Here is a 230686-nt window from a genome sequence, read left to right on the forward strand (position 1 = left end):
TCTTTACTGATGCACCTGTGTTGTTAGCTGCATCAAGAATTTCGTTAGCGAGTCTTTCTTCCATAGTCTTCTCGCCTCTTGCTCTAGAGAATGTAGTCATCCAACGAAGAGCTAAAGCCTGTCTTCTGTCTGGCTTAACTTCGATAGGTACCTGGTAAGTAGCTCCACCGATACGTCTAGCCTTAACTTCAAGAACTGGCATAATATTGTTCATAGCTTCTTCAAATACTTCGATAGCTGGTCTCTCAGTCTTAGCTGCAACTCTATCAAAAGCACCGTAAACAATCTTCTGAGCTACTCCTCTCTTACCATCAAGCATAATGTTGTTGATAAGCTTAGTAACTACCTTATTGTTGTAAATAGGATCTGCTAATACATCTCTTTTCTGTGTATGTCCTTTACGTGGCACGGTTCTTCCCTCCTTAATAAATTTATTAAATCATAGGTACTCACAAATAAAAAATGTGTTCGCGCCGTATATATTAACCTGCAACCTCTTGATTAATCTAATTCCGGCACAATTCAAAATTTAATTTGTTCGTAAAAATCAGATTCTTACAAATCTGACTCTTGCAAATTGTAAAACTTGCATGCATTCATATAAATGCGTGTCTTAATTCAGGCTTAATTACTTAGCGTCCTTAGGTCTCTTAGCACCGTACTTAGAACGAGCCTGTCTTCTCTTTGCAACACCTGCTGTATCAAGTGTTCCTCTGATGATGTGGTATCTTGTACCTGGTAAATCCTTTACTCTTCCACCTCTTATAAGAACAACACTATGTTCCTGAAGATTGTGTCCCTCACCTGGGATGTAAGATGTTACCTCGATACCATTAGAAAGACGTACTCTGGCGATCTTTCTAAGAGCTGAGTTAGGCTTCTTAGGTGTAGCAGTCTTAACAGCTGTACAAACACCTCTCTTCTGTGGAGAAGAGATATCTGTTGCCTTCTTCTGAAGAGAGTTGTAACCCTTCTGAAGAGCTGGTGCTGTAGACTTCTTTACTGCAGTCTTTCTTCCCTGTTTTACTAACTGGTTAAATGTTGGCATTCCGTTTTCACCTCCCGAAATTAGAATAATGAATGGTTGCATCTTAGTATCAACTAAGAAAATGTTTTGTCACCAAAACAGCGCAAAAATAGTACTTGCCTATTCGCACGCTTTATTAGTATATATATTTGCAAATTCAGTGTCAAGCATTTTTTCAAAAAAAGACAAAAGCGTGCCAGATTTTATCAATCTGACACGCCATAAGTTTCTATAAAGAATTAATCTTCCTGTGTGAAAACAAGCTCGTCTTCACCAGACTCATCTTCATCTTCCTCAATGTAGTTATCTGTAGAACTGATCTTGATATCCTGATAACGCTTCATACCTGTACCGGCAGGGATAAGCTTACCAATAATAACATTCTCTTTAAGACCAATAAGTGGATCAATCTTTCCGTTAATAGCTGCATCTGTAAGAACCTTAGTTGTCTCCTGGAATGAGGCAGCTGACATAAATGATGTAGAAGCAAGTGAAGCCTTAGTAATACCAAGGATAATCGGAGTACCTGTAGCAGGTGTCTTTCCTTCTTCCTCAAGTCTCTCATTAACTTCCTGGAACTCAATTGTATCAACCTGTGATCCTGGAAGGAACTTAGAATCTCCAGCTTCATCAACAACTATCTTCTTAAGCATCTGACGAACGATAAGCTCAATATGCTTATCATTGATATCAACACCCTGGATACGGTAAACCTTCTGAACTTCACGAAGGAGATAATCCTGAACAGCTCTTACACCAAGAATTCTTACGATATCATGTGGATTCTCAGAACCCTCTGTGATTTCCTCACCCTTAGCAACAACCTGTCCTTCAACAACCTTTTCTCTTGTATCCTTAGATAATGGATAAGCCTTTGAATTACCTTCATCGTCAGTTATAACGATTTCAGTCTTCTTCTCAGTCTTAACAATACTTACAGTTCCGCCAAACTCAGCAAGTACAGCAAGCATCTTAGGCTTTCTTGCCTCGAAAAGCTCTTCTACTCTAGGAAGACCCTGAGTAATATTATCACCGGCAACACCACCTGTATGGAATGTTCTCATAGTAAGCTGTGTACCAGGCTCACCGATTGACTGGGCTGCGATAATACCAACAGCTTCACCAACCTGAACAGTCTGACCAGTTGCCATGTTAGTTCCATAACATTTAGCACATACACCAATGTGTGAACGGCAAGTAAGGATTGTTCTAATCTTAACCTTATCAACACCAGTCTTAATAATAGCTTCTGCTCTCTTAGGAGTTACAAGATGGTTAGCTTCAACAATAACCTCACCTGTAGCCGGGTCAACAATATTCTCAGCTAAGTATCTTCCTGTAATACGCTCCTGTAATGGCTCAAGGATATCTTCCTTGGCATCACTTGAGTTAGTAGCTCTGTTATTAACAAATGAGTAAACATACATACCAGGTATCTGCTTACCTGCGCTACAATCTGTCTCTCTGATAATAAGATCCTGAGAAACATCAACAAGTCTTCTTGTAAGGTATCCTGAATCGGCTGTACGAAGGGCTGTATCTGAAAGTCCTTTACGGGCACCGTGAGCTGAAATAAAGTATTCCAGAACATCAAGACCTTCACGGAAGTTTGACTTGATAGGAAGTTCGATAGTGTTACCTGATGTATCAGCCATCAAACCACGCATACCTGCTAACTGCTTAATCTGCTGGTTAGAACCACGGGCACCTGAGTCAGCCATCATGAAGATGTTGTTATATTTATCAAGACCCTGAAGAAGGGCATCCTTAATCTTATCATCAGTCTCCTGCCATACGCGGATAACATTCTTATGTCTTTCCTCGTCAGTAGCCTGACCTCTGTTATATTTAACAGTAATCTGTTCAACTTTCTTTTCTGCCTCAGCAAGAAGCTGCTTCTTAACTGGTGGCACTGTCATCTCAGAAATAGAAACAGTCATGGCAGCTCTGGTAGAGTACTTATAACCCATAGCCTTGATATCATCAAGAACCTCTGCAGTTGTTGTAGTACCATGAGTATTGATAACATGCTGTAAGATATCCTTAAGCTGCTTCTTTCCTACATGGAAATCAACTTCTGGAAGTAATAAATTCTCTTCCTTGCTTCTGTCAACATATCCTAAATCCTGAGGGAGAATCTCATTAAATATAAGTCTTCCAAGTGTAGACTCAATATTACCTGAAAGCTCTTCTCCGTTAACATTCTTAGTTACATGAACCATAATCTTGGCATGTAATGTAATTATACCATTCTCATAAGCAAGAACTGCTTCATTAATGCTCTTGAAAATCTTGCCCTCACCCTTTGCACCTGGTCTTTCCTGTGTAAGGTAGTAAATACCAAGTACCATATCCTGTGAAGGAACGGCAACAGGACCACCATCAGATGGCTTAAGAAGGTTGTTAGGTGAAAGAAGCATAAATCTACACTCAGCCTGAGCCTCAACAGAAAGCGGAAGATGGACAGCCATCTGGTCACCATCGAAATCGGCATTGAACGCTGTACATACAAGTGGATGAAGCTTAATAGCCTTACCTTCTACAAGAATTGGCTCGAAAGCCTGAATACCAAGTCTGTGAAGTGTAGGAGCACGGTTAAGCATAACTGGATGCTCTTTAATAACGTCTTCAAGTACATCCCATACTTCTGGCTCAAGATGTTCTACGCTCTTCTTAGCTTTCTTAATATTATCTGCAAGATTACGTCTTACAAGCTCTCTCATAACAAATGGCTTGAATAACTCAATAGCCATCTCTTTAGGAAGACCACACTGGTAAATCTTAAGTTCTGGTCCTACTACGATAACTGAACGTCCTGAGTAGTCAACTCGCTTACCAAGAAGGTTCTGTCTGAAACGTCCCTGCTTACCCTTTAATAAATCTGATAAAGACTTAAGTGCTCTGTTACCAGGACCTGTTACTGGACGACCATTTCTACGTCCATTATCGATAAGAGCATCAACAGCTTCCTGAAGCATTCTCTTCTCGTTACGTACAATAATTTCAGGAGCTCCAAGCTCAAGAAGTCTTGCAAGTCTGTTATTTCTGTTAATAATTCTTCTGTAAAGATCATTAAGATCTGAAGTTGCAAAACGTCCACCATCAAGCTGAACCATAGGTCTTAAATCTGGTGGAATTACAGGGATTTCTGTAAGAATCATCCACTCAGGCTTAGTTCCTGCATTCTTAAATGCTTCAACAACTTCAATTCTCTTTATAAGTCTGGCAGCCTTCTGAGAAGTAGTGTTAGCAAGTTCTTCCTTAAGTCTTACTTCTTCTTCTTCAAGGTTAACCATCTGGAGGAGCTCGAGGATTGCCTCAGCTCCCATACCAACACGGAAAGCCTTGCTTCCGTACTGCTCACAGAGTTCTCTGTATTCAGTCTCTGAAAGAATCTTCTTGAAAGGAATATCTGTTTCACCTGGATCAATTACAATATATGAAGCAAAATATAATACCTTTTCAAGGTTCTTAGGACCAATATCAAGAATGAGATCCATGCGGCTAGGAATACCCTTGAAGTACCAGATGTGAGATACTGGTGCAGCAAGATGGATATGACCCATACGGTCTCTTCTTACGCTGGCCTTAGTAACCTCAACACCACATTTATCGCAGACAATACCCTTGTCCTTAATCTTCTTATACTTACCGCAGTGGCACTCCCAGTCCTTGCTAGGACCAAATATTCTTTCGCAGAAAAGTCCGTCCTTTTCTGGTTTAAGTGTTCTATAGTTAATTGTTTCAGGTTTGGTAACCTCACCATGAGACCACTCCAAAATATTCTCAGGAGAAGCAAGCTTAATCTGAATCTTATCAAATTTCATTGACTTATTTGATTTAATTTCTTCTGCCATTATAGTGCTCCCTTCTAATTAATATTCATCTGAATTGCCATCGCCGTAATCGTCATCAAAATCATCGGCCATATCAAAATCAGCTTCATCATCTGAATCTACAGCATCTTCTGTTCCATCTTCATTAAGAGTAACTGTTGACATACCGCCAGCCTTGTACTCTGCCTCTTCCTCTCTGCTGTTTCTTCTGTATCCATTACCTTCATCAAGAACCTTCTTGAAATCAGTAACTTCATATTCAGAACTCTCAAGAAGTCTGACTTCATTGTTGTCCTGATCAAGAACTCTAACATCAAGTGCGAGTGACTGAAGTTCCTTAAGAAGAACCTTGAATGATTCTGGAACTCCTGGTTCAGGAATATTCTCACCCTTAATAATAGCTTCGTAAGTCTTAACTCGTCCTACAACATCATCAGACTTAACAGTAAGGATTTCCTGAAGAGTATAAGCAGCACCATAAGCCTCAAGTGCCCAAACTTCCATCTCTCCGAATCTCTGTCCACCGAACTGAGCCTTACCACCAAGTGGCTGCTGAGTTACAAGTGAGTAAGGACCAGTTGAACGTGCATGAATCTTATCATCAACAAGATGATGAAGCTTTAAGTAATGCATGAATCCGATAGTTACAGGGCTGTCGAAGTACTCACCTGTTCTACCATCTCTAAGTCTTACTTTACCATCACGGCCGATTGGAACACCCTTCCACTCAGCTCTGTGATCTCTGTGTTCTGAAAGGTAATCAAATACCTCTTTATTAAGAACATCTTTATACTGTGCTGTAAATGTAACCATATCCTCAGGATATTCTTCGCCATTCTTCTCAGCCTCAGCCTTCTGGGCTGCAAGCTCTTCATCATCGAATGGATGGTTAGCATAAGCATTTGCCATATCAAGAGTATCCATAATATCATTCTCATCTGCACCATCGAATACTGGTGTAGAAATGTTAAATCCAAGTACCTTGGCAGCAAGACTTAAATGAATCTCAAGGACCTGTCCAATGTTCATTCGTGAAGGAACGCCCAGTGGGTTAAGTACGATATCAAGAGGACGGCCATTAGGAAGGAATGGCATATCTTCAACAGGAAGTACTCTTGAAACGACACCCTTGTTACCATGACGACCAGCCATCTTATCACCAACGCCAATCTTTCTCTTCTGTGCAATATATATACGAACAGATTTGTTAACTCCTGGTGAGAGTTCATCTCCGTTCTCTCTTGTAAATGTCTTAACAGCAACAACGATACCATAAGCACCATGAGGTACCTTAAGCGAAGTATCTCTTACTTCTCTTGCTTTCTCACCAAAGATAGCCCTAAGAAGTCTCTCTTCAGCAGTAAGCTCTGTCTCTCCCTTAGGAGTAACCTTTCCAACAAGAATATCTCCGGCTCTTACCTCAGCACCAACGCGGATAATACCGTTCTCATCAAGATCCTTTACAGCATCTGAACCTGTTGAAGGAAGATCTCTTGTAATCTCTTCAGGTCCTAACTTAGTATCTCTTGCTTCTGTCTCATATTCTTCAATATGAATAGATGTATACACATCATCTCTTACGAGACGCTCACTAAGAAGTACAGCATCCTCGTAGTTATAACCTTCCCAAGTCATGAAACCGATAAGAGGGTTCTTACCGAGGGCAATCTCACCATTAGATGTAGATGGACCATCAGCAATAACATCTCCTGCCTTAACCTCATCGCCCTTGAAAACAATAGGTCTCTGGTTATAGCAGTTACTCTGGTTACTTCTTGAGAACTTAGTAAGCTTGTATTCGCGCGCCTTGCCATCCTTTTCTCTGATAACAATCTTGTTAGATTCAGAAGAAAGAACAACACCATCAGCCTCTGCAACTACACATACACCTGAGTCAACAGCAGTCTTATTCTCAATACCAGTTCCGATAACAGGAGCTTCTGTCATAAGAAGAGGTACGGCCTGACGCTGCATGTTAGAACCCATGAGGGCACGTGTACAGTCATCATTCTGAAGGAATGGAATCATTGATGTAGCAACTGAGAATACCATCTTAGGAGATACATCCATAAGATCTATCTGGCTCTTATCGAACTGAGAAGTTTCTTCTCTGTAACGTCCAGATACAGTATTTCTTACGAAATAACCATTCTCATCAATCTCAGCATTAGCCTGTGCTACATGGAAATCATCTTCCTCATCAGCTGTGAAGTAACGCACTTCATCAGTAACTCTTGGATTCTTAGGATCAGACTTATCTACAATACGATAAGGAGCTTCAACGAATCCATATTCATTAATTCTTGCATAAGATGCAAGAGAGTTAATAAGACCAATGTTAGGTCCTTCAGGAGTCTCGATAGGACACATTCTACCATAATGAGTATAGTGTACATCTCGAACCTCGAAACCTGCACGATCTCTTGAAAGACCACCAGGACCAAGGGCTGAAAGACGTCTCTTATGAGTAATCTCACTAAGAGGGTTATTCTGATCCATGAACTGTGACAACTGCGAACTTCCGAAGAATTCCTTAATAGCAGCTGTTACAGGCTTAATATTAATAAGTGACTGTGGAGATATTCCGCTAAGATCCTGTGTAGACATTCTCTCACGGACCACTCTTTCCATTCTTGAGATACCAATTCTGAACTGGTTCTGAAGAAGCTCTCCTACAGCTCTGATACGTCTGTTTCCAAGGTGATCGATATCATCCTTAGTACCAACACCATATTCAAGGTGCATATTATAATTAATAGAAGCAAGAATATCTTCTACTGTAATATGCTTAGGAATAAGATCAGCAATATTCTTAGTAATAGCTTCCTTAATATCCTCTAAAGACTCATTCTCAGCAAGAATCTGTGCAAGAACAGGATAGTATACATACTCTGTTACACCAAGCTCCTTAGCTTCTTCTTCGCTGATATCAACCCATTTGGTAATATCAACCGCACGGTTAGAAAGAATCTTAACAACTCTGTCAGATACTGTACCATCAGCAGCCTTAACTTCTACAGTAATGAATACTGAAGGAACAGCTGCATCCTGAATAGCCTGTGCTGATTCTCTTGTAAGCTTCTCACCTGCTGTTGCAATAACAGTTCCGTTCTCATCAACAACATCCTCAGCAAGAACCTGTCCTGTAATTCTGCTCTTGAAAGAAAGCTTCTTATTAAACTTATATCTTCCTACGTGTGCAAGATCATATCTTCTTGGGTCAAAGAACATACCTGAAATAAGTGCTTCAGCACTCTCTACAGATAATGGTTCTCCTGGTCTTAACTTCTTATAAAGTTCAAGAATACCTTCCTGATAGTTAGTAGAAGTATCCTTCTCCATAGTAGCAAGAAGCTTAGGTTCCTCGCCAAAAATATCAAGAATCTCCGCATTAGTACCAAATCCTAATGCTCTGATAAGAACAGTAATAGGAACCTTCTTATTACGGTCAACCTTAACATAGAATATATCATTAGCATCTGTTTCATACTCTAACCATGCACCTCTGTTAGGAATTACCTGACAGCTGTACAAGAAAATCTTACCATACTTATCTTTCTGTATATCATAATAAATACCAGGTGAACGTACCAACTGGCTGACAATAACTCGTTCAGCACCATTAATTACAAATGTACCTGTCTTAGTCATTAATGGCAGGTCTCCCATGAAAATCTCATGCTCGCTGATGCTTTCTGTCTCTTTGTTATGAAGTCTTACTGTAACCTTAAGAGGCGCTGCATATGTAGCATCTCTTTCTTTACACTCTTCAATTGAATACTTAACTTCGTCTTCACATAACGCAAAATCTACGAATTCCAGACTTAATCTTCCATTATAGTCTGCAATTGGAGATATGTCATCAAAGACCTCTTTCAAGCCTTCATTCAAAAACCACTGGTAAGAATCCTTCTGCACCTCAATAAGGTTAGGCATCTCAAGAACTTCTTTCTGTCTTGAGAAACTCATACGCATTGCCTTGCCCGACGTTATTGGGCGTAATCTGTTTTTCTCCATTGACGTTTCACCCCTTAGTTTTCTTCACATTAATATATTACATTATCAGTAAATGTGCAAAGAATAAGCACAATTTACCACAATAGTGCATTGTCCATAGTACATCAAAGATATATATATGTCAAGGGATTTTTAAAAATTTCCATGAATATTCAGAATTGTATAAAGATAATAGTGTTTCTGCCATAGCTGGCATAATAAAATAAAGATGTGATTTATAGAAAAAAGAAAAGACAGGAGCCGTGAAGGCCCGCTGTCTTTCTTATTATATTCATTAGAACAATCAAGTGAATTACTTAAGAGTAACCTTAGCTCCAACTTCTTCAAGCTTCTTCTTGATTTCCTCAGCCTCTTCCTTAGAAGCCTGCTCCTTAACAACCTTAGGTGCGCCATCAACAACGTCCTTAGCTTCCTTTAATCCAAGACCTGTGATTTCACGAACAACCTTGATAACCTTAACCTTCTGATCTCCAGCTTCTGTAAGCTCTACATCAAATTCTGTCTTCTCCTCAGCTGCTGCTGCGCCAGCACCTGCTGCTGCAACTACAACGCCTGCTGCTGCAGATACGCCGAATTCTTCTTCACAAGCCTTAACTAAATCGTTAAGCTCTAATACTGATAAACCTTTAATAACTTCAATGATTTCCTGTGTTGTCATTATTATAATCTCCTTTTTAATATTATTCTAAAATTGAAAGAGTATCTATGCTGCTTTCATAGTTAATTCAGTGTTAAACTGATTAAGCAACTTCCTCGTTCTTCTCAGCAATCTGCTTAATAACACGAGCAAAGTTTGTAATAGGTGACTGGATACTTCCAAGTAACTTTGAAAGAAGTTCCTCTCTTGAAGGGATAGTAGCGATTGTAGCGATACCTGCTGCATCGTAGAATGTTCCTTCAACAACGCCACACTTTAACTCAAGAGCATTAGCTGTCTTAGCAAAGTTAGCTAATATTCTTGCAGGTGCTGTAGCATCTGTCTTGCAGAATGCAATAGCATTAGTTCCTTCAAGAGCATCAGTAATTGGCTCGAACTCTGTTCCAGCAACAACTCTCTTTACTAAAGTGTTCTTATAAACCTTATAAACCACACCAGCTTCTCTTAACTGCTTACGAAGCTGTGTATCCTGTTCTACTGTAAGACCGCTGTAGTTAACTACAACAACGCCCTGAGCGCCGTCAAAGTTATCTTTAATCTCATCGATAGTAGATGTCTTAAGGCCTACATTCTTTAAAATAGCCATGAATAATTACCTCCTGTTAGATTCTTGCTTCATATAGAAGCGATTTTGCCTAAGTGAAGATTATTCGTCTATAGTTTCCCTACAAACAAAACCCTCTCTGCCAGCGACAGAGAGGGAATAATTAATCAAATCCTTAAATCCTCGGTAGGCGTGTTACCTTTAACCATCATCAGTAATACTGAATCCGGACCTGCTGTCTACGGCAAAATATTATGTTAACAGCAAAATGCTGCTCACAAGCTGATAGTATACTATCAAAATATATTAATGTCAACCGTTTTTAATCAAAAATCTGATTAACCCACATACTTGGCTGTGCTTAACTTAACACCAGGTCCCATAGTAGAAGTGAGAACTACACTTCTAAGATAAGCTCCCTTAAGTGAAGATGGCTTAGCCTTAACGATTGCATCCATAATAGCCTGGAAGTTGTCTGATAACTGCTCCTCTGTGAATGAAGCCTTACCAATTGGCACGTGAATGATATTAGTCTTGTCAAGTCTGTACTCGATCTTACCAGCCTTGATATCATTAACAGCTTTTGTTACATCCATAGTAACTGTACCAGCCTTAGGGTTTGGCATTAATCCCTTAGGACCAAGTACACGACCAAGACGACCAACAACACCCATCATATCTGGAGTTGCAACAACAACGTCGAACTCGAACCAGTTATCGTTCTGGATCTTAGGAATAAGCTCCTCGCCACCAACGAAATCTGCTCCAGCTGCAAGAGCCTCATCAGCCTTAGCACCCTTAGCAAATACTAATACACGTACAGTCTTACCTGTTCCGTGTGGAAGAACAACAGCTCCTCTGATCTGCTGCTCAGCGTGACGTCCATCACAACCTGTTCTGATATGTGCTTCGATTGTCTCGTCGAATTTAGCAGTAGCGTTCTTCTTTACTAATGAGATAGCGTCTGCTGCTTCATATAATGTCTGGCGGTCAATATTCTTGGCTGCCTCAACGTATTTCTTTCCTCTTTTCATTATAAACCTCCTAGTGGTAATATCGGAAGGATTCTATCTTTCCTCCCACAATAATCATGAATCAAATGTAGATTAGTCTTCTACAACGATACCCATACTCTTAGCTGTTCCTTCGATCATAGAAGTAGCTGCTTCGATAGATGCAGCATTAAGATCTGGCATCTTAAGCTCAGCGATCTTCTGAACTTCTGCTCTCTTAATAGTAGCAACCTTAGTCTTGTTAGGTACGCCTGATCCTGACTTAATGTTGCAAGCCTTCTTAAGAAGTACTGCTGCAGGTGGAGTCTTTGTAATAAAGCTGAAGCTTCTATCAGCATAAACTGTAATAACTACAGGTATGATAAGATCTCCCTGATCTGCTGTCTTAGCATTGAACTGCTTTGTGAATTCTACGATGTTAACACCGTGCTGACCAAGTGCTGGACCAACTGGTGGAGCTGGTGTAGCCTTGCCGGCAGGAATCTGTAATTTAATATATCCTGTTACTTTCTTTGCCATTTTGGCACCTCCTAAAAATAAATGTGGTAATTGGCGACCATCATAATATTACCCTGCTATCCATCCTTCAAGAATTGACCATCGTGCAATTCTTGTGAATGAATTTACACAGTAAATTCATTCTGGTCTCCCACGTCCCAGGATCGGGACTGCTTCTTACAATAACTTCACATCTGTGAAATCAATCTCGACCGGTGTTTCACGACCGAACATCTCAACATTAATTGTAAGGCACTGCTTGCCCTCATTAATATTGGTAATCTCACCAACTGTATCTTCCCATGCACCAGAGAGGATCATAACCTTATCGCCGACCTTGCCAGCGAACTGGATAACAGGCTTAACTTCCTGTTCTTCCTCAAGGCTTATGCCGAGATTCTTAATTTCTGTTGGTGTAAGTGGTACTGGCTTTGATCCAGGACCAACAAACCCTGTAACACCTCTTGTGTTTCTGACAACATACCAACTATCGTCGTTCATTACCATCTTCACAAGAACGTATCCAGGAAACATTTTCTTCTGAGCAGCTTTCTTAGAGCCATCCTTAATCTCCACTACTGTTTCAAGTGGAACGATAACTTCAAGAATCTGATCGTGAAGATTTCTGTTTTCAACTGTCTTCTCAATGTTAGCCTTCACCTTGTTCTCATAACCTGAGTAAGTGTGAACTACATACCATTTTGCGTCATCCATACAATCACCTATTCCTTATTTTACAATGAACTCAATTCCAAAGCGGACAATTAAATCCACAACTGCAATGATTACACCTAATAATACGGACACAGCCAATACAGCTACAGTTTCCTTAGTAAGCGACTGACGGTCTGGCCAAATAATTTTTGAAAATTCAGCTTTTAAACCTTTGAACCAGTTCTTTTTCTGCTTCTTAGCTTTTACAGTATCACCCATGAAATACTCCTCACTGTACTAATTACTTTGTTTCCTTGTGTAATGTGTGTGATTTACAGAACTTACAATACTTCTTTGTTTCCATTCTGTCTGGATGAGCTTTCTTTTCCTTAGTCATGTTGTAATTGCGCTGTTTACACTCAGTACATGCCAATGTTATCTTTACTCGCACAACTTCCACCTCCAATTATTATTTTTGTAGGTGTTAAAACACCAATTGGTTTCTTTGCCCGCCTAATCAATGTTGGGTTGTTGAAATTCAGGCACGCAAAAAAGACCGCTTCCATAGCCGTTCTAATATAGCACAGTACATTCCAACTCGTCAACAACTTTTTTAAAGAAAATATAGTGACAAAAAATGAACTTCATATTATAATATTTGTACAAAAACATACGATATATATAAGGAAATGGATTTCCTTACATTTTCTACCGATTATTACAGACAAGGAGGTGACTGTTATGATCAGCAGCGTGTACAGCTATTATCTTGCCCAGTATGGACATAAGACTAACTCAAAGTACGATACACACACTAAAGCACAATTAAAGAATACATATGGCAGAGTTCTGAAATCTAACAGTCAGACTCCTACATATAAGGCAGATATGTCAGAGGCTGCGCAGAAATATGCAATCGACCTTAAAGAGAATGCCAGAGAATTAAGTAACATTGCCAATGAGCTTTCAGGAAGCGACGGTCACGGCATGGTATTTAAGAAATCAGCAGTGTCAGACAATCCTGATGCGGTAACAGCCACATTTATAGGCGACAGCTCATCTGCCGATGATACAAACCTTGATATAGAAGTCCGCCAGCTTGCAACAAGCCAGATTAATACCGGACATTACCTGCAGCCTAACAGCCGCACAGTTAAGCCAGGAGATTATTCATTTGATTTGAACATCAATAATCTGACCTATGAATTCCAGTTTAATGTAGATGAGGAAGAGAGCAATTCTGACATACAGAACAAGCTTGCCAGACTTATTAACCGTTCCAATATCGGACTTAATGCTTCTGTAAGTGAAGACAGCCTCGGCAATACTGCGCTGAACATTGAATCAGACATGACAGGTGTAAGTGTAATCAAGCCTACAATATTTAACATCAGGCCTAATAACGATATTCAGACAGACAATCCTGATTTCGTGGAAGGTTTTGATGAGCCTACTATGGAGAAGAACACTAACTTCATTGAAACATATGGTCTTGACCGTGTAACACAGTATCCTAGCAATGCAATCTTTTCTGTCAATGGAGAAGAACGCTCATCTGCTTCGAATGACATAACAATTAACAAAACATTTGCAATATCATTTCATAATACAACTGACAAGCCGGCAACCATCAGTCTTAAAGATGATGCTGATTCAATCACAGAAAGCATTACAGAACTTGTTTCCGGCTACAACAGACTTGTTTCCATCGCCGCAGATAAAGAGAACGATAAGTTTGAGGGCAATGCCAAGTTAAAGAAAGAATTTTCAAGAATAATGAAGGCTTACCAGCCACAGCTTGAACGCAATGGACTTACAGTAAGTGATGAGGGTTCGCTTGAAGTTAATAAGGTGGTTATTCAGAAAGCTGCTTCTGACGGCACACTTTCCGATGTATTTAACGCTTTGGATTCATTCAAGAAATCAATCCAAAGAAAGGCTGATGATATCTCCATCAACCCTATGAACTATGTAAACAATAAGATTGTCGCTTATAAGAATCCACATAAGCCTGTGAATGACCCTTATAATCTTTCTGCCTACTCAGGCATGATGTTTAATGGCTATATCTAACTACCATAATATAAAATAAGGCATCCGTCTGGTTCATGTAATACATAAACCGGCGGATGCCTTTATGTTTCTTATTATTCATTAATCAGTCTGCTTCCTGCATCATGTAACTGCTTAACAAATGTACTAAGCCTTACAAGTGCTTTAGAAACATCCACATCATCATCAGCCTTTACAGCCTCTGAAAGCTCCTTAACACCAGAATTAGCTTCTGCCTCGTCAACTGCCCCAGCCTCAATAATATCCTTAGTTCCATTATATACTTCAAAAAGCCAGTTAAGCCCTTCAATAATAACATTCACCGCATCATGAGTCTCTGGAAAAGGAACTCCTGAAAGTTCTTCTGAGACTTTCTCTATTGCTCCAATAAGCTTCTCGCTGTAAGGAACAGCTTCCTTAAGTACATCTATCTGCTGCTGTCTGTAATCATCCATGATTCTAATCACCTTTCTTTATGAACTTATAGAATATATATCGGCTGGATTGGTGGAAAGTTAATATTAATCACATGTGAAAATGCTACACTCTTAACCTTCCACTGGCAACTTCTTCACAAAATTCATCAACACTGCCTTTAAAACCAACTCTTCTAATCTGCTTAATCAATTCCTGCTCCATGTGACCGTAAAATGGATACGTATGATCCGCTGTGCCTTTTACTGGAATCATATAATCGCCAAACTCAGCCTTAAGCACTTCATCATAATTTTTTGGTGCTTTAACCACAAAATTCTCAAACGGCATTTCTATTACATCATCAAAGCACTCTTTACGCATCTTATAACTGTCATTATCAATCCATAAAGCCATGCTGCTTACATAGTCAGCTTCATCTCTGTAACATAACGAAGATACTTTATCTATCAGTTTCCATATATAATTCTTAGTATCTTCTCTTAATTCAATATTAACATTACATAATTGACCAAACTCAGAAACAAATTTATCTAAAGAACCCTCTCTATTTAATTCATTCCATTTCCCTAAAATTTCCATTCCAAGCTTTATAATCTGCTTCTGCATGTCTGCAAATTCTTTGTCTTTAGAAATATAATCCAATGGAAAAATATCTATCCCAGCCCTCTGATATGGAAATCCATGAAAATACTTCATATAATCATTAAAATTCCATAATTCTTCATCTGCAATAACTCTTAACTGTGGAACAAATGCTGCATTTTGCAAACGCTCACAATCAGCATACATGCCTGCAACTACAAAGCCGTATGGCAGTTCACCAGGAAGAATCCTGATAAGTTCATTGTATTCATCTCTCATAAGACTGATGTCAATATCATCATCCCATGGAATCATTCCCTTATGTCTCACAGCCCCAAGCAATGTACCAAAGTCTGCAAAATACCTTATTCCATTTCTGTTACATATATCAGATACAACCTGAAATACTTCCATCTGCGCAGCCCATGCTCTCTTCATCATAGAAGATATTTCAAAACCCTCTCTTACTTCTGTATTAAAAAAATCATTATCAAACTTCAAACCAGCACCGCCTCGTTTAATCAATCATCAATAAACTCACATACAGCTTCCTCATCAACCGTGCCATCAGACTTTCTTGGCAAAGGTTCTTTTCTTAACACAATCTTCTGAATCTCCCAGCGGTAACCTTTTTTCTCGTTATACTTGTCAATACGTCTCTTGAATATATCCTCAGTTGCACTCTTATCAATAGGCACAATAACCGCCGTAAGCCTGTTATTGTAAAATATTATAAAACCTTCTGCAACTCCATTAATAGCTGTAATCTGTTCATTAGTTCTTACACGGCTTATCTTCTCACCTGTAGGCAACAGAATAATATCCGGATTGCGCTGCAACAGAACAAGTCTGCCGGCATTGTTAATCCTTCCGTAATCACCTGTATGATACATACCGTCTTTTAATACATTTTCAGTAGACTCCATGTCATTATAATAGCCTTTCATGACACATGGTCCACTTACAATAATCTCTCCATCATCAGCAATAGATACTGCATTATTATCAAAAAGAGTATACGAACCATCGTAAAGCTCATTAACCCCTACACAACCCGAAGTCTCTGTCATTCCATATATATTATAAACCTTCAAATCACTGTCACACAGATTCTCAAAAAGTCTGAACGGGCAGCTTGCACCACCTATGATAATAGTATTGAGTTCTTTATTAAATCCACTTATAGCTCGCTGATAGTCAATCATAGAAGGAGTACCTATAAGAATAGTTGGATTATAATAATAAGTATCTGCATCAACATGTCTTAAGCCTCTGCCTATACACACCATAGCACCATTATACAGAGGCCATATGAGGCTGTATATAAATCCAAATTCATTATGAAGCGGAATCTGTGCAAGCACAATATCATCACTTGTACATTCAACCCTGCTGTTTATCGCCATAACCGCATTAAGAATATTATCAACAGACAGAACAACCGGCTTATCACATTCATTAGCTGTAGCCGTAAACATGATAATATCGCCCTCCTGCGTATTCTCATCATATATAAGTCCGTCAACATTATCCTTCTCAGCACTTGATATGATAATAGAATTCTCATCAGAGAGAATATACTGGTTAGTAGATGTCAATGTATAATTAACTTCCGTCTTCTTAAGAAGGTCAACCCTCGAATCATGAGGAAGGAAGAAATCAACAAGTGCAAGCTCCTTTCCCGCAACAATCGTTCCGAACATATTAACGATCCATCTATATGAAGCCGGCCCGAATATTGCAATCCTCTTTCCTTCAAATTTCTGAAAATGTAATGCCTTCTTAGTTACATCATCAAAAAGCTTCGCATAAGTAACCTTCATCGTATCATAAACGACAGCCACAGCGTCTGGCTGGCTCTCGGCATTACTCTTTAACATATTATAAAATGTATTCTTATCTGTCATGATTTTCTCCGTTCTTAAACATAAATCCTGCATCAATATATAATATAAAAAATTATAGCATTCAGATTAGAAAAAGCCAACAGTGTTATCTCTAACGTATGGCGTCATATTCCTCTTTTAATTTAATTATCGATAAATACAATGGATCATATATTTTTTCACACAATATATCATCCTTATACATTTCATACAAAACAGGTAACTCTGTACATCCTAAAACACATGCATCATATTTATTTACCAAGCCTAAAAATGTTTCTTTTATGTCATGATTATATTTATTTTGTTTCACAGCTTCAATACAATTTCTTATCAAAATATATTCTTCTGGCAATGGCGTAATACATTCAATTTTTGAATTTAATAAATTATCTTGATATATTCTCGATTGAATGATACCCTCTGATCCCAACAGGTATACACTTTTAACAGATTGCTTTTTTATTTCATCTACGCAATTATCAATAATATTAACAACTCTGTCTTTTAGTTGAGGGATTTTATCATATATTTGTGGCAAAAATAAATGTGATGTATTACATGCCAATATTATTCTGGTAGCCCCCGCATCCATTAGATATTGCATAGACTCAAACATTTCTGATATCAATTCATCTACATTCTCCTTATACAAAAAAGCTCTAACTCTACTTGGCATTGTACATCTATTATCAATAATAATTCTAGGACGCTCCCATTCTTTTTCAGCCTTAAAAACATCTGCATACTGTTTAAACATATTAATCGTTGCATATGTTCCCATTCCGCCCAAAACCCCTATAGTAAATTCATTCATCTTTTCTCCAATCTAATTTTATTTTACTTTTTCTTCTGTGTATTTTATTATATACCATATATAATAAATATAGGAGACTCTTATGAAAATATATTTTTACAGATATGGCAGTATATGCGAACCTGATGTTATAGATTCATTTAAAAGATTAGGACTTGATGTTGATGAAGAAATCATTGAAATACGAAAGAAAAATTTATCACCAAGCGAATGTGTTTCAATTGTTTCACCTAAATTAATGAATAATAATTACACATTCGTATTCACAATTAACTTTTTCCCATGGCTTTCAGATGTATGCCAGATTGTTAATATCGTGTATATCAGCCTCATTGTAGACAGCCCTGTACTTGAACTATATTCTAATTCTTTATCTAATTCAGTTAACAGAGTATTCCTCTTTGACAAAATGTTATTTAATGAATTTGAACCTTATAACAAGGGACATGTTTTCCATATTCCACTTGCAACTAATATCCGCCGTAACGATGAGGTTATAAAGAATGCAAGTACACAGGAAAACAGAAAATTTACAAGTGATATATCCTTCATAGGATCCACATATCAGGAAAAGTGTCCTTTCAACCGCGCAATTCTTCCAGAATATGAAAAAGGTTATGTCGACGGAATTATCAATGCACAGCTCGGTGTCTATGGATACAATTTTATCGAAGATATGCTTACTGATGATATGACAGAACGATTATTAAACTGTATACCATATCACTACGAGTTTCCAGAAGGCTACCGTGCCAATAATAAAGCTCTTCTTGCACAGGAATATTTAAGCGTAAAGGTTGCTGAACAGGAAAGGCTGCGTCTGTTAAAGCTGTTGTCTGATTCATTTAATGTTGACATATATACAGGCAGCGACACTAGCAGCATGCCTCATATACACAACAAAGGTTTTGCAAAATCACTTACTGAAATGCCTGTTATATTCCACAACAGCAAAATAAATCTAAATATAACAGCCAAATCCATTCGTTCTGGTCTTTCTCTCCGAATATTTGATGTTCTTGGATGCGGGGGCTTCCTTATAACTAATTATCAGGCAGAATTACCAGAGTTCTTTGAAATAGGCAAAGACCTTGTTGCATATGAAAGTGAAAATCATCTCAAAGAATTATGTGCTTATTATCTCAATCATGACGATGAAAGAAATGAAATCGCCAGACACGGATATGAAACCGTTGTAAATAACCATACTTACGACATCCGTATGCTCCAGATAATAGATAAGTCGTTCCCAGCCCAATAATAGGTGGGAACGACTATCACGCTATGATTCATAAACTAGTTTTTATTAAAAACAATATTAAATATTTCTTTAAAACGAATATCATATGTATGTCCAGAAACTATTTTCCCATACCCATTGTCTGCAATCTGCTGCCTTTCCTTTTCATGCTTAATATAATATTTACATTTCTCAATCATATCATCCAATGATTCATATAATACAATGTCTTCTCCCGGCACAAATACATCATAAAAATCTGCCTGATAATTTGATAATAGAAAACCTCCAGCTCCACATATATCCATCGCCCTTAGTGGAATTCCAGACTTAATACTTCTTAGTGTTATATTAAGATTAATTCTGCTATTATTAAATACTATTGGCATTTGCTCATAATAATCAACCGGTTCTTTAATATTAACCCCATTTATATTTCTGCCTGAACATTTCGTATACAAATTAACTTTATATTGACTCCCAAATTCTTTTCCAAGAGTTTTCAATGCTTCTTTCCTGTCATATGAAGCCAATTTTCTTGCCAAAAAGTAATTAGCATATAAGTACTGAATCGTTTCAACACCTGTTGCACTTGTTTTTACTGGACAAGCCTTATACATATCATCTAAAATACAATCAGTTAACATATCTTCCAGAAAAAAATGTCCATAAACATTGCTCTGTGCTTTGATAACAGCGTCAAGATAACCTCTAGTATAATCGCTGATACTTTCAAGTCTGTTAAAAAAATTATGTTTTTCATCATACATTGAGCCAACAAATGCTATATCTCCTGATAAAAACTCCTTTTCAGTTGCATTTACATTAGTAATTACTCTTTGTACCCTTTCTGTGTTAACAGCCAATGGTGCATAATATACAGAATTAATCCCTTCATTTTTGAATTCCTGATATTGTACTTTATCAAACATAAACACATAATTACATTTATTAATTATAGTGTATGAATACAATAAAACCTGTGGATTATCATATACAAATGCTATATACGGGATATTTCTTTTATTACAATTATTAGATATTACAGGACTATAATTAAACGTGAATACGCAATCATACTTCTCTCCATTACACCCTTTATCAAACTCCGTATTAAACAATTCGTCAAATTCAATACTTACATCTTCACGATAAAGCACTGTTTCCTTAACCTTATACTTATGTCCGTTTTTTTCAAAGCATTCTTTTACATCTTCTATTCCAAAGTTATGATATTCAAATATCAATATATTCATGAAATTATTTCACCTTTTATATTCTTTAAGAAATATTTGCCTATATTTATCATAATTTCCCAGATTAAGTATTCCATCATCATGGAGGCACCATGGTTTATCCATATAAGGAACTACTACTTTATATCCTGCTCTATGAAATTCTTCGCTTTGTGATATGTCATAAAAATCCCATCCATCAAAAATATCTTCACGCCATTTTACATCATATTGTGTCGCAATAAATAGTCCATCAACTGCTTCTACTTCTGTATATGGTTTGTTTTGCTTATCTGATGCAACAAATAGTTGTGTACTTACAATGTTACTCGAATAAATTCTGCCTACTCTGTCACCATTCCACATACATCCATCCTTAGACAATTCCTCCGCTCCAACCATCCCAATCATTCCAACTTCTGGATTGGAAAACACATCTAACATATCCTGTATAAAATCTGATTTCACTAAAAAAACATCCTGATGCATATATATTTTGTATTTAGCATCTGTAGCTACCATTGCTGCATTGTATCCCTCTGTCATGGACTTTGCTTCTTTGATTGATATAACATCTATTTCATATCCATTTGGAATCACTAAATGATTGATATAATACAAACATTCTTCTTCATACATCTCATTATTGACACACATGATAAAACATATCTTTTTATCATTCATCCGAATACACCTTTCTTAACAACACTTCTGTGATTCTACCCGGCTTCTCTATCGTTTCTAATAGTTTCTTTGCTGATTCAATATTCCCATATTGAATGCACATATCTGCTAACATACATACTATCTGCTCGTTCCCTGGTTCCTGATTGTTAGCATATCTTAATAATTGAAAGGCATATGTATCTAACATCTGTTTCTTATATACCTCACTTAATTTTATATACATAGAAATTTTATCTATTGAGCCAATCCTTATCATCTCTACTAAAAAAATCACAGAAAGCTTTTCATAATCAAGATACCTCATCAGCTCTTCAACAGCTTCATCATCGAACATTAACTCAATACGCCACAATAGAAATTTACAATATGTAATTATTTGTATCAGTCTTTCTTTTGTTCTCCTGACAGACATAATATTATTTTTTATATGTTCATTATGTTCCTCACGATATATACATGTAACTATATATATATATCCTAACTCTGTATCCTCTGATGCATAATCCCTGATAAAATCTCTATCCTCATATAATGCAACTAATTCATCTATTGACTGTCTGTTATGTTCATTCAGCAAATCAGTAACATATTGTTTATATTGTTGTTTATCCATGCATCTCTTCCTCTATTAGATTTGTTCCTTTATATCCTGATAGCTTGTAACTTGATTCTCTATTATACGCTTTTCTTTTTCACTGCTTTTTAGATATCTGACTATAAATTGTGGGACTGCTGGAATATTATTAAGTATTGAATCATTTGATAATGAACTTACATATTCTATCATTCCTTTTATTCCATACTTATCAATTACCTCATTAACTTTACATTCTACTTCATTTAATTTAATTTCTGTCATACTTCGATATAACATTGTAACATTATCAGCAATTGCCTTATTATCATTTTTTGACAATTTAGCATAATTAGAGCAGATATAGCCATCAAAAATTTCATTCATTATCTGTTCCCTTATTACTGTATAATAATCTGCATTGTCTTTCAATCCATAATATTCCATAACTTCATCAAACGAAACAATTGTATTTAAATACCTGTTTGACATATATAATTCTAATATATTGTGGTATAGCAAATAACTTGCTGGTATATTCTTAACACACCACTCCTGATCTATCCATTTAAACTTTCCCTCTTCATCTATAAAACAATTCTTATGAATCATATCAATATATGCATTCAACAATATTTTATCATCATGATTTAACTTTGGAGTGTTCATGAAGTCGAAATTTGTAGATAATTCATTTGCCGTCTCAGAACTTCTTTTAATTTCATCATAGATTCTATCCCATAATCCATATATTTTCTCTTTGTTACCACTATCGTATGCCTCTATAAGAATATCTGTAAGCGGTTTCCCAGTTGCTCTTTCAATATACAAAATATTGCCATCTACCTGTGTTTTGCAGATATTAATCCCATGATTTGCTATATCATCATGATTAGCTTTAATCTGATACAGCAATGACTCACTTACATCTTCTGCCTTTTTGTAAAAGCCTTTTTCTTTTGAAAATGCTGTAATTAAGCTATATTTTGCTTTTCTAAACGGACTATCAACTGCATATGATACTCTACCAACTTCTATATTAGTTCCCGCACATTCTACCAAAAATGAATTTGCAAAGAATTCAAACACACCATTATCTACTAAATCCTTATAAAGATGTTCCTCATCTGATATCATTGATTTATTATTAGGCTGGTAATAAGGAATCCAGTTATCAACTGATCCATTTAACGGAAGATAATCATCTGAATATATAACCTGTGGCATCTTATAATCTGGCAACGGATAGTAAAAAAACGTTTTATCAAACCCTGACTGTTTAATAATGTTTTCCAATTGCTTCTTAGAAAACGTTCTTGCAATATTGCTATATTTATAATCATTAATCCCATCAAATGGTATTCCACTATGATCTTCAGGTGCTCCACACCAATATTTCAATCCATATTTATTTTCGATTGCTATAAGTAATTTCCCATCTGGCTTGAGTAATTTCTTAATTTTAACCAAAAAATCTTTAAACGGATTTTCAGATGCTGTATAATTATTTTGATATTCTAATACGCCTATAAGAGTAATATAATCATATTTTTTATTAAATTCTATATCATTTAGATTTCCAACAATTATCTCAAGGTTTTCATATGCCCTACATCTTAAGTATGTAGCAGTTGCTCTTCTTTTAGACAATTCAACAGCTGTAACATTTGAGCATTTTTTACAGAGTAATTCTGTAATTGCTCCCATACCACAGCCAATTTCAAGCACATCTGCATCTTCATTAAACGGATACCAGTTAAGCAGATTCTGTCTAATTCTAGTCAAATGATAAAAAACTGGCCATGAGTAGTTCTCATTTATGTATCTTTCATAGTCAGTTGTTTCATTTTTAGCAATAATTTTAATAACCTCATCTTCTATATCCCCATCAGAGTACAAATCCTCTCCTTTGTAAAATTTTGTATTAAATTGGGGTTTTGGGGCAAATCCATTGTATCCATATTTATTCAAATCCATAGTATTCCTCCTGATATTTACGCTTTAGATTTCTAACATTGTCTTTACTCTGTGTTCAAAATTAAATTCTGTACATACCTTTTTATATCCATTCTCTGCAATTTGTTTTCGTTGCTCTTCATGTTCCAGATAATATTTTACCTTATATACAAGATCTGGAATATCTTCATATATTTCAATATCCTGACCCGGAACAAAATATTCATACAACTCAGGCTGTGCATTAGAAATAACAAATCCTCTGCAGGCCATAATATCAATCACTCTCAATGGAATCCCCGACTGGATAGTGCATAGTGATATGTTAAGATTTATTTTACTTCTCGTAAACACCTCTGGCATTCTGTCGTAATAATCTGCGTATCCTTTGTAATTCACATTATTAAGCTGTTCTGATCTATCACCAGAATACACATCCACATCAAATCTGTTCTGAAGCACAGAAAGTGCAGTAACACGCAGTCTTCCTGTAATCTCTTTAGCTAGAGTATATGATAATTCCTCCTTTGTTACCATATATGTTCCATTGCTTTTTTTTAGAAAATCTTTATTTATACTGCCCATAACATCAGAATCCAACATCTCATCCACAAGATATCCTTGTGGCATTACGATTTGTGCATCCATAACAGCTTCCAGATATCCTCGATTATATTGACTTAATCCACCAGCTATATCATAAAATTCAGATTTGTACAATTGTCCAAGAAAAGCCACATCCGATGTGTACTCTTTATTATCTGACACAGTTTCACCTATTCCAAACACCTTCGGACTTGATGCAAGTGGCAAATATCTGGCACCCTCTACTCCTTCTTGTCTGTATGTGTCCGCCTGCACACGATCAAAGAAGTATATTGTGTTACATGCATTTTTCAGAGTATTTTTTCTTCTAATATGCAATGGTGAATCGTATACCCACGAAATATACTTTATATTTTTATTCTCACATATATCTGAAATTAATGGTAAAAAATTAACTGACAATATCTTCGAATAATTTTCTTTTTCAATTTTCTTAATAAATCTATTAGAAAACGCAACATCTTTATCCCAATTTTTTGGAATATCATAGTAGGTATCATAATCTATATGCAATGCTTTAAGTGCATTCTCAATACCCCTTTGCATGAATGCATTCCATTGATAAAATAATATTTTCCCCATAGATTGTCCTAATCTTCAAACATTAATAAAAAAGCTGATATCAAACAATCAGTAATTTGTTTGATATCAGCAAATAAACTTAATGTATCATATGTTTTACTGTAATAATGAAAGTACACCCTGTGTCTGCTGATTAGCCTGTGTAAGCATTGACTGTCCAGCCTGTGCAAGAATATTATTCTTGCTGTACTGTACCATCTCATCAGCCATATCTGTATCACGGATACGAGACTCTGCTGCAGATGTATTCTCACTTGTTGTATCCAGGTTGTTAATTGTGTGCTCAAGTCTGTTCTGAAGAGCACCAAGTGTAGATCTCTGAGTTGACACTGAATCAATAGCCTTCTGAATAAGTGACATAGATTTACCAGCATTTGCATTGGTATCTACCTTGATGTCCGAAGCAGCTAATCCTAATGAAGATGCTGACATATCACTAATACTAATCTGGATTGTCTGTCCTGAAAGTGAACCAACCTGAAGATTCTTCTTAGTGAAGTTTCCATCTAACAGATTCTGAGTATTGAACTGTGTTGTTGTTTTAATTCTGTCAATCTCAGCTGTAAGTTGTTTCATCTCTGCATCAATAGCAGTTCTGTCTGTTGTTGTGTTAGTATCATTAGCAGCCTGTGTTGCTAATTCATTCATTCTCTGAAGAATTGAATGTGTCTCATTAAGAGCACCTTCAGCTACCTGAATAAGTGAGATACCATCCTGTGCATTGGCAGATGCTTTATCAAGACCTTTAATCTGAGCTCTCATCTTTTCTGAGATTGAAAGACCTGCTGCATCATCTGCTGCTCTGTTAATCTTATATCCTGATGATAATTTCTCTGTTGACTTCTGAAGGGCACTTGTTACCATTCCCATCTGTCTGTTTGTGTTCATTGCTGAAAGGTTATGCTGTACTACCATAATTAATTCCTCCTTGATATATATAACTCCATTTTATATTAATTAATAAACACGATTTATTATTGTTATCTGTTTATCACTTATGTATTATTTATCGGTCTCATTTCTAAATACTTAACCCCTATTTATCATTTTCTTTTTAAAATATAATAATATTGTTTTGTTTCTTTCCTGTTATTTAACTCATCAGTTTCAAACAGGAATCTCTCTGTTTCTATAGCAAAATTTTTATTCAATAATGTATCTTTTAAAATTTCTTTTATTTCATCTCTTGTTCTATATATTGCATTATAATCACACTTCAATTCATCCGAATAATAATCTTTCAATGTAAGGCGTTCTTCAATCCCAATAGGTTCTCTGATGCATATAACTGCTTCCTTTTCACAGCACCTCTCAATTTGCTGTAGCATTTCAATCACATCATTATCGTTCAAGTACAACATAATTCCGACAATTAAAACTATGTTAAATTTTCCTTTCCTTTTTTGTTTTATTATTTTCTCCAATTGACTTGTTGAACCCACATAATAATAATAATTATCTCTTTTATTTCTCTCAGTTGCAATTCGGATTAATTCATCGCTAAAATCAATGCCACAGTATTTCTTCACCTCTGTTTTAATCGCATCAGCCCATCTTCCAATACCGCATGCCACATCTAAAATTTCAGACTCTTTATCTATACTAAGTAGAGAAAGTAATTTTTCAGTTTCATATTCATTTCGTTCTCTTACCAACTCCTTATTATTATCCTGATACATTGTTACGGAATATGGGTTATTTTCTTGAAACTTTTCTGCTCTGTGTTTGAAAAAATCTTTAGTCTTCTGATAATCAATATTCACGTGTTTTTCATTAACTCTCATTTTATTCAATTCACCTTTTATTTATAATTTAATTAATGCAATCAAATATATAATCGCAGATTAAAAATTATTTCCAAATTTGTTTTATTGTATGTACCATCTACTTTCATTCTTCTGTCATGGCTGTTTTCCTTTATTTTAATGATTTTACTCTGTCCTTTACAATTGTTGAACTTATACCTTTCGTTCGTTTTAATCTGACAACCTTCTTTTCATTCGTATCACACCATTCTACAATCTTGTCAAATCTCTCTCCTACATGATCTTCTCCTAGAGCTAGAACTTCAAAATCTATTGTTTCAAGAAAATCTGTACATACAGTTTGATATACAACCACTCTATCTACCACTTTTAATGCCTCTATTATTTCAACCCTTTCCTCTGTTGAATATAATATATTAACACCTGGTTTATATTTTTTTATATAGTCCCCATCCTGTACAGCAACAATCAGATAATCTCCATATTCTTTGCATTGTTTGAACAATCTCAGATGGCCAAGATGAAAATAATCATACACTCCAAATGTCAACACCCTGTTCATGTATCCATTACTTCCTCCATAATTTTTTTTATTTTTTCAAAATAATATGTATCCTTTAATTCTTCAACCGATTTTTTACATTCTCGTCTATCACATAAAGGAAGTTTTCCTTCATACAAATAATCAAGAATTGCCGCTAATTCCTTAGCATTATTCTTTTCAAACAAATATCCATTCCTGCCTGGTATAAGATAATCTATCAATCCCTCAACCGGCGTAGATATTACTGTTAATCCCATAGACATTGCTTCTGCTCCCGTAAGCATATACCCTTCATACTCTGATGCTGCAACTAATGCACATGCATCTTTACAATACTCCCATGGATTCTCTTTCCATCCTATATACTCAACTTGTTCCTGCAATTCTAAATATTCGGTTATTTTAATCAGTTCCTGCAATGATTCTCCATCACCAACAACTCTCAGATTCCATTTATTATGTGCTCTATATAATGCTTCTAAAATAATATCTACCCTCTTAATTTCCTGAAGTCTTCCTACGTAACACAGTTGTTTTTCCCCATTGGTTCTCTCTATAAATTTCTGCATTTTAACTGGATTTCCAACATAATACACACTTTCTTTCTTTGTCCTGTTAAGTAAATTTTTCTCATTATTTCTACTAATACACAAATGCGCATCAGCACACAACATCTCATCAACTCCACCTAAACCTGCATGTTTATATTCTATTATAGAATTGTGTACCCATGATATAACTTTAAAATTTACTTTAAGTATTTTTCTAACAGTATCCGCTACCACACTCATTACTGGCCAGTTAATTGCTATACATATATCAGGCATTCCATATTTTAGAATAAAACCAGCATAATTTCGAACAAAAAGCTTCAGTTTTTGATCTATATCATTATTCCCACCATCGTTAAATGCATATGCTTTATCATATCCATTTAAATATTTAATTCCTGGTGACATATGTATTACTCTAACCTCAAATCCCATCAATGGAAGATTTTCCGTCCACTGTTTTATTACATTTTCAATTCCGCCCTTCTTTCCTCCAACAGGAGATAATATATCAATTATAATCATATATTTTAACATTACCCTCTTTACAACAGTATTTTCTTTTATATAGATAAGCTATATGAATAATCTCAGGCATTTTTAAACAGATTATCTATAATATCATCATAGATATATTGTGCCGCTTTCTTCCCATTCTTTTCAACATAATCAAGTTCTTCTAAATATACCTGTTTCCTTTTCTCCTTCATTGTATCATTTCCAGATATAACAACATCATATAAAAATTCATCAATTCCAATATAATCTTTTCCAGACACATGATAATGTGCTTTCTGCAATTCCAATCCAAGTGCATTATATTGCTGTTCTGGCCTGGTAAGATGAAGCAATGGTTTTCCTGTATATATGTACTCTCCTATAAAAGACGCCGAATCAGTAATCATAGCATCCGATGTGTCAAATAAAGTAAGATAATCTGCTTCTTCCATTACTGAAAAATTATTTAACTTCCTTAAATCATCTAGATATCTGTCGTATTCATCTACAGATTCCATATATCCATTTATTATCAGATTATTTCTAAGATTTGGATGTGGTTTGAATACAAATAAAACTTTATCACTATATTTTTTTGCAATAAATCTCCAAAAAAACATATTATCTGCAAACGTAGACAATTTTAATAACGATGTATTTCCTACCGTGTAATGAGGTGCTATTATTACTTTCTTAAAATCCTTTTCATCTCTTCCGATAGGCACCTTCCACATATTTCTGATATAATTTTCATCATATTTATGCTCCTCATAAAAATAATCCATTTTACAATATCCACTATATCTTACATTACAAGCATTCAAAGTCTGAAATTGCACAAAATTATTATAATTTTTAGGTGTCTCAGTATAAACTCTCCACATAAGATTCATAAATTCCTTATCACACTGACACTGTATTTCATATTTGTTATTATTTAAACCCGCAACGCTTAATCCATAAGATATATATATATTTATCACAGATAACGGCAATTCTGTTATCTGGTAACATTTTACAATATCTAAATACCAGGGACTAACATGTACAACAATATCAGGCATCCAATTTATGTCATCCCATGTTCTGACTTCTTCTGTATCTGTATCATATATTTTCTCAACCTGATATCCTTCATTCTGAAAAAACAAATATGTCTGATTATACATTCTTTTCCTATCTTCTGAATCTCTTCCAATTAACGGAACTGGTATAACCTTCACCTCAAACCTTTCATCATTATATAAATATTTATACAATCTCTCTGCCGGCCATTCTGCAGCAGATATTGCCAGAAAACATACCTTTACCTTTTCATTATTTTTATATTTGCCATTCACTGTTTTGCATGCTAAATCATTTACCATTCTGTATACATATCTATAAAGTTCATTTCCTCCACTTATAATATTCTTTGACAAAAAAAGTGCAACAAGATGTTTATATTTATATTTTTTAAATTCATATAAATCTGATAATTCATTATTATCAATTCCATCTAATAATTCTGTCACACATGATACAATTTCATCCTGATTCATCGATATCTGTTCATCATTGATATGCATTTTTTCTCCATCCTATATCTCTGCTATTATCTTATTTTGCCATATTGATGTAGTTTCATCTCCATATATACCTGCTAATTTTCTTATATAAAGATTTCTGATATTATCAGATTGAACTATCACCTCATCTGCATATACAACCCCAGGCACATTAACATATGCATCCATGCTCTTATCTGAACGCATATCATCCTGTTGTATTTCATCTGTTACAAACCACGGAACATATGTAAGTTTATCCGTATTTTGAATTAAAGTTTTTGCATAATACTTAGGGTGCACTGTTGTCGCAACATTATACTCATCATACGGATTCTGAATAACTATTTCATCCTGATAACAAGTAGTAATATCATAATCATCCTCGGATATTACATGAATATATTCAGGATACTTTTCATTTTCAATATACTGTTCAACTGTTCCATCTATATTCTTGTAGTAATATGATATTGGCATAACAATCACATCGTTATTAGCATCTTCTATATATTTACGCCATAAAGGCTCCATATTTTTCCAATTTTGAGCTTTGAATGGCATAAAAAGTATCTTTTTTTTATTATCTTTTTTTGTTAATCTGCGTTTCTTTCGTTCTTCATGTATATTATTCATGAACTTGTCATATTCTGTCATATTTATTTTGAATGTACACATCTGTATCCCATTATCTGCAAGGAACTTTTTATACTTATAATAATACGGATATTCATGTGCATCATCTGACTCAAGCACAACTTTATGATAATCACCATATTCTTTTTTTAGAACATAATCATACTCACAGGGAGCCGGCACATATATATTTTCGAATTTAAGCATTACTGGTTCAGTGTACATTTCTTTAGGGAATTTTAATTCTTTATTATCCATCCATAAAAGTAGCGGAGCTATTTCTTTAGATTCCCTTTCCTTATATAAACTACATAATCTATCTATAAGCATCCTTATCTGCTGTTGAATATCTTTATTTTTATCAAATGTAACGGCACACAGTTGCTCTATCTGTTTAACATACGATTCCAATTCCTTTTTAATTGCCAAATTTCCTTCATCTTTTAATTTATCTTTGTGTTTTTTTATAAATATGCTCACCCTAATAACTATACTAATAACTTCCTCTTGAAAATCAGCATCCTCTTGTTTCATAGCAATATAATCTAACGGAAATATATCCAATCCTGCTATATATGGACATCCATGATATTTTTCAAGATGCTCTTTACTAAAACTTATATTTCTTCCATTGATTATTCTTGTAAGCATATTATCGTTATTTTCATCACTATATATATTATATATATCATATCCACAAGGCATTATATCCTTTGCCATCCGATTAAATCTATTATAATCTTCTCTTTTCATGCATACATCCATATCATCATCCCAAGGTATGAAACCACCATGCCTGACTGCACCCAAAAGAGTTCCCCAATCAGCAAAATATTTTATCCCATTTTTTCTGCAAGCCCTGTCAAAATCCTCCCATACTTCAAGCTGTGATGCCCATGCCTGTTTCATCTCAGCAGTAACATAAAATCCACTTCTTATTTCATCCTCAAAAAAACTTCTATCAAATTGCATAATTTTCTCTCATTCTATTAGTAATATATAATAATTTAATATATGCCTGCAATCATCAACTTATATATAAATTATAAGCAAAAAGGCTGGTGTTACACACCAGCCTCTTTGCTTATAGTAGTAATAATTATCCGAGAAGTGAAAGAACTCCCTGTGTCTGCTGATTAGCCTGTGCAAGCATTGACTGTCCAGCCTGTGAAAGAATATTATTCTTGCTGTACTGTACCATCTCATCAGCCATATCTGTATCACGAATACGAGACTCTGCTGCTGAAGTATTCTCGCTTGTTGTATCCAGATTGTTGATTGTGTGCTCAAGTCTGTTCTGAAGAGCACCAAGTGTAGATCTCTGAGTTGATACAGAATCAATAGCCTTCTGTATAAGCGACATAGATTTACCAGCATTTGCATTGGTATCTACCTTCATGTCTGAAGCAGCTAATCCTAATGAAGATGCTGACATATCACTAATACTAATCTGGATTGTCTGTCCTGAAAGTGAACCAACCTGAAGATTCTTCTTAGTGAAGTTTCCGTCTAACAGATTCTGAGTATTGAACTGTGTTGTTGTTCTAATTCTGTCAATCTCAGATGTAAGCTGTTTCATCTCAGCATCAATAGCAGTTCTATCAGTTGCTGTGTTAGTATCATTAGCAGCCTGTGTTGCTAACTCATTCATTCTCTGAAGAATTGAATGTGTCTCATTAAGAGCACCTTCAGCTACCTGAATAAGTGAGATACCATCCTGTGCGTTATCAGATGCCTTATTAAGACCTCTGATCTGGCTTCTCATCTTCTCTGAGATTGAAAGACCAGCTGCATCATCACCAGCACGGTTAATCTTATAACCTGATGATAACTTCTCTGTTGACTTCTGGAGTGCACTTGTAACTACACCCATCTGTCTGTTTGTGTTCATTGCTGATAAATTGTGTTGTACTACCATAATATTTTCCTCCTTGAAATTATATTGTGATGCAGCGTCCCTGCTACATCTAGTTATGGTTTACAGGAAACTTTCTGTTCCCTTGTACTTTATATATCGGACCTTAGTACCAAAACTTTAGTCCATAATATAACTTTTTAAAAAACTTTTACTGCTTCGTATCCATAAACTGAGGTTCATCACTTACACGGCTCATATTCTGATAATATGACTTCGCCATTGAAGCACTTCTTTTAGCTTCCTTATGCTCCTGACGTTCCCTACGAAACATTGCCTCAACCTTAACCTTATTTCGAGCTTCCTGAACTTCTATCTTAGCACCAAGTTCTGTAACTGCTTTAATAAGTGTCTTCATAGTTTCGATTTCATCAGAATACATCTGTTTATTATCACTGAGTTCTTCCTTAATACGGTCAAATACACTCTGAAAGCCTTCATCAAGCTTCTCCAATTCATCAATGCATTCACCCTTTTCATGCATATTATTTTCAAATACATCATGATCAAACTCTGTATTAGAAAGTATCTTATTCTGAGTCTCATTAAGAACTATAATCTTATCAAGAATATCCTTCTTCTTCTTAAGACTGTCTATCATAATCTGAAGATAATTAGTAGTCATGCCTGTCTCCTACTTATTCATTGACCTTGTTCGGTTCATAACTTCTTTCCATGTATCTCTCATGCCCCTGATTTCATCAAGTGCCCTATTAAGTATCTCAGTGTCTTTTTTAATATTAGCATCAACCAATAATGAATATATATAATTATATACATTTTCAAAATCCTTAGCAACCGGATACTTATGATTAAGTGTCACCTTAAACTCCGTTATTATGTTCTCAGCTTTCTTAATATTAATATTTGCTTTTTCATAGTCCTGCTTCTCTATAGCAATTAATGCAATATTACAGAATTTAATTGCCCCTTCATAAAGCATAAGTGTAAGTTCAGCCGGACTTGCTGTAAGAATTTTATTACGGTTATACTCCTGTGCGATATTCTGATTAAATGCCATGTTTTCCTCATTTCCCATAAGCTTCCATGCTTATGCGGTTGTTAATATGTACTATTATCCAAAAAGTCCAGATAACGATGATGACTGCGCATTCATCTTGGCAAGCGCTGATTCCATTGCTGAGAACTTACTATAATAATAATCTTCCCATGTAGTAACCTTGTCTTCTGCCGCAGATATCTTAGTATTATACTCTGAATACTGCGTATTCATCTGCTTATCATTATATATAGTATAAGCACTGCTTGTTGATGATGCTGCCATCTTCTTTCCAAGATCAGTATACAATTGTGTAGATAACTGTGAAAAGAATGATATAACCGTATCAGGGTCATTAGATATCATCTCTCTTAACTTATCTGTATTAGCTGATGTCTTAGAATCATCCTTATCACCATCTATATGATATACACCTGTTTCGTTCTCTGGAGAATTAAAATATCCAAGTGTAGCTATTCCAAAACTAGAAAGTGAATATGACTTATCTCCCACCTTGAATGATTTTGCCATATCATTCTTCATAGTATCAAGAACACTTCCAAGTGTTGAATCTTTTCTAAGAAGTGAATCCTTAATCTTTTCTTCCCACTTCTTAACCTCATCATCAGACATTGCATCTTTCTCATCACTTGTAAGAGGCTCATAACCCTTAGAACTTGCCGCATTGTAGGCAACATCTACAGACTTGACAAGGTCATTATAATCCTTAAGAAAGCCTTTAATCATATCATATATACCATCCACATCTGTGTTGGTTGTGATAGTTACTTCATCGTTACCGGTAACTTCCATTGCCTCGATTGTAAGACCATTGATTGAGTAATTATTAGAGTTGTTAGTAAATGTTGCCCCATTAAGCTCAATCTCTGAATCCTGTCCTGTTATTCTGACAGCACCTGAAGATGACGCACTACCAGCAACATTTGATGCCATGGCAATTTTAGAATCAAGTAATGCCTTAGCTTTGGCCTGTCTGTCAGCATTAGTATCGCTTACTTCCTGTAATACATTGGCATTAGAAGCATCTGCCACAGCTTTTCCATCATCGCCGATTGTCACATAATCCTTAGTATCCTGTATAACCTTGGAATTATCATCATACACCTTAATCAGTGATTCATTAGACGCTTTTTTCTTTACCGCAGCCTCATATTCATCCTTGACACCATCTTTTTCCATAGCCTCTGTGTCATATTCGTACACAACATTGCCATCAGAATCTTTAACTGTATTGCCCTCTGAATCCACCTTTTCCTTCTTATACTTATCATAAGCATTAAGAATATCTGGTGTCTCTGTCTTAAGCTTTGCCACATATTCATCTAATGTATATGTATGATCCCATGTATCATCTGCTGCCAGTGCATCCAGCTTATTCTTGGCAGTATTGTACTTATCAGCATAACTCTTGGCAGTATCCTCAGCTGTAATCTTAGTATACATGCTCTCTACTTCTGCATTATACTCGTCACTGCCCTCTGTTAAAGCTGCAAGCCTCTTATATTCTGCTGAATCAGTATCATTAACCGTATATATTCCAAGCTTCTGTAATGCATTAAGTCCATTAGAGTCATTAGCCACAAGCGAGAAATCGTTATCCTTGCCTGACTCCTTAGAGCTTATAAAGAATCTTGCATTATTCTCATCAAAGCTTGCATTAACGCCAGCTTCCTTTAACTTAGATACAAACTGGTTAACATTCATATCTGATGTTATATCAATACTCTTGGTTCCAGAAGCAGTCTTAAAACTTATAGAACCATCTGTTGTTCCAACTATGTCTGATACCTTAGTATCACCTGTAATCTTGCTTCCATCAGCAGCTTTAATCTGTCCACCTGTAAGATATCCTGTTGACGCCAGCTGCTTAACCTTAAGTCTCTGTGTACCATTAACAGCAGATGAACTTGCTGTTACCTTGGCATACTTATCATTAGACACACTTGATGTCTTCAGATTATAACTTGTAGAAAATCTTGCACTTGAAAGCTTTCCACTATAAAAGCCATAAATACTTGTATTCATGGTCTTCCACTTTTCCTGCTTCCATGAAAGCTTAGTCTGAGCTTTAACAAGATTATCCTTCTTTAACTTATACGATGATACGAGTGCTGAAACAAGTGATTCTGTATCCATACCCGATACCATACCAGATAGCCTTATTGCCATAGCTTATCTCCTCTCATCAACCATGATACCTGCAAGCTCCCATGCCTTGGCAAGCATCTCAAGAGCTTTCTCTGAAGGTATCTCTTTAATAACTTCGTCTGTATCTTTATCTTTAATCTTAATCGTGATTCTGTTAGTTGGTTCGTTGTAGCCGAATTCAGCGATTGTGTTGTTGTTAAGAACCTTCCTTATATCCTTAACATCAGCCATAGATTCAGCCTGCTTCTTTGCCTTGTCATTGTCATTAGCGTTGCTGCCATTCTTCTCACTGTCTGCTGCCTGTCCTACAGAAACTGCTACATTAGATGCTGCTGACTTCGCTGAATCAACAACAACCTCATTGCTCTTATCTGTAACTGATGTAACACTGCTTACCTGTGATACCGGCTTAGTAGCCTGTAAATTCTGGCTCTGGTAGCTTGACGCTGCCGCTACTCCATTAACTTCCATTCCCATGATACAATTCCACCTCCGTGTGAAAACAAAACTTTATCCTGTAGTTACATTCATGTTGTACTGCATATATCGGAAAATGTTAAGTAAAATTTAACCCTTTGGACAAAAATATACACAAATAAAACAAATCATTTCTTAAATAACTGGTTAAGAGACTTCACATCAACCGAACTTGCTGCTTCCTTATTAGAATCAAGTATCTGTGCATACACTTCCTTACGATATATAGGCACTGACTTAGGAGCTGATATGCCAAGCTTTACCTGATCGCCCTTGATTTCGATTATTGTAATCTCAATATCATCGTTAATAATGATTGCTTCGTCTTTCTTTCTTGATAATGCGAGCATATTAGTTCTCCTCCTTCTTTAGAATATCGTATATAGGATATCTTACCTGATATTCAGAATTATCTGCTATAAGCTGTATTCCTTTCATTGTATCAAAATCAACGATGATAGGAGCTTTAAGATTAATTGTCATCTTAGTAATATCCTGTGGTACCGTGAGCGCACAGTACACTCTGATATTATCATCCTGTATATCATCTCCGAGAGACTTAAGAAGTTCATCCTCAACAACAGGATCATATGTCTCATACACGAATTCCGGCTTCATGACAGGAAGTGCAAGTGTTGGCTCATCAATCGCCTGAAGCCATATAATTGATATATTCTCTTCTTTCTCTGCATCATACACAAGTGTATACTTCTTCCAGTCCTCAAATCCAATGATTCCCTTGTCAAATGTAATGATTTTATCCTCACTAACCTCAATTTCACCAAACCATTTAGTCTGTACTTTCATGTCAAACCTCCAAATCTTAATTCTATCCTTATTTCTTCATAAGCTTTGCATACTGCTTATGCTGGCTACCCAAGGAAATCAAGCAGTGTCTGCTGAACAACCTTGCTCGCTGCTGATAATGCTGCCTGATATACAAGCTGTGCTGATGTATATGTAACAACAATCTCTTCCAGATCAATGTCTTCATTCTGAGACTTAAGATCAGTGAAATTAGTCTTCTGTTCTGTAAGTCGTGTCTTCGTAAGATCCAGTCTTATCTGTCTGTTTCCTACATCAGCCTTCGCATTAGATACCTGCTCCTGATAGCCCTGCATCTGTCCGATTCCTGCTTCAAAAGTATCTTTCATCTTAGATTTTGCAAAATCTCTCTGCTTTGTAAGACCTTCCTTAATCTCGCTTAACTTCTTCTGTGAAGCCTCATCGCTGTACTGTCCTTCCTTCTGCATAGACTCAATCTTTGATATCTGGTCATTAATATCAAGGACATTCTGTACCGCATTGACAAGGTCATCAACATTTCTTCCAAGATATATATTGAAAGCTTCATCGGCTTCCGTATTAACCTTAATCTTCTGTGAGAAATTAATGATATATTCAATATCCTCCCTCTGCTTGTTGTACTCAATTCCTGTATTATTATCAACACAGTTAAAATACATTGTCGGGTCAATGTCACCCTTTATAAAATTGCTCTTCTCGTATGTAACTGAAAATGCATTATCAGCATACACTGACTTGTATACATTCTCACCAAGAAGAAGCTCGCCTGTTGTTGAGTTAATTGCGATTTCATTCTCGCCCGGAACATAATTAGGTTCTGTTGTTGTAACAACATTTACAGCAGTATCAGCTGTATTACCGTCTGCATCAGTTACCGTAACAGTAAGTCCTCCATCTACAGTAACACTCCCATCATCAGCAATAGTTATATTGGCAGAATTATTATCTCCCATGCTCATTGAAAATGTTTTTCCGTTAATCTCGTCATATGCAAGCTGGATTCTGTGTACATCTGTTATATTAGGTGTGATTATATTTCCGTTAGCGTCTGTCTTTACATTAAGATTGATAATATCGTCATTAGTATATGCATTAGTGTATGCTGTCTTATTAGATAAATCCTCCCTTGTAAAGTTCTGTGTAATTGTATAATCAACATCTTTAGCAGTTTCATCTGACTGATATGTCAGAGGCTTATCTGTAGCATGTCCTGTAAATACATATCTTCCGGCATAATCAACATTCCCCTGCTCATAATAAGCTTCCACCAGCTTGTTAAGACTTTCAGCAAGAGTGTTACGCTCAGATTCTGAATATGAATCCGTAGAGCCCTGCACACAGTAATTATACAGATCCTGTATAATCTTGTTGCTTTCGTCTAATGCATCATGAGTTACGCTTAACCATGATGATGCATCAGGAATATTCTTTCCAAGATACTGTGTTACCTCATCAAGACTTGAACGCAGTCTCAATGCCCTGATGGCTATAATAGGGTCATCAGAAGGCTTATTAATCTTTTTCTGTGTTGAGAGCTGTGTACTTAAATCATTAAGCTGGCTCTTATTTCCCTGAATATTGGATATTGAGCTGTTTACCATCATCTGGTTAGTAATACGCATATTGTGCCTCCTTATATCGCGAATCAAAAACCGCCCCTATTGTGAGGAGAAGAATTCTTTTACTATTTTATACACCTGTATTATTAATAAGTCTGTCATATAACTGATTCATGACAGTCATCATCTTCGAACTTAAATTATATGCCTGCTGGAACTTTACAAGATCCATGGCTTCTTCATCTGTATCAACACCCATTACAGATAATCTCTGATTCTGTATAGTTGTCTTAAGATTGTTGTAATTCTTTGTAAAATTAATTGCCTTACTTGCATCTATTGACATATCACTGACAATACTTTCGAGGAAATATGTTCCCGTACCTCCGTCATATATCTTAGCATCTTTAGAATTGATAAGGTCTACAATCAGGCTTGTATTGGCTTCTCCATCGCTTTCCTTGTACTTGGTAGCAAGAAGGTCCGCGTTATCAATAAGATCCTGATTAACTGTTACACTTGACGCTGTAAGAGCCTTGCTTCCATCTGACATTACAAAAAGTGGAATTCCGCTTGCCGATCCATCTGATGTAACACCCTTTGTAAGAATCTCATTGATTGATGATACAAATGTCTGTATAAACTGGTTAAGCTGTGCCTGATAATAAGGAACTCCCTTATAATTAGTATTGCTGTCCACCTTACTTACTGTATCAGTAAGGATATTACCCTCTGCATCTGTCTTATATGTTTCATTGCCATCATCGTCAGTTGTTGTGGCATATTTTTCAATCTCACCATTACATCCGTCTCTTATATCAATAAGTCCCTTTAACTCTCCGCCTAATGAAGTGCTGTATATGTTAAATGACTGTCCGGTCTCCCACTGTATGTCATACAGACCTGCCGCATCTGATACATTTCTTGGCTCATCTCTTGAAACAGTCTGAAGAGTATGGTAATTATAGCCATTAACAAGCGAATTACCATTAATTGTAATCTGAAGGTCTGTAAGATTATTTCCAATATCTGACTCACTTACTGATATATTAACCAGCTTGGAAAGATCATCAATTAAAGCATTTCTCTGATCCTTAAGATCGTTGGCATTGCCATAATTAGCCTGAATCTGGTTAATCTGCTTATTAAGAGAAGAAATGCTCTGTGCCAGAGAATTAATCTGGTTAACAGTATCTTTAATCTCATTATTAGCGTCTATCTGAACATTCCTTAAATTAGTAGCCAGAGTATTAAAATAATCTGTCATGCTCTTTGCATTATTGATAAGCTGGTTCTTTGCGGATGTATCAGCCGGCGTAAGATCAAGCTGGTTAAGTGCTGCAAAGAAATTCTCATACTCAGTTGAATATCCCTTAAGTGTGAACTCATTGAGATAATTCTGTATCTGTGACATGTATGTATCCTTAACATTGTACTGTCCATAATTAGTATAATTATTTCTGTACTTCTCATCATAGTAAGAATCTCTCGTCTGATTAATTGCATCAACGATAACTCCTGCTCCAAGTGTTCCATATTTAGCATATGAACGTAATGCCTCACCAGCCTTAATTGAAGCTGTTTCTTTCGTATATGACTGGTTATTGATATTAGCAAGATTATGTGATGTAACATTTATAGAGGTCTGCGCCGCCTGCAATCCTGTATATGCAATTGTTAATCCAAAAAATGTTGATGCCATATTATCCTCCTGTATTAATCAGCATTTATATACGTCCAAGTGAAGTAACGAGATGTTCCAGCATTTCGCTTACTACATTAACATATCTCGATGCTGCATTATATGCCTGCTGATACTTTATCATCTTCTCTAACTCTTCATCAGAGGATACACCCTCTGACTGTAGTCTCTGGTTATCATAACCATCAACCATCGTTGTCTGGTTACCTACATAATTATAAAGTGCCTTACCCATAGTGGCATATTCACCAATATAATTATTGTAGAATGACATGTAATCCGACTTCGCATACATGTCCGGGTTAAGGGAAGCGAATTTCTCATCCCATATATCCACGAGTTCCTTGGCTCTGTCAAAATCTTCCTTACCCTGTACAGTAGAAAGTGGAATCTTTCCTACATTCTGTGCTGCTTCAGGATTAATCTTCAGATTGCCAAGCTTATATAATGATTCATAATCTGTCTCGTTAAGATTGTTTCTAAGATAGATTGTCTCTCCGTTATCACCTGTAGTCTTAATATATCTGTCTGTTCCAATTCTTGAAAACAGTTCTGTACCAACAGTCTTATCGTCATCCATACCGTATCCAGTCTTGTCCATGTCAAGCATAAGATACTCATATGAATCAACCGGAACCGCTGCTCCGCCTGCACTCTCGTATAATTTCTCACCAGATGCATAGCTGTAAGTACCATCACCGTTATCAGTTCCGGTAACCTCTCTTCCGTATCTGTCATAAAGAACCGGCTGATCAACTGAATTATATATGTATGTATCTGCCTGAATCTCACTTCCATCTGCATTAAGATAAGGATTAGTCCTTGTCTCAGTTTTCTCCGGACACAAGATTCCGTTGATTCTTTCAACAATTCCATTAACAAGCTTATCGAATCCCGCCATAGCGCTAAGAATTGCTGAAGGCTCTACATATGTATTGTAGTATTCCTGCTGCTTTGCATATTCATTATAGGCCTGCTGATATGCTGTACGGCCTTCCTCAGTACTCATGTCATAATCATTGCTGTCAGGCGCAACCGGAACCACTGTATAATCTACAACCATATTGCCTCTTGCAATAATAAGTCCCTTAAGCTGTCCCTTATCTGTATCATCAGCATTAGATGCCAGCTTACCATCTTCATAAACATCTCTTTCATACGATGGCCATGTGGGAATAACAAGTGTTGTTCCCTCGACAACTCTTGTACTCATAGCTGTAAGTTCGCCTGATGTTACAAGAGGAACTCCGGCTGCATTAATAATAGTTTCCTTATTCTCTGATTCATAATAAGTAATATCTATATATTTGCTGAGTTCATCTATTGCCGCATCTCTCTGGTCTCTTAAATCATTAGCTTTCTCGATACCCGGTGCTTCCACCTTGGCAATACTCTTATTAAGCTTATATATCTGGCCTGCAAGATCATTAATCTTATTAACCATATTACTAACCTGTGTATTAAGAGTTGTCTGGTAATCCCTGAGCCCCTTATACACATTTTCTGATTTCTCTATAAATGCAGTCGCATTCTGGATAAGCGATGACCTTGCAACTGTACTTGTCGGATTCTTGGCAAGTTCATTAATTGAATCATACAGATTGGTAAGATATGACTCATAAGTTACACCCTGCATCTCACCAAACTGATCTTCTATCTCCTGAACAGCATTATACTGGCTTTCATAGAATCCGAGTCTTGAATTTTCATTCCTGTATGCCAGGTCAATATACTGATCTCTTATTCTTCTTACCTCAGATATTGCAACACCAAGTCCATAGCTTGCATAACTTACTTTGTCCTTGCTGTTGACATTGACATATGTAGTATCAGAGAAAGTAACCTGCTGTCTTGTATATCCGGTTGTGTTAATATTAGACAGATTGTGTGCTGTTGTGTTGAGTGCTGTCTGAGCTGTTTTCAAACCGCTTGCTCCAACAAACAATCCTGCCATTCCATTAGCCATAAGGTCACCTCTTTCTTACTTAATTCATAATCTTATATGTATATCGTCATTTTTTTAAAACAAAACACCCCAGAGACTAAAAAAGCCACATTTCCTTAGTAAAAATGTGGCTTTCAATCCAACACGGACAACCCCATCTCACAATAAATCATCCGTGATATTATTCATATTGTCTTATATCCGTGGCATCCTGATATGCCATCAGAATATTACTGCCTGGCATCAAAGCTTGTGCTTCCCATGCCACCTGTCTCCTCATACGCTCCCTTTCCATAGTTAGCCGTCTGTGGAGCCATACTTGCATTCTTCGCAAGATTAATCTCAAAATCAATCATATCCATTGATTCCTTAAGCAGCAGCCTGTTATTATCATTAACCTGCGTAAGCTGGTTTACAGTTTTCTTAAGACTCAGATACGACTGTTCTAAAGCATCATGCTCTGCCTGCTTCTTTTCTAACAGTCTTACTATCTGACTCACCTTAACCTCTGCTACTGACAGATGCAGAATCTTACATATATCTGCAACACATGACTGTCTCTCCATCTCCAGTCTGTTAAGAATATCAATAAGCTTCTGCTCCTTACCAAATATCTCCTGAAGCTGTCCGACATCTCCCTTAACAATAGCAGTAGTCTTATAATTAGACAAGTCCAAAAGCTCAGTATACTGTCTGTTCTCATCATTCATTATATTAATCAAAGAATCTATCAAACTTGCCATCTAATAAAACCCCACTAAAATGTTAATGTTGAAATGTTGTTCAGAATCTTATCTGCAACAGCTTCTGAACTGATGTTGTAAGTTCCTGCTGCCATACGTGCCTTAATATCAGCAATCTTATCTTCTCGAACATCAGAAGCCTTACTTACTGCTGTCCTGGCTGTCTGATATGTCCTGGCTGTGTCAGAAATCTCAAACTTGTCACTAACCGATGATGTCTTAGCTGCTGTCTTAGCTTTAGAAATCTGGCTGGTCTGATATATCTGATTAACAGCATTATAAGCATCTATGCGCATATTAACCGCCTCACTTTCCATTAATTAAAGCAGATACTCTCTTGCTTCATGTGTAAGATATCGGACAGTTTCCGCAAATACTTTATACCCGTTTTGAAAAAAGCTTATTATTTATCAAGAAATCTCATCCTTGCCTTTTCTCTTCTCTCTCTTATCTTATCAGTATCAACTGTTGAATATCTGCTTCCGTACATGCTTCCCAGTCTGTTAGCTAAATCGTTCTTACATCTCTCACAATATCTTCCGGTTCTTATGGTAGCTCCGCATACTTCGCATGCAATACCAATAGGTGAATCATCACTGAACGATAATCTTTCTTCTCTTATCCACTGTTCAATCTGTCTTGTACTGACATCGCACTTCTCAGATATTTCTCTCATATCAGCCCTTGGATTATCCTCTATATAATCTTTAACCTCCTGAAACTTTTCTTCAAGCTTTCTCATGCATTCAGGACAAAGTCTGTACACACCACCTATATAATTATATAATCTTCCACAGTTCTTACAATTCTTAACTTCCATAGCTTCTCCTTGTTAATCCTCTTTATCAATCTCGTTAACAGGTCCAGTTACTAAAGCAGCTCATACTTTAAAATCCGTCTCCCACACACAGACTTATACCATATACCTGCGACACTCCTGCGTCTTTAAGTACTGCTGCACATGCATCAAATGTTGCTCCTGTTGTATATATGTCGTCCACAATTAATACTTTTCTATATCTTACAACTTTTTCTCTTACTTGAAAAGCATTTTGCAGATTTTTAATTCTTTCCCGATTACTTAGCTCCTTCATGGGCTGAGTCTTAACAATCCTCACGAGATATTCCTCATCTACCGGAATCTGCATAGCTCTTCCAAGTGCCTGCGCAATAAGCCCAGCCTGGTTAAACCCACGCTCCTTATATTTCGAAATATGAATCGGAACAGGAATTATCACATCCGGCGACCACATGCGTATCATCCTGCCACATCTGTCCTCCATCTGCTTCGCATATATTCCTGCATATTCCTGCTTGTTATAATATTTAAATCTGTATATTGATTCCTTGACATTCTTAGAATATTCATACAACGCACATGCCTGATCATATACATGCTTCTGTCTGCTGCAGTCACTGCAGTATTCTGTTTCTTCATTTTTCACTGGCTTACCACATTTTAAACAGGCAGGCTCGCTTACATAATTTATATTATGCATGCAGCTTCCACATATATCTGCCCTTATCCCTCCAACAAAAGGTGCCGGCTTTCCACACATAGGACACACTGGCGGAAGTACCGCATTAACTGCCTCCATTAATACCTTCTTATAATCCATAATCCCCCATTATTATCATCATTATCACATATAAACATATCAATTATCATTGTCCGAAATCTTCAATATGTCTGATTTCTTCAATCCTGTCTGTGAGTGAAGAATATCGTTTTGACTCTGATACATTGTCAGCCATAAGCCTGAATATCTCCTCTTCCCCAACGAGGCACACACATTTTCTTGCTCTTGTAACTGCCGTATACAGAATATTCCTGTTCATCAGCATTCTTGGTCCCTGCGACATCGGAATAATAACCGCCGGGTACTCACTTCCCTGTGATTTGTGAACCGTAATCGCATACGCAAGTTCAAGCTCATCAAGCTGTGAAAATTCATAAGTAACAAATCTGCCATCTTCGAATTTCACAGTTACATTCTCATCAAATGTGCTTATTCTCTCTATAACTCCGGTATCCCCGTTAAAAGCGCCGGTTCCCTGTTCTGTTGGAATACCGTATCTGCTTCGTTTTTCCCATGCAAGCTGATAGTCATTCTTAATCTGCATAACCTTATCACCTTCACGGAAAGTAACATCACCCACCTGTCTTTCCTGCTTGATAGCATCAGCCGGATTAAGAAAATCCTGCATAATCTTATTAAGACGTTCCACCCCGACATTGGATTTTCGCGATGGAGTAAGAATCTGAAGGTCATACACATCAGCACCCACATAGTCCGGAAGTTTGTCCTTAATAAGCGTTTTCATCGCATTTATAATATTGTCTGCACCGTTTCTGTGAACAAAGAGAAAATCCTTGCTGTACTTGTTAAGTACAACCTCCTCACCCCTGTTTATCTTATGGGCATTAATAATAATCTCACTCTGTGCCGCCTGTCTGAATATTCTCTCCAGCTTAACAACCGGAAAACAGCCGGATTCTATGATGTCTTTAAGCACATTTCCCGGACCGACACTTGGAAGCTGGTCCACATCACCTACAAGAATCAGTTTCGTTCCAATCGAAACAGCTTTAAGGAGTGAATTCATAATACTTATATCTACCATCGACATCTCATCAACGATAATAACATCAGCCTCGAGCGGATTATCTTCATTTCTCTCAAAGAACATAGACAGACCTGCTACCGACTTTCTGTCACCATCCGGCACACCGCCGCTTATCTCTAACATTCTGTGGATTGTCTGTGCTTCATAACCGCACGCCTCAGTCATTCTCTTGGCTGCACGTCCCGTAGGCGCTGCCAGCCTGATTTCCAGACCTTCCAGCTCAAAATATTTGATTATTGTATTAATAGTTGTAGTCTTACCGGTTCCCGGACCGCCAGTAACAATAACAAGCCCGTTTCTTACTGCTTTCGCAACAGCCTCTTTCTGGATATCATCAAGAGTTATTCCTTCTTTATCCTCAATCCTTGCAATCCTGTCATCTATGAATTTCTGGTCTTCCTCAATCTGGACATCAAGATTATTAAGCATAGCTGCAACATTTGCTTCCATGTTGTAATACATACGGGCATAGACACATTTTACATTGTCCTTAACCTTGACAACTATCTTCTTATCCATTGTCAGGTCCATAAGGTATTTGTCATAGTCCTGGACATCAATCAAAAGCAGTTCGTTGACCTGACGCACAAGCTTATCATACGGAAGATATGTGTGTCCCTGCATTGTCGCCTGATTAAGCACATAAAATATTCCGCTCTTAATCCTGAATTCAGAATCAATCTTGATTCCGGCACGCGAAGCAATCTCATCAGCCGTCCTAAAACCGACACCCTCTATGTCATCAGCAAGCCTGTACGGATTCTGTTCAAGAATGTTATAAATGTCGTTTCCATAACGCTTAAATATTTTGTTGGCAAGATTCATCTGGATTCCATAACGCTGAAGAAACATCATTGCTTTTCTGATGTCTTTCTTGTCAATAAGCTGGTTTGCTATATCCATAGCTTTAGACATGCTTATTCCTTTAATCTCAGCCAGACGCTCCGGTTCTTCTTCCATAATCCTGAATGTATCATCGCCAAATGTCTTAACTATTCGTTCAGCCATCTTCTCGCCGATACCCTTGATTGCCCCGGAGCTTAGATAACGCCTTACGGATGCAGCATCATCCGGCGCCCTGAACTCATAAGATGTGACTTTAAACTGCATGTAGTAAACTGCATGCTTAACAAATTCGCCTTGTGCGGTAATAAATTCACCTGTGTTGATATAGCTTAACACTCCAACACAGGTGATTTCTTCATCATTATATACAATATTAAAAACCGTATATCCATTGTCTTCATTCCTGAAGATAATATTCTCCACAAAGCCCTCTACATATTTCACAGACTCGTAATCCAATCTGTTATCTCCTTTATGTTAAATATTATTCCTGCTCATCTGCCTTAGGAATAGACTCTGTAGAATAATTTCTCTTCATCTGCTCATAAAGCGTCTGTGCTATTCCAAGTCCTTTGCCATGATTAGAATCAGTCATAAGCTTGGCATAAGATGACACCATCTCATCTCCAAAGTAACTTCCCAAAGTATTAAGTGAAGTATCCTCTGTTCCACCAATTCCAGCCATAGAAGTAAAAAGATTGCTATCCTCGTCTTCTGAATCAATCTTAGCCATCTTCTCCATTGACTTAAGAACCTGTTCAACAAAATAACTTTCAAAATCCTTGCATACAGACATAAGTTCATCGTCTGATGCCTTAGAATAATCAGTATCTGTAAGTTTATTAGTTAAAGAACCCGCTTTAGAATCATACACATCTGAATAATTCGTACTGCTAAGCCCCGTAATAGAATCGCTCATACACTACACCCCGCTTATCTCTTAAGGTTATTAGCCTGCTCCATCATTGTATCAGATGTTGTTATAGCCTTAGAACATAACTCATACGCTCTCTGTGCTGTAATAAGATTAACCATCTCAGTTGCAACCTGAACATTAGATGACTCAAGATATGACTGTCTTAATGAACTCTTCTTCCCAACTGCATCATACTCTTCGTTAAGTGCAGTTCCTGACGCCTCAGTCTCTGAAAGGTAGCTTCCACCAATCTTATCAAGTCCTGCAGGATTAGAAAACTGATATAAACCAATCTTAATACCGATTGGTGCCGGATTGTTAGACTCATCAGGATATAAAAGGTTGCCGTCTGTATCAATAGTAATAAGATTAGTCTTATAATCCTCACCGTTAGCATCCTGTCCAAGAACTATCTCTGCGCCATCTGCGCTGAGTACAGGATATCCTTCCGAAGTACTAAGCATTACGCCTTCTGTAGCTGTTGCCCATGTAAAATGTCCATTTCTTGTATACACAGTCTCGTCAGTATTAGTATTTCTTACTGCGAAAAAACCATCTCCATTAATCGCAAAATCTGTTGTACTGTCGGTTGCATTTAATGCACCCTGTGTATATATTGATGTTACTGCTGAAACTCTTGAACCAAGTCCTACCTGTGCTCCAACAGGTTTATTCTCTCCGTTGGCAGAAGTAGTCTTCGCCTGAAGATTCTGGTAAAGCAGAGACTTAAATTGAGTCTGTTCCTGCTTATATCCTACTGTATTAACATTTGCCAGATTGTTGGCAATAGTATCTACGCTTGTCTGCTGGCTCATCATTCCTGATGCAGCAGTCCACAATGATCTCATCATGTCGTCAGTCCTCCATATGTATATGCCTAACAGTTGTTACTAAATCTCAGATATAGATACCATCTTTCCTAACATCTCATCGATAGTATTCATAATCTTCTGATTACTTTCAAAATCTCTTGCAATAGATATCATATCTACCATCTCTGTTACCACATTAATATTGGAAGCCTCCAAATATCCCTGATTAACTGTTGCTGCAGCATCTGTCTGTGTTGCGCCATCTACAGCTCTGTAAAGATTCTCGCCATATGCCTCAACATAGTCATAATTCTCAAAATCCACAAGAGCAAATCTGTCTACATACTGTCCGTCAGCATATATTTCGCCACTCTCTTCTACAGTCAGTTTTTCAAAGTCTGTAGGTAACTGTATCGGACCATTCTCGCCCAATACAAAATCACCATCCTTGGTTACCAGATAACCTTCACGGTTCATCTGGAAAGATCCGTCCCTGGTATAAAGCGTTGAAGTTTCTCCAGCTTTGTTAGTGAAAGAAATCGAAAACAATCCACTTCCACTCAGCGCAAAGTCAAATGTATTGCCTGTGTTCTGGAAAGAGCCCTGATCCCAGCTTCTGAAGGATTCTCCTACTTTCGCTCCAAGATTCAGAGTTCCGATATTCTGATTAATATAGCCCACAGTTTCATCTTTAACTTTGATGCCATAAACATCTTTAAACGACTGTGTCGTAAGGCCTTCTTTCTTATAACCTGTGGTAGTTGCATTAGCCAGATTATTAGACACTACATCCAGTCTCTTCTGCTGAACTGTCAAGCCAGAGTACGCTGTATAAAGCCCTTTTACCATAACCCGCCTCTTTCTTGATAATATATTCTTCCGGCATAAAAATTGTCCATTCTGCCAGAATGTTAAGAAACATTAGTAATAATCTTATTAGAAATGTTTCAGGTTACTTAACTTCGTCTCTGTAGCCTGCAAGGAACTCAATAAACTTACCTGTACCAATAGCAACACATGTCATTGGATCTTCGGCTGTCATAGTATTAATTCCTGTCTTGGCTTCAATTAAATCCTCAAGTCCTGAAAGAAGACTTCCGCCTCCTGTAAGGACGATTCCTCTGTCTGCAATATCAGATGCAAGTTCTGGTGGAGTCTTCTCAAGAACGCTGTGAACAGCTTCAACAATCTGTGAAGTTGCCTCTCTTAAAGCTTCCTCTGTCTCCTCTGAGCTTACCTCTACAGTCTTAGGAAGACCTGTTACAAGGTTTCTTCCTCGTACATTCATAGTTGTGACTTCTGCCTTAGGATAAGCAGAACCAACCTTTATCTTAATATCTTCTGCAGTTCTTTCACCAATAAGAAGATTATGCTTCTTTCTCATGTATCTTACGATAGCTTCATCAAAATCATCTCCGGCAATCTTAATAGAAGTACTTACAACAGTTCCTCCTAAAGAGATAACAGCGATATCAGTTGTACCACCACCGATATCAACAATCATATTACCACAAGGTCTTGAAATATCAATACCTGCACCAATAGCTGCTGCGATAGGCTCTTCAATAATAGCAACCTCTCTTGCGCCTGCCTGAAGAGTAGCATCCTCAACCGCCTTCTTCTCAACCTCAGTAACACCTGAAGGTACGCATACACTGATTCTAGGCTTCTTAAGCATTCTCTTGCCGATAGCCTTCTGGATAAAGTACTTAAGCATCTTCTCAGTTACAGTGTAATCAGAGATAACACCCTGACGAAGAGGTCTTACAGCAACGATGTTACCTGGTGTTCTACCAAGCATCAGTCTTGCTTCCTCACCGATAGCCTTAATCTTATTAGTATCCCTGTCAAATGCAACAACTGAAGGCTCTTTAAGAACAACACCTTTGCCTCTGATGTACACAAGAATACTTGCAGTACCTAAATCTATACCAATATCTGTTGATAACATGATAATTCCCCTTTCTTATAAAACAATGCGGACCTCTGTCTGTCCGATATATTCAGATAAAACATAAAATCAAAAGTCATTAGAAGCCATGTGTACCCATGGCTAATCACCATTATATACATAAAAAAGGAATTTTAAAAGCCCTAAATAAAAAAAATCTATCTAAATATATATTTTTATAAATATTCAAGAAGCAATATGTCTTATAAATGTATATCGGCATTAATTTATGCCTGCTTAATATTCTGCCCGCGAATTTAAAAATATTTTGATTTTAAGATACATACATATTATAATGTGGTGGATTAGGATTATAACTTGCATATATTAAGGTAATATTAAAATTATTTCTGAATTTAAGTGTATAGGAGATTGCTATGAATATCCGTGTATTAGATAAAAATGATAAGGCTTCCCTTGAACAGCTTATATATACTATAGAAAATGCTCTTCCTGTTCCGGAATGGTGGATTCCTATTGATGATATTGAACGCTCACATTTCTTTGATGCTGACTGGACATGCTTCTTAGGTGCATTTAATGACGATAATGAACTTGTTGCCGCCAGCGCCCTTTTCTTTAATGAGCATGAATTTGCTGAGGAAGCTGAAAAGCTCGGTCTCGACATTCATTCTACAAATGTAGCTGAAGTCGGACGATGCATGGTTCACCCTGACTTCCGCGGTCACAACCTTATGTGTGAGCTTAACAAGCGTCTCTGTTCAATTGCCCGCAACCGCGGCATCGACACAATCCTCGCCGTAGCCCACCCTGACAACGTCGCCAGCAATTCGTCTTTCCGCCGTCTCGGTGCAGAGCTTAAGGCAACTGCCACTGTATTCGGTTCTTACCAGAGGAATATGTATATTCTGCCGTGGTAGGTGGTGGCGGGCTGTAGCTGGCAGCCAGTAGGTAGTGGCTGTCGGGGAAGGCAGGCTGTCCCAGAAGAAGACAGCCTGCCTTGCCCGACCCTTTTTATTCACATATATTGCCGTGGCACTTGCTCATGCCACCTTGCCTGCAGCCGTCTACAATTCTTCCTTAAGGCATTCAAGCAACCCTTTGCAGCCTGCCAGAACGTCCCTGTAGGTTGCCTCAAAATCTCCCGTATACCATGGGTCTGCCACATCAAGCCCGCTTCCCGCAAAAGTAAGTAGCTTATATATCTTCTCATCCGGATCTCCACCCGATATCCTCTGCATATTGCGGATATTCTCAGTATCCATTCCAATAAGGTAATCATATTCCTCATAATCATTCAGAGTCATCTGCACTGCCCTGTGAGGAATCACCGGAATCCCTTCTTTCTTTAACTTGGCAACAGTGCCATGATGCACCCCATTACCAATCTCCTCGCGGCTTGTCGCCGCAGAATTAATATAGAACCTATCAGCAAGTCCCTCTTTTTCAACTAAATATGTCATAACGCTTTCTGCCATAGTGCTTCGGCAGATATTGCCGTGGCAGATGAAAAGTATTTTTATCATGTTCTTATATCTCCTTAAATCGTCGTATTTCCTTATATTTAAAGGGTTTTTACAACTTTCATTTTTCTTGTAGTTTCTGTATCTTCTTATAAATTCTCATGTTTTCGCAGTCAAAAGTTGTAAAATAATTACTCAACATCTTTATCTTTGTTGCACTCGGAAAATTAAAGTCTTTTTAGGTATCCCACTATATAAACATTGTTGAGATAAAAATTCTTCTAAATCTTCCAATATAATAGATATTACTTCATTTCGTTTATTATATTTATCTCGAAAAACAAATTCTATTTCCCCTTTTTTGTTCAGTAAAATTTCAATATGCCCATGCATTAAAGAATTTCTCATACGCTCAACAATATATTTCTGAATTGAGCAATTTTGTGTTTCATTTCTCCGTCTATATTGCTCCCAATTTTCATTTTGATACTTGAACTTAGATACATTAAGGTCTTGATATTTCAGTTTCTCGTAGTCATCATCTTCTGTTCGCAACGCAAAATTCATAGAATATAAATAAACAAAACCAATCTTAAATGAAATTTTTGCATTTTCATCTTCATATAATTCCAGTAGTGATTTTTCAAGTTGTTTCTTATATTCCTCAATTTCGTTTTGAGTAACATTCTTACTATCACGTTTCGTACAGTAGGCATAAAATACGTTATTAATCTGACTGATATGTACCAAAAAATTTGACAATTCCGTTTCAAAATCAAGAAATGTTTTTAATCCATAAAAATACTCATCATATGTTTGTATTTTCAATTTTTTTGTTAATTTTTTGTAATCCCGCATTTTTATAATCTTATTTAATTCTAGTTCATTAACATTAATTTTATCATTATTTTGTTGCAAAAACGGTAACAATTTTTTATTATCTCTGGACACTTGTGCCAACTCACTCATTATCCCTTTATTGTATCCATTATATGTGTTTTCATCACATATTCTAGGTGTAATTTCATAGAAATAATATTTCCAAAAACTTTTCTTCTGTAATCGCAAAGAATATTTTGAAAAAAAGGAATTTTTAAACAAAAGCCCCGAACTATAATTATTAAAAAAACGTTGAATTAATTCGTGAAGAACAAATTCAAAAACAATACCTGAATCCTTTCTTATTCCATCGTCTTTGTTATATAGCCAATAAAGGATTAATGTACCATTTTCTTGTGAGAAAAAATTTCCATATTGCATATGCGCCATTGAGTTTCGTATAGTCATAATTTGATCCCATGGTTTTTTCTTTTTATTTTCAAAAGAATGAAACAAGCAAATATTAGAAATATCATTAGTTAATGGTTCTTGTTTAATAAATTCAAAATAATCTTTTAAATGAATATCATTTTCTACTTCTCTGATAAACTCCTTAAAACTATATCCATTTTTATAATAATCATTCAATTTCTCTTTATTCAACAATAATAAACAACTATCAATAAATACACGAAACCTTCCGTAGTCGAAACCATTATGCTTAATTATTTCTCCTGTTCTGAATCTTTCGATTATCTTATCGATGTTAATCTCCTGAAAATATAGATTTTGATATTCATTAATTAACACCAAATTATTGTTTAAATAATTCAACATAACCGCTCATCTCTCTTTCTAAAGAACAAATTTTTATCATATCGGACATCTTTCAAAAATTGTAAACTCGTTGTAAATTTCTCTCTAACTTTCTCGAAATCCGCATAAAATAAGGAGATTTAGACAAAAGAGAAACTCCTGCCGTGGCAGATGAATAAAACTTTTATCATAGTAATTGATTGCTCCTTTTTGCCCGAAAAAGCCCAGTTTTGCGGGTATTTCCGAGATATTGATTTAGCATTTATTTATGTGTTAATAAGGCAAATTTTCTCCTTTATATTTTGGCATAGATAGCTTTTACTCCTGCATCGGAAATAAATTGAATTTCTGACTTTATCAAGCCTTCTTTTCCCCTCCGGTAGCCCAGAAAATATGTCAAATAGTTTGCGTCTTCACGGGATATATTCAATGTAGTTGCAAGGTCTGAAATCCAGCATTTCCTTTTCCCGTAATTTTCAATAATATAATCATATAATTCATGTATAGTCATAATCAATCCTCCTTCAAAATTCCATCAATTTTCTTTATCTTTTCGATACTTACAGAATCAGTATGTATAAGCAGATTAAGGTATTTGTTCAGACGAACAAGCCTACTAACTTCGTCTGCTCTCAAATCACCTAATTTAACTTCTTCTGCCTCTACTTTTTCTACATTCTTATTGCCTTCAACAAGATAATTATAATAGGCTGTCAATGTTACTCTCATAAGAAACGGCGACTTTACTCTAGAAATCTTAAATACATCTTTGAATCGTTCTACCACATCATCTAATAATTCACAATTGGTTCGAACTTTTAATGAAGTAGGTAAATCATTCCTTTCTTCAACACTTATTACCTTTTTTGCTGCAGCAATCAATTGATTATCAGTCAAATCTTTGGTATACAGTAATACCCTGTTAAAAATAGCTTGTCTGTCAAAGCCTTCTACTCCTCCTTCCATTTCAACAATTCGTTCAAATAAAGTAATAATAGTTGTCGTCGGTTTCACAGATACATATTTTTCTTCCATTACAGTATCCTCCTTGTTAATTATTTCAGAATAATATTTCTACTTACTTCCGCTTTTGGAATCAAAATACCAAATCCCTCTACGTTTCGCAAGTGCTTTTCGGAATATTTTTTCCATTTACATCTCTTTTTGGAAACGCCAAAAAGCTCCAGCCGGAGCGTCTCTGCTACGTAACATTACACTACTTTAAACATTTTCTGCGATACCGCTTTGGCATCGTTTTTCTTCTCTATCTCCGCCTGTGCTTTCCTAAACTCTTCCATTCGTTTCAATTCTTCCTCTGCATCATCAAATCCGATATGCGTGTACACATTCATTGTAACACTTATATCCGAATGCCCCATGAGGTACTGTAATATCTTCGGATTCATTCCCGATTTGGCCATATTGCTGCAATAGGTGTGTCAGCATACATGAGGTGTAATGTTTGGCATCTGTACTCGGTAGATATCATTGTATCTGCCAACCATATGATTGAATCGGTGCTGCTAGTGCATTGCAACTAGTGGCATTCCATTATCATCGTAAAATAGAAATCCACTGTAGCCATCTATAAATTTTTCCACCTTGGGAGCATTGCTGTCCTCAATGATTGCCTGAAACATTTCTGCTATATCCTCTGTAATCGGCAGTACCCTTGTTCCGGCATCTGTCTTTGTGGTTTCGATGATATATTGCATATCCGATGTTCTCTGTAACTGATGGTCGATATTCACTGTTCGTTTCTCCAAATCAATATCCTTCAGCGTCAGTCCACAAAACTCCGAAATTCGCATTCCCATACGAAAGAGTATGTAGTGTACTTTACACTATCTATCATTTCCTTAACAATTTCACTATTCCTATAACCGATTCGATTAATACTACAGCCACAAATGGTATTCCCATAAGCGTCACGGCGAACATCATATATTCTATCCCATTCAGCAGATGTTCCCATCCTCCTGTAGCCTGCGACACTATCCACATTTGATTGTTAACCAAAGCACCTATCAGAAATCCCAGTATCAGTCCACAGATCAGCCACGTCTCGCAGATTATGACGACATCTTTCAGCCGCACCATCTGATTGTCATATATCCATCTCCTAAATATAATATACAAAACCCCACACATCAGGGGGACCACAAATACAACAATCAGATTGAAACTGTCGTTATATGTTTCTTCCATATAATCTGACATCGTCATAATACCCCAACATATGAGCTGTGCTATCAGACACAGTAATATTTTCTTCTTAACAATCCCTCTTAGGGAACATTTCTTATACATTATCGTATACACTCCTGTTCCAATTTGATCTTTTGTGCCAGCATATACCGTGCCACTTCCTGTTCTTCCTCGGAAAACCAGCTTTCCCTGCTCTATCCTATCTCTTATATACAGAATAAACCTGTGGGTGTCTTCGCTCAACACCCGGGATTTTAGCTCCGCAAGAATTTCACTTGACAGTCTTTCACCATGGAATGAAAATGTAAAACAAATCTGTCAAAACAACTCATAGTAAATATTCGATAAAAATGCAATGTTTAATATGCAATTCTAAAATAATCCAAATACGCCTTATACTTATCCTGTGCGGTCAGACAGGTATCTGTCAGATAACCTTTTTCATTGTTCCATTCTTTCAATCCACGATAATAGAACATCTTCAGATTATCCTCGATGATAAACGGAATGATATTATATTTCAGACATTCCTTGAACATAATTAATCTGCCCACACGACCGTTGCCGTCCTGGAATGGATGGATGCGTTCAAACTTCACATGGAAATCCAGAATATCCTCAAAAGTCCTTTCTTCTTTTCCGTTGTACTCTGTCAGCAAAGCTTTCATTTTATCGGCAACTTCTTCCGGAAGTGCTGTATCCATACCACCGACTTCATTCGGTATCTTTTTATAGTCGCCTACGGCAAACCAATCTTTTCTGGAATCACTGGTACCACTCTTCAAGACCAGATGAAGTTCTTTCATAAACTTCTCTGTCAGAGCTTTCTTTGCATTATCAATAATCATATCTATACAGCGGAAATGATTTGCTGTTTCAATCACATCATCCACATTCAGCACATCTTTTTCTACACCGATGGTATTGGTTTCAAAGATATATCTGGTCTGATCGTGAGTCAGGCGGTTGCCTTCAATATGATTGGAGTTATATGTTAACTCAATCTGTGTCTTATGATAAATACCACCGGAATACTTACTTGCCTTCTGCTCCTGCAGAATATCTAGCAATGTAATTGGCTGCTCTTTCTTTTTATTTGAACGCTCCGGCTTTTCTACATTTTCGGGAATGTTCCAAGTCTTGCCGGTAAGAAACGCACCGTTTACTCGTCCCTGAGCACAGTAATTTCTGACACTACGTTCCGACACATCCCATTTTTTCGCTATTTCAGTAACTGAAAGGTATCGCATCTGCTCTCCTCCGTTATAAATCAAATATAAAATATTCATAAGTAATATTTTTCTTTATTTTGCCGTCACTCCCTGACAATCCATGATTTTTCTTATATTAATTCCGGTTTCTCTTTTATCAATTATTGGAAACATATTCCCTCCATACATAATAATGTTACCTTTAATTTATTATTTCATCACTCCATCGCCAATCCCAGCCGATAAGCCTCATCCAGCCCATCAGTGTTCCTGACATCACCTTTATCCTTAGCACCTCTGACCAGCACCATTCCCGCATCTTCAAGCTTGAAGAAATTAAGCACAAGCTGATACTGTATCTTAATAGAATCAAACAATTCCGACAAAACTGCTGCTCCAACCAGTATCAACGCCAGCTTCTTGACTTTGAAATCATTTCTCATAGGAGTATGTAACCTGTCGATAATTGCTTTAAGCTGCGCACTCACTCCATAGAAATACACTGGTGAAGCAACGACAATCACATCAGCACATTTTAACTTATCATAAACTATCTGCATGTCGTCCTGCTGAAAACATTCATGTCCTTCCCTGTCAAAGCACGAATTGCAGCCATTGCATGGATTGACCTTATAATCCGCCACCGAAACGACTTCTACATTATTATTCTTTTCCGCACCTTTAACAAATGCATCAACCAACAGGTCAGTATTGCCACCCTTACGCGGACTGCCTGACAAAACAATAATATTGCTCATGAAAATCCTCCTTACCTGTCAGAAACTTCAAGGTCTTCCACCGCATTTTTCAACAAATCCTTAAACTCATTCGTTCCTTCAACATACGCTTTATCCTTATTTGTAAGTATGTATACAGGATTGAAAACACAAAACACATCGATTCAAAACATAAAGCCAATTGGTTTTCATGTTGTGGAAATCCAATCGGCTTTTCTAAGTGACTTATATTCCAAAAAACTTATTATTTGTACTTAATTCCAAAACTTTTGCTTTTTGGACATATTTTTGATCAACTTTATCAATACGTTCTCTTAAAATAGGTATAATATACTGTCCATCTATCTCTTCACATATTTCAAAAATAGTCTTTATCTGATTTATATGAGTATTTTCCATCTTATCATGAATTACAAATTGTGGAACTTTTATACCCATATGAATACTATATTGCATATATGCTAAATCAAAAGCTACAATAACTGCTTTCTTTTTTCCTGTCCCTACCTTTCCTCCAAGTGACGCAATACTAACAGGAAATTTTTTCTCTTCTTTCCAATTTTCATTATATGCCAACAAATATTTCTCACCATATAGTTTATCACAATAGTCAGAAAAAAATTGATTAAACTTTTTTATTTTTTCATCTATACCATCATTTTCCATCTGATTTTGAATATCCAATAATTCTTTATTCAAACCTTGTCTAACCGCTTCCTGTTCCTCTAATAGCTGAATAGACTGTTTTATCTCTCCTTTCTTTAATGACAAATCTTCAATTTTACGATTAAGCATATTCAATTCATCTAATAATCCTTCATCCAATGCCTCAATTGTTATCTTTTCTTTTTGCTCCAAAATATTTGCTAATTGGGAAGAGTACTGTTCCAATAATTCCTTTTTTACATTCAATTGTTTCTGTATGAAATCAATTCGATTTTGAATCATTGAATTATGAAAACTAATCATATCCTCAAAGTTCTTCTGCAATTTAGGAATATAACTCTTAGCTTCCTGATATATTGCCTGAAGTATTTGAATATTAATTTCCGATTTTTCCTTTGATAAACTCACTATACTATTTTCTATATTGGAAATTTCAAACTCTACCAATTCCATCTTTTCTTGCAAATCATTAATCCGCAAAGTTAGTTTTCTCTTTGAATCTAATTCTTCTCTATATTCATCCATATATGACAATTTATTTCTCTTGTCATATAAATCTTTTAAATCTGAATTAATAATTTCAAGTGATTGTTTCAAAACACTTAATGATGAAATACTCTTACTCTTTTCCAACATTTGAATTGTTTTTTGGCACTCAAATAGTTTTTCTGTAATTTCTCCTTTTTTACTTAGTAATTCATCACTATATATTTGAAACAAGAAACAATATATTGTGTCATATACATCACTACCTGTCATTATAGGCAAAAATTTAATCATTCTTTCTTCTGCAGTATTTTCCACTCTTACAAACTTAGGTATTAACTGTCTAAATGTCGGTCTTGGCTCTTTCAAACCAAAGATTATCTTCTTCAACTCATCCCAAAAATCCTGTTCAGAATAAGGCTCGTCAAAAATATATTTTTTCCCTCTCAGGAACAAATCTCGCTTTATTGAATATTCCCTTTTGTTTTCATCTATCAAAATCAACTCAGCCTGAACTTTATATTCTTCTAAGAAATCCTTAACCACCACATTTTCACTTCTAGTATCCGAATCATAATATAATTCACGAACAGACTTTGCACCCAAACATAAATCTATTATTTTTATTGCAGTAGATTTTCCTACACTATTACCACTTTCACGCAAACTCTCCGGAGTATCATCTATAATCAAGTTCAATCCTTTTTCTTTAAATTGAATCTCACGTATAACTTCTTCAGAAGGTTTCGTTTTGCGTACTATTAATTTTTTTATTTTCATAATACACCTTTCCTTCCTCAACTCTAACGAGTTCTAATAAATACAACCAATCTAACCCATAATAAATAAAATCAACATGAACTTTTTTCTTTAAATGTTGTTGTGATTCCTCCAACAATTTCTCGATGGATATAACTTTTACTTGCTCTAAAATTTTTAACAACACACCACCCAAATAATACAATGAAAAATCGGGCTGTCTTTGACTATTTAAAATCATATAGGTCTCTCCAATATCTTACATTCCATAAAACAAAAACAAGTAAAACACTCTATTCCTAATTCTATGTCCTCAACATACATAGTATCAAATTCTTTTGCTCCCATAACTGCATCACGAATTTTTATTTTTACCATATCAATAATTCTATCCGAATTTTTCCTTACTATCTCGATATAGCTTTTACCCGTCTGTATATTTTCTGCAATTATTTCTCCTTTTGCTTGTAAATACCAGAGATGAACACATTTTAAAATCCTAGCCTTACCAGAAATATTTGAATCATCATAGGCGTTCAAATGGTTCTCACATATCGAATAATACGCAGAAAATTCCTTGATAATTTCTTTATATTTAACTACACAATTATATTCTATTTTTTCATCAGGTCTGTATTCTTGAAGATTACCTATATTATCACTAAAATCATCTTGAACACACATTTCTCCTAGCGTTTTTACTACAGTAGCTATCAAAGAAGGGATTTTAACAACTTTTTGTATTGATACGTTAATATTCCCACTATTTTGTCCTACAATTACTCCCTGATTTTCTCCACTATTTTCAGTTTTGAATTCATTTCTTGTCATCTATGTATTTCCCCTGAATTAATTCCACTCATAATTCCAGAATTGCTCCCATTATTTTCAACATTTACATTACCTTTATTCCTTACATTTCGACTATGTTCTTCTTTTATTTGCTTTAAAATATCCTGGGCTTCATTTTTAGCTCTAATAGCAATCACAGTTGATATAACAGTTGCAACAGTTCCTATTGCAGTCAATATTAACGTCCAATCCATAAGTATTTCTCCTCAATTATAATTCATTTTATTATAACACTTGGTTTAATAATAGTCCATAATTACCCGATTTTGTCTCTACTTTCTTATCAACCACATTATATCTCTTAAATCAGAAACAGCCATCCATATGCCCTAATCCTATATTCGTTGTTTTCTCTGAAATCTACTCTTCCTGTGTAAATAGCTTTATAACTATCTGATGCTACACTGTTTCAAGTTTTGACTATGATTTTGTATAAATATTTCTACATATCCTCTCTTATCTTCTCTATCAAAGTAACATCCGCTGGCAGCCATTCAACCTCTCCAAGATGTTGTTTAGTCAGCCATTTTGCGTTCTCATGCTCTTTTAACACCAGATCTCCGCTTAATATCTCACACCAGAAGCAATCCATTGAAAGATGAAAATTAGGATAATCATATTCAATTGTATCGATTAAAGCTCCAACTTTAACTTCTGTATCTAATTCTTCCATAATCTCACGTTTTAACGCTTCCTGTGGTGTTTCTCCTGCTTCTATTTTTCCGCCTGGAAATTCCCAGCCATCTTTGAATTCTCCATATCCTCGCTGGGTTGCAAAAATAATTGGTTCTTTCTTATCATTAACTGCCTTTATTACTGCTGCAACTACCCTAACTGTTTTCATGTATTTTCCTCTTTTCTGTAACAAAATATGATTGTCTTTGCATATGCAGAGAATTTTGTATGTATTTATGAATTTACAATATACTCATAGATATCTTCTCTCACAGGAACATCAAGAATCCATTCTATTTCGACTGCTGTCTTCTGTGTATTGGGCATTGTAAATTCTTTAGTATTTCCACTAGCTGTCATATGTCCCAGATAATAAAACTCCTTAGAAATCTTATCATCTTTATTCTTACGAACAAAAAGCTCCACTCTGATTCCCCGCTCTTTTGCCTTAAGAAAATTCTGTACATCTTCAGACTGCAGACTTCTTCCAGATTTCGATATTGCTATCAAACGATCTCTAAATCCTGGCACAAAATGATCCTCATATTTTGTCGTATCACTAATATCTTCTGATTTATCATAATTAATAAATACAGGAAATGTTTTTGTCTTCTTATCATATTTATAACCACCAATATTTAATGGCACTTCATTCTGCTCCCAATTAAGCAAACGACACACATCCTCATATGTATATTTCTGATAAAGAACAAAATCTGTTACATCATAGCTTTGCTTATAATCTCTTTCATATCTGCTTATGCCAAAATCAACAAGTTCCTTAATAACATTATAAAAATCTCTATTTGATAACATTTCAAGAAATGTCTTCGTTGGTTTATAATCATTGCCTTCCTTTTCTATGAAGACACACTGGGAATATGTCTTCTTACTAGAACCTGCTGGAAATTCATTTGTCATAACATTTATGATATTTTCTTGCTGTTCCTTACTGATGGATTTACCATATGTCAACAGATCCTGTGATAGTCCTGTAAATAATCCACATTTTGATAATCCATTTGCATATAGAAGTGTTCTCTTTAATAATTGCAGCTCCTGAATTCTTTTTCCATTTGCCAGTTTCTTTGAAATAAATTCAACTATCTTTTCTTCTTCCTGTGACAAACGAATCTTATAATCCTTCTCATATTTCACTAAGAATTTATAATACGAACCGAGGCTGTTATTATCGAAAATTCGTATAACATCCATTTCCCCATAATCATCAAAATCCTTGAGTGCCGGTATTCTTCCCAATTTATTCTTAAGATTTGTATAGTTTTCTTTTATCAGCTTAATATCACTGAAATTAGCATTATCAACAGATGCAAATATTCTCTTCTTGCTTATTTCATCAAAATGCACTGTAGATGCGCCTGGAATAATTCTTCCACCTTCCATTATATATCTACGGATATTGTCTTTATTGTAAGTTCTATCACCGGATAATGCTATTGGTGATTGTGTTGGTCTGAGCATAATAACCTGATTAACCTCTACAATATCAACACCCTCATTCAGTATCTCCACAGAAAATATATAATCTAATGGCTGCTTATGGACATTTGCCTCACTCTCATTCATTGCAAGTCTTTCAAATGCATCCTGTCTTTCCTGTTCGTTAGCATCACCATTCAATGCTATTGTCCTAAAATATTCCCCTGTATCCGGATTAACTATATTGTTAAACTTATATGATAATTCCTGTGTTTCTTTGATACTGCTACAGAATATAAGTCCTTTAACCTTTTCTCCACTATATCCATAGTAATTTGCCTGCTGGATTATATGTTTCACACGTTCATCACTTGTTAACATACTAAAATCACGATTATCTTTATCATCTCCAACTATAGACAAATCAGTAATTCCAAAATAATGAAACGGACATAACAGGTTTTCTTCCATGGCCTGCTGCAAACGTATCTCATAAGCAATCTGATAATTAAATAACTCATAAACATTTCTACCTGCAACATTGTCATCACGCTTATCAGGAGTTGCTGTCATTCCAAGCCAAAGCTTAGGCGAAAAATGTTTCATAATCTTCTGATATGTATCAGCAGTTACATGATGTGCTTCATCCAACACTATACAATCAAATGAATTCTTATCATATTGAAGCAAATGCTCATCTCGATTTAATGTCTGGACCGTAGCAAATACATAATCTGCATCATATTCATGATATCCAGCACCAACTAAACCCATAGAAACAGATTTTGCAAATACCTTTTCGTAAGATTTCTTAGTCTGTCTTGCAAGCTGTCCCCTATGAACTAAAAATAACACTCTCTTAAATCCCAGTTCTCTCATTGCAAATGCGGAAGCATAAGTTTTACCTGTTCCCCCTCGTGTCAAGGGTGTGATGGGGAAATTTTTAACTTTTTTTGATAGGGTTATTTAATTTTCAGTTCCACAATAACAGCACTTACCAATTGGATAAAAATCAGCTTTAATTGATATTCCAAAGTTCCCACATTCTTCACACTCATTATCTGAAACAAATTCTTTTAGTTTTTTCTTATCTTCCTTAATGAGATTCAATTGAGCAATCATGGGATTCAGCTTCTCTATTACATATTTTATAAGTTTGAGTTTTAATTCTTCTACCTCCGAATCATCATACTCTGAATCCTGTTCTGCCTGCATCAAACATTCATCTCCTTCGCAACCGCTTCCATTAACAAAGAGGCATTTTGCTCTAAAGATTTCTGCAATTTCTGTTTTGCAAATAATTGAACACGAACTACTCTCTCCCATATCATCATCAATAAACATCTCAACGTATACTTCAACAGTATTATGCTCTAATGCCTTACACTTTATATCGAAAAAATGTGTTTTTCCATCATATATAGTTGTTTCAATTTCTTCAATATCAAAACAAGGATCATACTGAAATTGTTTCAAAATATCTTGGTAAAAATCTTCTAATGTTTCGCAGAATTTATCATATATTCCTTCCTCATCTAATATTTCAATCCCTGTTTCCTGCACAATTCTGTTTCGCCAGTATTCTCGTTCCTCACTCTCTTGTTCTGCTTCGTATTCTCTTGTTAATATTACTTCTTTAGATATTTCTTTTTGATCAAATTTATCATCTGCATAATCTAAATCATCTTCAATTTCATCTAGTTCTGATATTATTGCGTTATACGTATTCCATGTAATAAGCTTATTATGCGCAATATGATTTCGACTGTTTATAAATTTATTTACATCTGCTTTAAACTTTTCAGGCTTATCAAAATACTGTTTGAAAATATCTTCCCATATATCAGCAATTTTTTTTCTTCTTTTCAGAATAAAATTCTTTGCGTTTTCATTTTCCTTGCCTGACGTCAAAATTTTTTCAAGCTGTACATATTCCGCTCTCGAAAGAACAATATCATTCTCATACACTTTACATTTAAAAACAATTTCAAACACAGATTCTAATGTCAGAGAAATCAACTCGGCATTAATATCATCTAATTCCGGAACCTTTTGCTTAAATGTCTCTGACAACTGTATTGCTGAGTTATAATATTTTTCCAATCCACAGCTACTAAGCCAATCTACCCCCAAATGTAATGTAAGTACTCTACTTACAAAAGATCGAATTCTATTTTCTAACTTAAAGAATTCAGAATACAATTCGGTACATAATGCTTCCGAAGGCTCATCAATCAACCAATCACATCTTTTCCAGTCTACATTCATTCTCTTCTTAATTTCTATTTTTAACTTTTCCAAATAACGATCATAGCACTTTTCTATACCCTCATAAATGTATTTTGGTACTATGTCTATAATAATTCTCGCATCTTTATTCTGAAACGTATCAATAGTAAAAGTAATTTTATATTCAGCAGAATCGGTTTCCAATGCGAAAACTTCATTAGCAATACGTTCTAAACATCCCAAACATTTCAAAGTGCTTTTATTTAAAAGATTAGGCATTATATCCTTCATCACCTGTGTAACATATTCTTTAGTATGATCTTCAACTCGTTTAGTGTTTTCTCCCCACTCTTGGTTACCTTCCATAATATCTTCATAAAGCAAATCGTAGTTGTTTATTCTATTAAACATGAATTTTACATGATTCATATATTTCACCTACTTTCAGCATATATTTGCTTTAATTATATTTCCATTCTCTTTCAACTGTTTTATGATATAGTTCTGTATGATCACCAAAAGGACTATCCTCACACGCCATTTCATACAAAAAAGCACCTATATTTTTTAGTAAATCTTCAACCTCATAATCATATGTTTGCAACTGTTCCAATAAATCAAGATTTTCCTTGTCATTTTCATATTTATTTATCAGTTCATCAATTTCTTTTTGTAAATCTCTCAATGACTTCTTGCTTCTCGTAAATCCCTTTTCTTCAAACACCCCACTCTTACACCATTTTTTCACAATCATCGCATCCAAGACTTCTAATTCACATGCGTAATTATATGCTTCACTAAATTGTTTTTTTATATTGTCAATTAGCACCTCACATACAGACTCATATGTTCCTACTGTTTGGCTTGCGGTTTTAGTGATTCTTTTCAGCAATTCAATTGAGGTTTTTGTATTTACTTTACTTCCTGAAATTAATTCTTTCTTGATTTTTTCCAACTTTTCATTTATATGTTCCACTTGGTTTACCATATATAGCATTATATCTTGTCTTATGCTACTAGGACATTCTTGTGAACTCAAATCGATATATTTATTCAAATATACCCTTATTGTCACTGTATCTTGGCTTTGGATACTTGAAATTTTATCCGCAATCTGCTCAAGCGGATTACACCAATAACATTTACCCATAACATTATCCACAACAAACAAAATTGTTACATCATTCTGCTGACGCCAATAGTTTATCGTTGATATTTTAATCGGCACTGTAAAATACCCTTGTTTTTCTGTTTCGCTATCAACCTCATCTTTTCCTTTACTCTGAATATTAAAAAATAAACCTATCGGTGAAGTTTCCTTAAGCAATTCTGCTCTCATGTCTATTCCTAAGTCTACTGATTCATCAATAATATTAACAACAGCAAAATTAGATATAACTCGTTTTAAATAATCTGCCGCAAGATTCCCCTTCTTTTTATTCAAACTATATACTGGTAGTTTTTCCATTGCATACATTCCTTTCAAACCAAACACTTTTTGTTAATTCTGCAATTCATCTTTTTACATTGTAATATGGTAATGAGAAATTCCCCACTTTACAATTGCCCATGCATGATTATGAGTTACGCTATCTTCCTACATTTGAAACTTTATAACCATGCGCATACCGCAGGGGTTGGGAAATTAAAGCATTACAATTCATTCATCTTGACTTTCACTATTTAATAATGTTTTGGACGTACTATCATACTCCATATCAGTCAATTCCGATTTAACATAATCATCATTAAGCAATTTCATAAGATTATCGACATCTTTTTTCGTATTTGTACGAATCTTACCATTTTCAATATGTATAATATTTTTATATCGAGGAACTAATGGTATTTTATTTATGAGTTCATCTTTATCCATCGCCAACACCGGTGAATTCTTCACTTTCATAAGTTTTTTGGATATAGTTAATTTTTCTCCAGTTTGATATTCCTTCAATGTAGCTATATTTCCAATAATATCTAATTCTTCCAGTTTGGAAATAACACTCTGTGCTTGGTTACGGACAAACATTTGAAAGCCAAAAAAATCTTGAAGAACCTTAACATTTCTTACCAATATAGTATTATCTAAAATAAGTAATTCTCCTCTTTTATCGATTTTCAGCATTTCTTTATCGACAATTTCAAACACATTATCTTTTTGTATTATTCTTAGATTATTTTTTGCTTGCAATCTGGATCCTACATATGCTTGCTGATATATAAACAATTTCTTGCTATTTAGATTTATTTTGAATAAAAAGCCAAGGACATTTCCTATGTCCTTTTCGTCAAAATTGAAAACCTCATCCATACTATCATCATTTAGCAAGGCAAATGGTTTGTACTCATCACTTTGCTCCAAAACATAAACTGCCTTTTTATTATCTATAACATCTAAAATATCACAGTACACCACCTCATCTTGCAAATACTGTGTATTAATAATCTCCAAAGCAATAGACCGAATTCTATCTTTCAAGGAATTCATCGATATCATCTTCTCAATATAAAATTCCTGCTCCTCACCTTTTAAGCAGACGTATACATCAACACCGCACACTGCACCTGTTTCTGTAATTTCTTTAATTTTTGATGTTATCTCATGTTTATTCATGAATTTATCCTTCCTTTCTGATAACTAAAACATTGTCCTCTATCTTCTTGTACTCTATTGTGTTGCGACTATCCATATTGCCTCTTATCAATGCAATATACTCTCCATCTGGCAAATGCTCATTGTCAACAAATTTAAATTTATACACCTTATATTTCAGTATTATTAGTACTGGATTTTGATAGTATAAATTGGTTTTCGACAACAAACATATTATTATAGCAACTAGAAAAATCATCAATAATAAACCATTCCACGTCGAAATATCGTTAACCAACAATGGCAAAATAAGTGTAAGAAAGAAATTCAATCCGGCATCTTTTTCTTCTTTGATATCCTTAACTTCATAACCTCCAACTACGTCATATCGTTGAAAACATACAAATTTAATAAATATGATCAAAGACACCATAACCCAAATCAAACAAACCCACATTCCTATATATAAAGGCAAATGTTTATAAATCATCTGAATATTGAACAAATTACCAACCACACGACCAAACTTCTCAAATGGAAAATATTGCAGTATTGTTAGTAAAAATAACGGACTTAACGACAAAATAATCAATTGCTTCTTCAAACACTTCACCTCTTTCTTTTCATGACAATATATATTTATTTTTACTTTTTCACGCTTATTTTTAATTATACCACCTCCCCTCATTAATCTCCACCAGAATAATCAGTATTATCAAGGCTTTCGAGCCTTTCCCACCTCCCCAAACTCATCCTTAAACTTCCACTTTATCTCCACCCTGTCCTTTGCATACACAACAATCTCCTCCACAAAAGCATCCACCATTTCCCTGTTAAGGCCTGTCAGTTTCAACTGCCCTTCCAACATCTCCAGACCTGCCACTTCTGGCACATCCACATCTGCCATCTTACTGACTGCCGTCTTCTGTTTTTCGATATTCTCCCGCATACATGCCAACACGTGCTCATATGTCTTGCGCTGTTCCAGATATGTTTCTTTATCTGTCATTTCCAGCTTGTAGCTTTCATAAGCTTCACGCAAATCCTTTTCAATTAGTTCACGGCTATGCTCCATATCTGAAAGATGCTTCTCTGCCTGCTTTAATCGCTCTGCCTGCTTCGCCCGTTGCATATCCACAACCTTTCTGGAATCTACCAGTACATCAATCATCATCTGAAGTGCTTTCTTCACAATGCTTTCTATATCGGCATCCAGCACACTGATATTGCATTTTCCATCCGATTTATCCAGATAATGATTTGCACAATAATACTTCGGTCGTCCGGCATAAGTATGGGACAGGCGATGCCCACAGTTACCACAGATCATTTTACCAGTCAGGCAATGTGTTTCATGCTTTCTTTTGGCACTGGCACATGTATTTTCTTTTCGCATGGCAGCTACTTTTTCAAAATCCTCCTTGTTTATAATTGCTTCGTGACAATTTTCCACACGCTTCCATTCATTCTCTGGAAGTGCTTTTGCATGTTTATCTCCAACATTCTCACTCTTGAAGCGGCTGTAAATCATCGTGCCGGTATATTGCTCATTTCCGAGGATTCTTCCTACTGCAACATTATTCCAGAGAGGCTTTTTCTCACGATATCTGGCAAGTTGCTTTTCACTTCCTACTTGCATGGCAATATACACGCCCGGCGTATCTATTCCATCCCGGTTCAGTCCTTCTGAAATTTTGTACATAGATTTTCCAGACAGAAACTCTTTGAAAATGCGCTTTACGATCTGACTGGCAAACTCATCCACAACCAACTTATGCTTGTCCTCCGGACTTTTCACATAGCCATAAGGAGCATAGGTAGCTATGTACTTACCATTGCCACGCTTTGTATCAAGTGTCAATGATACTTTGGAAGACTGTTCCTCACTGAAGAAATCATATAGAATCCCCTTAAATGCAACATCAATCTCACCGATACCCCCCACGTAATCTGCGCTGTCATAATTATCGTTTATGGCAATAAATCGCACACCCATAAAAGGAAATATCTGTTCAATATATTTCCCCTGCTCGATATGATCTCTGGAAAATCTGGAGAAATCCTTTACAATAACACATGAAATCTGCTTTCTTTTCACCATTTCCAGCATTTTCTGCATATCCGGGCGGTCCATATTTTTACCAGAATAGCCATCATCCACAAACTCAACCACACTCATTTTGCGAAGTTCCTTATTTTTATTGATAAATCCACGGATAAAAGCACGCTGATTGGTAATACTGTTGCTCTCATCTTTTACAAATTCATCTTCCTTTGACAATCTCAAATATATTGCTATCTGCTCCATTCTATATCTCCTCTCCGTCTGCCATCCTGGCATACTCATCTTTAAAATTCAGGTTAATTACCAGCCTCTTATCCGGATACAGGTAAATACTGTCGACCAGTATTTTAATCATATTTCTATCCAGGGAGACCTCACTTTGAAAACGATAAATCGCTTTCAGCCACTGTATCTTCTTCTCACAAAATCTCTTCACACGCCTGCGGCTTGCCTCTTCATCCGATATCTGTCCCCGAAGTCTCATTATGGCATCAGCGTTTTTCTCCTGCCTGCACTTGAAATCAGCCTTAGTAATCTCTCCCGTAACATAAGACTGATACTCTTTGCTTTCTTCGTAATTCTTCCTGTCAATCTGCTTTTGAAGCTTCTGAATCCTCATGTCATGATTTTTCAGTTCCCTGTCCATCACGCCTCGCATGGAAGCCTCCGTCCTGGCACTGTCGGTCAGTACTGCAATTTGAGTTGTAAGCAGGTTATGCACCACCTTTATAAGATCCTGCTCCTTGATGGTACAGCCACACTGTTTCCCACCAAAATCATAATTGTATCTGCATGAATAAAAATACTGACGATCCAGCACTCCATCCCTTTCTAAGATTCTGGAAGCTAAAGGTATTCTTCTGCCACAATTTCCACAGAATAAAATTCCTGCAAAGATATCCTCTTTTATTGGCAGATTCTTTCCCCTGCCAGATGTGAAAATGCTTTCTTTCACCTTCTTATCCATAACAGCTCTTACCCTATCGAATAGTTCCTTATCCACGATTGCCTCATGGGTATTTTCAACCACAATCCAATCATTTTCATCCGTAGCATGCCTTGCCTCGTTATCATACAGGCTGGTACGCCTTTTCCCCTGTACCATGTTCCCAATATAAGCCTGATTTTTCAGGATGTTGGAAATCGTACCGGGATACCATGCCTTTGCCTCTGCACCTTCCTCCACATAGAGATTCCCTGTTTTCAGATAATCTCCCGGTAATGCAAGACGATACTCCTGAAGTGCTTTCGCAATCTCCCTGAGCGTCACTCCATCTGCTGCCAGTTCAAAAATCTGACGGACAACTGCCGCCGCATCCCTGTCTATCACATACTTACGAAGGGCATCCCCACTATCCACTTTATAACCATATGGTGCATTGCTTCCCGTAAATTTGCCCCTTTCCATATCAAGCCTGCGACTGACTGAAACACGCTTTGAAATATCCTTGGTATACATATCATTCACCAGATTTTTCAATGCAATTTCCAGTGCCTTATTCTGGTTAAATTCTGCCTCTGTGTCAAAATGATCACTTACCGATATAAAACGGACCCCGAGGAACGGAAATATCGTTTCAATATAGTTGCTGGCTTCGATATAATCCCTGCCAAAACGGGACATATCCTTCACAATAATGCAACTGATTTTCCCATCTCTGACATCATCCATCATCTGCCCGAATGCAGGTCTGTCAAAACTGGTTCCCGACACTGCACTGTCAACATATTCATGGTATTCTGCAAATTCAGCCTTATCCCTGATAAATTCTCTTAAAATACTCAGCTGGTTGGCTATGGACTCCGATGGTCTGGATTTCAGTTCCACCGACAATCTGGCATAAAGTGCAACGCGAAAGGATTTTCTTTGCTTTGCAGGTACATCAGCTGTTACCGGTTCTGGTATCTGAACTGCATTAAATCTGTTCTTCGTTCTCGCCATTTACACTGCCTCCTTAAGCTCCAGCACTGGCAAACCATCTACCATGGTGTACACTGGCTCCGCATTCTTCTCATTTGCGACATCAAACAGTCCGGTAACCTTTTCCATCTCCTGACGATACTTGAACACAATCTCCACCCTGAAATCATCATAAATCAGAATCCTGTCAATAAATGAAACCAGTGCCACACGATCCAGATTTCCAATCACCAGACCTTCACGAAACTGCTCCAGGTCCTTTGCCACAGCAATTCCATTTTCATATATATCGCGGATGATTGTCTCCTGCTCTCTGATTGCCTGTTCAAGCTCCCTCTCTTTTGCCGAAAACTCCTCGCGGTACCTTGTAAACTGCTCTTTGCTGATAATCTCATCACGCAAATCCTGATACAGGGAAGCCTTAAATGCAGAACATTTTGTAAGCTCCTGCTTCCGGGCAACAATCTCTTTATCATGGGCAACGGCCTCATCATAATTCACATTCAGCTCATCCAGATGCGCCAGTACCTTTTCACAGTCACACATACTATTGATATATCCCTGCAATTCTCCCAACACAATCTGATTCAGGTCCTCCTCACGAATGCAGTGACGACTGCAGGCATCTTTCCCGTTTCGGTTATAATTGGAACAGATATAGTTGATATATTCCCTGCCCTTGTAAGACTCCTTGCGATGTACCATACTGCTGCCACAATCCCCACAATATAAGATACCCGCATACATATATGATTCGTTTTTTCCAGCAACTGCTATGGTATCCCGACTCATCAGAACCTGTACTGCATCAAAATCCATCCTGCTGATAATTGCTTCATGTGCATTCTCCACTACCACCCAGTCACATTCCGGTACTTTTATTTCCTTCTTAACCTTGTGACTGACAGTTGTTCGTTTTCCCTGTGCCAATGTTCCGATATACACCACATTCTTAAGAATTCTTGATACTGTCTGGGCAGACCATTTTGACTGTCCTGCACCTTTAAAACTGGTGCTGTATTTTTCTCCGCATTTTGCCTTATATTCCGATGGTGCAAGCACACCATTCTTGTTAAGAATCCTTGCAATTCCTGATGCACTCATTCCCGAAAGCTTCTTTGCAAATATTCCCTGAACCACACCGGTTGCATAAGAGTCCGGCACCAGATGATTCTTATTATCCTCTGCCTTTTGATAGCCATATGGCGCAAATGCACCGATAAACAGCCCATTTCTTCTCAAAATGCCCTGACTGGTACGAACCTTTATAGACGTATCGCCGTTGTACTGCTCATTCAGCAGGTTCTTGAAAGGAATGATCGTATGCGTCTCACTGCTACTGGCAGTCAGGCTATCGTACCCTTCCGATACTGCAATAAAACGCACGTTATATTTCTTAAAAGTTTTCTGTATCAGCTCATCCGCACCAATACGCTCCCTGGCAAGTCGGGACAAATCTTTTACAATAATGCAGTCAAGCTTCCCCGCCTTCATGGATGTCATCATCCTCTGAAACTCTGGTCTGTCAAAATTACTTCCACTGTAACCGTCATCAATAAAAATATCCACCAGTTTCAAATCATCATGGGCATCTATAAATCCCTCCAGCAAAAGTTTCTGGTTGGAAATACTGTTACTTTCCTTCTTCTCCAGTCCATCAATATCTTCATCTCCCTGAGACAATCTCAGATAAATTCCTGTTCTGTATACATCAATCTGTTTCTTACTCATTACAATTCCTCCTGTCGTTCTTCAACTACTGTAAAAACAGCTTCTATTGATATCTAAGTGACGCTTTCCGTTCTATATAGCAATTCATAACATCCGTAATGCTACAGCTTCCTGCAAAGGTGGACTGAACAGTATATTTTCCATACCGTTTCGCCTTTCCCTGTTGTTTTGCATCATGCTGCGAACACTCCGTCACATTCCGCTCTTTCGTATCTGTCTCCTGCAAAATACACTCTTCTCCTTCCCTTCAAAAATGAAAAACAGCCTAAAAATGTCCTCCTTATGGCTAAATCATGAGACACAAAAACCGCTCTCCATAGTTAACAAAGTCTCTTGTTACATCTGCTGTAACAACCGCGCTACATATCATATTTACACACGAAAGCCGAAAAGCACAAACCATGAAGAAAAGCTAAATAACTTACATCTTTTCTTCATTTTGGTTCGATATTCATTTCAACTTAAACTGTTTTGACGTCATATATTCTTATAATCTCTGACGTCATACGCTGCATCCATACGATGTTTCCGTATGTAAATATGTATGTAAGCTTGCGCTTACTTTGTTGACCATGGACAGCGGTTATTATTTCATGGTGTCTCATCTGCACCGACATTTTCAAGCTGTCTTGATGTCAACTATTCAATTAGAAAAACTTAACATTGGTCATTACGTTGGCTGGACGTTCACAATGTTTTACAGGTATTGTGGCTATTTTTTCAAATTCATTTGTTTGCCACATGTTTATGTTACATCCCGAACAAATATTTGTCTACCACTTTTTTCCACCTTTTTTGACAAAATATGATTTTCAGCATTTTTGCCAGTCACAACCATCACACGAGCCCTTCTGAATCATCAGGCAGCCACTATTATGCTGCACTTCCACCTGCTATTTCCTGTCCCAGATATGCTATCAACAGCTCTTCCAGAGTTGATTGTTCACCGTATGACATGGTTGCTTTTATGGTATTCCCTTTACCCGTATCCACCTTAATTGTCTTTGCTTTAATATCTATTTTTTCCTCCATCTGCGTTACCTCCATTAAAAAAATCGCTACCCATAGCTCATTTGAAAATGCATAAACTATGGATAACGATTTTGGTTATCACTTATTCTGTTTTGGACTTCTCTTAACGTCCTATGAAGGTATACGCCGGTCTTTCTGACCCCTCATCGCCCCGTATACGTAGAGGTGTACTCACCTCCGGGAATTACAGATGAGCCACTAGCTGTGTTCACGACGCCCTTCTCCATTCCGGAGAAGCACTATCTCCCCTACCTGCATTACGGGGATCGGGACGAACTTCTCGCCCCTCATGGGTTATTATCCTTACGCAACATACCTGCTCCCGCATTGCCCAAACTTCCGTCCAGCCTCTCAGCCTTCATCTCTCAATCCATCAGCCTACTAATATGATAACTGTGACTTTCATCCTGCGGGTATATGATCCGTAATTTTACTCAAATCTGTAACTGCTATTCAGTTGTCAATTTTCATTTTCTCATTGGCTTGTCTCAAGCCTGGATATAGTATAAACCAATCCGGTGTCGTCCACAAGGGACTATTATGGTCTATTTTTGCGAAAAAGGTGACAGTTTGTGACCTTTTTCTGATTTATGCAAAAATATCATACTGCCTTCCGTCGTGATTGTACACTTCGGCAAAGTGTGAAATTTGCAAATCGTGTATTCATTATACGATGAGGTTTTGTGTTTGTCTATGGACATGGTTGGTGTTTTTTCAGGGATTCACACCAGAATCTGGTGTTTTAGTGCTTGCATTTAAACAAAAAAATAGAGCGCCGTCGCAACGCCGCCCTTACAAAAACACATAAGTGTTTTATGATTCTATCCACAGTATATGTAGATTTTTTGAAAAAGTCAATACTTTTCCTCAAAATCTGCTTGTCCAAATTTATCCAAACAAATTTTTTATAACTTTGTAAACAAAACCAAAAGTGCTTGTTATCAGCTGATTCTTTTGGAAAAATTCCTTTTTTTCTCTAATACGAACATCAAACAATTGCTTAAGCTCATTAATTCGGTGTTTTTTTACTTTTTCGGATACGACCATATTATATACACAAAGCATACTAACGAACTCTAAAACCGCACGACAGGACAATTTCTTTTGCCTCTGATTTTTATTTATATCTGGCATTGTTTTGATTATTCGATATATGGCTGCCGGAGCTATAGAACTTCCCGGATTCAAATCCGCAATGATACAATTATTATGTGCACATCCATTTCGTAAACTCTTTACCAAATTAATCATAGATATATCAACTGGCATACCACCCTTCAATCCATAATAATATTCATAAAAACGAATGAAATCTCCAAAACTCAATAATTCCATCAATACCCAAGCCGGACAATCAAACGCTGTTATTTTATTTTCCGATTTTCCCTTCTGAGGATTATACACTCTTTGAATCGTAAAGTACTTATTGATTAAGTTTCCAGTAAACGGAGATGCACTTGCAGCTTCTATTTTGCCAACAATATATGGATTATTACTCAAAAAATTATCAACTATATCATAACCATCTTCCCCGGAATCATTTTCAAGATTCTCCAAAAGTAGCACCTTTAGATCATGTTCAATATCAATGCACATCTTTGTAACCAAATTTCTCAGATGCATATCCAGCGTCGACAATTCCTGTAAATATGCAAAATCTAAATCAATATATTTTCCTTTTGACGGACCATTTAAGTATTTCTGGTAATTTTTTCTATATGACGCAGTACGCAAATAATTATTTATTTGCGCTAAATATTTTTCTGCATTATCTTCTGTTACATATTTGAATGAGACACCCTTTTCATCACGTAATTTATCTACTAATGCTTTTGATGTCATCTTTGGTTTATCTGTTCTATTCATCTTCGCCCCCACTCACCAAACTATCTGTTTCATTTATATATACTACTATTACCATTTACAATTCCATATCCTCAAGTACCATATCCTGTATTGCTTCTTCCACAACCTTCACACACTCATCCGTATGCTTCTTAATATCATCACCCCAAAATCGGATAACAGTCCACCCTTCAAACAACAATCTTTTGTTTACCTCATCATCCCTCTCTCTGTTTCTAGATATCTTACTTATCCAAAATTCACTGTTATTGCTCTTCTCCAGCCTGGGTTTTAATACTTCCCAGTCCTTTCCATGGAAAAATTCTCCATCACAGAAAATTGCTATCTTATATTTTGTCAACACAATATCCGGATTTCCCGGTAACTTTTTATAATTCTTCCGGTACCGATAACCTTTTGCCCATAAAGCTTTTCTAAGGATAATTTCTATTTTAGTATCTTTTCCATGGATATTTTTCATGTTTTTATGTCTTTGTTCTTTAGTTAAATTATCCGCCATGTATATCACCTTCTTATACTGTGTCTCCGCCATCTAACACAAAACTAAAAAGTTATCACAAAATATTTTTGTACTTTTAGAACTGGCAAAATAGTTCATATAAAATCCCATAATACATTCTTTCCGGTACTGTTAAAATTGTAATAATATTTTACAAAGGCTGATTTTCCATCTCAATTCTATATTTTCTCTAATTCCATAATTATCTACACTATCTCATATTTCATAATTCTTTTATTCCACAAGAAATCAGGTACTCATATATTTTATCATAATTCCTATAATCTCTTGTCGCATCTTCCTCTTCTTCCACTCCGCGTGGAACAAATATAACCATACCTTGTCTTGCTCTAGTCAATAAAACTCTATAAGAATTTACCAAATATCTTTGTTGTTCAGGCTTATTTCTTCGTTGCCACTTGGTTCCTCTAAATGAATAAAATAACCAGTCTGTATTATCATCATTTCTTCGTAAATCTGCATCCCAGCAGACAACAGCCCAATCAATTTCCAATCCCTGAACTTTAAACTCACTAGCAACAATTTCCATCATGTTTGAAGAACGCAAATCATCAGGCGGTGCCAAAAACCAGTTTTTCACATCAATCTCAGTTGATACATATATACCTTCCGGTTTAAGTCTTTGAGCACTACTACAAGCCAACATTCCACATCTTTGTGAACCGCGTACTTTTCCTTTTGCCCATTTTTTTGCCACATTTGCATCCCTCGTTATGTATACTGGATATTTTTCAAATATGTACTGATATATTTCTTTTGCAGTTTCCGGCTCATTATTAAGTAATGCATCTACAAATTGACATTGCTTATCAGCCCTAAAAGATCTTATCGATGTCTTTAGATGCAATGCCTTCTCTGCATGACATCTATCACATGAAATAATCATTTCTTTATCAATGTTTTTATCTTCGACTTGCGAAAAAATATCTGGAGAATAATACATTTCCCATTCGCCAAAATCCTCGATTCCACACCTAAACCATTCATTTATTCCAACTTCACCATCATATATATCTTGCCCCAAACCAACCAAACAAATCATCACTGCCCAATCCTTATGTCTATCCATAATACTATATAATAAGTGTGGCTCACTTACCGCCATTGTGGGATCATCATGTTTTCTACGCATTTTTTCCACATTCCACACCCTTTGCGCTTCGTCAAAAATCAAAATATTCTCCGCTGTAGGTTCATTATGTTTAGCATTATCCAGCTTAAAAGAATAACTGCTTTGAATAAGTGCATTTATGGCAGCTTCTGTTTCCCTTTTATTTATATTTTTATCGGCTACACTCTTTTTTAATGCCTCTCTCAGTACTTCTACCAATGGACCATTACCTGACAAATATACACTAAGACTATCTCGTCCTTTTTCCAAATTCTTAGCGACAACATCCAATCCAACCAAAGTTTTTCCAGCCCCTGGGACTCCTGTCACAAAACAAATACATTTTTTCTTTTTCTCTCTTGCATAACATACGATTCGATCAATTACGCTCTCGCATTCATTAATATTATCTTGTCCAGCTTCCGACTGTGCAATTTGGCTAATATCATGTGTGTTATAGGCTTCTATTGCCGCTGAAATAATCGTTGGTGTTGGATAATAAGGTGAATTAAACCACTTTTCAAAATCAATCTCATCATCAGAACCATACACATCAATTATTTCCATTATCTTTGGGATCAAAGTATCTATATTCTCTCTCTGCAAAAAAACTTGTTTGTCATCATAATGATTTATAACTTGTGGTTTGCTATATTTTGGTGCATCAGTAGCTATCAAAATAGGGCAAACATACAAATCCTCAGATTCCTTATGGAAATTTTTAATATCTATTGCATAATCTTCTGCTTGTTGTGCATCTTGAGCTGTAAAAGCATTCTTTCCATTCTTGAACTCAAGTGAAAACACCATATGGCGAATAAGCAAAATAATATCTATGCGCTTTCCAAGACGAACGATATCATATTCAAAAATGATGTCACCCTCCATACCACATTCTTCTAATCGTCTCTGCAACTCACAAATTTGATTTTCCCAAGCATCAGACTGTTCTTTGTTTATCTCAAAAGAATGCCTAACTAGTTGTCCTATTATCGATGCGGATTTATCTTTGATAAATCCAGGAATAGAATTGCAATAATATGCTTTTCCACTTTGTGTTGAAAATGTATATTTGTTCATGACACACCCTCCTAATGATATGGACGTGAAGTTCACTTTTACGTCCATATCATTATTTCATTTCTTCATATATATCTCTCAATTTTTTATATTCTTCTCTGCAACCTAATATTTCTAATACTTTTTCTGCAACAGCTCTTCCCAATACTGGTGGAACAGCGTTACCTATTTGTTGGTATACCGAATCCTTAGTGCCAAAAAATATATAATTATCAGGAAAACTTTGCAAGCGTGCTGCTTCTCTGGCACTAACTGCTCTATTCAACTCAGGATGTATCCACATTGATTTTCTAACGTTTACAACAGTATCAGACGGCAAGTCATATACCAATCTCTTATATATAGTATTTTGTGTTCTTGCTGGATTTTCGTATGTACTTTTTAATTCATCTGGCAACGAATGGAAATTCTTTCCCTGTTCTATCATTTCAAAACGTTTTTTTGCTGTATCTCTTGTTTCAGTACAAACATGATTAAATATCTCTTTACTATCATTCAAAACTAACTTTCTATAAAATGAGTTTATTACCGGAATATATTGACGTTTTTGTATTTCATCCATGCTCCCAACTGTAGGTTCATACTTTGATAAATCTGAAATTGCCTGCTTGACCGTTACATAATCCTGTGGATTTCTAATCAATTCATCTGGAAGCTCAATTTCTGTTTTCGCTTTTCCTTTCTTCACCCCTATCATAATAAAGCGTTCTCTATTTTGTGGCACGCCAAATGAAGCCGCATTTAGTACTTTGCCATTAATTTCATATCCCAACTTTTTTAAAGCATTACGAATGAAATCAATCACTATATAAGTACGCATTCGCACCGTAATTGTCCTATTGGATAAAACAATACTATATATTGCGTCTTTTGAATTTAACTCTACTATTCCTTGAAAGAAACGTTGAATATCCCAAAAAACCTTCAAATCATTAAATTTCTCTATGCCTTTTTCACCATTTGTATCTATTAGTGCTTGCAAAATTCTACGTGCTTTATTTGTGGAGTCATTATACCAATCTGGCATATTATCCTTACTCACCATATGTGAAACTATAGTATTAATTTTTTTTACATTAAATGTCTTTTGAAAATATTTTTTAAAGTCTTTTCTTTTTTTATATAAATTGTATACTGTATATAATTCCTCTTCATTTAATAAAACCAATTCATCTGAATTATACATACTGCACAATTTATTTATTTCATTAACATATTCGCCTTCATACAGGACTACATCTTTATCATGAATTGGAAGATGTAATTCATCCACAATATATTCTTGATCTTCTTTTGTCAAGCAAAAAGAATGTTTATCAGATGTTATTGTTTTCACATTTTCCATTACAAATACATCAGGATTAAGTGCCTCTATTGCTTTGACATAACGCTTAACAAGTTCATTACTACCATTTATCAAATGCCTTCTTTGTCTATTAGCATTTGAAAATCCTTGGCAAGGTGGTCCCCCTATTACTACGTCTACCTTTCCATTTTCTTCAATTATTTTATCGAAATCAACCTTCATAATATCATCATAATTTTTAAGTCCAGGATGATTTTTCATATATGTTTTAGCCGCATTTGCATTATTCTCCACGATAGCAACAACTTCGAACTGTTTCGTCATTTCGAATCCTAAACTAAGACCACCCGCTCCCGCAAATAAATCTAAAATTTTATACATTTGGCACCTCTAAATCAATTTATTCTTATATCTATTCTTTAATAATTTCCAGCAGTCTTCTTTTTTACACCATTGAGTAATATTGATTCCTTTTACTACAGGATTCATAAAATGATTCCATACCACCATTATTAAATCCTCTATAATAAGTGACAATTCCGGAGATATTGCTTGCATTTTCCAAATCTGCTCGTCTGATACATTATTTGAAAAAAATTCAGCAAGTAACGCAATTGTATAGTAATCAATTTGTGCTTTATAACCACCAAAATTTTGTTTTGCAACCAATTTATCACACTCTTTGAACAAAATTACCTTCGCTATCATACTAATATATGTATCTTCCGTAGGCTCAGGAACTTCTCCTCGCTTTATCATCGCTGAAAACTCAATAAAATTAGTTTCTAATCCTTTGCTAACCACATATGGATATTTCATCCATGCCATCATACACTTAGCAGCCACTGTCTTTGAAATACACATAGACTTAGGATTAAGTGCTTTAAATTTTTTCTTCAATGACGGAGTCGGTTGACGATTCACATCAACCATATATTGTCCACGAGCTCGTTCATAATACCATCTTTGAATTGATTTACCATTTTCTACCGGAACATATATCTTTCTAGACAATCTTTCCATTTCAACGTGGTATGAATCATTCGCACTAAAATCCGACATATTAATCTTATTCTGACTATTGGCATATTTTGATATATATCCTACCATTTCTTCTGTTTTACTCTCATCTCTAATAACCGTAAGTTTTATCTGAACATTTACAGAAGAAATATCTATACCTGTTTGCAATGCATTGTATATTGAGGCGGTTGTCTGTCCACCATTAACAATCTGCCAATCTGTAACTTCTTTTATTACGACAAAAGTATCATCACTTTTATCTTCATCCACAATGATGCTTTTTGCAGTTGTAGAAATACCATTATTGTATGTCATAAACATTTCCGGTTCATTTTGCAATGTGTTTTTTATTCCCTGATTTATCTTTCCTGTTGCTTGCAAAAATGAACGAACATTCTTTTCTATAAGACGTTGTCCTTCATCTCTATAAATCTCTGCTAAACATTTTCCCGGAATGACTCCAATATAACAATCATATATTTCATTTTCCTGCTTTACTTTAATCATTTTCAATGGACAATTATATTTATTCTGAAATCTGACAACCAAATCTTCATGTGCCTTTTTTTGATATAAAGATTGGCAAACTCTTTCCAAATCCCAAACATCAAATTTAACCATCACCTTATCTATCTTTACACTAGCAGGAATATCCGGGGTAGTTTCTCTATTCGTCATAAGAATAACTCTTATATTTTCTATTTCTTGCTCATATCCATTAATATATTCTGAAATTATATATCCCGGATCCGTTTCTTCTACATTATCGAAATATCCCGATTTGCACATACGATAAAATTTTGTTGCCTGTTTTGAATACTTTGTAATATCTATTTTTCCCATTTTGGCAACTTCAATTCTATTTTCAAACACACTCACCACTAATGTTAAGGTTTGAAAATATTCATCAAATACGTACCCATTTATTTTAGCTTTCTCATAATCTTTTTTATAACCCATAACATTACAGTTATTCATAAAGGATTCGCCCGCATCAATAACATATGTAGAAAAAACACTAGTAAATGCATCTTCTGTACTGCACTTCTCATTATTTTTATATTCCTGTACTTCTTCTATAAGTTCTTCATTAAACTGCCTCATTTGTTCTGTAACCACTACAAATCAACTCCTTTATAAAATGATTCTATTGTTATTTGAAACGAGTTACATGCATCTAATGACAGCGTGTAATCTACAGAAGTAATTCCCTTATTTAGCATTTTTGCTGTAATTCTTGGAAATCCATCTTCTACATCATAACAATTTTCTTCCCTAAGCTTAAAATGTAACTTGTATAATTCCGGCATTTGATACACGTATCCTATTTTCAGTAATTTATCATAAAATTTTATCCGATATTCCGGACTAAGCATCGAAGCTATTCTTTCAACAATTACAGGTAAAGTTTCTCCATCAATTTCACTTTTTTTAAGTTTAAGATATAACAAATATAATCGTCCCAAAACACCTGTATCATCCAGCTGATATTCACTACTAATATTTACTTTATTGGGACCTTTTACACTCGAACTTTTCACTTCAACGGCATCAATGCCACAATAAAAGTCATGTGTTTCAGAATTACAACCTGTCCAGCATTCAACAGCTTTTTCGCCCTTTAATGTAATTAATTTATCAAGTAAATATAGTTCTCCATATAATCCTTGTTGCACATTATCAGATAAGACGTAGTCCTTATCAAACTGAAAGAACACATTCCATTTTATTAATACAGCCTTTATCTTATTTAATATTTCGTTTTTAGAGGACTCATATAACGTATCTATTATATCTTGCATTACTATAAAATATATTTTTTTATCAAAATCTACCATCTGTTTAAATGATAGAAATTTTCTTTTTCTGTTATTATCATCATAAAGCTCAGACATGCGTTCTTCCATCCCCTTCCATTTAGGCATGGAATTTAAAAAAACACTTGTAACATTATCATCTATTGCCACACTCACTTCACAAAGTTGTGATTTTTTATATACACTAATCAACATAACAACATTATCCTTAAATTCAAATCTTCTGGATAATACCTTTGATTCTTTATACTGTTCCTTTACGAAATCACCTATTATATCATTATATACATTAGTCAAAAATATCATATCCATCACCTTTCGTTGCTATCGGATTAACTTGGTAAGAAATAGACTTTCCATTTCCTTTTGGAAATACTACAACCAAGCCGAACGGTGGTTTATGCTCTCCGTTCCCAATCTTAAAGTTGCTTGTTTTTGCTTCTGCATCATGATAATCAATAGGATATATCAACAATAATCCCTTTCTTGGATCCATTTTTGCTCTGATATTTGCTGCAATAGTACTTTCTTTTCCCTTATCTGAAGATTCTTCCATATGTAATGCCGCTTTGTATTCCTGTTGATTTAAAGCATAATATTCGTGATCTTTCGATTTCAACATATGTACAGAGCAGACTTTACCATTTCTTAACGGAACAACACTATTTTCTCCATGTCTCGTAATACCATTTCTAAGTTTATACCCAGCTATCTCAAATCCCGGATTAGTCTTTCCAACATTAATTAAACATACCGTCCAATCAATTAATAAATTATCCTTGTTTTGTTCTTTTATATATGTCGCGATATTATTACCATTCACCTTACTAGCATATTTAGATGTCTTAAATTCTGTAAAAAATTCAATTATTTTGTGTGATGAAACATTCTCAAGAAACAAATGATTATTATCAGCACTCCTTCCAAGATTTGCAAAATGTTCCTTCGAAGAATAAATCCTTGACGCTGTAGAAAACAGCCGATTCACAGCATTATAATTATTTTCGTACTGTTGTACATCAACATCAATATCTCTCGTAACCGTTAATGTATTACTAAAATCTAATTTCTGCATTGTTCCTGACTTAACTTTTCTCGGACTTGAAATCTTTAATTCTGGATGTGTTGCGACACGTAATCCAAAATCCATTGGCTTAGCTTTTTCATCACACATATAAGATATTTGATCACGCAAATTATCTGTTGCAAATGCAATCCTCGCAAACCATCTATAAATATCTTCTGTAACAAACACCCTACACAAATCTGCATACTTAGGTCTAAATCCAAACCACCTCCCCATTTGCATTAAGGTATCATAATACTTAGACTCTCTGGTAAAATAACTAATTGATAAGCCTTCCAATGTTAGGCCTCTTGAAAATTTATCTCCTCCAATCGCTATTACATTGTATTCTTCCCCTTCATGCTCTTTATATGCCAATGAATCCTTGCTGTTACCATTAATTACATTTATCCTTATTTTTTCGTCATTCATTAATCGAAGAATTTCCTGATACACTTCATCTAAAGAAAAATTTTCCGCACCTTCCATATATCTGCGAAAATCATTTATCATACTATTAGTTGTTGGAACATAATCATTTTTCATTATTCGATAAATTTCTTCTTTTGTTTCTCTATCTCCATCTATAATCATAGGTTGTAACTCATTACAAAAGTAATCTCTCACCTTACGTTCTAACATCTCCTGCATGTTCTTTATTCGTGCAACATGTATTAACATTGTATTTGGTTTGTTTATCTCACCTCTACAATTGCGAACAGCAATTGAAATAAGAAAACATTTCATTGCATATTTTAAACTATCTGGCAAATCCCCTACCGTTTTTTTTCGTGTGTTAACAAAATTAGTTTCTGTAATTTTTCTTATCAATGGCATCGGTTTTATTTCATCGTTGTCCACTCCATAGCCAAAAAACTCATTAGCTCCAATATATCTGTACGGTTTAGGCAAACTTATAATACAATCTGCCGGAAATAAATCATTTCCTAATTCCTCTGTTGCAACTCTTATATCATTAGGAATAAATATATTTGCATAAGGAGTTGCCGTGTATCCTACATAAGATCTACACTCAAACATTTTAAACAATGAACGAATTAATTTATTTATAGTCTTAACATCATATTCATCAATCACATTGCCATTCTCATCATAATCATATCCGGTATTTACAGATGCTTGGTCGGCTTCATCATCAATAAGCAATAATGGATATTTTGCGTTCATAAAAAAATGTCCATTATCATCAACAGAAGCTTCGCTATTGCTTTTAATATTTTCTATCAAATTCTCCAATGTCGATTTTATTTTCTTAGTTACAATAATAGTTGCATTATCTGGTGATGTCAGAATTCCTGACCTATCCTTTGTAAAGTCTCCTTTTTCATCTCGGAAAGTCAATGTTTGTACAAATCCTGCATTATACAATTTTCCTACACCTATTTTATTTTTTTCTGCTCGTTCTCTTTGCTTCTGTTTTGCAGCTGAATCAGTCTCATATCCTAAAACCTCCTCATCAATACGCGATTGTGTTTGACTTCTAAGGTTATTATGAATCCCTGCCAATACAATAATATACTTATATCCAGCATCTAATGCCTTATTTATCAATCCAATATAATTTGCGGTTTTTCCTGATTGTACATATCCAACAACCATAGCTCGTCTCTCCTCTGAAACCCCTTTTCTTGGGTCCGCAATCGAATTCAATAAAGTATCTGTTGTATTGTCAATGCTTTTCTTAATTGCACTCCTTTCCCATCCTTTTTCCTCATAAAGATATTTATAATATCTATTCCAAAAACTCAATTTATCATTATTCTCGTTACGATAATCTAACCACCACGTTTCACTTTCAGCTTCTTCTCCTAACAGAACTGATGGTTCATCCTCTTCTCTTTCTCTACTAATGCGACTATGTAAATATTTTTTTAATGTATCACAATCCTTCACTTTTGGAGAAAACATCATTACGGTATCATCTACTGCTTTATCAATAACAACATTCAAATCGTCGCCAAGCATTTTTTTAATAGATTCATTACACATCATATATGCAATTTCGTATATATTATTTTCATCTTGAAACATTGTATCTTAAACCTCCTAAATGAACTTATTAATCTCGTCTCCTAAGTATTTATACTCTGGTGCCTCTTTGAAAACTTCATAAATTTCTTCCTGTTCATACCCCAATTCTTTAAGTACCATTATTTTCTCTTTCACTGCAAGTAAATCTCTACTTTTTACTTCATCATTAATTTCTGTACTATTAGTTGTCGCAATAACACCACTCATCATTGACGGTGAATAATTCTCTATCAATGAAAGATATGTCTTTAACTCTTTCTTAGTTTCTTCGCTCAACTCCTGCATCAATTTAATAAGCATGGGATGTTTCTTATTTAAATAAAACATATAGTTTCCAGATGAATTTTTTCTTTGCTCCCATACATATTTTAAGCTTGTATTATTTCCAGTATTTCGCCTATTGTAAACACCTCTTGAATTATATACTGCTACTGACTTTTCTATTGCCAAATATGCAATTTGTATTACGCTTTCTTCTATAGATACCGGTAATGTTGCTTTTGATTTTTTTATATCTATTCCCCATTCAAAATCACTCTCTGAACTCATATCCAATTTTATACGTGCCAAATTATATGCTGGTTCCTTTTTGAATTTTCCAAACCATGTACCATATACTATAAGTCTTCTGTTTCTGTATACATAAAACCCCTGATGAGCCAACCAATCTTTAGCTCCTCCTGCCTTTTTGAATGCCTCCTCATCCTCAAATTTCGTTTTATGAGGAAGTATATATGGCTCAATTGAAACAATTGTCTTTCCATCAAATAATTCCTCACATGCTAACTCCATTGTTGCCGGATTCTGCCTTATAAACGGATTCCATGCTTCCAGCAAGTTCTTATTTACATATATTTGCAAATTATCTTCTTCTATAAATCTATGGAAAATCATTGCCAAATGCTTCTTTACTTTTTCCACCGTCTTATAAAATTTAACTTTTGATTTTTGCATATTGTTTTCATCTATCAGTTTATCCAACATAGATAAACTAATCAAAGTGCCTTCATCCCAATTTTGAAATTCAATCTTGTCAGTTTTTGACTTTATATATGTATCTATCTTCTCATCAGAATGTATTAATATTTCCCATTTGTCTTCATTTTCCACATATTCAAGATTCCATTCCGCATTATTAATTTCATCTTTTTGCTTTGTAATCACAAGTAGTTGTTTTCCAAGTGAAAAGGAAGCAGTTTTCATCCCCATACCAAATCTCCCTAAATCACTTGCACTTCGTGTAACTCCCGGATCTGAAGAACCAATTTTCATTGAGTCTAACAATTCCCTTTTTTGCATTCCTTTACCATTGTCTGCAATTAAAATTGTTTGATCATCCCAATCAAAATACAATTGAATCGTATTAGCCCCACTCGATATGCTATTGTCAACAATATCTGCTATTGCAGTTTCCTCTGTATATCCTACCGAACGAAGAGATGATAGTAACATCTTTGCATTCGGCATCAACTCGTAAGTTTTTTCCATCTTTTATATTCCTTTCTTCGTCCAGTAAAAATATCTCTTTTATCATATCATTATTTTTGTTATATAAAACGAACTCATACCTTCTACATTATCCCTTTTCCTATTTAACTTCTTTATAACGCTTTAAATATTCCCGTATCCATAATCCAATCTCAACAGAAGCCATTTTCCCTTGTACACGCATCAAATTCATAAATTCCTCTTTTACACTAGGTTCAATTGAAATTTCGATTTTAGCTGTTTTTCTCCTTCCAGCCGGTCTACCACCATTATTCTTCTTATTATTTGTCATGGTAATTTCCTCCATCTATATAAGAAAATTATACTAGGTTTTTACCATGATGTAAACCTGTTTTTAACCCTGTTCTATAGTCAAATAACACAGGGCACGCCTATCGTGCCCTGCCTCTGTCTCCATCATTTCTTCCAATGGCCTGTTCTTGCTTCATCTCCAATGTCTTTTCATAAATATCCTGATAATCTTCAAATATCTTATCCTCATCAGAAGTATCAACTCCACATGCCTTACAAACAGCACTATAAAGCTGAATATTGTATGAATTATTGTCTGGCTGAAACTGTAGCATCGTTGCCTTCTCGATAACAGACAAATCATCAAAAGCTATCCCCCGCTGTTTAATCTCATCCAATACCTCTTCTGTTTTGTTTTTGACAACCAATTCACACATGCCCTTATAAAGCAAATCCGTCTCTTCCATAATTTCATCAACATCTGCAATATGCCCCATGTCCAAAAACTTCATCTGCACAATAGACCTAACTGTGTCGTAACTCTTTAGTTCACCGAATCCATACGTCTGAGCCTTTTCCAAAAGTGTCATCTTTTTGTACGCCTCATAGCTGCCTTTATCATCTGACCGATCACCAACATATTCCTCCACAATATTCGCTTCGCCGGCATCTCCTACTGTGGCATCCATGGTATCTTCTGCTGAAATCTGTTCACATACCTCTGCATTTAACGAAATATCATAATCCTCTGATTCATCCATTACTGATATCCCATCCATATCTATATCAGACATTTCATCATTAACAGATAACTCAATATCTTTCTCCACCGCATACGGATACTCTGGCACTTCTATTGAATTCCGAATCTCATCCTCAATATTTGAAAAATCCAGCATTGAAAACTTCTTATACTCTTCTACACAACCTTCAGCAATCCTCAAATTCTTATTAAGTGCTTTTTTCTCCGCCTTAAGTTCGTCCAGCTCCGCCTGTACTCCCATATGCCAGATCTGGTAATCACGAATATCCTCCTCTGTTTTGCAAATGCGTTTTCTTGCTCTGTTCTGCTGATATAATTCCTGCTGCCGTTCAGAGATTTTGTCTACATCACGCTCTCCCAGAACCTGATAAGTCACAAGCCCCTCCACAGTTTTGATATTGTTATTCACAAGGAAAAGATACTGTTCCTGCAGCTGATTCATACGCTCCAGTTCCCTCGCAAGATATGCAGAATGCTTATCAAATCGACGCTGTTCCACCATTCTCGCCTGATAGATTCTGCGGTAATACTTTATCTGAAAATCTGTTATGCCACGTTTATGAATTGCCACAGTATTACCCACAACAAATACAGGACGGGTAAAAGGCATATCCAAGTAAAATCGGAATTTTTCTTCCGAAAAGCGTTCATCCAGCTTATCCAGTTCATGATACCATTTACCACCCGGAACCTTTACCGAAAGGTACTTCCCATACTCAAACTGATACCCGATTCTCTTCATCAGGAATATAAAATGGTCAAAACTTCCCGCCTGACTCTGACAAAACTCTGCATCTGTCAGAATCATTTTTCGAAAGCATTGTTCACGCTCCCATTCCTTCCTTGATAAATTCTTAGGCTCCTTCACATACTCTGCTGGCACAATGGATAATGCGTACTCTTTACAGAGTCTGTTTGTAATCGGCTGCATCCGATGCTTCCATTCCCCTTTTTTGCACTCATGCTTCATCCCCGTTTCAAAACTGACGCTATTGAAAACAATGTGCCCATGCATATGCTTTTTATCATTATGAACCGCATATACTGCCTCATATTTATCCTTCAGGTATTCCTGTGCAAAACGTGCCACGATATCCAGCGCCTGTTCCTCTGTCGCTTCTCCCGGTGCAAAGGAAATGATAATGTGATATCCCTGTCGCTTATTTGTTTTTCCGAAAGTAACCTTCGTATCCATCATCTGCTCAAAGGCTGTATCCGGCAGGCAGTTTATACTGCCCACCAGAACATTTTCCTCTGTTTTCTCTGGATTCTGAATATATGAAAGAGCATTCTTAAGATGTGACGCTGGGTTCCCGGTATGTGCCTCATTCAGGCACTGTATCTTAGTGATTGCCATACCGTAAGTACCTCCCTCATCAGCCTCTTTACATCCTCCAAATCCTGCTTAACAGCAAGGATATCCCTCGTGTAACCATATCCCTGGGTATTTACTACCTTCGCAATCTGATTCACATTGGTAGCAATTCCTGTTATCTGTCTGATAAAAATCCCCCTGTCTGTCGTAAAAGATGCATCCACATTTCCACCGCCACGCACCAGATTGCGCAGGTATTCACTGATATTCATTCCAGCCTTTTGGGCACCTTCTTCCAATAGTCGCTTATCTTTCTCCGACAACTTAAAAGAAACCTTATATAGCTTTTTGTCAGACTTGTACTTTCTGTTTCCATCTGCCATACACATAACCTCCAATCCTCAAAATTAATCTCATCAAAATCTCACTTACCATGCTCATGGCTGTGACCTCCTTTTTAAATCCTTCTTTAGAACCTGCTTCTGCTGCTGTTCACTTGTTTTGCAAGATTCGGGAAAGGTCGGACCTTTCCCCGAAAAAAATATAATTGCTAACCGCAATTACCATTTTTTCATCTTGGCAGGAGCTCCTGCACCCGATATATGGCACAAAATATGTGCCGAAACATCGACAGCAAACCGTCCGCCAACTGGCGTCAGTTTGCCGTCAGATATATTTATTTTATATATGAATGATGTCAATCTGCCGTCATTTAGGATTCCATTGTCGTCAATTCGACGTCGCTGCCACATCTTCCTAATCATCATTCAGTCCTTTTAGAAAATTGAATGTCTGACTTGGAATAATGACTTCATCATCAGTTACAGGTACTGTATTATCCTGTGGAACATCATGCGTTGATGCCAAAGCCAGCTTGGGTAATGCTAGTGTTTCCGCCGTGGCAACTCTCGCCTCACACTCTGCCATCAACTTCTCCATTTCCGGCTTCAATGCCCTGGCAACTTCTTCCGCAAACTTCTTTACATCAATCTCTTGCCTATGGGACGCCTTAACCTCTTCCGCCTCTCCATACACTTCTTCATAGGCCAGTTCAATACCTCTCTTGATAAGCTCCGTCTGGTTAGGAAAGCTACCATCCACAAGCATCCTATCCAGCTTTTCAAGGATATTTGCATCCGACTGGCGGTCCACATAGAGACGGCAGCCAAGCCGCCTCTCTCTAAATCCCATTACCATGTGTACCACCTGCCTTTATGCCATCTGTTTTGCAAGAAACTCATAGCCCTTTGCATTAGCTCTGACATCCGTCACATAAGAAATGTTATCCCCATGTTTTCCAAATCTCTCCATTGCCTTTGCTCCGCCACCTACATAAATGATGTTGGTAAATTCCGTATCATGCCCGTTTTCCTTTAAGATGCCTTCCACTCTGCTTACAAACTTTTCAAGTGCCTCATCCATAATCCTTGCATATTTCTCTGGATAATTGCTGCTAAAATTACTGATATAATCTGTAATCACATTCTCCGAAATCTCCTTGCCAAAAACCTCACTGCTTCTGCTCTTGATTTCCTGAATAACAGAAATCATGGACTCTGTGAATGTCTCACATTTACTCTCCACTGGAACGCCATCCTTCACATGCATGATATCAATCGTCCAGGAACCAACATCCACAATCAGATATTCGCCCTTCATACTGACGAGTCTGTCTGCCACTGCTGCATAACATTGTGGAAATGCCATCACATTTTCAATGGTAAAGTCATATGCCTCATCCTCAAACTTAAAATGCACCGACTGATTTCCACGCTTCAGATACTTTACGAACTGTTTTCTTACAGTTGCAAACTGTTTTAAAGGAAGTCCGACTCCAAGCACCACTCTGGCACCATTTGGAATATTCCCTGACTGACATTCCTTTGCCAGTGCCGCAAGTGTCAACAGATAATAATCATCATCTGCAAGCTTACTGTCCTTCACACTGTTACGCTTTTCTCCAATCTTATAAAATGCTCCATCATAAACCAGTGTATTAGCCTGGAAGGTAGGCTTTACAGCCTGCCTTTCCACACCATTCTCAAACACACGGTTTGATGTTTTCATTAAATGATTCCCGTGGTCAATTCCCACATAATAAATTCTATTTTCTTCCATAAACTCATGCCTCCATTCTCTGCGTCTCCGCCTGTTCAAACGCAATATTTTCCTTTGCACGTTCCAGACGTACACGCTTGTTGTAATCAATTGCTGCAAACAAATCCTCTGTTACAATCTCATCTGCTGTCATTGCCGCCTGCATGTTTTCCTGAAATGTTACCTGAAATCCTTTTTCTTCCAAAGTATCCAAACCAATTCCTCTCACCTTGCTTATTCCCTGTAAAACAGTGTCATACAGTTGCCATGCATAATTCTCATATTCTGCTGCCTTATCCAAAAGCACTCCCTGCATAAAATACTTGTTATACAGATAACGGTCATTCTCCATCAAGGCTCTGAGATAACGATGTCCGTATTTTCCAAGACTTGCATAACTCTCTGGCTCCGACTCTCCAAGAATCGGATAATACAATCCATCCACCTCTTTGTACTTAATGCCACACATTTCTGCAATTGTAGGTGCTGCAGTCACCTTTGCTTTTTCTTCCATAAAAGCTCCTTTCCGCGCTTTACGCTGTTAAAATATCGTTGTTTACCTTGACGCCGGCCCGCGGAGAGTTACTGCCCTCAAATAATCTGCAATGCAGAAAATCCTCCTTTCTCATTGCCTCTTGCGAAGCTATGTATAAATGCTGTCCACACCTGACAGTTAAATTATCTGTAATGCCAGAACACACAAAAATCACCATTCCATCCTAATCAACTGCTGCCCTGGCAAACACAAGAAATACTCTTGCAACCAGCCCAAACACTAATAATGTCAGCTTCGCCAATCCCAGTACACACCGAAGCATTAACAATGCCATCCATACCATAGCCTTTAAAACATTCAGTAAAACTCTGCCAACAAATTCTAAAATCATAAATTCAACTCTCCTTTCCACCCATCGGGAGCCACCCGAAAAAAGGGTATAAAAAATAAGACCATATTGACTTCAATATGGAACCGATTAAATCTTCGATTCTCTGTGTCAATTTAGTCCTATCAGTAAAAATACCTGTTAAGTTTTCCCATCCGGAGCTAATCCGGACAATTTTCACACGGAAACGTCTAGGACCAGGCTTCCGAAACCCTTGTAAATCCTGGGTTTCTTCCACCTGTCACAAATATACCACGTTCCCCAGTCGCAGATATAAGAAGAGCCCTGTCTTCTCCTGCTTCCAGAATCTTCTTAAGATTTGTAATAAATCCAACCTGCATACTATTTGGTTTTAATCTATATTTTTCAAGGGACACAACCTGATCTTTCCTGGCTATATCTCTCTGATGTTTAATAATTTTATATTGTTCTTTATATTTTTCATAAAATTCATTAAAATCTAAAGCATACTGAGAATTCCACAATTTATTAAACTCAGCAACTATCTCCTTTGCCATCTCTCCCTGCTCGGTTGAGACAAGCTTAGTATTCCACTCCTGATTTCTAGTAAGTGCCGCACTTGTTATATTCGAACTTCCAATGATAATACGATACACTTCATCAGTTTTAAAAATATATCCCTTTGTATGAAAGCCTTCGCCTGCTTCTTGTACATCATACATTTTCAAGGTAATATTTGATAACCCATTAAGCTTCTCTAAAGCTTTAGGTTCACTAAAACTCAAATAATTAGTAGTAAGAATTTCGCCCGGAATATTTTTCTTTTCTAATTCTTTCAACGTCTGAAGTAATGGCGTAATTCCACCCAAAGTAATGAACGCAACACTAATCTGAAACTTATCGCATCTTAAAAGTTCATCTTCAATGGAAGATAATACTTTCTTCCCATCCTTATAATTATTAGATACAAACTGTGGGCTATAAAAGCTGTTCGAAGCAACTGAACCGTCTATATATGCTGTCTCAAATCCTAATCGCAATTCATCCCTTTTATCCATACTGGTACTCCATTTCCACTGACAATTATTATACTAATTATATTATTTATTATGGTTAGTTGCAATGAATGTTTAAATTAAAATTGTTGTTATTTTGTTTTCCTGTTATACTCAGCAATTTAATAATTCTAGAATATAAGTTATTTCTTAATTCACTATCATTTAATGAGTCTATGGAACATTTAACAGGATTCTGCACTAAGTTAGCAAAGTTTATTAAATAATTATATTTACTTTCAATTTCTAATATTTTCAACTCGACATCTCTTCTATTAAAAGGCTTTTTTATATACACTTTTATAGCAGATATTATATCTTTTTCTAATTCTGTTATCAGCTTTTTATTCTTAAGTTCTTCTAAAACACTATTTAAAACAATATCCCTTTCATCCATATTTTTATCCTCCAATCTTGTATATATACTTATACTACTACTCCTCATATACAAAATTTGTCAGATTATGTCGACAATGAATGTTATTTGCAATAATTTGTAAAATTATATTTTTTCTTGATTATTCTTTAAGAATTTAATATGACTGAGTAAAGTCTCTCGACTGGAAAAGGATGCTCGTTTCTTTTTTATTTTCACCAATTCTACAACATATAAAAAACAGCACCCCAGCAGTACCCATCCACTGCTGAAGTGCTATCCACTCCATCAATTATTCCATTAAAATCTACCCAAATATACTCATCAGATTAGCCACAACCAGACCGCCGCCGGTTCCGATGACATAGCCGAGCAGCGCCATCATGATACCAACTGGTACGAGGGCATTTGAGTATGCGCCGGCGAGGACCGGTGCTGTTGCTGTTCCGCCGATGTTTGCGAGGGAAGCAACACAGCATGTGAAGATGTCGAGTTTCAATATCTTCGCAAGTGCAATCATGATTGCCACATGGATAAGGAGGATTACGAATCCTGCTAGAAGCCATATTGGGGCATTGCCGACTGCTCCAAGGTCTGCTCTTGAGGCTATTAAGGCAATGACTATATAAAGCATTACATTTGAAATCTCCTCAGTTCCCTTAATCTTGCCAAATGGTGTAAGAGCGAATACGATACCAAGCACTGATACGATAAGGACTGTCCATGTTGTGCTGTCAAAGAATGATAAATGTGCATTAATCATGCTGCCAAGTTCCATTGAAACTGCAGATACTAAGAGTCCTGAACCGAGCAGAAGAATGATGTTCTGCCATACAAGCGGCTTTGTGTTGGCTTTTGCTTCCTCTTCGAGTGTAGCTCCAACGCCGTCGATTATGCTTGTGTCTGCCTTTGTCCATTTGTTGAACTTCTCGTGATTTCCGATTGCCCACAGAAGGAACATTACATAAAGTGTCGCGCAGATTGAATCCATAACAAGGGCGTAAGCCATTGTTGCTTCGTCAACATCAAGTGCTGCCTGGATTGCGAGCATATTGCCGCCGCCGCCCATCCAGCTTCCGCACAGTGCGCCGAGCGCTTTCCATGAATCTGCGCCTAAGAGCTGGTGGAATATTGCATATGAAACAAAGAATCCAAGTCCGATTGACAATGTTGCTGCGAAGAAACCGATAAGCATTTTAGGTCCAAGCTTGATGATTTTCTTCAAGTCACAGCGAAGCAGCATTATGAAAAGCATCGCATATAATATCGGGTTCTTGACTGATTTGTACACAGCGCTTGTTGCACTAAGGTCCCACACTTTCATTGTGCAAAGGAGCATAAGCCCCAGGTATATAAGTACAATTGGCGGTGCAAAATTAAAGAACACCTGTGCCTTTTTCCCTTTAAAAATCTTAGGCAGATTTACTAATACTGCGGCTGCAAATATAAGTGCCGCAAGGTATAAAAATCCATCTTTTATCATGTATAAATTCTCCTTATGGTTAATTTATAACATATTCTGCCCATTTTTCTGTAGTATATAACTAAATTTGCGGAAGTAAATGTGATGCAATCTGTCGTCACACACTTACTCCCGCAAATTTAATTATAAACTTTTAAGTATCTCCAGCAGATATTCCCAAGTCCGCTCCACTGAAGCCACATCCATACACTCATCAGGCGTATGCACACTTTCAAGTGTCGGTCCAAATGATATCATATCTACTCCCGGCATTTTCCCTGCAAGTATTCCACATTCGAGTCCGGCGTGGATTGAGGTCACTTCCGGTTCGTGGCCGTACACATTTGTAAAGCTATCAACACATATCTTTCTTAACTGCGAATCACTCTTGTATTCCCACGCAGGATAGTCCGACATTGTGACTACTTTTCCTGACAAATGTTTTGCAAATGTGGTGACTCTCTCAAGTAATAATTTCTTTCCAGCCGCTGTATTGCTTCTTATAAGATATTTGTACACAAGCTTGTCTGTGTCGAGGTACGCAGTTCCCAGATTGAGCGAAGTCTGCACCATGCCCTTAATCTCCTGACTCATTTTGTACACACCATCAGGACTTAACCAGAGGGCATATATTACATTTGCAGTGCTATGAGAATTGAGAACTTTGTCTGCTGCAGCGTCTGTCTTTTCAACCTCAATCTTAGCATGTGGCTCTGTCGCTCTGATTTCCTGCATCCACACAGCCTCACTCTCTTTGATGCTTTGTTCAAATGTTGTGGCATCGCAGCTTCTGACACTTACAACTGCCTTTGCTTCTTTTGGAATTGCATTTTCCTTGCCGCCACCTGAAAGCGACACAAGACGGAAATCTGCTGCCCCGCTGGCATGTGAAAGTAATGAAGCAAGCAATCTTATAGCATTAGTGTGCTGTTTGTGAATTTCAACGCCGGAATGACCGCCGGCAAGCCCGCTTATCTTAACTTCGAAGCATACCGAACCATTCTGCACATCAATTGCACCATCTGCCACCCAGTCCGCAGCATCCTCATACACAACCGGAATGTCACACTCAGCTCTCACACCACCAGCACAGCTTACATACAATATTCCCTCATTTTCAGAATCAATATTGATAAGTCTCTTTGCTGTAAGGTCAGAAGTGTCGAGGTCTCTTGCGCCAAGCATTCCAATCTCCTCATCGCTCGTAAGCACTGCCTGTATAGGAGGATGCGCAATCGTATCCGAAGCAAGCACTGCCAGTATAAATGCAACTGCAATTCCATCATCAGCGCCAAGCGTCGTGCCATCAGCCCATACCATCTTACCATCGGTGCAGGCCTTAATGCTCTGTACACTCATGTCAATATCGCAGTCTGGCTCTTTCTCACACACCATATCAAGATGTCCCTGCAAAATCACAGGCTCACAGTCCTCATATCCAGAAGAACCAGCCTTAAATATAACAACATTATCAGACGTATCCTTCCTTGCCTTAAGCCCATGCAACTTAGCAAACTCCAGACAATAATCCGCAATCATCCCTGTATTCCCAGAACCATGCGGAATCGCACAAATCTCCTGAAAATAAGAGAAAACCTCTGATGGTGATAACTCATTTATATCCATAAAAAGCCTCCTAAACCTACTTTTTCATCAATTTTCACAATCTGGTAGGTCTTTTTTACATTGTTAGTTGGTTTATTATGCTTCTTTCCCCATTAAATGCCTACTAATTCATCACATTTCACACTTTAGTAGGTCTTTTTCTCATACGTTTATAATATTAGACATTTCTTATCAGTCAAAAAACCTACTATTTTCGCATAAATCATAAATTTAGTAGGCAATTTTCTTTTTTCTCCTCTATTTTCATCATAATTTCTTCTAAATAAACCTACTAATTCATCACATTTAGCAACATTAGTAGGCTTTTCCCTACTTATGCGCTGATTTCATGTGCTATTTGACACTATCCCAAATGAACAAAGCCCCACATCACACTCCATCCCCTGACACACACCGTAAATGAAATCATATTTCCAATCCAGCATATATAGCCGCTGCGGCTGGGACAGTGCAGGGTGTACGCCTGAGTCTGGCAAGCTGTGCAGAAGTTAATGCCGCCATCTGCAAAAGTTCAGGGTGCGAAAGCTCGTTCAAGCGAAGCGCGTTTGCTTTCGCACACTGTAAAAAACTCTGCAGATGGCGGCATTTACTACTGCTAAGCGAAGACAGTCCGAAGGTGTACACCCTGCTCTGCCCCAGCCGCAGACCGGTCTACATATACCTTATCGAAAAATGATTCTATTTCACATGCAATATCTCATGAGCCCTATGTGACAACGGTTTCTCAAAATACTCCTCATAGCACTGCTTAACCGATGGATTCTCATGTGAGAATCTAAGATTATCGCGCTTATCAAGCCCATACAGCACATGACGTCGCTCCTCAACCATCACAGCGTCTTCCTTGTAAGGCTGTCCGCCACCGTTGATACAGCCGCCCGGACAGGACATGATTTCAACGAAATCATAGTGAACCTCGCCCTTCTTAATAGCATTCACCAAACGTCTTGTGTTGCCAAGTCCGCTGGCAACAGCCACATTTACAGTTGTCCCATTAAGGTCAAATGAAGCTTCCTTCCAGCCCTCAAGACCTCTCACTGACTGGAACGCATCCGCATCAGGATTATTTCCTGTCACAAGATAGTAAGCACTTCTGAGTGCCGCCTCCATAACACCGCCTGTTGCACCGAATATAACGCCAGCACCTGTTCCTTCACCTAAAGGATTGTCGAACTCGTCCTCATCAAGTTCTTCCGGCTTTATGAAAAATGCTTTGAACATTCTTTCAACTTCTCTTGTTGTAAGAACTGCGTCAACATCTTTGCCTCCGTCCCATGTACACTCGTCCTTTTTTGCAAGACAAGGCATGATTGACACACAGAATATCTTCTCTGGGTCAACCCCAAGCTTTTCTGCATAATACGACTTTGTTATTGCACCAAACATCTGCTGTGGTGACTTTGCTGTTGAAAGTCTGCCTGCCATCTCAGGGAACTCGCTCTTTACGAATTTCACCCATCCTGGACAGCATGATGTGAACATTGGAAGTCCTGACTCCTTGATTTCTGGAAGCCTTTCAAGGAACTCGCTTCCCTCCTCCATAATTGTCATGTCTGCTGCAAATGTTGTGTCAAATATATAATCAAATCCTATTCTTCTAAGTCCTGCAACAAGTCTTTGTGCTGTCGCATATTCCTTAGACATACCAAAATCTTCGCCCCATGCTGTTCTTACTGCTGGTGCAATCTGTACTACTGTAATGATATCCTCATTTTCAATTGCATCAAGCACGATTCCGACATCGTCTCTTTCTGTAAGTGCACCTACAGGGCAGTTGCTTACACACTGACCACAAAGTGTACATGCAGTCTCCGCAATGTTCTTGTTTGCACGCACATTTACAGTTGTACGCGAACCTGTATTTACAACATCCCATATGTGCATTCCCTGAATATTATCACACACCTGCACACAACGCATACATTTGATACATTTCTGGGCATCTCTGATAAGTGGAAATGTTTTATCCCAATTATCTTTTTCTAAGATTGAATCATATGGCATCTCTGATATATTAAGTTCATTTGCAATTGACTGTAACGCACAGTTACCACTTCTTATACATGTACCACATTTGTAATCATGCTGTGAAAGTATGAGCTTGACATTAGTCTTTCTGGTTGTACGCACTTTTCTTGAATTAGTGTAGACAACCATGCCTTCTTCTACGAAGTTATTACATGCTGTAACACATCTGTCAGTACCCTCTACTTCAACAACACATACACGACATGCACCAATTGCGTTGACTTCTTTGAGATAGCAGAGTGTAGGTATTGTCTCTCCTATTGTTTTGGCAGCTTCAAGAATGGTAGTTCCTTCTTTTACTGATACAGATTTACCGTTAATTGTTAAATTTACCATTGTTTCTCTCTGCCTCCCCTGAATGAACCAAATCCAAAATGATCACATCTTAAGCAGCGTCCAGATTCCTGACATGCTTCCTCGCATGAAAATCCATATTCAATAGGTTCAAAGTCTTTCTTTCTGTCTGCTGCATCACGCAGTGCAACCTCAACTCGTCCGCAAGGTACCTTATCCTCATATCCGGCATAAGGTATCTCTACATCTGAAGTTATCTCGTGATGGTAGCCAAGATATTCATCAATGTTGGCTGCCGCAACCTTTCCGGCTGCTATAGCCCTGATTACTGTTGCAGGTCCTGTTACGCAGTCTCCTCCTGCAAATATTCCTTTACGTTCTTTAATCTCACTTGTATCAAGTGCCTCAATTGTTCCTCTCTTGACTGTAACGCCATGCTCCTCAAAATATCTTGTTTCGATACCCTGTCCGATGGCAACTACAATAAGGTCGCAAGGAATAAGAACCTCGTCCTTAGCTGCAGTCTTAGGTGATGGTCTGCCACCTTTTATCCTGCTTATCATCTGTGGCTGAACCCATAAACCAACTGCTGCGTCATTTTCATCTTTCTCTATTCTAACTGGTGACATAAGTTCAAGAACATCGCAGCCCTCTGCCTCTGCACCTTCAACCTCTTCCGGAAGTGCCGTCATGTCGGCTTTTCTTCTTCTATATACAATGCTTACTTTCTCAGCACCTAATCTTACAGAAGAACGTGCAACATCCATTGCTACATTTCCACCGCCAATAACAACCACTCGCTTACCGGTATAGTCAGGCATTTCATCATCACCAATTGCACGAAGCATTTCTACTGCTGATGTTACGCCTGTTGTAGCATCCTCACCATCAATTCCAATCTTCTTGTCTGCATGTGCTCCGATAGAAATGTATACTGCATTATATTCTTTATTAATATCCTCAAGCGTAATGTCTGTTCCTACGCTTATATTTTTCTTAACTTCTATTCCTGTAGACAATATAGCGTTAATCTCCGCATCCAGCTTTTTTCTTGGTAGTCTGTAGTTAGGAATTCCATATCTTAACATTCCACCAAGCTGCTTTCTCTGCTCAAATATAGTAACCTTATGTCCCATAAGAGCCAGATAATATGCGGCACTGAGTCCTCCCGGACCACCACCGATTATTGCAACCTTCTTACCTGTTGGCTCATTACATGCCGGAACCGGAACATCACCGGCATTATCAACTGCCATTTTCTTAAGTCCCCTGATGTTGACTGGCGCGTCAATAAGTGTTCTCTTACATCTGTTTTCACATGGATGCTCACAAATGTATGCGCATGTTGTAGGCATTGGATTGTCTCTTCTTATAAGACGAACCGCGTCTGCATATCTGCCTTCATGCACAAGTGCTATGTATCCCGGTATATCTACTCCTGCCGGACATGACTTCACACATGCAACCGGCTGGTTACTGTTACATGAACAAAATCCCCTCTCAATATGTGACCTGAAATCATCCTCGCAGCCATCAATACATTTTAGTACAAGCTTTGCTGCCTCATATCCGATTGCACAGTCAGCGGAATAATAGATTCCCTCTGCTGTAAGCCTGATAACATCAAGAGTTTCCTCTGTTGCGTTACCATCAAGCACATCATCAAAAAGTCTCGCAAGCTGTCTAAGTCCCACACGGCATGGGACACATTTGCCACATGACTGTGCAAGACACATTTTTATAAATGACCTCGTAAGGTCAATAGTACACAATCCCGGTGGACTTGCTACTATTCTTCTCTCTAAATCCTGATATAAAGACTCCATTGTAACCTGAGCCTTATCCTTAGTAATAATCGTTAATCTGCTCAATTCCCGCTCCATTTCTGCATATTGCGTATGTCGTATTGCTGCTTGCCAGTATACCGCTAGGCAGTTCCATGTAACATTTTACACAATATATGTTAATTTGAAAAGGAAGGTTATTTTTTTCACACAATAACCTTCCCTTCATCCATTACTTATGGTCGCACTTCATGCACTGGCTCGATTCTTTGTCAGTTTCTTTCTTGTAAAATGCACATGACCAGTCGCATATACTTTGCAATATCGGCATTACAGACAAGCCCTTTTCCGTAAGTGAATATTCAACTCTTGGCGGAATCTCGTCATATGATTTCCTTGATACAATATCATCAGCAATCAGTGCTTTTAATGTTGTTGAAAGAACTGCATCTGTAATATTCACCAGTTCTGCCCTTAACTCACTATATCTTAATATCTTCTTATCCGCCAGAACACATATAACTCTTGATTTCCATTTGCCTCCAAATACTTCCAGGCCGTATTCCAATGGACATCTGATATCTGATTCTAATTTCTTGTGATACATACACCTCTCCTTTGTTTTTGGCATTTCTTTATAATATCATAATAACAATTATTTTAAAATCAAGTGTGTATGTCAGATTTTTATATATTCATCGTCATATATGGGGGAATGCATATAATTCCATCTTTTACAATTAAATTTCTTGGATGAATAATATAACTTTCGTATTCGTTTTTTCCAAATTCTTCTCAGATGGTAGACTTTCCAATACGTCTGGCGCCTTCTATCAGTAAAGCTTTTTCCCCTGACATTCATTTTTCCATTCCAGTAGTTTTTTATATATTTTTCTTTTTAATATCATGGTTCCTCCAGATTATGCGCATATATGTTAGTTCTAATTTTTATGATTATACGCACATTCTAAACAGGTTTTGAATTTATTTGCAGGGAGGCTTTTATATGTCAATGAATATTAGCAGTTTTATTCGGACGGAGATTTACTGAATGCAAATGGTGTTACAGGTATGGATGTTACTGTAATCGTTTAAGTGGTACATGGACTTTAGAACAATATGAAGGACAGTACAGAGCTGCTATGTACGCAGCCGTAAAATCAGTCAATCCAAATTTGAAGCCCGGACAAGCATTTGATACAGGCATTCTTGATAATGTCACAAGAGAATCCATAGAAGCTACACTTGTCCAAAATGGTAACAGACTCGTTCGTAATTCTATTGATGTATCGGTATAAAAGGGAGAAACGTATAGACTTCAAAAAGGCGGCAAATCATCTCAACATATTGTTGATGATTTGCCACCTCGACTTTTAACACTGATACCGTATCCACACCGCATCACTGTCAAATTTTTTAGAAAGATAGGAAAGTTCATCCGCTGCAGTTTTTCGGGTTATCCCTGTCTTTACATCTTCTGTTTGCTCCACAACCTGCTTTTCTGTGGTTTCCTTAGCATTATTTTTCCGTATATTACCGGTATAAGCATTTGTGTAAATATTAGAGTAATTGTTTACACCTGTAACTGCCATACTAACATCTCCTTTCGTATTACAAAGCTTTCATTACCTTTTATTAGCATAATAATCCCAAATACCATTAAGCATTTTCCGATTACCATCTGATACATTCAGATTTAGCCTTAAATCTTTCCAATCACCCAAATACTGCTGCGATAATTTCTGGTTATCCGACTGGATGGCGGATAAAAATGCCTGATATGCCGAATTTTTGATAACCCCCTTTTCTTTAGATTTTGCAGTATTTTCCTGGTTCTCACCTATGTTCTGTTCATTTGCTGTCTGTTCACTTTCTTTATGGTAAACTACCGATGGTGTAAAATCCTGTAATTCTGACCAGATTTCTGTGGAAGTTGCCATAAAATTACTGTGGTTTTCATATGCCTGATTCAGCATATCCAGTTCTTTTTCTTTGGTCAATTCCTCAATTTTGCCCGATTCTGTCACATAATACTCCAGCTCATAATCTTGTTCCGCATATTTTTCTTCAATGCTGTTTTTCATTTTGTTATATGCTGTCGCCATTCTGTTTACATGATGTTCAAAGGAATCGGACTTTACACTCTCTGTATCTTCTTTGACAAATATATCCGTCACTTCCCTCTCAAAACGGTTCTGATAATCCATAGAGCTGACAGAAGATAAATACCTAAATCTCTCCTGCCCCGTTTTAGAAATAGATACTGTATCTGTATACTGTGTCATCTTCTTTTCTAAATCTGCTGGAAAATTTTGCTTCGTATTTTTCCTGCTGTTATGTTCGATTGCAGAATATGTAATATTTGTATTATTGTAAATCTTCATAGCTGTTTCCTTCCCAGATAAATACCATTAGACTCTAATATCAATCGGCACATACCTTTTAATTGTCTCTGTTTGTACCATTTCTGCTGCCTCTAAACTATCTGTAACAAGCTGCTCCTGCAAAACCTCGTCTGGAAGTTCTTCCATATTCTCCATAGTTTTTTCCGTCATCTGCTCTGTCATTTCTTCGGTTGTCTCCGAAAGTTCGTCCATGATTTCAGACATCATGCCCTTGTTTTCCTCTGTTCCAAGAGCTTCATCCACCATTTCTTCCTTTCGTTCTTCTTCTGTTTTAGGCTTATTCCTCTCAGCAGCTTCCGCAATCTTTTCGCCATGTTCTTCTGCCTCGTCCATGACATGAAACATCTGCGAATTATTATACTCCTGATTTGCTGCCGCAATTTCATTCTCATAATTATGAAACATTTCCAGCTTTTCAGAGATTTCTTCCAAAGTGTCAGCCTTTCGGTTTTTCAGATTTTCTTTTTGTGCTTCAAAAAAAGCCACCTTATTATCCCGTTCCTGCTGTCGCTGCAATTTTTCCTGTGTACTTTTCAACATATTAGAACTATTAAATCTATTTATTAATAAACCTCCACCGGATAAATTGACTGTAAAACTCATCTGGTTCCTCCTTCCCGACAAATTAATACAAAAGATTTTTCTTCTTGTCATTTAGGCTTAACATACTATACTTCCTTATCTATCTTACGTGACGTTAGAGAGGAATCCGTTTTAGAATATGTACCATTGTTTGTATACGTTGCACTTGCCCGGTTTGCAGCATTTGATATACCAGCTGCTTTCTGGGCTGTTTTGCCTGCAAAGGAATTGTAACCTGTAAAAATCGTTTTCAATGAACTGATATCTGCTTTCTTCAATTCATCTTCATCCAGCTCCAGCTTATTCCCCTTTCCTATGGTAATACCTATTTTAGAAAGTAAATGACTGGTTTTGTCTGTCATGCCTGTCATCCATGAAGCATTTCTAAGGACATCTTTTGTATTGGATTCTCCTGCCTCCTTAACAACATCATTATAATCATCAATAAAAGATTTCACTTTTTTGGTAATTGCATCCCAGTCATAATCCTCTACCTCTGTTTCTTCCCCGGTCTTTTCATCCTTCTTTTTTATTTTCTTTTTTTCCCAGAGTGACGCATCGTTTAGTGCATCTGCTGATTTTTTCAGGGAATCCGCACTTGTTTTCATCAGTGTAAGCTTCTGTGAAGTATCGCCTTTACCCGATAATTTTTCTGCATCCTGCTTTGCATAATATGCTTTCATAAGTTTTCCATAGCTTCCGTTTTTAATCGCAGCATAATCAGAAAGCATATTGGTGTTTCCTACGGATGAACTGTCGGAAGTTCCTCCAAATAATGCGGAATAATCTACATTTCTGTTATATTTACTTGTGTAATCACTAAAACTCTTAATCTCTGACATAATACCATTCTCCTTTACCAACTATAAACGAATATCAATCGATGTATACACTGCCTGCTGTGTTGCATTCTGCGCATTTTCCAGAGTCGGTGTTTCTACTGTCACCTGTGTTTCCCCTTTGATATCCGTATTCTTTACGCTGTCTGTCTCCTCTGCCGCAGCCCCCGCAGATTCCTGTGTTTTCTCGGATTTATCAGTATTGTTCTTTGTTGCAGTGTCTTCTGTATTGCTGTTCTCTGCTTTTGCAGCTTCTTCTACTGATTTATTTGCATCTATAAGTGTAGACATCTGTGCTGCTGTCGCAGACTGTGCCTTTGCCTGCAGCTCTGCCAGTTCTTCTTCCTTCTTCTCAGTATTTCCTTTTCCGGCATCCTGTTTGATTTCAGATTCAAGCACACTGGCACGTCCCTGTATCTGTGTTGCCATACTTCCCTGCACCTTTGCCTGTTTCATGGAAGAATCTGCGGAGATCATCGCCTGCATACTTGCCTGTGACAATCCGGTGTCTTTCTTTTTAGAAGTGCTACTTGTTCCAGCCACCATATCATCCATAGATGACGAATTTTTACTCTGCTGTTCCTTTCTCTGCTCGATCTGGTGCTGTCTTAACTGCTGATTGAGATTGTTAATCTCCTGCTGTATCTCCTGACGCTTTTTCATCTTATCCTCTAATGACATTTCTTCATTCGATGATAAATCCTGTAGCTTCTGCTGTGCATTTGCAATCTGATTCTGAATATTTTTACTTACAGAATCATTCCCCTGTGTCATTCCCATTGTTCCTGTCTGCGTATTTGTCCCACTAAATCCATTGATTCTCATTGTATTGTCCTCCTTGAGCTTAAATTCTGAAATCCGTTTCCTTAAAAATCTGTACAACATGATTTCTCTTTACTGATTCTTTCGGCATATCTTTCTTTACAATAAACAGCGATGTTGTGAACCGCCCTTTTTTTGTTGTGAAGCAAATAAAAAACACTAAATATTCTGATGTTTCACAGATTACTTAGTGCTTTTTGTCCTTATTCTACCTGTAACATAATACTTAGAACCACTTCCTGATTCTCCTGCTCTAAAGATATATCTCCCATATACATCCTTGCAACCCTCCGGATATTATGCAGTCCAATTCCATGCTCCTTCCCTGATTTCGTTGTTTCCGGCAGGTCACTGTCCTTATAATTTAACTCTCCCTCATATCTGTTCTTTATGGTTATCATAAAAATACTGTTTTTCCGAAAAGAAGAGAGACTGATATAAGGATTTTCTCCACTTACATTTTCCATACAGTTATCCAGTGCATTGTTTAAGATCACGCTTAAATCAAATGCATTTAATTTCGTATCCCCCGGATAATGAAAATCTGATATAAAACGAATCTGCTTTTCCTTTGCTTCTCTTAACTTTTCCATCAGAATCACATCAATGACAGGACTCCCCGTTTTTATCTCGGGAGATATTTCATTCCACTCCTTTTTCAAATGCTCCATATATTCTGCTGCATCATCCATATGATTCTCTGCCACAAGATGTTCCAGCATCTGTATATGATTCCCCATGTCATGACGCAGGCTGCGGATATCCTGATACAGCTTTTCCACTTCCCCGATATGCTTTTTCATGTCACTGACCTGATTTAATACCAGCTCCTGCCCTGTCTGTTCTTCCTGTGCCACCTTCCAGTTTTGAAACATCGTAGTCATAACAAGAATTGCTATGATAGAGATAAAATAATGCACGAAGCTTAAAGCTCCATAAAATCCATAGGTATCTGTCAGGCTCTTTCCTGTATCTTTTTCATAAATATTCAGATAATATTGTAGAATGCCATACCCTGTAACTCCCACGAGAGAAGGTATGATAAGCATTACCAGCTCTTTGACGCTCATTTCATCATTTTTGTATACATATGCTTTATTGATCAGACCGATTGCAACTGCAAGGAAAACGATACAAAGCACAATATCCAGAATTCTCGTTCCAGCATAAAGTACATATTGCAGCCATTGTCTTCCTGCAATCGTATTTCCAAAAACCAGAGCTTTTGTGATAAAATCATCCATTCTGCCTGCCATTGCAACCGCAAGCCAACGGATAGAAAAAAATGTCACTGCAAGAAATATTTTCTGATAAATGTTTCTTCTGTCCTGTACATACATCACAAGAAATGCAGCCACAACTCCCAGCATATATGCAGAAAAATTGCCAATCTGCTGCGGTATCAGATACAGCACAGACATAATTCCAATATAAACAATACTGACCAGAGCAGCTTCCCTTTTCTTTTTCATATATGGATATACAAAAACACCAAAACAGATTCCTGTAATAATCAAAATTGCAATAACAGAAAACTTCGATGTGATCATCCAACATCTTTCCACTAAACTCATCTGACTTCATTTCCTTTCCTCTGGTTATACTTCAGATATTGCTTCACAAACTCTGGATAATTCTTTTTTGCAATCAATGCAGTTCCATTTTTCATAGTTACACAAGTTGCATCATATTTTTCTACATATTTAAAATGTACAAGATAGGCTCTGTGTGTTCGGAAAAAATCTGTTCCTGCCATATCACTTAATTCCTGTAATTTACCATAGTATTCAATATCCGTACTTCGTGTATGGATAATAACTTTCCGGTTATACACCTCGGCATACACAATATCACGCAGAAAAATCTTTATATGACTTCCGGCGGTCTGTACCATAATATACTTTTCGTCTTTTTCAAGTCTGGAACTCCTTTTTATGTTATGGACTGCCTTTGTCACAACCTCTTTCAATTTCTCATCGGAAAATGGCTTAACCAGATAATGAAATGCTCCGACATCAAATGCCTGAAAAACATACGCCTCTGCTGCTGTCACAAAAATGAGTATCATATCCTCATTGTCCTGACGAAGCACCTTTGCCGTTTCCATCCCATCCATTCCCGGCATCTGAATATCCAGAAAAAGAATATCCGGCTTACTGCCACTTGCGATCAGTTCATCACCCGATAAATATTTATCTATAACCGCATCTGGCAATAACTTTTTTATCTTTTTCTCCAGTATCTGAACCATAGATACTTCATCATCACAGATAGCTATTTGCATATTGTCACTTCCTTGCTTACATATATTTATAGCTATTATATCGGATAAGTTCTTGCAATATCTATCTGGAATGTTGTGAAATGACCTTTTTTTGTTGTGAAAAGGGGCTGTGGCGAATGAATGATCATCATGACCAGATAATCCAGACCCATTTTTTCCAAAGTCTCATCAATACTCTTGGCTGCCGACTCATTGGTCTTATGCTCCGCAGCGACCTTCGATACGACAAAAAGCTGCTCTCTCGGCACACCACAGGTTCTGACACCTTCACCGACACCGCGCTCATTACCGTAAGCCTGCGCTGTATCAATATGACGGTAGCCCGTTGCAACAGCAGCCCTAACTGCATCTGCCGCGTCCGCATCATCAATAAACCATGTTCCAAGTCCAAGCTTTGGTATCTCCACACCGTTGTTCAATGTATAATTTTTGCTCAAAACACTCATCAGTTCTTACCTAAACCTTTCAATTAATCTTCTTTCCATACTTCCTTAGCCATGTTGAATACAGCCCATGCCTTTGGCCATCCCGCATAAAATGCTACATGAGTGATAACAGCAGCAATCTCCTTTGCTGTAACTCCGTTATTCTTAGCATTTTCAAGATGATACTTAAGTGATGAATCTGTCACTCCTGATGACATCAGCGCAACTACTGTGATTATGCATCTTGTCTTTAAATCAATATCTTCGTTGTTCCAGTTCTCCCCGAAAAGCACATCATCATTAAAATGTGCAAACTCCGGTGCAAACTCTCCCAACGCATTTTTTCCTGCTGTCTGTACAATCTTAGCCATTGTAATTCTCCATTCCTGCCATATAAGACACTATCCTAATCTGTTATATTCTTCATCAGTTACAGGCTCACACCATTCATTACTTGTATTCTCGCCCGGAATCTCTGCAGCAATATGTGAAAACCAGCTGTCCTTCTTAGCTCCATGCCAGTGCTTAACTTCTGGTGGAATTGCGATTACAGTTCCAGGCACAAGGCTTACAGGCTCCTTGCCCTCTTCCTGATACCAGCCCTCTCCAGCTGTACATATAAGCATCTGTCCTCCGCCCTTTGTTGCATGATGGATATGCCAGTTATTACGGCATCCCGGCTCAAAAGTCACATTTGCAAGAAAAAGCCCGCACTTAGGATCAGTCAGCGGATTCAGAAAAGAATCACCAATAAAATACTTAGCATATGCTGTATTTGCCTGACCTGTTCCGAAAACATTCTGCTTTTCAAAATCATCCTTATCCATAAATTTCATGATAATAACACCTCTTCTTTCATAAAAATGTAAATTATTTGATACCTGTATGATACGACTTGAAGTTAGCTTTAGGGCAAGAGGTTTATGAGATTTTATATAATTTTTTGCACAAATGTTATGTCTGGTCTTCCGCTCTGGTGCACCGACTTGCGTTTTGGACTTCCGCGTGCCTCCCCTCCGCCTCAACGTCCAATCTGCCGCTCTTTCTCGCCCCACCACGCAAAAAAGGCGGATTGCAAAGCAATCCGCCAGTCTCATTCCGCCAATTCTAATCCGCCAGTCCAATTCCACTATTTCCATGCCAGTCATCAGCCAATTCCACCAAGTAAAGCACCTGCAATAAGTGCAACAAGTGAAAGTGGAACAAGGACATATTTGCCGAGTGGTACAAACCACTTTCCAATAGGCTTATCTGCACCTGCATTAACAGCATCAACAGCAAACTTCTTTCCTGCGACCCAGAAGAACATAATTGCTGCGAGCATTGCGCCAAGTGGGCAGATGTAGATAGATACTGCGTCCATCCAGCCTGATACAATACCCTGTATTACAAGTGACACAACACAGCCAGCCACTGCGATAATTCCAACAGATGCAACACGGTTAAGCTTAAGCTTCTCCTGAATAGTTGCAACCGGAGCTTCATACAGATTAACAAGTGAGCTCATGCCGGCAAACAGAACACATACATAGAATACAATTCCTACAATCTTGCCACCCGGCATACCATTAAATACATTTACAAGATAGATAAACATAAGTCCGGGACCACCTGAAGATAACTCGGCACCGCCTGCTGCCATACCCGGAATAATAACAAATGCAGCTAATAAAGCAGCAATAGTATCAAAAACTGCAACATTTCTTGCAGAAGACACAACATTTTCCTTATCACTAAGATATGAACCATAGATAACAGTTCCGTTACCTGCGATAGACAGTGAGAAGAATGCCTGACCAAATGCATATATCCAGAGCTTTATATCAAGAAGTCCCTTAGGATTAAGAGTAAAAATGTATTTATAACCTGCACTTGAACCTGGAAGTGTGAAAATGTATATTCCAAGACCTACAAACATGATAAAAAGCAAAGGCATCATGACCTTGTTTGCTTTCTCAATTCCGCCTGCAATACCAAGTGCCATAATAACAGCAGTTACAACCATCGCGATTATAAGCCACATATTATTGCCAAATGCGCTTGCTGTACTTCCAAACATACCACCAATAGCTGACATATCATTGCCCATTGCTGAAAGCTTTCCAGAAAATGCAAGATAAGTATATTTGAATATCCAGCCAACAACTACAGTATAGCCCATTGCCAAAGCCAGTGAGCCAAGCACAGGAATAAAACCAATTGCCTCACCTGCTTTTCTCTTTCCTGTACGCATCTGCATACAGTCACCAAATGCTTTAATAGGTCCACCCTTAGTCGCACGGCCAAGTGCCATCTCCTCGATAACACCTGTTGAACCTATCAATATTACAAATAATACATAAGGTATTAAAAATGTCATACCTCCCCATGCAGATACCATATATGGAAAACGCCATATATTTCCCATTCCTACTGCCGAACCGATACAGGCAAGAATAAAACCTGTACGGCTCTTAAAGCCATCTCTTTCCAATTCAATTCCGTTATTTCCCATAGCTTTAATTCCTTTCTTCCTCATATTGCCAATAGCACATCACTTGTCTGTACCAAAGATTCTTCATGAACGCTCATACGCAAAAAAGGCAAAGAAACCATTACCCCTTCCGGGTCATGGCTCCTTTGCCTTTAATGTCTGTATAATATACCATTGTGTTATTCCTGTAAAATACATGTTGGTTATAAAACCATAACCAGAAATAATAGTTAAACTACATAATCCACATCTGTGCCAGATACATCACAACTGGCATTGTAATAATTGAAAACAGCGTTGACAGGCAGACCATACATACTGCCCGCTCATAATCCTGCCCGAATTTCTGTGCAAATATTGCCGTACTCGTTCCAACCGGTGTTGCCGCAGCAATTAGTGTAATCATTCCAATCTGACCGTGTCCCGCCGGTATAATATAAAGCACAAGCAGTGTAAGCAGCGGAATTATTATAAGCCTGACAAACGATGCCAGATACAGGGACGGATTAAGCAGTAAGTCACGGATCCTGACACATGACAGATAATATCCCAGTACTATCATGGCTGCAGGTGTATTAAGTGCCGCAACTCCAGCCATCGTGCTGTTTATTACACCTGGCAGTTTAATTCCCGTAATAAAAAGAAACAGTCCTATAACAAGTGATATTGTCACAGGATTGACGAATACCTTTTTTATATTTATCATATCCTTGCGGCGGGTTATTATCACAATTCCATATGTCCACTGCAACAGATTAAGAATACTTGCAAATGATGCAACATAGAATGCCGCTTCATTTCCAAATACCGCAGTTACAAGTGGAATTCCGATAAATCCTGCGTTACAGAAAGCAGTTCCAAAGTTGTCTATCGGCTTTCGCATGCCGTATATTATATATGATACAGCTATCGCCACTGCAAATGCAGCTACAGCCAGTACCGCCGACATAAGAAGTCCATACAGCTTCTCCATCGTGAAATCTGTTATATAGCTTCTTATAATTACACACGGAATAACCGCATACAGCAGAATATTGGCCATATCCTTACTGCCATGTTCTGTAAGCAGACCTGTTTTAGACAGAATCAGTCCCAGAATCATAAGAATAAACATTATAAATGTCTGCGTTAATAATATTTGTGTTATCATAATCGTAAATATCCTGATTTCTATATTATGTTAATTGTAATTTTTATAAAATACTACATACAAGAGAGGTGCGAACATGGAATTATATCAGCTCAGGCAGTTTCAGTCTGCCGCTAGACACAAGAATATGACCCGTGCTGCCGGTGAATTGTGCATAGCACAGCCAGCATTAAGCAAGACAATCCATAAGCTTGAAGAAGAATTTGGCGCACAGCTTTTTATCCGTAATAAAAAAGGGCTCGAATGTACCCGTCAGGGAGAAATTCTGCTTGAATATGCAGACAGAATACTGGCTCTTTCAGAAGATGCTGCGCGTGCTGTCAGTGAAAGTCTTGGCGATGCAGGCGAAATAAGGCTCTGTCTCCGCTCAAGTGCAGTTCTTGTCAGCAATGTACTTAAAGATTTTATCCATGAGCACCCTCATGTCAGCTTTTCAATATCTTCTGAACCAAAAGGTTGTGACCTGCTGATTGACTCTGTCTCATCAGCTTATGATATTCCAGACAATGCACATCTTCTTATGACAGAAGAAATCTGCCTTGCCGTTTCATCATCACATCCACTTGCCCATACCGGACACATATCAGTAGAACAGATGATGGACGAGAAATTCATTGACCTTGCAGATACTCCATCTTATGCCGGAGTGTTCAATTCAATATTCAGTAAATGTAAGAAAACTCCTCAGATAGCCTACTCATGCAATGATTACATATTACAGGGCAAACTCATAAGTCTCGGTCTTGGAGTATCATTTGTTGCCTCTGTAACATGGACAAGCAGCAGCCTTCCTGAAAACATAAGCCTGCTGCATATAGATGACTGTCCACATTTCAGAAGCATTTATTATCAGCCGCTTGGCTCATTCTGCTCAGAAAATCAGCGAATCTTCGAGCACCAGCTTGAAGAATATTTCAAAAATTTGAATAATTAATGCACCTCTAATGGTGTGTCTTCACCGGCTGCAAACTGCACAACACTCTTAACTGAAGACTCAACCATGTCAGACACAGCCTGATCTGTGAAAAATGCAACATGAGGTGTGACAATAGTATTCTGGAAAGACTTAAGTATGATGTAATCGTGATTAACAACAAGGTCATCATACTTACGGTCTGTACGGATAAATTCATCCTCACCCTCACAGCAGTCAGTTCCAACTGAACCAATCTTGCCACTCTCAACAGCCTCAATCAGATCCTTTGTATCAACAAGCGCGCCCCTTGCCGCATTTATAAGGATAACGCCATCCTTCATCTTTGCAATTGAATCCTTATTAATCATATGATATGTCTCATCGCTTAAGAAAGTATGAAGCGAGATAATATCTGCTCTGGCATACAATTCATCAAGAGTTACATACTCAACATTTTCAAGGTCTTTTGCAGGGTATGGGTCATACGCAATAATCTTACATCCAAATCCTGAAAGATTCTTAATCACTGCCTTTCCAATTCTTCCTGTTCCGATAATACCTACTGTCATATTCTGCATTTCACGTCCACATATAGGACCAAGTGAATAATCTGCTGTGTGTGAACGCATCATTACATACAAAGCCTTGCGGATACACATAAGCATTAGCATTACTGTATAATTGGCAACTGAATATGGCGAATATCCGCTGTGTGCAACACGGATTCCAAGTCGCTTTGCTGCCTCAAGGTCAACACTGTTATATCCGATTGTCCTGAAACCGATGTACTTTACACCTTCTGCTGCAAGCTTTTCAAGAACAGGTGCTGACAAGTCACACATGCCATCGCACACCGACATAGCCTCACAGCCTTTGACACTTTCTATATCATCTGCTGTAAATCCGCTCCTATTAATCTGTAATTCCACCTTGTATACATTTGCAAATGTATCAAAATACTGTTTTTCATCTTGACGAACGCTGAATGCTGCTATCTTCATAACTTTTCACTCCTCCTACTTAATCCACTCATATGTAAATTTTCCAAGAATTTCGATTCCCTTAACAATCTGCTCATCAGAAGGTGTCGAATAATTAAGTCTGAATCCATTAGACTTCTGGCTCTCATCTGCTAAGAACGCTGCTCCCGGAACTGAGAGAACACCTCTGTTAATAGCCTCCCTTACAAATGGTGCAGAATCCATTCCCTCTGGCAAGAATGCCATTACGAAAAGTCCGCCCTCAGGGTGACCGAAGGTTACTGAAGGATGGAATTCCTTCTTCATGCACTCCATCATGAGATTACATTTGTGCTCATACACCTTTCTTGAATCCTCAAGATGTTTGTCGAAATCATAGTTATTAATATATTCATTACAAATGTACTGGAAAAGGACAGTTGAATGTACATCTGTGCATTGCTTTGCAACTGTAAGCGGTCCTGTGAGCGACTTGTTAAACACAAGAAAACCAAGACGGAATGCAGGTGCCATTACCTTTGAGAAGCTTCCTGCATATATAACCCTGCCCTCTGTATCCATCGACTTGATAGTTGGCACATTTTCACCTGCAAATCTTAATTCACCGTAAGGATTATCCTCTAATATTGCGATATCATATTTGCAGCAAAGCTCATATACTTTTTTTCTCTTCTCAAGAGAAGTTGTAATTCCTGTAGGATTCTGGAAAGATGGAATTGTGTATAAAAGCTTTGCATCAGGATTAGCCTTTAAAGCCTCCTCAAGCGCACTTATATTCATTCCGTCCTGCTCCATTGGGATTCCTACAAGCTTTGCACCGTAAGAACGGAATGTATTAAGGCAGCCTACAAATGCAGGCTCTTCAGTAAGCACAACGTCTCCTTCATTAACAAGTGCCTTAGTTGTAAGGTCCGCACACTGCTGTCCGCCTGACACTATGAAAAGCTCATTATTCTCGAAATCAAAGCCTTCCTTCTTCTCAAGATATTTCTTCATAGTATCACGCAGAGGTGTATAACCTTCACTCAGTCCATACTGTAATAAAGAAACCGGATTCTCGCCAAGTCCCTTTGCTGCTATCTCTTCTATTTCCTTACATGGGAATGTCTCTGCTGACGGATTGCCACCACCAAAAGATATAATATCCTTGCTTGCTCCTAACTTAAAAAGTTCTCTTATCATCGAACCATGAACACCTGATAAACGATTAGAAATCTCGTATTCCATATATATTTCCTCCTTAAAATACTTGCTAATGCAAAAAAGAGCCAGAATCCCCTAAAGACTTCCGGCTCCTTTGCCCTTGATAAATATATCATACCCCCATGTGTCATTCCTGTAAAATACATGTTGGTTATAAAATCATAAATCATAGCAATAGTTATTATTCGTATTTTTTGTATACTTGTTTATTATATATTGTTATGATATAATCCCTAGTGCTACCCCTCCCATACCTGGTAGAGAAAGGAGGTGGATTGCTTGGATGCACTAGTGTCCTTGATTATCTCTATCTTGGCAAATATAGCTTCTTACTATATCTGCAAATGGCTGGACAGAGATAACAGACGGTAGCCAGCCTGGGGACTAAGCCACCCTGCCAGAACGGAATAGAAAACCCCACGAGCCCTAACTCGTGGGGTTTTCGTAGATTGCTTGAATGCACTACTTGTATCCAATGACATTCTATCACATGCCATCAGACATTACAAGTATATTCTTTTTCTTTTCAAATATTATAAAATTATCAGACAACTTTTCACTCATCCCCACACAGTCTCACCATTAATATAATCAGTCATAAAATATACAATCTTGTTCCAAAGCTCATACTCTACAATATGTCTTGTTTCTTTAATTATCCTGAGACATTTTTTAATTACATCGGATGCATCATCTTCTGCAAGTTCTAACAACTTTTTATATGTCTTATACCCCTCATTTTTTTCTTTCTCTGTCCATCTCACTTCTTCGGTATCCTCTATTTTATTAAGAAAAATATACATAAATACCGGCATATCTTTTTCCTGTCTCCATTCCATACATTTATCCTCCATAAAATATGTCATCCTTCCACTGCCATCATAATAAGTATCAATCCAAAAAAAGTAATGCAAAAATACATTAGCACTACATACATATGATCACCTCTTTGTTAAAAACACTATCATATTCACTTTAAACCAACTTTAAATTGTATTTTAAGTCTCTCTGTGCTACTATTTAAGCATAAGAGTTAAATCTAACTTTAGGTCAACCCAATAATAGTGAACATTTTGTGAATTTTATTATCACATTTGTAAAAAACTAATATCATGTAAGCAAGGCTTACGGAAAGCAGGTGTATTATGTACACAATAGGACAGGTTTCAGAAATGTTTAATCTTCCCGTTTCAACATTAAGATATTATGATAAAGAAGGATTATTCCCTTTTATGCAGCGTGCCTCTGGAATAAGACAGTTCTCTGACACAGAAATTGCTGCTCTTAAGCTTATTGAATGTCTCAAAAAATCAGGTCTTGAAATCCGCGACATCAAGCAGTTTATGGAATGGTGTCAGGAAGGCAGCAGAACTTACGAACTCAGAAAACGGCTTTTTGAGAGACAGAAAGCCGCTGTTGAAAAAGAGATGAAAAAAATGCAGGAAACTCTTGATATGCTTACTTTCAAGTGCTTCTATTACGAGCAGGCTATCAAGGACGGCAACGAGGACGGAATACATTCAATGCTTCCAGACAAGCTCCCCGCCGATATTCAGGCTGCCTACGACAACTCACACAAATAATTATTAATTGCTTATTATATTTAACACAAAATATGGAGGCTAATATATGTTCAAATCTTTAGAAGTTAAATATCCTAAGTTTTATCAGGTATTCAGATTTATTATAGTTATAATTGCTTCCGTGCTGTACGCATGGAATTTAAGATGCTTTGCCAAAGTCGCAGACCTACTGCCAGGAGGCTTTTCAGGAGTCTCCCTGTTATTTCAGGCAATCGGACTGCGCTTCTTTCATATCAGCATCCCATTTACAATATTCAATGTAGCACTGAACATTTTCCCCGCCTACATTGCATACCGCTACATTGGCAAGAAGTTTACCATCTACTCAATCGTGGTAATTATACTTTCCAGTGTGCTTGTTGATGTTCTTCCTCCATACATTTTTACAGAAGACATCCTGCTTATAAGCGTGTTTGGTGGCATTATCAACGGATTTGCAATAAGCCTGTGCCTCAATGTCGGCACTACCACAGGTGGAACTGATTTCATAAGCATTTATTTTTCTCATATTAAAGGAATAGACGCATGGAACTATATTCTTCTTGGTAATGTTGTGATTCTGCTCATCGCAGGCGGACTGTTTGGCTGGTCAATCGCGCTCTACTCAATAATATACCAGTTCTGTAGCACTCAGGTAATCCAGTTCATGTACAAACGCTACCAGAAGATGACATTATTCATCATTTCTGACAAATCCGAAGAAATCTACCACGCCATAAAAAATACAACCAACCACGACGCCACGCTTTTCAAGGGAATCGGCTGCTACGAGGAAAAAGAGCGCACGCTCATATACTCAGTAATCAACTCCGAAGCGAAACGTGAGCTTATCACATTGATTCGCTCAATTGACAAGCACGCATTTATAAATGTGGTAAAAACCGAAGAGCTTGACGGCAGATTTAACGATATTCCACATGATTAATCAGGACACAGAATATTCGCACTCATACCATATTTTAGTCAAATTTCTCCAATAAACTATAGACAATCAATTAACATACACTAAAGAAATGGAGAGATGACTATGATTAAATTAAATAAAATCAAAAGGAATTGCATAGCCGCAGTTATTCTTACTATGTGTCTTATGACTGCTGGCTGTGCCAGAAATTCAACTTCAACTACTACTGCATCAGGCGGTGAGACTACCATCACTTCAGACATTACTAAAGAAGACACAGATGTAACACACGCAGATGATGCTGAGAATTACAGAGTCTCCATTACAGGTGATTTCACTGTGACATCTGATACATCAGACGGAGTTACACAGTCAGGTTCTGTATACACAATCACAAAGGCTGGTGAATATACAGTAACAGGACTTTTATCAGAAGGACAGCTTATCGTTGACGCAGGTGATGAGGACGAGGTCACTATCGTATTGAACGGAACATCTATCACATGCTCAAGTGGTTCACCTATATACGTTAAAAATGCTTCCAAAGTCGAGATTAAATCAGAAGAGAATTCATTTAACGAAGTAATTGACAATCGTACCGAAGCTACAGAAGATTCTTCTGATGACGCTGGCAACGCAGCAATCTATGCAACATGCGATTTAAAACTCGTCGGCAAAGGAGCCTTAGTTGTAACAGGTAATTACAATAATGGTATCCAGAGCAAGGATGACCTTTCTATTAAAAATGTGATTGTTAAAGTTACTGCTGTGAACAACGCAGTCAAAGGCAACAATGCCGTTGATATTGAATCTGGAAATATAATTGCAATCTCCGCTAAAGGCGATGGCATCAAGACTTCTAACAGCAATATTTCTAACAAGGGCAACCAGAAGGGAATCGTTACAATCACTGGCGGTAACATTGATGTATATGCAGCCTGTGATGGTATAGACGCAGCCTACGTGGTAGATATATCAGGTGACGGTAACTTAAACATCTATACAGATACTTACTCTGAATATAGTGAAGAAGTTACTTCTTCAGGCAGTTCTTCAGGTACATCTACCAGTCGTAACAGTTCTGCTAACAAGACTGCTTCTGCCAATACTGTTTCTTATGTGGCAGCTTCTGACACTATCGCCAACGCACCTGGCGGCTCTGGTGGTGGCAACATGGGTGGCATGGATGGTCAGAACGGTGGTAATGCTCCTGATATGAACGGCGGTTCCGGTGGTAATAAGGCCGGCGGCAACCGTCCAGGAATGCCTGGTGACTTTAATAAATCCGGTAATTCTTCTGGACAGTCCTACTCAACTAAGGGTATTAAAGCTGAAAGCGAAATAAATATTTCAGGCTTTACAATTAACATAAGTTCAACAGATGATGGTATCCATGCCAACTCTGACTCAGGTGTACTTGAAACCGGTGAAGACGGCAAAGGAACTATTGTTATCAATGGTGGTTCAATTACAATTTCTTCAGGTGATGACGGCATACACGCTGACAAACAGCTTGATGTCAATGACGGTTACATTAATGTAGTAACTTCATACGAAGGACTTGAAGCCATAACTATCAACTTAAATGGTGGCAAAATATATGTATATGCTACTGATGATGGCATTAATGCCTGCACAGGTGATGGAAAGACTTCTCCAATTGTCAATGTAACAGGCGGATATATAGATGTCACAACTGCGTCTGGTGATACTGATGGTATTGATTCTAATGGAAATTACGTACAGACCGGTGGATTTGTATTAGTTAAAAGCGGCAGTTCATCTGGAAATGTATCAGGATCAATTGATGTAGATGGTACCGTAACGATAACTGGTGGAACATGCGTTGCCCTCGGTGGTGTATGCGAAACACCTGTAAACTCTGTTAATGCTTATGTATTAAGTTCAGTATCCTTCAGTTCTGGAAGATATTCACTTAAAAATTCTTCTGACGACGAAGTAATAAGCTTCACTGTTGATGGTTCATTTATCAACGGCTGGATATGCTCTGACACTCTTGTAACCGGCACAAGCTACACACTCTACCGGGGTTCAGACTCTATTGCAGACTGGACTCAGGAATCTGGAACAATGGGAGCTTCTGGCACTGGCGGCTTTGGCGGTGGCAGACGATAAGATACTTCACATTTACTCTCCTTATTTTCTTAAAACAGTCACTGGATTTTGATATGCCCCCTGTCTACTTGACAGGGGGCATATCATTTTTCTGGTGGCTGTTTTCATATATCTCCCTATATCCCGCATAGCATAAATTCCTAATAAACCTACCAAATCATTATCCACCATTACTTTAGTATGTCAATTAAACATCTTATTTTATTAAATTGTCTTTCAAAACCCACTAACTATATACATAATCATAATTTAGTAGGCATTTTCACGGAAGATTTCATCTTTAAGAGCCTCTAATTCAGAAAAATCCAGGAAAAAGACCTACTCAAAAAGCTATTCACAGCTGTTTCGTAGGTTTGCTCCCTCCGCATCAGGTTATAATTCTCTCAAGCAAACCTACTCAATGACATATTATAGGCATAATAGTAGGTATATCCATATTATTCATATATACTCATATATATTAACTCATTTTCTCCTTGCTAATCCCTCCCCAATATGCTACAATTCATTTATGTTTACTTTATCAGTTTAAAGCGTTACACTTTAAACCCATGAAGTAAACTATAATACATTTAATATGGGGGTTTTTATGTTAAAACTAGTTATTCTTATTATCTACTTTGCGGTGCTGATAGGCATTGGCTTATACTGCCGCAAGCATGCAACTGATGTTAATGGTTTCGTTCTCGGTGGAAGAAGCGTTGGTCCGTGGCTCACCGCATTTGCATATGGAACATCTTATTTCTCGGCTGTTGTATTCGTTGGATACGCAGGCCAGTTTGGCTGGAAATACGGCATTGCCGCAACCTGGGCTGGTATCGGCAACGCAATTATAGGTTCACTTCTTGCATGGGTTGTACTTGGCAGAAGAACAAGAATTATGAGTCAGCACCTTGATTCAGCAACCATGCCACAGTATTTTGGAAAAAGATTCGGCAGCAATCCATTAAAAATCGGTGCTTCCGTTATCATATTCATTTTTCTGATTCCATACACAGCTTCACTTTACAATGGACTTTCAAGACTTTTCGGTATGGCTTTCAACATTGATTACAGCGTCTGTATCATAATCATGGCAACACTTACTGCCATCTATGTAATTGCCGGCGGTTACATGGCTACTGCAATCAATGATTTCATTCAGGGAATTATCATGTTATTCGGTATCGTTGCAGTTATTGCTGCCGTAATCCACTCTAAGGGTGGCTTCATGTCTGCACTGCAGGGTCTTGCAAATGTGTCTGACCCGGCAGTAAGCGATACTCCCGGTATATTTGCTTCATTTTTCGGACCTGACCCATTCAACCTTTTATGCGTTGTAATCCTTACATCACTTGGAACATGGGGACTTCCTCAGATGGTTCAGAAATTCTATGCAATTGATAATGAAGCTTCTATACAGAAGGGTACTGTAATATCAACAATATTTGCACTTATAGTTTCAGGCGGATGCTATTTTCTCGGAGGTTTCGGAAGATTATTCTCTGACCAGATAGATGTCAAGGCTAACGGCTTCGACTCAATAATTCCAACAATGCTTTCTAATTTAAGTCCTGCGCTTATTGCATTAGTTGTAATTCTCGTATTGTCAGCTTCAATGTCTACACTTTCATCACTTGTAATAGCTTCAAGCTCAACACTTACTATTGACTTCTTAAAAGATAACTTTATCAAGAACATGAGTGAAAAGAAACAGGTATTATACATAAGAATTCTTGTTGTTGTATTCATTGCGATATCTGCAATACTTGCACTTATCCAGTACAAGAGTTCAGTAACATTTATTGCACAGCTTATGGGAATATCTTGGGGTGCACTTGCAGGTTCATTCCTTGCACCATTTATGTTCTCGCTTTACTCTAAGAAGGTTTCCAAAGCATCATGCTGGGCATGCTTTTTATTCAGCTCAATACTTATGCTTGCCAACATCTTCTTCAGAGCAGGCTTCCCAACATGGCTCCAGTCACCTATCAACTGCGGTGCATTTGCAATGTTTGCCGGAATGATTATCGTTCCTGTAGTCAGCCTGTTTACACCGAAGCCAAATAAAGAGCTTGTTGACAGCGCATTTGCATGCTACGAAAAAGAAATAGAAGTGCCTCAGAAAACAGCACTTGGAAAGTAATTCGCAACATATCTAATATTTATATACCCTTTACAACAAAACCTCCTTGTGCTATAACAACCAAAGTTATAAAACACAAGGAGGTTATTTATGGCATCAAAGCTTCACAATGCCCTCGCTAAGAAGCTTCCGGATATACAGATGTCCGAAGCCTTCATAAACTGCGTATTCCTTGCCATGTCCGGTGGACTTCAGGATGCATATACATATTTTACAAGAAATGAAGTATTCTCCAACGCACAGACCGGTAATGTGGTTCTTATGAGTACACATTTTATGATGGGTGAATGGTATCAGGGATTAAAATATCTTCTGCCATTCTTAGCATTTGGTCTTGGCGTATTCGTAACAGAGCGGATTCAGGGCAAATACAAAAATGCTACCAGACTTCACTGGCGGCAGGCAATATTACTTATTGAAATTATTATCTTAATTGCAGTTGGCTTCATGCCCCACTCAATGGACATGTTTGCAACAATAATCGTATCGTTCTCATGTGCTATGCAGGTACAGGCATTTAGAAAAGTCAATGGCTATTCCTATGCAAGCACCATGTGCATCGGTAACTTAAGAAGCGGTACAGACGCACTTTCAGTATTTGTGCGTACTGGCAATAAAACATCTCTTAAGAAAGCCGGATATTATTTTGGCATAATATTATTCTTTGCAATCGGCGCAGGTATCGGTGGAAACCTTTCAATGCTGTTCGGAATCCACACAATATGGATTTCAAGTGCACTGCTTTCAATCAGCGTACTTCTTATGTTTGCGGAGAAATTAAAAATATAATGTAAATGATTCCTTGTCATAGTCATAACACATTCTAACATAAAACCCCAATCCGTGGCATAGATTGTATAAATGAAACTTCCGGAGTCCCGACATGCGAGACTATATAGAAGAACGTGCCACCCAGCTGGCATATTACATAATTGAGCATAAAGCCACTGTAAGACAGACAGCCAAAGTATTTAATGTAAGCAAAAGCACTGCACATAAAGATGTAACTACACGACTTATGGAAATCAATCCTGAACTAGCCAGAGAAGCCAGAAAGGTTCTTGATGTCAATAAACAAGAAAGACACATCCGCGGAGGTATGGCTACTAAAGAAAAATACCTCCACGCATGTGCCAGATAGTTTTTATAAAATTGCAGAAACTGTGAGTCCTCGTGTCTTGGATAGGTCTATAAACTCATCTTCACACTGGACAATTGGCAGACTGAGTGCATTCTCATTAATAAGAACAACCTTTCCAATTCTTCCATCTGAAAGTCTCACATCGTTATTAATATACGATGATGCCACATTCTTTAAGAAAGGAAGAATATATTCAGGTTCAAACTTTGTAAATGCATCTTTATACATTGTATCTATTACTTCAAAAGGACATAATGCTCCTCTATATACTCTTGCTGAAGTCATTGCATCATACACATCAGCAATTGCTATAATCTTGGCTACTGCTGGAATATGATCCGACTTTAAGCCAAATGGATACCCTGTTCCATCACATTTTTCATGATGGAGCAGGCATGCCTCTTTAATTCGTATATCAATGTTCTGATTCTTAACTTTCTCATATCCAAAGTTAACATGCTGCTTCATTATATTGTATTCAGCAACTGTCAGCTTACCAGGTTTTGTAAGAATTTCGTTAGGAATCATAATCTTACCTATGTCATGAAGAAGTCCGCTTATTGTCAGTATTCTTATATCTTTCTCACTAAACTTAAGCCATTGCCCAAGAATTGAAGCTATCAAAGCAACATTTACACTATGAACATATGTAAGGTCATCAAACTGCCTCATACTATGCAACATATCAAAAAGCTGTAAACTATTTCTGTTCGCAGTAAGAATCTCATTAGTTCCTTCTATCAGCTTATCGATATCAATGGGACTGTTATTCATAACAACATCGTTAAGTCCTCCTTTGATATCCAGAATATTCTCATCATAAGTCTTTTTAAAATGCTTAAACCTTATGCTTGCTCTTATCTTATCAAAATACTTAACGTTCTCTTTATTAGCAGTTTTTCCCAGAACCTTTTCCAGATCCTGCAGTTCATTATTGGTGTCGTATACCTTTACTTCCAGTATATGATGCCCTGAAATATTTGCTATTATATCATAATTAAGTATGGTATCTTTCTTTGCTAATATATTACCATCTGGCGTATGTACATCATCTGCGAGTTTATCGCCTTCCTGTGCGTCAAATATGAATATCGTCTTATCTGTCATTACTCATTCCCCCAGTTTTCACGATACATTTGTCTGTAAAAATGTATTTTTATTATAAAATTCTATATAGAAATTGTCAATTTACTCTTGACGAATGTTTAAATATTGTGTAGTATCTTATGCGGTAATATTAATTGAATATTTTATATCCCTTATTAAGAGCGGTGGAGATACATAGGATCTATGAAGCCCGGCAACCCCTTTTGAGGAAGGTGCCAACCTGAGCGATATTAGTCGAACAATAAGAGGATTTCGATACAGTCTATCGGGTCCCTTGTCGGGGACCTTTTTTTGTGCGAGTAGCGATGAGAATTCTAACGTATATGACACAATCATGCTTGCATGAATTGGGACATATGCGTTTGAATTCGAGGAGCACCGCGACAATGCCAGAATGTAGTTCTGGCATCTGAGCTGCGAGCGCGAGCAGCGGTAATATTGCAGTTCTGGCATTTTGCTACAAGCACAAGTAACGATAAGAATAGACACGATAAGGTATGGGATAGACATATTCACGATAAAATCAAAAGGAGATAACATGGAAAAAAGATTATTTACTTCAGAATCAGTAACAGAAGGACATCCTGACAAAATCTGTGACCAGATTTCAGATGCCGTATTAGACGCTCTCTATGAGCAGGATCCATACTCAAGAGTAGCCTGCGAAACTCTTACTAACACAGGTTTTATTATGGTAATGGGCGAGGTTACAACTAAGGCTAACATAGATATTCCTTCTATCGTAAGAAAGACAGTTACAGATATCGGTTATGACAGCTCTGATAAGGGATTTGATGGTAACACCTGTGCTGTTATGGTTGCATTAGACAAGCAGTCAGCTGATATTGCTATGGGTGTTGATAAGGCTCTTGAAGCAAAGGATGGCGAGATTGATGATTCAGAAGGTGGTGCCGGCGATCAGGGTATGATGTTTGGTTACGCAACTAACGAAACTCCTGAATTCATGCCTTACTCTTCTGCACTTGCGCAAAAGCTTTCTAAGCAGCTTACAAAGGTTCGTAAAGATGGAACTCTTTCTTACTTAAGACCAGACGGAAAGACTCAGGTAACAGTTGAATATGATGAAAACAAAAAGCCAATAAGACTTGATGCTATCGTTGTTTCATCACAGCATGCTCCTGAAGTATCTCAGGAACAGATTCATGAGGATATTAAGAAATATGTTATTGATGCAATCGTTGATCCTGCTATGATTGACGCTGACACTAAGATATACATCAATCCAACAGGCCGTTTTGTAATTGGTGGACCTAACGGAGATTCAGGTCTTACAGGTCGTAAGATTATAGTTGATACTTACGGTGGTGCTGCAAGACATGGCGGTGGTGCCTTCTCTGGTAAGGACTGCACTAAGGTTGACCGTTCTGCTGCATACGCTGCAAGATATGTTGCTAAGAATATTGTCGCTGCCGGACTTGCTGACAGATGCGAGATTCAGCTTTCATATGCAATCGGTGTTGCAAGACCAACATCTATCATGGTTGATACATTTGGCACAGGAAAGCTTGATGAAGAAAAAATCGTTGAAATCATCCGTGAGAACTTTGATTTAAGACCTAACGGAATCATTAAGATGCTTGACTTAAGAAGACCTATCTATAAGCAGACAGCTGCTTATGGTCACTTTGGACGTACAGACCTTAACCTTCCTTGGGAGAAGCTTGACAAGGCAGATGTACTTGCTAAGTATCTTGGTTAATAGGATTTTTGTATGTAATATCTGATGAATTTTTAAAGCCTGCTTTTGTTTGAAAGCAGGCTTTTTGATTAATTAGGTTTACTTATTAATTCATATATCACGTTTATATATGCTGTATTAGTAGGCTTTTAGGAATTCCTCGCAAAATCACAGCTTCTTCAGCCACTTCTTCCGCTCCATGCGTACAAGGAATATGGCACCCCTGAAGCAAAGCTCTGCCGCCATCGCTATCCACACACCAACAAGTCCGTAACTTCCAACAAGAAGGAATGAAAGAACAACCCGAACAGCCCAGAGACTGAAGAAATTCATAAGGCTTGAAACAAGAGTATCTCCTGCTCCACGAAGCACACCTGTTACTACAATTGACGCGCCATACAGTGGCTCTGCAAATGCCTCAATTCTAAGTATAGTTACTCCAAGCTCTCTTACCGCCGGGTCAGGTGTAAGAATTCCAATCATAAACGGTGCAAATATAAACATCAGAAGTCCGGTGAACGCCATTATTCCCATTCCGAAAGCAACTGAAATTCTTCCAAAAGACAACGCAAGCTTTCCTCTGCCTGCACCGATACTCTGTCCAACAAGTGCTGTTGCAGCCTCCTCAATTCCGTAAGCTGGCATATAGCACAGGCTTTCAGCAGTTATTGCAAATGCATTGGCAGCCACAGCCACAACTCCTAATGGTGCAACAATTCTTGTTATCGTAATCATAGCCCCGAACATAACTACATTTTCAAATGTGACAGGAAGAGATAAAACAAATGACTTCTTTATTGTCGCAAGACCTGCCTTCTCATCAGAATCTGTTCCGTAACCCTTAGAAAGCATAGGTGTTCTGAACATCAATACATAAAACATAATAATTGTGGTGACAATCTCTGCCGCTGTTGTTCCGAGTGCTGCACCCATAACTCCAAGACCGAAGCCAAAACCACGCCATCTGAATATGAATATAAAATTGAATATAACATCAAGTAAACAATTCATAGAATTAAGAATTCCCGGCGTCCTCGTATTACCGCAGCTCTGCAGCATTCTCGTACCAAGACGGTTAAATCCTAGTGCCGGCATAGACAATGATGTTATAAGAAAATACATTGCCGCATCCTTCTGTATCGACTCTTCTCCACCGAGCCATGCTGGAAGTCCCCAGCTTATCATGGCTCCGGCAGCACCAATAATAATTGATATAAGAAGAACAATTCCAAATGACTGTAAGAACACTCTTCTTGCCCTGTTAAACTTCTTTGCCCCGACAAGCTGTGCCACCTGAATTGAAAATCCAAGTGATGGTGCAGAAGCAAGGCTTCCAAGCAGCCATGTCGTTGTCGATACAAGACCTATTGAAGCCGAACAGCCTGCCCCCAGTCTTCCAACCATAGACGCATCAATATACTGCATTATAATTGATGACACCTGTGCCAGAATCGTAGGCAGACTCAGCATAATTACAAGTCTTATCTTCTGTTCAAATGTAATCTCTTTATTATTTCTTATATAGGAAAGTGTATCTTCCTTCATTTAGCATTACCCTTCTACAATATTTTTAGCATGCTCAAGAGCTGCATCAATGTTGGCACAGAAATTATCTCTTCCAATCTCATCTGCAAAGCCAGCATGCTCCATGACTGACATAGGCTGTTCATTAACATGTGAAAGAATCATAACAGCGCCATGTCTTTTACATACCGCATGAATATTTCTTAAAGATCTGAGAGCAGTAACATCCATTGCAGGAACACCTCTCATTCTTACAATAACTGCCTTAGAACCTGATACTGTCTGGATATCAAGAAACTTGTCCGCAGCTGCAAAAAACATTGGTCCATTAATCTCATATACAAGTGTATCCTTAGGAACCTGCTTAAGATTAATACTGTCAGGATCATTATTCTCATCTATATTATCACCAATATATTTCCAGCTCTTAACCTCTGTAACATCAGCCATTCTCTTAAGAAAAAGAAGTGCTGTAAGCACAACACCAACTTCAATAGCAACAACAAGGTCAAATACAATAGTAAGTACTGCTGTTGTAAGAAGCACAAGAATATCGCTCTTAGGTGAAGTCTTACAAAGAGAAATCATTTCTCTCCAGCCACTCATGTTATAAGCTACCATGAAAAGAATCGCTGCAATTGCCGGCATTGGAATCCATGCTGCATATGGCATAAGCACAACAAGGATAAGAAGAAGTGTTACAGAATGAACCATACCAGCAATTGGTGTACGTCCACCATTCTTAACATTAGCTGCTGTTCTCGCAATAGCACCTGTTGCCGGAATTCCACCGAATAAAGCAGATACAAGGTTACCTGCACCCTGCGCAACGAGTTCCATATTAGGCTTATGTCTGCTTCCAATCATACCATCAGAAACAACGCATGATAAAAGTGACTCAATACCTGCAAGTACTGCAATTGTAAATGCATCCGGCAAAAGATTCTTAACCATTGTTATATTAACATGTGGTATGCTGATACCCGGCAGCTTGCTTGAAATTGTATATAAATCTCCGATAGTCTTAGCCTGCATTCCAAGTTTAACCATAATTACAGAAACTATAACAGCAATTAAAGATGCTGGAATCTTCTCTAACTTCTTGAATCTAGGCCATATTATAAGAATTGCAAGTGAAACACCACCTACAACAAGAGCCTGCCAGTTAAATGTGTTAATACATTTAAACACTGCATTTAACTTATCAAGTGTCTCAATAGTTGGTCCAGTATATGCAGAAGTATCAAGACCTAAGAAATCCTTAATCTGTCCTACAAGAATAGTAACTGCTATACCAAATGTAAATCCAGTTGTAATTGTATAAGGAATAAATCTGATAAGATTGCCAAATTTAAGAAATCCCATGATAATAAGAATGATACCAGCCATAATTGTTGCAACAATAAGGCCATCCATTCCGTTCTGTGCCACAATTCCTGCAACAATAGTTGCAAATGCGGCTGTTGGTCCGGCAATCTGAACCCTGCTTCCGCCAAGGAATGAAATAACAAAACCAGCAAATATAGCTGTGTAGATACCCTGCTCAGGACCTACTCCTGATGCAAGCGCAAGTGCGATAGATAATGGTAACGCTATGATTGCAACGATAATACCTGCAATAACATCATTAACAAACTGCTTCTTAGAATAGCCTTTCATAACATCAAAAAGCTTTGGTACGAATTGATTCATTGTTTTCCCCTTAAGTGGTTTTACCACATTTCTCATATTATTAATAGTGCAGAATCCGCCTGCTCATATATGTAAATCCCGTTTTAATGCGAAAATAATAAGAATAAATAAGGCTGCACACCCATTAAAAGCTGTGCAACCTTAGTCCTGTCAAACATTAAATATTAACTTAATCACGAATTACTCTGCTGTATTTGTTGTATCGTTAACCGTAACATTCTCACACACAAAATCAACTATCTTCTGATAAAGAACCTGATATCCAATCTCTGAATTCATAGTCTTGCCATAAGTATCAAGAATATCATTATAGTCATCATAACCATAATATGAAGCAAGCTCCTCACCTGTTGAATTAATATCATCTGCAGTAACAGTGATATTGTTATCAGCAGCTATCATAGTTACAATCATCTTCTGTAAAAGATACTGCTTTGCATAATTATCTGCATACTCGTTAAATGCATCAAGTGAATCAAATTTATATGCACTCTTAAGATACTCCTCCTTAGAAGAGTATGATGAGCTATATGACTGATATTCTGCATCTACGTTACTGTTAAGAGTATTTATTAAATCAGTAAGTTCTTCGCTTGGATAATCTGAAACGTCAAGTCCATCAGACATCTGTTTATAAGCAGCATCAAATATAGCACTTGAACGGCTTGATGAAGCCTGTGTCTCAAGGTAAGATCTTACATATGTTCTTAACTGCTCAACTGTTGTAACTGAACTATCCTCAATTCCTAATGAAGCTGCATTAGCTGCAACCCACTCATCTGTAAGTTCTGGAACAACTGACTCATCAATTTCATTAACAGTTACTGTGAATACTGTTGTCTTTCCTGCAAGATCTGAATTGTAATAACTCTCTGGGAATACACATGTGATATCTGTCTCCTGACCTACTGTAAGTCCCACAAGTCCCTTATCAAGATCTTCAATAAATTTCCCTGAACCGATTGTGTAAGTTACATCTGTAGCAGTTCCCCCTGAAAATGCTGTTCCATCAAGCTTACCACTGTAATCAAGCTTAATAACATCTCCTGCCTTAGTTGTTCCCTCTGTTATAACATTAGTTGTAGCCTTTGATTCAAGCATGCTCTTGATATAATCCTCAACATCTGAATCAAGAACAACATAATCTGACTCCTTAAGATCAACAGACATTCCTTTCCAGTCTGAAAGATTAACAAATGTCTTATATACTCCTGCATTAGATGTAATTGTTCCTGCATACTCTTCTGCATTTATCTCTGTGTTAGCTGTAGAAGCTTTAGCTTCTTTCTTTTCTGTTTTACCACATGCTACTAATGATGCTGCAAGTGCACCTACAAGTAACACACTGAATAACTTCTTTTTCATATACTTCCTCATTTCTACATATATAAACATTCCTGCCTAACAGCAAGCCTTATATTTATAGCACATTTATCAAAAAAATAAAAGTAATTTCACACTAATTTCACTTTTTTATACAGCGTTAAACTGTTATAATCTCAATGTGTTAATAATTTTGGGAGGATGCCGGTTTATTCCGGTAATTATTCTATGAAGAAATTTAATAAAATAAAATGCTTTTCATATGTGTTTACTGTTATTCTGGCTCTGGGCTTTGTGCTTACCGCCTGCGAAAAACCTGCAGTTACACTGACTACCCCGGAGTCTGTGAACGGCTTTAAGTTAAACACATTTGTGCAGATTGACTCATACACAAGTGTTTCTAAGAATACTCTTACGGAAGCTCTTAATCTGTGTGACTACTACGAAAACATTTTTTCAAGGACTAAGGAAGACAGCGAGTTATCAAAGGTTAATTCTAACCAGACAACAAGCATATCTAAGGAAATGTATGAATTAGTAAGTGCCGGACTTGAATATGCTGCTTTGAGTAATGGAGCATTTGACATAACAATAGGAAGCGTTTCCAGACTGTGGGACTTCACCGCGGAATCACCGAAAGTTCCTGACAGCGGACGTATTGCCGAAGCTTTGACACATGTTGATTACACCAGAGTCAGTGTGTCCGATAACGGTGATGGTACTTATTCAATTAGCAAGCCTGATGATGTCATCCTTGACCTCGGAGCTGTTGCTAAAGGCTATATTGCCGACAAAATCAAAGATTTTCTTGAAGAAAATGGTGTAAAACGTGCTATAATCAATCTTGGTGGCAATGTTTTATGTATAGGTAAGAAAACTAACACGGATAACTTTGGAATCGGCGTAAGGAAGCCATTTGCAGCCAATAATGAAGTGCTGGTTGCTCTTTCTGTTGATGATTCCTCTGTTGTATCATCCGGCAACTATGAGCGGTATTTCTATGCTGATGACGGCACATTTTACCATCATATACTTAACCCGGCTACAGGCTATTCTTATGACAACGACCTGTCTGATGTTACTATTCTATCAAAGGATTCGCTCACCGGAGACTGCTTGAGCACTACCTGCTTCTGTCTGGGTCTTGATGATGGCATGAAGCTTATTGAAAGCCTTGACGGAATTGAAGCTGTATTTGTGACTAATGAAGGTGAAATTCACTATTCTAGTGGAGCGAAGGCCTATGTAAAGAGCTGAGATATCTCGCGCTACTAGGCTTAACTTAATATCAAAAATGAAATGGAGAACATACAATGATAAGACTCATATTAATCGTTATATTTGCAATAATAATATTCTTTGCCAGCCTTATAATGCTTCCTGTATTCTGGCTTATTGGCAAGTTCAATCAGGATGCTAAGGATCGCGGAAGTCTCCGCTTTGTTCAGGGTGTTTTTAAGGTTGTTCTTTTTCTGTCTGGTGTTACAACAACTGTAAAAGGGCTTGAAAACCTCCCTAAAGACGGAGAAGCTGTACTTTTTGTAGGCAATCACCATGGTTTCTTCGACACAATTATTTCTTACACATACATGAAACCCAGAACTGGCTTTGTTGCCAAGAAAGAGATTGAAAAAGTCCCTCTTCTTAATATATGGATGAGATATCTTTACTGCCTCTTCCTTGACAGAAAGAATATGAAAGAAGGTTTAAAGACTATCCTTACCGGTATTGATTACCTTAAAGCTGGAACTTCAATTGTTATATTCCCTGAAGGAACAAGAAATAAAAGCATTGATGGTGTTCTTCCTTTCCATGCAGGAAGCTTTAAGCTTGCTGAAAAATCAGGCTGCAGGATTATTCCTATGGTACAGAACAACACAGCTGCTGCATTAGAAGACCACCTTCCATTCTTTAAAAAGACTCACACTGTCCTTGAATTTGGCAAGCCAATCGATGTCGCCAGCATGGACCGCGAGCAGAAAAAAACTCTTGCCAAGGATGTGCAGGATCTTATTGAGAAGATGTACGAGGAAAACAAGACACTTGTGTAGATTGGTTTGAAGTGGGCGGTCATGATGGAGGTATGTTGTCCTTTCAGACACGCTCCCGCTCGTGAAAAGACGTAGCGGTACTAGGTGCACTGCCTCACTTCGTGAGGTGCGTTTGCCAAGTGCCGACGCCTTTCCAACGGTCTGAAAATACAACATACCTCCATCATGACCTTACACTTCACCCAATTTACAGTTTGCTTTGGTTTCCCGTTGGGAAACCTTGCTTGTTGGGAGTTGTCTTTTTGCTTACTTATTGGCAAAAACCTACTAACTCCCCTTATTCAATCTGTTTCGTATGTCAATAAATCATTATTTTTTATTATATCAACTTCAATGACCTACTAACTTGCAAGTTAAATTGAATTTAGTAGGTATTTTCCAGGCACGCAGGCTCATATTTCATCTAAATCAGCCAGCAATTTCACAAAACGACCTACTAATCCGCACACATCAGATATATTAGTAGGTTTTCATCCCTAATTCTCTAATATATCGAAGTCCAATAAACCTACTAATTCATATAAAAACAGCCATTTCGTCCGTATTTCCCAATTTTCATTGCAAAACTACACATCCACACCTGACCTTCGTGGCATAAAAAAAGACCACACCAGCAATCCGCTGATGCAGCCTCTCATCCTTACTTATTCTTCTTAAAAAATCCCTTCTTTTTCTTTTCAGGAACTACAATCTTTCCACCTCTTACAGACTTGATGCCTACAATATAGATACCACTTACTTCTGCCTTGACTTCTGCCTTAATTGGAATCTGGTCAAATACCTTAGGATCACACATAAGTGACATAACTCTTGGTCCAATCTTTGCCTTAACGATTGGCATCTTACGACCTCTGAATGCCTTAGGTGTCTGGTCTAAGACCATCTTAGGAAGTCCGGCATCTTTCATCTTCATCATCTTCTTATCAATGACAAGCATCGACATAACCTGCTTTGCAGCCTCTAACTGTGCGTTATTAGCTTCCTGCTTCTTCTGAAGCTTTTTACCCACAATAGTAAGTGCAACAAGTGCTGCTATAAGTACAGCAATAACTATCAATAAAACAATACTCCAAACTGGCATATTTACTACTCCTTCGTTAACTTTTCATATACTAGTTAATTATATCAAAACAATCAGTAATTGCAAGTGTTTTGTGTTGGTCTGTGGGGCGGATTGTGTGGGTATATGTCATTTCCAGACACGCTCCCGCTCGTGAAAGTGCGTAGCGGACACTAAGTTCACTGCCTCACTTCGTGAGGTGCGTTCACTAAGTGCCGACGCACTTCCAACGGTCTGAAAATGACATATACCCACACAATCCGCCCACCTCCCCACAAAAACTTGCTCGGTTCCTATGGAACCATCGCCTACTGCGTGAACGCTCCCAACAGCCCCGCCTCCGCCAATGGCGGACAGGGGAAGTGACAGCGTAAGGGGGCAGGGTGTGCATATGCTGTAGTGTAAGACCGTTGGAAAGGCGTCGGCACTTGGCAAACGCACCTCACGAAGTGAGGCAGTGCGCCTAGTACCGCTACGCCTTTCCACGAGCGGGAGCGTGTCTTACAATGCAGCATATACACACCCTGCCCCCGTCCGTCTGCCACTTTCCTCTAGTCAGTCAACTTGTGAAGAAGTGACATCTTCATATCATAATATGCCGGGCTCATATCAAGATAATGGTTATGAGGATTCTCAAATCTCTGCTCTTCTTCCCATATATTATCAGTGAGCTGATCCTGAACATACTTCTTAATCTCATCAATAGATACTCTGTCCATTACACGCTTGCCGTTCTTTACAACAAGCTGCTGTAACTCTACTGCTGTGCAGTTTTCAAAGTATCTGTTCTTCCAAGGCTTTACAGGGTCTACATAGCGGTAAGGCTTTGAAAGGTCAACAACCTCATCAGCACCTGCTATAAGGTCTGCTATTGCCTTTTTATTCTCGTCATATATTCTGTAAACCTTCTTAAGTCCCGGGTTTGTTATCTTCTCGACATTTTCAGAAATCTTAATTCTTGGCTGGAATACTCCATTCTCCTCTACTGCTGCAATCTTGTACACAGCTCCAAATACAGGATCAGACTTTGCTGTTATAAGTCTCTCACCTACACCAAAGCTGTCAATGCAACCGCCCTGCTCTAAGATTGACATAATAGTCCATTCATCAAGACTGTTGGAAACAACTATCTTGCAGTCAGTAAGCCCCGCATCATCAAGCATTTTTCTTACCTTCTTAGATAGGTATGCAAGGTCACCACTGTCAAGACGGATGCCCTTAAGACGCTTGCCCATTGGCTCAAGCACTTCCTTTGCACATCTGATGGCATTAGGAATACCTGATTTAACAACATCATAAGTATCTACAAGAAGCACAGTTGCATCCGGGTAATTCTCTGCATAATGCTTAAATGCTTCAAATTCATCACGATAGAACATTACCCAGCTGTGTGCCATTGTTCCACTGATTGGAATATTAAACATCTGACCGGCAAGAACAGTAGCTGTTCCAACCGCACCTCCGATGTAAGCTGCTCTTGCACCATATACAGCTGCATCCATGTTATGTGCACGTCTTGCACCGAAATCTGATACAGCACGTCCCTTAGCTGAACGAACGATTCTTCTTGTCTTGGTCGCAATAAGTGACTGGTGATTAACCTGAAGAAGAATTGCAGTCTCAACAAGCTGTGCATCAAGTAATGGTGCAACAACAGTGATTACAGGTTCATTAGGATACATAATAGTTCCTTCCGGGAATGAATAAATATCTCCCCTGAACTTAAAATCAGCAAGGTATGCAAGGAATTCTTCCCCAAAAAGCCCCTGACCTCTTAAGTATTCAATATCATCTTCATCAAAATGCAGATTCTCTATATATTCAATAATCTGTTCAAGACCTGCAAATATAGCATATCCGGCATTATCAGGATTCTTTCTGTAGAATACATCAAATGCAACCTTTCTTTCCTTGTCCTCATCCTTAAAATAACCATTAGCCATTGTAAGTTCATAAAAATCCATTACCATTGTAAGATTTCTCTCATCAAACTGTTTCTTCATAACTACTCCTTTTTCAAAGAAAAATGTACTATTCATCAATTCTAAGTTCTCTGGTTGTTATTGTTATCTGCATATCACAATCTGAAAGATGTTCACAATTCACTTCCATTCCATACACAAGATATATACTTATTGTATCCTCAGTTCGTTCAATTTCAAGACTTTTCGTTATAATACCAAGGCTCATATTTCCATAAGGTGTCTGGTAATAAGTCATATTTTTACTGCCCATGGTAAATCTCATCTTCGTAGATACAACGCCTTTCTTTGTCACTTCTACGCTGTCACCATCAATCTTAATTATGCTGCTTGACCGTTCCTGTGAGTCATCATATACTTCCTCATACCGTATATATTCCTTGCCGTTGACAACCGAGTATGTGCCGACATTTATAACTTCGACCTCATCGTCCTGTGACTCAATTACTTCAACCTCTTCACCATCACACGAGGCTTCCTCGTCCATTGTTCCCGTATATAAACCTTTAATCTTAATAAAGACCTTATCCTTATTATTCAATCGTCCTTCCTCCACTGACTGCTTATAACCCAAGCAGTTCATTTATAAATGTTAAATATTTAAATCTGACTTTACAGCCCCTGTCAGTTACTGTCTTATATTCTTCGTCTGTAAGAACTCCTGCAAGCTTTTCCTTAGAATTCTCTGGAACTACGCCATACACCGCATCCACAAAACATAATGGCGGATACAGCACACACCACCAGTTCTTTCCCTCTGCATCACCTATATCAACTCTGAAAGCCTCATAGTATCCTGCAGGAAATGTTACATCACCGTATGATTTAACCGGAAAATAACTTTTCTCAAAATACACGCTTACATCTTCCATAAATCCATTATCCCGTAAGGTTTTAATAGCAACATTTCTGATATTATCACTTTCTGCCTCTAATATAGCTCTTGACTCTGAAAGAGAATCTGACTCTGAAAGAGCCGGTCTTATGTAATCAACTACTGCTTCCTTAACCTTAAGCTTAACCTCCTGGTCTTCCTGAGAATCACTGTTGGCCCTCACATGGAATCTTATAATACTCTCAGATATGCCTTCTGTAACTGCCTCTAAATTTCCTGCATAAGACACTCTGTAATAACCAACCAGTCCACTGACAACTATTATAACAATAAGCAGAATTCCAAGTTTCTTTTTAATATTCATATGATATTTACCCCCTGATATATCTTCATATCTGGGATTATATCCATATATTTGCATAATAAACAGAATTTTACAAACTAACAAAGGCTGGCATATACAGCCAGCCTCCGTGTAATCTAAAGATTATTTGTTAAGAAGTCTGATAATACCCTTTTCCTGATTAGTAATATGCTGTCTTATGACAATCTTAGTATTTTCTTCATCTTTCTTAGAAAGCTTATCAATGATGTCATTATGTTCGCTGATAAGAATAGAATGTGCTCTTGCATCCTTAACATATTCCAGTCTGTATCTGTACATCTGCTCTCTTAAGTTATTAATAATCTGAATAAGTCTCTGATTATCTGTCATTGCATATATAATATCATGGAAATTCACATCAGCATCTACAATTGCAACCACATCCTTAGATATAATTGCTGCCTCGAATCTCTTATTTGCCATCTTAAGCTCTTCAATACGCTCCGGAGTAACATTGCGGCATGCAAGTGTTGCTGCAAGCTCCTCAAGTGCTGCTCTTACCTCAAGGACATCTCTCATGTCCTTCTCGGTTATATGGGCAACCTCTGCTCCCTTTCTTGGAATCATTATAACAAGACCCTCCAGCTCAAGCTTTCTGATTGCCTCTCTTATAGGAGTTCTGCTCACTCCAAGCTTATCGGCGAGTTGAATTTCCATAAGCCTTTCACCTGGCTCCATCTCACCACGGAGAATTGCCTGTCTTAAAGTATTAAAAACCACATCTCTTAATGGAAGATAGTCATTAACATCCATCTTAAGTTCACCTTTCATATAAAACCTTGCCTTTCTCTATTACTCTGAATGTGTATTATTTCCACATATATTATGGTGTAAATGTTTCCGTTGTATACACCTGCCTTGCCTCGCCCTTCTGTCTTAAGAACTGCTGACAGGCTATCATTGATTGTTCATCTGGAAATATTCCAAAAACTGTCGGTCCACTGCCACTCATCATGGCATTAATTGCACCATGTTCTATCATATCTTTCTTAATGCTGTCAATGACAGGATACAACGGCACTGTAACTGACTCTAAAACATTTCCCATTCTTGAAGCAACAAGTGCAACATCCTTTAACTTAATAGCCTCAATTATTCCATCTATATCTGGATGCAGCTTAACATCTGTGTTATCCAGTTTCTCATACACAAGCTTAGTTGATACATTTACCGGAGGCTTTGCTATAAGAATATGACAAAATGGCATATCCGGAAGCCTTGTAAGCTTCTCTCCAATTCCTTCAGCTAATGCTGTTCCTCTCATAAGACAGTATGGAACATCTGCCCCAATCTCAACACCAAGCTTCATAAGCTCTCTCATTGGAACATTAAGTTCGAAAAGCCTGTTCATTCCAAATAATGCACATGCCGCATCACTTGAACCTCCAGCCATTCCTGCCGCAACCGGAATGAATTTATTAAGATCAACCTCAATTCCTCCATCCAGCTTATACTTATTCTTCATAAGCATAATTGCCTTATAAACAAGATTATTCTCATTCACAGGTAGAAATCCTATATTAGTCTTAATTCTTATCTCTTCCTCCGGAATCCTTGTCATTATAATACGGTCATACAAACCAACAGTCTGCATTACCATTCTTACATCATGATACCCGTTCTCGCGTCTTCCAATAACATCAAGTCCAAGATTAATCTTGGCTCTTGCCTTTAATCTGATACTTTCCATATATTACCTAACCTTGTATACAAAATCCATTTTCAAAACTATTATATTAAAGATATTGTATAAAATCAAGTACAATATTTAAAATGCACTTTTAAAAAGTTTCATTTTTACGGTACTTATGTGGAGATATCCCCTTTGCTTTCCTGAAAGCATCTCCAAAATAATTACTGTCATTAAAGCCACATTCAAATGCAATATCAGTAATTGATTTGTTTGTTTCAAGCAGCAGATTGCAGGCGTTCTGAATTCTTACATTAATAATGTACTCCTTAAATCCAAATCCGGTTGCTGTCTTAAATTTCTTTGAAAGATATGACCTGCTAAGATTAAATTTATCTGCAACATACTCTAAAGACAGATTATCTGCATAATGTTCATATATATATGTGGCAACCTCCTGAATAATCCTGTTATCCACATCTATTTCCTTAATAACATTTTCCTCATAATTCTTACAGCGGATAATAAACAGCAGAAGTTCAATCAGGCCAACCTTTATAAATGCCGGCGACAGCTCATCAGGAGAATCATTTTCAAATAGCAGTTTGTCAAGCAGAGCAACAACATAATCTCTTCTTTTTTCAGGAATATTAACAACTCCAGGCTTCATGCAATTTTCCATAAGTTCTTTACCAGTCTGGTTCTGAATCCATTCAGTTGCATCATTTCTAAAGCTTATAACAATTCTTTCATGCATTCCTTTTCCATTATAAGTTGTCCTGTGAAGACATCCGCTTGGAACAATAACAAGATCACCCTTTCCGAACTTATAAATGTTGTGGTCAATAAAGCTTGTACACTCTCCGCTCGAAAGATAGAATATCTCATTAAACGGATGCACATGTGCCCCTACCCCTGTACTACAACTGGTATTACTTCTTTTTATCCTCTTGATATCAAAATCCTTCGACATATCCTGAAACATATAACCACTCCTTATCTCAAACACATTTGCGTCTATTATAGTAATTTTTCTGTATTATAAAGAATATTTTTTCGTTTAATTGTAGAAATCACTGTTTTTTATGCTTATATTATGTATAAAGGATTTTGAAATGTCAACAAATAATCAGTATTTTGATTATTTTTCTGTATTTAAAGAAACATTTTTAACATATTTATTAAAACAAGGGGGCTTATCATGGCAAAACCAATAAGTGAAGATAAAAGAAATATGATTCTTAATGGTAATCTCTTTCATGCAATTCTCATGCTTGCAATTCCAGTTATGATCAATAGTTTTATCCAGTCAATGTACAATCTTACAGATACTTTCTGGCTGGGAAGAATAGGTACTGAGAACCAGTCGGCTATCACGCTTGTTTCACCTTTCCAGAATATCCTGATTAATTTCGGTAACGGCATAACAACTGCAGGTGCAATCCTTATATCACAGTACCTCGGTGCAAGAGAGGATGAACAGGCTAATTCAATGGCTAACCACATCTGCCTTACTTCACTTGCATTTTCAGTATTATGCGCACTTATATGCTGGCTTGTCTCTCCGGGACTTGTGAAATGGCTCGGCGCTGAAGGAAGTATATATAAATACGGACTTACATACATAAGAATTGTAGTACTTGATCTGCCTTTTCTGTTTACCATTAACCTCTTCACATCAGTCAAACAGTCTCAGGGCGACACAGTAAAACCAATGCTTCTTAATATGTTTGGCGTTGTTATTAATCTTATATTAGACCCGTTATTCCTTATGGTTTTCAAATGGGGTATCGCTGGTGCTGCCCTTGCAACTCTCATTGCCAAAATTCCATGTGCAGTGATTGCACTTATTGTACTTACAAGACCAGAACAGCTTATAAGAATTAATTTCAGGGGATTTAAGTTTGATAAAAGCAAGATGGGTTCGATTGTAAAAATCGGACTTCCAACAGCAATCGGCGGAAGCACTATGCAGCTTGGTTTCCTTCTTATGACTAAAAATGTTAATGCTTACGGATTTATTGCAACAAGCGCTTATGGTATCGGAAACAAGATAAACAGCATCATTACAATGCCTGCAAATGGTATCGGCTCCGCCATATCAACTATAGTGGGACAAAATATTGGTGCCGGACAGAAAGACAGAGCAGACAAGGCTTACCATTACGCACTCCGTATGGGTGCACTGTTTCTGTTATTCTTTGGTTTGATTCTATCAAGAAGATTTATATCTCAGGCTATGGTAACATTTTTCTCGACTGATGAAAGAGTTATTCCGCTGGCAACAGATTTTCTCTCACTTATGGCATTCTGGTGCTGGAGCAACGCATTTTACAATGTCACTCAGGGACTTTTTCAGGGAAGCGGTCACACCATGATAACCATGATTGTCGACGCTTCAAGAATCTGGATATTCCGTCTGCTGACCCTCTGGGTATGTGCCAATGTGCTTAATATGGGGGTTGAATCTGTATGGTATGCTGTCGTAATCAGTAATGGAACATCCGCTGCCATACTTTATGGCCTCTACTGGACAGGAATATGGAAGAAATCTACTATAAAAATTGAAAAAACAGAAGGTTAATTAAAGAAATACATTTACCGATATACACTATAGAAACACTACAATAAAAGTCCAAGGAGGGATATAATGTCATTAAACGGAGTTAATTCAAATTATCAGGCTTATGAAACAAATACTGTTTCTGGTTCTGATAAGAAGGTTTCAACTAAAGAGATTTCTAAGACTACAGCTTATTCAGGTGTAGCGGCAACTTATGAACATGCTTCACAGTCTGAAGGTTTAGTAGCAGCTGTTAACAAGAAAGCTTCTAACGCTTCTATTGTTGCCCAGTTAAAGGCTGACCAGGAAACACGCATGGCTCAGATGCAAAGCCTCGTTACTAAGATGTTCTCTAAACAGGGAATAACTATTGGAACTGCTGATGATATGTGGAAAGCACTTGCAGGCGGTAACTTCACAGCAGACGCTGACACTATTGCACAGGCTAAGGAAGATATTTCTGAAAACGGTTACTGGGGTGTTAAACAGACATCTGAAAGAATCTTCTCATTTGCACAGGCACTCGCAGGTGATGATGAAGAAAAGATGACTAAGATGAAAGAAGCATTTGAAAAAGGTTTTAAAGAAGCCACTAAAACATGGGGCAAGAAACTCCCTGATATTTCCCAGAACACAAGAGATGCTGTTCTTAAGAAATTCGACGATTACTTTGCCGGTAAGAATTCATAATCAGACATAAAAAGAGGTACAGACTTTACAGACTGTACCTCTTTTTATGTCTATGCCTTCACAAGAAGAAGCTTGGTACCCCGTGGTATAATCACAGACTCTGACAGTCCATCAGCACATTTAGGATTACTTGCCTTTATTGAATCTGCTGTTGTATGATACATTTTAGATACATCCCATAATGTTTTAGTGCCATCAGCAATATACCCAGTCATTGACGGCATCTTTGACAGATTACATTTTTCTTCTGACATATAAGCACTTTTTATGCCACTATACTCAAAGTTTCTAAAAACAATTACATCCAGTGAAACTGATGATTTAACCTCTATTACACCAGCACTGTTTATTGTGGCTGAAAGCTGCTGTACTGACGGCTTTATGTTGTATTCAAGTGAATCTGGACTGACACCATCAATCTTAACTGTACCTGCAAACGGAATGATTGTATGCACACTGCCAAGCGGCTGACTGTCACTTGAAGTTATGTAAAATACATTTGCACTTACAACACCTTCCGCAACCAGCTCTCCTTCTTTATATGTCACATCGTCAAGCTGCACCGTAGCTGTGCAGTTACATATCTGCATAAGGTCAGCATAATTCTCAAGCTGGAGATTACCTGAAACACGGCTTGATACATTATTACGTACAACAAGGCAACGCAGCTGTGTATCTGCATTCTCTATTTCCATATCATATGAAGGCGAGTATATATCTGCTATAACATCCTTCTTACGCTCCTCATATGCTTTTACATCCATATCAAGAACCACTTCAACTGCAATATCGCGGTTTTCACCATCTAAGTCGGGCCGCTCCTCAACTGTCTTTCCAATTATCTGAAAATTAACATATGGAATCATATCTGCATTGCAACCACTTATATCCAGGCTTCCTTCAAATGATGCTGTTGTCTCGTACCATTGCACATTTCCTGTTTCTCCATTTCCTATATACATTACAAATATATCTAAATCACCAGCAAGCTTAAGTCCATCATCTGCAAGCCTTGTATTCAGATTTCTTACATCTACATCATCCCAGATTATTTCTTGTATCTCTGGTTTTCCTGCCGGAAGTGATACATTTTCTCTTATTCTGAAATTATCACGCTGATTAACTGCAAGCTGCACAAATTCCAATTCTTCCTTTAACTGCTGAATGTCCGTATTCTCCGTCTCATCCACACCCGTTATCATCTGTATATCCTGCAGACTCTCGCATATAAGTTTAAGGGTAACTATCGCCTTAACACTTATTTTTCTTGAATTAATTGCTTTAATACTAAGATCTTCTATTGATGCCTGACATGTAACATAATCACCTGTACAGTCACCCGAAAGATTGACATTTTCAGAAAAACTCATTTTCCCTGTCATTTTGACCGGTTGCATTCTTTCTGAGTCAGATGATGCACCTATATAAAGAAGTGAAAATTTTAATTCCCCATCAACTGCAGCTTTATCCTTATTTACTTTTACACTGTCGGTCTGGACATTTCCCCATTCTTTCACTATAAGTTCAATATCATCTTTTGTGTCCGGCACATTAAAATCATCATCAAGCGTAATCTGTGCCACTGTATTACATTTCAAACGATATTCATGAATATTTTCTGTTCTGAGTCTCACAGACTGACCTCCTATACATTCTACATTTTAAAAACAACGCTTTCTTCACGTCTCTCCATCTTAAGCACTATTACCGGATATGTGTCAACCTCATTTACAGCTTCCCCCGCTGCCGGACCTATCAGATTAAGATCAATGTACAGTGCATTATCTCCTGTGTATACATCATTTACCTTAATTGAATATCCACTTGTTTCCCTTGTTCCATAACCGGCCACAACATATGTATAATCCTTAGTCGTATATGTAAGCCTCATCACTTTATCTTTTTTGCTTTCAATAAGCTTCTTAAGCTCTTCTGGCAGGTCTGCATTTTCAACCACTGTATAATCAACACTGGTCTTATTATCTGGCTCTTTGCTGCCAGAACACCCTGTCATGGCACACGCAGGCATAATTATCAACAATGCCAACACAAACGTCATGATTTTTCCCCATAATTTTCCACACATAAAAAACACCCCCACAATAAGACCTAATTAATCTTATGTGGAGGTGTTGAAAATATTCATATAAAGTTATTGTTTATGTTCATTCACCATATGAACAGGCACGCTCCCAGTGTCCGTCTATGGCTTATGCTTTCAGTATTCCTGCGCTTAGCAGGAGTAAATGCCGCTATCTACAGAGTTTATTACAGTATGCGAAAGCAAACGCACTTCGTTTGAACGAGCTTTCGCACACTGAACTTATGTATATAGCGACATTAACTCCTACACAGCTCGTCATAATTCAAGCATAAGCCATAGACGGACACTGGGAGCTGATTGTACATATTCCGAATGAGTGTAAATAATAGATAGTAAGATTTTTTAAACCTTACACAGCATATCCCTTGCTCTTTATGACATCTATAACCTGGTCTACATATTTTTCGCACTCTTCTGTGCTTCCTGCCTCAACCATTACACGGACAACAGGCTCTGTTCCGCTTTCGCGTACGAGGATTCTTCCATCTGCGCCAAGTGCATTGGCAACTGCTTCAACTGCAGCCTTAACATCTGCATCATCCTGTGCCTGTGTCTTATCTGTAACCCTGATGTTCTTAAGAACCTGTGGATATATAACAAGTGGTGCTGCAAGCTCTGACAATGTCTTCTTCTTTGCAAGCATAACCTCCATCATCTTAAGGGCTGTGATAATTCCATCACCTGTTGTTGCATATTTAGAGAATATAATGTGTCCTGACTGCTCTCCACCTATACGGTAGCCGTTCTCTGACATACACTCATATACATACTTATCGCCAACCTTAGTCTTTTCGTACTCAATTCCTACTGCATCAAATGCTTTGTAAAGTCCGAAGTTAGACATTACTGTTGTTACAACCTTGTTTCCGACAAGCTTATCTCTGTCCTTCATATAACATCCATAGATATAGAGAATATGGTCACCTGTTATGACCTCGCCCTTCTCATCTACACACAGACATCTGTCAGCATCACCGTCAAACGCAAATCCTACATCAAGATGCTCTCTTCTTACTAAATCCTGAAGTCCTTCAATATGTGTAGAACCGCAGTTTGCATTAATATTAGTTCCGTCCGGAGCAGCATTTATAACATATGTCTTAGCTCCAAGTGCGTCAAATACAGCTTTTGCAAGTGTCCATGCACTACCATTAGAAGCATCAAGACCTACTCTTATTCCTTTGAATGAATAAATTGCAAGACTCATAAGATATCCCATATATCTGTTACGACCTGCTGTGTAATCAACTGTACATCCAATGTTTTCTCGTGTTGCATATGGAATTTCTCCAAGCTCACCATCAAGGTACTTCTCGATTTCAGCGATAACATCCTCTTTCATCTTCTCACCTGCGGCATTAATAAGCTTAATTCCATTGTCATAGAAAGGATTGTGACTTGCAGAAATCATAATTCCGCAATCAAAATCTTCTGTTCTTGCAACATAAGAAACACTTGGTGTAGTTGTAACATGAAGAAGATACGCGTCTGCTCCTGATGCTGTAAGACCGGCTACCAAAGAATACTCAAACATATAACTGCTTCTTCTTGTATCCTTACCAATAACAATCTTTGCCTTACCATTCTCATGGTTTTTTCCATAATACCAGCCTAAGAATCTTCCCACCTTAAATGCATGGTCAACTGTAAGAGTTACATTTGCTTCTCCTCTGAATCCGTCAGTTCCAAAATACTTACCCATAATCTACTCCTTAATCATCATATCCGTTAGGATTATTCTTCTGCCATCTCCATGAATCAGCACACATAGTCTTTAAATCACGCTCTGCTTTCCAGTGAAGCTCTCTCTCTGCCTTACCTGCGTCACAGTAGCATGTTGCGATATCACCTGGTCTTCTTGCCTTAATTACATATGGTATATGTATTCCTGTAGCAGCCTCAAAATTCTTTACTATATCAAGTACTGAATATCCATTACCTGTTCCAAGATTATATATTACAATTCCCGGATTATCATTGAGCTTTTCTATGGCCTTAACATGTCCAAGTGCAAGGTCAACAACATGAATATAATCTCTTACTCCTGTTCCATCATGAGTATCATAATCGTTACCAAATACCCCAAGTTCCTTTAACTTTCCAACAGCAACCTGTGTTATATATGGCATAAGATTATTAGGAACTCCGTTAGGATTCTCTCCTATTGTTCCGCTCTCATGTGCTCCAATTGGGTTAAAGTATCTTAAAAGAATTACATTCCATTCCGGGTCAGCCTTCTGGATATCTGTAAGAATCTCCTCAAGCATTCCCTTAGTTTTGCCATAAGGATTAGTAATCTCGCCCTTAGGGCATTCCTCTGTAATAGGAACAAATGCAGGATCTCCATAAACTGTAGCTGAAGATGAGAATATAATATTCTTGACACCATGATTTCTCATAACGTCAAAAAGTGTAAGTGAACCGGATATATTATTCATATAATACTCAAGTGGCTTTGCTACTGACTCACCTACAGCCTTAAGTCCAGCAAAATGTATAACACTGTCTATACTTTCCTTCTCAAATATCTCATTTAATGCTGCAGCGTCATTGATATCTGCCTCATAAAATGTAACTTCCTTTCCTGTAATCTTCTCGACTCTTTCTAAAGACTTTCTGCTTGAATTAACAAGATTATCAACAACTACAACATCATAACCTGCATTCTGAAGTTCTACTACTGTGTGGCTTCCAATAAAGCCTGCACCGCCTGTAACTAATATTGCCATTGTTATCTCCTTTATGTTCTATACTAATATAGCCACAAAACTTCATATAACATCTCGTTCTGTGGCTTATTATATGTCTTATGTTACGATATTATTTGTCGCCTTTCATCATACGCTCAGTTGACCATATTTCAACCTCGTACCTGTTGCTCTTATTATATCTCTTTCTAAGGTTCTTGAGCTGCTTTAAGTACTCTAACGTAACCTTTCCTGAAAGCTTTGATTCACCTTCAGTTCTCTGCTGGAATTTGTATGGAATCTCTACAACCTTGCTATATGTACCCATTGCAAGAACCTCAACCATAATTTTCCATCCAATTGGCTGAAGGTCAGCATTCTCAATAACTTCTCTTCTGAACATAAAGAGTCCGCTTGTAGGATCTGATATCTTTCTAAGGCAAGGCAACATAACCTGTCCTATCTTTCTTGCTGTTCCAGATACGAACTTTCTGTACCAGTTAAGTCCGCCATCATCTCCACCTGGAATAAGCCGGCTAGGTATACAGAAGTCTGCACCACTTTCCATAGCCCTATACATATATTTAAGAACGATTGGTGGGTGCTGTAAATCAGCATCCATACATGCCATATATTCGCCCTTTGCAAGCTTAAAACCATCAAGAACAGCAGTTGCTAATCCTGTTCCATTCTTTCTATGTTCCATTCTCACCTGTGGATATTCCTTAGCAACTTCCATAATCACATCAGGTGTATTGTCCTTACTGTCATCAACAAAGACAATTTCATAATCAACACCCTTCAAAGCAACATCAATCTGTGCTACAAGATTTCTGATGTTCTTGCTTTCATTAAATGTTGGTATTACTACTGATAACATTATCATACTCTCCTTTAAAAAGAATTCTCTCGTCATTATACATCAATATACAACAAAGTAAAACATTTTTTTATACTCTGGTAACAACCATGGTTGCCCGTCCCTTAACTATTATTGAACGAAGACCTGCACTTACAAAGAAACTGTCGCCTGCTTTAAACTCCATAGTCTTTTCATAATCATCAGTTTCAATAGTTCCTGAGCCGTTAATGAAAAGTACAGAAACAAAGGATGCCTCATCAACAGTAATCTTTGCTTCGTCATTGACATCATACTTATATACTTCAAAGTATTTGCACTGGACAAGTCTTTCTTCTGTGAAATGTTCATTTCTTGCAATAACAACCTCTGTCTTATTGTCCTTGATATATTTATGGTTATCAACAACATCAAGTGCTTTCTTAACATGAAGTTCTCTTGGATTACCGAACTTGTCCCTTCTGTCATAATCATACATACGGTAGGTACAGTTAGAATTCTGCTGTATCTCACATATGAATACACCTGCGCCTATTGCATGGATTGTTCCTGCCTTAACCATAACAACATCGCCTGCTTTAACCTCTATCTTATTAAGTATGTCTGTGATTGTATTATTATTAATTCTCTCAAGAATTTCTTCCTTAGATGCGTCTCTTGAAAGCCCACAGTACAGATATGATCCCGGTTCACTGTCCACTACATACCACATCTCATTCTTTCCATATTCATTCTCATTCTCAAGAGCATATTCATCATCAGGATGAATCTGTATAGAAAGTGCCTGCTTTGCATCTATGAATTTTATAAGGATAGGGAATCTGTCCTGTGCCTGACATTTCCAGCCTAATGCTTCTTTTCCTATAATATTAAGGTACTCATTAAAGAGCATTCCTTTATATCTTCCCTCAGCTATACGGCTCTGACCGTCAGGATGAGCTGAAAGTTCCCAGCTCTCACCGATGACATCATAATCACATTTCTTGCCATATACATCACGAATCTTGGTTCCACCCCACAGATTATCCTTAAATGCAGGTTCAAGCTTCGCAATAGGACTCTTATCCAGTCTTACATAATTAGCAGATGCCTGTGGATTATCCTTATTATATATCTTAACAAGATCTGTATCTGATATATTATCTCCAATACCAACCTCTATTACTACCACATTCTTGTCTGTCTTATTAGCAATCCTGTGTTTCGTTCCCACTGGAATGAATACACTTTCATATTTGTTATAATCAGCAGTTTCATTACCAAGTGTAATTGTAGCAATACCTTCAACTATTGACCAATGCTCAGTTCTCTTTTCATGCCGGTGAAGAGACATTGACATTCCTGGAAAAACAGTAAGCTTTCTGACTTTATATCCCTGTGAATAATTAAGTATCTCCTGTATTCCCCATTCCTTATAAGTAGTCCTGTTATAATCGAAAAATGCTTCATAAGTATCCATATTATCTTTCATAATCTGCTTGATATTATCAGCAGATTTCTTTGATGATATATATGTTGCATCATCTGTATTAACAACTACAAGATCTCTTAAATCATTGGCGACAACAAGTCTCTTCGGTGCATTATTTATAATATTAACATTATCGCAGTCATTCTTGATAACACATTCTGACTTGATATTGTTTCCAAATTCAGCTAAATCGCTGGCGTTGCCGACATCCATCCACTCGAAATGTGCTTCAACTACTTTTATTGAATCACATTTTTCAAGGAGAAGTGTTTCAATACTGCCATGTGGCATAGCCTGCATAACCGTCTCTGAAAATCTCACAGACCTTCTTATTGCCGGCACCTTTCTCTTAGCTGTCTTACAGGTAGTGTACAGTTCTGATGCAAGGCGTCTTGCAGCATTAATCATATCCCCTGCCCTGAATACAAGTATTCCACTGTTCCACAGATACCCCTCACCATAGTCATATCCAAGCAGACCTTCTGTCTCATCTTCATCGAAATCTATTCTTGCAATAAACTTCTTAACATTCTCTTTATCCCGGAGAATGTACCCATAAGTGGATGACTGTGATTCTGGCTTAATTCCTAATACCGCAAGATATCCTTCTTTTGCATATTCTTTAGCCTCAATTATTGAATCTTTATAACCATCACCCTCAATCAGGTTGTCCGAATTAACAACCAGAACTAATTCTGACGGGTTGGCAAACATAGTCCCTAACAATACAGCTGCTCCTGTTCCCTTCGGTGTACCCTCAAGGATAACTCTGTACTTAAGACTCTGGAACGCTTTCATCTGTCCATTAACAATATTCTTATAGCTCTCATTGGTAACTATTATAAATTCCTCACAGAATGGCATATTCCTTACTACAGTTTCCTGTAATATGGAACGGCCTTCTTTTATTTTCATAAACTGCTTTGGAAACTGCCTTCTGGATAATGGCCATAAACTATCACCACTACCCCCAGCTAATATTACACATTTCATAGCAATCCTTCCTTAAAATATCTGTTATAGATAATATGTTTATTAGTTATCTGCTGAAGTATCTCCACCCGCTGGTGTATTGCTACTGTCATCTCCGCCTGCTGGCTTATCTCCGCTTTCGTCTCCACCTGATGGCTTATCTGTGCTTTCATCTCCACCTGATGGCTTATCTGTGCTTTCGTCTCCACCTGATGAGGTATTATCGCTGTCGTTTCTTCCTGCTGGTTTATTATTCTTATCCTCGGCAATTGTTCTCTCATTAGCTGCTGTTGTCTCTTCCCTGCTGCTAGTGCTTTCTGCTGCTGAAATTCGAGATGAGTGTGCTGCAGTTGAACTATCCTTACTCGTCGCAGTCTCCTTAGGTGCTTTGGTTGTATATTCCATCGGTTTCCATTCATTGCTGTTATTCTTATTATTGGCTTTTCTTCTGTTACCACCAGCCATTGCTGCTATTGACACTATAAGGATAATCACTACAAGAATTACCACCATTGACGCATATACAACATTACGTCTTCTTGCTCTTGGTACACCCGGAAACACTCTTCCAACAAATGCTGTAAGCTTGTCCATAAGTGAAACACCCCTTACAGGGACATCATCAAAATCATTGTTCTCATATCCATTCATGTCATATTCAAATAACACACCTTCATCAGAATCCTCATCGTCCGATTCATCATTTTCTATCCCTTCGTCTGATTCATTATCAGGTAAATCTGCATTTTCAGGCTCATAAGCCTCGTACTCGTCGGCAGCTTCTGTTTCCGCTGCTTTCTGCTCTGCACCATATATCTTAATATCAGAATCATCTGTCTCTTTTTCATCAAACGAAGCATAATCTGACATATTCTCTACAACTGATGATATACCGAGTATATTATCCTTCATCATTGCAATAAGCTTAAGAATAAATGCACTGTCTATATCGAGCAAAGTTTCTATCTCGTCAACTGAATGCATCTCATATCCGTAAAGTTCCATCATAATAGTCTGGACTCTTGATAATGACTTAATATTATCAGGTGCATTGTCATACGCCTTAAAATCTTTAAATATTCTGGAATTATCTTTTATTATGTCAAATAATTCCTTATCTTCCTTAATTCTGCCATACTCATACTCGTAATCATCATCTATCTTAATAGTAGAATTATCTATAAGATTAAACATAAACACTGAAACTCTTGTTGCAATCTGACGCATAATATTCTTATTAACATCAATACTATCAAGATTAGTACATATATCAATAATCGCTCTTGGAGAAAGTTTCTTGTAATCCTCTCCAAAAACCGGATATATAAGACAGTTTACATCTTTCTGTATCTCCTTGCATAAGACCTCTTTATCAGTCTTTCCAGTCCTTACATCATTAATCAGTTCCTTCATCTGTTCTTGATTCTTACTCATATTTTATCTCCTCGTGAATATACATTCCGATTGATTATACCACTCTGTTAAAGAAATGTCACGATTTTTCAGTTGTTTTATATAGTCACATCATTTAATGCTTCCATGCACTCATGTCAACATTACCTGATATACCATTCACACGTGCTTTCTCAGTAAACTGCCACATTGTAAATGGTCCTGTATATGTACATTTGCTGTTATACTGTGCAAGCCATACACTACAACCTACATTCCCTGCATATATACGGTTATTCATCCAGTCCTTGTTAGCATACAGTATTGCTGAGTAACCGCAGCTTCTTACTGTCTGTGCAAATGCATTTATAACGGCTGTTCTTTGTGATGATGATATCTTATCTCCTCGTCCGCTTCCATTACCTGCACTCTCAACATCAATTGCCAAAGGAAGTGAAATATTATATTCACTGCAGGCTGATACAATAAAGCTTGCTTCTTCAACCGCTTCGGTAGTATCCACTGCCTGGGTTACAATATAAGCTCCAACTTTAATTCCTGCCGCTGTTGCCTGGCTCATATTGCTATGAAATCTTTTATCAAGTACAAGTCTTGCCGTTTCGTATCCTCTATATCCAACTCTTATCATAGCATAGTTAATACCAGAAGCTTTTACACTGTTCCAGTCAATATCTCCATTATAAGTAGAAACATCAATAACAAGCGATGACCCCTGTGAACCGTCAGCATTGAAATAATATTGCACTCCATCTATATTCTTCCAGCCTGTTACAGCGTTGGAATTTTCAAAATAATAATTTTTTCCTTTTATATTCTGCCATCCATCAGCATATATATATTCAATCTGTGCCTCAACCTCCATAACTATATACGAAACTGTTTTTATTTCAGTTGAAGTTTCTGTCTCAGATTTTGAACTTTCTTCTATATTAGAGACACTTTCTTTTTGTGAATTATCAGATGCCTTTGCAGAAGTACTTTCTTCCTGCTTTGTAGAAGTTTCTGTATTGTCATCTTTTATAAGAAATTTGGTTACAACATTTTCAGAGCCACCTGTAACACTGACAGTTCCAGTTTCATATACATATCCTGTATATTGCTTCTGTGTTCCGTTTTCTTCAACAAGAATACTGCCCTTGCTGCATTTATCAAGCTGGGATGCCGTGAAATCCTGTATTTTTCTACCTTTTAAGCTGTATATAACATCTGTTCCTGACTTCTTTACTGATGAAACACTTACACTTCCTGAAACTGCATTATCAACATATAACACAGGCTTTATAACTTCACCAGCTGTTGCATTATTTCTGTTTTTCAAAGGATCTTCCTTCTGAGTCACAGCACTGTCAGTAACAACCTTTTCCATGATATTATCAATCACTTCAAATGTTTCTTCTGTAGATTCCTCTTCTTCCGGCTCAGTACTTTCAGGCTGTGTATGAGTCTGCATTTCAGTCTGGGTCTCTGCTGCTTCTACAATCGCCGGCTGATGTTTAGAGGCTTTATTTACGCTTATACCTACTACAATCCCTGTTATCACTCCTGCTATAATAACTGCTGCAGATACTGATGTCACAACAATATGACTCTTAACCTTGAAGAAATCGATAACCTTTTCCCTGAAATTTCTCTGAAGTTCCTCAACATCAAGAATCTCATACTGCGGTTCTTCTGGCAAGTCCTTCTTCTCACAGTCTTCTGTCTCTGTAGATGCTTCGTCATTCTCCACATTTTCTTCTGTTTTTATGTCTTCTACTTCTTTATCTGAATCACACATATCTGCTTCCTGTTATTCCTCTGCACCTCTGACAATAGCTGCTTTCTTAATAACTTCTCCTTCTCCTGGCACATTAAAAGCATACTCTGCTACATAGGTGTACTTATCAAAGTCGTACTTTTCTTCTATTGCCTGCTGCTCTGTCAGTACATCTTCTTCCTCTGTTTCTATATTAACCTTCTTTATTACAACTCCGGTTAATTCAGCTTCCTGTCCAAGATTATTCTTACAACTGACTCCTGTCCTGAAATTATAATCCTTTGACATAGTGTTATTCTTTACAACAATATCATTTCCTGTAAATTCCTCTGTTATAACCTCAATCTCAAGCTTTGCTGTGTTCTTTATCCAGCCAGACTTAGGGTCTTTAAAACGGTACTCTACTGTGTATTTCCCGGCCGTTGATATTGCTTCCTCCTCGCTGTATTCATTGCCTGATTCATCATATATTGAATACTCGATATCCATATCATATCCGATAGTATTAATTCCCTTAACTCCGTCAAGCAGGTTAAGTTCCTCTGTCAGTCTTCCGATTCCATCGCCGTATGTGCGCTTAATCTCCTTGTTAGTAACCGTAAGCACAGCGTCCTTAGTATCAACATGGTAGTTAGCATAGCCGAAAAATGCTATATCTACATCTACCTGTCCACTGATACCATCAACATAACATCTTGAACTATACTGCCACATATCATAATGATATCTGAAATTTGGAAGATCATCTCCATAAGTCCATCTTACTGAATCATAATAAAACTTACCAAAATATGCCGCCATCCAAACTTTATACTTACTTGCAATCTTTTCCCCATCAAAATTGTTATACCATCTGTTTCTGTTAGAATAAACCATAGGCTGATATCCATAGCTGGATATAACATTACAAAACGTCTCACAGGCTTCTGTTACTGAATCATAATCACCATCCAGTTCCCAGTCAAATGCAACCGGATATGTTATCTGGTAATCCCTTATAAGACTTATACAGTAACTTGCTTCATCGTATGCTTCTCTTGCATTAGAAGCACCTGAATAGAAATACACACCTACCTGTATACCGTTAGCAAGTGCTCCTTGTATATTCTGCTGAAATTTCCTGTCTTCATATAAACCATCATCTCCGCCACCGCATTTTATCATTGCAAATGTGATGCCATCAGCAGCAACTGCTGACCAGTCTATATCTCCCTGCCATCTTGAAACATCTACACCATATGTCAACTGGCTGATTTCATATACATCATTCGAGCTTGGCTGATCTGGTTCAGGCTCCTCAACCTCAGTCTCCTCTCTTGATGGTTCTGACGAATTATCTTCTACTATCTCAAGGTCCTCAACATCTTTAACCGGAATCGGTGCACTGCTGTTCTCTGCTGCCTTATCAATTATCTCATATAATTCTTTACTGCTTGTATTCTCATCTGCAACAGCCTCTTTAACAAGTTCTGCTATCTCTTCCTGTGTTGCAGTCTCTATCTCTGTCTCTGATTCTGTTTGTGTTTCGGTAAGAATCTCACTCAGCTTATCAAGATTACTGTCTGTCTCAGTCTCTACTTCTGTCTCCTGTGCCTGTACCTGCATTTTGCTGCTATGATGATGAACATACTCTACTGTTGTTACAGTTGCTGCACTTCCTGCAACCACGACTGAGCCTGCAATAATACATGCCTTTGCATGTGCCACAAATACAGACTTACATATTCCTGATAATTTTCCTGCTATGGTATTTAATAATTCTTTCATCCTACATGCATCTCCTGATTAGTCATAATAATGTTTGAAGTAAACTCTCCCGAATATTGCCCATGTATCGCAGAATGCCTGCCATATATCCTTCATCCCTATACGCTTTACACCGGAATCCCTGACATATACAACCTCCACAGGCATCTGTGCTATCGAAAAACCCCTTCTGTGAATCGCCACTAAAAGTTCTATATCATAAGCAAACCCTGATGTTCTTATAAGATGTGCAACCGGTTTGATTGCCTCAACCCTGAATACCTTAAGCCCGGTCTGCGTATCCTTAACATTAAGATGGAACAAGACTAGAAGCATTATATAATAGCCCATGCTTATCACTTTCCTCTTAAACGGATAATCAAGCTTGGAATCCTTAAGGAACTTACAGCCTATAACAACATCTTTATTATCATCAAGCATTTTCTTAAGATAACCTTCTAACTGTGATGGATTAAGTTCAAGGTCTGCATCAACAAATGCGACATACTTTCCTTCAACCTGCGACACTCCGGCAATTATTGCATTACCCTTGCCTCTGTTCTTTTCAGAACTTACCATACGCACACGGCTATCCTGCTTGATAGCTCTTTCTATCTCAGCTTTGGTATTATCCTTACTGCCATCATTAACCACAATAATCTCCAATTCAGGAACAAACTTTTCAACAATTCTCAATGTTTCCATGATACTGTGATATATAAGTTTTTCCTCATTGTAAGCCGGCATAACAATAGACAGCATACCATTTAGATTTAACATTTATACTCTCCCTCTGATGTTTACACACTTTTTAATATTACAATGCTATGCCATGTTTTTCAAGTATAGACAGGAAATTAATGCAGATAATATCTTATATAAAAACTATCTTATATATTATAATGAGGTGAATTTATGAATAACTCAGAAAATCTTCCAACAGACAACAACAATAAATCTATCGTAAAAGGGAAAACCATGTATAATTGGGAAACTCACGATAATCAGGACAAAGTGATTGTCGACAGCATTAATGCAATCGAAAGAAGACGTGAGCATATGACTGACGAACAGTTAAGAAAAGCATATGCAGAATTACAGACAGGACTTGGTCCTGATATATATAGTCAGTTATGTGACCGCAAGGCAAGTGACAATTTTCAGGGGTGACTTTATTATGGGTCACCCCACCACCTGCAATTATATATTATTTGCGGCACAGTCAAGTGCTGCTGCCACAACAGCATCCATGTCATAATATTTGTACTCACCAAGACGTCCGCCGAATATAACTTTTCTTTCAGCGTCAGCAAGCTCCTTATACTGTGCATATAAAGCGCCGTTCTTCTCATCATTTACAGGATAATATGGCTCATCACCCGGCTTCCACTCAGAGCTGTATTCACGGCTGATAACAGTCTTCGGAAGGTCGTCGCCATTCTCATCCTTACCGAACTCAAACCATTTGTGTTCAATAATTCTTGTCCATGGAGTTTCGGCATCAGTATAATTAACTGCTGCATTACCCTGAAAATTAGGAGTATCCAAAGTCTCTGTTTCAAACCTTACTGAACGGTATTCAAGATTACCAAGCTTATAATCAAAGTATGCGTCTATCGCACCTGTATATACAACCTTTTCAGCCTGACTGTCTAATTCTTCCTTAGCATCAGCAGATGCAAGATAATCAACACCAAGTCTTACCTCAATGCTTCCGGAAAGCTCGCTGTCATTAAGCATATTGGCAACCATCTTAGTATATCCACCCTCAGGAATTCCCTGATAAAGTGCGTTAAAGTAATTATTATCAAATGTAAGTCTTACAGGAAGTCTCTTGATAATGAATGATGGAAGCTCGTTGCATGGTCTGCCCCACTGCTTCTGTGTATATCCCTTAATAAGCTTCTCGTATATATCAGTTCCGACAAGACTTATAGCCTGCTCCTCAAGGTTCTTAGGCTCTGTGATTCCTGCTTCCTTTCTCTGCTGCTCGATTCTTTCTGCAGCCTCCTGTGGTGTCACAACACCCCACATCTTATTGAAGGTATACATATTGAATGGCAGTGAATACAACTCGCCCTTATAATTCGCAACAGGTGAATTAGTGAATCTGTTAAATGTAGTAAACTGTGAAAGATACTCCCACACCTTCTTATTATTGGTATGAAAAATGTGTGCACCATATACATGCACATTAATACCTTCCATCTTCTCTGTATATACATTACCGGCAATATTATTTCTCTTATCTATTACAAGAACCTTCTTTCCTGCTCTTGCTGCCTCATGTGCAAACACTGAACCAAAAAGTCCTGCTCCAACTATTAAATAATCATACATAATCCTGTTCCTTTTCTATCTTAAATAATGGGATGATGCCGACCGCACCACCCCATTAATTATACTTATTATATTACATTAATTCAACATAAGAAGTAATTAATAATAATCAATATCAGATATATAATCTTCTACCCTTGTATAACCATCTAACTGTATAATAGCGTCTGCCAGAACAGATTTACCGTTGTCAGGATTATACTTTTCATAATTCAATACAATGCAAGGATTATCTGCATTTATATTTTTATTAAAATTCTTCTTGTCAAGGGACTCTATAAGTCCATTTAATACTTTTTGTGCTCTTTCTTCATCTTTTCTTACATACGAATCCAGATTAATATATGTTCTGGTATCATTATATATAAGAACTGCTGAAAGAGTTTCATATCCACTAGTATATTTATCCCATGTTCTGGAACTGTCATTTAAATACTGCTTTAAAATGTCGCTCATTGTTCCAAGCTCTTTTTCATTATTCTTAATGGCATATTCATTCCGTATACTAATATACTTATTATAAGATTGTGGCATATTCTTACTGATTGGAAGAACCATATCATAAGTAACGCCATTTTTTGAAAACCGTACTGACATCAAGAAAGTATCAGCATCTGAAGTAACTATCTGATACCATTTCTCAAAACCAATCTGTTTAATTTCACTTTTAATTGTTTCATATATATCCTTACAGTCAGAATCCTCCATATTACCTGTTATATAATTAACAGAAATCTTGTCACTATCCGGAAGTTCCATATAAGCCTTAACAAAATTCTCATCCTTCTTTAACAGACTTGCAAGTTTATTGGCATCACTGTCTGTAAGCTGAATCCTTCTGTAATGTGTAACACCGTTCTGTCTGAAACCAACCTTATAATTAGTCACTGAACCTCTGCCGTTATAAATATAATTATGAACACCATTTGATATACATTTATCTTTATATGCCCCAAATTTCTCCGCTACATATTTCAGAATCTCTTCATCTGTAAACTGAACCTTCGATGATATAGAACTGAAATATCCGTTATCTGAAGCATAGTACATATCCATTGACTGAATTGATACATATGCAAGTTTTGAAGCATCCGGTTCGTACGATGCCTCATATTTGCCAAATGAATTAGCTCCTGTTCCAATTACCACTGCAAGAACATATCCAAGAAGAATTGATGGAATACACTGCTTTATAACATTCATCTTCTTACTTACTATACATTCATAAACAAACACAACCAATGCACTTACAATAAACATCACAACAACTGCTATTGTCTCATCACTATCTATACTTGTATATGCTATCATTACACCTATAAACGCAATTGAAAAGCCGATAAGTGTTCTGATAATCATTGGCAGAACCTTTCCATTAGCTGCTTTTCCCGCTGTTTCACTTTTTCTCTTTACAAAGAGAAGTGCGCCAAGTGCTATATATATAAGTGCAAGCACAAGTGTATATAAGTTACTTGTAAGGCTGAGAACCATATCTGCAATTCCTGATGAACCATTGTACATATCAAATACAGAAAATACCCAGCCAACAATCATATTGCTGGAAGAATCCAGTAACCCCACACCACTGTTGCTTATCATGTAAGCTTCTCCATGAAACACAGTCAGTTCTGTAACCATTAACGCAATAAATCTTGGAAGAAACATTATAAGTCCTGTAACACATATATTGCTTAATATGTTTCCTGTAATGGATATTGATACATTTATAATTGCCATGCATAAAAGGCTGCATATAAATATCGAAAGATACATCCGGAACATTGTTGCATAATCCACATTAAAATACTGCCTGTTAGCCATGAATAAAACTGCCTGTGATACATATGACACAACAAGTATTCCTGCAATCCATGTAAGTATTGCTGCCGTCTTGCTAAGATATATGCACAATCTTGTATATGGAATTGAATGATAAAAATCACTGCCGCTTCTCTTATTAAGAAAACTCCATACTATCAATGATATAACAGGTACAACAATTATGAATACTAATACCAGAAAATAATTTCCCGAAATTCCACCTACATTATTAACCTGTTTATATTCTTTAATATAGCTTAATGATGAAATAATCGGTACAACTGATATAAGTGTAATTACCGCCATCATTATAAAGCCTACAAGCCTTGTCTGCTTCAATGTCTGTAAAAACATATGAAAGCTGAATATTTTCTTATTATTCATGCATCTTATCCCCCTTCACATCAAATGTATAACCGAGTGCTTCCATCTCATAAGTAAATACTTCTTCAAGCGTAAGTGGGAGGACATCAAATACTACCGGATTCATGGCATTTATAATGTCCATGGTCTGTTCCCTGTCGCCACTTACTATCATGTTGGCAACTGAACCCTCCTGACGGTATCTTGTAATTCTAATGCCCTCAAACTTACTCTCATCAAAATCATCCTTAAAAGCTACCTGTACCTTGAACTGACTCGTCTTTAGTTCAAATACATCGCTGTCAAGCACCAGCCCGCCTTTATGAAGAAGTGACAAATGATCGCATAAGTCTTCCAATTCTCTTAATGAATGTGATGTAACTATAACAGTAGCGTTATTATCTGCAACATCACCACATATTAACTTCTTGACAAGATTACGCATAACAGGATCAAGTCCGTCAAATGTTTCATCAAAGAACATATACTTGGCTCTGGTTGAAAGTGCAAGTATTATAGCTGCCTGTCTCTTCATTCCTTTTGAAAAGTTTGATATACTCTTAGATGGATCAAGTCCAAATGTTTTCGTAAGTTCTGCGAATCTGTCCATATCAAAATTATCATATATTGAACTATAGAACTTAGCCATGCTCTTCATGTTCGCGCCTGCAAGAAAGAATAATTCATCTGCAACGAACACCAGCTTATTCTTCATGTATGTATTCTCATACACATTAATTCCATCGATTATTGCTTCTCCCTTATCTGCCTTATATATCCCTGACAGGACTCTTAGCAGCGTAGACTTTCCTGCACCGTTAGAACCAACCATACCATATATACAGCCCTCCGCTATATTACAGGTAACATTGTCAAGTGCTGTAAAGTCATCAAATGATTTAGTAACACCTTTTACCTCTATCATATTCTCTTATAAACCTCCTCAATCATATCTGTTATCTCACTCTTACTCACCCCTGCGTATGCAAGCTTTCTTACAATCTCCTTAAGATCTGAAAGCTTTTCCTTAGACTGATTCCCGACAATCTTTAACGCTTCTACCGATATAAAAGAGCCCTTTCCCGGTACGCTCACCAGAATTCCTCTTCTGTCCAGCTCCATGTATGCTTTCTGGATTGTATTCGGATTAGTAGACAGCTCCATCGACAAAGACCGTACCGATGGCATCTTATCGCCTTCCTTCATAATCCCTTTAAGCACCTGGTCTTCCACCTGCTTAATGAGCTGTTCATAGACTGGCACTCGCGACATGACATCTATAGTGAACATGTTCCATTCCTTTCTGTGTATTATTTAAACTGGTTACAAGCTTGCGTAATAACTGTACTATATTGATTAGTACAGTTACAGCATACTATTATATTTAGTTATTGTCAACTGTTATTTTTAAGGTTTTGCAAATATACCAAGCGCAGGCGCACCATACGAGCATGAAACAAATGCTGCTGCCATCATAAAATCAACAATTGCCATAATCCATGTTCCAAGTACAAAGCTCTCATGCCCGGCACGTCTTAACACATGATACTCCACAGCGAAACCAGTTAGCACTGCCACAAAAAATGTTGCAATATCAAGCCACATTTTTGAAAATCCAAGAACTCCCATATATGTGTAGTACAGAAACGGAATTGCCCATGTTGCCACATTTGCACCGAGTAAAACCGCAAAGCCGCTTGCTTCGTATCTGTCCTTTAATGCATACCATGTATAGATTCCATACAGATTCATAGGCAGAAACGCCAGCTTCATATGTTCCCATGTTGATTCATTAGTTGGAAAAAACAGCCCGGCAAATGTATTCTTTCCTGTCCAGTCATACACAAAATGAAATAAGGACCCTGACACCCATACTGCCAGAATCCCTATTATCATTGTTATATTAAGTTTTTTGATTGTCTTGTTCACAATGCACACCTCCATTATTGTTGAATAATAGAAGTATATGCTTCCATCTGTTGTACTATTCCACTTCAACAGTCATAGTTACATCAGACACCTCAATATAAGTTCTTCCATCACTTACATTAATCTCTGTTCCATCTGCATATGTATACACTGTCTTGGAATAACGGTCTGACTTACTCCACTGGATTGGAACAGCATAACCGTTAGTTATGTAATAACCTTCCCCCCTGCCGACTGTATGAAGATTCCAGCAGTAATTATCATCCATCATGCTGTGTGTAATCTTCTGCACGATAATATTCTTAGTATTAAACTGTTCACCTGTTTCGTGGTCAAGACTTGGCTCGCCACTCGCAAACCTTAAATAATTACCTGACGCAGCATCATATGTAAATGTTGTGTACTGATAACTGCTGTAAGGCACATACACAGATGATGCACTGACTGAATCTTCTCTTTTTGAAAGGTCAACATCTGATACATCATAATTAAGCAGTACTGTGTCCGATGCATTCTCAGCCTCAGCATTGAAACCTTTTTCCTGTACTGCACTCTTTAACCTGTAAAGCGATGTATATGCTGTATGCTCTGTTGCAAGCCCTTCCGGATTATGTCTCCAATAATATGCACTGTTATAGAAGCCGTTAATCCAGTTAATACCAGTCTTTGCCTCATCACTCTCAGCGTAAGTGCTTCCGCCAAAATGTACAAATATCGCATCTGATTCAAAACAGAAATCAAGGAAATTATGTCTTGCACTTCTTATTGTTCCAATAACCGTATCTGTCTGACTTACATTGCCTGACCCAATAATCTCCTGTGGTGCTTCATCTGTAACATCTGGATCCTCTACCTTGAACAAGGCAAGAAGTCTGCATGTATAACTCTCTGTTGGAAGCTCATATACAATATATGCCTTATTAAGTCCAGTCTGCACCTGTACAGCTACTGGTGTATTGTTAACAGATACTGCAAATGGTCTTGTCTTCGAATTAACGTCAATTATGTCGACCGTATTATCTACATATACAGTAGGTTCTTCTGTCTGTGAAGCAGCCTCTATCGGATTAATATTCTGTGATAAAGCCTCGCCCGTAGGATTACCGCCTCTTATTCTGCTTGTCATCATAATGCAAATGGCAGCCGCAGCAACTGCTGCCGCGCCAAGAGCAGATATTATAATAATACGTTTTCTATTATTAATCATTGATTATCTCCCATCATAATAATCTTCCTTAATTGTACGACTTGCACTTCTATATGGCAAGAAAAAAGAGCCATACATAACCATAGTTATGTATAGCTCTTTATTAATATGCCGGCAACGGGAATCGAACCCGTATGGGAGTATAAGTCCCGCAGGATTTTAAGTCCTGTGCGTCTGCCAGTTCCGCCACACCGGCGTAAAGTGCCTGCATAGCAGGCGTATTATTAATACATATGACTTCCTCTGGCGCAGCCTAAGTGTCCCAAATGCAATAACAGATATGTAGTACATCACGACTCTTTACTACCTGCAGATTCAACATATGCAGTGAATGAAGTTTAGCACATTGTTATGTTTATAGCAAGCATATTTTGTCAGTTTCACTGTTTTGTCACATAATTTTCATAAACTGCCAGCTCTAACTGTGCATAAGTACCATAAAAAGTGGTACTTTTGTCACATTTGTCAAGAAGAACTGATGCCAGTATATCTGAATATCTGTCGGCAAGTTCTCCAAGCATATGACCTTCTTCATCAAAGAAGTCATCATCTGTTCTTGGAAGTGTATCCATTGTTAACAGATTGAAATCATAATATTCAACACCATATTCTTCACAAAGCCTCGTAAAATATGCTCCTGCCTGTTCCGAATAACCGTTAACTGATGTTGTCGGCGTAATAGGTGATGTAACGCATACCAGTTCAATATTATTCTTCTTACAATATTGAACAGTCTTTTCAAATGAATCCAGAACCTTATCACTGATTCCACTCTCATCCCATGCAACAATATCAGATGGCACGAGGCTGTCCATCTTCATATCTCTATAGAAAAATCCTTTGGCAGCATAAGGTCCTCCGGCATCATGTATCTCAACTGCATCCATACTGTAGTTGCGGTATGCCGCACTGCTCTTAACCTTAAGATTATTCATAATAGCAGACGGTGATATCTCATAAGCCCATCTCTTTGAATATACAGTACGAAAATCCTTTGTGAGCAGATTATCAGCTATATACTTAAGCTTTACATTACTGAAAGGAAGCCATGTGTATATGAAACAGTCTTCAAACTCCCTCTCTGCATAATTGCACCAGTACTGATAATCAAGGTCATATATAACTCTTTTTACATTATTATGCCGGTCACTCTCCATTAAAAGATAATATGAATCTGTTACCGTCTCGCCTGGTATTGCAAGATTAAATGCATTGTCAGATGCCCCGGCTTCATCGAGCTTTACTGGATTTATAGCAGATCTTGCATGTGAAGCTCCAATTATTATATTGTCATATCCTTCATCAGTATCTGCATTGTCGGCCTCATGTATAATGTATCTTATATAGCCTGATGGCATCATCGCATAATCCATACATTTGACAAGCCCGGCCACTATGGCAATAAACACCACAGCTCTGACATATTTTAATATTTTATTACTCATTGCCCCTCGCTTTAATTGCCTCTATGCACTCATCATAACTGCTGTAAAAATATTCTGAACAATCATTCTTTTTAAGTATCTCTGTGAGTACCTCTGAGAACTGCTCAGCAAGCTCTCCGTTCATATGACCTTCCCAGTCAGAAAAATCATCATCACTTACATTAAGAATCTCATTCTTAATAAGATTGCCATCTATATACCTTACATTATTCTCATCACATATCTGCTTAAAATATGTATCAGCCTCATTAGCAGCACCCGAAACAACCGACGATGGTGTAATTGGTGCAGTAACACATATAAGCTCAATTCCATTGTCCTTACAATACTTAACTATCTTCTGGAAATATTTCTGCACCTTAGGATTAAGATCTTCATATGTCCACGGTGATGGATTAAGCTTTCCCTTCTTATCAGTTACCTTTGTACGGTAGAAAAATCCCAATCCCTGATATGGTCCTTCTGTATCAATTCCGGCAACACCCTCAATCTGGAAATTCTTATATTCATCAGTCTTCTTTATAGCCATATATTTCTTAGCCGTTTTCCAATTCCTGGCAAATGCATATCTTCTGAAATATATTGTCCTGAAGTCTTTATCCATAAGCTGGCTTACTATATACTCCATTTTAAGACTTGTAAACGGAAGCTGTCCATATACAAGAAGATCTCCAAAATCCGAATCACGTTTCAGATTCTTATTCCAGTACTGATAATCAAGTTCAAGAATTATCTTCTTTACGTCATTATTATTGCACGCTTCTCTGATCATATAATAATTATCAATAACCGTGGCGCCCTGAATACACATATTAATTGGATTAACTGCATATTCCATTTCCAGAAAATAATGCGGGTCAATTGAAGCCCTTCCATGTGAAGCTCCCACTACAATACAATCATAATCAGAGCCATCATCCGGATTGTCAACTGTATGGATTATATATCTTGCATACCCCGGCTGAACCATTACATAATTAACTGCTTCAACAAGTATGGTTATAACCGCAAAGAATACTATCACCCTCACATATTTTAATATCTCTTTAAATGCTTTCTTCTTCATGGTATCCTGCACCTCTGATTAGAACTGGGCGTACATAAATCCACCCGATGTATTAGAAATATAGCCAAGCATTGCAACTGACATAACAAGAGCTATGTATACAGCCCATCTGATAATCAGCGGCTTTCTGTCAAGAGCTTCTCTGATTACAATGCCTTTCTCTTTAAGTATACTTATAATCAGCCACACAAGACAGCCTGCAAGTAATATAATCAAATCCAGCTGGCTTCCAAACATTTTTACAACGGCGTCCATGCTGAATGATGCATGTTTAAATGTATTTCCCATAAGTCTGAATGCATCTGTAAGAGTAGCTGCGTTATCAAAATACCAGCTTATATTAACAAGTATAAATGTTCTTATTATCTGCCATCCTCTGTACCAGCGTGCAGTCTTGTTAATATGTGTTATTTTAAACATTTTTTCATAAACAGGTGCCATAATACTGCTAAAGCTCATGATTATACCATTGTACATACCATATACGATATACTTCCATGCTGCTCCATGCCATACACCTACTATAAAGAATATGAGTAAATCAGCCAGACAGATAGGCAATGCCTTCGCCATATATTTACCAAATCTTGTTTTGCTGTGTTTCTTGAAGAACTTACCCAGCTTATTCATGGCTTTACTTAAGCTGAACGGATAGAACACATAATCCTTCATCCATGTACCAAGTGTTATGTGCCATCTGCGCCAGAACTCTCCAATAGAATGAGAGAAGAATGGCTGTCTGAAATTATCATCCAGGTGGATTCCAAACATCTCGGAAGCACCCATAACCATATCGATTCCACCAGCAAAATCTCCGTATAGCTGTGCGCAATACGCAAGAACACCTATTATTACATATATTCCATGATACTGTCCGGGATTATTAAACACCAGATCAGACACGACTCCTGCACGGTCAGCTATAATGAACTTTTTGAAAAGTCCCCAAGCCATACGCTGCAATCCATGCTGGATAACTGCAAGATCATACTTATGCTCTGCCAGAAACTGTGGTGCAAGTCTGTCATATCTTCCGATAGGTCCCTGTGTTATCTGAGGAAAATACGAAACAAACAAAGCATATTTAAAAATGTTATTACATGCCTTTACTTTGCCTCTGTATACATCAATAACATATGATATCGACTGGAATGAATAGAAAGATATTCCAAGCGGAAGAAGCAGTGTAAATGTTGATATCCTGCCATTGCCACCAAAAGCCTTAATTATGCCATTGACGTTCTCAATCGCAAAATTATGGTACTTAACAACTGCAAGCACACCAAATACCAGAAGAAGAGCAAGTACTACAACTCTTTTCTTATATGTCTTTGCCTTTTCTTTTAAAGCCTTTTTATCTTCTCTTGCCAGCCCATCTGCTTTAAGGCTCTTGTCAAGATTATCCTCTGTTCTCTCTAAAAGGATTCCTGATGTGAAAGTAACGATTGTTGTAAGTAATATGAATACAACAGTCTTATATCCCGAACATAAATAGTAGGCATAGCTTAATATCAAAAGCCATGCCCACTGTGCCTTCTTAGGTATAAGATAATATACAATTACTCCCACTAATAAAAATACCAGAAATCCGGTAGAAACTAGTGACATATTATTTTACCCCGCTTTCCGGATTAATCCTGCAGACGCTGAATCATCTCCCACATAGCTTCTGCTGAATTAAAGTTCTCAGGTACTATATCAACTGGTGTGATATCAATGTCAAATGCATCGTTTAACTCACCAACAAGTGATACAATATCAAATGAGCTGAATATACCATCATCGATAAGAGTATCACATACTTCATAATCCACATCACTGTTAATTTCATTCAAAATGTCTAATAACTGATCCATAATAAACCTCGCAAAATATTAAAATCTATTGATCACACATCTGTGAACAGAAAACATTCTATCTTCTCATTCGCATATAGTCAATCATATTTTGTTACAAAATTGTAAAATTATTGTGTATTACTGCTATTTATTAAAAATGTTTCAATAGGTTTTCTTATAACTCTGTAACCATTTTTCTTAGAATACATCACAATTGCCGGCATTCGACGGCTCAGAAACAGATATATTCCCTCCGTAACCGAATAAGCTCCAATATTATAAAATGCTATCATATCGCCAATCTTAGCATCTTTTAATTCAAGATTCTTAACAATTACATCCCCTACTGTACATAATGAACCGCATATATTATATGGCTGTACTCCCTGTGAATACACTTCGACCTCATGATCTGCACCATCAGCAAACCCTTCTGTGTACTCCATTGGAATGAATTCACATCTTGGTTTCTTCATAGCCATAGCCTGTCCATAATAATTAATATGATTAATTCCGCTGTCAATAATTGCATATCTTGTTGTGTCATTCATCTTCATATCAGCAATTCTGCTTATAAGAACTCCACAGGTAGCTGCAATATATCGTCCCATCTCAAGAGTAACATTGAATTTTTCGGACATTTCTTTAATCATCACAGCAAACTCTTTAAGCTCGTCAAAATCAGTATTCATGGCATCACATTTGTCTGTAACAAAGTAATCAACTGACAGACCAGGACCATACTCAATCTCTTTAAGCTTAACACCATGTTCAGCCTCACATGTATGTGCTATTGCCTGTAACCATACTACCTCAGCTTCTATCTGGCTTAATTTTTTCTTCTGTGTTCCCGAATAGCACTGGATTCCCTCTATGATAATTCCCTTAAGTTCATCCTTTCTGTCAGCAATCTCATATACCTGACGCTCATTAATGCCGAACTGGTTGCCACTTGTAACTCTTATAAGCACCTTAACTTTAATGCCACACTCAACTGCACATGAATTGATAAGTTCAAGCTGATTAAGTGATTCCACTGTGTAGATTCCAACAGCACCTGTCTTCATCGTGTAGAGGATATCTTTCTTTTCCTTATTAACACCCGAAAGGACTATCTTCTCCCTGTTTATGCCCTCTTTTTCGCATATCGCAAATTCACCTGGAGAACATACCTCGAATTTATCAAGCTTCTTGTCAAGCACGCTTATAAGAAACGGATTGGCCTTCATTGCATAACACACTGTAACTCCACATCCTAGAATCTGCTGCATGGCATCAATCCTTGCACATAGCTCATCTGTATCAAATATATACGATGGTGTTCCACATTTTATGGCAATCTCTTTTAATTCATTAACTCCTACCATCCTATGCCTCCTGTTCTTTATATATCTTCATAAGTTCTTTTCTGTCAATTTTACCATTCTTAGTAATCGGCATTGTTTCAACCTTAACAAGCACATTTGGAATCATCCACTGTGGCACTTTATCTTTGAGAGCATGTGTTACGCCCTTTCTGTCAAGCTCACTTGCTCCTTCTATCTCAAAGAATCCGAGAATCTTATTCTCATCTGTATCAAATATACAACAGCTTCTAAGGAGTCCCTCTATAGCATTCATGTATGTCTCAATTTCGCCAAGCTCGATTCTGTGTCCCATATGCTTAATCTGGAAGTCCTTTCTTGATGAGAAGAAAAGTTCACCATCTTCACTATAGTAACCAAGATCACCTGTGCGGTATATAGTTTCCAGATATCTGTCATTAAGAGGATTCTGTACAAATGCTGCTGCTGTCTTTTCAGGATTACGCAGATACCCCATAGTTACAGCTGTTCCAGATACACATATTTCTCCTAACTCGCCTGGTCTGCCTGCATCAACAAGCTTATCCTCATCATCTAACAGGAATACTCTTTCATTGGCAAATGGCTTTCCCATCGGAAGCTTCTCGTCAAGACCAAACTCTCTGTCAATAATATAATATGTACAATTACATGTTATCTCTGTTGGTCCGTAAAGATTAACAAACATTGCATCCGGATACTGCACTCTCCATGCATTAAGATGCTTTATAGGCATAACCTCTCCGCTGAACATAATCTTGTTAAGTGAAGATGGTCTCTTATACTCGAATCCATTAAGAGTTGTTACAATACATAACGCTGATACAGCCCATATAATAGTTGTAACCTTTCTGTCATCAAGGAAATCAAGAAGCTTGGTTGGAAATGAGAAGCACATCTTAGGAATAAGCTGTAAGGTTGCGCCTGTCTTTAAACTTGAATATATATCCTTAACTGATACATCAAAGTCAAAAGGTGCCTGATTACCTATAACATCCTCATTAGTAATTCCAAATGTTTCTGTAAAACAGTCAATAAAATCTATTGTTGAACGGTGATTAACTATAACTCCTTTAGGAACACCTGTCGACCCTGATGTAAATATTGAATACAATGGATCTGTATCAAGTGCCTGTTCTCTTATCTTTTCCAGTCTCTCCTGAGCCTCTGAATCAACAGCCTGTCCGTCATACTCTTCAAGCAATTCGTCAAGATTAATAATCTCGCCCTGAAATCCGAGCTTTTCTGCTTTCTTGGCTGACTTATTATCCACAACCAGAATATCTGCCTGAATCGTATCTAATATAAGATTAATTCTCTCAACCGGATGAGTTGTATCAAGCATACAGTAATATCCGCCTGCATACACAATTCCCATAAATAAAGATAATGTATTACATGTCTTATCCATATACACAGGAACTCCCTGTGTAGGCTTAATCTTAAGTGAGAGACAGCTTCCTATGAACTTTGCCTGATTCATAAGCTGTGTATAAGTAAGTTCATTATTCATGTCCGCACACGCTGTCTTTTCCCCATACATTCTCTGTGAGTTTTCAAGAAACTCTAATACATTCTTTTCCATTACCTTCTCCTTTTACTTCTTATTCTTATCTTTTCTGAATACAAGCAGCTTGCTTATAACATAATTAAGTATAATTACAACTACCTGCGCAATAAACTTTATTAACATACTGTTGAAATGCAGCATTGTAATGAATACAAGAAGAATTATCTCTTCAATTACAAGAGTTAATACTCTTCCACCTGCAAATGAAACTAACTGTTTCATAAATTCTTCCACAGTCTTAGTTGGTGCTGCAAACACCCATATCCTGTTAGTAAAGAATGCAAAAAGTACTGCAAGTACCCATGATATAACATTTGCAATAAGCTCATTAATTCCCATTGCAACATTAAAGAATGCATATGAACCTATACTCACCACTGTTGTAAGTACTCCAAAGAAAAGATACAGAAGTACTTCCTTATACTTCTTATACAATGGTTCAAACACCCTCAGACCCGGCAGATGCATAATCTTATCGAATATATCCGGCTTAGTTTCCTGCATATTATTATCTGTATTGTTACTCATAATTACCTCACTGTTTTTATTGATATAACGCCATACTATTTTATACTTTTATCAATAACAAATCAAGAAAAAGACGCCGTATATAAACGGCGTCCTGAAAATGAATTTATTATTTTGATTCGTTGATAACAATATCATCTGTCTCAACTTCCTTGTTTCTGTTTTCATCAATTCCAAGCTTGTTATTAAGCTTTTTCTTTGCCTTTCTTAAATAAATACCAAGAAATGCACCAACAGCAATTATCACTCCGGCAATAGCCTGAATGGCATAAGTCATAACAGATGGGTCAATGTAACCTGCTACATTTAAATTTAATAATGTCAACATACTTTTTATCTCCTTTTTAATTAAGTTCTTTTTTTAATGCTTCAATCATCTTGTTGTTATCTACATCATTTCTGATTGCAATTCTTATATACTGTTTTCCATCATGTAATTTTGATGTAAGATCCTTTATAAGCAGATAATGATTCTTAAACAGTTTTATCATAAGTTCTTTTGCTGTCATTCCATTAGTTATCTCAATCATAAAATAATTAGCCTGTGATGGGATAACTCTTATACCAGATATCTGCTCCAGTTCATTATAGAACCTTTTTCTTTCTACGCGGAATTTATCCATTGCAGCTGCATAATCTTTCTTATACTTTTCTGCAATCTGAAGATAATACTCACCAAATGAATTAATATTCCATATTGCAACATCTTTTTTCATTGCTGCAATCGCTTCTGTATCTGAGGAAACAAGGATTCCAAGCCTCAGTCCCGGTACACCGTATGATTTAGATATACTTTTCATAACATATAATCTTCTATATGTTTCGATAAATTTCTGTTCTATAAGAGAATTATCCGGTTCATCTGAGAAATCAGCAAACGACTCATCAACCACCAGCTTTATTCCCTGACCGTCTGTCCATTTTATTAATCTTATAATTTCTTCTTTTTTCAGATAATTACCAGATGGATTATCAGGATTAATAATAATAATATTATCTACTTTGTTGCATGTATAGAACTCTATCAGTTCTTCAACTGAATATGTATAATTATCATTTGACGGTGTAAATACCACTTCGTCTTCAACAGAATATCTGTTAGGATATTCTTCAAATGTAGGTCTGATAACGCCTGTCTTTCCAGAAAAGCTTTCCATAAGTGACTTAATAAGTTCTGCTGCTCCATTTCCAACTATTATGTTGTCTTTATGAACACCAAAATTCTTAGCTGCAAGTAAAGAATTAACTCCCATACCTGAAGGATATTCTGTCAAAAGTGTATCAAAGCTTGCACGCAGTTCATCCTTAAGCTTTTTAGGCGGATAATAAGGATTAACAAGATAACAGAAATCCAACAATCCCGGATATCTCCAGAATCCTCCATATCTTTTATGCATAAGGTTAATTCTTGTCTCATCATCCGGAGCAAAAAGTGTCGTTGCTATATCAAGATCCTGTTCATCATCTATTTCATACCATTTCTGACCTGATAATCTCATACCTTTAATTCCAGGTGTGTCCAGCATCGTTATAACTCTAAGAACCTGTTCATAATATTCATTTTCTCCCAATGCACTACAATATGCCTCAAGGAAAGGAACATATATATCCTGTGAAAAATGTTTGCTGAATTTGTAGATATTTACAGTTTTATAGTATTCCTCTTTTTCCTTAAAATCAAAGCTCTTTCCTGGAACAAATGCAACAATATTATCATATTCGTCAAGCTTTACACATGTACCATCCATCCAGCTCTCATATTTATCTACCATGGCAAGTGTATCTCTCGGATCTTTTACAAGTTCATCAATTGCAGAATCCTCAATAATTACATCTGATTCAAAAAGCAGAGTATCTTCTTCCATAAGATAATTCTTTGCCAGTGCAAGTGAATAAATATTGTTTGTCTTATCATATACCGCATTGTCAACATATGAAATTGGTGTCTTAATTCCCAATGTCGCTATATAATCAATCAGTTTCTGTCCTTCATAGCCCACAACAATCACTATTCTTGAGAGATGTTGTTTCTCAAGCTGATGCAAAAGCCTGTCTATAAGCGATACTCCATTAACCTTTACCATACATTTGGTATTATTCTGGGTAAGTTCTTTTAAACGCTTTCCCATTCCTGCTGCTAAAATAATTGCCTGCATAATCCCCTCCTATAATCCGACTCTACTCTTGTTCCTTATGTCTTTTAATTGCTTTTTGAATTTCCTGAATAATATATTTAGCTCCAACTGATGCACTACTGCCAAGATTATACACATATTCTTTAACAAATCGGTCTATGCTGTCCTTATATGTATCAGAAGCTGCCAGCATCTTTGCTGCTGTATCAGCTGTCTTATCAATTTCATCAAGCTTAAGTACACGCCCGATTTCATATCTCATCCATATATTAAGTGGCTCAATTCCAATCTTTTTGTATTCAGGATTCATTATCTTCATTGGTGTATCAATGAAAAGAACCGGTTTACATGTAGTATAAGCATATTCATATGCTATACCTGACCAGTCTGTAATCATAAGATCTGCCTCAAAAACAGTACTGTTTGATGAAAAATCGGTCTGAATCTCTATATCTGTATCATTCTTATATCTTTCTTTAAGTCCTTCCATCTTCTCAGGCATATGTCTTACATGCTGTGGGTGTGGTCGGACTGTAATCTTATAACCATGTCCCTTAAGATTATCAAGTATGTCCTCAAGACAACTGTCTACAATATTATCTTTCTGCCATGATGGAGCAATAAGTATTGACTTAATATCATTTTCCTTCTTTGGCATCTTTGCATAATCCTCACGCATCTCATCAAGCAATGAATATCCCCACTCAACAAGCTCCTTCTTAGGAAGATTATACACTTCTTCTGTTTTTTCTATTTCTTCTTTCTGAATTTTTCCTGTACATAATACAGAATCATAATGATCCATCGAACCAGTTCGCATTGTCATATTAAGGCTGTCCATGCCATGAGGAACATAAACATAATTAATATCTTTTCTGATATAACTTCTTTTAATGTGATAATTCTCAATATCAGGCATAGTCATAACAACAACGTCTGCATCCATCTTCATCATAAGTGTTATAAGTTTCTTTTCCCCTATATAATAAGGTTTAATCTTACTTTCTTTTTCTGCAATTCTGAATATCTGATCATCTGGATCACTTGTTACATAATGGATTGTAATATTCGTATTATTAAGTATGTATTCAATTATCCCTTTAAAATACTTATAAAAACCTGAACCCTCTGAATAGAAGACAAGATGTTTATTAACAACAGAGAAAAACTTTTTATAATCAGCTTTTTCTCTCTTAATATCTTCTTTGTTTCTTTTACCTTTTTTCGTACCAAGAGCTTCAATCTCTGCAAGTTCTTTCTTAGTTTCCTCAAGAGCCTCATAATCAACATAATTCTTAGGATTAATCGCCCAGTTAAGAAGATATAACTGAAGAATTGCAAATATGTTGCTGGCAGTCCAGTAAAGAGCTACTCCTGCATATACAAAGCATCCTAAATATAACGACAGACCTACTGAAAATATCATCATACCATACTTATTAAGCTTACTCTGTTCTGCCTGTAATACGTTACTTGCATTCTGTGCAACACATAAAAGCCATGCTGAGACACCTGCTATAATTGGTGTTATTATTGATAATCCCCACTGTTTTGTAGTAATCCATGTAAGGTCATAGCCACAGAACTTCATGTTCGCAACACCTTCATTAATTCCGTCTTTGATAACTGCAACAACTCCCAGCAGAAGTATTATCTGTATAATAAGAGGTATAAGTGATGCCAGTGGATTATATTTTTCTTTTTTATAAAGCTTAGACTGTTCCTCTGCTATCTCATCCTTATCCCCATAATGCTTAATAAGAATCCTGTTAATATCAGGCTGCATCTTAACCATTTTAATTGAATTCTTCTGTACCCAGATTGATACAGGTAAGAGAACAATCTTACTTATCAAAGTGAATAATATAATTGCCAATCCATAATCATGCAGTAATTTGTAACAAAAATTCATTACATAACCTAAGGCTGTCGATAATATTTCCATAAATAACTCCTCTTTTGAAGATTTTATTGATTGTGTCAGAGTCATCCAATATAATAATTAATCATATCACTTATTATCAATTATTGAAAGGTGTTTTTACATATCCGATATACTTTTTTTACATACCCAATATAAATTTTACATGTTTTGCACACAAAAAAAGGACACTGTTCTTACATAATACAGTGTCCTTTTAATATTATTTATTTCAAAAGGTACTCAGCATATTTAACTGCCATGTCTCGCCAGTTCTCCAATGCCTCTCCCATGTCTGCACCACATGATTCCCTGTACATAGCCCATACAAACCAGTAGTACGCAATAATAGCAACATATGCCATATAATGAAATCTTGTTGTCTCATTATAATCTTCCTGAAGGTATTCCTTTATGAATTCCTCAGCCTTATCAAAATCATACATGGCATCAACCACATAATATCCAACATCAATTCCCGGGTCAGAATATCCAGAATACTCCCAGTCAATAAGTATAACACTTCCATCTGGTCTTATCATCCAGTTTGGCTTATATGTATCACCATGACAGAAACATTTTTCAACTCCATCTGCTAGAGTCATCTTATACAACTGTCCTATGTTGTTCTTAAGTCCTTCATATTGAACGAAGCACACAGGATCTTTCTTCTCAAGAAGCTTCTCCATATCAAGTGCATCTTCCCAAGGTTTCATTCCATAATCAGCTGTTATATCTGCCTTATGCAGCTTTCTTAAAACAGCCAATATCTTCTTTGAGTCCTCAAAAGAATTATAATCAGGTTCTCTGAATTCTGGAATGAATATGGATATCTTCCAGCCCTCATTAACATCTGCATATATGTATGTAGGATCTACACCAACCTCTTTGGCTGTGATAAGTGATTTTTTTTCATTTCTTCTATTGATTATGCTTTCTGTTCCATCGCCCGGATGCCTGTATATATAATCAATTCCGTCAATCTTGAATATAAAGGAGGTGTTGGTCATTCCTTCGCTTACATTTCTGAAATCAATTATATCTTCCTCATCACATCTGAATACAAGCTTGATATTTCTTATTATCTCACTGTGCGTATGTCCAAGATACTGTGAATCAAACTTCCTAAGCTCATCAAAATAATCAAATTCAAATATATTACCAGGAAGATATTCCTTAAAATAAATATCAGGCATTTCATCCAGCTTATCCTTTACAAGAATCTCCCAATAGCAGTTATTATATATTCCAGATTCCCGGACAGCCTCAACCTGATTAATAAATGCTTCTGAGAATTCTTTTCTCCAGAATGAATGTCCCATAAGAACATAGCCATCAATCTTATTATCCTTAGCAATTCTTGTTATCTTTCCAAATCCATCAGCTCTTGCATATACTTCATCCGTTGTTTCCTTTCCATAATAACCTGAATAAAATGTATGATATTCAAACTGATTAAACGGATTCTCTATATAATAACTGTCACTTACGCATATGTACGTATTCTTAAGTTCTTTTCTTGCAAGATAAAGACTTTCAATATTATTCTTTATATTAAATGAATCATTAATAATGAACTTTACACCATACTTGTCTTCAAGATAGTAAAACATCTCCTTCTTATAGCCAAGTACAACTGTAATATTCTTAATACCAGCATCCTGAAGCTGCTTTATCTGTCTCTCAATAAGACGTTCACCCTTTACTTCAAAAAGACCCTTTGGCTGTTCGAGTGATAAAGGAATAAATCGTGTAGATGCGCCAGCTGCAAGAATAACGGCATTATTAACCCTGTATGGTTCAAGCGCCTCTAATCCAGTCTTTGTAAGACTACCAGACTCTTTTTCAATATACCCTGTTTTTACAAGTTTATTATAAATATCTGTGTCATTAAGAGCTTTTGTCGCCTCAACATCATAAGTACAGCCGGCTCTTCCAATGCTTCCATTATACAAACTGTTCAATACATAAAACTCTTCTTTTCTCATTATACATATCTCCTTATGCCATGTTTCCTGAGAACATTCCTCGAATCACTGCTTTGATTACATTTTCTCTACATGATTCATACTTTTTTCCTGAAAGTATAAGTCCCTCTACCTTAATGTTCTTTATATCCTTCTTGTCAACTGAATACAAATCATCTGAAAGAACCACCATATCGGCAATCTTTCCTGCCTCAAGGCTTCCTCTTTCTTTCTCGTCAAATGTTACATAATATCCATTATACGTACACATCCTTAGTGCTTCCTGAACCGATACTGCCTGAGACTGATTCATATTATTAACAGCTTTGTCAATCCATACGATAGGATCCGGTGATGTACATGGAGCATCAGAACCGCACGAAACAACTATTCCATTCTCATTAAATGTTCTGAGCGGATTAAGTCTTTCTGCTCTTTCTTTACCCATAATACTTTTAAGATACTCATCAGGTTCCTGTTTCCAGTTAATGAAAGCACTCTGTACAGGCATCTGTATATTATAGTCCCTGCATATCTTAATTCCCTCTTCAGTTGGAAGACAGTCATGTATAATTCCATGTCTGTGATCTTTTCTTGGATAATCGTCAAGTGCCGCCTTAAGTGCCCTGCATGCCTGGTCAAATGCTTTATCCCCAATCGCATGCATCTCTATCTGCAGTCCGGCTCTGTTAGCCTTCTTGCAGAAATCAATAACCTTTTCATCATCATAATAAAGTACTCCGTCACCGCCTAAAGAATCAATATATGGTTCATTCATAGCTGCATCGTGTGAACCGAAGCATCCGTCAAGCGCACATTCAAAACACCCGCCTATTCTTGGCAGTTTTCTCTTTAATGCGACATCAACATTCATTGACTGTGGGAATACCCTTACCTGAAATCCATTAGTTAAGGATTTTGCAAATATTTTTTCAAATGTAATATCAAGATTGCCTGTAAAACCCACACCACTTACAGTATGAATACAGCCAATTCCATGAGACGCCTGAAAATCAATGGCACTCTGCATATTCTTAAACAGTTCAATAATAGAAAGTGAATTGGTAATGTAATTAGAACATTCAAAGAATGCCTCCTGATTCATCTCACCTGTATCTTCGTGATAACCTCTCAACTCACTTACTTTCCCCTTCAGCTTATCAAGAAGCTTGCTGTTAATTATGCACGCATGTCCATCATATTTGACAACCATGATTTCCTTATCAGGACATACCTTATCTAATTCTTCCCTGCTTATAAGTCTTCCTTCTTTAACTGAATATGGTGACGCACCAAATGCTATAAGTGTTTTTTTATTACCGCTTGACTGCACGAATTCTTTAACCATCTGTGCAATCTCTTCATTGGACTCTGCATCCATAACATTAAGTCCTGCGTGAAATGTAGAAAATGATGCCATATGCTGATGTGTATCTACGAATGCCGGAACCAGCACCTTCTTTCCAAGTTCAACTGTCTGCACATTCTTATACTGTTCTGGCAGTTCATTACCAACATACACAATTCTTCCTTTATCCTCAACGAGATAACCGGCTACTGTATCATTACTGTCAACTGTAAGAACCTTTCCCTTATAACATATCATAGACATTCACCTTCCCTTTATATCTGCATTTACTGTTCCTGTCCCGGATAATCCTTATAAGAAGAATCTAACTGTACCAGCTCATAAAAATTATCTATCTCCATAATATCTGATTTCTCACAAGGTCTTACCTCTACCGCATATCTTTCCTTGCGAAGCACAAGTGGAATAAACTCCCAGAAATAATCATTGCCCTCCGGCTCTTCATTATATACCTGTGCAAAGTCTTCTCTTAATCTTGCACTGTCTTCCTTTGTCCAGTAAGATATTCCATAATAATTAAAGCAATATGTATTACCCTTCTGATAATCTGTTATATGTCCATTATCAAGCTTAAAACTCCAGTCATCAGTCTCCAACGAATAAGAGCCAAGGATATTGCTGCAGTACTGATACTTTGTGATAATAGCCGGATTAGATATATACAGGTCCGCTTCACATAAATAGCACTGGTCAATATGTTCTAATGCTGCCATTGCTGATGATATATTATTGGTTTTATCATATATATCGTTATCAATAAGATTGATAAATGGATACTTCTCCAGAATCTCATCAAATTTTTCTTTCTTATAACCCCTTACAAGAGTTATATCCTTAATTCCTACAGAAACAAGTGCATCAAGTAATGTATCTATAATTCTTACTCCATTAACAGCAACCATTGGCTTTGGTCTGTCTAATGTAACAGGAACCATTCTTGAACCAAATCCTGCTGCCATAATAACCGCTCTCTTTACCCGGTAAGGCTCAAGTGCCTCCAGACCTCTTTCAGTAATCTCCATCTGATCTTCACATCTTTTAATAAGAGCTTCATTTTCTAACTCATCCAGAGCTTTAGATATAGCTGTTCCTGAAATCTTTAATGTATCTGAAAGAGTTCTCATCGGATACTCTTTCTTACCATTCTTTTCAATATATGTAAGTACTTCAAACTGATAACGATTCATATTTCCTCCTTACAGCACCATTGGAATTATGTAGATTCCAAGTGCAATGCATGTAACAATTATTGTGCACACCTTCCATATAGTGTACTGTCTGTCCATTCTGGCTTTAGTCTGCTCATCCGGCTCTTCTATAACACCAATCTCTTCCTCGATTGTCGGCATAACACATTCTTTTCTGTGAGAATATGCAAAATAAAATATTACACATAATACTGTTATGATTCCTGATGTAATAAGTGCTGCCTTATCCGCAAATATTAACATGAAGCAATACACAACAATTGTAAATATACATCCAACAACTCCAAGAGGAGCCTTATAAGGTCTCTTCATATCAGGATATTTCTTCTTAAGCCCCATATATGAAAGACAGCCTATCATATAACATATAGCAAGTGATATAAGCGATACCGATGCTATGTAATTAATTGAACCTGTTGCAATAAGTATAAAATTGATAACACCAACCACAATTACAGCAACATATGGTGTCTTGAACTTCGGATGAATCTTTCCAAGAAATTTTGGTAATGCGCCATCTTCTGCCATTGTATAAATGTATCTTGCAGGTGCAGCAATTCCCGGATTAATAGTAGATAAATCTCCACCAAATGCAATACCGATACATAAAAGTATAATAGGAAATCCAACAAGTCCGACTGCCTTAAGTCCTTCTGCATATGGAGCATCTGCCGCTGCAAGAATTCCATAAAACTCCTTAGGTACAAGACCTACAAGAAACCACTGGAATAATGCGTTAAGTGCAAATACCATAAATACCGAAATCTTTAATGCTCTTGGAAGTGTATACTGTGGATACTTAGTCTCAGCTCCCATAGATACACATGTCTCAAATCCTGTATAGCACCACCATACAAGACCAAATATATACATCATCTCATTAAATGGAGGCAATGAGTTCATTGCTATTCCACCAAAATATTCAACATGAACCTTAGGTATCATATAAAGGAACCAGCACACTGAACAGCCCCAGAAGAAAAACATAAATGCTGTCTGTGCCTTACCTGACTGCTCAATACCTCTGAAATTAAGAATAAGGAAAACTGCAACAAGGATAATAGCTATAATTCTTGAATCAAGCTTAACGATGCTTATTCCAAGCTGTTCCATAAGAATCTTAAAATAATTGGCAAATGCAAGCGTCTCACCTGCACCAATAGCTACAACAGATACTATATAATGCCATCCTGCCATATTAGCCCATACTCTGTTAAGTCCTCTCTTGGCATAATTATATGTTCCACCCGCACAAGGAAGTGCTGCAGACATCTCTCCATATATAAGACATGGCCATATAGATATAAGAAGTGCAACAAATGTAAACCCTATTATCCATGAGCCTACACTTCCTATCTGTGCTGAACCACAGGTAAAAAGTCCTACACCTACAACGGTTCCAATTGTCATACTAATTGATTCTTTAAGCCCTAAAGCACGAACCAGCTGATTATTTTCATTCATAAATATCCCCTCTCACAGTTTATTCGTTCGGTCATATTTTTGTCCATCTGCGTGAACAGAATGGATTATAGCAGATAATAAACTAAATTACCAGTATAAAAGTAAGCAGCTATAAACCTTCCATGGCTATAGCTGCTGCTGCATCATTAATTATTAATATTCTTCATCTGCTGCTCATCTTTAATTACAGATATCTGTGGATTTACAGCGTCCCCTTCTATTCTGAACACCGAATAATCTCTGTTTTTAAGATATTCATCTGCCGGGTACATACCTTTTGACACATCCCATGGTGCTACATGATATCTTGACTGAGAAACACCAGCCATATCAAAAAGCGTATTTCCATAATTACTCTTCTGTCCAAGTGCTGCCTCGCCATAAGTAGCATACAGATTCTTAAATGTTACAGAATCTGAATTAACCTGCATTACATCATTATGAGTATCAGCCATTTTCACAAATACAGCAGGACGTTCATACAATCTATATCCGCCGTGGTCGGCTGTAATTATAACTGTGCTGTTATCATACACACCTTTATCCTTCATCTGCTGCATATATTCATTAATATATCTGAACACACCCTGTATCTGCTTATCAAGAGAAGTCTCTGTTTCTCCCACATCTACACACTGTTCATTCATCTCATAAGGTGCATGTGCCCCTACCATATGATACAGTGTAAATGTTTTATTTCCAGCATCAACTGTTATACCGCCATTATTATTAAAATCAGCATACAACTGTGAATCATCCAGTTCATATTGAATAATATTGTTATTCTCTGGAGCCTGACATGCTGCAAAATCATCACCATAAAACCAGAAATACTGTTTTATAATCTGTGGAAATGCATAAAATGCCGACATTTTATATATATTCTTAAAGAATTGAACTTTGTCTGATATTCTGTATTTCTGTCCACCTGCAGTATTGGCTACTGCCTCCTGATTAACTCCATTAAGATACTCACTTGAAGTATACAACTTAACATCATATCCGTTATCTGACATATCCTGAATAAGAGTACCTTCTTCATATGCTTTCTTTCTGTAATCAGCCAGAGAATGTGTTGTATCATACTGATAACCTGTAAGCATAAGTGGAACTCCTAGAGCTGTTGGTGCACCTCCGCCTATCATATTATCAAAATAAGTAAAATCCTTTAGCTCTTCACTGTATCTGTCAATAACATAATTCTGTGCATCATCATTATCAAGTGTATCAACAATGAATACCACCACATTGCCCTGCGAAGATAACGCAAACTCATCATTCTTTGTAACTACATATGAATAATCAACAGTTCTCTTAGAAGCCACTATAAGCACTACAAGTGTAACAATCTGTATACTTGAAAGAAACAGGCTGCCCCACTTCATTATCTTTGTCATTATATCTTTCTTAAAGCATACAACAACTGCAGGAACAACTATAAGTACTATCCATACAACTGTACTTATTATTGCATTTACCCTAAACTGGCTCCACTGAATCTGCCTTCCATTAAGGACACCAAAATCCGGATTAAGAAAATTCCCCTGCACATAAGCAGCTAATGCACCGCCAAATATGACCGCTGCGTATATGTTACATATCTTCTTTGGCACAATCAGACCTATCAGTATAACAACTGCTGCCGTAATTAACGATGCTGCTATAAGAAGCGGTATAAGTGCCGTGAAACCTACTGCAAATTCATCAAGATTACCAAGAAATAATGATGCCGGCATAAATATACAGAATGTTACAATAAGAAATATCAATTGAGGATAAATCGTTATTAATTTATCTTTTATCTTCTTCATAGTAATCTCCCTGTTAGTTAGCTGCCGCTTTCAATGAAATTTTTCTTACATTATTAAAAACATGTAGCCCACATATTATTCATAAAGAAGTATGACATTATACTCACTGCTGCTACTGCCATAGCATTTTTATTAATTTTTGTTGTCACACCATCGACACCTATAAAATATGCCATTGGGAATAACAACGGAAGCAGATAGCGTGGCTGGCATCCCGCAATATAGTCTGCACCAACTGCTGTGAATGATATATATAATGCTGTCGCTACCAGTACTACACATACGGCCGCACTAAAGAAATATGAAGCTCTTACATATGGCATTCTTACTTTCTCTTCACCTCTGTCTATGTACATTAACGCTGCAATAAGCATTAATGTAATTGCAGTACCAATTCCATATCCCATATATGCCATAGAACTAATAAATTCTGAAGCATAATCAAGGTTAAGATAATCTTTCAGAAAATTTAATAATGTACCTGAATACTCTATAGGATTTGAAAGTATATACTTTATCTGTTCAGTTGAATTAACATCTGATCCACCTCTTGAGTCTCCTGTTCCTGGAGAATTAATTAACATCGGCAGAAGGAATGTCATCATAAGGAATATTGCCACACCTACAATAATAGAATAATATATCCTTCTTTGCTTTTTATCCTTAAATTTATCAACAGGCATAAATAAAAGAACAAACATTATAACAAAATATATTGCTTTGGGAGCTATTCCAAGTAAAAAGCATATATTCATCATTATAATATTTCTATATTCTAATTTTTTATCTCTATTCTGAAGTTCCGAAATAAAGAATGAATATCCTAATGTTGTAAATCCAATAACCCAAAAGTCATATGACATTGAAGATGCCATAAACATTGTTGTTGTGGATAATCCAATAACAGCCAAAAGTACTTTACCATTTTTTAGTTTTTTTATTGCGAAATACATTAATAAAACATATGTACAAAGTATCACCATTTTGGATAGCAAAAATGTATGGAAGAACGATAATCTGAGCGCTTTTCCCATAATTATTCCAATTGCAGCAGGGGTATAAGCAACAAACTCCTTTCCCACTTCACTTCCAAATCTGTTATCTGTACGTTTCTGTTCATACTGATATTCAACATTATCAAGAATTGCCTTAAACTCTTCCTGTGTTAAATCTCCTTGTGTATACATATATGCAGCGGGCTGAGAATCATAGAATAAACCTTCCGCATTAAACTTAGTATTATCAAAAACATCCGCGAGAGAAACACTTCTTAAATAATGTGTCTCATCATCCCATGTCACAAGTAAATGTCTTGGTGAAACCATTATATATGTGAGTCCCATTATTAATGCTGCTGCTGCAAATAATACTTCTACACGTTTATATGCTATCTTGCCACATAATACAATTGCAAAAATAAGTATTCCCGTTCCAACGAAAAAATACATCCTCAAGTTAGAATATCCATCATAAATTCTACTGAAGATAATTTTCTCCAATAAAACGGCGGCTGCTATTATAATAGCGAATATGCAAGTAAATAAAAGTGTCTTCTTCCAATGAGCAGCAAGATACTTTATCTGATTTATCTTATTAGCTATGAAAGTATCTATATAATCAGATGCAGCTTTTATATAAGTCAGCAATAATGGTATACATATAACACCAAATATGCTTATTACACCAACAAACAATTTATTTTTCCATGTACTGAATTCTGACCAGTACATAGCTCTGTTAAATAAAAATACCAGTATCAGCATTATTATAAAAGTTACTATAAGTTTTTTTCTTTTGTTAATCATTTTAACTTCTGACATTATATCCTCCAAATAATACCATTAAACTTCCTTTGTTATTTCACCCGATTCCTTCTTATCATTAGCATAACTATTCAATGCAATCTCCTGTACCATCTTTCTTACTCTTTCCGAGTTTCTTGAAAGCGACATTGTAAGCGAGAATATAACAAGTATAATAAAGACAAACCCTAAAAAGAACAACATATTAATCTCATTATATATTCCCAGTGCCTTTGATATAACATTAAGAAGATTAGGTATTAATGTAATTATTAATATTCCAACCTCCAGAAAAAGCCATGAAAGTGCATATTTTAATTCCAGTTTGTTCTTCTTGATAAGACCTAATATCTTTAACAGTCCTAATATAAGAACAACAATTATAACGCATTTAATTCTTATACTCATCTATGCTTATCTCCTCTGAAATTCTCAAACAATATTGCCAGTGTAACCTTAACCATATAATATACTGATTTCTTAAGTGTTATTGATGAGCTTCCGCCCTGTCTTTCTCTCATGACAACTGGAATCTCAGCCACCTTGAAACCTTTCTTTAATATTGCCACAACTGTTTCCGGCTCTGGATAATCCTTAGGATACTTCTTGGCAAACTGTACTATTGTACGTCTTCCTATAAGTCTTAATCCTGATGTAGGGTCTGTTATCTTCTGACCTGTACATAACTTTATCAAGCCAGTGAAATAGTTAATTCCAATTCGTCTTGCCTTAGATGACTGGAATCCCTGTTTTTCTATGAATCTTGAACCTATAACCATATCAAGGTCATTCTTTTCAAGATAATCAGCCATCTCTCCAAGGAATTTCGCATCATGCTGTCCATCACCATCTACCTGTACAGCAATATCATATCCATATCTTTCTGCATACAGATATCCTGTCTGAACAGCTCCGCCTATTCCCAGATTAACTGGCAGATTAACAATATTAAATCCATTATCTTCACATATCTGTCGTGTATTATCAGTTGAGCAGTCGTTGATAACTACATAATCAAATGATGGTGCATTCTCTATAATATCTCTGACTGTCTTCTCTATACTTTCGCTCTCGTTATATGCTGGAATTATTATAAGTTTTTTCATATTTTCTCCATAATTGTCCATGCTTTAAATATCAATATCTTTCAGTTCCTCATCAAATGGTCCGAACTCCAGAACCTCAGGTACATGATTCTTTCTGCTCTCTACTGGTGGCATCTTCATATAATCGCCAAACATTCTCTTAAGAAATACATCATTATTCTTAGGGACTTTAACCATTATATCTTCAAATGGCTTTTCAACCAATGGGAACAGGTCATCTAACTTTATAGCCTGCTTTAAAGGATCCATCTCACCAAAGAAACATGCAACCCATCTTGTCTTCTCATTGTTATACTTAAGTGCGCTCTTCATATAACGTCTGTTGATGAATTTTCTTGAGAAATGTGTCCATGTAAGTAATCTGTTCATTACTATACACATTGCACTTACAACTTTTCTCTTCCATCCATGCATGAAAAGCACAGGTTTCTTGAATTCTCTTAATATTCTTAACTTGCTCCAGAAGAATACTGATGATCTCTGTCTTCTTCTCTTCTTGGCATCATCAGGAACATTATCATAAGGATAAAGCGCAATATCAATTCCCATAGGAACATTAGCATCCTTGAATACATATGGTATATTCTTAGTTCCAATTCTTGCTATCTCTGCATTATAGAAAGGAAATGTTTCCTGTGAATCTATATCAAGAACTACATACTTATCTGTATATTTCTCTCTATATATCTTCAGAACCTTCTCATAATCATCTCTGAGCATTCCGATATCTATATCATCATCCCATGGAATAAATCCTTTATGTCTCTCAACTCCGATTGCACATCCTGCAAACAGGAAATATGAAAGTCCGTTCTCATCACATATTTTAATAAAATCTTTAAACACCTCTAATTCTGCAAGCTGTAACTTTCTCAAAACCTTTGGATCATACTGTTCATTCTGGCTCATTGTCTTTTTCTATCCTTTCTAATCTGGTATAAGATATATCCCATCAATAATACGCCTAATAACACAACAAGTATCAGATAGCCGAGTGCAGCTCCGTTAAGACCAAGTCTGCCTGTAATCGGATCCATAATAATCAGCGCAACTCCGCATACAATAAGATACAGAATAGTCATGTATTTCTGCTTACGCATTATGGCAAGTACATAATAGAATATTATATTGACCGCATTAACGCCTCCACATAACAGAAGCAGAAGCAGTGTCATCTTGTAATCCTTAAGATTAACACCATAAAGCCATGACAGAACCGGTATTCCCAGTATATATGCCCCGACCTCACATATAAGTGTAAATCCTGCTATTATAGCAAACATCCTGAATATTATGTGCCAGAAATTCTTATACTTCTTCTCATAATAATTAACAGCCATTGATGTCTGCATCGGCTTAAATATTATACCACTAAACAGATTAATTACCATATTAGGCATGAATACCGCCGTATAATACAGCTGTGCTGCATCACCTAACATTCTGTCAACAGATAATTTCGATGAATTGATAATATAGTTACTTAAAAATGTGCTTATAGCAAGAGGCAGACACACTTTAAAAAGTACGAAAACTCTTCTGTAATCCCTGACAATACATATCTTAACCCTGCCTGCTGCAACAGATGCATCAAGACACAGAATTATAAGCAATGCAACTACATTCATACATATCAGAGAGAATATCAGATTTCTTGTTATAATTACTGTTACAACAAGAACCAGTATACTGAAGAATATCCTGTAAAACTCTGATTTACCGGACATATCTATTCTTTCCTCTTTCTGGAATTCACCTTCAAATGTATCAGCTACCGAATCAAGTATCTTATAGATACATACAAGCAATATAACAGTAACTTTCTCCGGACTGTAGCCGTTAAATACAACGTATACTATGCTTGCCAGAAATGTTATAAGACACATCATAAGTCTTAAAGTGAAATAATATCCAAAAGGATACTCATTCTTAACATCAGTAACCTGATATGTTCTTATTTCGAAATAGGCTATTGTAACAAGCCACTGTGCAATTGAAAGACCAATCGAGAACATTCCCGCTTTAGCCTCACCTAAGAAACGGCTTATAACAATTGTCATAACAAGCGTGGCAAGTGCGAAACATGCTGTTCCCATTGTAAACCAGATATATTTGTACTTATCTTCTGGTGTCTTATCCACACCCATTATTCTTGAAATAATATTCATATATACCTCTTAGTCTTTAAATTCCAATTTATATGGGTAATGATTCTTTCTCTTTTCAACTGGAGGAAGCTGCATATAATCTCCATACATATTTCTTAACTTCTCATCTTCGTTGGCTGGAAGAGGCATCTTAATATCTTCAAAATCATACATCTGTAATGGATATATCTCATCCTTTAACATTATATGATAATATGGATCTGTATCAAATAAGAATGCCATTCTCTTAGTATCCACATCATTATATCTTGATGCAATCTTTAAGCATTTGCCAGCAATCCAGTTATGTGAAATTCTGAACACAACAAGTCCGGCATGAATAATTGCTGTTGCAATATGTGTTATCTTAGCCTTAACTCCCTTATAAGGAAGTACCGGGAACGCAACATGTCTGAGAATAAGAAGCTTGCTCCAGAACCAGGCAGCTTTAGCCTGCTTTTTAAGTTCTTCCTCATCATCTGATATATTATCAAGCGGATACACATCAAGGAATATTCCAAGATCACATTTGATATTCTTAAGAGGTTCCTCTATAAATGTTGTTCCTTTCATCATAATTCTTGTTGTCATCAATGGATAATTCTTCATTGTTTCAACATTGGCAATTGAATACTTATCGCTGTAATCTCTTTTAATAACTTCCATCATCTTGTCGAAATCTTTTCTAGGAAGCATTACATCAATATCATCATCCCATGGAATGAATCCCTTATGTCTTATTGCCCCGATTCCTGATCCGGCATCACCAAACCATGTAAGATTATTCTCGTCACACACTTTGATGAAATCTCTAAGAATTTCCATCTCTGTCTGCTGTACCTTTTTAAGGGTTGCCTCATCGTATTCTTTCATCGTTAACTCCTATCCCTGCTTCATATTATTAGATTCTTCACTCTTGCTGTATGCCTTAGTAAGCATTTTAGCAATACATTTGGGCCAGAACTTCTGATACATAATGTAATCTTCTTCAGATCTCTTATTATCATTAAGAATCTTAGTTGTCTCTGAGTCCTCATGTATTCTGTGATATGTGAGTATCTTATTACAGAATATAAAGTCTCCCTTAAGCTTTGATAATCTCTCCCATGCTTCCCAGTCTTCATCAGCTCTGAATCCATTAAGGAATACCTGCTTCATAAGATTAGGTCTGTAATATGTTGCTGATGGACAACATATTGGTGAGCCAAGCGATAACACTCTTCTTCTTATAAATCTGCTTCCCCACATTGCCTTTGGACGCATTATGAAAAGCATTATTCTCTTTACTTTAAGAATCTTATTGGTTGTTACAATCTCGCCATTTCTTATCTCTGCATAATCGGTAAAGAAAAGCAGCGGCTTTTTAGCTTTAGCTGTATACGCTAACAGATTCTCTACATATTCAGGCGCATATTTATCATCCTGATGAGCTATAGTGACATAATCTGTCTGTACTTTAGAATAAGCAAAATTCCAATCCTGTGTAATTCCGCTTTCTCCCTCATTGACATACACCTTTAAATTATATTTTGCTGCTATGTCGTCAATATACTTATTAGGTGTAGATGTAGCAATAAATATCTCTGACTTTACAGTCTGTTCCATAAGTGATGTAATACACTCTTCAAGATATGGACTCTCCTTATAAGCGCATATCGCAAATGTATGATTAGTATTGACATGTTCCTTTGTCATTATAGTTCCTCCAAACGCCTTGTTTTAAGCATATGTATTTTCATACTATCTTCTACAGATACTCATTCTTTCCTTCTTCACGAAGCTTTGCAAGCACCTGCTTGATTTCGCCTGCATTCTCTTTAGTTGTAATAAGAGTTGCATCTTTAGTATCAACAACTACGATATCTCTTAAACCAACTGTGGCAATAAGTTTTTCGCCACCTTCTATTACACAGCCCCTAGTATTAACTGCAACTACATTGCCGTTAATTACATTGCTGTTATCATCATTCTTCTTGATTCTTCCTACTGCAAGCCATGAACCTACATCATCCCAACCGAAGTTGCCTGGAAGTGTGTAGATAGAATCTGCCTTCTCCATAATACCGTAGTCAACTGACTGTGACTCAAGATTAGGGAATTCTGCCTCAAGCACTGCATTTTCATCTGCTGTTCCAACTGCTGCCTTAATCTTTAATAAGCCTTCATATGTATCCGGCATGAACTTCTTAAAGCAGTCTAATATTGTAGATACCTTCCATACGAACATTCCACTGTTCCACAGATATGTTCCGTCAGCAAGGTATGATTTAGCTGTCTCAAGGTCTGGCTTCTCAACGAACTTTTCAACTGAATAAGCATTATTCTTCTTGTCATCCTGATTATACTTAATATAACCATAGCCTGTCTCTGGATAATTCGGAGTAATACCTACCGTTACAAGGTTAGCCCCCTCTTCTGCAATCTGAACAGCTTCTTTAAATGTATCTGCAAACACCTCATTATTCTTAATAAGGTGGTCTGATGGAAGTACAATCATAACTGCATCATCATATTTGCTTGCAACATGAACTGCTCCAAGACCTACACATGGTGCTGTATTTCTTCCAACAGGCTCACATAAGATATTCTCCTCTGGAATACCTGGAAGCTGCTGCTTTACAAGTTCTCTGTAGTTCTTGTTAGTAGCAACATAAACATCCTTAATATCAACCAATGGGCTGATTCGCTCTACCGTGAGCTGTATCATAGTCTTTCCGTCATCTGTAAGAGAAAGGAACTGTTTTGGCATATTAACACGGCTCTTTGGCCAGAATCGCTCTCCCTTACCACCTGCCATAATAAGTGCTGTAGTCTTCATAAATTCCTCCTTGTTCTGCCATATTGTTTTAACCATCAATTACGACATCTGTCTGTGCATCATAATATTTACCATCAGCTCTGATAGCACATCTATATGTGCCGCTTTCCATATCCGTTGTATCTATTCCACAAAAAAACGGTGCATAGTTAATGTTCTTATCCACACCTTTTCTTAAATGAAATACTCTGTCACATACTGACTGTACCTTAATCCTATAACAATTCTGTTCATTCCACAGAAAAATTACGGGATTATAATACACTTTATTTCCGTTATATGCAAATCCCCTAAGCTGCATATCATCATGATACCCTGTTTCTGTCACCTTAACTGTAGGTGATACTTCCATATATCCTGCAGCCGGCCTTAATCTGTCAGCTTTCTGAGGTTTTCTGTATATTACAGAATATATCTCATCTCCGAATCTGTAGTTATTCTCCGTCTGCGTAAGAAGCGGACTATAGAAAGGGTCATATTTCTCAAGCTTTGGATGTTTTTCATATGTCATATCCCTTGCATGCATATTACGTCTGTTCTTTTCTTCATCAACCTCATCATCACCTCTTGAGAATGATTCATGGTGAAAAAGGACCACGTCATTTCTTAAGACATTGTAATATCCCTGTTCATACAAAGTCAGGCATATATCAACATCATTATGTGTTACTTCAAATGCTTCATCAAATCCACCAGCTTTATCGAATTTAGCCTTCTCAATCATAAAGCATGCTCCTGTAACACACAGGCAGTCATAATCAGCGTAATTCCTGTGAGCCTTGATATTCTCATCATCAACTGCCTTCGCATACAGATGTGCAAAACAGCTTGATTCATAATTAATTACACCCACATGCTGGATATATGATGAGTCCGGATACAGAAGCTTTGCACCAACCGCGCCGGTACTTTCCTGCTTTGCCTGTCCGACAAGTACTGAAAGCCAGTCTGTGTCTTCATAATCCTGTCCGATTATTTCAATATCATCATTAAGGAACAGCAACAGATTACCTTTTGCTTTAGCTGCTCCAATATTACACATATGTGAGAAATTAAAATCTGCCTTTTCATACACATATGATGCCTGTCCTTCAAATGTATCTACAAGCTTCTCATACTCTTTTCTGTTGCTGTCATTACTTCCGTTATCAACAACAACAATTTCGTAATTAATATATTTCGTGAACTTGCGGATACTCTGTAAACAGCATTTTAATATGTCTGGATTATCCTTTGATGGAATAATTATACTCACCAGATCATATTCATTCGTAATATAATGCACATGCTCAACTGCTGAATCATGCTTATCTGCTACGATGTTCACATTAATTTCTGAACTTTCCAGAATCATTTTCTTAAAAGCTGCCATTCCGTCATCAGCAGTCCTGTATGATTTACTGTCAGTTCTTATGTCCTTAACAAGCACTTGATGGATATGCCCAACATCTGACGTCTTACACTTTGAAAGAATTATTAAAGACAATTCATAATAATTAATATTATCAACCGCGCCATGATTCTTACATTCATTAATAGCATCTATAAGAGCATTCTTCTTTGCAACAAATGCATCGCCAATATAATTGTAAGATAACAGTGTATCCCATGAATAATCAGGCTTGCAGTCAGGAAGTCCGCATCCAGCTTCCTGATTATACTTTTCCGAATCAGTATATATATATATAAGACTGCGTCCTGCCCTTTTCTGAATCCTTATATAATGTGAAACAATTGCTGTATAATCTTTATCGAATTCACAGCTTTCATCACACACGGCTATATATTCAGCATCCATTCCAGACACTGCTGCCAGCATGCTTTCATAGCTTCCACTATGTCTGCATATTGCTGTGCAGTCAGCCTTATTATCAGTAATACGCTGTTTTGGTGCGATTTTTTTTTGATAAATGCTATAAGCTTTCTCATCTGTCATATTCTGATGCATCTTCTGTTGTAATGCATACCCGAATGTCTTAAAGCCTTCTTTTCCAATAATCTGTGCTGCTCTCGTTAAAAACATTTTTACCTCTGATAATTACTCTAATTCCAGTGTATATGATTCTGTGTTAAGAGGGAAATTCCTGTTATAGAAAGGATCTCCTTCATCTAATTCTTTCTGCCATTTGCTCTTAAATGTATCAATCTCGCCTTTGAATCTTAATTGCTTTTCTTCAGTATCTTCATATCCTCTTGACTTAGATTCATAATGATACCACTGTGAAAATGCATCATATACTACAAGGTATCCCTTGCTTCTGACTTTCATGCAGAAATCAACATCATTAAATGCAACTGCATATTGTTCACACAAACCTCCTACTTCGTTGTATATTTCCTTTGATATCATAAGGCATGCAGCTGTAACCGCAGAATAATCGCTTGAAAGATATGCTCTTGACATATATCCGTACTGGTTAGCATCAAGACCTATGAATGCATGTCCTGCAATTCCGCCAAGTCCGATAATTACACCAGCATGCTGGATTGTTCCATCCGGGTACAATAACTTGGCACCAACAATTCCCACATCCGGACGCATGCAGTAACCAAGCATGTCTGATATAGAATCCGGTGCAATCATTTCAGTATCATTGTTGAGCAGTAAGATATAATCACCTTTTGCTTCCTTAACACCGAAATTATTAATTGCAGAATAATTAAATTCTCTCTTCCACACCAACACCTTAACATTAGAATATTCCTTCTGTATACTGTCATAATATTCAAATGTTTCTTTCTCTGTACTGTTATTTTCAACAATAATAACTTCTATATTCTTATAAGTATTGACATTAAACAGTGAACGTACACATTTATCAAGATCATCAATATGATCCTTATTAGGAATTACAATTGAAACAAGCGGATTTCCTGGTGTCTCATATATAACCCTGCTCCCTCCGAATAACTTACAAAGTTCAACCTTAGCCGGTATTCCAAGTCTCTTAAGATGGTCCTCAACAGCCTTTCTTCCTGCTTCATGGCAGTATGCCTTACTTGCTGGATTAGCTGCTGTAGAATTATCATGCATTCTCCAATGATATAATATCTTGGCAATATGCTCAGTCTTACGGGCTTTCTCAGTACATCTTAATATAACATCATAATCCTGTGCACCATCATAATCAGCCTTAAAGCCACCGATTTCCTTAAGAAGCTCTGTCTTAACACAGAAGAAATGTGTTATATAGTTATGAGATCTTAACAAATCAATGTTGTAATCTGTCTTAAAATTAGGATCAACATTTATCCAATCCGGTCCTAATATCTTATCTTCATCTGTATATACAGCATCAACCATCTTATCCTGAAATGCTTTAACAACTTCATATAAAGCATCTGGCTCTAATGTGTCATCATGATCAAGAAGCCCTGTTATCTCACCGTCAGCCAGTTCAAGTGCAGCATTAGTATTGCCTGCAATTCCCTTATTACTGTCTAACAGCTTATATACAATTCTTGAATCTTTCTTATGATAATCTTCAAGAACCTTCTCAAGCTTTGCATTACCGCAGCTTCCATCTGCTATACAAAGCTGCCAGTTACTGTATGACTGGTTAATTACTGACTGGATCATCTCTTCGAGATACTTAATAGGTGTATTATATGTTGGAACAATAATACTTACCTTTGGTTCATAAGCAAACTTCACCTTTTTCTGATTATCCAGCTCTTCCTGTGTAGCTTTATGAATTGCAAACCACTTCTTATATATCTCAGCCTGATCCATAACGCCATATAATCCGCCATATACATACTCTTTAAGATCTTTAAATCCATATAATCTTATGTGATGACAGAGGCGTGCGACATTATGTGGTGTTACAGCCTTAATCATTCTCTTGGTCTTATCTATATTGTAAATTCTTCTCTGTCTCTTAATCTCTTCATCTATATTAATATCAATGCTCTTGGCATCCGACTTAAAATGTAATACATATCCAGGTTTTTCATCTATTGTAATTGTGAATCCAACCGCTTTTTTTTCATCTTCTGTATAACCATTATCAATTAAATCAAGACGTTCACAGCGCACATTCTTGAATTCAAGCGGATTATTGCTTGTATCTGTCATATTGATTACAACATCACCTTCCTGTGCAACAACCCATCCTGCTACCCTGTAAACATGCTTGTCATCGATAGTCTTTTCCGGCCATATTCTGTCTATATTATACTGTAATATCTGATCCTGTACCGTATATACAACATCCTTCTCATCAGCACTTGCAATCTTACTTCTTACCCCTGCATCAACTACATATAATTCAATAGTCTTAACATCGCTCTTATTAACATCTGTTTTAATAATGAATCCTATCTTGCTGTCTCGCTTTAGATTGTTACTTATAAGAAGATCTAGCTTATCCTCTCTTGTTATATGTTCAACACTGCACTCTATTTTTCCCCCATTAATAAATAATTCAAATGAATAATCATCAAAATCCTTAGGAATATACCAGCCTGCAATTCTAATATGAAGTTTTCCCTGATTATCTGAAAGCTGTATATTAATTACATTATCACTCTTTTTCATAGCTACTACCTTTCAATTAACAGTTCTTCCATGTATGCTCAATTCTTGCAACACCCATATCTTCAATTCCTGATACAACATTAAACCTTGCTGCTTCTTTATAATAATCAATTGGTGTTCCATCAGCCTTCTCAAGCACTATATCAACCCAGTACTGGCTTCTTGTAAGTGTCATACTGTCAAACTCAATAACAATCTTTCCATCTTTCTCAAGGTCAAATGCATCAAGTCTGTCTATCTTAGTACTGCTTCCACTGCATAACTGACCATCAATTCTGTAAATCATATATCTTGCATGAACTTCTTTTACCGGAGTCTCAACAGAATAATCTATCTCTATCACGGCTTTTCTTCCTGTTTCAAGAGTTTCTGTCCTCTTGCCGTCATCACAAGACAAGATAACGTCATTAATTCTTGCCTCGAAACTTCCGTAACGCTTATCGTTACCACCTTCTTTATTCTCTTCCTCAGCCTTCTTAAGTCTTCTCTGCTCTGCTTCAATTCTTAAGATTCTGGCTCTTTCCTGCTCATCCTTGCTTAATCTTTCCTGATTCATATAATCAAGATAAGCAATATCAACTTCTCTTGGATCACCTTCCTGCTCAATCTGTCCATCTTTAATCCAGATTGACTTATCACATATCTCTTCAATCTGTCCAAGAGCATGTGATACGATAATAATAGTTGTTCCGTTAGCCTTAATCTCTCTTAACTTGTTGAAACATTTTGCCTGAAAATTCGCATCACCTACAGCAAGAATCTCATCAATAAGAAGGATATCTGCATTAACATTAATAGCTACTGAGAATGCAAGTCTCATGTACATACCTGATGAATATGTTCTTACAGGATTATCAATAAACTGTTGTAATTCTGAAAACTCGATAATATCCTCAAGTCTTTCATCTATCTCTTTCTTAGTAAGACCAAATATCGCAGCATTAGTGTATATGTTTTCTCTTCCACTCATGTCAGGGTGGAATCCTGCTCCAAGTTCAAGAAGACTTGAAACTCTTCCGCACATTTCAATAGAACCGCTGTCTGGATATATAATCTTAGTCAACAGCTTAAGTGTTGTACTCTTACCACAGCCGTTTCTTCCAATAAGACCTACTGCCTCGCCCTTCTTTACTGTAAAGCTTATATTATTAAGAACAACTCTGTTTTCATATCTGTTTCTCTTCCAGAACAGCATTTTCTCTTTAAGTTCATTACCTTTATCAAAATACACTTTAAAGCTTTTGGATACATTCCTTACTTCGATTGAATTCTCGTTGTTAAGCATACTTATCTCTCTTTCTTAAACATTAAAACTCTTCTGCGAATCCGCGCTGAAGTCTTCTGAATATAATTGCTCCCAGAATAACAAAAACAACGCCTGTTATAATAGCAACCAATAACGTAGACAAATCTGGAATTTCCTTATAGTAAAGAATCTGTCTGTATATATTGATTATTGGTGTCATTGGATTTAAGTTAAATATTGTCTTTAATATCTGTGGAACATTAGCATTCTCTACCATATCAGCGCCATACATAACTGGTGTCATATACTGTAATGCCATAACTACAATTCCAAGAATGTACTGTAAATCTCTTAAATAAACAGTAAGTGCAGAAACTATAAGTCCAATTCCAAGACATAATATATATTCAACAATCATTACAACAGGAAGATATAATAATGCAACCAGATTAATTCCTCTTCCTGAGATAAGAAGAACGATAAACACAACAACAAATGTAAGAATCATATTAATGAATGCACTTGTTACTGTAGATATTGGAATAACCTCTCTTGGAAAATATATTTTCTTAACCATGTTAGATTCACGCATTATACATGTTGAACCATCCTGAACACTTGAGCCGAAAAACATCCATGGTACAAGCGCTACGAAAAGGAACAGATAATACTGCTCATAATTGGCTCTCATAATTATTGAGAAAACCAGTGTAAACACTAAAAGCTGTAACAATGGGTTAATAAATGTCCACATAAATCCGAGCACAGAGCCCTTGTATCTTCCACGTAAATCTTTCTTTACCAGAGAAAATATCATTTCTCTGTATTCATACATTTCCTTTAAATGTTTCATAAATCCTCCATTTAATTATGGCTGTCAGAAATTCGCATATAAGAATCCGCTTCCAGCATCACTTGCATATCCCAGAACAAATATTGCTACTATAAGACCATAATAAATAAGCCATCTTACAGCTATTGGCTTTGCTTCTACGGCAGCTCTTATCTGTACTCCTCTTTCCTTCAGGATACTAATTATTAATACAACTATGCATCCGATTGCCAGAATTATGTAATCGGCCGGCTTTAAACCAATACTCTTGAACATTACAGCGTTAAGCTGGTCAAATCTTAAGTCTGTAATCATTCGTTTTATCATTCTGACTGCAGAACCCATACCTGCTGCACTGCAATCGAATACCCATCCGATATTAACAAGTATAAATGTTCTTAATATCTGCACACACTGCCACCACTTCTTATGTGGGTTAATATGACATGCATGTAAGCATTTTTTATAAAGTGGCTCTACAAGGTTACTGAATGCTATTATTATACCATTATACATACCATACATGATGTAACGCCATTCTGCTCCGTGCCATATACCTACTATAAAGAATATCAGAAGATTAGAAAGACATATAGGAAGCGTTTTGCCAACATGCTCACCAAGATGTTTCTTTCCCCACTTGCCAAACTTATTCATAGCCTTTGACAGACAGAATGGATAAAATACATAATCCTTCATCCATGTACCAAGTGTTATATGCCATCTTCTCCAGAATTCACCTATTGATTTACTGAAATATGGCTGTCTGAAGTTCTCATCCATAGTTACACCAAAAAGCTGCGCAACACCGATTACTATATCAATACCACCTGAAAAATCCGCATATAACTGGATTGAATACATAAGCACCGCTATTATTGCCATTGCTCCACCGTATTCATCAGGCTTGTTGAATATCATTGCCACAAATACTCCAGCCCTGTCTGCAAGAATCATCTTCTTGAACAGTCCCCAGAATATTCTCTGAATACCAAACTGTATATTCTGAAGATTAAATGCATTACCTGCAAAAAGTGTTTTCTGCAGCTTATCAAATCTTCCAATAGGTCCCTGCATAATCTGAGGGAAGAACGATACAAAAAGACATATCCTGAATGGATTCCTTTCTGCTCTGTATTTCCCCTGATATATATCAATAACATAAGATATTGACTGGAATGTAAAGAATGATAAACCAAGTGGCATCACATAATTGCTTAATGCATACACAGTCTTGTCAATTCCTATCTTATTAAGAACTGCTGTAATATTGCCTGTGATAAAACCACCATATTTTAATACTGCAAGTACTCCGAAATTAATAAGCATTGCTATTACAAGTATTATTCTCTTCTTATGCTTAACAGAATTCTTAAGTTTCTTCTTCTGTTCCCTGTTAATCTCTGCCTTGTGTTCTTTCAGATATGCATCTGACTTATCCTGTATGTATTCCATTGCTAACGCCGCGAGATATATAACAAGCGATGCTGCAACCATGAAAAGACTATTCTTCACATTAAATGAAAAATAATACAGATAACTTAACACAAGTAACCACATCCATCTTACTTTAGATGGAAGTACATAATATATAACTACTCCGATTAATATAAAAAACCAAAATAACGCTGTTGTAAATGACATTTTATTTCTCCACTACCCCGTACAGCCCTGCATCAGTATCATACATTTCCTGATATGAACTGTAGAAATATCTATTAATATCTTTAGTTCCCTGTTTATGTTCTTTAATAACTTTGCCAAGAAATTCTGAATATTCTTTTGCAAATTCTCCATTCATATGTCCTTCTTTATCAACAAAGTCCGAATCTGTTCTTGGCAGTACATCCTGTCTTGCCATGTTGAAATCATAATAGAAGATTCCATTCTCTGCCAGCAGATTATTTATTGTATTATGAACATTCTCCATATGAAGAGTACCTACACTGCTTGGAGTTATTGGAGATGTTACTGCGATAAGATCAATATTATTATCTCTGCAATATTTTATTATTTTCTTAATATACTTCAGAGGATAACCTGTAATTTGCTCTCTGCTTCTTACACTCCAGCTTTTTATAAGTTCTTTACCTGCCAGTTCTCCACTAACAGGCTTAATATAGAAATAGCCTCTTCCGGCATATGTTCCACCATCTACATCAAGTGAATAAATATCCGCTTCTTTGTAACCTTTTGACAATTTCTGTTCAATATTATCTTTCATATTAGACGGAGTAAACGTACATGCCTGTCTTCTTGTGAAAACATTCCTTATCTCCATACGTTCCATGTTATCGTATATATATTGCCACTTTACATATGAACGCCAATCCATCTGACATTGAATAAACTGTTCAGTATAGAATCCTTCTTTAGGAGGATTGAAATAATACTGATAATCAATATCAAGAATAACCGTCTTAATATCATTAGTTCTGCATGTCTCTTCGAGTACATAATACGAATCTTTTACTGTTTCTCCCGGAATTGCCATATTAATCGAATATGTTCCCGCATTCTTATCAATCTGCTCCGGATCAGATGATGCCCTTGCATGTGATGCTCCGATTACAACTGTATCATAATCAGTACCATTATCCTTAGCACACACATTTCTTAAAATGTAATTAACATAGCCTGTCTGTACGCAGGCAAAATCAATCACTCCCATTATAGCTGCAAGTCCCGCTAAGAATATTACGCATCTTATTATTGGTTTAAATTTTTTCATAACTACCTTCTATATATCATCTTTTTACAAAATATCGATTACTGATAATATTACGCATCCGTTACCTTGTCAATCAGCTTTTTCATGTATTTTTCTTAACCTCTCACTGACAATATCCGCAGAACGCTTGTACGCCAGATGTTCCCTGGCATATTTCTGACCATTCCCAGCAATTCTTTCGTAGAAATCCTTATCCTCATAAAGCCTTCTCATATAGTCTGCTGCCTCATCAACATGTGCATCAGCCCATACATTGCCCTTCTTGAACGGCTCATAGTCCTTATCAAGCTCTATCATGTCGTAACCGACCATGCATGCTGTATCACTGTTCATAAACTCTGTATTGCCTGACCAGTCAGTTGCAATAACAGGTGTACCAACATACATTGACTCAGCCATAACAAGTCCGAAGCCTTCTGAACGGTGGAGCGAAACATACACATCAACATCAGCAAGAAGTGTATTAACCTCACATCTTCCCATATGACCGCACATATAATAAATGTTATTGCAGTCCTCTATTACAGAACCAATAATCTTTTCATCTTCTGCAGATAATTCTGCCTCACTTATCTTAATAACAAGTCCGACATCCTTGTATTTTTCTTTCATCTGTTCATCTTTGCAGAATGCTTCTTTAAATGCTTTAATAGCGGCAAGCGGATTCTTTCTTTCCATAACGCTTCCACTGTTATACATTACAAGGAATAAGAACTTATCTTCCGGCAGATTAAAATGCTTTCTATCAAACTTCACAATATCTGTCTCAGGTGCAACACAGTGTGGGACTGTTATCACAGGCTTGTCTGTATATTTCTTCAAAGTATTCGTAACAAAATCAGACGGTGTCCAGACTTCATCAACAAGCTTGAATGCCGGAAGCCACTCTTCTGGAAATGTCTCCAGCTCCCATGCCCAGTATCCTATGTTATATCTGTAATCCCATACTTCTTTTCCAAGGCTTAAATATGCTACCATGAATTCACTTGCATTAACATGAATAATATTCACATCAAAAGGAAGCTCCTCTGTGAGTCTGTCATCATACGTATCATTGCTTCTTGAACCTCCTGGTGGAACAAAGAAATCCCTTATAACATGAGGTTCTTTATTCTCATCAAGCAGCCTGCACATAATTCTTGCGCTTTGTCCAAGTCCATTATCTCCCTTAATATTACCTATTATATTGGCACCACATTTGTATCTTCCTGCCTCATATTTTTCAATAGAATCAGCCGACAGCTTGTCTGTGGCATTATTAATTATCCCTGCTTTCATCTTACTTAAAAGCTTCATAGGAATAATCTTTGTCAGCACCGGTCTCAATGCTTCTCCCGTATTAAGAAAAAATTTTGATAAACCCATATAAACCTCAACATTCTATCTGTTATTCATCTGGCTGTTAATAAAGTCTCTCACCATACCACCAAGTCTTTCCGGTGTATACTTGTCCAACGCATGTCTGTATGCATTCTCATCAACAAGTCCAGAATTAATCTTCTTATCTATATTCTTCATTCCATTCACAAGACTTATAACCTTATCATCATCATCACCGGCAAGACTGAATCTTTCCACACAGTCACCTACTACCTCGTCAAATATTTTAAGATTACTTGCAAGTATTGGCTTATTATGCTTCATTACCTCTAATATAGGCATTCCGAAGCCTTCTGCCATAGAAGGAAACACAAAGCATGAACAATTGTTATACAAGTCATATCTTGTAGTGTGTGATACATAACCAAGATAAGTAAGACCTTCAACCTCTGTAAGTGCAGTCTCAAGAAGCTGCTCAATATCATCCTCCTGCATCTTACCGGCAAGAATAAGAGGTCTTGTTCCGCCTTCTTCCCTGTATCTTCTGTACGCTTTAACAAGGATATCAACGCCCTTACGCTTCTCCATATTACCTACATACAAGAAATAATTCTCATCCTTAGGCGGTACATATCTTGTAAGCGGATTAGATATAATGTAGGCATTGCAGCTTGGAATCTTCTTAGCCTTTGGAAAATACATCTCTGTGTCGTCCTTAGTCTGCTCCGAATTATACAGAATCATATCTGTATGTCTTAAAGTCACGCCAAGATTAAACTTAAAATAATAGCTGTATATTTTTCCAAAGTATCTTACATACTGAATAGGAAACATATCGTGTATTGTGATAAGTGTCTTAAAGCTTCCACCGAGATTAATAGGAATAATCGAATTAACCTCCCAGAATATATCCGGCCTCACCTGCTTTAATTCTTTCTTAATAAATGCAAAATATGCATACACACCCGCACTTCTATATACAGGCTTTCCCCATTCAATAACCTTGATTCCTCTAGCCTCAAATCTCTTAATATATTCACTCTCTTTAACATCTGTAAAAAGAATCCATTCAAATTCATCATATGTTATGAGCTGTTCTAAGAAGTCATTAAGATACATGCCCACACCGCTTGGTCTGCTGCCTAAAGTTCTTGCATCAACAGCAATCTTTAATTTCTTCATAACTGTATTCTCTGCCCCCAATAAATAATCTTTCATTCTATCAGAGTATTTCCATAATATGCATGTTCAAACTACCCCTGTAACAAAACATGTTTCTTTTGATTTTACCATATTATAGATATAATTGCTATACATTATTTTCTACACACAAATACACCAGCCTCTTTGGTTATTGTCATAGGTTTCACAAGCTTTTTCTCTACATATTTTTTAAAATCTGTATACTTATCCACAAGGTACTCTTTCTGATTGCCATGACATGATAGTATATAATCTACCAGCGGTTCTGCTTCATCAACAACAAGCGCATCTTTATAATCTCTTCTCTCAACATCTGAAAAATGTTTTTTTAATATCTTATCTCCATTATCAAGTCCGAATTTTTCAAAAAGCTTATCTGCTTCAAGTGCAATTCTCTTATCGTATCCCGACACAAGGCGGCTTATCTCCTGCATATGCCTGCTGCCATATGTACTGCACACAAGCACTCCTCCAGGCTTTAACACCCTCACAATTTCATCAAGTGCCTTATTGACATTTTTACAATAAAACAGCACATGATTAGCAATCACCAGATCATACGATTCATCTTTTGCCCCTGTCTTTTCGCATGAAGCCACTCTGAACCTGAATGACACATCAATATCTCTTTCCTTCCAGCTCTCTGTTGCTTTTTTTATATTTCTTCTCGCATCACTTATCATGCCTTCTGATATATCTGTAAGCTCTATATATATGTTTTTTTTCTTCCCTGAAAATTCATTTCTCTTTCCTGTCATGGCAAGCTGACCTATATTGTCAACCCACAATGTTCCATCACCACACCCAATCTCAAGAATTCTCATCCCCTTAACAATACCACACTGCTCATATACCCACGGAAACCATCCCTGTTTATTAACTGAAAACCTGTTATGAAGATTAATTCTTGCAGATATATTTCCAGCATTAATGTACTGATTCTTCATGCTGTCTTCCATATTAGTAAGATGGATAATCTCCAGCATATTACTCCAGTCAACTCCTTTTCCCTCTTTAATAGAGTCTTCTGTTTCTTCAATAGCTTTACATACAAGCTGCATCTGTGCAATCTTGTCCTGTATCATTCGCTTTTGAAGTTCAAGTGAATTCTTTAGCACATGATAATCTGAATCACCAATTGTCATATTTCTTATATCGTCCAGTGTAAATCCAAGATATTTAAGCAATAATATCTGCTGTAACCTTGTAAAATCTGAATCCGTATAAAATCTCACTCCCTCATCAGTAAGAAGTGACGGCTTTAATATGTTCTGCTGGTCATAATATCTTATAGTCCTTACTGAAACATTTGATTTCTTCGCAAATTCGCCTGAAGAATAATACCCGTCTTTATGCATATATTACTCCTTGTAAAAATTTTTCAAAAAACACTTGAAGGTGACGTTACGTCATCTTTTATTATATACCTGACTTAAAAAATGTCTACTTGAAAATTAACATAACATTTTAACAAACAAGGAGGAACTTCAATTATGAAGGGTATTATTTTAGCTGGTGGTTCTGGCACACGCCTTTACCCACTCACAATGGTAACTAGTAAACAGCTTCTTCCAATCTATGATAAGCCAATGATTTATTATCCACTCTCAGTTCTTATGAGTGCTGGAATCAGAGATATTCTTATCATCTCTACGCCACAGGATACTCCAAGATTCAAAGAGCTTTTAAAGGATGGAAGCCAGTTCGGTGTCAACCTTACTTACGCTGTACAGCCAAGCCCGGACGGACTTGCACAGGCATTTATTATCGGTGAGGAATTCATCGGTGATGACACTGTTGCCATGGTTCTTGGTGATAATATATTTGCAGGTCACGGTCTTAAGAAAAGACTTAAGGCAGCTGTTGAGAATGCTGAATCAGGAAAGGGTGCAACAGTATTTGGCTACTATGTTGATGATCCTGAAAGATTTGGTATTGTTGAATTTAATAATGAAGGAAAGGCTGTCTCTATCGAAGAAAAGCCAGCGCAGCCTAAGAGCAACTACTGTGTAACAGGTCTTTACTTCTACGACAACAAGGTTGTTGAATACGCTAAGAACTTAAAGCCATCTGCAAGAGGCGAGCTTGAGATTACTGATCTTAACCGTATCTACTTAGAGAAGGGTACTTTAAATGTAGAGCTTCTCGGTCAGGGATTTACATGGCTTGATACAGGAACACATGAAAGCCTTGTAGAAGCTACTAACTTTGTTAAGACTGTTGAGACTCATCAGCACAGAAAGATTGCATGTCTTGAAGAAATTGCTTACTTAAACGGCTGGATTAACAAAGATGACGTCCTCAAGGTATATGAAGTATTAAAGAAGAACCAGTATGGTCAGTACTTAAAGGATGTCTTAGACGGCAAATATGTCGACAAGCTTCATGAATAATTAAGTACATTTAGTTAAAACATTTTTCATATAAGAACACATTTTAAATATTAAGGAGATTAATTATGACAATTATTGTTACCGGTGGAGCCGGATTTATCGGAAGTAACTTTATATTTCACATGTTAAACAAATACCCAGACTACAGAATCATCTGTCTTGACTGCCTCACATATGCAGGTAATCTTTCAACTCTTGAGCCTGTTATGTCTAACCCTAACTTCAGATTCGTTAAGGAAAGCATCACAGACCGCGAAGCTGTTTACAAGCTTTTCGAAGAAGAGCATCCAGATATGGTTGTAAACTTCGCTGCTGAATCACACGTTGACCGTTCTATCGAGAACCCGGAAGTTTTCCTTACAACTAATATTCTTGGTACACAGGTTCTTATGGATGCCTGCAGAAAGTACGGTATTCAGAGATACCATCAGGTATCTACTGATGAAGTATACGGCGATCTTCCACTTGACAGACCTGACCTTTTCTTCACAGAAGAGACACCAATCCATACATCAAGCCCATACAGCTCATCAAAGGCTGGCGCAGACTTACTTGTTCTTGCTTACCACAGAACTTATGGACTTCCTGTTACTATTTCAAGATGCTCTAATAACTATGGACCATACCACTTCCCAGAGAAGCTTATCCCTCTTATGATTGCTAATGCTCTTAACGATAAGCCACTTCCAGTTTATGGCGAAGGTCTTAACGTTCGTGACTGGCTCTATGTTGAGGATCACTGCAAGGCTATCGACCTTATCATCCACAAGGGACGTGTTGGTGAAGTATACAATGTTGGTGGACACAACGAGAAGAGAAATATTGATATCGTTAAGCTTATCTGCAAGGAGCTTGGCAAGCCTGAATCACTTATCGTTCATGTAGGTGACAGAAAGGGACATGATATGCGTTACGCTATCGACCCAACTAAGATTCACAATGAATTAGGATGGCTTCCAGAAACTAAGTTTGAAGACGGTATCAAGAAGACAATTCAGTGGTATCTTGATAATAAGGAATGGTGGGAGACAATCATTTCTGGCGAATATCAGAACTACTATGAGAAAATGTATAGCAACCGCTAATTAACACATTTATTCTGTAAGGAGATTTGACATGAAGATATTAGTTACCGGCGTTGGCGGTCAGCTTGGCCACGACGTTATGAATGAACTGATAGGCAGAGGTCATACAGGCGTTGGCAGCGACATCGCACCTGAATATTCAGGAGTTGCTGATGGAAGCGCTGTCACAACAGCCGAATATGTACCTATGGATATAACTGATGCTGCCCAGGTTTCTGAAGTTATCACTAAGGTTTCACCTGATGTTGTAATTCACTGCGCAGCATGGACAGCCGTTGACGCTGCTGAAGATGATGATAAGAAAGCCAAGGTTAAGGCTATCAATGCGGATGGTACTCAGAATATTGCCAATGTCTGCAAACAGCTTGACTGCAAGATGGTATACATCAGTACTGATTATGTATTTGATGGTCAGGGTGAAACACCTTGGGAACCAGACTGCAAGGACTACAAGCCTCTTAATGTATATGGAGAGACTAAGCTTGCCGGAGAACTTGCTGTTTCTAACACTCTTGACAAATACTTTATCGTGCGTATTGCATGGGTATTTGGTGTTAATGGAAAGAACTTTATTAAGACTATGCTTAATGTAGGAAAGACTCATGACGAGGTTCGTGTTGTCAACGACCAAATTGGTACACCAACTTACACATTAGATCTTGCAAGACTTCTTGTTGATATGGTTGAAACTGACAAATACGGTTATTACCATGCAACTAATGAAGGTGGATACATTTCATGGTATGACTTTACTAAGGAAATCTATGCACAGGCAGGTCTTTCTACTAAGGTTACACCTGTAACTACTGCTGAATACGGCATTTCTAAAGCTGCAAGACCTTTTAACAGCCGTTTAGATAAGAGCAAACTTACTGCTAACGGATTCACTCCGCTTCCAACATGGCAGGATGCTCTTCACAGATTCTTAAAGGAAATCGGTGAGATTTAATATTTCAAAGGAGATTTTATCATGGGACAGATTACAATTGAAAAGAATGTCGCAGGTATCGAAGGACTTTGTGTCATCACTCCTGCTGTTCACGGCGATAACCGTGGATATTTTATGGAAACATACAGCCAGCGTGATATGGAAGAAGCTGGTATCAATATTAACTTTGTTCAGGACAATCAGTCTATGAGTACTAAGGGTGTTCTTCGTGGTCTTCACTTCCAGAAGCATTTCCCACAGACAAAGCTTGTAAGAGCTATCAAGGGAGCTGTTTTTGATGTAGCTGTTGACCTTCGTACAGACTCTGAAACTTATGGAAAGTGGTACGGAATCCTTCTCACAGAGGAGAATAAGAAGCAGTTCCTTATCCCTAAGGGATTTGCACATGGATTCCTCGTTCTTACTGATACAGCGGAATTCTGCTACAAGTGCGATGACTTCTATCATCCTAACGACGAGGGTGGTCTCGCATGGAATGACCCTGCAATCGGTATTGAATGGCCAGAGCTTACAGGCACTTACAATGGCTCAGCTTCAGGCGAAGGCTATGCTTTAAGCGATGGAACAAAGCTCAACTTAAGTGATAAGGACCAGCTTTGGGATACACTTGAGAACACATTTAAGTTTGACTAATTTCGAGATATTATATTTCTAGATTTTATCTTGCTTTTAGTGTATTTGTCTTACTTTCAAGGTATTTATCTGATTCTGGATATTTTTACCCGGTTATGAATACTTTTATCCGGTTTTCAGGGGAGATTAGCCGGTTTTTCGCACTACTATGCCGAAAGACCTACTAATCTCCTCTTTTTTATTTAATTAGTGCGCTTTTTCATCTCTTTTTCTGACTCTTCATATAGCATTCACCTACTAATCTACATATTTTTTACTTTTTTGTAGGTCTTTTCTTCTTTATTTTCCTGTCCTGGTTAAGAATCTGCTGTCGAAAAACCTACTGATAACACAGCTTGGCATAATTTCGTAGGCTTTCTCTCTTCCAACAACTTTCTTCCTGTTTTATTTCACCCACTATTCGTCAGACTTTACCTTGTTTCGTAGGCATCCCCTATCCTAGCAAAATTTTTTCTTATCATTTCACCATTTATATATATTTTTGATATTGTGTTTATCATAGTTATATTGTATAGTATTAATATAATTACATAAGGAGGTTGATATATGAACCATATAGCCAATAACAGAATATTAAATGCAATGCTTTTATCACCTGATTTAACTATCAGTGCTGTTTCCAATCGTCAATCCGAACTTATTTTGCTTCTCAACACTATCAATTCAAGACTAAGTAATGCCCCTGACGGAACACTCCGCATTGCTAAGCGTGGCAACGCCCATCAATATTATCACAGAACAGATTCTACTGACAGAACAGGAACATACATAAAAAAGAAATCTAATCTTAATCTTGCGAAGAGTCTGGCTCAGAAGGAATATGATCTGAAAGTCAAGCATGAAATCCAACATGAACTTCATGCTATTGAAACTTTTCTTAAGAACTATTCTCCTGAACAGATTGAACATTTATACAATTCTCTTAATGAGATAAGACAGGAACTTATTACACCAGTCTATACACCTGCCGAAGATACATTGAATCTCTGGAATAATGTTCAATATAATTCTCTTGACATTCCTGATGATACTCCTGACTTCTACTCTGATAACGGAGAACAGGTGCGTTCTAAATCCGAATTAATAATCGCCAACAAACTAAAACAGCACAATATTCCATATAAGTATGAATATCCGCTTGTGCTTTCTACCGGGGTAACCGTCCATCCTGATTTTACCTGCCTCAATATTAATACCCGTCAGGAATTCATATGGGAACACTTCGGCATTATGGGAGATTCTGATTATATGAACAAAACATTAAAGAAGATTAACGATTACGCTAAATCCGGTTATGTATTAGGCAGGAACTTTATTGCCACCTTCGAATCTTCTTCTATTCCTCTCAATTCCAATACCATTGATATTAATATTAATGAATATCTTTTATAGTCAATGAAGCTTTAATGGTTCAATTCTTTCACACAACACCTACTCAATTAACCAAAGTTGTTAATTGAGTAGATGTTTTTCGCTCCCCAAAAATCAACTAGCAACTTGAAAAGCACACTAATCTTAGTAATATATACTATATAGTAGGTCTTTTTCCCACCATCTCATCTCCCAGCTAATAAATTCCAACAATTTTCTATAAAAAAGACCTACCAACATCCTTATAAAAAGCATGTTAGTAGGTCTTCTCCATTAATGTTCATTCGGATGATAAGTATCAACCACCTTCTTCAGTGATTCTCTTATATTACCAGTTTCTGAATAAGCTTCTTCCTTAAGCTTCTCAAGGTTATCAAAGAAATTCTCTTTATCAAACTCAATTGGTTTTCCAATGTGGATAAGCTTGTTATCTGTCTCCTGAAGACCTTCTTCTTTCATAAGAAGCTCTTCGTAGAGCTTTTCGCCAGGACGGAGTCCTGTGTATTTAATTTCCATGTTGACGCCAAGTGTATAACCTGACAGTCTGATAAGGTTCTTTGCGAGATCATCAATCTTAACAGGCTCACCCATATCAAGAATGAATATCTCTCCACCTTTGGCATATGCACCTGCCTGAAGAACAAGTGAAACCGCCTCTGGTATAGTCATGAAATATCTTATAATATTAGGATCTGTAACCGTAACCGGTCCACCAGCCTCAATCTGTCTCTTAAAAAGAGGAATGACTGAACCGTTACTTCCAAGTACATTACCGAATCTTACAGCAACGAAATCTGTCTTGGATATCTCGTTATACGTCTGAACAATCATCTCACAGATACGCTTTGTTGCTCCCATTACATTAGTTGGATTAACAGCCTTATCTGTACTTATCATAACAAACTTCTTAACCCCATACTTATCAGCCATCCTTGCAACATTCCATGTACCGACAACATTATTCTTAACAGCCTCATCAGGACTGACTTCCATAAGCGGTACATGCTTATGTGCTGCTGCATGATATACAATATCTGGCTTATACTGTGCAAATACGCTTTCAAGTCTTGAAACATTTCTTATCGAACCAATAAGAGTAACAACATTGGCATCAGGATAATTAATCTTTAATTCCTGCTGAATATCATAGGCATTATTCTCATATATATCAAATATAATGAGCTGCTTAGGCTTGTGACTTACAAGCTGGCGGCAAAGCTCTGAACCAATAGAACCGCCACCACCTGTTACCATAATGACCTTATCCTTAACATAACCCATGATAGATTCAATATCTACTTCAATCGGGTCTCTTCCAAGAAGGTCAAGCACATCAACATTACGGATAGAGTTAACATTAATCTCTCCATCTACCATCTGATATACACCTGGCAGAATCTTAAGAGTACAATCAGTCTCTTTACAAATGTTTAATATATCCCTTTTAACTTCATTAGATGCTGATGGAATTGCAAATATAATCTCATCAATATCATAAAGCTTTGCTGCTTCCTTAATCTTGTCCCTTGTTCCTATAACCTTGACGCCTCGTATGTATTTACCAACCTTGCGGCGGTCATCATCAATAATACATGCAATATTAGAGTTGGCAAGATAGCTCGAATTCTGTATTTCTCTCATAATGACATTAGTTGCCTCTCCGGCACCAATAATCATTACATTGTTGGAAGTCTTAATATTTCTGTATTTGTTAAGAACAGTTCTTATCATTCTGTACATAAAACGACTTGCACATATTGCAATAATAAGGTATATTGCCGCATTAAAATAACAGCTTCTAGGAAGCATATTACCCGCAATCTTATTACTTAAGAAATGCACTACTTCTACAATAATACACGCTTCAGCAATTCTGTACACCTCAGCTATACTCGCATACTGCCACAGACTGTGATAAAGTCTGAACAGCCAGAATATAAGCAGAGACATTATCGTGTACGGAAGCATGTTCTCTACATAATTACTAATATACTGAGGTTCTATAGATACAATACCTACATCAAATCTCATAATAAGCGACAGATATACGCATGCATTCAGTAAAAATGTATCTGTTAAAAACAAGAAAAATCTTCTTACCAGAAGCTGTATTCTATCCTTTTTAGTCTCACCCATCATCTGTTCCTCGTTTCTTTAGCAGGCTTTTTAGCAGCTAACCCACATACTGTACCAATTCCATAAGAAATATGCAACAGGAAAAATAAAAATGGCAGTGCAAAACATGTTTTATTGCGTTCCTTCTTAGCTCCTATTACTGCAACTACCGACATAACCACCGCCAACAGCCAGTATGCTCCCCACATAAGTCCTGTAAGTCCGTATACAATACGAGAAAAAAACGACTTCACAGCAAGCAGCTTACATGACACACTTGCAACTGTTGTAACAATAATAGCCATGACAAAAGCCCACGGAACAAAATGATATACAGAAAGGCATCCTGGACATACCTTGCTTGTCTTTCCAATCCAGTATCCATTGCCATATTTCTGCTTAAGCATCTTAGGAAGTGAACTTCTTGTATGCTGGTATGATATTATATCCGGACAGAATCTTAATTTAAACCCTGCTTTTCTCATACGGTAATGAATTTCATTATCCTCAGTTCTTGCAAGAGACTCATTATAATGTCCGATTTTTTCAAAAACTTCCCTTCTATATGCAGCATGGAACAGCGATTTCATATATATCTTTTCTTCCGTTCCATTCCCGCCATTACGGTAAGGTGCTATGCTTGAACCAAACATAGAACTCTCGGCAAGAAGAAGTGTATCCTTCCATGGTGTCTCTTCATCAACTATATTAGGTCGGACACCACCGACAACCATCTCGCCTTCTTCTAAAACTTTAACATTCTTGCTGACAAAATCCACCGGGATATGTGCATGCGCATCAACTCTTATAACAGCTTCCCCTGTATAATTATCGAGCAGCACATTCCATCCACACGGAAGCGTCTTCTTAGGATTATCAAGCACAACTATCTGTCTTGCTCCCATCTTATTCTCATCAGCAAACTTCTGCATAACCGCCTTCGTTCCATCAGTTGATGCAGAATCAACAAGCACAACTTCCATAAGATTATGATCATAATCCTGCCTGCTTATGTCATCAAGAATATTCTTTATCGTATTCTCCTCATTATATGCAATAACGGCAATTGTAATAAACATACTCTACCTACTTTTTAACAGTCATTCTTTCACTTCCAACTACTGATGTAAATGTATCCCACAATACAGCCGCATCAGCTTTCACGCCAAAATGTTTCATACTTTCAAGGTTATAACGCATTTTTGCCGGTAATACTTCATTCAGATATATATTATCTGTACTTTTTTCATCAACAGCCTCACCAAGAAGCTTGTCCTCATCCTTATAAGCAATACTTGTCCTTGATGTAAGTCCGGCAGGAAGAAGAAGTGTCGCATACATCTCCTTGGTGTACTTCTTAACATACTTAGGAACTTCCGGTCTTGTTCCGACAAGAGTCATATCCCCTGCAAGTATATTAAAAAGCTGAGGAAACTCGTCCATTCTGTACTTTCGTAAAAATGCTCCAACCTTAGTGATTCTTGAATCATTATCTACAGTCACTGCTGCCCCTAGCTTACTTGCATTGTCAACCATAGTCCTGAACTTGTATATACGAAAAATTCTTCCATACTGTGTTACTCTCGCCTGCCTGAAAAAAACAGGTCCCGGTGAATCAAGTCTGATTGCAAGTGCAATTATTCCCATTGGAATAATTAAAACTGCCAGCATAATACCAGCAACAATAACATCAAGCACTCTTTTCATCTCTAACCACATTCTGTGTTTCATAAGTATATTATAGTATTTTCTTACTTCCTTAGTTCTCATTTCATCAGGAAGAAGCTGCCATGGTCTTAACTCCATCGTAATCAATCCCCTTTTTGTTGTTGTATAACTAATGTCCGATTATTTCATTCTGTTAAACTGCTCTATTACATATTCTACCTGTTCATCAGTAAGACATGTATGAAGCGGCAGTGTAATCTCATTACGATACATATTATATGAATGTGGAAAATCCTTAATATCAAATCCCATGTTCTTATATGCCGTATGCATTGGAAGCGGCTTAAAATGTACATTAGTTGCAACACCTGCCTCAGCAAGTCTTGTAATCAGTTCATTACGCTCCTTAACATCCTTTCCAAGAAGCCTTACAAGATACAGATGACCACTTGAAGTATATTCATCTGTAAAATGCTTCATAATATCCACATCATCGGCTGCAATCCCTTGTGTATATCTCTCAATTATATCTCTTCTTCTCTTAAGAAGTCCCGGATATCTCTTAAGCTGTACAAGCCCAATAGAAGCCATAATATCAGTCATGTTACATTTGTAATAAGTTCCTTTGATATCATATTCCCATGCACCAAGCTTAGTCTTTGCAAGCGCATCCTTAGACTGTCCGTGAAGTGAGTAAAGCATTATCTGCTTATATATATCCTCATCATCAACTCCCGGAATACTTCTCCATGTAAGAGCTCCGCCTTCTGCTGTTGTAAGGTTCTTGACTGCATGAAATGAAAAGCTTGTAAAGTCAGCCTTCATTCCACTCATAACACCACCCTCACTTGCTCCGAAACCATGTGCAGAATCAGCAACAATTGCAACTCTGCCAAGTGCCTCCTGAAGGGGTGTTGAAGCCTTAAATATATTCTTTTTACTCTCGACAATCTTTCTTATCCTGTCATAGTCAACCATAACACCACCTATATCTACAGGTATTACAGCCTTGGTACTCTCATTAATTGCAGCTTCAAGCGCGTCATAATCAAGGTGATATGTGTCCTTTTCAACATCAATAAGAACAAGCTTTGCATTAACATGCGCAACGACACTTGCAGATGCTGTATAAGTGTATGCAGGAACAATAACCTCATCGCCCTCACCGATTCCTAACAGACGGAGTGCTGTCTCTAAACATGCTGTAGCTGAATTGAGACATGCCGCCCTGTTACAGCCTGTAAACTGAGCAATATTTCTTTCAAACTCTTTAGTTCTTGGACCTGTTGTAATCCATCCTGACCTTAAAGCCTCAGAAACTGCCTGAATCTCTTCCTCGGTTATATCTGGTGGTGAAAATAAAATATTCATAACTCTTATCTCCTTTTCGTACTCTGCTTTGTAGATGACTTTGTTGTTGCAGGAGTGACTGTTGGAACCTGTACCTGTGTTGTAGTCTCCTGGGTACCTCCACTTATCATTTCTGGAAATGCATATGTCAGGTCTCCTGCTGTATTAGCAATTGATATTGTATAACTAACTGTATTATATCCATTCTGCGAAAGTGTAATCGTCTTCTTTCCAGATGATTTGTCAAATGAACATGGAACAGTTCCTATGTATTCACTATTAACATAAAGAACCGCTCCCTTAGGTGCTGTTATTGATACCTTATATCCACTTGTATTATCAGCCGCTGTACTTGTTGATGTACCGGATGAAGTCATATCGATAACCTTCGTAACATAAGCTGAGTTAACATTTATAATCTCAGAGTATTCCTGATAATTGTTGGCTACCAGCTTAATTCTGTGAGTTCCATAAGAAAGTGACACTGGAGTAGAATAATCAACCTCAACACCATCAATGCTCATAACCGCGCCCTTCGGAGTAACTGAAAAATTAACAGCCCCCATCTTAACCGGATCACTTTGTACTTCAGAAAAATCAACTGATGTAGTCTCATCTTTAGCTATAGTCACTGTCTTACTTGCTGACAGGTTGCCATTACGTACATTAACCGTATGTGTTCCAACAGGTGCAGTCACCAGCATATCCTTTGTAACACCCAGTAATTGTTTATTACCTATGCTTACATAACCACCAACAAGTGCATCTACACCTGTAAGTTTAAGATATCCGTGTCCTGCAGTTACATTCACCGAATATACTTTCTCTCCAACGCCCCTGATAACCAGCTTATCCTGGTCAACGAGCTGTGCAATACTTATACGTTCTTCTCCTGAAAGCACAACTGTGTAACTTTCATATATCATATTGGAAGCCCCAATGCTTAACTTCCTTGAATTCTCATCTACGGTTATTCCTGAAACATCATATCTTACCCAGGCATCACTGTTTCCGTGTATCTTCACCGCCTTGCCCTTCTTATCCACATATACATCATATATTCCACCCATATCCATGGTAGAAGCTGCTTTTATCTTTCCGTAAGCATCCTGAATATCTGTACTGCCTGTATAAGGGACTTCATATTCTGTTCCTGTCTTTATATCTACAAACCGCATTCTGCCCGTGTCAGCATCTCTCAATGTAAGAACTCCTGTAAGTGTAGGATTCTCTCCATCACCCTTAATCTCCTTTGCGGCACCTGGTGCGGGGGTAATACTGCTTCCTGGTATCACCGCCCTGTCATTATTTCTGGAAAATGTGCATGCTGTCTGACTTACAATTAACACCATAAGCATACACACTGCAATTATTCTTTTCATAAGCATTCCTCGCAAATACTTTTTCCCTCGTATCATCAGATTTTATCACATACCACACATTTTATCAATTAATTCTCTTCTGCGCATATTCTGTTCAATAACAATCTTTAATTTATCTATATTTTTAGCAGGAACCCACGCCTTTCCTGCGTTATAGTACTGATTTATGATCTTCCAGAATTTTTCTGGAAAGCTCAATAATGTCACAAGCATGTCAATATCATCATCTTCAAGCGGCTTTAATCTGTCGTATTCATCAACCAGTCTGTATGCCACATTAATATTCCAGTCATGCTTTTCCATAACCTTTCTTAAAAACTGGTAAAGATCTGCAACCTGACAGTCATTATGACATTTTTCAAAATTAGTCACTGCATTGCCGCCATTACCAACATCAAGAAACACATTATGATAATTATAGCTTCCATGCACAAGCTCATTAGTCTGTTCCATCCTGTCAAAGCGCTCATCAAAACGTTTTGAATTAATATTCCTGCTCGCTTCATCCGCTTCCCTGAAAAATGTATCAACCGCACCAAGCGCAATCTGTTCAAATTCATTTTTCTTTTTCTTGCCACGCATATAATTAGCTGCCTTTTTAATTTCTTTTGTATGTCTTTCCATATTGGTGCGTAACCCTGCTCCCCTGTCAAAATGTACAGCATTATGTACGATGCTTTCACTGGCCTTTAATTCTGACTCGGGCTGCTCATCTGCGGTCTCTGCAAGCGCCATACATTCCCATTGCTTTGTAATATTTGTATTTACATTATTCCTTAAATATCTTACACCATTAGACGAAACAACATTTAGACAAATATGAAGTCTTGCCAGAGTCCTTACCGCCTCCATCACGTCATTCACAGACTTGACATCACATTCCCTGCCTCCAAACCAGTTCTTCATTACATATCTGTGCCCATCATCTCCAACAGTAAAAAGTTCTCCATCCTGATTTCTCACATATGTATCCACATTTTCAAAGCCTGCATCACTAACTGCTTTTGTCACTGCCTCATCTCTCAGATAAAACCCATCATTTCTTGAACACTCGAGAAAAAGTCTGCACCCTCTGTCTGTAAAAAGAATTACTCCTCCACGACCTTTTACCATTTTATTAACCTGAATATCATAAAATCTAATACATTCCAATGATTTATCGTTCATATAATCCCCCATTTCCGCACTTAATACAGACGCCCTTTGCTCATACGCCTGCGTCTGCCTTATCTTATGACATTTATGGCTGCTATATTCCTTGGATTTAATGATACGACGAATTAAGAAAATCATAATCTTGATGAAAATGTAATTTTTTCTTATAATAGATAGATGTGAGCTTTTTTCACATTTATAATAAATATTATTATAGGGGGAAATCATGCCTGAAAACTTTCATATTGACATGCCGGAAGCTGTCAGGAACATTATACATACAATTGAAGAACACGGCTTCAAAGCATATGCCGTTGGCGGATGCATAAGAGACAGTATCCTTGGACGAAACCCAGATGACTGGGATATAACCACTTCTGCTGTTCCATCACAGATAAAAACTTTCTTTAAAAGAACTGTTGATACTGGAATCGCCCACGGAACCGTCACTATAATGATAGATAAAACCGGATACGAAGTTACAACCTACAGAATTGATGGCGAATACGAGGATGGCAGGCATCCGAAGTCTGTAGAATTTTCAGACAGGCTTGTTGATGACCTGTGCCGCCGTGATTTTACGATAAATGCCATGGCATACAACGACACTGATGGATTTGTTGATGAATTTAAGGGTCTTGATGATTTGGATACAAAAATAATACGCTGCGTTGGTGAACCAGAATTAAGATTTACAGAGGACGCTCTGCGAATGATGCGTGCCATAAGATTTTCTGCACAGCTTGGCTTTACCATTGATGAAGCAACATGGAATGCAATTAAAAAGCTTTCCCCTTCAATCAGCAAAATAAGCATGGAGCGTGTGCATGTAGAGCTTGGCAAAACGCTTATGTCTGCACATCCCGATTATGTTGCGCAATATTCAGAAGCAGGACTTTTTGCCCCAATACTCCCGGTAATTGACAATGCTCTAAAGAGCCGCTACAAGCGCAAAATACTTGCAACATTACAACACACACCTGATAATATATACTTACGCTACGCTGCACTTTTCATAACTTCTACACCTGATGAAGCAGCTAAGACTCTCCGTGCACTTAAGCTGGATAACAAGACAGTTAACACAGTATCAAAGCTTGTTGAATTATCAAAGATGGATATAGAAGAAACTGAGCCGGCTGTTCGTACTGCCCTTAATAAGTATGGCAGAGATTTCCTGCCTCTGTGGCATGAGCTTATGATGGCTGTAATCCAGGCATCTGAAGACATCACAGGAATAAGTAATCCGGCGAAGGTAAAGCATCTTCTCACATTAAAGCGTCTTGTAACAGATATTCTTGCACGAGGTGACTGCTTTACAATAAAAGCCCTCGACATATCAGGAAATGACCTTATTGAATATGGCCTTCAGGGACACGAAATCGGTGAAACACTGAAATCCCTGCTTGATATCGTTATAGAGAACCCTAAGCTCAATGATAAAGCTACTCTTATTGCAATGATTGAACATATCAAATAATATAATCATAAAATAACCCTCACCGGCTGCCTTCTATTCTGGATACATATCAATTACATCGGCTTTGGTGAGGGATTCTTTTAATTAATTGCGAGTTTATTTTTAATTATATCAATGTTGTAATCAGGTGCAGCCGCAATCACTACATCATATATCGGCTTGATATCTGCCACTTCTTCCTCAAGTTCTGAGGCTATTGTCTCCAGAGTTTTTGATTTCTTTACCTTTTTTATAATCTGATTAATCATCATAGATTGTTCGCCCTCCGCAAATGCTTTTTCAGAAGCCTCCTTAGCAGCTTTCTCTACTATTTCCTGCGCCATTCCCTGTGCAACTTCCTGCGCATACTCCTCAGCCAACACTCTTCTGACTTCTTCCTCATCATAATCATATATACTCACTTCGACGACCTCCTCCCTGTGCTGTTCGAAGAAATCGACAAGTATATCCTCATCTATGCATTCGTTCATTGCCTCTGTTACTGCAATTCTGACATTGTCACCTTCAACACCCATCTTGAACCTCACCTTATTAACAAATGTCATGTAATCACGCAGCGTTTTGCACTTATTAAGGATATGTACATCTTCGTTAATGTTGATAACACGCACCTTAAGCTCCAGCTCCGGATTGTCTGTCGGAATCTCGTACATATCTGACAGCCTGATTTCATCCTCATCTTCAACCCATTTTTCCAGACCATTGTAGAATGTCACAAAATGCGGAACAGGAATCTTAATCATACTTCTCCTGTGAAGCATGGAATTACTGAACAGCTCCCTGAATACATCAGACACATAGTGCAAAAATCTTAACGGCATATTAGGATTCTTACTCGACTGCTGCTCAAACATATACAGGCTCATACATAGTAAAAATGAAGCATCATTCTTATACTTCATATATGAACCGCCGTTTAATGTAGTCACCTGCAAATCATCCACATTCGTGTAAGCTGAATTGTTAAGTGCATTATACAGTTCTAAAAGATTCTTCTTATCCCTGTACAGCATACAGAATACATTGTCCTTAAATTTAGATGTTACATTGTCTTTCTTCTCTGCCATAGACATCCTCCCCGTCTCTTTTGCAGGCAGATATCCACGCACATATACTAATATTGTCTATATAAATATATTAGCATCTACAGATATCTAAAACAAGCCTGCATTATTCAATTATGTGTTAATGGGTTATTGCTGAATGACTATCCAGCTTTGATAAGCAACTGCCTGATTAGATAAAATCATGTCAATTGCGTCAGATATAAGAAACATTTCTTTTAATATATTGTTATCATATTTTCAATTATATGTCAATATATATTTTATCAAGAATATGTATAAATGTAAAATCCCCTCCAGATTATAAAAAAGCCCCCTCCGGCAATACTGCCGAAAGGGACTCCATTCTCAAAAATCCTATAAATAATTATGATTAATATGCCTTACCCCAGTAAACCATAGCCTTAGCCGGCTTACCACAGCATACGCACACATCACTTAACTTCTCCTGTGCAAATGGCATACATCTTGATGTACATGTAGTATCTTCCTTAATCTTGTCCTCACAAGCCTGGTCTCCACACCACATAGCCTTGATGAATCCAGCCTTATTAGCTGCTGTATCCTTGAATTCATCATAATTAAGAGCTGTATATGTATGAGCTTCTCTGTGAGCTCTTGCTCTCTCAAGCATATCCTTCTGGATAGTATCAAGAATTTCTGGAATTCTGTCTGCAAGCTCATCGATAGATACAGTAATCTTCTCTCTTGTATCACGACGAACAATAACAGCCTGATTAGCCTCGATATCTCTTGGTCCCATCTCAACTCTTACAGGGATACCACGCATCTCCTGCTCAGAGAACTTCCAGCCAGGATTCTTATCTGAATCATCAACCTTAACACGAAGCCCTGCTGCCTTAAGAGCCTGTCCAACTTCATAAGCCTTGTCAAGAACGCCTGCCTTCTTCTGCATAATAGGAATAACATCAACCTGAACAGGTGCAACCTTAGGTGGAAGCACAAGTCCTGAATCATCACCGTGAGTCATAATAACAGCACCAATAAGTCTTGTTGTTGTTCCCCATGAAGTCTGGTGAACATATTTTAACTTATTATCCTTGTCTGTGTACTGGATACCAAATGCTTTGGCAAATCCATCACCAAAGTTATGGCTTGTACCTGACTGGAGAGCCTTGCCATCATGCATAAGCGCCTCGATAGTATAAGTAGCCTCTGCTCCTGCAAACTTCTCCTTATCAGTCTTACGTCCCTTAATTACAGGAATTGCAAGAACTTCCTCACAGAAGTCAGCGTAAAGGTTAAGCATCTGCTGTGTACGTGCCTCAGCCTCTTCTGCTGTAGCATGTGCTGTATGGCCTTCCTGCCATAAGAACTCTCTTGAACGAAGGAATGGTCTTGTCTCCTTTTCCCATCTTACAACTGAACACCACTGGTTATATACCTTTGGTAAATCTCTGTATGACTGTATCTCATCTTTATAGAAATCACAGAAAAGTGTCTCTGATGTAGGTCTTACACACATTCTTTCCTGAAGTGGATTAAGTCCGCCATAAGTTACCCATGCAACTTCTGGTGCAAATCCTTCTACATGATCCTTCTCAACCTCAAGAAGGCTCTCTGGAATGAACATTGGAAGATAAACATTCTCAACACCTGTTTCCTTGAATCTTCTGTCCATCTCATTCTTAATATTCTCCCAGATTGCATATCCAGCCGGCTTAAAAATCATGCATCCCTTGACGCTTGAGTAAGACATAAGCTCTGCCTTCTTACACACATCTGTGTACCACTGAGCGAAATCCTCTTTCATGGATGTAATCGCTTCTACTAATTTCTTATCTTCTGCCATAATAAACCTCTTTCTATGACATTACAGCCCCGTTTCATACGGAGCCTGATGCGAATGCTGCTTCGCATTGTCCGCCTGCCATTGACGGCACCACTAGAGTTTATCATGTTCTAAAATGCTTTTCAAGTAAAGAACAAGTGCTTTTATTATACAATATGATATTGGTCCAAGAATAAATCCTACAACCCCATACACAAGTATCCCGATATATATAACCGCAAGCATTGTAAATGGCGCAATTCCCATTCTGTCACCCATACATTTTGACTCCATAATCTCCCTCACAAAATATGTGACAATATACAACACCACAAGAATCACCGCATTTTTCACATGTCCGAAAAGCAGGCTTCCCACAGCCCACGGTATCAGTACCGTTCCCGTACCAAATATCGGAAGTGCGTCAATAATACCAGTCAGCACACCAAGAAGAATCGCATATGGATTGCCTATCATTAAAAATGCTGTTGAACACACCACAATATTTATCGACATTATAATAAGCTGCACCCTGAAATATACATTTATCAAATTGCGAAGCCCCACATGCACCGCCCCGACTTCGTCCTTAAATATAGTGTTCTCCCGCCAGCTTCTGTACTTCTCAATTCCAGCCGCCGCATATATCGTTCCAATAAAGCACACCACAAGTCCGGCAACCGCCATAACGCACCATGTTATAACCGGAACAGAATGTTTTCTCATAATTGTAAAGAACATCTGCTGTCCGTCTCCATCTATAATTATCCCTTTACATTTTTCAAAAAATGCGTAACTGCAGCCTTCTTTTAACTTAATCCAGCCATCAATACGACAGCATACAAGCTTAAACTGCCCATCAAGGCTGTTAATATTCTCATCAAAATTGGCTATGAAATCTTTAAGTTCGCGAAACGCCATATAACCGACATACAACAGCACTGAAAGAATAATAAGCGTTACCATTGTTACAACTATACTCGCAGCAAGCATCTTTTTCTCCCTTAAAAGTTTCGCCAGCCCCACTATCGGCTTCTGAAGCAGCACCGCAAAACAAAATGCAAGCAAGAAAGGCCACACATAATAGAATAGTACTTTAAATATAAAGAAAACCACCGCAATAATAACGGCACTCGCCAAAAGAAGCGTCAGCCGCTTCCTGAAATCCCACACATTTTCACCCATATGCCACCTCGCACCTGCTAATACTTATCGTTTAATTAGTGTGTGCATGGCTAGGACATTTATTCGCCGAATGTTGTTGATTAATTATTAAAACGCATGTATTCTTAATAAAAACATTAAAAGGACACAACCATGCTTAATATAATACACGAAACTAAAGACATTATTATAGTGAATAAACCAGCCGGACAGCTATCCCAGGGTGCGAAAGGATTTGATTTAGACCTTGTAAGCGAAGTTATGACTTACAACGCTTCACAGGGAAAGTCTGCATATGCAGCAATAATCAACCGCCTTGACAGACCGGTTTCAGGACTTGTGCTTATTGCAAAGAATAAGTCTGCAGCAGCAAAGTATTCCACACTAATGCAGAAGGAGGGCGGATTTAATAAACAATATGAAGCTTTAATATGTGGAAAACCATCCGAACCAAAAGGAACTTTTGTTGATTATTTAAAGAAAGATGGAAGAACGAACACATCAGCCATAGTTCCGGCAGACGCCGCTGCTAATGATAAAGAAGCAAAGCTTTCAAAGCTTGAATATGAAGTGATATCTTATGATGAAGTTAAAGACATTACACATGTAAGAATACATCTGATTACCGGCAGACATCACCAGATAAGAGTACAGTTTGCAAGCCGCAGGAACCCGCTTGTTGGAGATTATAAATATGCCACTGCTGATTGCGACATGGATAACGCCGTTAAAGCAGTGGCACTTAAAAGAAACCAGATTGCGCTGTGTGCTGTTTCACTTACTGTTGATAACAAAACTTACAGTGTTGCACCTGAGTTTTTGCTTTGATGACACGTTGCATTTTTCACTTTCGGACTTTTATATGTAATTCATGGACGTACCGTCCAATATTTTGCTGATAAAGTCCAACCATTTACAGCCTGCGTCCAATAACCTACACAACAAGTTTTCTTTGCATACCTAGTAGGTTTCCTGCGTGTCATTCTAACACTCACTCCTTGCTAAAAACCCATGAAACACTTTTCTTATTATAATTTCGTAGGTTAATTAGCGCATAAACCACTGAAATAGCTACTTGAAACAAGAAAAAAGACCTACAAAAAGAATCTATCAACATCTTTTCGTAGGTCTTTGTCATAACTTCAATTTGTTTACATGCAATAAACACCCACTAATCTACATATCATTGGTCAATTAGTATGTTTTCAAAATCAGCATGTAATATGACATAGTCTATAAGTTTAATCTTTTACATTTTAAAGCGGTATCCCACACCCCATATAGTCTCAATATACTGAGGCTTGCTTGTATCAAGCTCAATCTTCTCTCTGATTTTCTTGATGTGGACAGTTACAGTTGCGATGTCACCGATTGAATCCATATCCCAGATTTCCTTGAAAAGTTCTTCCTTAGTGAAGACATGGTTAGGATTCTCTGCAAGGAACGTAAGAAGGTCGAATTCCTTCGTTGTAAAAGGCTTCTCCTCACCATTAACAAATACTCTTCTTGCTGTCTTATCAATCTTGATTCCTCTGATTTCAATAATATTGTTATTGTTCTTAGAATTACTTACAAGTCTGTCATATCTTGCAAGATGTGCCTTTACTCTTGCAACAAGCTCACTAGGGCTGAATGGCTTGGTCATGTAATCATCCGCACCAACTCCAAGTCCTCTTATCTTATCAATATCTTCCTTCTTGGCAGATACCATGATAATAGGAATATCCTTAACTTCTCTTACCTGCTTGCATATCTCGAAACCATCAGTTCCGGGAAGCATAATATCAAGGATACACATATCAATATCCTCATGCAGTGCAGCCGCAAGACCACTTGTTCCATCATTACATACCTCAACCTCATATCCGTTAAGTTCAAGGTAATCCTTCTCAATATCTGCAATACTCTCTTCATCTTCTACAATTAATATCTTGCTCATAGCCAGTCCCCTTTCGTGTAGTTTCATTATGCATTCTCAGGATTCTCTTCATCCTTTGCTTTAAGCAGATTAAGATGCATGGTCGTGCCTTCGCCCTCTACACTCTCTGCCCATATCTTTCCTTTGTGGTCCTCAACAATCTTCTTAACAATTGCAAGGCCTATACCACTTCCACCATGCTTGCTGTTTCTTGATTCATCAGTTCTATAGAAACGCTCAAATATTCTCTCAACATCTTTAGCTGCAATGCCAATACCGTTATCTGAGAATATTGCATGAATGTAGTCGCCTTCATCGTACAGGTCAATCTTAATCTTTCCCTGTCGTCCCTCAGCCATATACTTAACCGAGTTACTTATAATATTATTAACAACCCTCTTTAGCTGCTCCGGATCAACATTCATATATGCCGGCTCAGTAAGATGGTCATTATATTCCAGTTCAATCTGGCTTGCCTCAAGCTCAGTGCCTATCTCTTCACAACAGTCTCCAAAATAGTCACTTACATTACATCTGACAAATGTATATGGAACCCTGTTAGTATCAAGCCTTGAATATATAGTAAGCTCATCAATCAGCTTGTCCATATCATTAACCTTGTTAGCAATAGTCTGGATATACTTAGCCTGCTTTTCAGGCGTGTTGGCAATTCCGTCACGCAATCCTTCCACATATCCTTTAATAGCCGTAAGCGGTGTCTTTAAGTCATGTGAAATATTTCTAATAAGCTCCTTTTCCTCGGCATCAGACTTAATCTTATCCTCCGCACTCTGCTTAAGTACGACTCTCATCTCCTCAAAATCCCGGCATACATCTCCGATTTCATTATTAGATACCTTTGGCATCTCGAAATCCATATTGCCTTCTTTAATATTATCAGTTGCAAGCTTCAGCTTATTAAGTGGCTTAACAATAGAACTATATATCCACAGAGTAAGTCCAAGACTTGTAATAATTAACACCATAATTATAACAAATATAACCTGCATTATAAATGTCTTAACCTGTGGAAGAATCTGTTTCAATGAAGTAACAATTGACACGCTGTAAAAATTATCTTCTGAATCCTTAAAATTAAGCTGTTTTATAAGACTCTGGTACTCTCCACCCTTGTAAGTTCCAACATCAGAAACATTCTCTTCATCAGCAGAATAATCAGGAAGAATCTTTACAATTTCGCTGTCTGGTGCTTCTGTTGAATTATATATAATAATTCCATTCCTTCTTACAACAAGACAGGACATCTTATATGACAGCTCTCCTGATAATTCATCAAGATATTCCTTATTAGTAAACTGCTCCGGCGAAGTATCAACCTCCGTCTTCATATCCTTATATATGCTGTCAGTAATCTTTCCAAAAAGTATTATAGGTGAATATACGCCAACGAGAATTGCCCCATCATCTACATTATATGTTCTCTCAATGCTTTCCTTCTGTACACAATACAGACCTCCCAGAGCAAGACCACTCAGTAGCACAGGAAGTATAACCATAATACAGAAAGAAATATACAACTTATTCTTTAGCTTCATAATTAACCCCTTTTCCTCTCAATACTACCATATACATGGATATTTGCAACATTACAAATGTATTAATTTTATTAAATATAAATTAAAACAGCTGTAACGGAATATCCGCTACAGCCTGCAATTAACCTATCTTGAGCCTGAACTTCTGAAGTTCTCTCTCTGAATCAACTCTTTTAATAATTCCACCAAGGTTAGTAATCTTTCCTTCAAAATCCTCATAACCTCTCTGGATATACTCAATATCATCAATCTCTGATATTCCATCTGCTGCGAGCGCAGCAATAACAAGTGCCGCACCAGCTCTTAAATCCGGAGCATTAAGCTGCACACCACAAAAACTTTTAACACCTTCAATATAGGCTGTGTTACCCTCAACCTTAATCTTGGCACCCATTCTTCCAAGCTCATCTACATATTTGAATCTGTTCTCAAATATGCTCTCAGTTACCATACTTGAACCTTCAGCAAGTGCAAGTACAACTGAAATCTGTGGCTGCATATCCGTTGGAAATCCAGGATATGGCAAAGTCTTAACATTAGTACTCCTAAGTGTACAGCCCTCTGCTATAACTCTTAAGCTGTCATCACCTTCCTCAATCCTGCATCCCATCTCAATTAACTTTGCAGATATTGATTCCATATGCTTAGGAATAATATCCTGAATAACAACATCACCATGTGTAGCTGCTGCTGCCATCATAAATGTTCCAGCCTCGATCTGATCCGGAATAATAGAATAAGTACATCCGTGAAGTCTCTTAACGCCTTTGATACGGATTACATCAGTTCCTGCACCTTTAATGTTAGCCCCCATAGAATTAAGGAAATTCGCTACATCAACTATATGCGGTTCCTTAGCCGCATTTTCCAGAATAGTGTCTCCCTCTGCCATACATGAAGCCATCATAAGGTTAATTGTTGCACCAACTGTTACAACATCAAAATAAACATGAGCTCCTGTAAGCTTCTCTGCCTTTGCATGTACAACTCCACAATCTATATCAACATCCGCACCAAGTGCCTTAAAGCCCTTGATATGCTGGTCAATTGGACGGCTTCCGATATTGCATCCTCCTGGGAGTGCAACATGAGCCTCATTGTACTTACCAAGTAAAGCACCTAACAGATAGTAAGATGCTCTTATTTTTCTTATATAATCATATTCTACATTGGTATCACAGATTGAACCACCATTTATCTGAACGGAATTGTTATAAACATACTTAACCTTAGCACCAATTCCTTCTATAGCCTGAAGTAAAACTCTTGTGTCTCTAACATTAGGTACATTTTCAATTGTTACAGTATCATCTGTCATAATTGCTGCTGCAAGAATACCTAAAGCTGCATTCTTCGCACCACCAATGGAAACTTTTCCTCTGAGTGGCACTCCACCCTTGACAACATATTGTTCCATATAGCACCTCTAAACATAATAGTCACATCTTATAAAGTATATCACAGAACTTCGATTTGTAAAGATTTTCCCTGAAAATACATTTATAAAAATATGGCAATTTCACCCTTATTTTATTATATGCATTTAAAATACATTTATTTACATAATAAAGGCTGTCCTTAACAGGGCAGCCTATTCAATACTTATTAATTCTTATTAACGTAATTGAGCGGATTCACTACAGTTCCTCCAACCCATATTTCAAAATGAAGATGTGGGCCTGTACTATAGCCTGTATTACCTGATGCTGCAATAGCCTGTCCCTGAGAAACACTCTGACCAACGCTTACTTTCACTGAACTTAAGTGACCATATCTTGTCATAGTGCCATTACTATGTGTAATATCAACACAATATCCGTAATCGCCATACCATCCGGCTCTGGTAACCGTTCCTGCAGCGGCGGCTGTAACTGTTGTACCCTGCGTAACATACCAGTCAACACCCTTGTGGAAACTTCCCCATCTGTAACCAAATTCGGATGATAAGGTTCCTCCTGATATTGGTCTTAAATATGTTGGAGGTGTTAGCGTTCCGACTGCAATAGTCTTCGGAACGGATTCTTTAATAATAGTCTCCTTAACATATGTTCTGCCTGTTTCGTTACCATTAGTGTAGGTAACTTCTGCTATAACAGATCTGTGACCAACGGTTCCTTCAGAAATAACTGTATTAGTTCCTCTGTAATTAGTGTTGTCATCCTCATAATCAGGCTCTGCTTCATAATCTTCTTCATAAGTCATCTGATAAGTTGTAAGAACAGATATCTCTGATTTAGGAACTGTAACAACAATTGAATCCCCCGGTGCAATTACACTGTCCTCTGTAAGATTAGAATTAAGCTCAAGAAGCTGTGACATTGTAAGTCCATTATTCTGTGCAATAACCGATAATGTATCACCAGCTTCAACTGTATATACTGTCTTTTCTTCGTGTTCTTTAGTAATGCTCTCATAAGCGTCATTTACTGATGTTACAGTTGCATTATCCGTAGGAACTTCCACAACAACTACATCAACATCAAATCCAATTCCAGTAAGACCATCTCCATTAGCTACTGTCTCTCCGTCCTGTGAAATTGCTGTACCACTAATTGCAGAGGATACAATCTCTGCTGCTGTAGTTTCCGTAGCCTTTTCATTCACACTTATTCCATAAGTACCTGTCGCTGCATCAACCGTATCAAGTGATACTGTAAAAGCATTATTAGGATCATATTTGGCAATAAGCTTCTCAAATAAAGAAACAACTGCATCCTTTGATTCCAATGTTACAACAAAATCACCAAGTCTTACTGTATAATTCATATGGAAATCAACATCCATAACATTATCAAACATATAACTATATATTGCACCAGACAACTCATCCACACTCATTCTCTGTGCAACTGCTTTATTCTCTTTGGCAATCTCTATATCAGGATCCATATACACAATTTCTTCATACTGTGCACTAAGTTCCTGCCTTGCTGATGCCAGTGCAACAATAACTTCCTGTTCTGTGTTAGCTGCTCCGACCTTTATTCCATTAATTGTAATACTGTAATAATTAGCTTCCGTTTTTAATAATTTCTTTGATAAAAATGGAATAGCAATAATACATACAAAACAGGCAACCGTCATTGTCTTAATGAGTGTTATTCTCATTCGTCTGCCATATCTTGACAAGCGTTCCATAATGTCCTCCAAATATTATATTAATATATAGTCATCTTCTTGTAATATCTTTGTAACAATTTCGTAACATTTATACTAACATATGATATTTGGTTTGTAAACCCTATTTTTTCTTTCTGGAAGATTTTGTCTTAGACGGCTTCTGCACAGAATATCCGAACTTACCTATGAAATCACCAAGTCCATAATATCTTCCATGCGAATATGCGATAAGGTCTGCGTCTGACAAATGCAGTGTTCCCTTCTCGTCTAACAGGCTTTCATCTACATTTACAGCCATAACCTCTGCTATAAACATATCGTGGCTTCCAAGCTCTAACACCTGCTTTACCTTGCATTCGATATTGACAGGGCTTTCTGCAATTGCCGGAGCTTCAATCTTAACTGACGGCGCTGCTGTAAGATGCATATCTGCAAATTTGTCAACGTCCCTGCCCGATTTTACTCCACAATAATCAGTGGCTCTTGTAAGCTTTCTTGTTGTAAGATTAATAACGAATTCCCCTGTTTCCTTAATAATGTCATGGCTGTAGCGTTCTTTTCTTACTGATATTGAAACCATCGCCGGATCAGAGCATACAGTTCCTGCCCATGCAACCGTGATAATATTAGGCTTCTCCCCTTTTCTTGCGCAGCTTACCATAACAGCAGGCACAGGATAGAGCATATTGCCAGCCCTCCATGTCTGCTTCTTAGCTTTCTCGTTCTTCTTTATCTTCTCACTCATGCGTTAAGTGCCTCCTTAACATGATGGTATCCTTCCAGTATAATAGCCGCATGATCTGCTGCCAGCCCATCGCCGTTAACAACCTTATATGTGCGGTCCTTAAGGATACCTTTTCTATAGGTAACTTCCACTCTTGCACAGATATTAATATTCTTATCTGCATTGGACAGCCTGCACAGCCATTCTTCCTTAACAAGTGACTTATCCTCTGTCTTATTAACCAGTTCATCTGATATATCAAACCATCCGGCCTCTCTTGCATCATCACCAGCCTGAGCCTTCTGGCTGCCTTCATCTATCAATGCAACAAATGCTGTTGTAATAATCCTTGTTCTTGGGTCACGGTCATAATCGCCATATGATTTAAGCTGTTCTGCTTCAATATCATGCAGACCAGTTTCCTCCTGAAGTTCTCTTAAAGCCGCATCATAAAGATTCTCTTTAAACTCAACAAAGCCTCCCGGACACGCCCACAATCCAATACATGGATGATTTCCTCTTTTTATAAGAAGAATCCTCTTAACCTGTGAATCTTCCTTTGTAAATACAAGCGTATCCACAGTGTTGCATGGATTCTGATATTTATCAGGGTCGTATTTGTCAAGGAAAACAGCCAGACTATCACCAGCTTTATTAAGTTCTCCCGTTCCCACAAAACATTTATTCTGCTCTTCACTTAAATATTTCATCGTTTCTCTCCCTTACCTGCACCAAACCATTTAATTCTTGTATCCTTTGCTCCACAGAACTTCCTGTGTATGAAATCATCCAGCACCTCATTAAAGCTGCAGAATTTATCTACAAGTACAATAACAAATGTTTCTTTATATTTTGGTGGTGTAACTGTCAATGGAAACATATGCTTTGCAATCATGTCTCCCTCTTTTTCTGTTATATCAAAATACTTTCCTGCATTCTTAAGTGCCTTTGTAGGATGCTCAAAACCATGAAGTCTCTCACCCTTCCCAGGCGAATACTTGTGCCAGTCGTACAGAAACAGGTCATGTAAAAGTCCTGCCTTAGCTCCTGCCTTCTCATCAAGATGTAATTTCTTGCACACAAGATAATTATAATAAGAAACATGTACGCTGTGCCCGAAAAGGCTTGTACGTCCATGATGCGAATATTTCTTCATACTCTGTATCACATCATCTGAAAACATCTTATTCATCCTGTTCTTATATTCCCTGCCAGACTCATTCTGCTTAATGTGTCCTAACTTATATCTATTACATATCCTGTCTATCGCATTAGAATATTCATCCTTCTTAATTCTCACCTTGTATACCGGTCTAATGCTTCTTCCTTTGTAAGAATTAATCTTAACTGACATATATTTCTCCATTCCTGCCTGCCCACACAGGCACGCAAACTTGTGTATACGAAATTAAAAATACCCGGAAAGAATTATATCATAAATGCCTGTACATTTGCATAAATATAATTATTAATATATTCAACATTTAAGTTGTATGATTATAGAAATTGTGCTAAACTATGCACATAATCACTTGCATTTTTATGCAGAAATATGATTCGGAGGAGAATATAATATGGATGGTAATGTTATAGTTGGACAGTCAGGAGGACCTACTTCTGTTATCAACTCAAGTCTTGCTGGGGTATATAAGACAGCCATAGACAGAGGAGCTAAGAAAGTTTATGGTATGCTCCACGGTATTAAGGGACTTCTTGATGGTCAGTATGTTGACCTTTCAGAGAAGATTAACTCTACAATGGATATCGATTTATTAAAGAGAACACCTTCATCTTATCTTGGTTCATGCAGGTACAAGCTCCCTGAGATAAGCGAAGACAGAGAAACATTTGATAAGATTTTCAAGATTCTTGATGATCTTGATATCAAATATTTCTTCTATATTGGTGGTAACGACTCAATGGATACTATCAAGAAGTTATCTGATTACGCAATCGTTACCGGAAGCGATATTAAATTCATGGGTGTACCTAAGACTATTGATAATGACTTAGCTGTTACAGACCACACACCAGGATTTGGTTCTGCTGCCAAGTTTATCGCAGCTACTATGAAGGAAATCATCAGAGATGGTCTTGTATATGATTATCCTACAGTTACTATTGTAGAGATTATGGGACGTAACGCTGGATGGCTTACAGCCGCTGCTGCTCTTGCAAAGAGTGATGACTGCGAAGGTGTAGACCTTATCTACCTTCCAGAGAAAGTATTTGATATCGACCATTTCATGGCAAGAGTTAAAGAAATTGCAGCTAAGGGCCGTTCAATGGTTATCGCTGTTTCAGAAGGTATTAAGGTTGCTGACGGAAGATATGTATTCGAGCTTTCAGAGCATGTAGAGTTCGTAGATGCATTTG

203 protein-coding genes, 1 tRNA gene, 3 pseudogenes, 1 riboswitch and 1 other annotated feature (2 of these 209 only partly in view) are annotated in these 230686 nt (G+C 37.2%); of the genes and pseudogenes, 25 read left to right on the forward strand and 182 right to left on the reverse strand.

Features of this window, described 5'->3' with window-relative positions; translation table 11 throughout:
* The 11 genes from rpsG to rpmG all read right to left on the reverse strand — a co-directional run.
* On the reverse strand, nt 1-409 hold the 5' portion of the coding sequence (gene rpsG, locus GKE48_RS00665; RefSeq protein ID WP_012738559.1) for a 30S ribosomal protein S7. The gene continues 62 nt to the left of window position 1, outside the view; 409 of the gene's 471 nt are visible here — the first part of the coding sequence; its start codon is at nt 407-409; its stop codon lies beyond the left edge, outside the window.
* A 219-nt stretch (nt 410-628) separates the two neighbouring features.
* Nucleotides 629-1048 carry a 30S ribosomal protein S12 gene (rpsL, locus tag GKE48_RS00670; RefSeq protein ID WP_041687887.1) on the reverse strand — a complete coding sequence of 140 codons (420 nt, stop codon included), beginning with the start codon at nt 1046-1048 and terminating at the stop codon, nt 629-631.
* Nucleotides 1049-1266: 218 nt separating this feature from the next.
* Nucleotides 1267-4884, reverse strand: a complete 3618-nt coding sequence (rpoC, locus tag GKE48_RS00675) for a DNA-directed RNA polymerase subunit beta' (protein WP_154300253.1) — start codon at nt 4882-4884, stop codon at nt 1267-1269.
* An 18-nt stretch (nt 4885-4902) separates the two neighbouring features.
* Entirely contained in the window at nt 4903-8880 is a 3978-nt protein-coding gene (gene rpoB / locus GKE48_RS00680; RefSeq protein WP_055287172.1) for a DNA-directed RNA polymerase subunit beta, read from the reverse strand.
* A gap of 292 nt (nt 8881-9172) precedes the next feature.
* The gene (gene rplL, locus GKE48_RS00685) at nt 9173-9538 is read right to left on the reverse strand and encodes a 50S ribosomal protein L7/L12 (RefSeq protein WP_012738555.1); all 366 of its coding nucleotides are present in this window, start codon (nt 9536-9538) and stop codon (nt 9173-9175) included.
* Between the two features lie 82 nt (nt 9539-9620).
* Complete coding sequence (gene rplJ, locus GKE48_RS00690; protein WP_118009065.1) at nt 9621-10124, reverse strand: 50S ribosomal protein L10; 504 nt, start codon at nt 10122-10124, stop codon at nt 9621-9623.
* A 76-nt stretch (nt 10125-10200) separates the two neighbouring features.
* Nucleotides 10201-10345: a sequence feature (ribosomal protein L10 leader region), on the reverse strand.
* A 75-nt stretch (nt 10346-10420) separates the two neighbouring features.
* A complete protein-coding gene (gene rplA / locus GKE48_RS00695) occupies nt 10421-11116 on the reverse strand; it encodes a 50S ribosomal protein L1 (RefSeq protein WP_012738553.1) in 696 nt (231 codons plus the stop codon).
* Nucleotides 11117-11188: 72 nt separating this feature from the next.
* Nucleotides 11189-11614, reverse strand: coding sequence for a 50S ribosomal protein L11 (gene rplK, locus GKE48_RS00700; protein ID WP_021865796.1), 426 nt, complete (start codon nt 11612-11614; stop codon nt 11189-11191).
* A 156-nt stretch (nt 11615-11770) separates the two neighbouring features.
* Nucleotides 11771-12307, reverse strand: a complete 537-nt coding sequence (gene nusG / locus GKE48_RS00705; protein WP_012738551.1) for a transcription termination/antitermination protein NusG — start codon at nt 12305-12307, stop codon at nt 11771-11773.
* Between the two features lie 15 nt (nt 12308-12322).
* Nucleotides 12323-12526 (reverse strand): preprotein translocase subunit SecE, encoded by a 204-nt coding sequence (gene secE / locus GKE48_RS00710; protein WP_012738550.1) that lies wholly within the window; start codon nt 12524-12526, stop codon nt 12323-12325.
* 22 nt (nt 12527-12548) lie between these two features.
* Nucleotides 12549-12698: a 50S ribosomal protein L33 gene (gene rpmG / locus GKE48_RS00715; RefSeq protein ID WP_012738549.1), complete on the reverse strand. Its 150-nt coding sequence runs from the start codon at nt 12696-12698 to the stop codon at nt 12549-12551.
* 290 nt (nt 12699-12988) lie between these two features.
* Between rpmG and fliD (GKE48_RS00720) the strand changes: the two genes are divergently transcribed.
* Nucleotides 12989-14320 (forward strand): flagellar filament capping protein FliD, encoded by a 1332-nt coding sequence (gene fliD, locus GKE48_RS00720; RefSeq protein ID WP_154300255.1) that lies wholly within the window; start codon nt 12989-12991, stop codon nt 14318-14320.
* A gap of 74 nt (nt 14321-14394) precedes the next feature.
* Here the strand turns inward: fliD (GKE48_RS00720) and GKE48_RS00725 are convergent, their stop codons facing one another.
* The 4 genes from GKE48_RS00725 to GKE48_RS00740 form a co-directional block, all read right to left on the reverse strand.
* On the reverse strand, nt 14395-14766 hold the full coding sequence (locus GKE48_RS00725; RefSeq protein WP_173016863.1) for a hypothetical protein: 372 nt from the start codon (nt 14764-14766) through the stop codon (nt 14395-14397).
* Nucleotides 14767-14839: 73 nt separating this feature from the next.
* Nucleotides 14840-15820, reverse strand: a complete 981-nt coding sequence (locus GKE48_RS00730) for a LicD family protein (RefSeq protein ID WP_279238042.1) — start codon at nt 15818-15820, stop codon at nt 14840-14842.
* Nucleotides 15821-15840: 20 nt separating this feature from the next.
* On the reverse strand, nt 15841-17226 hold the full coding sequence (locus tag GKE48_RS00735; protein WP_173016864.1) for a class I adenylate-forming enzyme family protein: 1386 nt from the start codon (nt 17224-17226) through the stop codon (nt 15841-15843).
* Between the two features lie 91 nt (nt 17227-17317).
* Nucleotides 17318-18022: an aspartate/glutamate racemase family protein gene (locus GKE48_RS00740; RefSeq protein WP_154300258.1), complete on the reverse strand. Its 705-nt coding sequence runs from the start codon at nt 18020-18022 to the stop codon at nt 17318-17320.
* A gap of 82 nt (nt 18023-18104) precedes the next feature.
* On the opposite strand from GKE48_RS00740, the gene GKE48_RS00745 reads away from it, so the two are divergent.
* On the forward strand, nt 18105-19283 hold the full coding sequence (locus GKE48_RS00745) for a CgeB family protein (protein WP_154300259.1): 1179 nt from the start codon (nt 18105-18107) through the stop codon (nt 19281-19283).
* 35 nt (nt 19284-19318) lie between these two features.
* Here GKE48_RS00745 and GKE48_RS00750 read toward each other — a convergent pair whose 3' ends face one another.
* From GKE48_RS00750 to mreB, 30 genes are all read right to left on the reverse strand, one after another.
* Complete coding sequence (locus tag GKE48_RS00750; protein WP_154300260.1) at nt 19319-20518, reverse strand: CgeB family protein; 1200 nt, start codon at nt 20516-20518, stop codon at nt 19319-19321.
* Between the two features lie 9 nt (nt 20519-20527).
* Entirely contained in the window at nt 20528-21181 is a 654-nt protein-coding gene (locus GKE48_RS00755; protein WP_154300261.1) for a glycosyltransferase family protein, read from the reverse strand.
* On the reverse strand, nt 21174-21797 hold the full coding sequence (locus tag GKE48_RS00760) for a tetratricopeptide repeat protein (protein WP_154300262.1): 624 nt from the start codon (nt 21795-21797) through the stop codon (nt 21174-21176). Before GKE48_RS00760 ends, GKE48_RS00755 begins: the two co-directional genes overlap by 8 nt.
* Nucleotides 21798-21812: 15 nt before the next feature.
* On the reverse strand, nt 21813-23735 hold the full coding sequence (locus tag GKE48_RS00765; RefSeq protein ID WP_154300263.1) for a class I SAM-dependent methyltransferase: 1923 nt from the start codon (nt 23733-23735) through the stop codon (nt 21813-21815).
* A 24-nt stretch (nt 23736-23759) separates the two neighbouring features.
* Nucleotides 23760-24902 carry a CgeB family protein gene (locus GKE48_RS00770; RefSeq protein WP_154300264.1) on the reverse strand — a complete coding sequence of 381 codons (1143 nt, stop codon included), beginning with the start codon at nt 24900-24902 and terminating at the stop codon, nt 23760-23762.
* 96 nt (nt 24903-24998) lie between these two features.
* Nucleotides 24999-25817 (reverse strand): flagellin N-terminal helical domain-containing protein, encoded by an 819-nt coding sequence (locus GKE48_RS00775; protein ID WP_154300265.1) that lies wholly within the window; start codon nt 25815-25817, stop codon nt 24999-25001.
* Between the two features lie 128 nt (nt 25818-25945).
* Entirely contained in the window at nt 25946-26686 is a 741-nt protein-coding gene (locus GKE48_RS00780; RefSeq protein WP_154300266.1) for a class I SAM-dependent methyltransferase, read from the reverse strand.
* A 133-nt stretch (nt 26687-26819) separates the two neighbouring features.
* Nucleotides 26820-27230 (reverse strand): FAD synthase family protein, encoded by a 411-nt coding sequence (locus tag GKE48_RS00785; protein ID WP_154300267.1) that lies wholly within the window; start codon nt 27228-27230, stop codon nt 26820-26822.
* Complete coding sequence (locus tag GKE48_RS00790) at nt 27227-28300, reverse strand: glycosyltransferase (protein WP_154300268.1); 1074 nt, start codon at nt 28298-28300, stop codon at nt 27227-27229. The genes GKE48_RS00785 and GKE48_RS00790 overlap by 4 nt, the downstream gene beginning before the upstream one ends.
* 53 nt (nt 28301-28353) lie before the next feature.
* Nucleotides 28354-29829: a CDP-glycerol glycerophosphotransferase family protein gene (locus tag GKE48_RS00795; RefSeq protein WP_154300269.1), complete on the reverse strand. Its 1476-nt coding sequence runs from the start codon at nt 29827-29829 to the stop codon at nt 28354-28356.
* A 12-nt stretch (nt 29830-29841) separates the two neighbouring features.
* The gene (locus GKE48_RS00800; protein ID WP_154300270.1) at nt 29842-31416 is read right to left on the reverse strand and encodes a LicD family protein; all 1575 of its coding nucleotides are present in this window, start codon (nt 31414-31416) and stop codon (nt 29842-29844) included.
* Nucleotides 31417-31543: 127 nt separating this feature from the next.
* Complete coding sequence (locus tag GKE48_RS00805; RefSeq protein ID WP_119226027.1) at nt 31544-32362, reverse strand: flagellin N-terminal helical domain-containing protein; 819 nt, start codon at nt 32360-32362, stop codon at nt 31544-31546.
* Nucleotides 32363-32510: 148 nt separating this feature from the next.
* On the reverse strand, nt 32511-32984 hold the full coding sequence (locus GKE48_RS00810) for a hypothetical protein (RefSeq protein ID WP_012738513.1): 474 nt from the start codon (nt 32982-32984) through the stop codon (nt 32511-32513).
* Nucleotides 32985-32993: 9 nt separating this feature from the next.
* Nucleotides 32994-33380 (reverse strand): flagellar export chaperone FliS, encoded by a 387-nt coding sequence (gene fliS, locus GKE48_RS00815; protein WP_012738512.1) that lies wholly within the window; start codon nt 33378-33380, stop codon nt 32994-32996.
* Nucleotides 33381-33434: 54 nt separating this feature from the next.
* Nucleotides 33435-35549, reverse strand: a complete 2115-nt coding sequence (gene fliD, locus GKE48_RS00820) for a flagellar filament capping protein FliD (protein ID WP_154300271.1) — start codon at nt 35547-35549, stop codon at nt 33435-33437.
* Nucleotides 35550-35552: 3 nt separating this feature from the next.
* On the reverse strand, nt 35553-36005 hold the full coding sequence (locus tag GKE48_RS00825; protein ID WP_154300272.1) for a flagellar protein FlaG: 453 nt from the start codon (nt 36003-36005) through the stop codon (nt 35553-35555).
* 128 nt (nt 36006-36133) lie between these two features.
* Nucleotides 36134-36355 carry a carbon storage regulator CsrA gene (csrA, locus tag GKE48_RS00830; RefSeq protein ID WP_022097402.1) on the reverse strand — a complete coding sequence of 74 codons (222 nt, stop codon included), beginning with the start codon at nt 36353-36355 and terminating at the stop codon, nt 36134-36136.
* A 1-nt stretch (nt 36356) separates the two neighbouring features.
* The gene (gene fliW, locus GKE48_RS00835; protein ID WP_055287084.1) at nt 36357-36812 is read right to left on the reverse strand and encodes a flagellar assembly protein FliW; all 456 of its coding nucleotides are present in this window, start codon (nt 36810-36812) and stop codon (nt 36357-36359) included.
* Between the two features lie 65 nt (nt 36813-36877).
* Nucleotides 36878-38434 carry a flagellar hook-associated protein FlgL gene (gene flgL / locus GKE48_RS00840; RefSeq protein ID WP_154300273.1) on the reverse strand — a complete coding sequence of 519 codons (1557 nt, stop codon included), beginning with the start codon at nt 38432-38434 and terminating at the stop codon, nt 36878-36880.
* A gap of 67 nt (nt 38435-38501) precedes the next feature.
* Nucleotides 38502-40073 carry a flagellar hook-associated protein FlgK gene (gene flgK / locus GKE48_RS00845; RefSeq protein ID WP_154300274.1) on the reverse strand — a complete coding sequence of 524 codons (1572 nt, stop codon included), beginning with the start codon at nt 40071-40073 and terminating at the stop codon, nt 38502-38504.
* A 25-nt stretch (nt 40074-40098) separates the two neighbouring features.
* Nucleotides 40099-42039 (reverse strand): flagellar hook-associated protein FlgK, encoded by a 1941-nt coding sequence (flgK, locus tag GKE48_RS00850; RefSeq protein WP_154300275.1) that lies wholly within the window; start codon nt 42037-42039, stop codon nt 40099-40101.
* Nucleotides 42040-42248: 209 nt separating this feature from the next.
* Nucleotides 42249-42761, reverse strand: a complete 513-nt coding sequence (locus tag GKE48_RS00855) for a flagellar protein FlgN (RefSeq protein WP_154300276.1) — start codon at nt 42759-42761, stop codon at nt 42249-42251.
* Between the two features lie 14 nt (nt 42762-42775).
* Nucleotides 42776-43078 carry a flagellar biosynthesis anti-sigma factor FlgM gene (flgM, locus tag GKE48_RS00860; protein ID WP_243138408.1) on the reverse strand — a complete coding sequence of 101 codons (303 nt, stop codon included), beginning with the start codon at nt 43076-43078 and terminating at the stop codon, nt 42776-42778.
* Nucleotides 43079-43164: 86 nt separating this feature from the next.
* Nucleotides 43165-43581 (reverse strand): FeoC-like transcriptional regulator, encoded by a 417-nt coding sequence (locus tag GKE48_RS00865; RefSeq protein WP_243138409.1) that lies wholly within the window; start codon nt 43579-43581, stop codon nt 43165-43167.
* Nucleotides 43582-43648: 67 nt separating this feature from the next.
* Nucleotides 43649-44380, reverse strand: a complete 732-nt coding sequence (locus tag GKE48_RS00870) for a ComF family protein (RefSeq protein WP_154300277.1) — start codon at nt 44378-44380, stop codon at nt 43649-43651.
* 46 nt (nt 44381-44426) lie between these two features.
* Nucleotides 44427-46679, reverse strand: coding sequence for an SF1B family DNA helicase RecD2 (gene recD2 / locus GKE48_RS00875; protein ID WP_334296460.1), 2253 nt, complete (start codon nt 46677-46679; stop codon nt 44427-44429).
* A gap of 40 nt (nt 46680-46719) precedes the next feature.
* Nucleotides 46720-47154: a hypothetical protein gene (locus tag GKE48_RS00880; protein WP_118351536.1), complete on the reverse strand. Its 435-nt coding sequence runs from the start codon at nt 47152-47154 to the stop codon at nt 46720-46722.
* 14 nt (nt 47155-47168) lie between these two features.
* Nucleotides 47169-48002, reverse strand: a complete 834-nt coding sequence (locus tag GKE48_RS00885) for a flagellar hook-basal body protein (protein ID WP_118351535.1) — start codon at nt 48000-48002, stop codon at nt 47169-47171.
* Between the two features lie 39 nt (nt 48003-48041).
* Nucleotides 48042-48812: a flagellar basal-body rod protein FlgF gene (gene flgF / locus GKE48_RS00890; RefSeq protein WP_118265293.1), complete on the reverse strand. Its 771-nt coding sequence runs from the start codon at nt 48810-48812 to the stop codon at nt 48042-48044.
* Between the two features lie 103 nt (nt 48813-48915).
* Entirely contained in the window at nt 48916-49914 is a 999-nt protein-coding gene (gene mreB, locus GKE48_RS00895) for a rod shape-determining protein (protein ID WP_012738495.1), read from the reverse strand.
* A 377-nt stretch (nt 49915-50291) separates the two neighbouring features.
* Between mreB and GKE48_RS00900 the strand changes: the two genes are divergently transcribed.
* Nucleotides 50292-50795, forward strand: a complete 504-nt coding sequence (locus GKE48_RS00900) for a GNAT family N-acetyltransferase (RefSeq protein WP_022097389.1) — start codon at nt 50292-50294, stop codon at nt 50793-50795.
* A 147-nt stretch (nt 50796-50942) separates the two neighbouring features.
* On the opposite strand, the gene GKE48_RS00905 is transcribed toward GKE48_RS00900, so the two are convergent.
* The 46 genes and pseudogenes from GKE48_RS00905 to GKE48_RS01120 all read right to left on the reverse strand — a co-directional run bounded on the left by GKE48_RS00905 (nt 50943) and on the right by GKE48_RS01120 (nt 101411).
* Nucleotides 50943-51401 (reverse strand): low molecular weight protein-tyrosine-phosphatase, encoded by a 459-nt coding sequence (locus tag GKE48_RS00905; protein ID WP_118391557.1) that lies wholly within the window; start codon nt 51399-51401, stop codon nt 50943-50945.
* A gap of 141 nt (nt 51402-51542) precedes the next feature.
* On the reverse strand, nt 51543-52994 hold the full coding sequence (locus tag GKE48_RS00910) for a hypothetical protein (protein WP_118011674.1): 1452 nt from the start codon (nt 52992-52994) through the stop codon (nt 51543-51545).
* Nucleotides 52995-53268: 274 nt separating this feature from the next.
* Entirely contained in the window at nt 53269-53484 is a 216-nt protein-coding gene (locus tag GKE48_RS00915; RefSeq protein WP_118148458.1) for a hypothetical protein, read from the reverse strand.
* A gap of 2 nt (nt 53485-53486) precedes the next feature.
* Entirely contained in the window at nt 53487-54008 is a 522-nt protein-coding gene (locus GKE48_RS00920; RefSeq protein ID WP_118148459.1) for a hypothetical protein, read from the reverse strand.
* Between the two features lie 176 nt (nt 54009-54184).
* Nucleotides 54185-54814: pseudogene (locus GKE48_RS00925) on the reverse strand (site-specific integrase); the annotation flags it as partial.
* 10 nt (nt 54815-54824) lie between these two features.
* Entirely contained in the window at nt 54825-55283 is a 459-nt protein-coding gene (locus GKE48_RS00930; protein WP_154300279.1) for a hypothetical protein, read from the reverse strand.
* A gap of 257 nt (nt 55284-55540) precedes the next feature.
* Nucleotides 55541-56431: a Fic family protein gene (locus tag GKE48_RS00935; RefSeq protein ID WP_154300280.1), complete on the reverse strand. Its 891-nt coding sequence runs from the start codon at nt 56429-56431 to the stop codon at nt 55541-55543.
* Nucleotides 56432-56610: 179 nt separating this feature from the next.
* Entirely contained in the window at nt 56611-57150 is a 540-nt protein-coding gene (locus GKE48_RS00940; protein ID WP_154300281.1) for a flavodoxin family protein, read from the reverse strand.
* Between the two features lie 204 nt (nt 57151-57354).
* Nucleotides 57355-59061 (reverse strand): DUF2326 domain-containing protein, encoded by a 1707-nt coding sequence (locus GKE48_RS00945; protein WP_154300282.1) that lies wholly within the window; start codon nt 59059-59061, stop codon nt 57355-57357.
* A complete protein-coding gene (locus tag GKE48_RS00950; protein ID WP_154300283.1) occupies nt 59018-59281 on the reverse strand; it encodes an ABC-three component system middle component 6 in 264 nt (87 codons plus the stop codon). Before GKE48_RS00950 ends, GKE48_RS00945 begins: the two co-directional genes overlap by 44 nt.
* Nucleotides 59278-59871 (reverse strand): hypothetical protein, encoded by a 594-nt coding sequence (locus GKE48_RS00955; RefSeq protein ID WP_154300284.1) that lies wholly within the window; start codon nt 59869-59871, stop codon nt 59278-59280. Before GKE48_RS00955 ends, GKE48_RS00950 begins: the two co-directional genes overlap by 4 nt.
* A complete protein-coding gene (locus tag GKE48_RS00960; protein WP_119218785.1) occupies nt 59868-60086 on the reverse strand; it encodes a hypothetical protein in 219 nt (72 codons plus the stop codon). The genes GKE48_RS00955 and GKE48_RS00960 overlap by 4 nt, the downstream gene beginning before the upstream one ends.
* Before the next feature lie 248 nt (nt 60087-60334).
* A complete protein-coding gene (locus GKE48_RS00965) occupies nt 60335-60736 on the reverse strand; it encodes a (deoxy)nucleoside triphosphate pyrophosphohydrolase (protein WP_022097121.1) in 402 nt (133 codons plus the stop codon).
* 65 nt (nt 60737-60801) lie between these two features.
* Nucleotides 60802-62919, reverse strand: a pseudogene (locus tag GKE48_RS00970) (DUF3427 domain-containing protein); the annotation flags it as partial.
* Between the two features lie 54 nt (nt 62920-62973).
* A complete protein-coding gene (locus GKE48_RS00975) occupies nt 62974-64647 on the reverse strand; it encodes a hypothetical protein (RefSeq protein ID WP_173016865.1) in 1674 nt (557 codons plus the stop codon).
* A gap of 49 nt (nt 64648-64696) precedes the next feature.
* Nucleotides 64697-65713 (reverse strand): DUF4365 domain-containing protein, encoded by a 1017-nt coding sequence (locus tag GKE48_RS00980; RefSeq protein ID WP_243138417.1) that lies wholly within the window; start codon nt 65711-65713, stop codon nt 64697-64699.
* Nucleotides 65714-65896: 183 nt separating this feature from the next.
* Entirely contained in the window at nt 65897-66850 is a 954-nt protein-coding gene (locus tag GKE48_RS00985) for a DUF4868 domain-containing protein (RefSeq protein ID WP_154300286.1), read from the reverse strand.
* A gap of 4 nt (nt 66851-66854) precedes the next feature.
* On the reverse strand, nt 66855-67517 hold the full coding sequence (locus tag GKE48_RS00990) for a hypothetical protein (protein WP_055193231.1): 663 nt from the start codon (nt 67515-67517) through the stop codon (nt 66855-66857).
* 27 nt (nt 67518-67544) lie between these two features.
* On the reverse strand, nt 67545-69137 hold the full coding sequence (locus GKE48_RS00995) for a recombinase family protein (RefSeq protein WP_154300287.1): 1593 nt from the start codon (nt 69135-69137) through the stop codon (nt 67545-67547).
* A 1-nt stretch (nt 69138) separates the two neighbouring features.
* Nucleotides 69139-70836, reverse strand: coding sequence for a recombinase family protein (locus GKE48_RS01000; RefSeq protein ID WP_154300288.1), 1698 nt, complete (start codon nt 70834-70836; stop codon nt 69139-69141).
* A complete protein-coding gene (locus tag GKE48_RS01005) occupies nt 70837-72546 on the reverse strand; it encodes a recombinase family protein (protein ID WP_154300289.1) in 1710 nt (569 codons plus the stop codon).
* A 173-nt stretch (nt 72547-72719) separates the two neighbouring features.
* A complete protein-coding gene (locus GKE48_RS14900) occupies nt 72720-72848 on the reverse strand; it encodes a hypothetical protein (protein WP_279238043.1) in 129 nt (42 codons plus the stop codon).
* A gap of 571 nt (nt 72849-73419) precedes the next feature.
* A complete protein-coding gene (locus GKE48_RS01010) occupies nt 73420-73578 on the reverse strand; it encodes a hypothetical protein (RefSeq protein ID WP_154300290.1) in 159 nt (52 codons plus the stop codon).
* 888 nt (nt 73579-74466) lie between these two features.
* The gene (locus GKE48_RS01015) at nt 74467-75444 is read right to left on the reverse strand and encodes an Abi family protein (RefSeq protein ID WP_154300291.1); all 978 of its coding nucleotides are present in this window, start codon (nt 75442-75444) and stop codon (nt 74467-74469) included.
* Between the two features lie 55 nt (nt 75445-75499).
* Nucleotides 75500-75943, reverse strand: a complete 444-nt coding sequence (locus GKE48_RS01020; protein ID WP_055193225.1) for a very short patch repair endonuclease — start codon at nt 75941-75943, stop codon at nt 75500-75502.
* A 223-nt stretch (nt 75944-76166) separates the two neighbouring features.
* Nucleotides 76167-78155 (reverse strand): DNA/RNA helicase domain-containing protein, encoded by a 1989-nt coding sequence (locus tag GKE48_RS01025; protein WP_173016866.1) that lies wholly within the window; start codon nt 78153-78155, stop codon nt 76167-76169.
* A gap of 52 nt (nt 78156-78207) precedes the next feature.
* A complete protein-coding gene (locus GKE48_RS01030) occupies nt 78208-79842 on the reverse strand; it encodes a DNA cytosine methyltransferase (RefSeq protein WP_154300293.1) in 1635 nt (544 codons plus the stop codon).
* Between the two features lie 9 nt (nt 79843-79851).
* The gene (locus GKE48_RS01035; RefSeq protein ID WP_330583078.1) at nt 79852-81603 is read right to left on the reverse strand and encodes an AIPR family protein; all 1752 of its coding nucleotides are present in this window, start codon (nt 81601-81603) and stop codon (nt 79852-79854) included.
* A complete protein-coding gene (locus GKE48_RS01040; protein WP_173016867.1) occupies nt 81603-82607 on the reverse strand; it encodes a PD-(D/E)XK motif protein in 1005 nt (334 codons plus the stop codon). The genes GKE48_RS01035 and GKE48_RS01040 overlap by 1 nt, the downstream gene beginning before the upstream one ends.
* Complete coding sequence (locus tag GKE48_RS01045; protein ID WP_154300295.1) at nt 82591-85419, reverse strand: Z1 domain-containing protein; 2829 nt, start codon at nt 85417-85419, stop codon at nt 82591-82593. The genes GKE48_RS01040 and GKE48_RS01045 overlap by 17 nt, the downstream gene beginning before the upstream one ends.
* Before the next feature lie 15 nt (nt 85420-85434).
* Nucleotides 85435-86907 carry an ATP-binding protein gene (locus GKE48_RS01050; protein WP_154300296.1) on the reverse strand — a complete coding sequence of 491 codons (1473 nt, stop codon included), beginning with the start codon at nt 86905-86907 and terminating at the stop codon, nt 85435-85437.
* A gap of 100 nt (nt 86908-87007) precedes the next feature.
* Nucleotides 87008-87199 (reverse strand): antitoxin, encoded by a 192-nt coding sequence (locus GKE48_RS01055; protein ID WP_154300297.1) that lies wholly within the window; start codon nt 87197-87199, stop codon nt 87008-87010.
* Nucleotides 87200-87299: 100 nt separating this feature from the next.
* Nucleotides 87300-89279, reverse strand: coding sequence for a relaxase/mobilization nuclease domain-containing protein (locus tag GKE48_RS01060; protein WP_154300298.1), 1980 nt, complete (start codon nt 89277-89279; stop codon nt 87300-87302).
* The gene (locus GKE48_RS01065) at nt 89252-89620 is read right to left on the reverse strand and encodes a plasmid mobilization protein (protein WP_154300299.1); all 369 of its coding nucleotides are present in this window, start codon (nt 89618-89620) and stop codon (nt 89252-89254) included. Before GKE48_RS01065 ends, GKE48_RS01060 begins: the two co-directional genes overlap by 28 nt.
* A gap of 177 nt (nt 89621-89797) precedes the next feature.
* Complete coding sequence (locus tag GKE48_RS01070) at nt 89798-90004, reverse strand: hypothetical protein (RefSeq protein ID WP_154300300.1); 207 nt, start codon at nt 90002-90004, stop codon at nt 89798-89800.
* Nucleotides 89994-90434 carry a hypothetical protein gene (locus GKE48_RS01075; protein WP_154300301.1) on the reverse strand — a complete coding sequence of 147 codons (441 nt, stop codon included), beginning with the start codon at nt 90432-90434 and terminating at the stop codon, nt 89994-89996. Before GKE48_RS01075 ends, GKE48_RS01070 begins: the two co-directional genes overlap by 11 nt.
* Nucleotides 90435-90449: 15 nt before the next feature.
* Nucleotides 90450-91355: a ParM/StbA family protein gene (locus GKE48_RS01080; protein ID WP_154300302.1), complete on the reverse strand. Its 906-nt coding sequence runs from the start codon at nt 91353-91355 to the stop codon at nt 90450-90452.
* Nucleotides 91356-91359: 4 nt separating this feature from the next.
* Nucleotides 91360-91848, reverse strand: a complete 489-nt coding sequence (locus tag GKE48_RS01085) for a TnpV protein (protein WP_154300303.1) — start codon at nt 91846-91848, stop codon at nt 91360-91362.
* Nucleotides 91849-92053: 205 nt separating this feature from the next.
* Nucleotides 92054-92221, reverse strand: a complete 168-nt coding sequence (locus GKE48_RS14480; RefSeq protein WP_172681874.1) for a hypothetical protein — start codon at nt 92219-92221, stop codon at nt 92054-92056.
* 188 nt (nt 92222-92409) lie between these two features.
* The gene (locus GKE48_RS01090) at nt 92410-93237 is read right to left on the reverse strand and encodes a phospholipase D-like domain-containing protein (protein ID WP_154300304.1); all 828 of its coding nucleotides are present in this window, start codon (nt 93235-93237) and stop codon (nt 92410-92412) included.
* A 55-nt stretch (nt 93238-93292) separates the two neighbouring features.
* Entirely contained in the window at nt 93293-93631 is a 339-nt protein-coding gene (locus GKE48_RS01095) for a hypothetical protein (protein ID WP_154300305.1), read from the reverse strand.
* Nucleotides 93632-93917: 286 nt separating this feature from the next.
* The gene (locus GKE48_RS01100; protein ID WP_154300306.1) at nt 93918-95093 is read right to left on the reverse strand and encodes a DUF819 family protein; all 1176 of its coding nucleotides are present in this window, start codon (nt 95091-95093) and stop codon (nt 93918-93920) included.
* Nucleotides 95094-95216: 123 nt separating this feature from the next.
* Nucleotides 95217-96698, reverse strand: coding sequence for an aminoacyl-histidine dipeptidase (locus GKE48_RS01105; protein WP_055287039.1), 1482 nt, complete (start codon nt 96696-96698; stop codon nt 95217-95219).
* A gap of 678 nt (nt 96699-97376) precedes the next feature.
* Nucleotides 97377-99062 (reverse strand): NADH-dependent [FeFe] hydrogenase, group A6, encoded by a 1686-nt coding sequence (locus GKE48_RS01110; protein WP_055287038.1) that lies wholly within the window; start codon nt 99060-99062, stop codon nt 97377-97379.
* The gene (locus GKE48_RS01115; protein ID WP_330583079.1) at nt 99056-100903 is read right to left on the reverse strand and encodes an NAD(P)-binding protein; all 1848 of its coding nucleotides are present in this window, start codon (nt 100901-100903) and stop codon (nt 99056-99058) included. The genes GKE48_RS01110 and GKE48_RS01115 overlap by 7 nt, the downstream gene beginning before the upstream one ends.
* A 133-nt stretch (nt 100904-101036) precedes the next feature.
* Nucleotides 101037-101411: a winged helix-turn-helix transcriptional regulator gene (locus tag GKE48_RS01120; RefSeq protein ID WP_022097110.1), complete on the reverse strand. Its 375-nt coding sequence runs from the start codon at nt 101409-101411 to the stop codon at nt 101037-101039.
* Nucleotides 101412-101946: 535 nt separating this feature from the next.
* On the opposite strand from GKE48_RS01120, the gene GKE48_RS15145 reads away from it, so the two are divergent.
* Nucleotides 101947-102102: a DUF3879 family protein gene (locus tag GKE48_RS15145; RefSeq protein WP_012738471.1), complete on the forward strand. Its 156-nt coding sequence runs from the start codon at nt 101947-101949 to the stop codon at nt 102100-102102.
* Nucleotides 102103-102177: 75 nt separating this feature from the next.
* Here GKE48_RS15145 and GKE48_RS01130 read toward each other — a convergent pair whose 3' ends face one another.
* From GKE48_RS01130 to GKE48_RS01185, 12 genes and pseudogenes are all read right to left on the reverse strand, one after another.
* Complete coding sequence (locus GKE48_RS01130; RefSeq protein ID WP_012738470.1) at nt 102178-102396, reverse strand: hypothetical protein; 219 nt, start codon at nt 102394-102396, stop codon at nt 102178-102180.
* Nucleotides 102397-102429: 33 nt separating this feature from the next.
* On the reverse strand, nt 102430-103188 hold the full coding sequence (locus GKE48_RS01135; RefSeq protein ID WP_012738469.1) for a hypothetical protein: 759 nt from the start codon (nt 103186-103188) through the stop codon (nt 102430-102432).
* Between the two features lie 27 nt (nt 103189-103215).
* Nucleotides 103216-103812 carry a hypothetical protein gene (locus GKE48_RS01140; RefSeq protein ID WP_012738468.1) on the reverse strand — a complete coding sequence of 199 codons (597 nt, stop codon included), beginning with the start codon at nt 103810-103812 and terminating at the stop codon, nt 103216-103218.
* Nucleotides 103813-103877: 65 nt separating this feature from the next.
* Nucleotides 103878-104633 (reverse strand): hypothetical protein, encoded by a 756-nt coding sequence (locus GKE48_RS01145; RefSeq protein ID WP_243138410.1) that lies wholly within the window; start codon nt 104631-104633, stop codon nt 103878-103880.
* A 21-nt stretch (nt 104634-104654) separates the two neighbouring features.
* Nucleotides 104655-105455, reverse strand: coding sequence for a FlxA-like family protein (locus tag GKE48_RS01150; RefSeq protein WP_173016868.1), 801 nt, complete (start codon nt 105453-105455; stop codon nt 104655-104657).
* Nucleotides 105456-105655: 200 nt separating this feature from the next.
* Nucleotides 105656-107026, reverse strand: a complete 1371-nt coding sequence (locus tag GKE48_RS01155; protein WP_119226058.1) for a GHKL domain-containing protein — start codon at nt 107024-107026, stop codon at nt 105656-105658.
* A complete protein-coding gene (locus GKE48_RS01160; protein WP_154300309.1) occupies nt 107023-107736 on the reverse strand; it encodes a LytR/AlgR family response regulator transcription factor in 714 nt (237 codons plus the stop codon). The genes GKE48_RS01155 and GKE48_RS01160 overlap by 4 nt, the downstream gene beginning before the upstream one ends.
* A 35-nt stretch (nt 107737-107771) precedes the next feature.
* Nucleotides 107772-108182 (reverse strand): aldo/keto reductase, encoded by a 411-nt coding sequence (locus GKE48_RS01165; protein ID WP_154300310.1) that lies wholly within the window; start codon nt 108180-108182, stop codon nt 107772-107774.
* Between the two features lie 32 nt (nt 108183-108214).
* A pseudogene (locus tag GKE48_RS01170) lies at nt 108215-108532 on the reverse strand (carboxymuconolactone decarboxylase family protein); the annotation flags it as partial.
* A gap of 30 nt (nt 108533-108562) precedes the next feature.
* Nucleotides 108563-108997: a cupin domain-containing protein gene (locus tag GKE48_RS01175; RefSeq protein WP_041687871.1), complete on the reverse strand. Its 435-nt coding sequence runs from the start codon at nt 108995-108997 to the stop codon at nt 108563-108565.
* A 311-nt stretch (nt 108998-109308) separates the two neighbouring features.
* Entirely contained in the window at nt 109309-110655 is a 1347-nt protein-coding gene (locus GKE48_RS01180; protein ID WP_118351510.1) for a sodium-dependent transporter, read from the reverse strand.
* A gap of 214 nt (nt 110656-110869) precedes the next feature.
* Nucleotides 110870-111784, reverse strand: a complete 915-nt coding sequence (locus GKE48_RS01185) for an AEC family transporter (RefSeq protein WP_012738457.1) — start codon at nt 111782-111784, stop codon at nt 110870-110872.
* A gap of 76 nt (nt 111785-111860) precedes the next feature.
* Here GKE48_RS01185 and GKE48_RS01190 point away from each other — a divergent pair, with 76 nt between their 5' ends.
* Nucleotides 111861-112718 (forward strand): LysR family transcriptional regulator, encoded by an 858-nt coding sequence (locus GKE48_RS01190; protein WP_022098010.1) that lies wholly within the window; start codon nt 111861-111863, stop codon nt 112716-112718.
* On the opposite strand, the gene GKE48_RS01195 is transcribed toward GKE48_RS01190, so the two are convergent.
* From GKE48_RS01195 to GKE48_RS01205, 3 genes are all read right to left on the reverse strand, one after another.
* On the reverse strand, nt 112715-113701 hold the full coding sequence (locus GKE48_RS01195) for a D-isomer specific 2-hydroxyacid dehydrogenase family protein (protein WP_012738455.1): 987 nt from the start codon (nt 113699-113701) through the stop codon (nt 112715-112717). The two genes, GKE48_RS01190 and GKE48_RS01195, sit on opposite strands and share 4 nt — an antisense overlap.
* Nucleotides 113702-113716: 15 nt before the next feature.
* Entirely contained in the window at nt 113717-114907 is a 1191-nt protein-coding gene (locus GKE48_RS01200) for an aminotransferase-like domain-containing protein (protein WP_055287030.1), read from the reverse strand.
* A 536-nt stretch (nt 114908-115443) separates the two neighbouring features.
* Complete coding sequence (locus GKE48_RS01205) at nt 115444-115722, reverse strand: hypothetical protein (RefSeq protein ID WP_055216218.1); 279 nt, start codon at nt 115720-115722, stop codon at nt 115444-115446.
* A 306-nt stretch (nt 115723-116028) separates the two neighbouring features.
* Between GKE48_RS01205 and GKE48_RS01210 the strand changes: the two genes are divergently transcribed.
* The 6 genes from GKE48_RS01210 (at nt 116029) to spoIIID (ending at nt 122772) form a co-directional block, all read left to right on the forward strand.
* Nucleotides 116029-116466: a MerR family transcriptional regulator gene (locus GKE48_RS01210; protein ID WP_055216219.1), complete on the forward strand. Its 438-nt coding sequence runs from the start codon at nt 116029-116031 to the stop codon at nt 116464-116466.
* 46 nt (nt 116467-116512) lie between these two features.
* The gene (locus GKE48_RS01215; RefSeq protein WP_055216220.1) at nt 116513-117391 is read left to right on the forward strand and encodes a YitT family protein; all 879 of its coding nucleotides are present in this window, start codon (nt 116513-116515) and stop codon (nt 117389-117391) included.
* Between the two features lie 102 nt (nt 117392-117493).
* Nucleotides 117494-119506 (forward strand): carbohydrate-binding domain-containing protein, encoded by a 2013-nt coding sequence (locus GKE48_RS01220; RefSeq protein ID WP_173016869.1) that lies wholly within the window; start codon nt 117494-117496, stop codon nt 119504-119506.
* A gap of 589 nt (nt 119507-120095) precedes the next feature.
* Entirely contained in the window at nt 120096-121631 is a 1536-nt protein-coding gene (locus tag GKE48_RS01225; RefSeq protein ID WP_243138412.1) for a sodium:solute symporter family protein, read from the forward strand.
* 90 nt (nt 121632-121721) lie between these two features.
* The gene (locus GKE48_RS01230) at nt 121722-122420 is read left to right on the forward strand and encodes a YoaK family protein (RefSeq protein WP_012738448.1); all 699 of its coding nucleotides are present in this window, start codon (nt 121722-121724) and stop codon (nt 122418-122420) included.
* Between the two features lie 94 nt (nt 122421-122514).
* Nucleotides 122515-122772, forward strand: a complete 258-nt coding sequence (gene spoIIID / locus GKE48_RS01235; RefSeq protein ID WP_022098018.1) for a sporulation transcriptional regulator SpoIIID — start codon at nt 122515-122517, stop codon at nt 122770-122772.
* 3 nt (nt 122773-122775) lie between these two features.
* On the opposite strand, the gene GKE48_RS01240 is transcribed toward spoIIID, so the two are convergent.
* A complete protein-coding gene (locus tag GKE48_RS01240; RefSeq protein WP_022098019.1) occupies nt 122776-123879 on the reverse strand; it encodes an HD-GYP domain-containing protein in 1104 nt (367 codons plus the stop codon).
* A gap of 149 nt (nt 123880-124028) precedes the next feature.
* Nucleotides 124029-124127: riboswitch (SAM riboswitch) on the forward strand.
* 290 nt (nt 124128-124417) lie between these two features.
* Here GKE48_RS01240 and metK point away from each other — a divergent pair.
* Nucleotides 124418-125599 carry a methionine adenosyltransferase gene (metK, locus tag GKE48_RS01245; protein WP_118370742.1) on the forward strand — a complete coding sequence of 394 codons (1182 nt, stop codon included), beginning with the start codon at nt 124418-124420 and terminating at the stop codon, nt 125597-125599.
* Nucleotides 125600-125746: 147 nt separating this feature from the next.
* Here metK and GKE48_RS01250 read toward each other — a convergent pair whose 3' ends face one another.
* The 3 genes from GKE48_RS01250 to tig all read right to left on the reverse strand — a co-directional run bounded on the left by GKE48_RS01250 (nt 125747) and on the right by tig (nt 130159).
* Complete coding sequence (locus tag GKE48_RS01250; RefSeq protein WP_154300313.1) at nt 125747-127123, reverse strand: MATE family efflux transporter; 1377 nt, start codon at nt 127121-127123, stop codon at nt 125747-125749.
* Nucleotides 127124-127129: 6 nt separating this feature from the next.
* The gene (locus GKE48_RS01255) at nt 127130-128794 is read right to left on the reverse strand and encodes a SulP family inorganic anion transporter (RefSeq protein WP_055216224.1); all 1665 of its coding nucleotides are present in this window, start codon (nt 128792-128794) and stop codon (nt 127130-127132) included.
* Nucleotides 128795-128974: 180 nt separating this feature from the next.
* On the reverse strand, nt 128975-130159 hold the full coding sequence (gene tig / locus GKE48_RS01260) for a trigger factor (protein ID WP_173016870.1): 1185 nt from the start codon (nt 130157-130159) through the stop codon (nt 128975-128977).
* Between the two features lie 186 nt (nt 130160-130345).
* Here tig and GKE48_RS01265 point away from each other — a divergent pair, with 186 nt between their 5' ends.
* Together GKE48_RS01265 and GKE48_RS01270 are read left to right on the forward strand one after the other, a co-directional pair.
* Entirely contained in the window at nt 130346-131374 is a 1029-nt protein-coding gene (locus tag GKE48_RS01265; protein ID WP_055287435.1) for an FAD:protein FMN transferase, read from the forward strand.
* 56 nt (nt 131375-131430) lie between these two features.
* Complete coding sequence (locus tag GKE48_RS01270; protein WP_154300315.1) at nt 131431-132168, forward strand: lysophospholipid acyltransferase family protein; 738 nt, start codon at nt 131431-131433, stop codon at nt 132166-132168.
* Nucleotides 132169-132808: 640 nt separating this feature from the next.
* Here GKE48_RS01270 and GKE48_RS01275 read toward each other — a convergent pair.
* From GKE48_RS01275 to GKE48_RS01305, 7 genes are all read right to left on the reverse strand, one after another.
* Nucleotides 132809-133249: a hypothetical protein gene (locus tag GKE48_RS01275; RefSeq protein WP_022098028.1), complete on the reverse strand. Its 441-nt coding sequence runs from the start codon at nt 133247-133249 to the stop codon at nt 132809-132811.
* A 530-nt stretch (nt 133250-133779) separates the two neighbouring features.
* On the reverse strand, nt 133780-135231 hold the full coding sequence (locus GKE48_RS01280; RefSeq protein ID WP_041687865.1) for a nicotinate phosphoribosyltransferase: 1452 nt from the start codon (nt 135229-135231) through the stop codon (nt 133780-133782).
* Nucleotides 135232-135259: 28 nt separating this feature from the next.
* The gene (locus GKE48_RS01285) at nt 135260-135751 is read right to left on the reverse strand and encodes a YwiB family protein (RefSeq protein WP_173016871.1); all 492 of its coding nucleotides are present in this window, start codon (nt 135749-135751) and stop codon (nt 135260-135262) included.
* 22 nt (nt 135752-135773) lie between these two features.
* Nucleotides 135774-136409: a stage II sporulation protein R gene (gene spoIIR / locus GKE48_RS01290; protein WP_022097272.1), complete on the reverse strand. Its 636-nt coding sequence runs from the start codon at nt 136407-136409 to the stop codon at nt 135774-135776.
* A 123-nt stretch (nt 136410-136532) separates the two neighbouring features.
* Complete coding sequence (locus tag GKE48_RS01295; RefSeq protein WP_012738434.1) at nt 136533-137201, reverse strand: GntR family transcriptional regulator; 669 nt, start codon at nt 137199-137201, stop codon at nt 136533-136535.
* Between the two features lie 52 nt (nt 137202-137253).
* The gene (gene ispE, locus GKE48_RS01300; protein WP_022097273.1) at nt 137254-138120 is read right to left on the reverse strand and encodes a 4-(cytidine 5'-diphospho)-2-C-methyl-D-erythritol kinase; all 867 of its coding nucleotides are present in this window, start codon (nt 138118-138120) and stop codon (nt 137254-137256) included.
* Between the two features lie 91 nt (nt 138121-138211).
* Nucleotides 138212-139045, reverse strand: a complete 834-nt coding sequence (locus GKE48_RS01305) for an AraC family transcriptional regulator (RefSeq protein WP_022097274.1) — start codon at nt 139043-139045, stop codon at nt 138212-138214.
* A gap of 216 nt (nt 139046-139261) precedes the next feature.
* On the opposite strand from GKE48_RS01305, the gene GKE48_RS01310 reads away from it, so the two are divergent.
* Nucleotides 139262-140644: an MATE family efflux transporter gene (locus GKE48_RS01310; RefSeq protein ID WP_154300317.1), complete on the forward strand. Its 1383-nt coding sequence runs from the start codon at nt 139262-139264 to the stop codon at nt 140642-140644.
* Nucleotides 140645-140710: 66 nt separating this feature from the next.
* On the forward strand, nt 140711-141313 hold the full coding sequence (locus GKE48_RS01315; protein WP_154300318.1) for a hypothetical protein: 603 nt from the start codon (nt 140711-140713) through the stop codon (nt 141311-141313).
* A 50-nt stretch (nt 141314-141363) separates the two neighbouring features.
* Here the strand turns inward: GKE48_RS01315 and GKE48_RS01320 are convergent, their stop codons facing one another.
* The 10 genes from GKE48_RS01320 to GKE48_RS01365 all read right to left on the reverse strand — a co-directional run bounded on the left by GKE48_RS01320 (nt 141364) and on the right by GKE48_RS01365 (nt 155101).
* Entirely contained in the window at nt 141364-142947 is a 1584-nt protein-coding gene (locus GKE48_RS01320) for a DUF3794 domain-containing protein (RefSeq protein ID WP_154300319.1), read from the reverse strand.
* Nucleotides 142948-142967: 20 nt separating this feature from the next.
* Complete coding sequence (locus GKE48_RS01325; protein WP_055286999.1) at nt 142968-143399, reverse strand: protease complex subunit PrcB family protein; 432 nt, start codon at nt 143397-143399, stop codon at nt 142968-142970.
* A gap of 367 nt (nt 143400-143766) precedes the next feature.
* Complete coding sequence (gene glmM, locus GKE48_RS01330) at nt 143767-145119, reverse strand: phosphoglucosamine mutase (RefSeq protein WP_055286997.1); 1353 nt, start codon at nt 145117-145119, stop codon at nt 143767-143769.
* 10 nt (nt 145120-145129) lie between these two features.
* Nucleotides 145130-146146: a UDP-glucose 4-epimerase GalE gene (galE, locus tag GKE48_RS01335; protein ID WP_022097280.1), complete on the reverse strand. Its 1017-nt coding sequence runs from the start codon at nt 146144-146146 to the stop codon at nt 145130-145132.
* 91 nt (nt 146147-146237) lie between these two features.
* Entirely contained in the window at nt 146238-146984 is a 747-nt protein-coding gene (locus tag GKE48_RS01340; protein WP_022097281.1) for a polyprenol monophosphomannose synthase, read from the reverse strand.
* A 70-nt stretch (nt 146985-147054) separates the two neighbouring features.
* Nucleotides 147055-149427, reverse strand: coding sequence for a type I phosphomannose isomerase catalytic subunit (locus GKE48_RS01345; RefSeq protein ID WP_154300320.1), 2373 nt, complete (start codon nt 149425-149427; stop codon nt 147055-147057).
* Between the two features lie 42 nt (nt 149428-149469).
* The gene (locus GKE48_RS01350) at nt 149470-150840 is read right to left on the reverse strand and encodes a hypothetical protein (RefSeq protein WP_154300321.1); all 1371 of its coding nucleotides are present in this window, start codon (nt 150838-150840) and stop codon (nt 149470-149472) included.
* 94 nt (nt 150841-150934) lie between these two features.
* Nucleotides 150935-152596 (reverse strand): GH25 family lysozyme, encoded by a 1662-nt coding sequence (locus tag GKE48_RS01355; RefSeq protein WP_022097284.1) that lies wholly within the window; start codon nt 152594-152596, stop codon nt 150935-150937.
* 12 nt (nt 152597-152608) lie between these two features.
* The gene (locus GKE48_RS01360; RefSeq protein ID WP_022097285.1) at nt 152609-154342 is read right to left on the reverse strand and encodes a glycoside hydrolase family 25 protein; all 1734 of its coding nucleotides are present in this window, start codon (nt 154340-154342) and stop codon (nt 152609-152611) included.
* A gap of 18 nt (nt 154343-154360) precedes the next feature.
* On the reverse strand, nt 154361-155101 hold the full coding sequence (locus GKE48_RS01365; protein ID WP_154300322.1) for a glycosyltransferase family 2 protein: 741 nt from the start codon (nt 155099-155101) through the stop codon (nt 154361-154363).
* Nucleotides 155102-155236: 135 nt separating this feature from the next.
* Between GKE48_RS01365 and GKE48_RS01370 the strand changes: the two genes are divergently transcribed.
* Nucleotides 155237-155491: a hypothetical protein gene (locus tag GKE48_RS01370; RefSeq protein ID WP_022097287.1), complete on the forward strand. Its 255-nt coding sequence runs from the start codon at nt 155237-155239 to the stop codon at nt 155489-155491.
* A 30-nt stretch (nt 155492-155521) separates the two neighbouring features.
* Here GKE48_RS01370 and glf read toward each other — a convergent pair whose 3' ends face one another.
* The 39 genes from glf to GKE48_RS01565 all read right to left on the reverse strand — a co-directional run bounded on the left by glf (nt 155522) and on the right by GKE48_RS01565 (nt 202749).
* Entirely contained in the window at nt 155522-156661 is a 1140-nt protein-coding gene (gene glf, locus GKE48_RS01375; protein ID WP_022097288.1) for a UDP-galactopyranose mutase, read from the reverse strand.
* Nucleotides 156662-156760: 99 nt separating this feature from the next.
* Complete coding sequence (locus GKE48_RS01380) at nt 156761-158866, reverse strand: ABC-2 family transporter permease (RefSeq protein WP_154300323.1); 2106 nt, start codon at nt 158864-158866, stop codon at nt 156761-156763.
* A complete protein-coding gene (locus GKE48_RS01385; protein ID WP_154300324.1) occupies nt 158859-159770 on the reverse strand; it encodes an ABC transporter ATP-binding protein in 912 nt (303 codons plus the stop codon). Before GKE48_RS01385 ends, GKE48_RS01380 begins: the two co-directional genes overlap by 8 nt.
* A complete protein-coding gene (locus GKE48_RS01390; RefSeq protein WP_154300325.1) occupies nt 159767-160135 on the reverse strand; it encodes a GntR family transcriptional regulator in 369 nt (122 codons plus the stop codon). The genes GKE48_RS01385 and GKE48_RS01390 overlap by 4 nt, the downstream gene beginning before the upstream one ends.
* A gap of 117 nt (nt 160136-160252) precedes the next feature.
* The gene (locus tag GKE48_RS01395; protein ID WP_055216246.1) at nt 160253-160774 is read right to left on the reverse strand and encodes a DUF6512 family protein; all 522 of its coding nucleotides are present in this window, start codon (nt 160772-160774) and stop codon (nt 160253-160255) included.
* Nucleotides 160775-160829: 55 nt separating this feature from the next.
* Nucleotides 160830-161981 (reverse strand): DUF3048 domain-containing protein, encoded by a 1152-nt coding sequence (locus GKE48_RS01400; RefSeq protein ID WP_022097295.1) that lies wholly within the window; start codon nt 161979-161981, stop codon nt 160830-160832.
* A gap of 109 nt (nt 161982-162090) precedes the next feature.
* Nucleotides 162091-162177, reverse strand: a tRNA-Leu gene (locus GKE48_RS01405).
* A gap of 184 nt (nt 162178-162361) precedes the next feature.
* Nucleotides 162362-163426 (reverse strand): hypothetical protein, encoded by a 1065-nt coding sequence (locus tag GKE48_RS01410; RefSeq protein ID WP_154300326.1) that lies wholly within the window; start codon nt 163424-163426, stop codon nt 162362-162364.
* Entirely contained in the window at nt 163419-164492 is a 1074-nt protein-coding gene (locus GKE48_RS01415) for a hypothetical protein (RefSeq protein ID WP_022097297.1), read from the reverse strand. Before GKE48_RS01415 ends, GKE48_RS01410 begins: the two co-directional genes overlap by 8 nt.
* Nucleotides 164493-164510: 18 nt before the next feature.
* Nucleotides 164511-166100, reverse strand: a complete 1590-nt coding sequence (locus tag GKE48_RS01420; protein ID WP_022097298.1) for an MBOAT family O-acyltransferase — start codon at nt 166098-166100, stop codon at nt 164511-164513.
* Nucleotides 166101-166123: 23 nt separating this feature from the next.
* Nucleotides 166124-166348 carry a hypothetical protein gene (locus tag GKE48_RS01425; RefSeq protein WP_022097299.1) on the reverse strand — a complete coding sequence of 75 codons (225 nt, stop codon included), beginning with the start codon at nt 166346-166348 and terminating at the stop codon, nt 166124-166126.
* A 110-nt stretch (nt 166349-166458) separates the two neighbouring features.
* Nucleotides 166459-167697, reverse strand: coding sequence for a diaminopimelate decarboxylase family protein (locus GKE48_RS01430; protein WP_022097300.1), 1239 nt, complete (start codon nt 167695-167697; stop codon nt 166459-166461).
* Between the two features lies 1 nt (nt 167698).
* On the reverse strand, nt 167699-169258 hold the full coding sequence (locus GKE48_RS01435) for an amino acid adenylation domain-containing protein (RefSeq protein WP_055216250.1): 1560 nt from the start codon (nt 169256-169258) through the stop codon (nt 167699-167701).
* A 12-nt stretch (nt 169259-169270) separates the two neighbouring features.
* Nucleotides 169271-169771: a GtrA family protein gene (locus GKE48_RS01440; RefSeq protein WP_243138413.1), complete on the reverse strand. Its 501-nt coding sequence runs from the start codon at nt 169769-169771 to the stop codon at nt 169271-169273.
* Between the two features lie 109 nt (nt 169772-169880).
* On the reverse strand, nt 169881-170099 hold the full coding sequence (locus GKE48_RS01445; protein ID WP_012738387.1) for a hypothetical protein: 219 nt from the start codon (nt 170097-170099) through the stop codon (nt 169881-169883).
* A gap of 16 nt (nt 170100-170115) precedes the next feature.
* Nucleotides 170116-171927 carry an aminotransferase class I/II-fold pyridoxal phosphate-dependent enzyme gene (locus tag GKE48_RS01450; RefSeq protein ID WP_022097303.1) on the reverse strand — a complete coding sequence of 604 codons (1812 nt, stop codon included), beginning with the start codon at nt 171925-171927 and terminating at the stop codon, nt 170116-170118.
* A gap of 22 nt (nt 171928-171949) precedes the next feature.
* Entirely contained in the window at nt 171950-173851 is a 1902-nt protein-coding gene (gene yidC / locus GKE48_RS01455; protein WP_118351473.1) for a membrane protein insertase YidC, read from the reverse strand.
* A 203-nt stretch (nt 173852-174054) separates the two neighbouring features.
* On the reverse strand, nt 174055-175815 hold the full coding sequence (locus tag GKE48_RS01460) for a phosphotransferase (RefSeq protein ID WP_022098261.1): 1761 nt from the start codon (nt 175813-175815) through the stop codon (nt 174055-174057).
* 13 nt (nt 175816-175828) lie between these two features.
* On the reverse strand, nt 175829-177400 hold the full coding sequence (locus GKE48_RS01465; RefSeq protein ID WP_022098260.1) for an amidohydrolase: 1572 nt from the start codon (nt 177398-177400) through the stop codon (nt 175829-175831).
* A gap of 29 nt (nt 177401-177429) precedes the next feature.
* Nucleotides 177430-178350 carry a sugar phosphate nucleotidyltransferase gene (locus GKE48_RS01470; protein ID WP_055286983.1) on the reverse strand — a complete coding sequence of 307 codons (921 nt, stop codon included), beginning with the start codon at nt 178348-178350 and terminating at the stop codon, nt 177430-177432.
* 9 nt (nt 178351-178359) lie between these two features.
* Nucleotides 178360-179835: an APC family permease gene (locus GKE48_RS01475; protein ID WP_022098258.1), complete on the reverse strand. Its 1476-nt coding sequence runs from the start codon at nt 179833-179835 to the stop codon at nt 178360-178362.
* 146 nt (nt 179836-179981) lie between these two features.
* Nucleotides 179982-181646 carry a sulfatase-like hydrolase/transferase gene (locus GKE48_RS01480; protein WP_022098257.1) on the reverse strand — a complete coding sequence of 555 codons (1665 nt, stop codon included), beginning with the start codon at nt 181644-181646 and terminating at the stop codon, nt 179982-179984.
* Between the two features lie 53 nt (nt 181647-181699).
* A complete protein-coding gene (locus tag GKE48_RS01485; RefSeq protein WP_012738379.1) occupies nt 181700-183466 on the reverse strand; it encodes a DUF2142 domain-containing protein in 1767 nt (588 codons plus the stop codon).
* Between the two features lie 21 nt (nt 183467-183487).
* Nucleotides 183488-183856 (reverse strand): DUF2304 domain-containing protein, encoded by a 369-nt coding sequence (locus GKE48_RS01490; RefSeq protein WP_012738378.1) that lies wholly within the window; start codon nt 183854-183856, stop codon nt 183488-183490.
* Nucleotides 183853-184554 carry a glycosyltransferase family 2 protein gene (locus GKE48_RS01495; RefSeq protein ID WP_022099228.1) on the reverse strand — a complete coding sequence of 234 codons (702 nt, stop codon included), beginning with the start codon at nt 184552-184554 and terminating at the stop codon, nt 183853-183855. The genes GKE48_RS01490 and GKE48_RS01495 overlap by 4 nt, the downstream gene beginning before the upstream one ends.
* A gap of 24 nt (nt 184555-184578) precedes the next feature.
* Nucleotides 184579-185463, reverse strand: a complete 885-nt coding sequence (locus tag GKE48_RS01500) for a LicD family protein (protein WP_012738376.1) — start codon at nt 185461-185463, stop codon at nt 184579-184581.
* Nucleotides 185460-186722 (reverse strand): lipopolysaccharide biosynthesis protein, encoded by a 1263-nt coding sequence (locus GKE48_RS01505; RefSeq protein WP_012738375.1) that lies wholly within the window; start codon nt 186720-186722, stop codon nt 185460-185462. The genes GKE48_RS01500 and GKE48_RS01505 overlap by 4 nt, the downstream gene beginning before the upstream one ends.
* A gap of 9 nt (nt 186723-186731) precedes the next feature.
* Nucleotides 186732-187574, reverse strand: coding sequence for a LicD family protein (locus GKE48_RS01510; protein ID WP_012738374.1), 843 nt, complete (start codon nt 187572-187574; stop codon nt 186732-186734).
* Nucleotides 187575-187583: 9 nt separating this feature from the next.
* The gene (locus GKE48_RS01515) at nt 187584-188396 is read right to left on the reverse strand and encodes a glycosyltransferase family 2 protein (RefSeq protein WP_012738373.1); all 813 of its coding nucleotides are present in this window, start codon (nt 188394-188396) and stop codon (nt 187584-187586) included.
* A gap of 52 nt (nt 188397-188448) precedes the next feature.
* Nucleotides 188449-189519 (reverse strand): mannose-1-phosphate guanylyltransferase, encoded by a 1071-nt coding sequence (locus GKE48_RS01520; protein ID WP_022099227.1) that lies wholly within the window; start codon nt 189517-189519, stop codon nt 188449-188451.
* Between the two features lie 28 nt (nt 189520-189547).
* Entirely contained in the window at nt 189548-191542 is a 1995-nt protein-coding gene (locus GKE48_RS01525) for a glycosyltransferase family 2 protein (RefSeq protein WP_012738371.1), read from the reverse strand.
* Between the two features lie 15 nt (nt 191543-191557).
* Nucleotides 191558-194059: a glycosyltransferase family 2 protein gene (locus GKE48_RS01530; protein WP_022099226.1), complete on the reverse strand. Its 2502-nt coding sequence runs from the start codon at nt 194057-194059 to the stop codon at nt 191558-191560.
* Between the two features lie 16 nt (nt 194060-194075).
* Nucleotides 194076-195344, reverse strand: coding sequence for an ABC transporter ATP-binding protein (locus GKE48_RS01535; protein ID WP_022099225.1), 1269 nt, complete (start codon nt 195342-195344; stop codon nt 194076-194078).
* Nucleotides 195345-195366: 22 nt separating this feature from the next.
* A complete protein-coding gene (locus GKE48_RS01540) occupies nt 195367-196158 on the reverse strand; it encodes an ABC transporter permease (RefSeq protein ID WP_022099224.1) in 792 nt (263 codons plus the stop codon).
* 24 nt (nt 196159-196182) lie between these two features.
* Entirely contained in the window at nt 196183-197781 is a 1599-nt protein-coding gene (locus GKE48_RS01545; protein WP_022099223.1) for an MBOAT family O-acyltransferase, read from the reverse strand.
* Between the two features lies 1 nt (nt 197782).
* The gene (locus GKE48_RS01550) at nt 197783-198868 is read right to left on the reverse strand and encodes a hypothetical protein (protein WP_022099222.1); all 1086 of its coding nucleotides are present in this window, start codon (nt 198866-198868) and stop codon (nt 197783-197785) included.
* Between the two features lie 69 nt (nt 198869-198937).
* Nucleotides 198938-200233 (reverse strand): glycosyltransferase family 4 protein, encoded by a 1296-nt coding sequence (locus GKE48_RS01555; protein WP_022099221.1) that lies wholly within the window; start codon nt 200231-200233, stop codon nt 198938-198940.
* A gap of 15 nt (nt 200234-200248) precedes the next feature.
* Nucleotides 200249-201406, reverse strand: coding sequence for a glycosyltransferase family 4 protein (locus GKE48_RS01560; RefSeq protein ID WP_022099220.1), 1158 nt, complete (start codon nt 201404-201406; stop codon nt 200249-200251).
* Between the two features lie 98 nt (nt 201407-201504).
* Complete coding sequence (locus GKE48_RS01565; RefSeq protein WP_022099219.1) at nt 201505-202749, reverse strand: MerR family transcriptional regulator; 1245 nt, start codon at nt 202747-202749, stop codon at nt 201505-201507.
* Nucleotides 202750-202884: 135 nt separating this feature from the next.
* Between GKE48_RS01565 and rfbA the strand changes: the two genes are divergently transcribed.
* From rfbA to GKE48_RS01590, 5 genes are all read left to right on the forward strand, one after another.
* Nucleotides 202885-203784 (forward strand): glucose-1-phosphate thymidylyltransferase RfbA, encoded by a 900-nt coding sequence (rfbA, locus tag GKE48_RS01570; RefSeq protein WP_022099218.1) that lies wholly within the window; start codon nt 202885-202887, stop codon nt 203782-203784.
* Between the two features lie 65 nt (nt 203785-203849).
* Nucleotides 203850-204869, forward strand: coding sequence for a dTDP-glucose 4,6-dehydratase (gene rfbB / locus GKE48_RS01575; protein ID WP_022099217.1), 1020 nt, complete (start codon nt 203850-203852; stop codon nt 204867-204869).
* A gap of 31 nt (nt 204870-204900) precedes the next feature.
* Nucleotides 204901-205818: a dTDP-4-dehydrorhamnose reductase gene (rfbD, locus tag GKE48_RS01580; protein WP_012738360.1), complete on the forward strand. Its 918-nt coding sequence runs from the start codon at nt 204901-204903 to the stop codon at nt 205816-205818.
* A 21-nt stretch (nt 205819-205839) separates the two neighbouring features.
* On the forward strand, nt 205840-206451 hold the full coding sequence (gene rfbC, locus GKE48_RS01585; protein ID WP_012738359.1) for a dTDP-4-dehydrorhamnose 3,5-epimerase: 612 nt from the start codon (nt 205840-205842) through the stop codon (nt 206449-206451).
* Nucleotides 206452-206997: 546 nt separating this feature from the next.
* Nucleotides 206998-207843 carry a hypothetical protein gene (locus GKE48_RS01590; RefSeq protein WP_154300327.1) on the forward strand — a complete coding sequence of 282 codons (846 nt, stop codon included), beginning with the start codon at nt 206998-207000 and terminating at the stop codon, nt 207841-207843.
* 252 nt (nt 207844-208095) lie between these two features.
* Here GKE48_RS01590 and GKE48_RS01595 read toward each other — a convergent pair whose 3' ends face one another.
* From GKE48_RS01595 to GKE48_RS01620, 6 genes are read right to left on the reverse strand one after another with little or no spacing between them, the layout of a single operon-like run.
* Nucleotides 208096-209961, reverse strand: a complete 1866-nt coding sequence (locus tag GKE48_RS01595) for a polysaccharide biosynthesis protein (RefSeq protein ID WP_416388730.1) — start codon at nt 209959-209961, stop codon at nt 208096-208098.
* Nucleotides 209958-211016 carry a glycosyltransferase family 2 protein gene (locus tag GKE48_RS01600; RefSeq protein WP_154300328.1) on the reverse strand — a complete coding sequence of 353 codons (1059 nt, stop codon included), beginning with the start codon at nt 211014-211016 and terminating at the stop codon, nt 209958-209960. Before GKE48_RS01600 ends, GKE48_RS01595 begins: the two co-directional genes overlap by 4 nt.
* A 7-nt stretch (nt 211017-211023) precedes the next feature.
* Nucleotides 211024-211743 carry a sugar transferase gene (locus GKE48_RS01605; protein WP_012738355.1) on the reverse strand — a complete coding sequence of 240 codons (720 nt, stop codon included), beginning with the start codon at nt 211741-211743 and terminating at the stop codon, nt 211024-211026.
* A 42-nt stretch (nt 211744-211785) separates the two neighbouring features.
* Nucleotides 211786-212976, reverse strand: a complete 1191-nt coding sequence (locus tag GKE48_RS01610; protein WP_022099213.1) for a DegT/DnrJ/EryC1/StrS family aminotransferase — start codon at nt 212974-212976, stop codon at nt 211786-211788.
* Nucleotides 212977-212981: 5 nt separating this feature from the next.
* Nucleotides 212982-214337: a PEGA domain-containing protein gene (locus tag GKE48_RS01615; RefSeq protein ID WP_173016872.1), complete on the reverse strand. Its 1356-nt coding sequence runs from the start codon at nt 214335-214337 to the stop codon at nt 212982-212984.
* Nucleotides 214338-214382: 45 nt separating this feature from the next.
* Complete coding sequence (locus tag GKE48_RS01620; RefSeq protein ID WP_022099211.1) at nt 214383-215504, reverse strand: protein kinase family protein; 1122 nt, start codon at nt 215502-215504, stop codon at nt 214383-214385.
* Between the two features lie 214 nt (nt 215505-215718).
* Here GKE48_RS01620 and GKE48_RS01625 point away from each other — a divergent pair, with 214 nt between their 5' ends.
* Complete coding sequence (locus tag GKE48_RS01625; protein ID WP_055286942.1) at nt 215719-216972, forward strand: CCA tRNA nucleotidyltransferase; 1254 nt, start codon at nt 215719-215721, stop codon at nt 216970-216972.
* Nucleotides 216973-217052: 80 nt separating this feature from the next.
* On the opposite strand, the gene GKE48_RS14710 is transcribed toward GKE48_RS01625, so the two are convergent.
* The 3 genes from GKE48_RS14710 to GKE48_RS01645 form a co-directional block, all read right to left on the reverse strand.
* On the reverse strand, nt 217053-218039 hold the full coding sequence (locus tag GKE48_RS14710; protein WP_055286940.1) for an RpnC/YadD family protein: 987 nt from the start codon (nt 218037-218039) through the stop codon (nt 217053-217055).
* 370 nt (nt 218040-218409) lie between these two features.
* On the reverse strand, nt 218410-219849 hold the full coding sequence (proS, locus tag GKE48_RS01640; RefSeq protein ID WP_012738349.1) for a proline--tRNA ligase: 1440 nt from the start codon (nt 219847-219849) through the stop codon (nt 218410-218412).
* Between the two features lie 93 nt (nt 219850-219942).
* The gene (locus GKE48_RS01645) at nt 219943-221013 is read right to left on the reverse strand and encodes an AI-2E family transporter (RefSeq protein WP_022099208.1); all 1071 of its coding nucleotides are present in this window, start codon (nt 221011-221013) and stop codon (nt 219943-219945) included.
* Nucleotides 221014-221145: 132 nt separating this feature from the next.
* Between GKE48_RS01645 and GKE48_RS01650 the strand changes: the two genes are divergently transcribed.
* Nucleotides 221146-221820 (forward strand): RluA family pseudouridine synthase, encoded by a 675-nt coding sequence (locus GKE48_RS01650; RefSeq protein WP_154300330.1) that lies wholly within the window; start codon nt 221146-221148, stop codon nt 221818-221820.
* A 421-nt stretch (nt 221821-222241) separates the two neighbouring features.
* On the opposite strand, the gene GKE48_RS01655 is transcribed toward GKE48_RS01650, so the two are convergent.
* The 7 genes from GKE48_RS01655 to GKE48_RS14640 form a co-directional block, all read right to left on the reverse strand.
* A complete protein-coding gene (locus GKE48_RS01655; RefSeq protein ID WP_041687857.1) occupies nt 222242-222931 on the reverse strand; it encodes a response regulator transcription factor in 690 nt (229 codons plus the stop codon).
* 26 nt (nt 222932-222957) lie between these two features.
* The gene (locus GKE48_RS01660) at nt 222958-224466 is read right to left on the reverse strand and encodes a sensor histidine kinase (protein ID WP_055216285.1); all 1509 of its coding nucleotides are present in this window, start codon (nt 224464-224466) and stop codon (nt 222958-222960) included.
* A 121-nt stretch (nt 224467-224587) separates the two neighbouring features.
* Nucleotides 224588-225883 carry a UDP-N-acetylglucosamine 1-carboxyvinyltransferase gene (locus GKE48_RS01665; RefSeq protein WP_012738344.1) on the reverse strand — a complete coding sequence of 432 codons (1296 nt, stop codon included), beginning with the start codon at nt 225881-225883 and terminating at the stop codon, nt 224588-224590.
* A gap of 188 nt (nt 225884-226071) precedes the next feature.
* Nucleotides 226072-227604, reverse strand: coding sequence for a M23 family metallopeptidase (locus GKE48_RS01670; RefSeq protein WP_154300331.1), 1533 nt, complete (start codon nt 227602-227604; stop codon nt 226072-226074).
* Between the two features lie 103 nt (nt 227605-227707).
* On the reverse strand, nt 227708-228331 hold the full coding sequence (locus GKE48_RS01675) for a flavin reductase family protein (protein ID WP_154300332.1): 624 nt from the start codon (nt 228329-228331) through the stop codon (nt 227708-227710).
* Complete coding sequence (locus GKE48_RS01680; RefSeq protein ID WP_022099203.1) at nt 228328-229020, reverse strand: NUDIX domain-containing protein; 693 nt, start codon at nt 229018-229020, stop codon at nt 228328-228330. The genes GKE48_RS01675 and GKE48_RS01680 overlap by 4 nt, the downstream gene beginning before the upstream one ends.
* Nucleotides 229017-229664 (reverse strand): HD domain-containing protein, encoded by a 648-nt coding sequence (locus GKE48_RS14640; protein WP_194173939.1) that lies wholly within the window; start codon nt 229662-229664, stop codon nt 229017-229019. The genes GKE48_RS01680 and GKE48_RS14640 overlap by 4 nt, the downstream gene beginning before the upstream one ends.
* A gap of 220 nt (nt 229665-229884) precedes the next feature.
* On the opposite strand from GKE48_RS14640, the gene GKE48_RS01690 reads away from it, so the two are divergent.
* Nucleotides 229885-230686, forward strand: the 5' portion of a protein-coding gene (locus GKE48_RS01690) for a 6-phosphofructokinase (RefSeq protein ID WP_055286929.1). The gene runs 422 nt beyond the window's last position; only the first 802 of its 1224 coding nucleotides appear in the window; its start codon is at nt 229885-229887; its stop codon lies off the right edge, out of view.

It is taken from the genome of Lachnospira eligens (assembly GCF_009680455.1).
GTDB lineage: Bacteria > Bacillota > Clostridia > Lachnospirales > Lachnospiraceae > Lachnospira > Lachnospira eligens_A.

Excerpts from the sequence above, each read along its gene's own strand:
- GKE48_RS01220 (WP_173016869.1), top strand. The coding sequence starts at position 117,494 with ATGATTAAATTAAATAAAATCAAAAGGAATTGCATAGCCGCAGTTATT.
- rplL (WP_012738555.1), bottom strand. The coding sequence starts at position 9,538 with ATGACAACACAGGAAATCATTGAAGTTATTAAAGGTTTATCAGTATTA.
- GKE48_RS01600 (WP_154300328.1), bottom strand. The coding sequence starts at position 211,016 with ATGTTTATTACAATTGCCGTTATTGCATATAATGAGGAGAATACGATA.
- GKE48_RS00910 (WP_118011674.1), bottom strand. The coding sequence starts at position 52,994 with ATGTTGAATTATTTAAACAATAATTTGGTGTTAATTAATGAATATCAA.
- GKE48_RS01120 (WP_022097110.1), bottom strand. The coding sequence starts at position 101,411 with ATGTATCACAAGAAATTAGAATCAGATATCAGATGTCCATTGGAATAC.
- GKE48_RS01535 (WP_022099225.1), bottom strand. The coding sequence starts at position 195,344 with ATGCTTAACAACGAGAATTCAATCGAAGTAAGGAATGTATCCAAAAGC.
- GKE48_RS00825 (WP_154300272.1), bottom strand. The coding sequence starts at position 36,005 with ATGGGAATGGAAGTTAATGGAGTAGCGGCAGCGTCAAGCTACCAGAGC.
- GKE48_RS00985 (WP_154300286.1), bottom strand. The coding sequence starts at position 66,850 with ATGAATAAACATGAGATAACATCAAAAATTAAAGAAATTACAGAAACA.
- GKE48_RS01555 (WP_022099221.1), bottom strand. The coding sequence starts at position 200,233 with ATGGGTTTATCAAAATTTTTTCTTAATACGGGAGAAGCATTGAGACCG.
- GKE48_RS01365 (WP_154300322.1), bottom strand. The coding sequence starts at position 155,101 with ATGTTAAATCTAAATGGTATGCTGTCTATTGTTATGCCGGCTTACAAT.
- GKE48_RS01045 (WP_154300295.1), bottom strand. The coding sequence starts at position 85,419 with ATGTTTCAAGATGAAAATAATATATACGAAATTGCATATATGATGTGT.
- GKE48_RS01530 (WP_022099226.1), bottom strand. The coding sequence starts at position 194,059 with ATGAAAAAGAGTGATAATGTAATTAATATACAGCTTTCAGATAATCAG.
- GKE48_RS01420 (WP_022097298.1), bottom strand. The coding sequence starts at position 166,100 with ATGTCACTAGTTTCTACCGGATTTCTGGTATTTTTATTAGTGGGAGTA.
- GKE48_RS00855 (WP_154300276.1), bottom strand. The coding sequence starts at position 42,761 with ATGGCAAGTTTGATAGATTCTTTGATTAATATAATGAATGATGAGAAC.
- GKE48_RS00865 (WP_243138409.1), bottom strand. The coding sequence starts at position 43,581 with ATGGAAGTTAAGAATTGTAAGAACTGTGGAAGATTATATAATTATATA.
- GKE48_RS01440 (WP_243138413.1), bottom strand. The coding sequence starts at position 169,771 with ATGAGTAACAATACAGATAATAATATGCAGGAAACTAAGCCGGATATA.
- GKE48_RS01185 (WP_012738457.1), bottom strand. The coding sequence starts at position 111,784 with ATGATAACACAAATATTATTAACGCAGACATTTATAATGTTTATTCTT.
- GKE48_RS01150 (WP_173016868.1), bottom strand. The coding sequence starts at position 105,455 with ATGAGAATCAATGGATTTAGTGGGACAAATACGCAGACAGGAACAATG.
- GKE48_RS01115 (WP_330583079.1), bottom strand. The coding sequence starts at position 100,903 with ATGGAGCGGGAATTGAGCAGATTAACGATTATTACTAAGGATAAGGCT.
- GKE48_RS00980 (WP_243138417.1), bottom strand. The coding sequence starts at position 65,713 with ATGTATGCAATGGAAAAACTACCAGTATATAGTTTGAATAAAAAGAAG.
- GKE48_RS01230 (WP_012738448.1), top strand. The coding sequence starts at position 121,722 with ATGGCATCAAAGCTTCACAATGCCCTCGCTAAGAAGCTTCCGGATATA.
- GKE48_RS01565 (WP_022099219.1), bottom strand. The coding sequence starts at position 202,749 with ATGCATAAAGACGGGTATTATTCTTCAGGCGAATTTGCGAAGAAATCA.
- GKE48_RS01110 (WP_055287038.1), bottom strand. The coding sequence starts at position 99,062 with ATGGTAAATTTAACAATTAACGGTAAATCTGTATCAGTAAAAGAAGGA.
- GKE48_RS01360 (WP_022097285.1), bottom strand. The coding sequence starts at position 154,342 with ATGAAAGAATTATTAAATACCATAGCAGGAAAATTATCAGGAATATGT.
- GKE48_RS01105 (WP_055287039.1), bottom strand. The coding sequence starts at position 96,698 with ATGGATATAAATGAGTTATCACCATCAGAGGTTTTCTCTTATTTTCAG.
- GKE48_RS01550 (WP_022099222.1), bottom strand. The coding sequence starts at position 198,868 with ATGAAAAAATTTAAACCAATAATAAGATGCGTAATATTCTTAGCGGGA.
- GKE48_RS00900 (WP_022097389.1), top strand. The coding sequence starts at position 50,292 with ATGAATATCCGTGTATTAGATAAAAATGATAAGGCTTCCCTTGAACAG.
- GKE48_RS00740 (WP_154300258.1), bottom strand. The coding sequence starts at position 18,022 with ATGAATGAATTTACTATAGGGGTTTTGGGCGGAATGGGAACATATGCA.
- GKE48_RS01500 (WP_012738376.1), bottom strand. The coding sequence starts at position 185,463 with ATGAGCCAGAATGAACAGTATGATCCAAAGGTTTTGAGAAAGTTACAG.
- GKE48_RS01180 (WP_118351510.1), bottom strand. The coding sequence starts at position 110,655 with ATGGGAAATAACGGAATTGAATTGGAAAGAGATGGCTTTAAGAGCCGT.
- GKE48_RS01385 (WP_154300324.1), bottom strand. The coding sequence starts at position 159,770 with ATGATAGAGGTAAAAGGTGTTACTAAATCATTTGATGACTTTACAGCA.
- GKE48_RS01200 (WP_055287030.1), bottom strand. The coding sequence starts at position 114,907 with ATGGAATACGAGATTTCTAATCGTTTATCAGGTGTTCATGGTTCGATG.
- secE (WP_012738550.1), bottom strand. The coding sequence starts at position 12,526 with ATGGGTGATACTGTAAAAGCTAAGAAGCAGAAAAAGAACTGGTTCAAA.
- GKE48_RS01645 (WP_022099208.1), bottom strand. The coding sequence starts at position 221,013 with ATGGGTGAAAATGTGTGGGATTTCAGGAAGCGGCTGACGCTTCTTTTG.
- GKE48_RS01660 (WP_055216285.1), bottom strand. The coding sequence starts at position 224,466 with ATGAAGCTAAAGAATAAGTTGTATATTTCTTTCTGTATTATGGTTATA.
- GKE48_RS01495 (WP_022099228.1), bottom strand. The coding sequence starts at position 184,554 with ATGAAAAAACTTATAATAATTCCAGCATATAACGAGAGCGAAAGTATA.
- GKE48_RS00930 (WP_154300279.1), bottom strand. The coding sequence starts at position 55,283 with ATGTATAAGAAATGTTCCCTAAGAGGGATTGTTAAGAAGAAAATATTA.
- fliD (WP_154300255.1), top strand. The coding sequence starts at position 12,989 with ATGATCAGCAGCGTGTACAGCTATTATCTTGCCCAGTATGGACATAAG.
- GKE48_RS01425 (WP_022097299.1), bottom strand. The coding sequence starts at position 166,348 with ATGGATCAGTTATTAGACATTTTGAATGAAATTAACAGTGATGTGGAT.
- GKE48_RS00975 (WP_173016865.1), bottom strand. The coding sequence starts at position 64,647 with ATGTTTAATAGAATAAACAACTACGATTTGCTTTATGAAGATATTATG.
- GKE48_RS01005 (WP_154300289.1), bottom strand. The coding sequence starts at position 72,546 with ATGAGTAAGAAACAGATTGATGTATACAGAACAGGAATTTATCTGAGA.
- GKE48_RS01545 (WP_022099223.1), bottom strand. The coding sequence starts at position 197,781 with ATGTCATTTACAACAGCGTTATTTTGGTTTTTTATATTAATCGGAGTA.
- GKE48_RS01130 (WP_012738470.1), bottom strand. The coding sequence starts at position 102,396 with ATGGCAGTTACAGGTGTAAACAATTACTCTAATATTTACACAAATGCT.
- GKE48_RS01615 (WP_173016872.1), bottom strand. The coding sequence starts at position 214,337 with ATGAAAAGAATAATTGCAGTGTGTATGCTTATGGTGTTAATTGTAAGT.
- GKE48_RS01520 (WP_022099227.1), bottom strand. The coding sequence starts at position 189,519 with ATGAAGACTACAGCACTTATTATGGCAGGTGGTAAGGGAGAGCGATTC.
- GKE48_RS01295 (WP_012738434.1), bottom strand. The coding sequence starts at position 137,201 with ATGAAAGGTGAACTTAAGATGGATGTTAATGACTATCTTCCATTAAGA.
- GKE48_RS01340 (WP_022097281.1), bottom strand. The coding sequence starts at position 146,984 with ATGTTATCAGTAGTAATACCAACATTTAATGAAAGCAAGAACATCAGA.
- GKE48_RS01595 (WP_416388730.1), bottom strand. The coding sequence starts at position 209,961 with ATGATGGGTGAGACTAAAAAGGATAGAATACAGCTTCTGGTAAGAAGA.
- GKE48_RS00755 (WP_154300261.1), bottom strand. The coding sequence starts at position 21,181 with ATGAATGATAAAAAGATATGTTTTATCATGTGTGTCAATAATGAGATG.
- GKE48_RS01205 (WP_055216218.1), bottom strand. The coding sequence starts at position 115,722 with ATGGAATGGAGACAGGAAAAAGATATGCCGGTATTTATGTATATTTTT.
- GKE48_RS01410 (WP_154300326.1), bottom strand. The coding sequence starts at position 163,426 with ATGAGTAATAAAATATTAAAATATGTCAGAGCTGTGGTGTTTATTGCC.
- GKE48_RS01090 (WP_154300304.1), bottom strand. The coding sequence starts at position 93,237 with ATGGATAAAAGGGATGAATTGCGATTAGGATTTGAGACAGCATATATA.
- metK (WP_118370742.1), top strand. The coding sequence starts at position 124,418 with ATGGAAAAAAGATTATTTACTTCAGAATCAGTAACAGAAGGACATCCT.
- GKE48_RS00800 (WP_154300270.1), bottom strand. The coding sequence starts at position 31,416 with ATGCAATTTGATAGAAGTTTTTTTGAGGATGAAATAAGAAGTGGATTT.
- GKE48_RS00885 (WP_118351535.1), bottom strand. The coding sequence starts at position 48,002 with ATGATGAGATCATTGTGGACTGCTGCATCAGGAATGATGAGCCAGCAG.
- GKE48_RS01430 (WP_022097300.1), bottom strand. The coding sequence starts at position 167,697 with ATGGTAGGAGTTAATGAATTAAAAGAGATTGCCATAAAATGTGGAACA.
- GKE48_RS01060 (WP_154300298.1), bottom strand. The coding sequence starts at position 89,279 with ATGGCAATCACTAAGATACAGTGCCTGAATGAGGCACATACCGGGAAC.
- GKE48_RS01435 (WP_055216250.1), bottom strand. The coding sequence starts at position 169,258 with ATGGAAAAGAATGTATTAGAGTTTCTTGAAAACTCACAGAGAATGTAT.
- GKE48_RS01560 (WP_022099220.1), bottom strand. The coding sequence starts at position 201,406 with ATGAAAGATTATTTATTGGGGGCAGAGAATACAGTTATGAAGAAATTA.
- GKE48_RS01160 (WP_154300309.1), bottom strand. The coding sequence starts at position 107,736 with ATGCAAATAGCTATCTGTGATGATGAAGTATCTATGGTTCAGATACTG.
- GKE48_RS01370 (WP_022097287.1), top strand. The coding sequence starts at position 155,237 with ATGAATAACTCAGAAAATCTTCCAACAGACAACAACAATAAATCTATC.
- GKE48_RS01605 (WP_012738355.1), bottom strand. The coding sequence starts at position 211,743 with ATGGAGTTAAGACCATGGCAGCTTCTTCCTGATGAAATGAGAACTAAG.
- GKE48_RS01380 (WP_154300323.1), bottom strand. The coding sequence starts at position 158,866 with ATGAATAATAAGAAAATATTCAGCTTTCATATGTTTTTACAGACATTG.
- GKE48_RS01050 (WP_154300296.1), bottom strand. The coding sequence starts at position 86,907 with ATGGAAAAAACTTACGAGTTGATGCCGAATGCAAAGATGTTACTATCA.
- GKE48_RS00765 (WP_154300263.1), bottom strand. The coding sequence starts at position 23,735 with ATGGATTTGAATAAATATGGATACAATGGATTTGCCCCAAAACCCCAA.
- yidC (WP_118351473.1), bottom strand. The coding sequence starts at position 173,851 with ATGGAAATATTATCGACAGCCTTAGGTTATGTAATGAATTTTTGTTAC.
- GKE48_RS14640 (WP_194173939.1), bottom strand. The coding sequence starts at position 229,664 with ATGTCAGTTAAGATTAATTCTTACAAAGGAAGAAGCATTAGACCGGTA.
- GKE48_RS01350 (WP_154300321.1), bottom strand. The coding sequence starts at position 150,840 with ATGAGTAAGAATCAAGAACAGATGAAGGAACTGATTAATGATGTAAGG.
- GKE48_RS00750 (WP_154300260.1), bottom strand. The coding sequence starts at position 20,518 with ATGAATATATTGATATTTGAATATCATAACTTTGGAATAGAAGATGTA.
- GKE48_RS00810 (WP_012738513.1), bottom strand. The coding sequence starts at position 32,984 with ATGACTACTAATTATCTTCAGATTATGATAGACAGTCTTAAGAAGAAG.
- proS (WP_012738349.1), bottom strand. The coding sequence starts at position 219,849 with ATGGCAGAAGATAAGAAATTAGTAGAAGCGATTACATCCATGAAAGAG.
- GKE48_RS01450 (WP_022097303.1), bottom strand. The coding sequence starts at position 171,927 with ATGCAGGCAATTATTTTAGCAGCAGGAATGGGAAAGCGTTTAAAAGAA.
- GKE48_RS01085 (WP_154300303.1), bottom strand. The coding sequence starts at position 91,848 with ATGGAAGAAAAAGCAAAGGTGACTGCAGCACCTACAATTGCAGAAATG.
- csrA (WP_022097402.1), bottom strand. The coding sequence starts at position 36,355 with ATGCTCGCATTATCAAGAAAGAAAGACGAAGCAATCATTATTAACGAT.
- GKE48_RS00870 (WP_154300277.1), bottom strand. The coding sequence starts at position 44,380 with ATGGATTATAAGAAGGTATTAATGGAGGCAGTTAATGCGGTACTTCCG.
- GKE48_RS00735 (WP_173016864.1), bottom strand. The coding sequence starts at position 17,226 with ATGACAGATAAGAATACATTTTATAATATGTTAAAGAGTAATGCCGAG.
- GKE48_RS01165 (WP_154300310.1), bottom strand. The coding sequence starts at position 108,182 with ATGAGTGTTTTGAGCAAAAATTATACATTGAACAACGGTGTGGAGATA.
- GKE48_RS01210 (WP_055216219.1), top strand. The coding sequence starts at position 116,029 with ATGTACACAATAGGACAGGTTTCAGAAATGTTTAATCTTCCCGTTTCA.
- GKE48_RS01525 (WP_012738371.1), bottom strand. The coding sequence starts at position 191,542 with ATGTTTTTAACGAGAGCAGCACAGATTATTGGAAAAGAAGGCTTTAAG.
- spoIIR (WP_022097272.1), bottom strand. The coding sequence starts at position 136,409 with ATGAATATTAAAAAGAAACTTGGAATTCTGCTTATTGTTATAATAGTT.
- glmM (WP_055286997.1), bottom strand. The coding sequence starts at position 145,119 with ATGGGTAAGTATTTTGGAACTGACGGATTCAGAGGAGAAGCAAATGTA.
- GKE48_RS01480 (WP_022098257.1), bottom strand. The coding sequence starts at position 181,646 with ATGAAGAAGATAAAAGATAAATTAATAACGATTTATCCTCAATTGATA.
- GKE48_RS01445 (WP_012738387.1), bottom strand. The coding sequence starts at position 170,099 with ATGTTGACATTATTAAATTTAAATGTAGCAGGTTACATTGACCCATCT.
- fliW (WP_055287084.1), bottom strand. The coding sequence starts at position 36,812 with ATGAAAGTACAGACTAAATGGTTTGGTGAAATTGAGGTTAGTGAGGAT.
- GKE48_RS00965 (WP_022097121.1), bottom strand. The coding sequence starts at position 60,736 with ATGAAAACAGTTAGGGTAGTTGCAGCAGTAATAAAGGCAGTTAATGAT.
- GKE48_RS01620 (WP_022099211.1), bottom strand. The coding sequence starts at position 215,504 with ATGAACGATAAATCATTGGAATGTATTAGATTTTATGATATTCAGGTT.
- rpoB (WP_055287172.1), bottom strand. The coding sequence starts at position 8,880 with ATGGAGAAAAACAGATTACGCCCAATAACGTCGGGCAAGGCAATGCGT.
- GKE48_RS01280 (WP_041687865.1), bottom strand. The coding sequence starts at position 135,231 with ATGAAGAAACAGTTTGATGAGAGAAATCTTACAATGGTAATGGATTTT.
- GKE48_RS01460 (WP_022098261.1), bottom strand. The coding sequence starts at position 175,815 with ATGAGAAAAGAAGAGTTTTATGTATTGAACAGTTTGTATAATGGAAGC.
- GKE48_RS14480 (WP_172681874.1), bottom strand. The coding sequence starts at position 92,221 with ATGATTTTAGAATTTGTTGGCAGAGTTTTACTGAATGTTTTAAAGGCT.
- GKE48_RS00960 (WP_119218785.1), bottom strand. The coding sequence starts at position 60,086 with ATGGATTGGACGTTAATATTGACTGCAATAGGAACTGTTGCAACTGTT.
- GKE48_RS00935 (WP_154300280.1), bottom strand. The coding sequence starts at position 56,431 with ATGCGATACCTTTCAGTTACTGAAATAGCGAAAAAATGGGATGTGTCG.
- GKE48_RS00880 (WP_118351536.1), bottom strand. The coding sequence starts at position 47,154 with ATGAGCGATTCTATTACGGGGCTTAGCAGTACGAATTATTCAGATGTG.
- GKE48_RS00745 (WP_154300259.1), top strand. The coding sequence starts at position 18,105 with ATGAAAATATATTTTTACAGATATGGCAGTATATGCGAACCTGATGTT.
- GKE48_RS00805 (WP_119226027.1), bottom strand. The coding sequence starts at position 32,362 with ATGGTAGTACAACACAATTTATCAGCAATGAACACAAACAGACAGATG.
- GKE48_RS01625 (WP_055286942.1), top strand. The coding sequence starts at position 215,719 with ATGCCTGAAAACTTTCATATTGACATGCCGGAAGCTGTCAGGAACATT.
- GKE48_RS01025 (WP_173016866.1), bottom strand. The coding sequence starts at position 78,155 with ATGAACAAATATACATTTTCAACACAAAGTGGAAAAGCATATTATTGC.
- GKE48_RS00990 (WP_055193231.1), bottom strand. The coding sequence starts at position 67,517 with ATGAGGGGAGGTGGTATAATTAAAAATAAGCGTGAAAAAGTAAAAATA.
- GKE48_RS01075 (WP_154300301.1), bottom strand. The coding sequence starts at position 90,434 with ATGGTAATGGGATTTAGAGAGAGGCGGCTTGGCTGCCGTCTCTATGTG.
- rfbA (WP_022099218.1), top strand. The coding sequence starts at position 202,885 with ATGAAGGGTATTATTTTAGCTGGTGGTTCTGGCACACGCCTTTACCCA.
- GKE48_RS01095 (WP_154300305.1), bottom strand. The coding sequence starts at position 93,631 with ATGGATGAAAGGGATATTGTTTTAAATAGTGTTTTAGAAGAACTTAAG.
- flgK (WP_154300274.1), bottom strand. The coding sequence starts at position 40,073 with ATGGCATCAACATTTTTTGGATTAACAATTGCATATACAGGATTGCAG.
- GKE48_RS00775 (WP_154300265.1), bottom strand. The coding sequence starts at position 25,817 with ATGGTAGTACAGCATAACCTTTCAGCAATGAACACAAACAGACAGATG.
- GKE48_RS01240 (WP_022098019.1), bottom strand. The coding sequence starts at position 123,879 with ATGACAGATAAGACGATATTCATATTTGACGCACAGGAAGGCGATAAA.
- ispE (WP_022097273.1), bottom strand. The coding sequence starts at position 138,120 with ATGGAAAGTATCAGATTAAAGGCAAGAGCCAAGATTAATCTTGGACTT.
- GKE48_RS01390 (WP_154300325.1), bottom strand. The coding sequence starts at position 160,135 with ATGTTCACTATAGATGTCATGTCGCGAGTGCCAGTCTATGAACAGCTC.
- GKE48_RS01515 (WP_012738373.1), bottom strand. The coding sequence starts at position 188,396 with ATGACAAAGGAACATGTCAATACTAATCATACATTTGCGATATGCGCT.
- GKE48_RS00915 (WP_118148458.1), bottom strand. The coding sequence starts at position 53,484 with ATGACTATACATGAATTATATGATTATATTATTGAAAATTACGGGAAA.
- GKE48_RS01265 (WP_055287435.1), top strand. The coding sequence starts at position 130,346 with ATGAAGAAATTTAATAAAATAAAATGCTTTTCATATGTGTTTACTGTT.
- fliD (WP_154300271.1), bottom strand. The coding sequence starts at position 35,549 with ATGGCAATAAGGCTATCTGGTATGGTATCGGGTATGGATACAGAATCA.
- spoIIID (WP_022098018.1), top strand. The coding sequence starts at position 122,515 with ATGCGAGACTATATAGAAGAACGTGCCACCCAGCTGGCATATTACATA.
- GKE48_RS01225 (WP_243138412.1), top strand. The coding sequence starts at position 120,096 with ATGTTAAAACTAGTTATTCTTATTATCTACTTTGCGGTGCTGATAGGC.
- flgL (WP_154300273.1), bottom strand. The coding sequence starts at position 38,434 with ATGCGTATTACTAACCAGATGATGGTAAACAGCTCAATATCCAATATT.
- GKE48_RS00760 (WP_154300262.1), bottom strand. The coding sequence starts at position 21,797 with ATGGATAAACAACAATATAAACAATATGTTACTGATTTGCTGAATGAA.
- GKE48_RS00995 (WP_154300287.1), bottom strand. The coding sequence starts at position 69,137 with ATGGAGCAGATAGCAATATATTTGAGATTGTCAAAGGAAGATGAATTT.
- GKE48_RS01040 (WP_173016867.1), bottom strand. The coding sequence starts at position 82,607 with ATGATATTTTTGACTAATGTATATAATGATATAATAGGTGATTTCGTA.
- GKE48_RS01665 (WP_012738344.1), bottom strand. The coding sequence starts at position 225,883 with ATGGAACAATATGTTGTCAAGGGTGGAGTGCCACTCAGAGGAAAAGTT.
- GKE48_RS01250 (WP_154300313.1), bottom strand. The coding sequence starts at position 127,123 with ATGAAGGAAGATACACTTTCCTATATAAGAAATAATAAAGAGATTACA.
- GKE48_RS01020 (WP_055193225.1), bottom strand. The coding sequence starts at position 75,943 with ATGGCGGATAATTTAACTAAAGAACAAAGACATAAAAACATGAAAAAT.
- rpoC (WP_154300253.1), bottom strand. The coding sequence starts at position 4,884 with ATGGCAGAAGAAATTAAATCAAATAAGTCAATGAAATTTGATAAGATT.
- GKE48_RS01080 (WP_154300302.1), bottom strand. The coding sequence starts at position 91,355 with ATGGAAGAAAATAGAATTTATTATGTGGGAATTGACCACGGGAATCAT.
- GKE48_RS01655 (WP_041687857.1), bottom strand. The coding sequence starts at position 222,931 with ATGAGCAAGATATTAATTGTAGAAGATGAAGAGAGTATTGCAGATATT.
- GKE48_RS01065 (WP_154300299.1), bottom strand. The coding sequence starts at position 89,620 with ATGGCAGATGGAAACAGAAAGTACAAGTCTGACAAAAAGCTATATAAG.
- rplK (WP_021865796.1), bottom strand. The coding sequence starts at position 11,614 with ATGGCAAAGAAAGTAACAGGATATATTAAATTACAGATTCCTGCCGGC.
- GKE48_RS01590 (WP_154300327.1), top strand. The coding sequence starts at position 206,998 with ATGAACCATATAGCCAATAACAGAATATTAAATGCAATGCTTTTATCA.
- GKE48_RS01010 (WP_154300290.1), bottom strand. The coding sequence starts at position 73,578 with ATGGAGGAAAAAATAGATATTAAAGCAAAGACAATTAAGGTGGATACG.
- GKE48_RS01140 (WP_012738468.1), bottom strand. The coding sequence starts at position 103,812 with ATGAGTTTTACAGTCAATTTATCCGGTGGAGGTTTATTAATAAATAGA.
- GKE48_RS01195 (WP_012738455.1), bottom strand. The coding sequence starts at position 113,701 with ATGAAGATAGCAGCATTCAGCGTTCGTCAAGATGAAAAACAGTATTTT.
- GKE48_RS01000 (WP_154300288.1), bottom strand. The coding sequence starts at position 70,836 with ATGGCGAGAACGAAGAACAGATTTAATGCAGTTCAGATACCAGAACCG.
- GKE48_RS01675 (WP_154300332.1), bottom strand. The coding sequence starts at position 228,331 with ATGAGTGAGAAGATAAAGAAGAACGAGAAAGCTAAGAAGCAGACATGG.
- GKE48_RS15145 (WP_012738471.1), top strand. The coding sequence starts at position 101,947 with ATGTACGCAGCCGTAAAATCAGTCAATCCAAATTTGAAGCCCGGACAA.
- GKE48_RS01355 (WP_022097284.1), bottom strand. The coding sequence starts at position 152,596 with ATGTGTGATTCAGATAAAGAAGTAGAAGACATAAAAACAGAAGAAAAT.
- GKE48_RS01030 (WP_154300293.1), bottom strand. The coding sequence starts at position 79,842 with ATGTATAAAATTTTAGATTTATTTGCGGGAGCGGGTGGTCTTAGTTTA.
- GKE48_RS01255 (WP_055216224.1), bottom strand. The coding sequence starts at position 128,794 with ATGAATCAATTCGTACCAAAGCTTTTTGATGTTATGAAAGGCTATTCT.
- GKE48_RS01485 (WP_012738379.1), bottom strand. The coding sequence starts at position 183,466 with ATGTCAGAAGTTAAAATGATTAACAAAAGAAAAAAACTTATAGTAACT.
- flgM (WP_243138408.1), bottom strand. The coding sequence starts at position 43,078 with ATGGAAAGTGAGGCGGTTAATATGCGCATAGATGCTTATAATGCTGTT.
- rfbD (WP_012738360.1), top strand. The coding sequence starts at position 204,901 with ATGAAGATATTAGTTACCGGCGTTGGCGGTCAGCTTGGCCACGACGTT.
- GKE48_RS01275 (WP_022098028.1), bottom strand. The coding sequence starts at position 133,249 with ATGCCAGTTTGGAGTATTGTTTTATTGATAGTTATTGCTGTACTTATA.
- GKE48_RS00780 (WP_154300266.1), bottom strand. The coding sequence starts at position 26,686 with ATGAGAGTTAATGAAAAACACGTGAATATTGATTATCAGAAGACTAAA.
- GKE48_RS01100 (WP_154300306.1), bottom strand. The coding sequence starts at position 95,093 with ATGATAAAAGATGGATTTTTATACCTTGCGGCACTTATATTTGCAGCC.
- nusG (WP_012738551.1), bottom strand. The coding sequence starts at position 12,307 with ATGGATGACGCAAAATGGTATGTAGTTCACACTTACTCAGGTTATGAG.
- GKE48_RS00795 (WP_154300269.1), bottom strand. The coding sequence starts at position 29,829 with ATGCATATCAATGATGAACAGATATCGATGAATCAGGATGAAATTGTA.
- GKE48_RS01400 (WP_022097295.1), bottom strand. The coding sequence starts at position 161,981 with ATGATTAATAATAGAAAACGTATTATTATAATATCTGCTCTTGGCGCG.
- GKE48_RS14710 (WP_055286940.1), bottom strand. The coding sequence starts at position 218,039 with ATGGCAGAGAAGAAAGACAATGTAACATCTAAATTTAAGGACAATGTA.
- GKE48_RS01305 (WP_022097274.1), bottom strand. The coding sequence starts at position 139,045 with ATGTTTCAGGATATGTCGAAGGATTTTGATATCAAGAGGATAAAAAGA.
- GKE48_RS01145 (WP_243138410.1), bottom strand. The coding sequence starts at position 104,633 with ATGTCAGAGATTAAGAGTTTTAGTGATTACACAAGTAAATATAACAGA.
- rfbB (WP_022099217.1), top strand. The coding sequence starts at position 203,850 with ATGACAATTATTGTTACCGGTGGAGCCGGATTTATCGGAAGTAACTTT.
- GKE48_RS01510 (WP_012738374.1), bottom strand. The coding sequence starts at position 187,574 with ATGAAAGAATACGATGAGGCAACCCTTAAAAAGGTACAGCAGACAGAG.
- GKE48_RS01055 (WP_154300297.1), bottom strand. The coding sequence starts at position 87,199 with ATGACAAATAATAAGAAGAATAATGGTGGTAGACCGGCTGGAAGGAGA.
- GKE48_RS01650 (WP_154300330.1), top strand. The coding sequence starts at position 221,146 with ATGCTTAATATAATACACGAAACTAAAGACATTATTATAGTGAATAAA.
- tig (WP_173016870.1), bottom strand. The coding sequence starts at position 130,159 with ATGAAAAAGAAGTTATTCAGTGTGTTACTTGTAGGTGCACTTGCAGCA.
- GKE48_RS00785 (WP_154300267.1), bottom strand. The coding sequence starts at position 27,230 with ATGAACAGGGTGTTGACATTTGGAGTGTATGATTATTTTCATCTTGGC.
- glf (WP_022097288.1), bottom strand. The coding sequence starts at position 156,661 with ATGTATGATTATTTAATAGTTGGAGCAGGACTTTTTGGTTCAGTGTTT.
- GKE48_RS00955 (WP_154300284.1), bottom strand. The coding sequence starts at position 59,871 with ATGACAAGAAATGAATTCAAAACTGAAAATAGTGGAGAAAATCAGGGA.
- rplA (WP_012738553.1), bottom strand. The coding sequence starts at position 11,116 with ATGAAAAGAGGAAAGAAATACGTTGAGGCAGCCAAGAATATTGACCGC.
- GKE48_RS01315 (WP_154300318.1), top strand. The coding sequence starts at position 140,711 with ATGTCATTAAACGGAGTTAATTCAAATTATCAGGCTTATGAAACAAAT.
- galE (WP_022097280.1), bottom strand. The coding sequence starts at position 146,146 with ATGGCAATATTAGTTACAGGCGGTGCAGGCTTTATTGGAAGCCACACA.
- GKE48_RS01680 (WP_022099203.1), bottom strand. The coding sequence starts at position 229,020 with ATGAAATATTTAAGTGAAGAGCAGAATAAATGTTTTGTGGGAACGGGA.
- GKE48_RS00940 (WP_154300281.1), bottom strand. The coding sequence starts at position 57,150 with ATGAGCAATATTATTGTTTTGTCAGGCAGTCCGCGTAAGGGTGGCAAT.
- mreB (WP_012738495.1), bottom strand. The coding sequence starts at position 49,914 with ATGTTATCAACAGATATTGGTATAGATTTAGGTACTGCAAGTATTCTT.
- GKE48_RS01540 (WP_022099224.1), bottom strand. The coding sequence starts at position 196,158 with ATGAAACATTTAAAGGAAATGTATGAATACAGAGAAATGATATTTTCT.
- GKE48_RS01325 (WP_055286999.1), bottom strand. The coding sequence starts at position 143,399 with ATGTGTGGAAAATTATGGGGAAAAATCATGACGTTTGTGTTGGCATTG.
- GKE48_RS01070 (WP_154300300.1), bottom strand. The coding sequence starts at position 90,004 with ATGATGATTAGGAAGATGTGGCAGCGACGTCGAATTGACGACAATGGA.
- rplJ (WP_118009065.1), bottom strand. The coding sequence starts at position 10,124 with ATGGCTATTTTAAAGAATGTAGGCCTTAAGACATCTACTATCGATGAG.
- GKE48_RS01270 (WP_154300315.1), top strand. The coding sequence starts at position 131,431 with ATGATAAGACTCATATTAATCGTTATATTTGCAATAATAATATTCTTT.
- GKE48_RS00790 (WP_154300268.1), bottom strand. The coding sequence starts at position 28,300 with ATGTTAAAATATATGATTATAATTGATATATTATCTCCTGTTGGAGGA.
- GKE48_RS01310 (WP_154300317.1), top strand. The coding sequence starts at position 139,262 with ATGGCAAAACCAATAAGTGAAGATAAAAGAAATATGATTCTTAATGGT.
- flgK (WP_154300275.1), bottom strand. The coding sequence starts at position 42,039 with ATGGCTAATGGAATGGCAGGATTGTTTGTTGGAGCAAGCGGTTTGAAA.
- GKE48_RS01345 (WP_154300320.1), bottom strand. The coding sequence starts at position 149,427 with ATGAAATGTGTAATATTAGCTGGGGGTAGTGGTGATAGTTTATGGCCA.
- GKE48_RS01190 (WP_022098010.1), top strand. The coding sequence starts at position 111,861 with ATGGAATTATATCAGCTCAGGCAGTTTCAGTCTGCCGCTAGACACAAG.
- rfbC (WP_012738359.1), top strand. The coding sequence starts at position 205,840 with ATGGGACAGATTACAATTGAAAAGAATGTCGCAGGTATCGAAGGACTT.
- GKE48_RS01015 (WP_154300291.1), bottom strand. The coding sequence starts at position 75,444 with ATGAATAGAACAGATAAACCAAAGATGACATCAAAAGCATTAGTAGAT.
- rpsL (WP_041687887.1), bottom strand. The coding sequence starts at position 1,048 with ATGCCAACATTTAACCAGTTAGTAAAACAGGGAAGAAAGACTGCAGTA.
- fliS (WP_012738512.1), bottom strand. The coding sequence starts at position 33,380 with ATGGCATTTAATCAGAATATCGCACAGGAGTATAACCGTAATAAAATT.
- GKE48_RS00945 (WP_154300282.1), bottom strand. The coding sequence starts at position 59,061 with ATGAAAATAAAAAAATTAATAGTACGCAAAACGAAACCTTCTGAAGAA.
- GKE48_RS01470 (WP_055286983.1), bottom strand. The coding sequence starts at position 178,350 with ATGAATCGTTATCAGTTTGAAGTACTTACATATATTGAAAAGAATGGT.
- GKE48_RS01610 (WP_022099213.1), bottom strand. The coding sequence starts at position 212,976 with ATGAATATTTTATTTTCACCACCAGATATAACCGAGGAAGAGATTCAG.
- GKE48_RS01505 (WP_012738375.1), bottom strand. The coding sequence starts at position 186,722 with ATGAATATTATTTCAAGAATAATGGGTGTGGATAAGACACCAGAAGAT.
- flgF (WP_118265293.1), bottom strand. The coding sequence starts at position 48,812 with ATGGTAAAAGGGCTTTATACAGCGTACTCTGGCTTGACAGTTCAGCAG.
- GKE48_RS01670 (WP_154300331.1), bottom strand. The coding sequence starts at position 227,604 with ATGGAACGCTTGTCAAGATATGGCAGACGAATGAGAATAACACTCATT.
- GKE48_RS01490 (WP_012738378.1), bottom strand. The coding sequence starts at position 183,856 with ATGAGTATAAGAATTAAATGCGTTATAATTGTTGTTCTTATATTAGGA.
- GKE48_RS01175 (WP_041687871.1), bottom strand. The coding sequence starts at position 108,997 with ATGAAATTTATGGATAAGGATGATTTTGAAAAGCAGAATGTTTTCGGA.
- GKE48_RS01155 (WP_119226058.1), bottom strand. The coding sequence starts at position 107,026 with ATGAGTTTAGTGGAAAGATGTTGGATGATCACATCGAAGTTTTCTGTT.
- GKE48_RS00950 (WP_154300283.1), bottom strand. The coding sequence starts at position 59,281 with ATGATTTTAAATAGTCAAAGACAGCCCGATTTTTCATTGTATTATTTG.
- GKE48_RS00920 (WP_118148459.1), bottom strand. The coding sequence starts at position 54,008 with ATGGAAGAAAAATATGTATCTGTGAAACCGACGACAACTATTATTACT.
- GKE48_RS01415 (WP_022097297.1), bottom strand. The coding sequence starts at position 164,492 with ATGAAGAAGAAAGCATTTAAAGAGATATTAAAATATGTGAGGGTGATA.
- GKE48_RS01215 (WP_055216220.1), top strand. The coding sequence starts at position 116,513 with ATGTTCAAATCTTTAGAAGTTAAATATCCTAAGTTTTATCAGGTATTC.
- GKE48_RS01475 (WP_022098258.1), bottom strand. The coding sequence starts at position 179,835 with ATGAATGAAAATAATCAGCTGGTTCGTGCTTTAGGGCTTAAAGAATCA.
- GKE48_RS00905 (WP_118391557.1), bottom strand. The coding sequence starts at position 51,401 with ATGATAAAAATACTTTTCATCTGCCACGGCAATATCTGCCGAAGCACT.
- GKE48_RS00770 (WP_154300264.1), bottom strand. The coding sequence starts at position 24,902 with ATGGGGAAAATATTATTTTATCAATGGAATGCATTCATGCAAAGGGGT.
- GKE48_RS01135 (WP_012738469.1), bottom strand. The coding sequence starts at position 103,188 with ATGAAGATTTACAATAATACAAATATTACATATTCTGCAATCGAACAT.
- GKE48_RS01465 (WP_022098260.1), bottom strand. The coding sequence starts at position 177,400 with ATGATATGTTATAAGGGAAAGGTTCTTACAGTTGACAGTAATGATACA.